Genomic DNA, 230,686 nt, shown 5'->3' with positions numbered 1-230,686 from the left:
GCGTCGCGGCGGCCATCGCGGGCAGCGCGGTGTGCCTGCTCGTCGGAACCCGCATGACGGTGACGGCGCGCGCCGGACTCGACGACGCGCTGGCGTCGGTGCCGGTGTACTCGATCGGCTCGGCCGCGCCGCATCTTCCCTGCACCCACGTCCACACCGACGACCTGCGGGCGTCGCTGGCCCGGCTGACCGCCGCCCTGTCCGGGCGGGCCGCCCGGGTGCGGGTGTTCCACGACATGACCCGCAGCGAGTTGCGCCCACCCGAGCACGACGGCCCGGGCATCCGGTACCGCGATGCGATGGCGGTGCTCGACAGGATGCTGCCCGACGGCGTGGACGTCGTCGTCGACGCCGGCAACATCGGAGCGGCGGCAATCCACCACCTGCCGGTGCGCCGCGACGGCAGGTTCCTCGTCGCGCTCGGGATGGGCGGCATGGGGTACAGCTTCGGCGCCGGGCTCGGCATGGCGTTCGGCCGTCGCAGGAGAACCGTGGTGATCGCCGGTGACGGTTCGTTCTTCATGCACGGCATGGAGATTCACACCGCCATGCAGTACCGGCTGCCCGTGACGTTCCTGCTGTTCGACAACCACGCGCACGCGATGTGCGTGACGCGCGAGCAGCTGTTCTACGGCGGCGGCTACAGCTACAACCGGTTCGGCCCCAGCCGGCTCGGCGCCGGGCTCGGCGCGATGTTCCCCGGCCTGCCGTCGGCCGAGGTCGACCACATCGGCGCACTGCCCGCCGCGGTGACCACCGCGCTCGACGCGGACGGCCCGTCGGTGATCGGCGTCGAGTGCTCGGCGGACGAGATCCCGCCGTTCGCAGCCTTTCTCGAGAAGATGAAGGAGAGCACCGCTCATGTCGCTGCCCGCACTCGATGACATCACCGCCCACCGGCTTCGATCGACCGGTGCCGTCGACCCGCTCGACGGCCTGATCCGCATCGAGACATCGCCGCGGGAGAAGGCAACGCCGATCATCATGGAGATGATGCGGTCGGTCTACCCGCACGACGAGGTCTTCGGCGAGTTCTGCACCGTCAACGCCTACATCGACTGTCCACCGGGCGAGCTGTTCGACTACCTGGCCGACACCCGCTGCCTCGAGGAGTGGACGTACAGCCTGCGCGGCTTCACCCAGACCGAGCAGCCGGGGCTGTGGCGCGCCTACGACCGATTGGGTTCGGAGACAGCGATTTTCACCCGCACGGTGGCCAACAGGCAGGCCATGACGGTGGACTACCACTGCGCCTGGGACCAGGGCAGGCACCTGTGGATGATCTACCTGATGCGGGTCGTCGACGCCGCCGTCGTGTTGGACAAGCCCGGGTCGGTGGTGCTGTGGACGAACTGTCACCACCCGTTCTACGACCGCAACCCGTATCCGGACACCGCGCCGCCGCAGCGACCCGTCTGGGTGGGCGACTTCTGGGACATGTTCGGCGCGGGCCACCTGCTCGAGATGCGCAATCTGAAGGCCATCGCCGAATACCGGCACCGCAACGGCCTTCCCGTGACACCGGATTGGATGAGGTGAGGACGCCGTGACGATGGTCAGCCTGGTGGACGTCTCCACCTACCTGCCCGGCGAACCGATCGGCGCCGACTACTACGCGCAGTTCGCCGACTCCGACGACCTGCGCGACAACGTGATGTTCCGCGCCCCGAGGTTGCGCCATCACGTCGCGCCGGAGGAGACGGCCGTCGACATGGTCGAACGTGCGGCCGCGGGCCTGGTCGCCCGACACGGTGACGACGTCCTCGCCGACATCGACGTGCTGATCACCCACACCCAGATGCCCGACATGCCGTTCTACGGCGGTGGCGGCGCGATGGCGCACCGCCTCGGCATGCGGCCGGACTGGGTGCTCGATCTGCACAACGGCGGCTGCGCGGCGTTCGTGCTCGGGCTGAAGGTGGCCCGCCAGCTGCTGTCTTCCGGTGCCGGGCGGACCGCGCTGGTGGCCGTCGCGCAGAACGCCGCGGGACAGGTGTTCGACCAGCCCGGGGTGCGCCGCAAGGCGCAGGCGTCGGTGCCCGGCGACGGCGCGGCGGTCGGCCTGGTGACGGTGTCGGATCGGTCGCCGATCCTGGACGTGGAGTGCCGCACCTACGGCGAGTTCGCCGGTGACATGACCATCGCGGTCGACCCGCCGCGCAAGTGGTGGCAGCCCGGACCGGGGGAGGGCTACATCGGCTTCACCGAAAGCAAGATCACCAAGGTGCTGGCGCGCGGCAACCGCCAGGTACCGGAGGTGTCGTACGCGGTGTGCGACCGCATCGGGCTCAAGCCCAAGGACCTCGACCTGTTCGTCACCAATCAGCCCAACCGGGTGTTCCTGCGCAACTGGCGCGAGGCGCTCGAGCTGCCTGCCGAGCGGCACGTCGACACCTTCGACGAGTGCGGCAACCTGTTCGCCGCGGGCATCCCGGTCAACCTGGACCGCGCGATCCGCGACGGCAGGCTGCGCGCCGGAGAGGTGGTGCTGATGGCGGCGTTCGCCCACGCCGGCGATTTCGCCGGTGCCGCCGCGGTGCGATGGGGCGGTCGGTCCTGATGGCGACCCCGGACCGCGACGGCTGCGAGGCTGTCGGCTCGCTGCCCAGCGCGAGCGACCCGTTCGCGTTGTCGCTCAACGAGAATCCGTTCCCGCCGCTGCCCTCGGTGCGCTCGGCCTTGGCAGCGTCGATCGACGCCGCGAACCGGTATCCGGAGTACTTGCCGCAGCGGCTGCGCTCGCTGATCGCGGCGCACATCGGGGTCCGCGACGAGCTGGTCGTCATCGGTGCGGGCGCGACCGGGGTGGTCATGCAGGTGCTGCACGCGGTGACGGATCCCGGCGACACGATTGTGATGTCGTCGCCCACCTTCGACGGGTATCCGATCTTCGCGCAGATCGCCCGCCTGGTCTCGGTCACGGTCCCGCTGGACCGGCACGGCCATCATGACCTCGACGCGATGGCCGACGCCGCGGCGGGCGCCCGGGTGGTGGTGGTCTGCCGGCCGCACAACCCCACCGGCACCGTCGAAGCCGCCGCGGACGTCGAGCGGTTCCTGCGGCGGGTGCCCACCGATACGGTGGTGGTGCTCGACGAGGCGTATGGCGAGTTCCTGGCTGCCGAGCACCGGCTCGATGCGAATGGGCTGGTGGCGCGTCACCCCAATGTCGTTGTTCTACGGACGTTTTCGAAGGCCTACGGACTGGCCGGGCTGCGCATCGGCTACGGCTTCTGCGCCCCCGGGTTGGCGCACAAACTGTGGACCATGCAGTTGCCGTTCGGTGTCGCGCTCACCGGGCTCGTCGGGGTCGCGGCGTCCTATGACGCCGAAAGAGAGCTGCGACAACGTATTCGGCTGATAACCAACGAACGGCGCTATCTGCGCATGCGGCTGCAGTCGATGGGGGTGTACAGCACCGACAGCCAGGCGAACTTCGTCTACCTGCCCCGTGACGACCGCCCGTGGCGAGAGGTGTTCGACGGCAGCGGGTTGCAGGTCCGCCACTACGCCGACGGCGGCGTGCGGATCACCGTCGGTGATCGGCGGTCGACGCGCGCGGTGCTGGCGGCGGTGGCGTCGAGCCGGGCGTGAGGTCGGGTCGGTGACGAGGGCGCACTGAACTCTCCTGCCCGCGGCCGCCGATGCGGTATGAAGAGGCGTGTCCTCAGAACCGCCGCAACCGCCGCGACCGCCGCGGCCCGTCGATCGCGATCCGATCGCGTTGGCCCGCGCCAACTGGGAGCGGTCCGGCTGGGGCGCGGTCGCCGACGGCATGGTGGCGGTGACGTCGGTGATGCGCGCACACCAGATCCTGCTGGCGCGCGTCGAGACGGCGCTGCGGCCCTACGATCTGAGCTTCTCGCGGTACGAGTTGCTGCGACTGCTGGCGTTCAGCCGCAACGGCGCGTTGCCGATCACCAAGGCGTCCGACCGGCTGCAGGTCCATGTCACCAGCGTCACGCACGCCATCCGGCGGCTGGAGGCCGACGGCCTGGTGGAGCGGATCCCGCATCCGACCGACGGCCGCACCACGCTGGTGCGGATCACCGACCTCGGCCGCTCGACGGTCGAGGACGCCACGGTCACGCTGAACACAGAGGTGTTCGCCGACATCGGCATGTCCGAGGACGAATCGCGCGCACTCGCGGCCTCCATCCAGACGCTGCGCAAGAACTCCGGCGATTACTAGTCCTGGGCGGGCCGCCGATCAACCTTCATCGCGCACGGCTCAGGTGTCCACCGACGGGGCGGACGGCAACGGGATCGTCGCGGTCACCGCGGTGCCCGCCCCCGGCCGCGACCGGATGTGCAGGCGGCCGCCGACGATCTCGGCCCGCTCCGCCATCGACAGCAGGCCGTAGCCACCCATCTCGTCACCGCCGAGGGGATGCTCGAAGGTGTCGAAACCGACTCCGTCATCGACGATTTCGAGGCGGGCGGTGTCGCCGGACTTGCCCGCGTCGACCGCGAACGTCAGCCGGGCGCTCGTGGCGTTGGCGTGTTTGACGACGTTCTGCAGGCACTCCTGTGCGATCCGGTACAGCGCGAGCTCGATGTGGTCGGGCAGGCGCGTTTCGGTGAGGTCGACGTCGATGCCGATCTGCGGTATCGAGCGCGCCAGGCTCGCCAGCCCGCCGGCCAGACCGAGGTCGTCGAGCACGGGCGGGCGCAGCCCGCTGATCGCGGCGCGTGCCTCCTCCAGCGTCAGCTCGACCAGCTCGCGGGCCTTGCCCAGCTGTTCGGCGACGGTGGCCGGGTCGTCGGAGCGGGTGGCGGCGTCGAGCCGGTAGGACAGCGTCACCAAGCGCTGCGAGATGCCGTCGTGGATGTCACCCGCCAGCCGGCGCCGCTCGAGTTCCTGGGCCTCGATCACCTGCTCGACGAAGTTCTCGTGAGCCCGCTCGCGGGCGACCAGCTGGCGGTGCAGCCGTGCCTGGTGCATCGCGCCGGCGATCAGCCTGCCGATCACCACGAGCAGCTCGACGTCGCGCTCGGTGAACTCGCGCCGCTCGACGGTGTGCACGTTGAGCACGCCGACCAGCCCGCCGGGGTCGGTCTCCATCGGCACCGACACCATCGAGGTGAAGTCCCGGCCCCGCAGCGACTGGAACGGCATGTAGCGCGGATCGGACTCCTTGTCCTCGGTGATCACCACGGGTTCGCGGTGGCTGGCCACCCAACCCGAAATGCCCTGTCCCAGCGGCAGTCTGATCTTGCCGATCTCGGCGTCGAACGGCGGGGTGGCACCGGCCAGGGTGAGTGAGCGGTCGGTGTCGTCGAGGACGTGCACGAAGCAGACGTCGCTGGCGGTGGCGGCGGTGATCATCCGCGCCGCGGCGGCGGCCAGCGGCTCGACGCCGGGCCCCTTCGACGCGGCCTGGATCAGCTCGCGCAGCAGCGCGAGCTCGCGGTCGGCGGCCAGCGCGTACTGGCTGAGCTCGCGCACCGCGTCGGGTGGACCGCCACCGGGGGTCACTGGTAGATCCCCTCTCTGAGCGCGGTCGCGACAGCGCCGGTGCGGTCGCTGACCCCCAGCTTGCGGTAGATCGAGCTGAGGTGCGTCTTGACGGTCTCGTCGCCGATCACCAGCTTGGTGGCGATGGCGCGGTTGGACAGCCCGTTGACGACGAACGACAGGATCTCGCTCTCGCGTTGGGTGAGGCCCTGCCGGGCGCCGGGCCAGAACTCGTCGCGCTGCAGCCGCGCCGCGGTGTCGACGGCGCGGGCCGCCATCCCGGGGTCGATAGCGGTCTCGCCGCGGTGGACGAACTCCAGCTGGCGCACCAGCTCGTCGCTGCTGATGCTCTTGAGCAGATAGCCCGACGCCCCGACCCGCAGCGCCTGGAACAGGTACTGCTCGTCGTCGTAGACCGACAGCATCACGACCTTGCGCTCCGGTTTGCGCTCGCGCAGTTCCAGGCACAGGTCGAGTCCGCTCGAGCCCTGCATGCGGACGTCGGACAACACGATGTCGGGGTCGAGCTCGTCGACGACGCTGAGCGCCCGCTCGGCGCCGACGGCCTGCCCGACCACCTGCACCCGGTCCGAGAATGCCGCGAGCATGGCTTTGAGGCCTTCGATGACCATTTCGTGGTCGTCGACCAGCACTAATCGCACCGGGGGGCTGCTCGGCATGGCACCAACCTTAGAGGTGCCGTTTACGGTGGTAGAACAAGTTGGCATCGCCGATCCCCCGATTGGGGGAGGTTGAGAACTTGTGACTTCGGCCACCCTTGTCTGCATGCCGACAACGCATGAGACGACGTGGCGCGCAGGCCGGTTCTGGTGGGACTGCGCATCGCCCACCGGGCCGGGCTGTTCCATGCGCGCCGTGGTCTTCGACCTCGACGCGCTGACCGACATCGAATGCGACGGCCACCGGGTGGCCTACAACGCGGCCTTCGCGGCCCACGGCTTGGACTGCGAGTGGTCGGTGGCGCGCTACCGGCAGCTGCTGGCGCTGACCGACGAGCGCCAGCGGGTCGCCGCGGAGCTGCGCAAGCGCTGCGTGGCCACCGAGTCCGACGTGCTGACCGCGCTGCTGGCCGACGACATCTACACGACCAAGACCATGATGTTCGACGAGCTGATCCTCGAGCGCGACCTCTCGCCGCGGCCGGGACTGGTCGACTTCGTGATGGATGCCGTCGGCGCCGGCGTCCAGGTGGCCGTCGTGGCCAACGGCCGGCGCGCCTGGGTCGAGCCGCTGGTGCGGCAGCTGGTCGGCGAGGGGCTCGTCGAGACCGTCGTCGCAGGCGAGGACGTCGCCAAGCCGATGCCCGACCCCGAAGCGCATCGTCACGCGCTGGACGAACTGGGCCTGTCGGCCGAGGACGCGATCGCGGTCACCGGTTCCGCCTGCGGGCTGCGGGCCGCGAATGCCGCGGGCCTGGCCACGGTGGTGGTCACCGGCGAGGGCACCCCCGACATCCCGACCGCCGTTGCGGTGCGACCGGACTACGCGGGTGAGGCTCCGTTGACCGTCACCGATTGCCAACGGCTGCACGCGAACTGGTGGAAGGTCCGGAAACCTTCAGCTGCCTGACGGTAGCGTCGGGGAATGACCGACATCCCCACCACCGACGAAGCACTCGCCCGCCTCGACATGCCGTTGGTCGAGGCGATGATGACCCAGCGGGCCGTGCGCCGCGTTCTGCCCGACCCGGTAGACGACGCTGTCGTGTTGAAGTGCATCGAGCTGGCCCTACGCGCGCCCACCGGGTCGAACGGGCAGAACTGGGAGTTCATCGTCGTCAGGGACCAGGCGGTGAAGGACCAGCTCGGCAGACGCTATCGCCAAGCCTGGTCGCTCTACGGCGGGATCGGCCGGCGCGTCGCCGCCGGTGACGAGTCAATGCTGAAGATCCTGCGTGCGGTGCAATGGCAGGTCGACCACTTCAGCGAAATCCCCGTCCTCGTCGTGCCGTGTCTGCGCGGCGGTATGCGGTTGCCGTACGTGCCGTCGCCATTCGTCGGTGAGTCGTCGTTCTTCGGGTCGATCTACCCCAGCGTGCAGAACCTGCTGCTCGCCGCGCGGGCGATGGGGCTGGGGGCGTCGCTGATCACCCTGCCGCTGTGGAGTGTCACGTCGGCAAGGCGAACCCTGGGCCTGCCGCTGACGGTGACGCCCGTTTGCGTCGTGCCCCTGGGTTGGCCGCGTGGCCGGTACGGCCCGACGACGCGCAAGCCGGTCGAGCAGGTCGCCCACCTCGACGGGTACGGCAACCGGGCCTGGCTCGACACGCAGGCGCGGTGAGGTCAGCTGTCGCGGAGCATCTCGATCACCGCGCTGAAGTCCTTGTCGGCGTGGTCGGCCGCGAACGCGGCGTAGATCTCGGCGGCATGGGCGCCCAGCGGGGCACTCGAACTCGTCGACTTCACCGCGTCCATCGCCAGCCCGAGGTCCTTGTTCATCAGCGCGGTCGCGAAACCCGGCTTGAAGTCGTTGTTGGCGGGCGACGTCGGCACCGGACCGGGCACCGGGCAGTTGGTGTGCACCGACCAGCAGTTGCCGGTCGCGCCGGTGATCACGTCGAACAGCGACTGCGCCGACAGCCCCAGCTTCTCGGCCAGCACGAAGGCCTCGCCGATGGCGATCTGCTGCACCGCGAGCACCATGTTGTTGCACAACTTGGCGGCCTGACCGGTGCCCGAGGCGCCGCAGTGAATGACCTTGCCCGCCAGCGGTTCCAGCACCGGCCGTGCCCGCTCGACCGCGGCGTCCTCGCCGCCCACCATGAACGCCAGCGTGCCCGCGGTCGCGCCCTTCACCCCGCCCGAGACCGGCGCGTCCAATTGCGCGAACCGGCGCTCGGCCGCCTGCCGGTTGATGGTGCGGGCGTCGTCGACCGAGATCGTGGACGTGTCGATGAACAAGGTCCCCTCGCGCGCGGCGGGCAGGATCTCGGCGTAACACGACTTGACGACGTCGCCGTTGGGCAGTGACGTGATGACCACGTCGACGTCCGCGGCGGCCGCGGCACCGCTGTCGAACACCTGCGCGCCCTTCTGTGCCGCAGCGTCTTTCAAGGCGGGAACCGGATCGAAGCCGTTGACGGTGTGGCCGGCGGCGAGCAGGTTGGCCGCCATCGGGCCGCCCATGTGGCCAAGGCCAAGAAACGCGATCGTCGTCATTGACTCTCCCTATGCGGACGCGCGCACCTTGGCGGCTTCCGACCGCCCGATGACCACGCGCATGATTTCGTTGGTTCCCTCGAGGATCCGGTGCACCCGTAGGTCCCGGACGATCTTCTCCAGGCCGTATTCGTTGAGATAACCGTAGCCACCGTGCAGCTGCAGCGCCTCATCGGCCACGGTGAAACACGAGTCGGTGACGTAGCGCTTGGCCATCGCGCACAGTTCGACCTTGTCGGGATGGTTCTCGTCGAGCGCACGGGCCGCCCGCCACAACAGGTTTCGCGACGTCTCCAGCGCAGTGGCCATGTCGGCGAGGGTGAAGCGGATGGTGGGTTCGTCGAGCAGCGAGCCGCCGAAGGCCTCCCGGTCGCGCACATAGGCGGCGGCCTTCTGGTAGGCGGCCTGCGCACCGCCGAGCGAGCACGCGGCGATGTTGATGCGGCCGCCGTTGAGCCCGTTCATCGCGATCCCGAACCCGGTGCCCTCACCCTCGGCGCCGCCGAGCATCGCGTCGGCCGGTACCCGCACGCCCTCGAAGACCACCTGCGCGGTGGGCTGGGCGTTCCAGCCCATCTTCGCCTCGTTGGGGCCGAAACTCAGTCCGGGCGCATTCTTTTCGACCAGGAACGTGGAGATGCCCTTTGATTTCGGCTGCGGGCCGTCACCACCCGTGCGCGCCATCACGACGTACATGTCCGACGACCCGGCACCCGAGATGAACTGCTTGACACCGTCGAGCACGAAGTCGGCGTCTTTTCCAGAGCCTGCGCGAACGGCCTTGGTGCGCAACGCACTGGCGTCCGAGCCGGCACCGGGCTCGGTCAGGCAGTAACTCGCGATCGTGTCCATCGACGCCAGCCTGGGCACCCACGCCTTGCGCTGCTCGTCGGTTCCGTAGGTGTCGACCATCCAGGCGCACATGTTGTGGATCGACAGGAACGCCGCAACCGTCGGATCCGCCGTCGACAGCTGCTCGAAGATGCGCACGGCGTCGAGCCGCCGCAACTCACTGCCACCGACGTCGTCGCGGCAGTAGATCGCGGCCATCCCGAGCTCGGCGGCCTCGCGCAGCACATCGGTGGGAAAGTGCTTGGTGGAATCCCACTCCAGAGCGTATGGCGCAAGGCGCTTCTCGGCGAACGCGGCCGCCGTCTCGGCGATCACGCGTTCGTCGTCGTCGAGTCCGAAGAGGTCCATCTACTTCATGGTCGGGATGACGAACTCGGCGCCATCCTTGATGCCCGACGGCCAGCGCTGGGTGACGGTCTTGGTCTTGGTGTAGAACAGGATCGAATGCGGCCCGTGCTGGTTGAGGTCGCCGAAGCCGGAGCGCTTCCAACCGCCGAACGTGTGGTAGGCCACCGGAACCGGGATCGGCACGTTGACGCCGACCATGCCGACCTGCACCCGCGAGACGAAGTCGCGGGCGGCGTCGCCGTCGCGGGTGAAGATCGCCACGCCGTTGCCGTACTCGTGCTCGGAGGGCAGCTTCAACGCTTCCTCGTAGTCATGGGCCCGCACGATGCACAGCACGGGGCCGAAGATCTCGTCGGTGTAGATCGACATGTCGGTGGTGACGTGGTCGAACAGGGTGGGGCCGATGAAGAAGCCGTTTTCCAGGTTCGCATCGCCGAATTGCATGTCGTCACTGGCCCGTTCGCGGCCGTCGACGACGATGTCGGCGCCCGCCTCGACGCCCGCGTCGATGTAGCCGCGCACCCGCTTGAGCGCCGCCTCGGTGACCAGCGGGCCGTAGATGGCCTTCGGGTCGAGGCTGTGCCCGACGCGCAGTTCGCTCACCCGCTCGGCGAGCCTGTTGCGGAGGCGGTTGGCCGTCTCCTCACCGACGGGCACGGCGACGCTGATCGCCATGCACCGTTCGCCCGCACTGCCGTAGCCCGCGCCGATCAACGCGTCGACGACCTGGTCCATGTCGGCGTCGGGCATCACGATCATGTGGTTCTTCGCGCCGCCGAAGCATTGCGCGCGCTTACCGTTGGCGGTCGCGGTGGAATAGATGTACTGCGCGATGTCGGAGCTGCCGACGAAACCGACCGCCTGGATCACCGGGTGGGTGAGGATGGCGTCGACCGCCTCCTTGTCACCCTGCACGACCTGGAACACCCCGGGCGGAAGACCGGCCTCGAGGAACAGCTCGGCGAGCCGGACCGGAACAGACGGGTCGCGCTCGGACGGCTTGAGGATGAACGCGTTGCCGCATGCCAGCGCCGGACCGGCCTTCCACAGCGGAATCATCGCCGGGAAGTTGAACGGGGTGATGCCCGCGACGACGCCGAGCGGCTGACGCAGCGAGTAGACGTCGATGCCGGTGCCCGCGCCCTCGGTGTACTCGCCCTTGAGCAGGTGCGGGATGCCGACGGAGAACTCGATGACCTCGATGCCGCGCTGGATGTCGCCCAGCGAGTCGGCGTGGGTCTTGCCGTGCTCGAGACTCAGGAGCTCGGCCAGTTCTTCCGCGTGCTGGTTCACCAGTTCGACGAACTTCATCAGCACGCGGGCGCGGCGCTGAGGGTTCCACGCCGCCCACTCGCGCTGCGCCTCGGCGGCGCCGGCAACCGCGGCGTCGACGTCGGTGGCCGAGGCCATCGCGACCTGCGCCTGCACCTCACCGGTGCTGGGGTTGAAGACGTCGGCCGTGCGCGTCGACTGGCCGGTGGTCCGCTGGCCGTTGATGAAATGCGGAATTTGCGTGGTCATGAGCGTGCCCCTTGCTGCTAGATACTTGGATATCCTAGTAACGCCGGAACGGCGCACGCAAGGGGCCCCGAGATCAGCCTTATGGCACACCACGCGGTTCTGCGTACCGGAACCTTATTTCGGCGAACGGCGGGTCAGAGGCCGAGCAGTCGGACCATCTCGGCGCGCATGTCGACCTTGCGCACCTTGCCGGTCACGGTCATCGGGAACTCATCGACGATGCGGACATGGCGGGGGACCTTGTAGTACGCGAGCTCGCCGGCGCAGAACTCCCGCACCATGTCGGCATCCAGAGGCCGTGCACCCGCCCGCATCTTGATCCACGCGCAGACCTCCTCGCCGTACTTCTCGTCGGGAACCCCGATGACCTGAACGTCCTCGATGTCGGGATGGGTGTGCAGGAATTCCTCGATCTCGCGTGGATACACGTTCTCGCCGCCGCGGATCACCATGTCCTTGATGCGCCCGACGATCTGGCAGTACCCGTCCTCCCGCATCACCGCCAGATCGCCGGTGTGCATCCAGCCGCCGTCGTCGACGGCCTCCCGGGTCTTGTCGTCGTCGCGCCAATAGCCGGTCATCACCGAGTAGCCGCGGGTGCAGAATTCGCCGGGCACACCGCGTTTGACCGTTTGTCCGGTGTCCGGATCGACGATCTGGACCTCGACGTGCGGGTGCGCGCGCCCGACGGTGGCGGTCCGTCGCTCCAGGTCGTCGTCGATGAGTGTCTGGCAGGAAACCGGAGACGTCTCGGTCATGCCGTAGGCGATCGCCACCTCCGACATGTTGAGGTCGTTGATGCAGCGCTTCATCAGCTCCATGGGGCAGGTGGCACCCGCCATGATCCCGGTCCGCAGCGACGAGACGTCGCGTCGAGCCAGATCCGGCTGGGCAAGCATCGCGATGAACATCGTCGGCACGCCGTAGACCGCGGTGCACCGTTCGGTCTCGATGGCGGCCAAGGTCGCCGCGGGATCGAACCCCGCTGCCGGAATCACCATGGTGGCGCCGTGGGTCGTGCAGCCGAGGTTGCCCATCACCATGCCGAAGCAGTGGTAGAAGGGCACGGGGATGCACAGGCGGTCGGCGGGGCCGAAGCCGATGAGCTCGGTGACGAAGAAACCATTGTTGAGGATGTTGCGGTGTGTCAGCACCGCGCCCTTCGGGGAACCCGTTGTGCCGGAGGTGTACTGGATGTTGATCGGGTCGGACGGCGCCAACCCGTCCATTCGGGACCGCAGCGCCTCGGCCGGCACCCGCTCGGCCCGCCGTCGCAGCTCGTCCCAGTCGGAGCCCAAGAACACCACCTCGGTCAGATCGGGCACCTCGCCGCGCACCTCGGCGACCATGCCGCGGTAGTCGCAGGACCTGAAATCCGTCGCCGACACCAGCATTCGGACGCCGGAGTGCCGCAGCAGGTAGGCCAACTCGTGGGTGCGGTACGCCGGGTTGATCGTCACCAGGATCGCGCCGATCTTGGCGGTGGCGTATTGCAGGATCGTCCACTCCGCGGAGTTGGGTGCCCAGATTCCGACTCTGTCCCCGGGTTCGATGCCGCTGCCCATCAAGGCGCGAGAGACGACGCCGACGTCGTCGTTGAGTCCGGAGTACGTCCAGCGACGACCAGAGGTGACGTCGACCAGGGCCTCGACGTCGGGGTGGGCCGACACTGTCCGCTCGAGGTTGGCCCCGATCGTCTCCTCCAACAGGGGGATGTCGATCGGGCCCGCCGCATAGGAATTCGCCGTGCCGTGTTGCTCGCGTACGGCTGGTGGGGTGGTCATCGATGGCTCCTCGGGATGCAGTGTTACAGGCCCACGCGGTCGGCGAGCAGCGCCCGGTGACGGGTACTGCTGCCGAAGAGCGCTTCGGTGGTCTTGGCCCGGCGGAAGTAGAGGTGGATGTCGTGCTCCCAGGTGTAGGCGATGCCGCCGTGCACCTGGACGGCCGAGCCGGCGCACAGGGCGAAGGTATCTGCGGCCTGCGCCTTGACCAGCGGCGCGGTGACCGCCAGTTCATCGGGGTCGTCGGCGCTCATCGCGGCGAACATGACCGCCACCCGGGTCGCGTCGATCTCGATCAGCATCTCGGCGCAGGAATGCTTGACCGCCTGGAAGGAGCCGATCGGCCGGTCGAATTGCACTCTGTCGCCGGCATATTCGACCGACATGGCCAGACATGTTTCGGCGCCGCCGAGCATCTCGGCGGCCAACAGCACGCGTGCCGTGTCGAGCACCCGCTCCATCCTGGCGGGAGTGGCTGCGGTCAGCGGCTCCGCCGGGGCCTGGTCCAGCGTCAGCCGGGCGACGGGGCGGGTGACGTCGAACGAGGGCAGGCGCTCGACGGTGACCCCGGGAGCGTCGGCCGCCACCAGGTACACCCCGAGCGCGTCGTCGGTGCGTGCCGGCACGACGAACAGGTCCGCGACGTCACCGTGCAGCACGGGCGAGCACTCGCCGGCCAGGCTGATCCGCTCACCGCTGCGGTGGGCCCGCACCGTGGCCGACGAGGGGTCGGCGGCATCGGGGCCGGCAGCCGCGAAGGCCCCGATCCGCTCTCCGCCGAGCAGGCCGGGAAGCAGCCTGCGGCGTTGGTTCTCGTCCCCCAACCGGAGCACGGCCTCGATGGCGAAGGTGGTGGCGGCCAGGGGGACCGGGGTGAGCCCCCGGCCGAGCTCCTCGAACGCGATCGCGGCATCGAGCACGGTGCCGCCTGCTCCGCCGTACTCGGGCGGGACGGTCAGGGCGGGCAGCTCCAACTCGCCGCACAGCCGCGCCCAGAGCGGTTCGTCGAATCCACCCGCGGCGGCCACGGCGCGCACGCGGGCTAGAGGCGCGGCGTCACGAAGGAAGCCGCGCAGCGACGTGCGGAAGTCCACCTGCTCGGTGCTGTACCGGAAATCCACGTCAGCGCGGCTCCTTCGGAAGTCCCAACAGCTGCTCTCCGATCACGTTGCGCTGGATCTGCGAGCTGCCGGCATAGATCGTGGCGGCCCGCGCGTAGAGCAGTTCGTCCATCCAACAGCCCACCGAGTTCGGCGTACCCGCCACCGGGACCAGCAGTGCCGCACCGTTTCCCGGGCCGTGAGGACTCAGCGCGTCCAGTCCGAGAATCTCCACGGCCAGTTCGGTGTAGCGGCGGAAGTATTCGCTCCAGATCACCTTGTTGATCGCGGCGTCCGCCCCGGGACGCTGTCCGTTCAGCAGCGCGGTCAGCCCGCGGTAGCCCTGATAGCGCAGGATCTGCACGCGCGAGTAGCACCACGCCAGCGCGTCGCGGATGAGGGGATCGGCGTGCCGCCCCCTCTGCCGGGCGAGCACCCGCAACCGGTCCAGGTCGCGGCCGAACTCCGCTGCGGCGGTAGTGATCTGCGACCCGCGTTCGAAGCCGAGCAGCGTCATCGCCGCGGACCACCCGCCGCCGACCCCGCCGAGCACGTCGGCGGCTCGCGCGCGGGCGTCGGTGAAGAAGACCTCGGAGAACGACGCGTGCCCGGCGGCGTTGACGATCGGACGGACCTCGACGCCGGGCTGGTCGATCGGCACCAGCAGCATCGACAGGCCCTTGTGCTTGGGCCGGGCCGGATCCGTGCGGGCCAACACGAAGATCCAGTTCGCCGTCGGGCCTGCCGACGTCCAGATCTTCTGCCCGTTGATCACCCACTCGTCGCCGTCGAGCACGGCCCTGGTTCGCACCGATGCCAGGTCCGAGCCGGCGTCGGGTTCGGAGAACCCCTGGCACCAGCGGTCCTCGCCGGACAGTATCCGGGGCAGGAAGCGCCGCTTCTGTTCCTCCGAGCCGAGCGCGATCATCGTGTTGCCGAGCAGATCGATTCCGAGAGAGTCGTTCTCGGCCCGTTCGGGGGCACCGACGCGGGCGAACTCCTCGGCGAGGACCACCTGCTCGATCGCCGACAGGCCACCGCCGCCGTACTCCTCGGGCCAGGAGACGGCGACCAGTCTGCGATCGGCGAGGACCTTGCGCCACCGCTGCCCCATCTCCGCACGCTCCTCGGGCGAAAGGGCGCCGGCGCCGGGCCAGTCACTCGGCAGGTGTTCGGACAGGAACGCCCGGACCTGGTCGCGGAACACCTGCGCTTCGGGTGGGTAGTCGACGTCCACGTGGCGCCTTACTCAGGGGCGCTGCTTGGTCGCGGGCAGGATCTCGGGAGTCACGCGCCAATCCTCGAGCCCGTACTCGACGGTTCCGATGCCCAACGGGTCGCCGGTCACCTGGGCCCAGTGGGCGTGATTGAGCTGGTGCAGTGAGAAGCACGCGTCGAGCGCGGTGGCGAAGCCCATGGCGTCGACGGTCTGATTCACCGACTCCTTGATCAGCAGCGCGGTCAGCGTGGGCAGCTTGGCGATCCGGCGCGCGAAATCGAGTGTGCACTGCGAGAGTTCGTCGCCGGGGAAGACCTTGCTGACCATGCCCAGGGCGTGGGCGTCGTCGGCGGGGAGCGCGTCGCCGGTGAGCAGCAGCTCCTTGGCCTTGCGTGGGCCGAACTCCCACGGATGACCGAAGTACTCCACCCCGCACATCCCGAGCCGGGTGCCGACGACGTCGGCGAAGATCGTGTCGTCGGCGGCGACGATGAGGTCACAACACCACGCCAGCATCAGCCCGGCCGACAGGACCATGCCGTGTACCTCGGCGACGGTGATCTTGCGCAGGCTCCGCCAGCGTTTGGTGTTCTGGAAGAAGTAGTGCCACTCCTGGCGATGCCGTGTCTCGACGCCGCCGATCGTTCCGCCGTTGCACTGATAGGTGGGGTGCTGTCCGGGACCGGGTGACCGTTCGCGCACGTCGTCGGCGGAACCGAGATCGTGGCCCGCGGAGAAGGACGGTCCCGCGCCGCGCAGGATGACGACCCGCACCGCATCGTCCTCTTCTGCGAGTTCGAACGCCGCCCCGAGCTCGACAAGCATCCCGCGGTTCTGCGCGTTGCGCTGTTTCGGGCGATCGAGCGTGATCACGGCGAGGCGGCCGTCATCGAGCAGTTCGTAGTCGATGTAGTCGAAATGCTGCACGAAGTGCTCCCTTCCAATCGGCACCCCCGCTGCGTGGGATGCCGCTGATTCAGCAGGCTACGCGGACGGAAGCCAAAATGTCCATAGGCGATACGCCTCACGAAGAAGTTGTGAGGACGTAAAGCAGCAAGATATTCCCTACTTGCGCTCAATGAAGTATCTTGCTAGTACTGTGTTGTACATCGCAGGGCAGGATTCCAAACCCAGCTCGGGCCGCTCGGCCCCTGCGGTGCGCGCGAGTGACCACGACTGAGAGGGTGGAACATGGAACTGGGACTTTTCCTGATGCCGGCGCACCCGCCGGAGCGCAGCCTGTACGACGCAACCCAATGGGACCTCGAGGTGATTGCGCTCGCCGACGAGCTGGGTTATGTCGAGGCCTGGGTGGGCGAGCACTTCACCGTGGCATGGGAACCGATCTGTGCGCCCGATCTGCTGCTGGCACAAGCGCTCCAGCGGACGAAGTCGATCAAGCTTGCCCCCGGCGCGCATCTGCTGCCCTACCACCATCCGGTGGAACTTGCGCACCGGGTGGCCTACTTCGACCACCTCGCGCAGGGGCGTTTCATGCTCGGTGTCGGCGCCAGCGGCATACCCGGCGACTGGGCGCTGTTCGATGTGGACGGGCAGAACGGTGAGCACCGTGAGATGACGCGCGAGGCTCTCGAGATCATGCTGCGGGTCTGGACCGAGGACGAGCCATGGGAACATCGGGGAAAGTACTGGAACGCCAACGGCATTGCGCCGATGTTCGAGGGCTTGATGGCCCGCCACATCAAGCCGTTCCAAACGCCCCACCCGCCCATCGGCGTCACCGGCTTCTCCGCCGGATCGGAGACCCTCAAGCTCGCAGGCGAGCGCGGCTACCTCCCGATGAGCCTGGACCTCAACACCGAATACGTCGCGTCACACTGGGATGCGGTGCTCGAAGGCGCCGCCCGCAGTGGGCGCACTCCCGACCGTCGCGACTGGCGGCTCGTGCGTGAGGTGGTCGTCGCCGAGACCGACGAACAGGCCTTCCGCTACGCCGTCGACGGCATGATCGGACGCTTCATGCGTGAGTACGTCCTGCCGACGTTCCGGATGTTCGGCATGACGAAGTACTACAAGCACAACCCATCGGTGCCCGATGAGGACGTCACACCCGAATACCTCGCCGAGAACACCTTCGTGGTCGGGTCGGTGGATACGGTGGTGGACAAGCTGGAGGCCACCTACGACCAGGTCGGCGGCTTCGGGCACCTGCTGATCCTCGGCTGTGACTACAGCGACAACCCCGGTCCGTGGAAGGAGTCCATGCGGCTGCTCGCCGAGGAGGTCATGCCCAGGCTCAACGCGCGGCTGGCGAAGAAACCGGCGATCGCGACCGTCTGATCGTCGGCGCCGAACCGAAGGGGCACCCATGGAGGGTCTTCAGATCACCGTCCGGTATTCGGACGGCACGCAGCAGACGATGCCGATCGGACCGGACCAATCGATCCTCGAGGCGGCGGAGGAACACGGCGTCGCGATCGTCAACGAGTGCCAGAGCGGAATCTGCGGTACATGCGTCGCCTCCTGCGCCTCCGGTGATTACGACATGGGGCGCACCGAGGGCCTGTCCGAGGTCGAGCGGGACGCCCGAAAAATACTGACATGCCAGACCTTCGCCACGTCGGACTGCCTGATCGACCTGCAGTATCCGGCTGACGACAACGCCGCGCGCTTGGTCACCGGCCACGGCGTGGTGGCCGGCGTGGATCTGGTGTCATCGACCACCGCGATCCTGCGGGTCGACGTTTCGGGCATGGGCGACGCCCTCGCCTTCCGGGCAGGGCAATTCGCGCAGTTGCAGGTGCCCGGCACCGACGTGTGGCGCAACTACTCCTACGCGCATCCCGACGATGGCCGGGATGAACTGGAGTTCATCGTCCGGCTGCTGCCGCACGGTGTGATGTCGGATTATCTGCGCGACCGCGCGACACCGGGCGACCGCATCGCGCTGCGGGGCAGCAAGGGCGGCTTCTACCTGCGTCCCCTGGTGCGACCGGTGGTCATGGTGGCCGGTGGTACCGGGTTGTCGGCGATCCTGGCGATGGCCCAGAGCCTGGACGCCGAGGTGGCACAGCCGGTCCACGTGCTCTACGGCGTGACCGACGTCGAGGACCTCTGCAAGCTCGACGAGCTCAAGGCGCTGGCAGGACGTCTCGCCAATTTGCAGGTGCACGTCACCGTCGCGCACGGCGGTGAGCACTGGGACGGGTCCGTCGGACTGGTGACCGACCTGCTGGACGACGACATGCTGGGCGGCGGCGACGCCGACGTCTATCTGTGCGGTCCGGCCGCCATGGTGGAGGCCACCCGGAAGTGGCTGGAGACGAGGGGGTTTCACCGCGCCGGGCTGTATTACGAGAAGTTCGTGCCGAGCGGGGCGGTGCGGCGCCGCCCCCCGCCACGCCTGGACCACGCGAAGCTCGATCTGGCGGACGTGCGCCGTCGCGGCCGCGGGACGGCGGTGATCGTCGGCGGCAGCATCGCGGGAATCGCCGCGGCCAAGGTGTGCAGCGAAATCTTCGAGCGGGTCATCGTCCTGGAGAAGGACGACCCGCACCGGCGCCGCGAAGGCCGGCCCGGCGCCGCACAGGGCTGGCACCTGCACCATCTGCTCACCGCGGGACGCATCGAGTTGGAGCGCATCTTCCCCGGCATCATCGACGACATGGTGCGTGAGGGTGCCTTCGACGTCGACATGGCCGCCGAGTACCGCATCCGGCTCGGCGGTGCCTGGAAGAAGCCGGGAACGGGCGACATCCAGATCGTCTGTGCCGGAAGGCCACTGCTCGAATGGTGTGTGAGACGCCGGCTGGACGACGAGCCGCGCATCAGCTTCCGCTACGAATCGGAGGTCGCCGACCTCGTCTACGACCGGCACGCCAATTCCGTTGTCGGGGTCGCAGTGGAACGCGACGGCGAACTGGAGGTCGTGCCCGCCGAGTTCGTCGTGGACGCCTCGGGCAAGAACACCAGGATTCCGGAGTTTCTGCAGCGCAATGGAATCGGGGCACCGGAGGTCGAACAGGACATCATCAACTGCTTCTACTCCACGATGCAGCACAAGGTGCCACCCGAACGGCAGTGGCGCGACAAGGTGATGATGATCTGCTACGCCTACCGGCCGTACGAGGACACTTACGCCGCGCAGTACTACACGGACAGCTCACGCACCATCCTGTCCACCTCGCTGGTGGCCTACAACTGCTATTCCCCTCCACGCACCGCGCAGGAGTTTCGGGCCTTCGCCGATCTGATGCCGTCACCGGTGGTCGGGGAGAATATCGACGGGCTGGAACCGGCCTCGCCGATCTACAACTTCCGCTACCCCAACATGCTTCGGCTGCGCTACGAGAAGAAGCGCAATCTCCCGCGCGCGCTGATTGCGGTCGGCGATGCCTACACCAGCGCCGATCCGGTCTCCGGACTGGGTATGACCTTGGCGCTCAAAGAAGTTCGAGAACTGCAGATCCTGCTGCAGAAGCTTGGTCCAGGACACGCCGAGCTCCCGCACCGCTACTATCGGAAGATCAGCCGGTTGGCCGACACGGCCTGGTTCGTGATCCGCGAGCAGAACCTGCGTTTCGATTGGCTCAAGGATGTCGACAAGAAGCGCCCGTTCTACTTTCGCGCGCTGACCTGGTACATGGACCGCGTCCTGGAGTTGGTTCATGACGACCCGCAGGCCTATGGCGAGTTCCTTGCGGTCGTCCATCTGGTCAAGCCGCCATCGGCGCTGATGCGACCGAACGTGGCCGCGCGGGTGATCGGCAAGTGGGCGCGGACCAGATTGTCCGGGCAGAAGACGCTCATCGCCCGCAATTACGAGAACCGTGAGGTGCCGTCTCCCGACCACTTCGTTCCACCCGAGGAAAGCACTGTCGGACTGGCCGGCACCCGGACGCACTGACAACCAGGAAAGAGGCTGGAGATGCCGCAGATTCATCGGATGCTCAACTGCCGGGGCACCCGGATCCACGCCGTGGAAGATGGCGAGGGACCCTTGGTGGTGTTGGTGCACGGCTTCCCGGAGTCGTGGTACTCGTGGCGCCATCAGATTCCAGCGCTGGCCGCCGCGGGGTACCGCGTCGTCGCCATCGACCAGCGCGGCTACGGGCGCTCGTCGAAGTACCGCGTGCAGTCGGCGTACCGCATCAAGGAACTGGCCGGTGACGTGCTCGCCGTCATCGAGGCATATGGCGAGAAGAGCGCGGTGGTCGTGGGCCATGACTGGGGCGCCCCCGTGGCCTGGACGTTCGCGTGGCTGCATCCGGAAAGGTGCGCGGGCGTGGTCGGCATCAGTGTCCCCTTCGCCGGCCGGGGCGTGATCGCACTGCCGGGCAGCCCGTTCGGTGAGCGCCGGCCCAATGACTACCACCTCGAGATCGCCGGTGAGGGCAAGGTGTGGTACCAGGACTACTTCGCCGCGCAGGACGGCATCATCGCCGAGATAGAGGAAGATCTGCGGGGCTGGCTGCTGGGCCTGACGTACACGGTCTCCGGCGAGGGCATGATCGCGGCTACGAAGGCGGCCGAGGCCGCCGGTGTCGATCTGGCCTCCATGGACCCGATCGACGTGATCCGCGCCGGTCCGCTGTGCATGGCGCAGGGCGCACGACTCAAGGACGCGTTCGTTTGTCCCGAGACGATGCCGGACTGGTTCACCGAGGACGACCTCGATTTCTACACAGGCGAATTCGAGCGCGGAGGCTTCGGTGGACCGCTGAGCTTCTATCACAACATCGACAACGACTGGCAGGATCTGGAGGGTCAGGCCGGCCGGCCGCTCACGCCGCCGGCACTGTTCATCGGCGGACAGTACGACGTCGGCACGACGTGGGGCGCCGAGGCCATCGAGCGCGCGGGCGAAGTGATGCCGAACTATCGCGGCACCCACATGGTGGCCGACGTCGGGCACTGGATTCAGCAGGAGGAGCCGAAGGAAACCAACCGGCTGGTGCTCGACTTCCTGCGGACGTTGGGTTAGCCGGCGGGTTACGACGATATGGAGCAGGTGACCGCACTGCACGCCGACGGCGCCGAGTTGCGCCGCGTGTACGGCTGTTTTCCCTCCGGGGTGACCGCGGTGTGTGCGGTCATCGACGGTGTGCCGGTGGGGATGGCCGCCAGTTCGTTCACCGGAGTCTCGGTCGATCCCCCGTTGGTGTCGGTCTGTGTCCAGAACAGTTCCACGACGTGGCCGAAGCTGCGGCGTCGTCACCGACTCGGCCTGAGCGTGCTGGCCGAGGACCACGACGAGGTCTGCCTGAGCCTGTCGCGCAAGGTCGGCGACCGCTTCGCCGGGGTGCACTGGCTCGAACAGCCCAGTGGAAGCATCTTCGTCCACGGCGCCAGCGCCTGGCTGGATTGCCGCCTGCACACCGAGGTTCCGGCAGGGGACCACACCATCGTTCTGCTGGAGATCTGTGCGGTGGGCGCCGACCCGGATATCCCGCCACTCGTCTTCCACGGCAGTCGATTCCGTCGGCTCGCCGCCAACCCGGCTGCGAAGGGGCAGACATGAAGACAACCGATGTACGGGTCCGGCGCGCGATCACCGCCGTGGCGGTGGGCCGGCCGGTGGTACTCATCGACGACACCGCGCGCGACGCCGACGGGCATCTGGTCTTCGCCGCGGACGGCGCCACCCCGGCGTTGCTGGCGTTCACCATTCGGCACACCTCCGGCTACGTCCGTGTCGCGTTGTCGGGCACAGACTGCGAACGACTCGATCTTCCGCCGATGTGCCACACCGAAAACGGCGCGTTCGGCACCGCCGCCAACCGGGTTTCCGTCGACTGCCTCGGGTCCGGCACCGGGATCTCGGCGACCGATCGCGCGGCAACGATCGCGGCGCTCGCGTCGGCCGATTCCACCGCTTCGGATTTCCTGCGTCCCGGCCACGTGGTCCCCGTGCAGGCTCGAGCCGACGGAGTGCTGGACAGGAGTGCACCGGTCGAAGCCGCGCTCGACCTGGCCCGGCTGGCGGGGCGTCGCCCGGCGGCTGCGCTGTGCGAGATCGTGTCCCGCGACCGGCCCACCGCGATGGCCCGCCGCGGCGAGTTGGTCGAGTTCGCCGTCACGCACGGGCTGCCCGTCGTTTCGATCGGCGAACTGGTCACGTACCGGCGCAGGACCGAGCCTCAGGTCGTTCGGCTGGCGGAGACGCTGCTGCCCACCAGGTTCGGCGACTCCCGCGTGATCGGCTTCCGTGACGTGCACCCGGCCGGCGCCGGCGGTGAGCACCTGGCCGTGATCGTCGGTGCGGTCGGTGCCGGTGTGCCCGTCCCCCTACACGTCCACGTCGAGTGCCTCACCGGGGATGTGTTCGGCTCGACGGCATGCCGCTGCCGACGGGAACTCGACACCGCGCTGACCGGAATGGCCACCCAGGGCGGCGGCGTCATCGTCTACCTGCGGCCAGCCGGATCGGCGCGAGCCTGTGGGCTGTCCGAAGGCGACGCCGCGGCAGTGAATCCCACGTCGGTGGCATGGATCCTGCATGATCTCGGTGTCTATACACTCCGGCTCTCCGAGGACTCGCCGGGAGTGGGCCTGGTGATGTTCGGGGCGATCCGCGAACGTGAAGGAGGTGCGGCGTGAGCCATCCCGACCTGGCCGGCAAGGCCGCGATCGTGACCGGGGCGGGAGCCGGTATCGGGCTGGCGGTCGCGGAGCGGCTCGCGACCGAGGGCTGCCGTGTGCTCTGCGCCGACATCGACGGCGACGCGGCCGACGTCGCGGCGGCGAAGGTCGGCAGCGGCGCCGTCGCTCATGCGGTCGATGTGAGCGACGAGGAACAGGTGATCGGAATGGTCGACGCCTGCGCCGCTGCGTTCGGTGGCGTCGACAAGCTCGTCGCCAACGCGGGCGTGGTGCACTTCGCACCGCTCACCGACACCACCGTCGAGGACTTCGACCGGGTCCTGCGGATCAACCTGCGTGGCGCATGGCTGTGCACCAAGCACGCGGCGCCCAAGATGATCGAGCGGGGCGGCGGCGCGATCGTCAACATGGCTTCACTGGCAGGGCAGGTCGCCGCAGGCGGCACGGTCGCATACGGGCTGTCGAAGGCCGGGATCATCCATCTCAGCCGCATCACCGCCGCCGAATTGCGCTCGGGCAACGTGCGTTCCAACGCGGTGCTGCCCGCCTTCGTCGACACCGCGATGCAGCAGACCGCGATGACGACGTTCGACGAGGCGCTCGGCGAGGGCGGTGCGCGCACGATGATCGATCGTCTGCAGGGGCGGATGGCCGGACCCGACGAGATCGCCGGCGTCGTCGCCTTCCTGCTGTCGGACGACGCCTCGATGGTCAACGGCACCGCTCAGCTTGCCGACGGCGGGACCATGTCCGCGCTATGGTGAGCCCCGGCTGGTCAGGATCGACAGCGCGATAGCGGTGATCTCGTCCGCGACTCCGTCGCGGCGGGTGAGATGCCATGTGCGCGCGGCATCGTCGATGAAGCTGATCGCCGCCGCAACGAGCAGTCGCGCTTCGGCGACCGTGGTCTCGGGCACCAGCTTTCGCACCAGGTCGATCCACACACCGTCGCGGTCCGCCTGGTTTCTGGCATAGCCGTCGCTCACCTCGCTCGACGCGTGGGACAGTTCGGTGATCGAAACCGACACGAGGTCAGGGTCGTCCAGGCTGATGCGGACCCGGCCCGTGACGAGCTCGCGCAGGCACTCAGAGTCCGACCCGTTCGCGCGCAACGCGCGGATGCACTCGAGGCTCCACCACTCGTCCAGGCGGCGGATGAGCGCGTCGAGAATGGCCTGCTTGGACGAGAACGTGCGGTACAGACCCGGGCCCGCGATCCCGGCGCCCTTTCCGATCTCGCTGGTGCTGACCGCGGGGTAGCCCTGCGCCCGGAACAGGCGCGCACCCGCGGCCAGCAGCGTTTCCTGGCGGGAAAACAGCGCGCGCTCTGCGCTTTTGGGCATCATCTCGAGTGGAGCCAGGTCACGGACCGGCGGTGTCCGTGCCGCCGCCATGCAGGCCCGATACAGGAGATGATTGAGCTGCTCGTTCGGCAGCGTCAGGTTGTGCCGCCCCAGGCTGGTGATGGTGCTCGACACCGCCCAGGCGCGCAGCTCGGAGTGCGGAGGGCTCAGTTCCGGCATGTCCAGCCGGACGCTGTCTTGGATGCCCGCGACGATCGCGTTGATGCGGCGCCGTACCTCCGCCCGCTCAACCGGGTCGAGGTAGCGGGCCTCGCGCTGCCACAGCACCGTCAACGAGCGGGATGCGACGGCGGCGGTGATCAGGTCCGGCAGATCGGCGCTCAACGGCCGAGCTGTCGGCGCGGTGTGACCGACGGTCAACTGCCGGGCGCTCTGGTACTGCTCCTGGCCGGCGCGAATGGCCGCAGCGAGCAGCGCCTGCTTGTTCTCGTAGTGGCGGTACAACGCCCGCGCGGTGACTCCGGCCGCGTCGGCGATGTCCTCCAGCTTGACCGAGTGGAATCCGCGGTCGATGAAGAGCGAAACGGCTTGCTCCAGGATCTGCTTCTTGCGGTCCTTCGGCCTGCGCTTGACGGTGGGTACGGCACGGTCGGCCGCGGGCGGTGCGGCGGCCGGGTTACCGGCCACACCGGTCGCCCTGCTCACAGCGTGAACCCGCTCTGGCGCTCGAAGTCCGCCAGATCGAAATAGTCGCTGAAGCGGGTGATCTTGCCATTGTTCACGACGAACACGCCGGTGACGGGGAGCACCACCTTGCGACCGTCGGTCATGGTGAAGTAGTCGACGCGCTCTGCGATCACCAGCCCCGGCTGGGCGGCCAGGGTGACGACATCGAGCTTCGCCTCGGAGAACGCATCGAGGAACGCCCGAAAAATCGCGCGGATGCCTGCGATTCCCTCGATCGGCTCGACCGGTACGTTGTGGTAGACGGCATCGTCGGCGAACGCACCGCAGATGGTTTCGAGATCGCCGCCTTCCCAGGAGCCGAGAAAGTCGCGGACGAGCTTCTCGCTGGCCTGCCTGGTGTCGGTCATGCGAGTGCCTCCTCGGGTATCACGACTCGGGGGCGCCCACCACCACCTCGTGCGTTACGCCAATCAGTACTATCAAGATACATCGTTTGACACAAGCGGTAATTTTCTTCGTATTTCAGCGTCCCGTGCTCGCAGATGAGCGTATCGGCGATGGACATCGGGGGCGCCCGACGGTGACCGTCAGCCGAGTTCGGGAATGCTCGCCAGCCGAACGTAGGCGGAAGCGGCCTCGGCGCGGTTCGTCGCGTGCAGTTTGCGCAGCACGCGTTTGACGTGGGACTTCACCGTGCCGGCAGATATCACCAGTTCGTCGGCGATCTGCTGGTTGGTGCGGCCGGCCGCCATCAGCCGGAGGACCTCGACCTCGCGCCGGGTCAGCATCGCCATGACTCGGGTCTGCACCTCGGCCAACGACTGTGCGGCGGGGCTGCGTTCGATCGGCTCGATCTTGCGCAGGTCCAGATCCGCATCCTGCAGTGCACGGGCCGCCTCGTCGGCGGACGCCAGCGCATTGCGGACCTCCGCGTGCTGGCGGCGCATCCTCTCCAGCAGGACCGTCCGCTCGTAGGCGTATCCGAAACCCTCGGCGAACGCCCACACGGTGTCGCGGTCGATCTCGTCGACCAACCGGCCCGAATAGAGCCGGTCGGCGTGCAGGAATCCGATCACCTTTCCCGTCGGCATCACCGGCGCCGCCACGTAGGAGTGCGTCAGCGAGAAGTCGACGATCGGGCGGTTGACCCGCGGGTCATTGCGCGCGTCGCGCACGATCGCCGGTGCGTGACGGCGGATCATCTGCGTCTCGAGCAGCATGTGGTCGAGCGGCGGCGCAACCGACTGCGCGAAGGCGACCATCTTCGCCGCACCCTCGCGGTCCGCACCGAAATACGCTGACTCCATGACCATTCGGCCTTCGTGCACCCGGAAAAGTACCGCCCGGTCGAAACCGCACGATTCCACCAGCTCGCGCGGTGCCCGATCGACGATCGTCGCGACGTCGTCGACGACCCGCAGCTTGCTCAGGCCCTCTTGCACCTGAAGGAGCGCGAAGGTGCGCCGCCTCGCACCGTCCTCGAGCAATTCGCGTTCCAGCGATGACAGGTCCAGCACCGCGTCGAGCGCGTTGAGTGCGTGCTCGTCACCGAGCGCTTCCAACGCCTTGCGCACGGTGGTGGCCTTCGCGTCGACGGCTTCGGCCACCACCGCCATGGGGTCGTCGGTGGGGTCCACCCCCTCATCGGAAAGCGCCTCCCGGTAGCGGCGCGCGGCCTCGGTCTCCCTGGCCGGACGAGATGCCCAGCCGGGGTGGCCTTCGTCGTCCAACGCGCCGAAGGACGGGGCATCGGGCACACCGCCGGCAACAGTCACATTCTCACTGTTCTCCCAGTGGTGGCGGATTGGGGCCGGAATCCCGAATTCCTCTCCTACGGGAGGGGGAGTCCTCCCCAATGGGGGATCGTTTTGCGGCGGTGGCTGGTAGAGGCTTCTGGCCATGTCATCCACCACCGTGCCGAAGACCACGTCAGCCCTCGATCGTCTGACCACGCCGCAGGGCATCGCGAACCCGTATCCGCTGTACGACCAACTTCGCGAATTCTCACCGGTCGCCGGGTACCGGGACTGGCCGCCGGGGACCGTTCCCGGTGCGGACGAACCGGTCACCGCGTGGGCGCTGTTCCGCTACGACCAGATCTTCCGGGCCGCCAGGGACAGCGCGACCTTCTCGTCGCGCGATCCCCTGCAAGAGGCTTCGTCGGCGCCAAGCCTGATGCTGGTCAACACCGACCCGCCCAAGCACGAAGTGGAACGAAAGCTGGTGAGCCAGGCGTTTTCTCCGCGTCGTGTCAAGCGACTCGAGGGCTGGTTGAACGGACTGATCCCGCGCCTGCTCGACGGCCTCGGCGACGGTGACGTGGAGGTGATGGGGTTCGCGGCCGAGATTCCGACGAGGGCCATGGTGCGCCTGCTGGGCCTGCCCGACGGCGACCACGTGCGCTTCAGGCGGTGGGCCAACGCGTTCATGCTGTCGTCGTCGCTGACCCCGCAAGAGCGCATCGCGAGCAACGAGGAGATGGTGGCGACGTTCGCCACCCGGCTGGCCGAGCACACCGCCCACCTGGCGGAGCGGTCCCCGGACGACGACGTCGACGATGCGGAGGATCTCATCTCGGCACTGTTGCGCGCCGAGGTCGACGGGCAGCGGCTCACCCCGGAGGAGATCGTGCGATTCTGTGTCACGCTGGTGGTCGCCGGTAGTGAGACAACGACGTTCTTGATCGGCAATCTGCTACATGCGTTGGCGCGCGAACCCGAGATCACTGCGCGGATTCGTGCCGACCGAACGCTGCTGAATGTCTTCATCGAAGAGACGATGCGACTCGACGGCCCGCCGCAGCGGCTGTTCAGGATCGCCACCCGAGATGTCGAGGTCGGCGGGAAGATTATCCGCGAAGGCGACTGGGTGGCGTTGTTCTTCGGCTCGGCCAACCGCGACCCGGCGGTGTTCGCAAGTCCCGACCGGTTGGACATCGACCGGCCCAACCTTCGTCAGCAACTCTCGCTGGGTCACGGCCTCCATTTCTGTCTGGGCGCCTCGCTGGCCCGGTTGGAGGTCACGGCCATGCTCAACGCCGTGCTCGATCGCTATCAGTCGATCGGCCTGACCGACGACCCGGGTACCAAGCAGACTGCCAGCCTGCTGACCCATGCCTATGTCCGTCTGCCCCTGCATCTTTCGTGAGCACCACGAACGAGTCGCGTAACATCGAGGCGACGAAGGCCATCTACGCCGCGGTGCCTGCGGGCGATCTCGACATCGCGCTCGAGTACCTCGATCCCGACGTACGCATCACGTACTACGGCACGGACGAGATTCCCTACGCGGGCGACTACCGGGGCATCGAGGAAGCGACGGCGTTCTTCACCACGGTCGGTCAGACGATCGAGATCGCCGAGATGGAGCCGTGGAAGTTCATCGCCGACGGCGATGACCTCGCCACCTGGGGCAGGCAGCGGTTCCGCCGACTCGCCACCGGCCACGAATGGGAGTCGGAGTTCGCCCACATCATCACGCTGCGAAACGGTCGCTGGCTGCACTTCCGGGACTTCATGAACTCCGCTCTGACCCTGCGGGCGTTCACCCGATGAGGGTTCCGTCGGGAGGGCCTCAGGCACCGCCGGAATGACCGGCCGACGAGCGCCCAACTGCGCTCATTGGCGTATCAAGAAAATACATCACCAATCAAGAATTGTTCATAGCATGGCTGTTCGCACATTCTTGACCTCTGATCAAGAGTATCCGCTATGGACATATTGGCCGTGAGCCGCGTACGCTCGCGGATGTCACTCGTCCACTTCGACCTGTCCGGAGGGCCCCCGTGAGCAACTCCACCCGACGGCAGAGCTTCGATGTCATGCGGTGCGCAGCGCCATGGTGATCGACGCTTCGGTGATGGCGAAGCCGGTCCGCGCGGTCGGTGGCTTCTTCGCCATGGCCATGGACACCTTCGTGATGATGTTCCGGCCGCCGTTCGCGTTGCGGGAGTATCTCTTTCAGTGCTGGTTCGTGGCGCGGGTGTCGACGCTTCCTGGACTGCTGATGACGATCCCGTGGGCGGTGATCTCAGGGTTTCTCTTCAACGTCCTGTTGTCCGACATCGGTGCCGCCGACTTCTCCGGCACCGGTGCCGCGATCTTCACTGTGACCCAAAGCGGTCCGATCGTGACGGTGCTGGTGGTCGCGGGTGCCGGTGCCACCGCCATGTGTGCCGATCTGGGCGCGCGAACCATTCGGGAAGAACTCGATGCGCTGCGGGTGATGGGTATCGACCCCATCGCGGCCCTCGTCGTGCCCCGCGTGCTGGCGGCCACGACGGTGTCGCTGGCGCTGAACTCGGTGCTCATCGTGACGGGTCTGGTCGGCGCGTTCGTCTGCTCGGTGTATCTCATGGACGTCTCCGCGGGCGCCTGGGTGGCGGGTCTGACCACGCTGACCCACCTGGCCGACGTCGTCATCTCGATGATCAAGGCAACGCTTTTCGGGCTGGCGGCGGGGCTGATCGCCTGTTATCAGGGCATGTCGGTGGGCGGGGGTCCGGCCGGCGTGGGCCGGGCGGTGAACGAAACGGTCGTGTTCGCATTCATCGTCCTGTTCCTGACCAACATCATCGTCACCGCCGTCGGCGTTCCGTTCATGGTGTCGTGAGGTGATCTCATGACGCTGAGTGTCCCGAGCACGCTCCATCCGCGGTTGCGGCGAATGACGAACACCGCGGTGGGCGGATGGCACCGACTCGGAGCGCAGACCCGGTTCTATGCCACCACGCTGGCCGGAATCCCGGACGCCGCAATCAATTACCGCGGCGAACTGCTGCGGGTGATCGCGCAGATGGGCATGGGTGCCGGGGCCCTCGCGGTGATCGGCGGAACGGTGGTGATCGTGGCGTTCTTGACCATCACGACCGGGGCGATCGTGGCGGTGCAGGGCTACAACCAGTTGGAGTCGGTCGGGGTGGAGGCCCTGACCGGGTTCGTGTCGGCCTTCTTCAACACCCGGGAGATCCAGCCGGGAACGGTGATGGTTGCGCTGGCGGCCACCATCGGCGCCGGCAGCACCGCTCAGCTTGGGGCGATGCGGATCAGTGAGGAGATCGACGCGCTCGAGGCCATCGGCATTCGCAGCGTCAGCTATCTGGCGTCGACCCGGGTGCTGGCCGGCGTCATCGTGGCGGTGCCCTTGTTCTGCGTCGGGCTGATGACGGCGTTCTGGGCCGCTCGCATCGGCACCACTGCCGTCTACGGGCAGGGATCCGGTGTCTACGACCACTACTTCTACACGTACCTGAGCCCCACCGACGTGTTGTGGTCGATGGGCGAAGTCGCCGCGGTGGCTCTGATGATCATGCTGATGTGCACCTACTACGGCTATACGGCGAGCGGCGGGCCGGCCGGCGTGGGAGAAGCGGTGGGCCGCGCCGTGCGCGCGTCGATGGTCGTCGCGTCGTTGTTGATCGTGGTGATGACGCTCGCCATCTACGGACAGTCCGGCGACTTCCAGTTGGCGGCTTAGTGAAATGAACCGCAGGGCTGGGACATACCGCATCTCCACCGGATGGTGGGCGTTCATCCTGCTTTCGGCGATCGCGGTGTTCTTGCTCGGATCCGCCGCGGCCTTCACGGGCACCTTCCGGTCGTACGTCCCGGTGACGCTGACCTCGGATCGAGCGGGCCTGGTGATGGAGACCGACGCAGACGTGATGCTGCGCGGGGTGAAGGTCGGCCGGGTCAGCCGGCTCAGCGGCGACGAGCACAGGACAAGCCTGCAGCTGGAGATCGACCCCGACCAGACCCCCTACATTCCGGCCAACGTCGAGGCCCACATCAGTGCCACCACCGCGTTCGGCTCGAAATTCGTTGAGCTGGTGTATCCGCCGGATCCCAGCGCCGCGCGACTTGCCGCCGGCGCGGTACTGCGTTCGGAGAGTGTCAGCACCGAGATCAACACCGTGTTCGAGAACGTCGTCGAGCTGCTCAAGATGGTCGACCCGCTGAAGCTGAACGCGGTGCTGACCGCGGTGGCCGACGGCGTGCGCGGGCAGGGTGACCGAATGGGTCAATCGATCACCGACCTCAACGAAGTGTTGTTGGCGCTCAACGCCCGCAGCGCAACCATGAAAGAGAACTGGAAGTCGTTGACCGGCTTCACCGACACCTACGATGCCGTCGCCGGCGACATCGTGAGAATCCTGGATGCCGTCAGCACGACAAGCACCACCGTCACCGAGCACGCGAGCGCACTGGACACGTTGCTGTTGAACGTCATCGGCTTCACAAAGGCGGGCACCGACCTGCTTGCCACGAGCAAGGACGATCTGGTCGAAACCGTCAACACCCTCGAGCCGACCACCAACCTGCTGCTCACACACAACCCGGTGTACACCTGCTTTCTGCAGGGAACGACGTGGTATCTCGAGAACGGCGGCTACGCGGCATGGGGCGGTGACGGCCGCACCCTGCAGCTCGATGTCGCACTGCTGTTGGGAAACGATCCCTACGCCTATCCGAATCACCTGCCTGTCGTCGCGGCCAAGGGGGGACCCGGTGGGCGGCCCGGCTGCGGATCGCTGCCGGATGCCACGAGGAACTTTCCGGTCCGTGCGCTCGTCACCGATACCGGTTGGGGCACCGGCGTCGACATCCGCCCCAACCCCGGCATCGGGCATCCCTGCTGGGCCAACTACCTGCCGGTGACCCGCGCGGTGCCGGAACCACCCAGCATTCGTCAGTGCATTCCGGGACCGGCGATCGGGCCGGTCCCGTACCCCGGGGCACCGCCGTACGGCGCGCCCTTGTACGGGCCGGGCGGGGCACCGCTGTGGCCGGGAGTGCCTGCGAATCCTACTGCGCAGCAGACGAATACCGGCACGACGCCGCCGTCGTGACCGTCAACGAACCTTGGAGGCAGGAGAGGAACCGTGGCTGACCTCAGAGGCGTCATCTGGCGTCTGGCCATCTGGCTGATCGTCTGCTCGTTCGTCGCGTTCCTGCTGCTGATCACGTTCGGGCAGTTCCGTTTCGATGCGGGCAACACCTATTACGCCGATTTCACCAACGCGTCGAATCTGCGAAAGGGCACGATCGTTCGGATCGCCGGGGTGGAGGTCGGCAAGGTCGGGGACATCTCCATCAACCCGGATGCGACTGTGCGGGTAAGTTTTTCGGCGGACCATTCGGTGGTGCTCACCGAGGGTTCTCGGGCAGTGATCCGGTACGACAACCTGTTCGGCGACCGCTACCTCGCGCTGGAGGAGGGGACCGGCGGGATCAAGACGCTGCCGCCCGGACAGACCATCCCGCTGACCCGCACGGAACCCGCGCTTGACCTGGACGCGGTGATCGGCGGCTTCAAGCCGCTGTTCCGGGCGCTCGACCCCGAACAGGTCAACACCCTGAGTGTGCAGCTGATCGAGGCCCTCGACGGACAGGGACCGGCCATCGGCTCATTCCTCAACCAGGCCGCGGTGGTGACCAACACGCTGGCCGACCGCGATCTGCTCATCGGGCAGGTCATCGACAATCTCAACGTCGTGCTGGGATCACTTGGCGGACAGAGTGACCGGTTGGACACGGCGGTCGCGTCGCTATCCGAGCTCGTCCACCGGCTGGCGGAACGCAGGACCGACGTCTCCAACGCGGTGGCCTACACCGACGCCGCGGCAGGCTCGCTCGCCGACCTGTTGGCGCAATCGCGGGCCCCGTTTCAGAAGGTGGTTCACGAGACCGACCGCGTGACCGAGATCGCCATGGCGGACCACGAGTACCTCGACAACCTGCTCAACACCTTGCCCGACAAGTACCGGGCGCTGGTCCGGCAGGGGATGTACGGCGACTACTTCAGCTTCTACCTGTGCGATGTCGTGCTCAAACTCAACGGGAAAGGGGGACAGCCGGTGTATGTCAAGGTGGCCGGTCAGAGCACGGGGCGGTGCGCGCCCAAGTGAAGTCGTTCTCGGAGCGCAGCCCGATACTCATCGGCGGCATCGGCGTCGTGACCGTGTCCGCGGTTGTGTTGGCGGCGTTGCAGTACCAGAAGCTGCCCATCCTCAACCCAGGTCAGGTGCACTCGGCCTATTTCGCCGACGCCGGTGGGCTGAACACCGGTGCCGCCGTCGAAGTGTCCGGGTATCCGGTGGGCAGCGTCATGAGTATCGCCTTGGAGGACAACGGGGTTCTCGTCACGTTCAAGATCGGCGACGACGTCCGCCTGGGGACCCGCACCGAGGCCGCGATCAGGACCAAGAGCCTGCTGGGCGCCAAGATCGTCGACGTGACGCCGCGGGGAGACGGCAGGCTCGCCGGCGCCATCACCCTCGATCGGACGGTTTCGCCGTACCAGTTACCCGACGCGCTGGGCGACTTGGCGACCACGATCGGCGGTCTGCACACCGACCAGCTGTCGACCTCGTTGGCCACCTTGGCGCAGACGTTCTCCGACACGCCGTCGGATCTCAAGGATGCGGTTGCGGGGGTGTCGCGGCTCGCTCAGACGCTCGACTCCCGCGACGCCCAGCTGCGCAGCCTGCTCGAGAACGCGGCCGCCGCGACGGGAGTATTGGCCAACCGCACCGACCAGATCGTGGGCCTGGTGCGCGACACCAATGTGCTGCTGGCGCAACTGCGGACACAGAGCGCGGCGGTGGACCGGATATGGGCGAACATCTCGGCCGTGTCACGGCAGCTGCAGGCGTTCATCGACGAGAACCGCCAGCAGCTGCGCCCCGCGCTGGACAAGCTCAACGGGGTGCTCGCGATCGTCGACAACCGCAAAGAGCGGCTGGCCCAGGCCATCAAACTGATCAACACCTATGTCATGTCGCTCGGCGAGTCGATTTCCTCCGGGCCGTTCTTCAAGGCGTATGTGGCCAACCTGTTCCCCGGTCAGTTCGTCCAACCGTTCGTCGACGCCGCGTTCTCCGACCTCGGGTTGGATCCGGCGACGCTGCTGCCCTCGCAGTTGACCGATCCTCAGACCGGGCAGCCGGCGACCCCGGCGCTGCCGATGCCGTACCCTCGGACCGGCCAGGGGGGCGAGCCGAGATTGACTCTGCCCGAGGCGATCACCGGCAAACCCGGTGACCCGCGCTATCCGTACCGCCAACCGCCGCCGCCCCCACCCCCCGGCGGCCCGCCGCCGGGGCCGCCGGCACCCGGAGAGGCGCCGCACGCCCCGCAGCCGCGAGCCCTGCCATGACGCGGCAGCTGAGGCACGCCCGCGCGGTCTTGGCGACGGCACTGGCCCTGATGCTCGGCGCCGGCCTGTTCCTAGCGGTGCGCTTGCCCGCGCAGAGCGCCCGCACGACAGTGGTTGCCTACTTCGAGAACAGCACCGGGTTGTTCGCCGGCGACCATGTGCGGATCCGAGGTGTGTCGGTCGGCAAGGTCGAGAAGATCGAACCGCAGCCCGAGCGGGCCAAGATCACATTCTGGATCGACGGCAAGTACAAGGTTCCTGCCGATGCCATGGCCGTGATCCTGTCGCCGCAACTGGTGACGGCACGGGCGATCCAGCTGACGCCGCCCTACAGCGGGGGCCCGACAATGGCGAGCGGCGCGGTCATCGGCCTCGACCGCACCGCGGTGCCGGTCGAATGGGACGACCTACGGGCTCAACTCGAGCGGTTGACCGAACTGCTCAAACCCGATCAGCCGGGGGGTGTCAGCACGCTCGGAGCGCTGATCAACACCGCCGCAGACAATCTGCGCGGGCAGGGACCCAGCATCCGCGACGCGATCACCACACTGTCGCGGACGGTGTCGACCCTCGCCGAGCAGAGCGACGACGTCTTCGCCACGATCAAAAACCTCTCGACGCTGGTGTCCGCGCTGCGCGACAGCGCCGATCTGCTCGAAGCGCTCAACCACAACCTCGCGGCCGTGACTTCGCTGCTGGCGGATGATCCCGACAAGGTCGGCCGGGCGGTCGAGGACCTCAACGCGGTGGTGTCCGACGTCGGTGACTTCGCCGCCGAGCACACGGAGGCGATCGGCACCGCATCGGACGCGGCGACGTCGATCACCAGCACGCTGGTCGACAGCATCGACGACATCAAGCAGACGCTGCACATCGCACCGACGGTCCTGCAGAACTTCAACAACATCTACGAGCCCGCCAACGGTTCACTGACCGGTGCGCTGGCCATCAACAACTTCGCCGACCCGATCTCCTTCCTCTGCGGGGCAATTCAGTCCGCCTCCCGCCTGGGGGGGGAGCAATCGGCGAAGTTGTGCGTGCAGTACCTGGCGCCCATCGTGAAGAACCGCCAGTACAACTTCCCGCCGTTGGGGGAGAACCTCTTCGTGGGCACGCAGGCGCGGCCGAACGAGGTCACCTACAGCGAGGACTGGATGCGGCCCGACCACGTCCCCGCGGCTCCCGATACGGCGTCGGCCGCGGAGTCGCCGGTGCCCGCCGCGACGGTCGCCACCGACCCCGCCGACGGTCTGCCCGGGATGATGGTGCCGCACGGCGGTGGCTCATGACATGGCGGCGCCGACTCCGCTCGGCGGCCTGCCTGCTCACGGTCCTGATCGTGGTTGCCACCCCCGGCTGCGGTTGGCGGGGGCCGAATTCGTTGCCCCTGCCGGGGGTGCAGGGCAAGGGTCCGAACTCGTTCGAGATCCAGGCGCAATTGCCGGACGTCAACAACGTCCAGCCGAATTCACGGGTCCGTGTCGCAGATGTCACCGTCGGGCATGTCGCGAAAATCGAACGCCAAGGCTGGCATGCGCTGCTGACCATGCGGCTCAACGGCGACGTCAACCTGCCCGCGAACGCCACCGCCAAGATCGGCACCACCAGCCTGCTCGGTTCATTGCACATCGAACTCGCGCCGCCGAAAGACGAACCCCCGCAGGGCAAGCTGGGAGAGGGCTCACTCATTCCGCTGTCGCGCGGCGGTGCGTACCCGAGCACCGAGCAGACGCTGGCGGCGTTATCGATGGTGCTCAACGGCGGCGGACTGGGCCAGGTGCAGGACATCACCGAGGCGTTGTCGACCGCGTTTCGGGGCCGTGAGCAAGACGCGCGCAGCCTGATCGAGCAGCTGCGCGAGTTCACCACCCACCTGAACGACCAGACCGGCGACATCATCGCCGCCACCGACAGCCTGAACCGCCTCGTCGGGCGATTCGCTGCGCAGCAGCCGGTGCTGGACAGGGCGCTGGCCACCGTTCCGGATGCGCTCGCGGTGCTCAACTCCGAACGGGACAACCTGGTGGAGGCGGCCGGCCATCTCGCCAACTTCAGCGCGCTCACCGTCGACACGGTCAACCAGACGAAGGGCAACCTGGTCAAGGAATTGAGGGATGTCGGACCCGTGCTCGAATCGCTGGCCAACGCCGGCCCCAGCCTCACGCGCTCCCTCAGCCTGTTGGCGACCTTCCCCTTTCCGAATGAGACCTTCGAGAACTTCCAGCGCGGCGACTACGCCAATCTGACCGCCATCGTCGACCTCACGCTCAGCCGGATCGACCAGAGCTTCTTCACCGGGACCCGTTGGGAGTGCAACCTGACCGAACTGGAGCTGCAGTGGGGCCGCACCATCGGCCAGTTCCCCAGCCCCTGCATGGCGGGCGGCCCCAACCGCCTCGGGAACCCGCTCGCCATCCCCTACCGATGGGATCAGGGGCCCTAGCATGCACCTGAACCGACGGATAAGACTCCAGCTGGCCATTCTCGCGGTGGTCGCAATCGCCGCGGTCGCCTTGATGACGCTGCACTTCATGAGGTTGCCCGCGACGATGTTCGGCGTCGGCCGGTACACGGTGACGCTGGAACTGCCGAGATCCGGAGGACTCTACGAAACCGGCAACGTCACGTATCGGGGCACCAAAGTCGGTGGGGTGCAATCGGTCCGCCTGACCGATACCGGCGTCGAAGCGGTGCTGTCGCTGACGTCGGGCATCGACATACCGTCGGACCTCGTCGCGGAAGTCCACAGCCAATCGGCGGTCGGCGAATCCTACGTCCTGCTGCTGCCCCGAGACGGCACCGCGCCGCCACTGAAGAACGGCGACGTGATCGCCCTGGCCGACACGTCCGTGCCGCCCGACATCAACGCTCTGCTCGCGACCGCGAACGCCGGGCTGCAGGCGATACCCCGCGACAACCTCAAGACGGTGATCGACGAGTCGTACACCGCGGTGGGCGGACTCGGCCCCGAACTCTCGCGCGTGGTCAAAGGGGCGTCCACCCTGGCCATCGACGCCCGCAAGAACCTGGACTCGTTGACAACGCTGATCGATCAAGCCCAGCCCGTGCTGGACTCGCAGACCGACAGCGCCGACGCGATCCGGGCGTGGGCGGCGCAGCTGGCCGCCGTGACCGCCGAGGTGCGCGACCACGACAAGGCGGTGGCCGGTGTGATCGACACCGGCGGCCCGGCGGCCGCACAGGGGCGCCAACTGGTCGAGCGGTTGGCGCCCACGCTGCCGATCCTGCTTGCCAACCTCGTCACCGTCGGGCAGGTCGCGCTCGCCTACCAGAACGACATCGAACAACTGCTGGTGGTTTTTCCCCAGGCCATCGCCGCCGAACAAGCCGGCATCCTCGGCAATCTGAACACCAGGCAGGACTACAAGGGCCAGTACCTGAGCTTCAACCTGAACCTCAACCTGCCCCCGCCGTGCACCACCGGCTTCCTGCCGGCCCAGCAGCAGCGAATCGCCTCGTTGGAGGACTACCCCGAGCGGCCGGCCGGTGACCTGTACTGCCGGGTGCCGCAGGATTCGCCGTTCAATGTGCGTGGGGCACGCAACATTCCGTGCGAGACCGTGCCCGGCAAGCGGGCGCCCACGGTGGCATTGTGCGAAAGCGACGAACACTACGTGCCGCTCAACGACGGGTTCAATTGGAAGGGCGACCCCAACGCCACGTTGTCGGGGCAGGCGGTTCCTCATCTCCCGCCGGGATCTGCGCCCCCGGACGCCGGGCCGCCCCCCGCGGGCGTGTCGGCAGCGGCACCGGAGCCCGGTGCGCCGCCGCTGGCGGTCGCGGCATACGACCCCGCCACCGGTTCCTACCTCGGCCCCGACGGCCGTCGGTACACCCGGTCGGATCTGGCGCAGGGGGCGCCGCAGGACAAGACCTGGCAGGCGATGCTGCTGCCTCCGGCCGGCTGACCGTCAGGGGTATCTCGATTGCCGCATCGGCCGGATTGGGGTAGCGCTCTACCCCAGTCTCACGGTGGCGCGCCCCTGACACTGAGCCACATCGTTCACCGAACAGGAATGGGGCAGCACATGCGATACCCGAAAATCACAGTGGCGGTGGCCGCCGCGGGGGCAGGGGTCATCTGTCTCGCTCCAGCCGCGGCCGCCGACGACACAGCGCCGGAACCCCGGTCAGGGGCTTCGACCATCACCGTCGGCCCGAAGGCGCCGGTGCCGGGGCGGATGAGCGTCGAGATCATTCCGTGCGTCCGCGTCGGCCTGCCGCGACAGCTCACCGTCGAGATCATTCCGTGCGTCCGCGTGGGCGCGGGCTCGGTCCGCGTGGTGCCGGGTGTCAGTGCGGACGCAACTCCGCCCGACCCGGTCCGCGCCGGCGACGGGTCGGTCGCTGTCGGCTGACCTGGCGTCGGCGTTCGCCGCCGCCGCCGCCGTCCTGGACGACGCGCCGGACGCCGATGCGGAGCGGGCGCGTCAGGCCGCGCACGCGATGACCGTCGCGCTGACTGCGGCCCCGGGCGCCGAGCCCGCCAGCGTGGTCGACGAGTCCGGCATCGACCGCGAGGCGCTGGCCGACGCGCTCAGCCATGCGGCCGATTACATCGTCGACCTCGGCCCGTTGGCGGCGCTGGCCGGTCACCTCCACCCGGCCGGCTGGTGGTGGACCGAGCCCGTGCGGATCTTCGACGACGGGCTCCTCGACGCGCTGCGCGCCGAGGCCGCTCCGGGGGTGACCACCGAGGAGGCGCCAGTGCTTGCTGCGCTGTGCGCCTCCGACGTGGTGGCCGACGCGGCGGGCCGGGCCGCCGGGCGGGCCCTGGTTCCGGCGCTGGCGGCGGCCTACCAGTTCGACGAGGAGCTTCCGATCCACCTTGACCGCGAGCCGTTCTCGTTCGTGCTGCACGTCGTGCTCGAGCACCGCTGTCCCGGCGATTCCCAGCCTGCCCGGCTCCGGGTGCTCGGGCCCGCCGGTGAGCAGTGGCTGTCGCCCGGCGTGGGGGAGGGCCTCGTGCTGGCCGGGCGGGGCACCCTGCACTGCTGGGAACCGCTCGCCGACGGTGAGCACCGCACCATGATCGCCATCGGCCTCACGCCCGGCTGAGCGCCGTCAGCGCGTGCTGCGCAGCCCGTCGACGAACGCCCGGGTCTCCGCCCACGTAGGCAGCAGACCCGCGGCCCGTGCCTCCTCGAGGGTCGGCGCCTGCCGGTCGCGGTCGGAGAGGACCAGCGCGCTGTCGCTGACCGGCCAGTCGATGCCGAGCCCGGGGTCCAGCGGGCTTACGGTGTGCTCGCGCTGCGGGTCGTATCCCGCCGAGCACAGGTACATCACCGTCGAATCGTCTTCCAGCGCAAGGAAAGCGTGCCCGAGGCCCTCGGAGAGGTAGACCGTGCGACGGGTCCGGTCGTCGAGTTGGACGGCGTCCCACGTTCCGAATGTCGGTGAGCCGAACCGGATGTCGACGGCCACGTCGTAGACGGCGCCGCGCACGCACGTCACGTACTTCGCCTGGCTCGGCGGCACCTGGGCGAAGTGCAGACCGCGCAGCACGCCCGCCGACGACACCGAGCAGTTGGCCTGGCGAAGGTCGAGTCGGTGGCCGGCGAATTCACGGAACGCCGCGTCGGTGAACCATTCGAAGAACATGCCGCGCGCGTCACCGTGCAGCCGGGGGGTGATCTCCCAGGCGCCGGGGACGGCCAGTTCTCGGGCGTTCACTGGCCGCGCTTCCCGTAGGTGGCCTCGACCGCGTCTTTCAATGGCCCCCACCATGATTCGTTGGCGCGATACCAGTCGATGGTGTCGCGCAGGCCGTCCTCGAAGTCGGTGTGCGCCGGTCGCCAGCCCAGTTCGCCGTAGAGCGTCGACGGGTCGATCGCGTACCGCAGGTCGTGGCCGACGCGGTCGGTGACGTGGTCGAAGTCGTCGGGGTCGCGGTCCATCAGCCGCAGGATCGTGCGCAGCACGGACAGGTTGTCGCGTTCGCCCTGGGCGCCGATCAGATACGTGCGGCCGATCTGGCCGTCGGCGAGGATCCGCCACACCGCGCTGTTGTGGTCGTCGACGTGGATCCAGTCGCGCACGTTCGCGCCGGTGCCGTAGAGCTTGGGCCGCCTGCCGGTCAGCACGTTGGTGATCTGGCGGGGGATGAACTTCTCGACGTGTTGGTAGGGCCCATAGTTGTTGGAGCAGTTCGAGATCGTCGCGCGCACGCCGTAGGAGCGCACCCAGGCGCGCACCAGCATGTCGGCCGCGGCCTTGGTCGACGAGTACGGGCTCGACGGGTTGTAGGGCGTCGACTCGGTGAAGCGCGCGGCGCTGTCCAACTCGAGGTCGCCGTACACCTCGTCGGTCGACACGTGGTGCAGGCGGACACCGTGCTCGCGCACCGCCTCGAGGATCGTGAAGGTGCCGATGACGTTGGCGCGCAGGAACGGTTCGGGCTCGGCGAGTGCGTTGTCGACGTGGGTCTCGGCGGCGAAGTGCACGACGGCGTCGGCCTCGGCGACGAGCTTGGACACCAGGTGCGCGTCGGTGATGTCGCCCTGCACCAGGTGGATGTCGTCCTCGACGGGAGTCAGCGACTGACGGCTGCCTGCGTAGGTCATCGCGTCGAGAACCGTCACCTGATCGTCGGGGCGGTCGCGCACGCCGGCGTGCACGAAGTTGGCGCCGATGAAGCCTGCGCCGCCAGTGACCAGCAATCGCATCCCTAGACCCTAACCGGGCGGCGTGGGCGTCAGCCCTTCAATCCCAGCGGTTCGGCCAACTCGGTGAGCGTCGGCAGCAGCGCATCCCAGCCGCCGAGCACCTGGATCGCGACGTGGTCGGCGCCGGCCTCCAGATGCTCCTTCAACCGGGCGGCGATGTCGTCGGGTGTGCCGTGCGCGACCACCGCGTCGATCAACCGGTCGCTGCCGGGCTTGGCGACGTCGTCGTCGGTGAAGCCGAGCCGCTTCCAGTTGTTGAGGTAGTTCGACAGGTTCAGGTAGAAGTCGACGGTGTCGCGGCCGATCTTCCGGGACGTCTCGGCGTCGCGGGCGAGCACCACCTTGTGCTCGGGTGCCAGGAACACCGTCGGCCCCAACAGGTTTCGTGCCTCGCCGGTGTGCTGCGGCGTGGTCAGGTACGGGTGCGCCCCGGCGCTGCGCTGTGCCGCCAGCTTGAGCACCTTCGGCCCGAGGGCGGCGATCACCCGGCGGCTGGTCGGCACCTTCGCCGCGTCGAGCGCGTCGAGATACTCGACCAGCACGTCGTAGGGCTTGCGGTACTCCTCGGTGTGCTCGGGATGCCCGATCCCGATGCCGAGCAGGAACCGCCCCGGATAGGCGTCCTCGACGCGGTGATACGCCTCGGCGACCTGTTCGGCGGGCGCCGTCCAGACGTTGACGATGCCGGTGGCCACCTGCAGCGACTCGGTGCGCTCGAGCAGCGGTTCGACGTAGTCCAGGTCGCCCGCGGGTGAACCGCCGATCCACACCGCGCCGTAGCCCAGCTTCTCGATCTCGACGGCCTGCTCGGGCTTCGGTGTCCCGAACGTCCAGACGCCGTAGCGGCCGAGATCGGGCTTGAGCTCAGTCATGCGTTCCCCCTAAGTCACTTCAGGCCGAGCGGACCGGCCAGCTCGGCCAGCGCGTCGACCAGCTTGTCCGGTCCGGTGAGCACCTGCACGGGAACGTGGTCGGCGCCCGCGTCGCGGTGTTCGGTCAGTCGTGCGGCTATCTCGTCGACGGTGCCATACGCGACGACGGCGTCGACGAGGCGGTCGCTTCCCGGCTTGGTGACATCCTCGTCGGTGAAGCCCATCCGCTTCCAACTGTTCAGGTAGTTCGTCAGGTTGAGGTAGACCTCGAGAGCCTTGCGGCCCACCGCGCGCGCCTTGTTCGCATCGGTGGTCATCACCACCTTGTGTTCCGGTGCGATGAACGCGTCGGGCCCGAGCAGCCCGCGCGCCTCGGCGGTGTGCTCGGGCGTCGTCAGATACGGATGCGGGCCCGCGGCCCGCGCGGCGGACAGCTTGAGCACCCGAGGACCGAGCGCCGCCACCACGCGGCGGTCCTTCGGGACGCCGTACTCGTCGAGCTTGTCGAGATAGTCGGTGAGCGCCCGGTACGGCGTGCGGTACTCGTGGCCGGCTTCGGGATGGCCGACGCCGATGCCGAGCAGGAACCGCCCGGGGTAGGCCGCCTCGATGCGGTGGTAGGACTCACTGACCGGACCCGCGTCGGCGGTCCAGATGTTGACGATCCCGGTGGCCACCTTCAGGCTGGTGGTCGGCTCGAGTAGCGGTTCCACCCACGACAACTCGGCCGCCGGCGAACCGCCCGCCCAGATCGCTCCGTAGCCGAGGTCGTCGATCGACCGCAGTTGGCCGGGGCGCAGTTTCTGCCACATCGAGTAGTGGCCGAAGGCGCCGTACGTGCCGAGGTCGGGTGATGAGGACTTGTCCGAAGAACCAACAGCCTGGGCGGTCATGGTCGCTGCAACCCGTCGGCGTCGTCCGGCTATTCCGCGGCGACCGGAAGTTCGGTCGGCGTCTGCGCCAGGGGAGCGGGCGCCACCAGCGGCAGCAGGATGATGAAGCGGGTGTCGCCGGGTGTGGACTCGACCCTGATGTCGCCGTGGTGCTTTTCCACCACGATGCGCCGCGCGAGGTCCAGGCCCAGCCCGGTGCCCTTGCCGAAGGGTTTGGTGGTGAAGAACGGCGTGAAGATGCGGTCGATGATCTGCTCGGGGATGCCCGGTCCGTCGTCGCAGATCTCCACCCGGATCATGTTTTCGCCCTTGCGCGAGGTGCGAATCGTCAGCGTGCCCGCGCCGCCCATCGCCTGGATCGCGTTGTCGATGACGTTGCTCCACACCTCGTTGAGATCGCCTGGATAGCAGGAGATCTCGGGGATTGTCTTGTCAAGCTCCTTGACGATCTTGACCGGTTTGTCACCGCCGACCTTGTCTCCGAAGATGGTCTTGATCGTGCTGTGGATCAGCTCGTGCACATTGGCGGTCTGGTATTCGCCGCGGTCCATCTGCGAGTACTGCTTGGCGCCGGCGAGCAGCGCGGAGATGCGCTTGCTGGCGTCGGCGATCTCGTTCATCCGCAGCTCGGTGTCGATGGTGTACTTCAGCCATCCGATCGCGCTCTGCAGCGTCGCCGAGCAGTCCACGTCGTCGATGGAGGCCTCGACCCGCTCGAGCCAGTCGACGTCGAGGCCCGCCTCGACGAACGTCGGCGCATAGTCCCACGCGCCGACGATGCCGTGGTCTTCCAGCCAGTCGCCGATGTGCTCCTCACGGTCGGAGGTCTCCAGCGCGGACAGTTCCTGCGCCTTGGACTTGGCCACCTGCTCGGCGACCTCGTCCTGGATGCTGACCAGGACCCGCAGCGCCTCGGGGGTGAACTTGCCGTCGGCGAGCATCGCCAGCTTGTGGCGCATCTTGTTGACGCCCTCGCGCAGGTCGGCGACCGCCCGCGCGGCGGCTGCTGCCGGGTTGTTCAGCTGATGGGTGAGCCCGGCGGTGATGGTGCCGAGCGCCAACAGCTTCTCGCGCTGGCCAAGGATCTGGCTCTGGCGCCGGCCACCGACCTTGTGCCCCTCGAGCAGATGCACCGCCATCGGGAACTGCGACTGCATGAACGCGGCGAACGCGTCGGCGTCGAGGACGAAGAACCGCGACGGCTTGGTCACCCGCACCGACGCCTCGTAGACGTGCTCCTCGCCCGGGACGTAGGCCGACCAGGCGCCGCAGTAGACGCCGCGCTGGGAGGTGCGATTGGTTTCGACGTCGACGCCGCCGGAGCGCTTGGACATCACGAGTTCACCGTCGAGCAGCACGTAGAAGCACGTCGCCGGATCGCCCTCGATGCAGATCGGGCCCGGTGCGAAGTCGGCGATGTGCCCGTTGTCGCACAGGATCTGCAGCTGCGCGTCGGTCAGCTTCTCGAACAGGAACAGCGTGCGCAGTTCGTCCGGCAGGCATCTGCTTCCCGCGTCGCCCATGTCCGTCCTCCTCAGGCTTCCGCCGGCGGTGCCGGCAATCAAGCTTCCGCCGGCGGTGCCGGCAATCAAGCTTCCGCCGGCGGTGCCGGCAATCAAGCTTCCGCCAGATACCGGTGCACCAACATCACCGCCATCGACCCTTCGCCGACGGCGGCCGCCACCCGTTTGGCGGATTCGGAACGCACGTCTCCTGCAACAAACACACCCGGCACACTTGTTTCCAGGTGGTGCGGCGGGCGGTCCAACGTCCAGCCGGCGACCTTCATGACGTCCGGACCGGACAGGATGAACCCGTGGTCGTCCTTGGCGACGAGGTCGAGCCAGTCGGTGCGCGGCTCGGCGCCGATGAAACAGCACATCCGGTCGCATTTGACGCGTTCGGTGTCGCCGGTCTGCCGGTCGATCAGCTTCAAACCGGTGAGATGACCGTCCTCGCCGTACGTGTCGACCACCTCGGTGCAGGTCCGGACGAAGATCGTCGGATTCCTCTCGATCCGCTCGACGAGGTAGTGCGACATCGACGCCGCCAGCGACGGACCGCGCACCAGCAGCGTCACCGACTTGGCCTTCTGCGACATGAAGATGGCGGCCTGGCCGGCCGAATTGGCGCCGCCGACGATGTAGACGTCCTCGCCTTCGCACTCCGAGGAGTCGGACACCGAGGCGCCGTAGAACACGCCGCGGCCGATGTAGTTGCAGGCGTTCTCGTCGGGGTCGTCCCAGCAGCCGGGCACGTTGCGCAGCTCCCGGTAGGCGACGCCGGTCGCGAGGATGACGGCCTGGGCGGCGATGGTCCCGCCGTCGGCGAACTCGATCGTGCGCGCCGAACCGCTGTCGTCGGCGTGCAGCTTGACCGCCTTGCGCGTCGTGATCACCTCGGCGCCGAAGCGCTCGGCCTGCCGGCGCGCCGACGTGGTCAGCTCGGCGCCGGAGATTCCGGTCGGGAAGCCGAGGTAGTTCTCGATCCGCGAGCTGCGGCCCGCCTGCCCGCCGGTGGTCGTCTGCTCGATCAGGACCGTGTTGAGACCCTCCGATGCGCCGTACACGGCGGCGGCGAGTCCCGCCGGTCCACCGCCGATCACCGCGAGGTGGTACAGCTCGAGCGCCGGATCGGTCGACAGCCCCAGCATCGCGGCCAGCTCGGCGTCGGTCGGGTCGACCATCGTCTCGCCCTGCTCGGAGATGACCACGGGAAGGCGGAACTCGTCGAGCCCGGCGGCGTCGAGAAGCTGTTTGCCCTTGGGTTCGTCGGCCATGAACGAGCGGAACGAGTGCTGGTTGCGGGCCAGGAACTGGCGCACCTGCCACGACCGCTCGTTCCAGCGGTGTCCGATCACCTTGGTGTGGGGGATGGCGCGGTCGCCGGTCTCCCGCCAGGCCTCGATGAGCGCGTCGATGACGGGGTAGAGCTTCTCTTCCGGCGGGTCCCACGGCTTGAGCAGGTAGTGGTCGAGGTCGACGACGTTGATCGCGTCGATGGCGGCATGGGTGTCGGCGTAGGCGGTGAGCAGCACCCGGCGGGCCATCGGGAAGATGTCCATCGCCTCTTCGAGGAACTCGATGCCGCTCATCCGTGGCATCCGGTAGTCGGCGACGAACACCGCGACGGTCTCGCCGCGCAGCTTCAGTTCGTTGAGCGTCTCGAGGGCGTCGGGTCCCGACTCGGCGCGCACGATGCGGAAGTTCTCGCCGTAGTGGCGGCGCAGGTCGCGGGCCACGGCGCGCGACACGGCAGGGTCATCGTCGACGGAGAGGATCACGGGCTTGCGGGGCTGGGGAGTGGGGCCGGTCATCGTGATCAAGTATGCGCCCGTTGTCCAGCGGATATGAGGCGAGCAGTCGCCGGGCGCGCAGCCACTTGTCCGCGGCGACGGCCACGCTGACCAGGGCCGCGATCCCGACGACGCGCAGCCAGGCGTCGGCGCTCAAGGGCGCCGTCTGGAACACAGCGTTCATGGCCGGCAGGTAGGTGATCGCGAGTTGCGCGACGGCTTGGGTCACGACACCGACGACCAGCCAGCGGTTGCTGAACACGCCGACGCGCCAGGCCGAGCGGGTCAGGGAGCGGCAGCTGAACAGATAGAACGCCTCCACCACGACGAACAGATTCAACGCCGCGGTGCGCGCTTCCGGCAGCGAGGCGCCGTGGGCGAGCTCCCATTCGAACATCCACCACGATCCGGCGACGAGAAGGCCCGACACCAGAAGGATCCGGAACATCAGCGCCCGGGTGAGCAGCGGTTCGCCCGGATCACGCGGCGGGCGCGACATGATGCCGGCCTCTTTCGGCTCGAACGCGAGCATCAGGCCGAGCGCGACGGCGGTCGTCATGTTGATCCACAGGATCTGGGTCGGCAGGATCGGCAGCGCCGTGCCCAACGCGATCGCCACCAGGATCACCAGTCCCTCACCGATATTCGTCGGCAGCGTCCACGCGATGAACTTCGTCAGGTTGTCGAAGACGCCGCGCCCCTCCTCGACGGCGGCCTCGATGGTCGCGAAGTCGTCGTCGGTGAGCACCATGTCGGCCGCGTCCTTGGCCACTTCGGTGCCGCTTCGGCCCATCGCGACGCCGATGCTGGCCTGCCGCAACGCCGGTGCGTCGTTGACCCCGTCGCCGGTCATCGCCACGACATGGCCCTTCGCCTGCAGGGCCTCGACCAGGCGCAGTTTCTGTTCCGGCGACACCCGGGCGAAGACGCTGGCCCGCTCGACGGCGTCGGGCAACTCCTCGGTCGGCAGGGCGGCCAGCATGGCGCCGGTCAGGACGGCCCCGTCGGGAATCTCGTCGCCGTCCAGCAGGCCGACGGATGCGGCGACCGCGCTGGCGGTGCCGGCATGGTCGCCGGTGATCATCTTCACCGCGATGCCCGCGGAGTGGCAGGCGGCGACGGCCGGGGTGGCGGCGGTCCGCGGCGGGTCCAGCATCGCGTGCAGGCCGGTCAGGGTGACCCCTCCGGGGATGGCCTCCTCGTCGAAGGTATCGGCGTCGCCGACGATGCCGACTCCCGTCGCCAGCACCCGCAGGCCCTTGGCGGCGAGCCGTTCGGCCGCGGCCGACACGGCGGACCGGTCGATCGTCCGCACCGAACCGTCGCGCGCCATCTCGGCGCGGCACAGTTCGAGCACGCGCTCGACGGCGCCCTTGACGAGGACGACATGGTGGCCGTGGTCGTCGCGGTGCAGGGTGGCCATGTACTTGCGCTCCGAACTGAACGGAACCGTCGCGATGCGGGGGAGGTTCTCGCTGATCCGCTGGGGCGCCAGGCCGGCTTTCGCGGCGACGACCACCATGGCCGCCTCGGTGGGGTCGCCGACGACAGCCCAGCGCTGTCCGTCGTGGTGCAGCGCGGCGTCGTTGCACGCCGTTCCGGCCAACAGAGACCAGCGCAGTGCGGCGTTCTCGTCGATCGAGGCAGGCACGCCGTCCGGATCGAGCAGCGCACCGTCGGGTGCGTAGCCCGAGCCCGTCACCTCGACCTGCTCGTCGGGCGTCCAGATCGCGCGCACCGTCATCTGGTTCTCGGTGAGCGTGCCGGTCTTGTCCGAGCAGATCACCGTCGTGCTGCCCAGGGTTTCCACGGCGGGCAGACGACGAATGACGGCGCGGCGCTTGGCCATTCGGGACACCCCGATGGCAAGGGTGATCGTCACGGCGGCGGGCAGACCCTCGGGAATCGCGCCGACCGCGAGTGCGACGGCCGCGGTGAAGGTCTCCACCGCATCCTGCCCCCGCAGTAAGCCGATCGCGAAGGTCAGGGCGGCCAGGCCGAGGATGCCGACCGTCAGCACCTTGCTGAACCACGCCAGCTTGGCGGTCAGCGGTGTCGCCAGTGTCTCCGCCGCACCGACGAGGCGGTGGATCTCGCCGATCTCGGTCTCGGCGCCGGTGGCGACCACGATCCCGGCGCCGGTGCCGGCGGTCACCAGGGTGCCCGAATACGCCATGTTGCGCCGGTCCGCGACGATGGTGGCCTCGGGAAGCACCAGCTCGTCCTTCGTAACCGACACCGACTCACCGGTCAGGGCCGACTCGTCGGCGCGCAGTTCCGTCTGACGCAGCAGCCGGATGTCGGCGGGCACTTTGTCCCCCGCTTCCAACAGCACCAGGTCGCCCGGCACGAGCTCGTCCGAGGCGACCATGTGCTCGCGACCGTCGCGGACCACCCTCGCCTCGGTGTGCACCATCGCGCGCAGGCTCTGCAGCGCCGCCTCGGCCTTGGATTCCTGGATGAACCCGACGACGGCGTTGATGGCGACCACCGCGAAGATGACCGCGGAGTCGACATACTCCTGCAGCGCCGCGGTGATCGCGCCCGCGACGAGGAGCACATAGATCAGGGGATGGTGGAACTGGCGCAGGATCCGGCGCACCAGCCCTGAGCCCCGCGGAGCCGGCAGCTCATTCGGGCCGAACCGGTCGAGTCGTTCCCGCGCGTCATCGGCGGTGAGTCCACGGTGCGGATCGGTTTCGAGGAGGAGCACCACCTCGTGGGCGGACAGCGTGTGGTGGGAGTTGGCGGCACCGGAGGTGAGCGCGACCATCAGCTCACCGCCGGGGATGCGTCTCGCGGGCGGCGTCCTCGTCGGCCGACCGGGGCCCGGACGCACCCGCCGGTTCGAGCACGAGCACCGGCACCGAGGAGTTCTCGACGAGATCGGCCGAAACGCTGCCCAGCAGGCGGGCCGACACACCCTGGCCGCGCCGGCCCACCGCGATCATGTCCATGTCCTGCTGACGGGCGAACTCCCGCAGTGCCGGACCGGGAGCGCCGGTGAGCACCTCGGTGTGCACCGTGCAACCGATCCCGGCGTCGGCGGCCAACGCGGCCAGTCGCTGCGTAGCAGCGTCGACCTCGGCGCGGGTGTCGTCGTCGGCCGCCTCGAAATGCACGACCTGAGCCAGCACCAGGCAGCCGAACCGGGACCCGAACAGCTGCAGGAGCATCGCCAGCGCGCGCTCCGAATGGGCCGATCCGTCCAGGCCGACCAACACCCGAGGCCCGGAGGCCGTGCCGGACCGGCGCGGCGGCGCTCCCTTCGCGCCGAAGGTCGCCAACCCGGGACGGCGTTGCACGCGCTCCAGCGCGACGGGCACGAACAGCGGTCCGAGCGGCAGGGCGATCAGGATCCACAGCGGATCGTGTCCCCGGCGGGCCATCCACAATCCGGACAGCAAGCCCACTGCGGCCCACGCGACGATCACGACGATGGTAGTCGTTGGAGTCATGATTCGAGCCTGTCGGTTCTCGGGACTTCGTGCCAGGCCCACTTGGCCGCAGACGTAGGGCCGTTGGACCCAACCGAGACCCGAGGTTGGCGGCGATGCCCAGCGGTTTCGGTGATTTTGGGGCGAGCGCCTCAGCGGGTAACATGGACCGACGGTGCGGTCTTCGCGCCGACTCTTGCGTGCCCTGTTCTGGAATTTCTGGCTGCTGGCTCACGTTTTGTAGTCGGAAGCGTTTGCTGCGCCAGGAGCAGTATCCGCCGCTCGCGGCGGGAAGGCGCCAACGATCAGGACACGGAGGATCTCCGAAACATAATGGCCAAGAAAGACGGTGCCATCGAGGTCGAGGGTCGCGTGGTCGAACCCCTGCCCAATGCGATGTTCCGCATTGAGCTGGAGAACGGTCACAAGGTCCTTGCCCACATCAGCGGCAAGATGCGGCAGCACTACATCCGCATCCTGCCCGAGGACCGCGTCGTCGTGGAGTTGTCTCCCTACGACCTGTCCCGGGGCCGCATCGTTTACCGGTACAAGTAACTAGACCCAGAAGGATCGAACGAGCCGTGAAGGTGAACCCGAGCGTCAAGCCCATTTGCGATAAGTGCAGGGTGATCCGCCGGCATGGGCGGGTCATGGTGATCTGCTCAGATCCACGCCACAAGCAGCGCCAAGGCTAGTACGCGCTAGCTGCCGACAACTCAATGACGAAACCCCAGCACCACTGAGTGGATACGCCGCTCGACACGTCCGGCACGGAGGCCGGACCCCGATACGACGAGGGAACGGGCTGGGACCAGACCTCCGCATAGAAGAAGGAACACTGCCTGATGGCACGTCTCGTGGGCGTCGACCTCCCGCGCGATAAGCGCATGGAGATCGCCCTTACCTACATCTACGGCGTCGGCCGTACCCGGTCGGCGGAGATCCTGGAAGCCACCGGTATCGACCGGAACCTGCGCACCAAGGACCTGACCGACGATCAGGTGACCCAGCTGCGCGACTACATCGAAGCCAACCTCAAGGTGGAGGGCGACCTGCGCCGCGAGGTGCAGGCCGACATCCGCCGCAAGATCGAAATCGGCTGCTACCAGGGTCTGCGGCACCGCCGCGGGCTGCCGGTGCGCGGCCAGCGGACCAAGACCAATGCGCGCACCCGCAAGGGCCCCAAGCGCACCATCGCCGGCAAGAAGAAGGCCAGGTAACCCGAGATGCCACCTGCAAAAAAGGCCGCAGCAGGCCCCAAGAAGGGCCAGAAGACCCGTCGCCGGGAAAAGAAGAACGTCCCGCACGGCGCCGCGCACATCAAGAGCACGTTCAACAACACGATCGTGTCGATCACCGACCCGCAGGGCAACGTCATCGCCTGGGCGTCGTCGGGCCATGTCGGCTTCAAGGGCTCGCGTAAGTCGACCCCGTTCGCCGCGCAGCTGGCCGCCGAGAACGCCGCCCGCAAGGCCCAGGAGCACGGCGTCAAGAAGGTCGACGTGTTCGTGAAGGGCCCGGGTTCGGGCCGCGAGACCGCGATCCGCTCCCTGCAGGCCGCCGGCCTCGAGGTCGGCGCCATTTCCGATGTCACGCCGCAGCCGCACAACGGCTGCCGTCCGCCGAAGCGGCGCCGGGTCTAGGAGGAACTACACGTCATGGCTCGTTACACCGGACCCGCGACCCGCAAGTCCCGCCGCCTCGGCGTCGACCTGGTCGGCGGCGATCAGTCGTTCGAGAAGCGCCCCTACCCGCCCGGCCAGCACGGCCGCGCGCGGATCAAGGAGAGCGAGTACCGCCAGCAGCTGCAGGAGAAGCAGAAGGCCCGCTTCTCCTACGGCGTGATGGAGAAGCAGTTCCGCCGCTACTACGAAGAGGCCAACCGGCTGCCCGGCAAGACCGGTGACAACCTGCTGCGCATCCTCGAGAGCAGGCTGGACAACGTCGTGTACCGCGCCGGCCTGGCCCGCACCCGCCGCATGGCGCGTCAGCTGGTCAGCCACGGCCACTTCCTGGTCAACGGTGTCAAGGTCGACATCCCGAGCTACCGGGTGTCGCAGTACGACATCATCGACGTCAAGGAGAAGTCGCTGAACACGCTGCCGTTCCAGGTGGCGCGCGAGACCGCGGGCGACCGGCCGATCCCGGCGTGGCTGCAGGTCGTCGGCGAGCGTCAGCGCATCCTGGTGCACCAGCTGCCGGAGCGCGCGCAGATCGACATCCCGCTCGCCGAGCAGCTGATCGTCGAGCTCTACTCGAAGTAAGCTTCCCGTCCGCCCGGATGGCGGTACGGGATTTGCGGCATCAAATAGCGGGTGCCGTAGAGGAGGAAAGAAACACATGCTGATTTCTCAGCGACCCACACTGTCCGAAGAGGTCAAGGCCGAGGACCGCTCCCAGTTCGTCATCGAGCCGCTGGAGCCGGGTTTCGGTTACACCCTTGGCAATTCGCTTCGGCGCACGCTGCTGTCGTCCATCCCTGGCGCAGCGGTCACCAGCATCCGCATCGACGGTGTGCTGCACGAGTTCACCACCGTGCCGGGCGTCAAGGAAGACGTCACCGACATCATCCTGAACCTCAAGGGCCTTGTCGTGTCGTCCGAGGAGGACGAGCCGGTCACCATGTACCTGCGCAAGCAGGGCCCGGGTGAAGTCACCGCGGGCGACATCGTTCCGCCCGCCGGTGTGACGGTGCACAACCCGGAGATGCACATCGCCACCCTCAACGACAAGGGCAAGCTCGAGGTCGAACTCGTCGTCGAGCGCGGCCGCGGCTATGTGCCCGCCGTGCAGAACAAGGCGTCGGGCGCCGAGATCGGCCGCATCCCGGTCGATTCCATCTACTCGCCGGTGCTCAAGGTCACCTACAAGGTGGAGGCGACCCGTGTCGAGCAGCGCACCGACTTCGACAAGCTGATCCTCGACGTCGAGACCAAGAACTCGATCACCCCGCGCGACGCCCTGGCCTCGGCCGGTAAGACGCTGGTCGAATTGTTCGGTCTGGCACGGGAACTCAACGTCGAAGCCGAGGGCATCGAGATCGGCCCGTCGCCGGCCGAGGCCGACCACATCGCCTCGTTCGCGCTGCCGATCGATGATCTCGACCTCACGGTGCGGTCCTACAACTGCCTCAAGCGTGAGGGTGTGCACACGGTGGGCGAGCTCGTCGCCCGCACGGAGTCCGATCTGCTGGACATCCGCAACTTCGGCCAGAAGTCCATCGACGAGGTGAAGATCAAGCTGCATCAGCTCGGTCTGTCGCTCAAGGACAGCCCGGCCACGTTCGATCCGTCCGAGGTCGCCGGCTATGACGTCGCCACCGGCACCTGGAACAGCGACGCCGGCTACGACCTGGACGACAACCAGGACTACGCCGAAACCGAACAGCTCTAACCGGGCGAACACCCACCCCAGCTTCGCCCGCCCGAGTCCGTCCCGGTCCTACCTGATACGGGGATCGGCCCCACATAGGAGATAGTCGCAATGCCCAAGCCCACCAAGGGCCCTCGCCTCGGCGGGTCGTCCTCGCACCAGAAGGCGATCCTGGCCAACCTCGCCACGTCGCTGTTCGAGCACGGCCGGATCAAGACGACCGAGCCCAAGGCGCGGGCGTTGCGGCCCTATGCGGAGAAGCTCATCACCCACGCCAAGAAGGGCACGCTGCACAACCGGCGTGAGGTGATGAAGAAGATCCGCGACAAGGACATCGTGCACGTGCTGTTCGCCGAGATCGGCCCGTTTTTCGCCGACCGCAACGGCGGCTACACCCGCATCATCAAGGTCGAGAATCGCAAGGGCGACAACGCGCCCATGGCGGTCATCGAGCTGGTGCGGGAGAAGACGGTGACGTCGGAAGCCAACCGTGCCCGCCGGAGTCGCTCCGGCGCCGACGTCGGGTCGGGTGCCGCCGGCGCCCAGAAGGTCGCGGCCGCCGCTGCGCCGCAGGCCGCCGTCGAGCCCGAGGAGACCGAAGGTCCCCTCGCCGAGGATACGGTCGAGTCGGTCGAAGAGGCCCAGGCGGAGGATGCCGCGATCGAGTCCGCGCAGGAAGCCGAGGCTGCCGAAGAGGTCGCCGAGGAAGCTGAAGCCGACAAGGATGACGACAAGTCCTAGTGGTGCTGTGAACGAGCCCGCCATCGACTCCGATGGCGGGCTTGTTTCTTTGTCCTCCTCGCGTGTGGGGACTCGTCTTCGGCTCGATATCGCCTACGACGGAACCGAGTTCGCCGGTTGGGCGGCGCAGGCGGGGCAGCGCACGGTCGCGGGTGTGCTCGACGACGCGTTGTCGACGGTCTTCCGCACCGCGCTGGTGCTGCGCGCCGCGGGCCGCACGGATGCCGGTGTGCACGCCACCGGTCAGGTCGCCCATGTCGACGTGCCCCACGACGCGCTGCGGCACGCGTATCCGCGCACGACCCGACCCGGAGACAGCGAGTTCCTCGCGCTGGTGCGACGCCTCGGGCGGTTCCTGCCACCCGATGTACGCGTCGTCGACATCGCGCGCGCGGCACCGGGTTTCGACGCGCGGTTCTCGGCACTGCGCCGCCACTACGTCTACCGGCTGTCGACCGCCCCGTACGGCGTCGAACCTCAGGATGCGCGCTTCGTGACGCCGTGGCCGCGGCAACTGGACGTCGACGCCATGGCCTCGGCGTCGCGGGAGTTGGTCGGCCTGCATGACTTCGCCGCCTTCTGCAGGCACCGCGAGGGCGCCACCACGATCCGCGATCTGCAGCGGCTGGACTGGTCCCGCGATGGCGAGCGGGTGACCGCGCACGTGACCGCCGACGCGTTCTGCTGGTCGATGGTCCGGTCTCTGGTCGGCGCGCTGCTCGCGGTCGGTGAGCATCGGCGGGAACCGGGCTGGTGTGCCGGATTGCTGACCGCCCGGCAACGGTCCAGTGAGTTCGCCGCGGCCCCGCCGCAGGGCCTGACGCTCGTCGGGGTGGACTATCCGCCCGACGACCAGCTCGAGGCGCGCACCAAGGTCACCAGGGACCTGCGGGTCGTCGACTAGACGACTAGATGCGGCCCGCGATGAAGTCGGCGGCCTGGTTGACCATGCCGGCGCTGACGTAGGCCCTCGCCGCGTGGTCGGGCCAGTTGCCTTCCCAGGTCTTGGGGTCGGCCGGGCTGCAGATCGGATCGGCGCCGTGGCACAGCTCGATGGTGCGCTCGCGGTAGAGCGGGTTGAAGTTCGTGATGGGCCCGGCCCACGCGACGCCGTTTCCGAACATCGCGACGGCGGCGACGTGCCGGTCCATACCGGGCGGCAGCGGCTTCTCGAACCCCAGCGCCGCGATCGGCGCGGCCAACACGATGGAAGTCACGGCGGCGCCCAGCGAGTACCCACCCAACACCAGCCGGGTGTCCGGGCAGCGCCCCGCCATGTCCTGAATGCGCGAGCTCATGTCATTGGCGCCCACATCGATCTCGTAATCCGCGGGGTAGTTCACGGTGTAGAGGCTGACATTCTTGTCGGTCTTGCCGCGGACGGCGCTGATGAGCGCGTTGCCGATCACCCCCGCGCCGGGCGACTCGGTGCGCCCGCGGGCGAAGATGAGCTCCGCCTGCGGGCAGGACTGGGCGGCGGCGATGGGCGCGGCCCCCTGGTATGCCGGCGTGGCCGGCGCGACGATTCCGGCCGCCGCGAGTAGGACTGCCCCTACGAGAAGCATCCCCCGACGGCCCGGTCGGCGAACAAGATCACTGTGCACCCCGTCGATCCTAACGGAACTAATCGACGCGTAGGCAGGTAAATTTGCTGCCGCCGGATTTCGGTCAGACCAGTCGCGCCACGAATGCGGCAGCCTGGCCCGCCAGACCAGCGGCGACATAGTCGCTGTGCGCGAAGGGATTGCGGCCGCTCGAACAGATCGGGTCGCCGTCCTTGCACAGGTCGATCGCGCGACCCCCGAAGAGCGCCGCGGACGTGATCGGGTTGCCGAACTTCGTCGCGGGGTTGCCGAACACCGCGACCGCGGCGATGTTCGGTGACACGGTCGCCGGCAGCACGGGGCCGATCGCGCCGAGGCGGTTCCCCAGCGGCGGGACGCCGCCGAGCATGTCCACCACCGCCGCCCCCTGCGAGAACCCGCCGAGCACGAACCGGGTCGACGGGCACGCCTGCGCGGTGCTCGTGACGAAGGCGGTGGCGTCGGTGGCGCCGTCGGAGGCCAACGCGAAGTCGTAGCTCGCCGGATAGTTCACCCCGTAGGTCGACAGCGTGCGTGCGCCGAGTTGCGGGCGCAGCGCGTCCACGAACGCCTGACCGACACGGCCGATGCCCGGGGGTTCGCCGGTGCCGCGGGCGAATACGACCATGACGTCGGAACAGGCCTGTGCCGAGGCCATCGGCAGACCACCCGTCACCGGCGGCGACAACGCCGGTGCGACGACGGCCGCCGACGCGGTCATGGTGGCGGCTGCCGCGGCGGCAAGCCCGCGACGGAGGCGATCGAGATTCACGGCCTCAGATGATAACCGGCGTGGTCACACCCGACCGGCGACGAAGTTGGCGGCCTGCTGGACAAGGCCCGCGGTGACATAGTCGTTGTGCGCGAACGGGTTGCGGCCGTCGGAGCAGATGGGGTCGCCGTCCTTGCACAGATCGATGGCCCTGCCGCCGAACACGGACCGGGTGATCGGGTTGCTGAACTTCGTTGCCGGGTTGCCGAACACCGCGACCGCGGCGACGTTGGGGACGTAGCCGGCAGGCAGCGGCGGCGCCGATCCGACGTCGCCGATCTTGTTCCCGAGCGGCGGCACGCCGGCGAGCATGTCCATGACGGCGGCGCCCTGCGAATACCCGCCGAGCACGATGCGGGTGTCGGGGCAGTCCTGCGCCACCATCATCACCCGGTCGGTGGCGTCGGCCGCGCCGTCGGCGGCCGCGAGGAAGTCGTACGAGGCGGGGTAGTCGACGGCGTACGCGGTGAGCGTGCGTCCGCCGACGAGCGGGCGCAGCGCGTTGACGAAGGCGGTGCCCGGCGTTCCGAGGCCCGGGGTGTCGTCGGTTCCGCGGGCGAAGATGACCTCGATGTCGGGGCAGTTCGACGCCGGGGCCACCGTCGGCGCCACGGAGCCCGTCGGTCCCGGCGTCACCGCGGGCCCTGGCGCGTACCCGGGGCCGTGTCCGGGTTCGGTGGGTCCCGGAGCGGGCCCGGGTTGGGCCGCGGCGAAGGGGACCGGCCCGCCGACGAGCGCGGCGACGGTGGCCACGGCGGCGGCCAGGACCGAGGGGCGCAGCAAAGTCACGCCGACATACTCACATACGGGGTCGCCGATGGCCTAGCGGTTTGCCCCGGCCGGCTGCGAATCCTCGAGCGGGCCGTCCGGCCAGGTGGCCTCGGCGAGCGCCTCGGAGCGGTCGCCCGCGCGGGCCAGAACAAGCCCGACCAGGACGATCGCGCCGCCGACCCCCTGGGTCAGGGTCATCGCCTCGCCGAGCAACATCCATGCCGCCAGCACCGCGAACATCACCTCCGACAAGCCGACCAACGAGGCGAACCGGGGTCGCAGCCGGGCGATCCCCATGATGCCCAGCGTGTAGGCGACCGCGGTGGCAACGACGCCGAGCGCGACGACCGGCACCAGCCACGACGTCGTCCACCCGGCGACGACGGCATCGTTCGTCGTGAAGGTCAGCGGCATGGCGCCGGTGAGGCCGAGCAGCGTGACCACGGCCGAGCCGACGATCAGTCCGCCTGCGGCCAGGGTGACCGGGTCGATGCCGTCGTCGTCGTCCGCGTTGTTCACGTTCGCCGACATCAGGAAGTAGCACGCCGCGCAGACGGCCGCGGCCAGGCCCCAGCCGACGCCCACGAGGTCGATGGCAGAACCGGCGAAGACATTGAGCACCAGCATGATTCCCAGCACCGCAAGGGCGACGCCGGCCAGCGTCAGCGCGGTGGGCCGCCGCCGGCTGGTGGCCCACACCCAGCCCACCACGATGATCGGCGCGGTGTACTCGAGCAGCAGGGCGACGCCGACCGACAGGTGCGAGACGGCGTTGTAGTAGAACAGCTGCGCGCCGGCGATCGGTATCGCGCCGTAGGCCAGCACGGTCCTCGGGTGTCGCCGCGCTGCGCGGAACCAGCCGGGCCGCACCATCGTGGCGAAGATCGCCATCACCAGGGCACCGCCGGCCAGTCGGGCCACGACCGCGGCCGTGGGACTCCATCCGGCCGCCATCAGGGACTTGGCGAAAGGTCCCGACGAACCGAAGGCGACGGCCGAGCCGACGGCGAGGAACAGCCCGAGCCGGAAGTGGTCGACGGCCGGACGCGTGGTCGGCTGGGTCGCGGCCATGACGGCACCTCCGGGGTGTAATGAGTAAAATAATCTTTGGTGCTGACACTATCGACGAAGGCGGTCATGAGTCAAATGCTTTTCAGTCATGACACCGAGCTCACCCTGCGGGCTGCGTGTGTGCTCGTCAACAGCGACCGCGTCGACGGCGAGCAGCTGGGCGACATGGCTGCGCTGAACACCTACCTCGACGGCTTCGGCTGGACGGGGCGGCGCGATCACGATGCCGCGGAGCTCGAATCGGTGCACCGGCTGCGCGCTCGGCTCGGCACGATCTGGGCGGTGGCCGCCGACGAAGAGCGGGCCGTCGGCCAGGTCAACGCCTTGCTCAGCGACACCAAGGCCGCGCCGTGGCTGACCCGGCACCCGGAGATGCCGGAGTGGCATCTGCATCTGGCGTCGGTCCACGATCCGCTGTGGCAGCGGATGGGTGCGGAGATGGCGATGGCCCTGGCCGACCTGATCCGCTCCGGCGAGCTTCGCCGGCTGAAGACCTGCGCGGCGTCGGACTGCGAGGCAGTGCTGGTGGACCTGTCGCGCAACCGGTCGGGGAAGTTCTGCGACACCGGCAACTGCGGCAACCGCCAGCATGTGGCGGCCTATCGCGAGCGCCGCGCGAAGGGAAGCTGAGCGCTTACTGTCGGCCGCCCCACTCCTGGGGCGGTGGGACGTCGAGGATGTTCTCGGGCCCCGGTTTGTCTTCGGCGCCCGGCGATCGGCCTCGTCCCGCCTCCCACCATGTCGACGTCGGCTCCGGTGCATTGCGGCGGGAATCCTGACCCGTCTGCATCCCGCCCGCCGTGCCCGGGCCGCGATCGGAGAGCAGTGACCGCGGAATTCCGGGCGGCATGGTGTCGTCGGGGACGCGACCGAGCTTGGCGCCGAACGCCGTACCCGAGGGCTGATCGGCGCTCCCGTAGCGCCGTTCGGGTTCGCGCAGGAGCATGTCTCGGGCCGTGCTGCCGGAACCGGTGTCCATGCGGGTCGCGAAGTCGTCCTCCGGAGCGTCGATGAGCACCGGGTCCGGTTTCGGCGAGCCGGACCCGGTGCCGGATGCCTGAGTCGGGGACGACGGGTAGCCGTCCTGCCCGGGGGCGGCGCCCTGCGCGGCGCCGGCCGCCTGCTCGAGGTGCTGGCGCCACGTCTGCAGATAGGTGAACAGCTGCTGGGCGTAGTCGGCGGGTGGGCTCGTCCCCGGCGGGGTCATGCCGGGCATGGGCGGCACCGGCGGCGCGGCAGTCATCCCCGGCGGGCTCTGCGCGAACGGCACCGCGGACGCCATGGCCGCCGACGCCTCCAGGAGCTGGCGCCACGCCTGCAGGTAGACGAGCAACTGGCGGTTGAAGTCGAACGACGATGTCATCGGTGGGCCTCCCGTGGCTGGTGGGACAAAAGGTGGGATGCTGCCGGTCGGAGGTCCGGCCGAGGGGTCCAATGGGTGGGGTCTGGACTGCTGGTGGTATTGCGCGTCGAGGTTGCGCAGCGGGCGGGTGTCGAGGGGTTCTCGATTCTCCATGTCCACGACGTAGCAGTAATCGCCTGCCGGAGAGGGCATCCGAACGGGAATGGTCAGGCCCTGGTCGAGGAAGCCGTACGGGGATCGCCAACCGATGGTCGTCTTGGCGCGACGGTCGGCGCCCCCGGACTCGACCCAGATGTAGTGATCGAGGATCGCGTTGACGGCGTGGCGGCCCGACTCGCACGCCGCCTCCATCGACGTCATCCGGGTGAACGTCTTGGTCCACGTGCCCGCGAACACCACTGAGTTGTGATGCACCTGATAGCCGCCGTGGCGCGCTTGAAAGACGTTGCGCTGCTGCAGATCTTCGAGCCAGAACTGGTCGGACGGTTTGGTGGTCCATGAGGTCCCGTTCGGGTTCCACGGGTCGGGTCCAGGCCGGTTGTCCCAGTCGCCCACGATGGGAACGAGATACGGGGTCTCGTTGCGGATCGGCCGGCCGGCACCCTGTCCCGGGCCGCCTTCGAGGATCAGCCCCCTGTCGATCGCGTACCAGGCCGGCCACGGCAGCAGTGCTTCGGCGGTGTTGGCGACGCTACTGGTGAGCGCGGTGACGATCTGGCGCCACACCTCGGTGGCGATCTCGTCGGCGGTGCAGTCGCGGGCGGCCTTGCCCTCGCCGGACTGATCCTTCAGGTGCCGCGACGGGGTGTTGAAGTCGCCGATGTCGACCGACAGCACCGAGACGTGACCGTCGCGATCGAGGATCGGCCGTCGCTCCCACAGACCGTGCTGGTTGATCGACGACAGCGCCCACTCCGTGCCGGAGTAGTACATGTGCCCTCGGAGCAGCTGGAACTCGGTGTCGAAGTAGTACTGGATCCCGCCGAGAGTCTGGAACCGGTCCCAGGCCACCCGTCCCATGTCCTCCATCGAGTAGGGGTCGCGCCGCACGAGGGGGCGGGTCGTGGCGGGCTGCAGCGGTCCGTCGAGCGGTGGGGCCGACGTGGTGAAGCCGTCCAACTGAGCGACGGTGCCGCCGGTGCCGGCCGCGCGCAGCGCCGCGGTGATCCGTTCGGCCGCCGGGGCGTCGACGGCGACGACGGTGTAGTCCGGTGTGACCCGGGTGCCGTCGGCCAATCTCACCTGCGCGCGCGGCCGCAGGTGGGGCGGCTGCTGCGGGTCGGCGACGGGCGGTTCCAGGCACGTGATGTCGCCGCGGACGAACCGGACGCCGAGTTCGACGAGATGGCGGTACCAGTGGTCGAACCAGGATTCGGTGGTGGGCCCGTTGAGAACTCCGTCGGCCTTGTTGTCGCGTCGGTCCATCTGCAGTTGCAACTGGAGGTAGGTGGAGAGGTTGGTGCGGGCATCGCCCCAGTGGGTGTCGAACGCGGCGAGCACCCGCGGCATCTCCCGCAGCAGCGCATCGAAGCGGGGCGAATACGAGAACTTTTGCGCGTCCGAGGGGCGGTTGCGCCCGGTGAAGAAGTCGTAGGCGGACAGGTTCTGCAGTTCCGATGCCCGGCGCAGGGGACTGGTGACCAGGTACTGCACCAGCCTGCTGACGAAGGTTCCGATGTCCGCGGCGGTAAACCCGAGCTGGGTCAGTTGTGCTGTGGTGGTGAGGAATTCGGCCAGCGTGCGGGGCGCCTCGCGGGGGAAGACGAGCGATGGCTTGCCCTCGACCGTGGTGCCCTGGGTGACCACGCGTCGGACGTTGTCCATGATCGTGCGCGCGGTCGGCAGCCAGCGGACGGCGCCGTCGCCCTCCGTCGAGGGCTGATACACCGGGATCCGCTGGAACAAGTCCCAGATGTGCAGGTAATAGGCGGGGAAGAAGCGGAAGCCGTGCTCACCGGCGACCGCCCGCCCGGGATGACGGGGCTGACCGCGCCGGCCTGGAAAGGGGCGAAGCTCCGCCAGGCTGCCTGTGTACGGGCCCGGGGTGGAGTACTGGGAGGCGGCAAGGCCGCCGAGTTTCACGGGCGGGTAGCTCTGCGCCGGTTCATCACCGAGTCCGCGACGCTCGTCGGCGCGGGGTTCGTACACCGTCACCTCGAAACCGCGCTCGGCGAGTTCGTGGGCGGCGGTCAGGCCGGCGATGCCGGCACCGAGCACCGCGACGGTGCGACGGCGTGTGCACGACGCGGGAGTGGTGATCGCCTCGGTCATGCCGGCCCCGACCGCAGTGCGGCGAGCAGGGCGGGTTGCGATGGCGCCCGGACCGCGGCGTGCACATACGCGAGAAGCGTGTCGTGCGCGCGTTGGACGTCGTCGAGTGTGCCCCGGACGGCGACGGTGCCCGCTTCCACGGCCTCGCCCAGTCCGACCCTGGCGTCCAGTACGTCGAGCACGGCGGGCCGCGAGGTCGCGATCCGGGCATCCGCGGTGTCCGGCGCACCGTCACAGACCTCGAGGCGGTCGCCACCGCGTAACGAGAAGACCTCGCCGTCGACGCGGATCTCGACCACGAGCGGTCCGAGCCGTTCGAGCACCAGGCGGTAGCCGCCGGGCACCTCGTGCGCGAGGTGCTCGACGGAGCGTCGCAACAGCGACGAAACCTGTTCAGCCATGCAGTATCTCGAATACGCCGGTGCCGGCGAAGTGGACGGTCTCGCCGCGGATCGTGCCGCTCATCCGGGCGGTGCCGTCGACCTCGCAGAGCACCGTCGACCGGTCGAGGTGGACCTCGCTGGGCTGAGCCAGCCGTGCGTACGACCGCGGCTGGAATCCGACGTGCACCCAGTCGCCCGCCCGCGACGCGTGGATCTCGACGTGCTCTGGTACATCGGCGACGTCACCGTCGAGCAGAAGGCGCATCGGGGGCGGCAGGGTGCAATCCGCCGGCCGCGCCAGCCGGCCGCGTGAGCGGGTCCGCACCGACGCGTGCCGGAATATCGCGGCGGGTTCGTCGCGATGCCATACGTACAGCGCCTGGGACAGGCAGCGCAACCGTCGGCGGTCCGTCATCCGCAGGAACACCAGTGACCATGGGTCGCCGGGGTCGTGGGACAGGGCCGTGCCCCAGGTCCAGCCGAAGTCGTCGCCCCACCAGAACCGCCCCCAGTTGTGGTCGTGGTAGGCGGGCTCGTCCCGGACGGGATACTCCTCGCCGTCGATGCGCAGCCAGCCGTCGGCGCGCAGCCGTGGGACGAAGAGCCAGCACATCCGGCCGGCGCCGACGGGCTGGTTGTTGACCACGAACGGCATTGAGACGGAGGCGAATCGGAGGGCACCGCGGATGCCCTGACCGGGTATGTCGAGCTCCACCCGATAGCCGTCCGGTTCGATCGTCATCCGGTTAGCGCCGATGGTCAGGACACCGAGGTCTGCCGACATGTCCAGATCGGAGTCGCGATACCGCTCGATCGCGCCCGACCACCGCTGCTCGTGCACGATCGCGATGAGGCGAGGCGTGATACGCGGCTGACCGGTGGGGGAGGGTTCGCTGGTGAGGCTGAAGTTGATCAGGATGCGCCGCCCGGCACCGTGGATCACGAAGTGGTGCCATTCCTTGAAGCCGTCCGGCCCGGTGGTGGCGAGCATCGGTGCGCGCAGGAAGTCGCTCGCGGCGAGTACCGCGGTCATCGCAGCCATCTGCCTTCGGGAGGATCCGGCGCCGGACCGGCGGCCGACGACCGAGCGGCCCCCGTCGCCGCCGATCGCTCGACGGCTTGCCCGAGGCCGGCGAGGCCGAGCAGGACATGCACGAAATCGTCGTTGTCGCAACGGGTATCGGTTCGTCGCTGCCCGCCGGCGAGCAGGCGCACCATCCGGGCCAACCCGGCCAGACCCAGCAGATACTCGATGAACGTGCTCTGCTCGGCGAGTGCGTCGTCCGGATCGGTCAGCGTCACGCGAAGCCCTCCGGCCGGAGGCGAGCCAGGACGGAATCGTCGAGGCCGTGCCCGACGACCGCGTCGGCCAGCAGTTCGGCCCACGCGGTGGGTGCGGCATCGGGTGGCGCGGGACCGTCGAGGACGTTGAGGCTCACCGTCTCCCATATGCGGCGGAGGTTCTCGACGGCTTCCGACTCGACCAACGCGTCGCGCAACCGCGCGCCCGCGGGCGTCTCGGCGTAGCGGCGGCCCTCGGCGACGAGCAGGTCGTGCACTCCACGCGCGGCGGCGGGACTGCCGAGCACCGCGCGGCGCGCACCGATCAGCAGGTCGTACATCGACCGCTGGGCGTCGGTGGCATCCTCCGCCGGAGCGGGCAGCAGCCCGGGAGCGTCGCGCTCCACGAGGTCCAGCGTGAGCTCGCGGATGCGCTCCAGTTCGGCGAGCATGGCGACCAGAACCTCGGGGTTCATCGCGTCCGCCCGTGTACGTACTCGACGAGACCTGCCAGCACATCGCGGTGCCGGCTCGCGGGCAGCCAGTCCAGAGAGCCGAGGACGGCGGCCGCGTCCCGGGCATGTCGGGCCGCGACCCGCCGGGCATGCTCGAAGGAGCCCACCCGCTGCATCAACCCGTAGAGCCAGCGGACGTCGTCGAGGTTCTTCGGCCGCTCGCCGCGTTGGCTGCGAACGTGACTCGCGATCTCGGCACGCCCGGCCCGAGACAGGTCACCGCCGGCGACGAGTCGATCGAGCAGGTCGTCGAGCCGTATCTCGCTGTCGGAGCTCGGGCGGCACCTGCCCAGGATCTCGCGGGCGCGGTTGCGGTCCTCGGGCATCGCATTGCGCAACGCGTGCAACACCATCAGGGTGCGCTTGCCCTCCCACAGGTCGCCGCCGATCTCCTTGCCGTACTCCTGCGGGTCGGCCCGCAGGTTGAGCAGGTCGTCGGTGATCTGGAACGCCGCGCCCAGGTGCCTGCCGAGCGACTCCAGCGGCGCCAACTGCTCGGGCGGGGCGCCTGCGGCCACGGCGCCGACCTGCAGCGGCGTGATGAACGAGTACCAGCTGGTCTTCAACTCCACCATCTCGAGGTAGTGAGCGTCGTCGAGCTGCCAGGTGTTGGCGCGGACCCAGTCGAGCTCGATCGCCTGGCCCTCGACGGTGCGGCGGGTCATGTGGGCGACGGCCCGCAGGATGCGCAGCGCCGGCCCGAGCCCGACGCGCTCGACGTTGTCGAGAAGTGGCTGCAACGACAGCGAGAGCATGGCATCGCCGACATTGACCGCGACGGGGACACCGTGGTCGATGTGCAACGTGGGTTTGCCTCGCCGCCACCGCGATTCGTCCTCGATGTCGTCGTGGATGAGGAAGGCGTTGTGGTAGAGCTCGAGGGTCGCCGCGGTCGGCAGGATCGCTTCGAGCTGGCCGCCGAGCCCGAGGCACATCGCGATGCTCAGCGCCGGCCGCAGCGCCTTCCCGCCGCGCAGGGGGTAGTCGAGGATCAGGTCGTAGAGCGAGCCCGCCCGGTGCGTGTCCGGCGCGTAGAGGCGCTTGATCTCACCGTCGCAGACTTCCTTGCACGCCCCGAGGTAGTCCTCGAGGACGTTCGGCCGTGCCAGGACTGTCGTTCCGTCAGGGGATGGACTTGACACCGACAACGCCGTACTTGTCTTTGATCCGCGGCGCGAAGCTGATTCGGACGGCGAGCTCGACATTGCCGGTGCTGGTCTCGCCGATGATCTGCAGGCTCGGCGGAACGCTGACGGCGATGTCCACCGGTTCCTCCCCGGGCGACGCCGTTGCCGCGCCTGCGTGCGCGATCCGCTGGCGCCGGGCAAGGAAAATGAAGAAGGCCTTGTCACTGTCGGCGAGTTTGTCGACCCGATGCAGCGAATTGGCGTTCGCGGCGGCGAGCAGCGGCTCGAGAATCGAGTTCCCGCTGTCGAGCAGGCTGAGCCGGGTGAGACCGGCGGTATTGGTCAGCAGACAGGACGGTGCCCGGTACCCGTACTTCTCGGCTTCCACCCGGGCGTTGATGAACGCGGTCTGGAGCTTGGCCGTGGAGGCGTTCTTGTTGTCCTCGGGCGGGGGCTGTGCCGCCGCCTTGAGATCGCCGAGAACTTTGTCGTCGACGGCGTTCGCCAGATACACGGTCCGGGAGATGACGGCAGCAAGCAGGGCGTCGGGGGTCGGGGACATCGCTTGCGCGAGCGTCACCTGAAACGGCACCGAGAGCGGGGTGATCGGGATCGGGGCTGCGCCGAGCGGATTCGGGCTCGGTTGCGTCGGCGGGACGGTCTGGGCCAGGGAGGTGACGTCGCTGCGCACCACCGTCTGCCCCGGGTCCCCGGTGTCCCAGTGGGGGATCGTCTGCCAGGCGACGCAGGCCTGCTCGAAGTTGTCCTTGACCTCTTGATTGGCAAGAGCCAACCGTTCGGCACTGAGATACATGCCTGAGACCCCCCTCGACTTGTACCCCGATGATGGCAGACAAGATCACCGTTTGGTGGCGGTTGGCACTACTACTTCTGCCGAAGCGCGACCTCTTGACCTGGAGACATCTCGCCCCGGACGACGGCGTCACAATGCGCAAGGTGCAGCGAGGCGACCGGGTCGTCGGCCAGCAGTTCGCGGCATCGTTCGAAGGCGGCGCGGGCGCCGTCGACGTCGCCCGCGTCGAACAACGCGAACGCCGTGTCGAAGGCCGGCTGCGCGGCTCGCTTGGCCACCCGCAGCGGCTCCGGATCCTCGTCGAAGACCTCGTAGATGGTGACCGGCTTGCGCCGGTTGACCACCATGACGCGCTCCATCCTGCGGACGTCGAACTCGTCCGGGCTCGACAGCCCCCGGTAGGTCTTGTCCGAGATGAGCAGGGCCGAGCCGTAGCGCTTGGTGATGCTCTCGATGCGCGCCGCCAGGTTGACCGCATCACCGATGATGGTGAGCACCATCCGGTTGACTCCGCCGACGAGCCCGACGCCCACCGGTCCGGTGTTGATGCCGATCCCGGCCTGCAACTCCTGGGAGCCGTGCGCGAGCCGGTCGAGGTTGTGGTCCCGCAACGAGCGCATCATGGCGAGCCCGGCCCGGACGGCGTCGGACTCCGATTCGAAGACCGCGACGATCTCGTCGCCCCGGACATCCTGGATCATGCCGTTGCAGGAGATGATCGGCACTTCGACCGCCCGCAGGAATCCCATCGCGAGATTGCTTGCCTCGGAGACGTTCATGTCCTCGAGCATGGTTGTGTAGCCGCGGATGTCGGAGATGAGCACCGTCATCACCCGTTCGACGCGGTAGCCGCTGCGGACTCGGCGGAGGTCGTCGATGTCGAGAATGCGCAGCAGTTCGTTCGGCACGAACCGCGACTGCACGTCCATCAACGAGCGCCGGTATTCGTCGGCGGCGCGCAGTTGCGCCTCGAGCTGGAAGTTCCACAGTGGCGCCGCCGCCTGGGCGCACAGGAAGGCCACCGCGTCCTCGTGCTCGGCGGTGAAGTGGGCGTTCGGCTGCTGATGTTCGGCATAGATCACGCCGATTATCCTGTCCTGCACCTTGATTGGGACGGCCAGGGTCGGCAGGCTCGCGATGTTGGTGACCATCAGGGGAGCTCCGGTGTCGACGACGCGTCGCACGATCTCACGGTCGTAGCGCACCTCCGTCCACGGGCCGTCCACGCTCTTCGTCTCACCGCGCTCGTGGACGGCCCGGATCGAGAGCTGCTGCCCGTCGCCGGTCAGCCCCAGGACCCGGTTCGCGCCGGTGGTGTCCGCGACCGCGCCGAGCACGATGCTCGCCAGACCGTCCGGTGTCCTGGCGGCCGACAGGGCGCGGATGATGTGGTGGGCTGCCACCGAGTCGAGGCCGGCCGAGCCCGCCTGCACGAGGGTGGGGCTGAGCAGCCACGGATGCTCGCGGGCCATCCTGGCCGTGCGCAGTGTCATGCCCTGGGCCGAGAAGCGTTGATAGGCCGACCGGAGCATCTCGCGGTGGAGCCGCGCACGACCCGTCTCGGCGTGGAGGGTCGCCGCCTCCTCGTACGCGAGGGCGCCGATCAACGGAAGGTGGTGCTGTTCTGCGAGTTCGATGGCCCGCTCCAGGTGCCCCTCGGCCTTCGCGTACCGCTTGCGGGCCCGTTCCGACGCTCCTTCGAGCAGTGCGCACGGAGCCTCGTAGTTGGCGGGCGCGCCTGCCGCCCACTTGCGGTGCAGCCGAATCGCGCGCCGGACCATCTGCTGTGTCGAGCGCTCGCCCGGGGCGACATGAAGCGCACTCAGCGCGCTGATCATGTGCACCAGCTGCTCCACCGCCGTGCCCGCCATCCCGCCGATATGGGCGAGTGCATCCTCGGTGGCGCCCAGCGCGCCCGCGTAGTCACCACCCCAGAAGTACAGGCCCTGTTTGACATTCGCGGCCACGCTCAGCGCCACTTCGTCGCCCTCGCGGCGCGCCGCGGGCAGTGCCTCCCGTTCGTCGTACCCGCTCTCGCCGGCCAGCAGGAACGGATCCTCACTGCGGCCCATCAAGTTCAGGCTCAACTGCTGAAGGGCCTGGCAGAGTGTGCTCGGCACCGGTTGAGACCGGATCTCGGGAACCAGATCCTGTGCGATCGCGTCGATCTCGGCAAGGGGACGGCCGACCCAGAACGACTGGGCGAGCAGAACCGCACAGAGGAAGCCGCCGTACTCCTGGTCGCCGTGGTCCAGCGCCTCGGCGATCGCATCGGGCAACTGGTTGAGGCCGTCGCGGATCGGGTGACGCCAGTGCCGGATGAAGTTGAGGTACATGAACAGCGTCTCGGGCCGGGCCTCCCGGAACTCCGGGCGCTCGGTCAGCTCCAGGGCGGCCTCGCCGAATCGCTGGCTGCCTGCGGTGTCCCCGGTCATCGCCAGCAACAGTCCGTAACCGGCCAGCACCGTCGGCGAGTTGGGGCTGTGGCCGTGGGCGAAGGTGAGGTCGAGCTGCTTGCGCACGATGACGGGAAACAGGTTGGGCCGCACCAGATACGACAAGCTGCGCATCTCAGCGAGGATCCGTTGCATCTCGGTGACGCGCCGGTCCTCGCATAACGGCAGCGCCAGCAGCCGGTCGCTGCTCCAGCGGCGCGTCGTCAACTTCATGCGCACCAGGGCGTTGGCCATCCGCGGCTTGCCGGCGTCGCGCGGCAGCGGCTCGCCCAGGTCGGCGAGCGCGTGCAGGCCGGTGTCCATCGCCTCCTGGAGGTGGTTCTCCGTGAATCGGCCCTTGAGCCGGAGGTAGGCCAACCGGGCGCGGTCGGCGGGATCGTCCAGATGCTCGCCGGCCTCGTCGAGCAGCGAGTGCAACGTCGCCACGTCGCCGACCGCCAGCGCGGCGTCCGCGGCGTCGAGTTGCAGCTCGCGGGTCAGCGCAGGGTGTGCCGCCCACCGCTGCGCACCGAGCAGGTGCAGACCGCGCTGGCAGCACTCCAGGGCCAGCGGGAAGGAGGCCTGGGCGCGGGCCTTGCCCGCCGCGCGGTGCAGCACGTCGACGAAGCGCATGCGCTCCTCGTCGAGCACCTCGAGACCGCCGAACCCGATATGCCGTGCGGCCTCGAACAGCCGGTCGTCGCCCCGCTCGACGATGTGCCGGCCGAGCCGGAGGTGAACGGCCCTCTGCTCGTCTGGCGGGAGTCGGTCCCTGGCGACCTCGGCGAGGCGGTCGTGGCTGAACCGGTACCGCGCGTCGCGGCTGATCGCATTGTGTATCCGCTGGCCACGGGAGTCGACGGCGTCGATCAACCGGAACTCCTGTCCGGCCCACAGGGCCTGGGCCACGACGTCGGGCGCCCGGCCGGCCGCGGCGGAGGCGTCGGCGAGATCGAACTCGCCGCCGATACAGGCCAGTGCGCTCAGCACCTCGAGGTCCGCCGGTCGCAACTTGTCGAGGTAGTCGCCGAGGAATTCGGCGGCGGTCGCGCTGACCTCGATCGAGGCCAGGACGCGCAGGTCCCAGGTCGGACGGCCGCCCGCGCCGACGGGAACGAGGGCGCCTTCCTGCTGCGCGCGGTGAAGTAGCTGACGGACCTGAAGGGGGTTGCCACCGGTCCGGTGGTGGAATTCGGCGGCGACGTCGCTGAGCTCCAGGCCGCGGCCACACACCTCCGCCAGCAGCTCCTCGAGATCGTCGCGAGGCAGCGGGCCGAGGTCGATGCGCCGCACACTGTCCGAGTCGAAACCTGCTGTCGTGGGCTCGAATTCACCGGCACGGTGCGCTCCGAGGATGAGCACGTTGCGGACCGACACCGTGAGTAGTTCCGAGAGCAACGACAGCGAATCCCGGTCTGCCCACTGCAGGTCGTCGATCGCCAGGACGACGGGCCGGTAGCTCGCGGTCGCGGAGAGCAGGCGGATGGCGGCCCGCTGCAGCCGGCGTCGGGCATCCGATGCCTCCAGATCGGCCGGCTGTGGTACGCCGTCGGACACCTGCGCCAGATCCGGCACCAGGTCGCCGAGCACGCCGGTGAGCGTCGACGTCCCGCCGCCGAGATCCGCTCGCCACCGGTCACGCTCGGCTACGGAGGTGGCCTCCATCGTGCGGACCAGCGCGCCGAGCGCATCGCCCAACGCGGAATACGGTGCCACGACACCGTCGCGGTATCGCCCGTAGGCGAATACGCACTCGCGGTCGGAGACCTCGGTGCCGAAGGCCTGCATGAGAGTGGTCTTGCCCACCCCCGGCACGCCGCTGACCAGCACACAGCTGCCGCCGACGCGTTCGGCCGTCTCGACGGCGCTGCGAAGCTCGTCGAACTCGTCCCGGCGGTCGGCCACGCGACCGTCGAGGTCGAGCACGGGCGAGGTCACGGTCCACTACGCACCATGGCGTGCGCCCCTCGGACGGCACGCAAATCGCAAAGCGAACTGCATACCCGGCCTCACCCTTCAACCGCGAACGTCAACATCGTAATGAGCCGACGGCCGCCGCGCGGAGGATGCGCAATTTCGCGCAGTCGAGGCGGTTTCGAGTCCAGCCGCGCGAAGAAGTGGTGTCGGCGTGTCCCAGCGGCCCTTAGGCTGGCCTGCGGGGGAGAGCAATGACGGGGCGATCGAACGTCGGACTTGAGGTCAGCGGACAGCGGTTTCTCATCCGGCGGATGGCGCATGCGTTGGTCCGTGGCGACGTGCGCATGCTCGACGATCCGCTGCGCTCGCAGTCACTTTCCCTGACTGCCGGCTGCGTACTCGCTGTGATCGCGATCGGCGCATGCGCCGTGCTCGCGGTTTTTCAACCGCGCGGCAGCCTCGGCGAGTCGCCGATCATGATGGTGCGTGACTCCGGAGCGATGTACGTGCGCATCGGCGACACCGTGCATCCGGTGCACAACCTGGCGTCGGCACGGCTGGTGACCGGGACCGCCGCCGCACCGGAACTGATCGGTCAATCGGCGGTGAACGACGCACCCCGAGGCGCGATGCTCGGCATCCCCGGTGCACCCGATGCCATCGGAAACCCGTTGACTGCGAAAGAATCCGGGTGGACGGTCTGCGAGGACGCCACGTCGACGACCACGCTGATGGCCGGCACCCCGGCCGGGCCGCCGGCGGCGTACCAGAGCGCGCTGGTCACCGCGCGCGACGGAAGCGACCCGTCGACATATCTGCTCTATGACGGCCGGCGCGCGAAGGTGGACCTGCGCATCCCCGCCGTGGTGAGGGCACTCAAGCTGGACGGTGTTGCGCCGCGGCCTGTTTCGCACGCGCTGCTCGACGCCCTCCCCGAGGCCCCCGAGATCGCCGCTCCCCGGATTCCCCATGCCGGTGCCGCGGGGCCGTCGGTGTTGCACGGGTTCCCGGTGGGCACGGTGATCCGGGTGCCCCGTGCACAGTCGTCCGAATTGTTCGTCGTTCTCGCCGACGGAGTGCAGCGGATCGGTGCGGTGACTGCCGACCTCATCCGGTTCACCCAGTCGCATGGCCGGCGCGAGATCGCCGCCGTGGCGCCGGGGGCCGTCGGCGCCGTGCCCGTCGTGGACCACCTTCCCGTTCGCGGCCATCCCGAGCGGGGCGGCGCCACCGACGCACCGGTGGTGTGTGCGCAGTGGGGATGGTCGGCGGACGCGGGACGGGTCTGGAGCGCGGTGGTCGCGGCGAACGCCCTCCCGCCGGGTGAGCCACGCACGCTGGCGCAGGCCGACGCGGCGGGCCCGCAGATCGACTCCGTCGTCTTCCCCGATGGCCGCAGCGCGTATGTCCGGGCTTGCGGGGTGAGCGGCGACGGTGCGCTGACCGGGCCGCTGTACCTCGTCAGTGACGCCGGTGTCGCGTTCGGCGTTCACGACGAGGACGCGGGCAAGCGACTGGGCCTTGGCGCCCCGGTGCCTGCTCCGTGGCCGGTGCTTGCGCGTCTGCCGCGGGGGCCGGAGTTGAGTGTCGCCGCAGCGTCGGTCGCGCGCGACACCGTCTCAACGCCGTAACCGCCTCGCGGACAGCGTCGTCAAGGTGACGACCGAGCCGGCGAGGCAGAGGAGCGCCCCCTGGACGGCCAGTCGGGCGGGCCGGGGGTCCTGCCTGCCCGGGGCGGGACGCGACACCGTCGACGGCCGGTCGCCGTCGGCGCTGTGCCGCGGCACAGCGCTGCCGGTCACCGCCGCGAGCACGTCGACCACACCGTGGCCGACGACCGGATCCCAACCGCCGGCCGGGTGACGGGCGGTGTCCTCGATGCGCTGCATCACCTGACGAGCCGTCAGCTGCGGTGACCGTGACCGCAACAGCGCGACGACACCGGAGACGACGGGAGCGGCGTAACTCGTTCCGGCGATCGGCTTTTCACCGGACGCCGTCGGCATCGTGTCGATCAACCCCTCACCGTCGGGGTCCAACGAGAGAACCTCTTCACCAGGTGCGGCCACATCGACCCACGGGCCGGCCAGGCTGAACGCCGACGGTGCCCCGTCGGACCCGACCGAACCCACGGTCAACACGTAGTCGTCGTACCAGGCCGGGCTCACCACCACGTTGACGACGGACCAGTCCGGGCGACCGGACCGGGCGGGGTCGGCGGCCGGATTCTGGTCCGGGCACTGGCCGGGAGTGCCCACGTTGCCGGCCGCGGCCACGACGACAACGTTCTTGACGTCGACCGCGTACGCGAGTGCGGCGCCGAGCGCCCGGTCGTCCATGGCCGAGTCTGCGGGCACACATGCGACGGTGGAGATGTTGACGACGGTGGCACCCATGTCGGCCGCGGACCGGACCGCGCGCGCGAGAGTGTCGACGTCACCGAAGCCGCCGACTCCCCCGGGATCGTCGGATGCCCGGAACTTGTTGCTGGACTGCCGGATCCCGATCAGCCTCGCCTCCGGTGCGACACCGCTGAACTCACGTTCTCGATCACCTTCCGGTGAGGCGCCGACGATCCCGGCCACGATGGTGCCGTGTCCGTCGCAGTCGTCGGTGCCGTCTGCGCCCGACACGTAATCACCGCCCGGGATGAGATGCGGCAGCAGACGGTGACGGGTGACGCCGGTGTCGATCACCGCGACGGTCTGACCGGCCCCGCGGGTCAGCGCCCAGACCGACGGCAGATCCATGTCGGCGAGTTGACCGCCGACACCACCGGGTGCCCCCGGGGCGATACACGGGTCGGCTTGTTCGGTGGGTCGCGGCGGCGCCGGGGGACTCGGCGCGGGCAATGCCGAATCATCCACCGCAGGTGGCGTTACCGCGGCGGCATCCGGCGCGATGAGCACGGGGGCGAAGGCCGCGCACGCAGCTGCGCAAGCACGCGCGGTCCGGCAGGCGTTGATCCTCACAGCAGCGCCGCATCCCGAACGAGGCCGTACACGCCGCCGACCCAGCAGGCGAGCGGGACGGTGACCGCCAGCGTCACATACTCGGTGACGTCGGCCATCCGGTGCGCCACCGGCCCGAAGGTCAGGCCGAGCAGAGGAGTCAGCGTACCCGCGGCGGCGGCCACGGCCGGGATGCTGAACCAGTGCGCGGCCTGCGGCGCCGACATTGCGCCGACGGCGAAAGCCGTTGCCACGCCGAGCGAACCAGAGACGATGAGCACGCCGCGTCGCACCGGATCGGGGTGGGTGCGCGCCCGCAGCGTCAGCGCGACACCGACCAGGGCGGTGAAGGCCACCGCGGGCAGCGGTGATGAACGGCCGGTTGCCTGCCCGTACGCGACGAGCACCGCGCCGACGGCCGCCGCGATCGCTGAACCGGACACCATTCCCGTCAGGGTGGTGTGGGCGAGCGCCGCGCGCCGTTCGTCGACATCCGGCGCCGAAGCATCGTCGGCGGTGGGGCCGACCCTGGCGATCGCGATCGCCATTCGTGGCGCGGCGCCGACGGCGGCGAGCGACAGCGTCGCCAGCGACGCACCGACCGCCGCAGGCCGCAGACTCCACATGACGCCGGCCATCGAGGCGGTCGCGACGAGCAGTGTGAGCGGGACCAGCGCGGTCAAAGTGGTTGCGCCGCAGCTGGTCAGCCGGAGCAGCAGTGCCGACACCGCGCACGCCGCCGCGGAGGCGAGCAGGAGGTGCGCGGCGACCGGACCCGCCGGGACGGCGATCGCGCCCGAGACGGCGGCGAACAACACCGCGATCAGGCCGCACGCTGACACGATCGGCAGCGCATGCGGTGTGCGCCGCGCCGCCACCGCTGCGACGAGGCCGGCGGCGCTCAGAGTGGCGCCGACGAGCCAGCGTGCATCGCCGGTCGCGCGGGCCGACCACAGGAGGGCCGCTGCGCCGACGCTCGCCGTGATCATGCCGGCGGCGACGAAGACGGCCGGTGCCGGATCGCGGTCGGCGGCAGCCTTCGCGACGACATGGCAGGGGTCTCGCTCGGTCCACCGGAAGGTCGGCGGGTCGTCGGTGGTGAGCCACAGCAGTTCACCGTCGTGAACCACGTTCTGTCGCAAGGTCAAAGATTCGTCGAGAGGGCGGTCGCCGATGCGATGCAGCCGCCACCGGCCTTCCACGGCATCGTGATCGTCGCGAACGATGTCGACGATGGACGGCAGGAGCTGGGCGAGATCGACAGTGCTCGGCAGCGCGAGATCGACGGTCCTCCCGTCGTGGTGAACCGCCACCCGACAGAGTGTGTCTGGCATCGCAACCCCCCGATGACGTGCGAGGTACTCACCGTAAACCGGTGTGCGGACGGTGTTGTGCGGCAATCGAGCGGCCTGTGGATGGAACCGAACGACGCCCCGCCGCGTCCGATCAGTGATGGAGTTCGATCGCGAGCAGAGGCTGCCGGTGCCGCCGGTCACCACCGGCGAGGTCGCGGTGAAGGCGCCGCCGGCGCTACCGAAGCCCGCTGCCGGGAACGCGGTGGCGCGGCTGCTGCCACTGGTCATGCTCGTCGCGTGCGTGGGGATGATGGCGGTGTACTTCACCACGGGTGTGGCGTCGAAGCGCAGCCCGATGTTCATGTTCTTTCCGGTCATGATGGCGATGTCGGCGCTCGGGTCGGTCGTCTACGGTGCGCGCGGCGGCGCCGCGCGATCGGCCGAGATCGATGCGAGTCGGCGGAACTACCTGCGGTACCTCGATTCGCTCGACGATGCGCTGGCCGCGGCGGTCGATGCGCAACGGCGGTCGCAGCGCTGGAGCCATCCCGGCCCCGAACTCCTGTGGGCGCTGGTGGGTGACCGGCGGATGTGGGAGCGCAGACCGGGTGATTCAGACTGTCTGCGAGTTCGGATCGGGGTCGGCTCGCTCGGCTTGTGCACACCGCTCGCCGCGCCCGACGCGAATCCGGACGAGGACGCCGACCCCGTCACCACCTCGGCCATGCGCACCCTGGTCGGTCGGCGGTCTGCCGTGGACGGACTGCCGGTCGCCCTGCCGCTACGGGAGATCCCCCTGCTGACGATCCACGGTGACCGGGAGACCGCCCGGGCGATGGTTCGGGCGATGGTGTGTCAGCTGGCCGTGTGGCACGGTCCCGACCAGGTGGCGATTGCCGCCGTTGTGGATTCCGCGTATCGGGAGCCGTGGGACTGGCTGAAATGGCTGCCCCAACATCAGGATTCGCACCAGGTGGACGCGGTCGGGCCCGTGCGGCTGGTCTTCGACACCGTCGAGGCGGCGGTGACGGCGCTCGGCACCGGTTCTCGGCACCCCGTGGTGATCCTCGACGGCGGTAGGCCGGGAGACGCCGGGGCGGGCGCGGCCTCCGAGCGCATCACCGTGATCGAGGTGGCGCCGACGTTGTGCGAGAACACGAATCCGGTCTCGGTGACTCTCGACGCGGACGGGATGACCGTGCGCGATTCGGCCGGCTACATGTCCGGCCGCCCCGATGCGCTGACGCAGGTGCAGGCGACGGTGTGTGCCCGCCGGCTGTCACGCTACGTGCTCGGTGCGGCGACGAGCGATCGGCGTCGTTCACCGACCGCGCGGGACTGGCTCGATCTGATGGACATGGCCGATCCGCACGCCCTCGCGACCGAAAGACTCTGGGGCGTGCGGTCGCCGCGGATCAAGCCGGTGCCGATCGGCGTCGCAGAGGACGGATCGCCGGTGACGATCGACATCAACGAGGCGGCCCACGGGGGTATCGGCCCGCATGGCCTGTGCGTCGGCGCGACGGGATCCGGAAAGTCGGAGTTTCTGCGGACGCTCGTGCTGGGCTTGATCACCTGCCATCCACCGGATGTCCTCAACCTCGTGCTGGTCGATTTCAAGGGAGGTGCGACCTTCCTGGGCCTGGAGCGCGCCCGCCATGTCGCCGCGGTGATCACCAACCTCGCGGACGAGGCGCACCTCGTCGCCAGGATGAGCGATGCGCTCGCCGGTGAACTCCATCGCCGTCAGGAAGTGCTCCGGGCGGCAGGCGGATTCGCCAACACCGACGACTACCACCGCGCGCGAGCGCGCGGCGAGGCGCTCGGCCCGCTGCCCGCCTTGGTCGTCATCGTCGACGAGTTCTCCGAGCTGCTCAGCCAGAACCCGGACTTCGCCGAGTTGTTCGTGGCGATCGGCCGGGTGGGCCGCTCGCTGGGCATCCACCTGTTGTTGGCGAGTCAGCGGCTGGACGAGGGGCGGCTGCGCGGCCTGGACACTCACCTGTCGTATCGCATCTGCCTGAAAACGTTCTCGCCCAGCGAATCCCGATCTGTGTTGGGTGTGCCCGACGCCCATCAGTTGCCCAACACTCCCGGCGCCGCATTGCTGAAGACCGCGGCCGGTGACCTGATCCGGTTCCAGACCGCCTTCGTGTCGGAGCCCTGCCGGCCTCCGCAGGACGACGCGGCAGAGCCGGCGGCGCCGCGCGTCTTCACCGCCGCGGCTGTGCGGGAACAAGATCACCGGCGTCAGGAACGCGACGTCGGCGCGCTCACCGTGCTCGAGGCGGTGGTGGACCGGGTGGCCGGCCGGGGCGACGCTGCACACCGGATATGGTTGCCGCCACTGGACGCGTCACCCACGCTCGACATGCTGGAAACCGGCGGCCCGGCGCTGAGCGTCCCGATCGGACTGGTGGACAGCCCATTCGAGCAGCGACGCGGTGTGCTGTCGGCGCAGTTGGGTGGGGCCGGAGGCAATGTTGCGATCGTGGGAGCGCCCCGATCGGGCAAGTCGACGACCCTGCGCACGCTGATGCTCGCGCTCGCCGAAACTCACGGTCCGGCCGAGGTGAGCTTCTACTGCCTCGACTTCGGCGGGGGCACTTTGGCCGGGATGCGTCCGATGCCACATGTCGGATCGGTGGCCGGCAGGCACGACGCGGATCTGTGCCGTCGCACCGTTGCCGTCATGGCATCGTTGATGCGGTCACGCGAGGAGCACTTCCGCCGGTCGGGGATCGACTCGATGACCGAATACCGCGCGCAGCGCGCCACGACCGACTGCGCGGCCGCCGACCCCTACGGTGACGTGTTCCTCGTCGTGGATGGCTGGGCCGCCGTGCGACAGGAATTCGAGCCGCTCGAGGGGCCGATCAGCGCGATCGCCGCGCAGGGCCTGTCCTTCGGGGTGCACGTGGTACTCACCGCTTCGCGCTGGGCGGAGCTGCGGCCTGCGGTCAAGGACCAGATCGCCACGCGCATCGAACTGCGCCTGGGCGATCCGGCCGAATCCGAGATGGACCGCCGTCGTGCCCGCACGCTCGGGAGCTCCCCGCCGGGCCGGGGCATCACGGCCGACGGGCGGGAGATGGTGATAGCCCTGCCGCGATGGGACGGCGAAAGCTCCGCGACGGGTCTGACGGAGGCGATCGGCGCGACCGTCGAGCGATTACTCGAGCGTTGGCCGGATGCCCGTGCCCCACAAGTCGAGTTGCTGCCCAGCGTCGTGCATCACCGCGACCTCCTCCGCGAAGAGGGGTCCGAGCGCTCACCGACCGACGTCGTTCTCGGCCTGGGGGAACACGACTTGCGCCCCGTCGTCGCGGATTTCGCCGAGCAGCCGCACTTGCTGGTGCTCGGCGAGTCCGGATGCGGTAAGTCGGCACTGCTGCGGCTGCTGTGCCGGGAGGTCATCCGCACCGCGAGCGCGGATCAGGTGCAGCTCGAGATCGTCGACTTCCGCCGCGCGCTACTCGGGGTCGTCGAGTCCGAGCACCTCTCGGGTTACGCCGCATCCCCGGCCGCCCTGACGTCCAGGCTGGAGAAGGTGCTCGACCGACTCCGGGCCCGCTTGCCCGGCGAGGACGTGACGCAACGGCAGCTGCGCGACAGATCGTGGTGGTCGGGGCCCGCGATCTTTCTCGTCATCGACGACTACGACCTGGTCGCCGCATCGACGGGTAACCCGCTGACACCGCTGGCCGACTTCCTGCCGCACGCAGCGGATCTCGGGCTGCACGTGGTCGTTGCCCGGCGATCCGGGGGCGCGGCGAGAGCGATGTTCGACCCGGTTCTGGCCCGCATGCGGGAGGTCGGCTGCATGGGTCTGATGATGAGCGCGAGCCCGGAGGAGGGTGTGCTCCTCGGTTCGGTCCGGCCGTCGCCGCAACCTCCCGGGCGCGGCACGCTCACCACCCGAAGCCGCGGCGAACAGCTTGTCCAGATCGGCTGGACGGAGCCTCCGTGAGCGCTGCCGTCGTCGAGGTCGGGCCCGCGGCGGTGCGAGGACCTCAGCGGGCTCCCGACGATTTGGTCGGCGCTGCAATCGAATACATCGACGACGGTCTCGGGCTGCTCGGCGAGCGGCCGGTCTCGGTCGAGGTCCTGTGGACCGGAGTGATGCGGGCAGCGGTGGGTCGCGATGCCGATGCGGTCGTTCTCGTCTGCCCGACGTGGTGGCCTGCCTCTCGTATCGAACGCGTGCGGACGGCCGCGCGGAGGCTGGTGCCCGACGTCGCGGATGTCGAGGTGCTGCGGCGGGGTCCGTTGCTCGGTCAGAATGCGTCTCGGCACGGCACGGTGGTCGTGGAGATCGCCGCCGAGCTGATCGTCGTGACGGGCGACGGGCCAGGCGCCGTCGTTCCGATACTCGGCGACACCGGCGCGGTAGCGGCCAAGGTGCAAGCCGCCGTTGGCGTTTCGACGGCGGTGCTGATCGATGCGCCGGCGGGCGTGGACGGGGCCGCCGCGCTGGGCAGGGCGATCGCCGACCGGCTGCGTCCAGACGGCGTCGCGGTCACGTGGGCCGACGAGGCTGCGGTCCGACGGGCCGCGTCCTCATCGGTTTCTGAGGCGATCGCCACCGACGAGCGCGGATGCTCCGTCGGGCACCTGCGGAGGGCGTCGGCGCTGGCGGGTGTGGTGGCCGCCGTGGCGGTGTGCGCCGGGTTCGCGCTGCGCGGCGGCGCCGAGCAGGAAGGGGCGAGTCGCCTGCTGGTCGAAGGCCGCATCGCGGTCGTGGTGCCCGCGGGGTGGCCGGTGCACCGGGTCACCACCGGTCCGGGATCGGCTCGGCTGCAGCTTGATTCACCATCGGACGGCGATGTCGCCCTGCACCTCACTCAGTCGGTCGGCGGCGCACAAGGCGATCTGGTGACGACTGGCGAGTCGCTGAGGGCGGCGCTGGCCGGCGAGTCGGACGACGTCTTCGTCGGCTTCGAGGCGTCCGGCGTCCGGGCCGGCCGACCTGCCGTGACGTACCGCGAGGTGCGCCGGAACCGGCATGTCGCGTGGACGGTGCTCGTCGACGGAAGTGTGCGCATCGCGATCGGCTGCCAGAGTCCCCCGGCACGCGAGGACCTGGTTCGGGACGTATGCGATCAGGCCGTCGGATCCGCTCACGCGACGCCGTAGGAGTTCGGTGGAACCGAACGGGTACCGGGTGCGTCGAAACAGTCATAACCGATCAGAAAGGACACCCATGACGACAGGCGGATCCCTGAATACCGACTTCGACCTGATGACGTCCGTCGCGAGCAGGACCGATGCCCTCAACGAGGAAATCCGCGCGATGCTGCAGTCGTTCATCGGCCGGATGAGCGCGGTACCGCCATCGGTATGGGGCGGTGCCGCAGCGACGCGCTTCCGCGACGTCGTCGACCGGTGGAACGGCGAATCGCTGAAACTCCATGCGGCACTCGGTCGGATCGCCGAGACGATCCGACTCAATCAGCAGACGCTTCACGAAGCCGCCGATAGCCATTCGCACCGGATCGGTGCGGTCGCCAACCATCTGTAGAGGAGTTCGCTATGGACCATGTGCTGTCGTACAACTTCGACGAGATCGAGTACACGGTGCGTCAGGAGATCCACGCGACGTCCGCCCGGTTCAACGGTGCGCTCGACGAACTGCGGGCCGAGATCGCGCCGCTGCAGCAGGTCTGGACGCGGGACGCGGCCGAGGCGTACCGCGTCGAGCAGCAGCGGTGGGAGCAGGCGGCGACCGCCCTCAACGAGATCCTGGTCAACCTGGGCAACGCGGTTCGCGACGGCGCGGACGACGTCGCCGCCACCGACCGCAGCGCGGCGAGTGCTTGGGGCGGATAGCCGCGCGGGGACCTGTGCGGCCCGTTCGGAGGGGAGCTGGACAATCCGCACCGGATGGTTCTGCGCCACCGTGGTCGTGGGAGAGGCGGCCGCGGTGGCGCAGGGCCTACTCACTCCGGAGGGAGGTGTCCAAATCTCGTAGCAGTTCACCGCCCCGCCCGCCGCCTGGCGGAGCCGGCGGGTAGCGCTTCAGGGACGTCCACCACGACGGCACCCGCGGCGTCGCGGAATCGAGCCAGGTGTTCGTCCGCCACGGACGGATCGCCACCGGCGGCGAGTTGGAACGCCCGCGCGGCGTGCGCTGCCGACCCAAGGATGTGCTTCACCTGGGTTGCTTTCGCCAAGGGGTGCAGATAGGCGGCGCTGGCCGCGCCGACAGCCGCACGAGCAGCGTCGCTCGCTGCGGGCCGTCCTCCGTCACGCGCCTCCTGCGCCGCCCGCATCGCCGCCCACGCCGCGTCCCGGAGCAGCTTGGTGCGTCCCGCTCCGTCTGCGAACTGCTGTGCGGCGTCGACCGCGGCGCACGGCCGCCGATCGCCGGGGAATTCGGCTACGAAGATCGGCAGCGCGGTCCGCGCGCAGGCCGCGGCATACCGGGCGACCTCACGGAGTTCGGCCACGTCGAGTTCGAATGCCGTCTCCGCCACGCCCGCCATTGTGGCTACGACTCGCAGCCGATGCCATCCCGGTCGTGGTCCATCCCCCGACCCGTGAGGATGTCCGGGTGAAGGCGTTTTGACCTGCGATGACGCCGACGGGTAAGCTGCCTCGTTGGCGTGCGGTATGCACGGGTCCTCGGGTCAACGTCGGTCGCCGGGAACCATCCGCCGCAAACGCCTGACCGGCACCCGGGTCACCGGGATCCAACCCGATACAGGAGAGGTAGCACTGTGCCTACATACACGCCGAAGGCGGGTGACACCACGCGTTCGTGGTACGTCATCGACGCCACCGACGTGGTGCTCGGCCGGCTCGCCGTGGCGGCAGCCAACCTGCTGCGCGGCAAGCACAAGCCGACATTCACCCCCAACGTCGACGGTGGCGACTTCGTCATCGTCATCAACGCAGACAAGGTCGCCATCGGCGGCGACAAGCTGCAGAAGAAGTTCGCCTACCGCCACTCGGGTTATCCCGGCGGTCTGCGTAAGCGGTCGCTCGGCGACGAGATGGAAAAGCACGCGGACCGGGTCGTCGAGCGGGCGATCCTGGGCATGATTCCGCACACCAAGCTCGGCCGTCAGATTCAGAAGAAGCTGCGCGTCTACGTGGGGCCGGAGCATCCGCACACCGCTCAGCAGCCGATTCCGTACGAGATCAAGCAGGTGGCCCAGTGACCGAGACCGTTGACACCACTGAAGCCGTGACCGACGCCGCCGCCGAAGCGGCTCCGCGTGAGCCGGTCTTCCTCGACCGTCCCATTCAGACCGTCGGCCGCCGCAAGGAGGCCGTCGTCCGGGTACGCCTGGTTCCCGGCACCGGCCAGTTCAACCTCGATGGCCGCAGTCTTGAGGCCTACTTCCCGAACAAGGTGCACCAGCAGTTGATCAAGGCTCCGCTGGTCACCGTCGACCGGCTGGAGAGCTTCGACATCTACGCCCACCTCGACGGTGGCGGCCCGTCCGGCCAGGCCGGCGCGCTGCGACTGGCCATTGCGCGGGCGCTGATCCTGGTGCAGCCGGAGGACCGTCCGGCGCTGAAGAAGGCTGGCTTCCTGACCCGCGACCCGCGGGCCATCGAGCGCAAGAAGTACGGCCTGAAGAAGGCGCGCAAGGCGCCTCAGTACAGCAAACGCTGATCGAACCGATCGAAGACGCCGGGCGTGCTTGCACGCCCGGCGTTTCGTTTGCTGGATACCGCCGCGATAATTTTTCTGGCGGCGCGAGTAACGTCGCGGGCGGTACGGACAGGATCGCTGTCATAGGCCCGACCTGCGACTACAAGCGAAAATATTTTCGAGTCAGTTAATTAGCAGATTTACCTTATGTGCCGGGGTCCCGATCCAATTCCCGATTTCCTGTTTGGCTTCCCGGTCGTTCGTGGAACCCCTGGCGCGGAAGCAGAGGCGTCTTTTGCGTCACGGCAGGCAGGCCCTGCCACCGGTGGCGTAAGCCCGTCGGGGGTCCGGATCCATTGCTTCCCGACCGAAAGGGAATTACGAATGCGAGACATGATGAAGCGGGCGACCGCTGGTGCCGTTATGGGTGGAGCGCTGCTGTTCACCGGCGGAATGGGTGTGGCAGCTGCACAGCCGCTCCAACTTCAAGACGGACTGGTGAACTTGGCGATCGGCGACGTATCAGTGCTCAACGACGTGAACGTCGGGGTCGCGGCGCAGATATCTGCCTTGCTCTGCGACACCGTCGATGTTGGCCAGCTCGGAGTCTTGGCCGAGCAGATCGACAGCGGTGCGGAGGAAAGCTACACGTGCACGAGCGAGGTCGGTGACATCACCATGTCGCAGAATGGCTCGGGGAACTCGGAGAACGCTCCGGGCGCGGCAAATCGTCCCGCGCGGTAAGTTCTGACCAGCAATCACCGCCCGCATCCCGTCCAGGGGTGCGGGCGGTGACCCGTTTCCGGTCTCGCCCAGGTACCGGTTCGGCGTAGAGACGGTCGATGACCACGTCGGTTGTGTTTGAACGGTCCATCTATGAGAAGTTTGTCCGCATGGGTCGGATGTTCGGCACCGACGGGGTGCGCGGTGTCGCCAACCGTGATCTGACCGCTGAGCTGGCGTTGGCTTTGGGCTCCGCGGCGGCTCGGCGGCTGGGCAGCGCTGGGGGGCATGCCCGACGGGTGGCCGTTGTCGGCCGCGATCCGCGCGCCAGCGGCGAGATGCTGGAGGCTGCGGTCATTGCAGGCCTGACCAGCGAGGGCGTGGACGCCCTGCGCGTCGGCGTCCTTCCGACCCCGGCGGTGGCCTACCTGACGAGCGCCTACGACGCCGACTTCGGCGTGATGATCAGCGCATCGCACAACCCGATGCCCGACAACGGCATCAAGATCTTCGGGCCGGGCGGTCACAAGCTCGACGACGCCACCGAGGACCGCATCGAGGAACTGGTCCATCAGGGACCGGGTGAGCGGCCCACCGGCGCCGCTCTGGGCCGCGTCGTCGACGCCGAGGACGCACTCGACCGTTACCTGCGTCATGCAGGCAAGGCCGTGACCACGCGGCTGGACCAGCTCACCGTCGTCGTCGATTGCGCCAACGGCGCCGCCTCCACGGCGGCGCCGAGCGCGTATCGCGCCGCGGGCGCCAACGTCATCGCGATCAACGCGCAACCCGACGGCCTCAACATCAACCACCAGTGCGGGTCGACCCACATGGAGGCGCTGCGCTCGGCGGTGGTGTCCTACGGCGCCGATCTCGGCCTCGCGCACGACGGCGACGCCGACCGCTGCCTTGCCGTGGACGCCGGCGGTCGCGTGGTCGACGGCGACGCCATCATGGTGATCCTCGCGTTGGCGATGCAGGCGACCGGCGAACTGTCGTCCGACACCCTGGTCACGACGGTGATGAGCAACCTGGGCCTGCACCTCGCGATGCGTGCGGCGGGCATCGAGGTCCGCACCACGAGCGTCGGCGACCGTTACGTGCTCGAGGAGCTGCGGGCCGGCGAGTACTCGCTGGGCGGCGAGCAGTCCGGCCACATCGTGATGCCGGCGATGGGAACGACCGGCGACGGCATCGTAACCGGCCTGCGCCTGATGTCGCGCATGGCGCAGACGCGGGCCACCCTCGCGGCGCTGGCCGCGCCGATGCGGACCCTGCCTCAGGTCCTCATCAACGTCGAGGTCGCGGACAAGGCGACGGTGGCCGACGCTCCCTCGGTCCGCACGGCGGTCGCCGAGGCGGAAGCGGAACTCGGCGACACCGGGCGAATCCTGTTGCGGCCATCCGGGACCGAACAGGTTGTGCGGGTGATGGTGGAGGCGGCCGACGAGGACACCGCACGGCAGTTGGCGGTCCGCGTGGCCGAGACGGTCAGCGCTCAGCGCTGAGGGCGGAACCGCCGGGCGCGCTGCTGCGTCCAAGCCATACATGGGAGAAACTGACGCTGCCCGCGTCGACGTGGCCGCTTTGGTGAATGTCGCCCGGCAGTACCAGGCCGTCGCCGACACCGTCGACGATGCGGTGCGGATGCATCTGAGCAGCTTGGTTTTCGACGGCGCCGCCGCGGGCCGGGCGTACACCGGTCGCGGCGATGTCCTGCGGACGAGCGTCAATGACGTGGTGCACGGACTGCGGCAGTGGTCACGGGCGTCGGCGGAGATCGCGGCGACGCTGCGAGCCTCTGCTGATCGATATGCCGATGCCGACGCCCGCACGGCCGACCGAGTGAGTTGACGTGGCCGAGGCCTTCGATGCTCCAGCGCGATTGGCTGAGGGGCTGCCCGGTGTCGCCGACATCGAGCGCTACGTCTCGGCGTGCCATGCGCTGGGCTACCGGCATCCCGATCTGACGGCCCATGCCGCACAGGTGCGCGACTGGTACGCCAGTGAAGACGGCATGAATCTTCGGGCCTTGCAGGCGGATTGCGCTGCGCTACAGTCGGTTACCGCTGCATTCGACGAGGCGCTCGTCCGGCAGGACGCGCAGCGGACGGTGCTCGCGGCGGCGTGGCAGGGCGCCGGCGCGCTTGCGTCGCAGGAGTTCCTTGCGCGGCATGCGGAGACCTCGGCACTTGCACTGGCGGCCGTTCGAACCGCCACGCATGCGCTGGCCGACTTGCGCGACCGCCTATGGCAGGCCGTCGACGGCAAGGTGGCGACCGTGCTGGCCATCGACGACAGCGCGCAGCCGCGCCGCGATCAGTGGCTGTCAGCGGCACAGACGGTGATCACCGGGGCGGGTGATCGCGCGGCGGCGAGCGAGCTTGTCGATCAGGAGGTGAAGCCGTTCGTGGACAGCGTGATCGGAGGGCAGTGGCTGTCGGCGATGCGCGCGGCCGTCGACGCCGTCGAAGCGGCCTACGACGCCGCGACAGCCGACCTCGCCTCGTCGGCGGGCACGTCGTTCGAGGTGCCGGGCGAGCTCGGCCCGGCGTGGCCGCCCGCCTCGAGCGACGGCACGGGTGCGGTCGCCCCGGCTGGGACCGTGATGGCGTCGGCGCCGGACGGCGGCGCACCGCCGGTCACCCCGGCTGGATGGATCCCACCTGCCTCGCCGGCCGGTTCTTCGTTCGCACCTCCCGGAGCGGCGCCGCCCGCCGTGGCGGCAGCGCCGCCAGCGCCCGTCGCGCCGCTGCCGGCCGATGCCGGCACGGCCCCGGCGACGGCGGCACCATCCTCGCCCTCTCTCGGTGGCGGCGGCCTGCCCGATATCGGTAGCGGGCTTTCGAGTTTCGGGCAGCAGCTGGGTGACCTCTTCGGCGGATTGCTCGGCCCCGGCGACGGCGGCTTCGACCCGGGTGAGGCCGGGGACGAATTGAACATCGACGAACCCGACGAACCCGACGAACTCGAGGACGCCGACGATCTCGACGAGACCAGTGAGGACCCCGACGATGTCGACGAGGATGGTGAACCGGAAACCGAAGTAGGCGAGGAAGAGTCGGAGGAGCCCGTCGATCCGGCTGCGACCGATGCCTGCCCGCCGCAAGAGGCGCCCGCGAGTTCGCTCGACACGCCGCCGGAGGAACCCGCCGCGACCCCGCCCCCCGAGCCGGCAGACCCCGCGGAGCCGTTAGCCGTTTCGTCCGAGCCGCCTGCTGAACTCGACAGTGGGACACCATGTGAGATCGCGGCCGATGAGTTGCCGCAGATCGGGGAGTAGCGAGTAGCCTCCGTTGCGTGAAATTGCGGCTGCCGGAGGTGTTGTTCCTCTTTCTGTTGGGCGCGGTCGCGTCGCTCATCGGCGATCACAGCCACGTCGTCACCGGCACCACCGAGTACTTCACCGACACGGTGCCGTTCGTGTGGAGCAGCCCGTTCTGGTTCCCGTTGCTGGTCGGCGTGGCCACCGTCTCGTTGGCAGAGATCCGCATGCACCTACCCGCGCCGCGTCGTGATGTCACGGCGCGACAGGCGCTGGCCGGCGTCGCAGCGGTCATCGGGATGTACGTCACCACCGCGTTGGTCCACAGCGCGCCGGTGGTGCCCAGCACCGCTCTCATCGCCGCGATGGCCGTCATCGTCTGGTCTGCGTTGGGCGATGGTCCCGGAGCGATCTGCGGAGCAGTCGCCGCGATCGTCGGGCCGATGGTCGAGATCGTCCTCGTGAAGGTTGGGGTATTCGCCTACAACGACGCCTGTGACGGCCTCGTCGGCGTCGGACCTTGGCTCGTCCCTTTGTATTTCGCGTTCGGCGTCGTCGTCGCGGAGATCAGCGAGGTCTTCGCGAGGAACCGGGACGCCCTCACGCCGCGTGTAGGTCCGTGAGCGCGATGCTGATTCGTGCTTCGACTTCGGCGACCTCGATCGTGAATGGGCCGGGAGTTGCCGGGGCGACCGAGCGGTGGCGTGCACCGGTCGGGGTGAGGAACTCGGCGTGGTGCACGCCGTCGACCTCACATGTGCTGACCTGCCAGCCGGGTGCTTCTTTCTCGTAGTTGCACCGCTCGCACAGGCCTTGCCCGTTGATGCCATCGGTGGGCCCGCCCCGGCTGCGGGGCATGGCGTGGTCGGTGTGGCGGATCGGGGCGTCGCAGTAGGGGGTACGACATCGCTGATCGCGCAGCGCGATGAACTTCGCCAACCCCTTGGGGAATCGCCGCGACCGTGACTCCATGGCCACCAGCGCGGTTTTGTCGGGGCGCCGGTACAAACGCCGCAGTGTCGCGCGTGTGCGCCGGTCCAGTCCGGCGGCTTCGACCAGCCGGCGGGCCACCTCGGCCGGGATGGGCCCGTAGCCGTCGATCACCGCGGCGCTGTCGTCGTCGCCGAGCAGGGTCTGATCCGACATGACCAGGTTGACCGCCACCGGTTCGGGCACCTCGGCAGGCCGCCCGGTGATCCGCTCGTAGGCGGTGTCGGCCATGACCTGACCGCGGGAGCGTTCGTCGAAGGTGGTGTCGGCTTGGCGTTTGAGTGCGGCGTACATGCCGACGCCCTGCTGCACCGGCAGCAGTACGGTCAGGTAGGTCATGGTGTCGGGCGCGGGGCGGATGGTCACCGTGCGGTCCTGGGCCGCTTTGGCCGCGTGCTCGACGAACGCTTGCGGGTCCAGTCGGTAGGCGATCGACCTGGCCGCCGCGGTGATCCGCCCATCGCCCTTGCCGTCCAATCCGGTGACGTCGGCGCACATCTCGGCGTCCAGCGCGCGGCGGTCGGTGATGCTCAGACATGCCGATTCGCGCACGATCAACGTGGCACGCCATTCGGAGAGCGCTCCACATTCCAGCGCGGCCAGGGTGTGGGGCATCTCGTACACCAGGGCCTTCGCGAAGCCCTGATGCCGGCCGCCCCGCGTCGGGGAGTCGCGCCGCGCGAGCGCGATCTCACTGGCCAGCCCGCGGCCCCGCTTCCCCGAGGGCACCCCGGCGGTGGCCTCGGCGGCGCGTCGCTTGGCTTCCAACATTGCCGTCGCGCGGGCCTGACCGGCAGCGGCGGCCGATTTCACCCGCTCCAGCCGGGCGATCTGTTCGACCAACGCCGCCTCGTCGGCGTCCTCGTCGACCATCGCCAGCCCCGCTGTATCGAACATGTGTTCGAGTATGCCACAGCCCGGTGACAGGTCCGGCCGGTGTCTCCGGTGTCTACGGCAACAGGGCGCTCAACTCCTCGACGAACCGCACCGATTCCCGCCGGTCGCCCGACAGCGGTTGCAGTAGCAGGGTCGTCGCACCGGCCTCCGCATAAGCGGCCACTCGCTCGGCGACGAACCCGCGCGGTCCGACCAGCGATACGTTGCGCACCAGGTCGTCCGGCACCGCCGCGATGGCTTCGGTCTTCTTTCCCGCCAGGTAGAGATCCTGGATGTGGTCGGCGACGTCGCCGTATCCGTACCTGGTGGCGAGCTGGTGATAGAAGTTGCGTCCGCGTGCGCCCATGCCGCCGATGTAGAGCGCCAATTGCGGCTTCGCCCATGCCAATCGGCTGTCGACGTCGTCACCGATCGCCAGGGGAGCGCTCACCATCACGTCCAGCGGCCCCAGCGACGGATCGCGCTTGGCGAACCCCGCCCGAAGCGCATCGCCCCAGACGTCCTCGGCCTTCTCCGGATGGAAGAACACCGGCTGCCAGCCCTCGGCGATCTCGGCGGTCAGTTCGACGTTCTTCGGTCCGAGTGCCGCGATGGTGATCGGAATGCGATCGCGGACAGGGTGATTGATCAACTTTAGCGGCTTACCCAGGCCTGTGCCCTGCTCCGCGGGCAGCGGGATCTTGTAGTACCTGCCGTCGTGTTCCACCCGCTCGCGACGCCACACCTGCCTGCAGATCTCGACGACCTCGCGCGTGCGGCCCAGCGGCGCGTCGAACGGCACGCCGTGAAAACCCTCCATCACCTGCGGGCCGGACGTGCCGATGCCCAATCGGAAGCGGCCGTCGGAGACGTAGTCCAGCCCCGCGGCCGTCATCGCCAGCAGCGTCGGGGTCCGGACGTAGATGGGGACGACGCCGGTGCCCAGCTCGATCCGCGAGGTGCGGGCCGCGAGGAAACCGAGCTGGCTGATCGCGTCGTACGAATAGGCCTCGGCGACCAGCGCGATGTCGATGCCGACCTGCTCGAGCTCGACGACGTCGTCGACGGCCTCCTTGAAGCCGCCCGCATAGCCGAGGAAGATTCCGGTGCGCATCACTGGAACGTACACCCAACCGGTTGGTTGGGCCGCACTAGGGCTTCAGCAGCGCGACGACCTTGTTCTCCAGGTCCACCGGATCGTCCGAGAAGGGGTCCAACACGGGAGCCTTCGGGAGCTCGACTTCGGGATCGGCGAAGTCGCGGTAGGCCTTGTCGCCGGTCAGCGTGTGCAGCAGATATCCGGTCACCAGCGCGCGCACGATCTTCTGGGTGCCACGGTCGGCGCCCGGCAGCCCGACCACCCGCGCCAGTCGCCGACCTTCGATCAACCCGCCCGCCTTGACGCTTTTCAACGCCCGCAACGTCGCCGGCCGCCACACCCGCGCCAGCTCGACGGCGTTCGACCGCAGCGACATGGGGTCGCCGGGATCGGCCAGGATCAACCCGGGCACCTGCAGCGTCGACGCCGGTTCCACGGCCGGCGGAGCGCTGATTGTGGGGAACATCGCAACGACGGCATTTGGGCCATGCGGCCCCGCCTGCATCCCGGCCGCGGCGAAGACCGCCGCCGAGCCGCCGAATCCGTGTCCGGCCACGCCCAGCTTGTTGGGATGCACGCTGATCGCGCCCGGGCCCAACCGCACACCGGTGATGATGTCCAGCGCCGTCCCCAGGTCGTAGGCCAGGTTGAGCACCGACGGCGCCAGGCCGGTCTCGGTGGCAGGGGCAGCGGCGACGATGCCCCACGAGGCCAGATGCTCCAGCGTGCCCTCGTAGCGGTCGGCAGCGGCCAGCCAATCGTGACCGAAAGCCACCCCGGGCAGGTTCAGGCCCGCTTCGGGGGTGTAGACGACACCGGAAAGTCCGGCGAAGGCCAGGTCACCGCGCAAAACGCGGTGCGGGCCGCGCCGGGTCAGGGCCTTGAAGAGCTTCTTCGTCCGGGCCACCTGACGACCGTAGCCCACAGGGTCCGAGGCGGCTCTTGGACTACCCTGAATGCTTATGTGTGGAATCGTCGGCTACGTCGGGCAGCGTCCTGCCTGCGAGATCGTGGTCGATGCGCTGCGCCGGATGGAGTACCGCGGGTACGACTCGGCGGGTGTCGCGCTGCTCGACGGCAGTGGCGGGCTGACCGTCCGGCGCCGGGCCGGCCGGCTGGCCAACCTGGAAGCCGCGCTGAGCGACAGCGACGCCGCCGACCTGGCCGGCAGCACCGGCCTGGGCCACACCCGCTGGGCCACCCACGGCAGGCCCACCGACCGCAATGCCCATCCCCACCGCGATGCCGCCGAGAAGATCGCCGTCGTGCACAACGGGATCATCGAGAACTACGCCGTCCTGCGCGCTGAGTTGGAGGCCGCGGGCGTGGAGTTCGCCAGCGACACCGACACCGAGGTGGCAGTGCACCTGGTCGCCCGGCAATACCGGGACGGCGACACCGCAGGCGACTTCGCACAGTCCGTGCTCGCCGTGCTCCGCCGCCTGGAGGGCCACTTCACCCTCGTCTTCGCCAACGCCGACGAGCCGGGCACCATCGTGGCCGCCCGCCGGTCCACCCCGCTGGTGATCGGCGTCGGCGAGGGAGAGATGTTCGTCGGCTCCGACGTCGCCGCGTTCATCGAGCACACCCGCGACGCGGTCGAACTGGGGCAGGACCAGGCGGTGGTCGTGACCGCCGACGGCTACCGCATCACCGACTTCGCCGGAAACGATGACGCCGCGAATGCTCGCCCCTTCCACATCGACTGGGACATCTCGGCCGCCGAGAAGGGTGGCTACGAGTACTTCATGCTCAAGGAGATCGCCGAGCAGCCCGCCGCCGTGTCCGACACGCTGCTCGGCCACTTCGCCGACAACCGCATCGTGCTCGACGAGCAGCGGCTCTCCGACCAGGAGCTGCGCGAGATCGACAAGGTCTTCATCGTGGCCTGCGGCACCGCCTACCACTCCGGGCTGCTGGCCAAGTACGCGATCGAGCACTGGACCCGGCTGCCCGTCGAGGTGGAGCTGGCCAGCGAATTCCGTTACCGCGACTCGGTTCTCGACCGGCACACGCTGGTGGTGGCCATCTCGCAGTCCGGCGAGACGGCCGACACGCTGGAGGCCGTTCGCCACGCCAAGGAGCAGAAGGCCAGGGTGCTGGCGATCTGCAACACCAACGGCAGCCAGATCCCGCGCGAGTGCGACGCGGTGCTCTACACCCGCGCCGGACCCGAGATCGGCGTCGCGTCGACCAAGACGTTCCTCGCCCAGATCACCGCGAATTACCTTGTCGGGCTTGCTCTTGCGCAGGCCCGCGGCACGAAGTACCCCGAAGAGGTGGAGCGTGAGTTCGCCGAACTCGAGGCCATGCCCGACCTCGTCGCGCGGGTCCTCGACACGGTGGGGCCGGTCAACGCTCTGGCGAAGCGGTTCGCGCAATCGCAGACGGTCTTGTTCCTCGGCCGTCACGTCGGCTACCCCGTCGCGCTCGAGGGCGCCCTCAAGCTCAAGGAATTGGCGTACATGCACGCCGAGGGGTTCGCCGCCGGTGAACTCAAGCACGGGCCGATCGCGCTGATCGAGGACGGCCTGCCGGTGATCGTCGTGATGCCGTCGCCCAAGAACGCGCCGATGCTGCACGGCAAACTGCTGAGCAACATCCGCGAGGTCCAGGCGCGCGGCGCGATCACGATCGTCATCGCCGAGGAGGGCGACGACACCGTGCGGCCCTACGCCGACCATCTGATCGAAATTCCCGCGGTGTCAACGCTGTACCAGCCGCTTCTGTCGACCATTCCGCTGCAGGTGTTCGCCGCCGGCGTGGCGCAGGCCCGTGGTTACGACGTCGACAAGCCGCGCAACCTGGCCAAGTCCGTCACCGTCGAGTGATCTTCTGGCTGTCGGCGCCGCCATACGGCGCCGACAGTCCCCCTCGAATCTGGCGGCGATTACGGGTACGACGCTAGCGGCTCAACGAAGTCGGTTGCGTCCGGGTAAACGCCTTGCGAGGAACTAGAGGCAACCACCCCGATTCACCGCCTCGGACAGCTTAGGCAGGATTCGCAGCGACGAATTGCGGGTAGAAGTCGCCATCCGTAGAGCCCAAAGTCCTTCGTGGGGGCGTGCCACTGCTCAAGATGGGTGATCGAGACACAGGAGGGCGAGATCAGTCCAGACGTCGGACCTTCCGCAGCGACCGCGCCCGCGCGCGCTTCGACCCCGATGTGGGCGGTGACGATCAGGCGCACTGGTTCGACGACCTGCTCACCGGCCTGGACCGGTCCTCATCGCATCTCATGGGCGTCTCGTTCGGCGGGTGCCTTCTGGAACCGCGTCGACGGCCGCGGCTGAGCACTCAGTGGTCGAAACCCGTCGGGCGATTCGAGAGTAGGCGATGCCGGTCGTCCAGCTCGGGCAACTCCACCAGGGCGGCATGTGTGAGTACGTCCTCGAGCGCCGCCGCCCAGCTTCGCCAGTACGGCCGCACGTCGTCCTCGGCGATGCGGCGAATCAGGCGGTCCCGGAACGTATCCCAACTGCACGCCCCGGACCGGCACAGGGCCACGGTCACACCGAATGCACGACGTTCCCACGGCTCGGCGAACACGATCTCCCCGTTGTCGCGCGGCGGCGAAACCGGTCCCTGAAGATCGGCATCGATGCGGGCCGCCTCACTGGCCAACGACGTCCGTGGGCGAGCGCGGTCGCCCCACTCCGATCATCGAATCTCGGGTTACGAGTCGCGCCAGCTCGGCCTCGCCGAAATCGTCTGTGCCGGTGGGCCGCTCGGGCAGCACGAGATAACGTGCCTCCGCCGAGCTGTCCCACACCCTGATCGTCACGTCAGCGGGAACGTCGAGTCCCATCTCGGCGAGCAGGGCCCGTGGCTGAGCGACCATCCGCGACCGGTACGCCGGCGACTTGTACCACGCCGGCGGCAGCCCGAGCACCGGCCAGGGATAACAGGAGCACAGCGTGCACACCACCACGTTGTGGGTCGTCGGCGTGTTCGGAACCGCGACGATCAGGTGGCCCTCAGGTCCGCCGAAGCCGAGCTCGGCCACCGCACGGGTCGCGTCGGTGAGCAGCCGGTGCCGATAGTCCTGATCGGCCCAGGCGCGAGCGATCACCTTCGCGCCGTTCATCGGCCCCACGTTCGTCTCGTAGTGTTCGATCACCTCGTCGATGACGTGCGAGTCGACGATTCCCTTTTCCACGAGCAGCGCTTCCAAAGCCTCGACGCGCGTAGCGGTTTCGTCGGTCACTTTGCCTCCAGGTAAGACTCGTAGAGGTCCACCCGTACCTCGGTGCCCGGTTCGGCGGCCGCGCCCCACAGGTCGGAGCCCTGGAAGACGACCGTATACAGCTGTTGCGGCGATGCGCGCCTACCCACCGCGCGGGCGTCGGGGAACACGGTTGCGCCGAGGGTCGCGACGATCACCCCGGGCTTGCCGGACACGTAGCCGGGCCGGCGGGTGAACGGCACCGCGCGGGTGGTGCGTACCCGTACCCGGTCTCCGATTGCGAAGCGCCGCCGCCGAAGCGCCGGACGCGACGTGCCCAGCACCCTAGGCAGTACATATCCGGCCATCCAGCGGGGCTGGGGGAACCGCAGAGTCGACCGCAACAGCCGCTTCGTCAGCGCCAGGCGCGTGCCCGACTGGTGCCGCGCTCCGGTGCGTGCGCTGCCGCCGGCGACTCGGGCATCGACCTCGCCGGGTGCCAGATAACCGGCATCGACGAGGAGGTTCTCGAAGGCCGCCAGCCAACGCCGGTAGTAGGCCGAGAGATAGACGTCGCGCGGGAGCTTCTCCATCGCGAAGCGCAGAATGTCGACGCTGCGGCCGAGCAAGGGCAGCAGGAAGAACGAGATGCCGAAGACGCGGCCCTCCCACGGCTCGTGGAAGACCGGCTCGTCCGGCTCGCGAACGACCGGACCGAAGAACTCGGTTCGGCCGCCCATGTCGCTGACCGGGGCCACGGCGTGACGATACCGCACCCCGACGGGCGTTTCGTCAGCTGACGTAACCCAGTGGGGCGACCTGTCGCGCGGCGAGATACTCCGGCCGGGGCCGAGCGGCCGCGAACGGCTCGGTGGGCGGGTTCTGCACCGAGTTGAACACGAGGAAGATGTTCGACCCGGGAACGGGGTGATGTTCGAACCCGAACCGTGCAGCAGGTTGGCGTCGAACCACAGCGCCGTGCCTGCCGGACCGGTGGACTGGTCGATTCCGCACCGGTCGGCCTCGGTGAGCACCGCCCGATCCGGAACACAAATGTCCTGGCGCAGTGCTGACGAAAGGCTTCATGATCACGGCCGTCCGCCATGCACCGTTATCGGATCGTTATCTGTCGCGGCACGACCGGTGGCGGTGCCAGTAGCCGATTGTGTTGCTCGGGGTGACGGGCGCCACCCTTCTGAGCGGTGCATTCCCGCGTCGCCAACCGAAAAGGGGGTTGGCATGGAATCCTGATCTCGATGCGGCACTACTACACCGCCGATGAGATCCGCGAGGCAGAAGCGCCGCTGTTGGCGAGCCTGCCGGACGGCGTCCTGATGCGCCGAGCCGCCAACGGGCTGGCCGTCGCGATCGCCAGGGAGATGATGATGCGCACCGGCGGTATCGCCGGACGTCATGTGTGCGCGGTGGTGGGTTCCGGTGACAACGGCGGTGACGCGCTCTGGGCGGCCACGCTGCTGTGCAGACGCGGCGCGTCGGCCGCCGCTGTCCTGCTCAATCCCGAGCAGACACACCGCAAGGCGCTGGCCGCCTTCCGCGCAGCAGGTGGCAGGGTCGTCGAAACAGTGCCGAGAACAACGGATCTGGTCGTCGACGGGGTCGTCGGCATCTCCGGCTCGGGTTCATTGCGGCCGAACGCCGCCGAGGTGTTCGCCGCCGTCGACGACGCCGGCGTGCCCGTGGTGGCCGTCGACATCCCCAGCGGCGTCGACGTGCAGACGGGCGCCACTGCGGGCCCGCACGTGCACGCCGCGCTGACCGTGACGTTCGGGGGCTTGAAACCCGTTCACGCGCTGGGCGATTGTGGACGAGTCGAGCTGATCGACATCGGGCTCGACCTGCCGCCGTCGGACGTCATCGGTCTCGACGCGGGCGACGTCGCCGCGCTCTGGCCGGTGCCGGGGCCGAAGGACGACAAGTACACCCAGGGCGTGACCGGCGTCCTCGCCGGATCCGCGACCTATCCGGGCGCGGCCGTGCTGTGTACCGGCGCGGCGGTCGCAGCCACGTCTGGCATGGTGCGTTACGCGGGAAGCGCTGGGCAGCAGGTGCTTTCACACTGGCCCGAGGTGATCGCCGCACCCGGTCCCAGCGCGTCCGGCCGGGTGCAGGCATGGGTGGTCGGCCCCGGCCTCGGCACCGACGAGACCGGTGCGGCGGCGTTGTGGTACGCGCTGGACAGCGATCTTCCGGTGATCGTCGACGCCGACGCGCTGACGATTCTGGCCGCGCACCCCGAGATCGTCATGAACCGTTCCGCGCCGACCGTGCTGACGCCCCATGCCGGCGAGTTCGCGCGCCTTGCCGGTTCGCCCCCCGGCGACGACCGTGTCGGCGCCACCCGTGCGCTGGCCGACCGGTTCGGCGTCACCGTGCTGCTGAAGGGCAACGTCACCGTCGTCGCCGAGCCCGCCGGCCGGGTGTACCTGAACCCCGCGGGCCAATCATGGGCGGCCACAGCCGGATCCGGCGACGTGCTGTCGGGCGTCATCGGCGCGCTGCTGGCCGCGGGGCTGCCCGCCGGCGAGGCAGCCGCCGCCGCGGCGTTCGTGCACGTCCGCGCCGCCAACCTGTCGGCCTGCGACCCCGGGCCGAGCCCCGCACCAACGTCGGCGTCGCGCATCCTCACGCACGTCCGCACCGCCATCGCAAGTCTGTGAACGAAAGGATCTTCCATGTCGCGCACGCGCCCTCACGCGCCGCAGGTCTCCCCGGCGTACACCGGACGGCTGGCGATGTCGCCCGTGCCGTCGCTGCGCCTCCCCGACGACGCGATGGACCCCGACGCCGCCTACCGCTTCATCCACGACGAGCTCATGCTCGACGGAAGCTCGCGGCTCAACCTCGCCACCTTCGTCACGACGTGGATGGACCCGCAGGCCGAGAAGCTGATGGCCGAGACGTTCGACAAGAACATGATCGACAAGGACGAGTACCCGGCGACCGCAGCGATCGAGCAACGCTGCGTGTGCATGGTGGCCGACCTCTTCCACGCCGAGGGGCTGCGCGACGACGACCCGAACAGTGCGGTCGGCGTATCGACGATCGGCTCCAGTGAGGCCGTCATGCTGGCCGGGCTGGCGATGAAATGGCGCTGGCGCGAGCGCGTCGGCGGCGGAAAGGGCGGAAAGGGCGGAAAGAAGGATGCCTGGAAGGGTCGCACCCCGAACCTGGTGATGGGCGCCAACGTGCAGGTGGTGTGGGAGAAGTTCTGCCGCTACTTCGACGTCGAGCCGCGCTACCTGCCGATGGCCGAGGACCGCTACGTCATCACCCCCGAGCAGGTCCTCGCCGCCGTCGACGAGGACACCATCGGCGTGGTCGCGATTCTGGGCACCACCTACACCGGCGAGCTCGAACCGATCGGCGAGATCTGTGCCGCGCTGGACAAGGCGGCCGCCGACGGGGGGCTGGACATCCCGGTGCACGTCGACGCGGCCAGTGGCGGCTTCGTGGTGCCGTTCCTGCATCCCGACCTCGAGTGGGACTTCCGGCTGCCGCGGGTGGTGTCGATCAACGTCAGCGGCCACAAATACGGCCTCACCTACCCGGGCATCGGGTTCGTGGTGTGGCGCAGCCCGGCCTACCTGCCCGAGGACCTGGTATTCAGGGTCAACTACCTCGGCGGCGACATGCCGACGTTCACGCTGAACTTCTCGCGGCCCGGCAACCAGGTGGTGGGGCAGTACTACAACTTCCTGCGCCTCGGCCGGGCCGGTTATTCCCTGGTCATGCAGAGCCTTTCGCAGACCGCGCGGTGGCTGGGCGATCAGTTGAGCGACAGCAGGCACTTCGAAGTGGTGGCCGACGGCTCGGCGATCCCGGTGGTCAGCTTCAAGCTGGTGGGTGATTTCGGCTACACCGAGTTCGACGTGTCGCAGGCGCTGCGGTCGTACGGCTGGCAGGTGCCCGCCTACACCATGCCCGAAGGTGCGACCGGCGTCACGATGCTGCGGATCGTGGTGCGGGAGGGCTTCTCCGCCGACCTGGCCAGGGCGCTGCACGACGACCTGGTGACCGTGTTGGCGCACCTCGACGAGCTCAAGCCGCAGGGCCACTTCGACCACGAGCAGCCGTTCGCGCACTAGCGGCGGACGCGCGTCTGGGACAATCGGTCGTGGTGAGGAGACCATGCACACGACCGAACTGACCACACCCGCCACGACCGCCTCCCCCCAGGCGGTCGTCGACCTCGACGCCATCGCGCACAACGTGCGGCTGCTGGCCGACCACGCGGGCAGCGCGCAGGTCATGGCCGTCGTCAAGGCCGACGGTTACGGCCACGGCGCCGCCGAGGTCGGTCGCGCCGCGCTGGCCGCCGGGGCGGCGGAACTCGGCGTCGCGACAGTCGACGAGGCGCTGGCCCTGCGCCGCGACGGCATCACCGCGCCGGTGCTGGCCTGGCTGCACCCGCCGGGGGTCGACTTCGCCCCCGCGGTGGCCGCCGACGTCCAGCTCGGGGTGTCCTCGGTGCGCCAGCTGGCCGAGGTGCTCGACGCGACCGAGCGGGCCGGCCGTCCCGCCACGCTCACCGTCAAGGCCGACACCGGGCTGAGCCGCAACGGCGTCAGCCCCGCCGACTACCCGGCGATGCTCGCGGTGATCGGGCGCGCCGCGGCCGACGGCGCGATCCGGCCGCGCGGCCTGATGTCGCACCTCGTGCACGGCGACGACCCCGACAACCCGCTCAACGGCGTTCAGGTGCAACGCCTCACCGACATGCGCGCATACGCCGCCGAACAGGGCGTGCACTTCGAGATCGCGCACCTGAGCAATTCGCCAGCCGTTCTGACCCGGCCCGACCTGGCCCTCGACCTCGTCCGCCCCGGTATCGCGGTGTACGGGCAGACCCCGATCCCGCAGCGCGGCGACATGGGGCTGCGCCCGGCGATGACGGTCAAAGCGCCTGTGGCACTGGTACGAAAGGTACGCGCGGGCGCTGGCGTCTCCTACGGCCACACGTGGATCGCCGACCGCGACACCACGCTGGCACTGCTGCCCGTCGGCTACGCCGACGGCATCTTCCGCGGGTTGAGCAACCGCTTCGAGGTGCTGATCAACGGTCGGCTGCACCGCAACGTTGGCCGAATCTGCATGGACCAGTTCGTGGTTGACGTGGGTCCGGACAGCGACGTCACCGAGGGCGACGACGCGATCCTGTTCGGGCCCGGCACGCACGGGGAACCCAGCGCTCAGGACTGGGCGGACCTGCTGGACACCATCAACTACGAGGTGGTCACCAGTCCGCGTGGTCGCATCGTGCGGACTTACGTCCTGTCGACAGGCGAATCACGTTGAGCAAAGACGGAATTCGGCCTGCCCATGGCCGTGCGGCGAACGCGCGCTGGCTGGCCGGTGCCGCGGGCCTGAGTGCCGTCGGCGCGGCCGCCGGGGTGTCCGTCGCCCGGTCGATGCGCCGTCGCGTGATGACCGACGACCCCTATGAGGGCGAGGACTTCGAGCTGCTCGACGCCGACCGCAGCTCAGTGGTCACCACACCGGACGGCGTGTCGTTGGCCGTTCGCGAGGTCGGGCCCCAGGATGCGCCGCTGACCGTCGTCTTCGCGCACGGTTTCTGTCTACGCATGGGCGCCTTCCACTTTCAGCGGGCCCGGCTGGCCGAACAGTGGGGATCCCAGGTGCGGATGGTGTTCTACGACCAGCGTGGGCACGGCCAGTCGGCCGAGGCGCCGCCGGAAACCTACACAGTCACACAGCTGGGTCAGGACCTGGAAGCCGTGCTGGCGGTGACGGCGCCGCGAGGGCCGGTGGTGCTGGTCGGCCACTCGATGGGTGGGATGACCGTGCTGTCGCATGCGCGGCAGTTCCCGCAGCGCTACCCGACACGCGTCGTCGGCGCCGCGATCATCGCCTCGGCGGCCGAGGGCGTTTCGCGCTCGCCGCTGGGCGAGATCCTGCAGAACCCGGCGCTGGAGGCCGTGCAGTTCGCGGTGCGGTACGCCCCGAAGACGGTGCACCGTACCCGCGGCGTCGCCAAGGCGGTGATCGCCCCGGTCCTGCGCGCGGCGTCGTACGGGGACGAGAAGATCAGCCCCAGTGTCGTGGCGTTCTCAGAGGAAATGATGCACGGCACGCCGATCGCCACCCTGGTCGAGTTCCTGCACGCCCTCGAGGTGCACGACGAGACCGACGGGTTGGCGACCCTGGCCAAGGTGCCCACGCTGATCGCGTGCGGTGATCGCGACCTGCTCACGTCGATGGAGTACTCCCAGGCTATGGCGGCCTCGCTGCCGAAGGCCGAATTGGTGATCGTCGGCGGCGCAGGCCATCTCGTCCAGCTCGAGGAGCCCGAGGCCATCAACGACGCGCTGGTGCGGTTGGTGGAGCGCGCGACACCGTCCAAGCTCGTCGCGCTCACCCGCCGCGTGCGCGAGAGGGTCCGCAACCATGGCTGAGCGGGTCTCGGGCACTGCGGAGCTGTCCACCGCCGAGGACACCGTCGCGCTGGGCGCCCGGCTCGGTGAGCAGTTGCGTGCCGGTGACGTCGTGGTGCTGTCCGGGCCGCTCGGCGCCGGAAAGACGGTGTTGGCCAAGGGAATCGCGCAGGCCATGGACGTCGAAGGGCCGGTGATCTCGCCGACGTTCGTGCTGGCGCGGGTGCACCGCCCCCGCCGCCGGGGCACGCCGGCCATGGTGCACGTCGACCTGTACCGGCTCCTCGACCACGGCTCGGTCGACCTGCTCGCCGAACTCGACTCGCTGGACCTCGACACCGATCTCGACGACGCCGTCGTGGTCGTCGAATGGGGGGAGGGGCTGGCCGAACGGCTCTCCGACAGTCACCTCGACATCCGGCTGGAACGCGCCCGCGACACCGAGGTCCGCACGGCGATCTGGCAGTGGAGCGCGCCGTGCTGATCCTGGCGATCGACACCGCCACCCCCGCCGTCACCGCGGGCGTGGTGCGCCTCGACGGCCTCCAGGTGCTCGCCGAGCGCGTCACCGTCGACCCCAGGGCGCACGCCGAACTGCTCACTCCCAATGTCGTCGGCGCGCTCGCCGACGCCGGGGTCACCGTCGCCGATCTCGACGCCGTGGTCGTGGGGTGCGGGCCCGGCCCGTTTACCGGGCTGCGGGTCGGGATGGCGTCGGCCGCCGCGTTCGGGCACGCGCTCGGCGTGCCTGTGCACGGCGTGTGCAGCCTTGACGCGATCGGTATCGGCAGCGCAGCCACCGGGTCCGAGATGCTCGTGGTGACCGACGCCCGCCGCCGTGAGGTGTACTGGGCGCGCTACCGCGACGGGATACGCATCGACGGGCCGGCGGTCAACGCGCCCGCCGATGTGCCGGGAGCGTCGGATGCCCTGGCGCGGCCTCCGGTCTACCCGACCGTCGCCGGCCTGGTGCGCGCGGTGCCCGACTGGACGGCCGAACCGGCGCCGTTGATCCCGCTGTACCTGCGGCGTCCCGACGCCAAGCCCGCCGCGGTGAAGCGGTGAGCATCCACTACGGGCCCTTGAGACCATCCGATGCCGCCCGCTGCGCGGAACTGGAGGCGCAGTTGTTCGACGGCGACGACCCGTGGCCCGAACGGGCGTTCTTGGCCGAGCTCAAGGCCAAGCACATCCGCTACGTCGCCGCGCGCGATGCGGACAAGCTCGTCGGTTACGGCGGCATCGCGCGGCTGGGCCGGAAGAACCCCTACGAGTACGAGATCCACACCATCGGCGTCGACCCGGCCTATCAGGGCCAGGGCATCGGCAGGTGGATGCTCACCGACCTGCTGGAGCACGCCTCGGACGGCACCGTGTTCCTCGAAGTGCGCACCGACAACGTGGCCGCGATCTCGCTGTACGAGAGCTTCGGCTTCGTCAACGTCGGCCTGCGCAGGCGCTACTACCGGGCCAGCGGCGCCGACGCCTATACGATGAGGCGCGATCCGACATGATCATCCTGGCCATCGAGAGTTCCTGCGACGAGACCGGCGTCGGCATCGCCGAATTGGGCGCCGACGGGTCGGTGCGGCTGTTGGCCGACGAGGTGGCGTCCAGCGTCGACGAGCACGCGCGGTTCGGCGGCGTCGTCCCGGAGATCGCCTCGCGCGCGCATCTGGAGGCGCTGGGGCCGACCATGCGCCGCGCACTGCAGGCCGCAGGGATCGACAAGCCCGACGTCGTCGCCGCGACCATCGGCCCCGGACTGGCGGGCGCGCTGCTGGTCGGTGTCGCCGCGGCCAAGGCGTATGCAGCGGCCTGGCAGGTGCCGTTCTACGGGGTCAACCACCTCGGTGGGCACCTGGCCGCCGACGTCTACGACCACGGTCCGCTGCCCGAGAGCATCGGCTTGCTGGTGTCGGGCGGGCACACCAACCTGTTGCACGTGCGGTCCCTTGGCGAGCCGATCATTGAACTCGGCAGCACCGTGGACGACGCGGCGGGGGAGGCCTACGACAAGGTGGCGCGCCTGCTGGGCCTGGGCTATCCCGGCGGCAAGGTGCTCGACGACCTGGCCCGCGAGGGCGACCGGGACGCGATCGCGTTCCCGCGGGGTATGACCGGGCCGCGCGACGACCCGTACGCGTTCAGCTTCTCGGGGCTCAAGACCAGTGTCGCCAGGTATGTCGAGAGCCATTCGGACGCAGCGCAGGCCGACGTGGCGGCGGGTTTCCAGGAGGCGGTCGCCGACGTGCTCACGCGCAAGGCCGTGCGCGCCGCCAAGGACCTGAACGTGTCGACGCTGCTGATCGCGGGCGGGGTGGCGGCCAATTCGCGGTTGCGTGAGCTGGCCGAGGAGCGGTGTGCGGCCGACGGGCTGGCGCTGCGGATTCCGCGGCCGCGGCTGTGCACCGACAACGGCGCGATGATCGCCTCGTTCGCCGCGCACCTGATCGCGGCGGGGGCCGCGCCGTCGCGGTTGGACGCCGCCAGCGATCCCGGGCTGCCGGTGATCCAGGCGCAAGTGGCATGACGCCGGATGTCGCTGCTCGGATCATCGACACCAACGGTGTCCGGTTGCGGACGCTGGAGGCAGGCCGCCCGGGTGATCCGGTGGTGGTACTGGCACACGGCTTTCCGGAGCTGGGCTACTCCTGGCGCCATCAGCTACCCGCGTTGGCCGCGGCGGGTTTTCACGTGCTCGCGCCGGATCAACGCGGATACGGCGGATCGTCGCGTCCTGGGGCGGTGGAGGATTACACCATCGTCGAGTTGACTGCCGACTTGATCGGTCTGCTCGACGACGTGGGTGCCGAGCGGGCGGCTTTCGTGGGCCACGACTGGGGCGCGATCATCTCCTGGCAGATGCCGTTGCTCCACCCGAGCCGCGTCTCGGCCGTCGCAGGGCTGGCCGGACCACCCACTCCTCGGCCGCGACGGCGACCGACGGAGGGCTGGCGTAACAGGTTCGGCGACCACTTCTTCTACATCCTGTATTTCCAGGAGCCCGGAGTCGCCGAGGCCGACCTCGAGCGCGATCCTGCCACGACGCTGCGGCGCACACTCGGCGGTATCGCGGTGGGCGACCGGTTCTTCCGGTCCGGGCCCGAAGGCTACGTGGAGCGGTTGGCCGAACCGGATGGGTTGCCGAACTGGCTGAGCCAAGACGACCTCGACGTCTACATCGAAGTCTTCAGCCAGACCGGCTTCGCCGGCGCATTGAACTGGTACAGGAACTTCGATCGCAACTGGGAACTCACCCGTGACACCCCAGCGGAAAGGATCACGGTCCCGGCGCTGTCGATCATCGGCTCCGACGATCCGATCCTGTCTTTCGCCCCGACCGACCGCCACGCCGAAGTGGTCGCCGGCCCGTACCGAGAGGTGGTCATCGACGGCGCAGGGCACTGGATCCAGCAGGAGCGGCCGCACGAGGTGAGCCGGGAAATACTGAGGCTGCTGTCCCAAGTCACCGATAGGCACCGGGGCGCCCTTGAGTGCTAGCACTCTCGTGTATAGAGTGCTAGATGGCAGCGCGGCCAACCCCTGCGCCGGCACCCGCGACGACGGCGCGTGGCACGGACGCTTTGCCGAACACCTGGTAACTAAGGAATCCGGGATCCCCCGGATCGATACCCGAACTAGTGGAGGGCTCCATCGTGGCGAGCGTGAACATCAAGCCACTCGAGGACAAGATCCTCGTACAGGCCAACGAGGCCGAGACCACGACCGCTTCCGGTCTGGTCATTCCGGATACCGCCAAGGAGAAGCCGCAGGAAGGCACCGTCGTTGCGGTCGGCCCCGGCCGCTGGGACGACGAGGGCGAAAAGCGTATTCCGCTGGACGTCTCCGAGGGCGACACCGTCATCTACAGCAAGTACGGCGGCACCGAGATCAAGTACAACGGTGAGGAGTACCTGATCCTCTCCGCCCGCGACGTGCTGGCAGTCGTCAACAAGTAAGCACCCGTGTACCGCCCCGGGAATCCCCGCACAGAACGGGTGATTTCCGGGGCGGCATGCGTCCTAACGGAAGACAACTATGAGCAAGCAGATTGAGTTCAACGAAACTGCGCGCCGCGCAATGGAAGCCGGCGTAGACAAGCTCGCCGACACGGTGCGGGTGACGCTGGGCCCGCGGGGTCGCAACGTGGTGCTGGCCAAGGCGTGGGGCGGGCCGACCGTCACCAACGACGGCGTCACCATCGCCCGCGAGATCGACCTCGAGGACCCGTTCGAGAATCTCGGGGCGCAGCTGGTGAAGTCGGTGGCCACCAAGACCAACGACGTCGCAGGCGACGGCACCACCACCGCGACGGTGGTGGCGCAGGCGATCATCAAGGCGGGGCTGCGCAACGTCGCCGCCGGGGCCAACCCGATCGCGCTCGGCTCGGGCATCGCCAAGGCTGCCGACGCGGTTTCGGAGGCGCTGCTGGCATCGGCGACGCCGGTGTCGGACAAGACCGGCATCGCACAGGTCGCCACGGTGTCCTCACGCGACGAGCAGGTCGGCGAGCTGGTGGGCGAGGCGATGACCACGGTCGGCGCCGACGGTGTCGTGTCCGTCGAGGAGTCCTCGACGCTGAACACCGAACTGGAGATCACCGAGGGTGTCGGCTTCGACAAGGGCTACCTGTCGGCGTACTTCATGACCGATTTCGACGCCCAGGAGGCGGTGCTCGAGGATGCGCTGGTGCTGCTGCACCGCGAGAAGATCAGCTCGCTGCCCGACCTGCTGCCGCTGCTGGAGAAGGTCGCCGAAGCCGGCAAGCCGCTGCTGATCGTCGCTGAAGACGTTGAGGGCGAAGCACTTTCGACGCTGGTCGTCAACGCCATTCGGAAGACGCTGAAGGCCGTCGCGGTCAAGGCGCCGTTCTTCGGCGACCGTCGCAAGGCGTTCCTCGACGACCTCGCCGTCGTGACCGGTGGTCAGGTCGTCAACCCCGACGTCGGGCTGCTGCTGCGTGAGGTCGGCGTCGACGTGCTCGGCACCGCCCGGCGCGTCGTGGTGGACAAGGACAGCACGGTCATCGTCGACGGCGGCGGCACCAAGGACGCCATCGAGGCGCGCAAGGCTCAGCTGCGCGCCGAGATCGAGGCCAGCGATTCGGACTGGGACCGCGAGAAGCTCGAGGAGCGGCTGGCCAAGCTGGCCGGCGGCGTCGCCGTCATCAAGGTCGGCGCGGCCACCGAGACCGATCTGAAGAAGCGCAAGGAGGCCGTCGAGGACGCCGTCTCGGCGGCCAAGGCCGCGGTCGAGGAGGGCATCATCGCCGGCGGCGGTTCGGCCCTGATCAAGGCCCGCAGCTCGCTGGACAAGCTGCTCGACACTCTGACCGGTGACGAGCGCATCGGCGTCGAGGTCTTCGCCTCGGCGCTGTCGGCGCCGCTGTACTGGATCGCCACCAACGCGGGCTTCGACGGGTCGGTCGTGGTGAACAAGGTCGCCGAACTGCCTGCGGGGCAGGGCTTCAACGCCGCCACGCTGGAATACGGCGATCTCGCGGCCGACGGTGTCGTCGACCCCGTCAAGGTCACCCGCTCGGCGGTGCTCAACGCCGCTTCGGTCGCGCGCATGGTGCTGACCACCGAGACGGCGATCGTCGAGAAGCCGGCCGAGGAGGAGGACGACGGCCACGGCCACGGCCACGGTCATCACCACCACCACTAGAAGTACCTAGTACGAGACACCCCCGGTCCGCGCGGCCGGGGGTGTTTCGTTGGTGCCGCAGCCGCGCGAGCGCTCATCGTTGTACGGTTTCGGGCCGAAAATATGTACAAGGTTGAGCGCTCGGCACACTGATCAGTCGTCACGCCTCGCGCGGCGCGTACATGATCACCGCGACCCCGACCAGGCAGATCACCGCACCGATGATGTCCCAGCGGTCCGGACGGAATTCGTCGAGCGCCACACCCCAGAGCAGCGACCCCGCCACGAAGACGCCGCCATACGCCGCCAGGATCCGGCCGAAGTGCGCATCGGGCTGAAGGGTGGCGACGAATCCGTAGATGCCCAGCGCGATCACTCCCAAGCCCGCCCAGAGCCAACCGCGATGCTCGCGAACCCCTTGCCAGACCAGCCATGCACCGCCGATTTCAGCGACCGCGGCCAGCGCGAAGAGCAGTATTGAACGCACCACCATGAGCTAGAACTCTATGAGACGTCGTGAGCGGTGAGGTCTCGAGAACAGTCACCGACGCCGCCGGACAGCGGCCACCCGCTCGGTCAGCGCGTCCAGCACATCGGTGTGTGACTCGGGAACGCTGACCGACATCACGACGTCAGAACCGGACGCCGCAAATTGAAAATCGAAGAAGGAACAACACTTCGCCTCCTGTTGGGCCAGGTCGCGTGCGGTCTTCTCGGCGTCCGCCGCGAGCACCACGACCAGATCCGTCGCGCTCCTGCGCGTGAGGCGCAATACCGAGTCGTTGAACAGCGCGTCGAACTCGGCCACCCGCAGCGGTCGCTCGGCCGTCGGCAACGAACAGGACTCGGGCACCCATCCCGCACTCTCGGGTAGGGGTTCGGTACGAGCCGCGCGAATCGCATTGAGGATCACCAGCACTTCGGCCAACTCGTGGATGAAAACCACGGTCGCCAACCCGAGAACGCCGAAGGTGGCCAACGGGATCAACGTGATGATGATGGCCAGCGACAACCCGATGTTCTGCACCATGATGCGGCGAGCACGGCGGGCGTGGGCGAGGACGTGCGGGAGGTGGCGCAGATCCTCGCCCATGAGCGCGACGTCCGCGGTCTCGATCGCGACGTCGGTCCCCATGGCGCCCATGGCGATTCCGATGTCGGCCGTGGCCAGCGCGGGTGCATCGTTGACGCCGTCGCCGACCATTGCGATGGGTCGCCCGTCGGAGAGCTCGGGAAGCAACCGGGCCTTGTCCTCGGGTAGCAGCTCGGCGTGAACGGCATCGATACCGGCTTCGGTGGCCAAGGCCTCGGCGGTCCGCCGGTTGTCTCCGGTCAGCATCGCCGTCTCGATTCCCATTCGGCGCAACCGGTTTACGGCCTCGGCGGCCTCGGGACGCAATTCGTCGCGAACGGCGATCGCGGCCAGCACCTCGGCGTCGCGCTCGAGCAGCACTACGGTGGCGCCGGCGGACTGCAACCGCAAGACGTCGTCGGCGAACGGGCCGGCATCGATCCAGCCCGGCTTGCCCAGGCGAACATCGGCGTCGTCGATGCGGCCGTGGATTCCGTGTCCGGCGACCGCGGTCACGTCGTCTGCGGGCACCCCGTCGTCGCCCGCGGCCGCGACGATCGCCTGGGCGAGTGGATGCTCGCTGCGCGACTCCAGGGCGGCGGCGAGTCGCAGCGCGTCGACTTCGGTTGTCGCCGAATCGGTCACCGTCTCGATGACCCGTGGGCTGTTGCGCGTCAGCGTGCCGGTCTTGTCGAGGGCGACGACGCGGACGCGCCCCAGCTCCTCGACGGCCGCGCCGCCTTTGACCAGCGCGCCCTGCCGGCTGGCGGCGCCGATTGCGGCCACGACGGTCAGCGGCACCGCGATGGCGAGAGCGCACGGGGACGCGGCGACCAGCACCACCAGCGCCCGCTCCACCCACAGCAACGGATCCCCGAGCAGGGAGCCGAGGGCGGCGACGGCCGCCGAGAGCACCATGATCGCGGGCACGAGCGGACGGGCGATTCGATCCGCGAGACGTTGCCCGGCGCCCTTGCGCTCCTGCGCCTCTTCGACGATGTGCACGATGCGCGCCAGCGAGCTGTCCGCTGTGACGGCGGTGACGGTGACCTCGATCGCACCGCCGCCGTTGATCGCGCCCGCGTGCACCTCGCTGCCGGGCCCCGCCTCGACCGGGACCGATTCGCCCGTGATGGCCGACAGGTCCAGGCTGGTGCTGCCCGAGGCGATGACCCCGTCGGTGGGGGCGCGCTCGCCCGGCCGCAACACCATCACGTCGCCGACGACGAGTTCATCTGGCCCCAGGGTCGTTTCGCGCCCGACACGGATCACCGAAACGGCCGGTGGCACGAGCGACAACAGCGCGCGCAGACCCCGTCGCGTGCGGGTCACCGCGTAGTGCTCGAGCCCCTCGGCGATCGAGAACAGGACGGCGAGCAGGGCGGCTTCGGCGATCTGGCCCAGCGCGACCGCGCCGATGGCCGCGATCGTCATCAAGGTGCCGACCCCGATGCGGCCATATCGCAGGTTGCGCACCGCGGCCGGGACGAACGTCGCAGCGCCGGCGACAACGGCGCCCAGTTCGATCCCCGTCGCCACGTCGGACAAGCCGAGCCGTCCCACGAACCAGCCCGCGACAAGCAACACCGCTGCCAACGCGGCCAGCTGCAACTCCCTTATCTGCCAGAGCTTTTCGGGACCCGATTCGGGCTCGACCTCGTGCTGCGTGCCGCAGCAGTCATCAGACACGGCCCACCCCCGGCGTCGTGGCCGAAACCATCACGGCCTCCGTCAGCACCCGGCCACGGTCGCTGAGTCGATAGATGACCAACCTGCCCTGTCGCCGCGACGTCACCATGCCCGCGACCTTGAGCTGTCGCAGATGGTGCGAGACAAGGTTCTGTGACTGGCCCACGACCCAGGCCATGTCGCAGACGCACATTTCGTCGCCGTCGAGCAGCGCGGCGGCGATCGTCAGCCGGGTCGGGTCGCCCAATGACCGGGCCGCCGCCGCCGCATCCTCAACCCGGGCTGCCGCCGGCAGCGCCGCACGGATCTCTTCGGCATACGGCAAATCGAGGCACAGCAGATCGCAGGCGTCGCCCGCTACTTCCGTCATACTCACATACTAACGAATATTGATATGACTACCCAGGGTGTGTGCCGTCGGCCGGCTTGCGGGCGACGAGGCGTTCGACCAGCCCCACCTTGAACCGCTCGATCCGCTCGACGTCCATGCCGGCGGCCCGCACCTGCAGGGACGGTCGGCGCAGAAAGTGCTCACCACCGAGCGGCACGGTGAAGGTCTCCAGGAGCCGTTGAACACCGCGCGCGATCCGGGAGGTGCTCGCGACGTGGTCGACGAGGATGAGCTTTCCGCCCGGCCGCAGCACCCGTGTCATCTCGTTGACGGCCTTGGTGTGGTCGGGAATCGCACAGAGACCGAAGGTGCAGACCACGGTGTCGAAGGAGGCGTCGGCGAACGGCAGCGCGTGCGCGTCGGCCTGCTGCAGGGTGGCGGCGCGTCCGAGTTCGGTGGCGCGCTCCCGGGCGACATCGAGCATGGCATCGCTCCAGTCGATGCCGGTCAGCGTGATGCCCTCCGGGTAGGCCTCGAAGTTGAGGCCGGTCCCCACCGCGACCTCCAACACCTCGCCGGTCGCCTGCCCGCACGCCCAGGCGCGGGAGTCGCCGAACACGTGCCGGTCGAAAAAGCCCATCTGTCGGTCATAAGAGCGGGAGTGCTTGTCCCAATAGCGTTGCCAACGGGCGGTCCGGTCGTCGGTCGAAGTCACGGTGGGTCAACTCCTGCGGTTGGTTACGAGCCGAGCGCGCACGGCGCTCCCGCACCCAGAGTGGCACGCCGCCCGGCGCGGCCGCCAGGCCAGTCGAGAGGTGTGCACTCGGTCTCCCTGGCCCCGCGCGATCGGGGCCCAAATTCTCTATCGCGGCGTGCGGACACAGAGCATGCTCGGGCGATGACCGATCGGTCATCGGGCCGATCGATTTGACGTGAGGAACAGGCATGCCACGGTTGATGACCCGTCGCGCGGCTCTCGCCACGTTCGGCGCGCTCGCCGTGGGCAGCGTTCTCGGTGTCGGCTATGTGCTCAGGGAGATCGCCGAATCGCATGCTCCGCGGTTTCGGCTCACGCAGGGACCGGGCGGCGGCGGGATGATGGGCATGGACCCGGCGGACATGCGGACCTACATGGAGATGTTCAGTCGACACACTGAGATCACGCGCCGTGTCGAGCCGATCGACGGCGGTGTTCGCACCGTCACCGAATCCGGCTCGGCCGACCTCACCGCGCAGCTTCAGGCACATGTGTCGCGAATGTATTCGCGTATCGCAGAAGGAAACGAGGTCATGTGTATGAGCTCGAGCCTGCCCGTCCTGTTCCGAAATGGAAACGGGTACCGGCGCCAACTCACCCTCACGCCCACCGGCCTGATCGTCGAGGAGACCGCCGACGACCCCGTCCTGATCGAAGCCATCCGCGCGCACGCCGATGAGGTCACCGGCTTCGTGCGGGACGGAATGCCCGCGATGATGCGGGACATGATGGGGCCCGGAATGATGGGGCCCGGCGGGATGATGGGGCCCGGCGGGATGATGGGGCCGGGCGGAATGATGGGCCCCCGCTGACGCGGATAGGCGGGCTAGATTTCGTCTATGAGGCAGCCCCCGCGGAGGTCAGCTCTCCGCTTCGCCGCGCTGGCGGCGGTCATCATCGCGCTCAGCCTGCTGACGGCCTGTACCGGCGCGCCCGAGCGCCCGGCGCAAGCGCCCGGCGGCACGGCGGAGGTCGCCGGAGCGCCCCCGCCGCAGGACGTGCCCGAGCCGGTCACCGCCAAGCGCGACGTGGTCAAGACCGCGTCGATGATCATCACCGTGGCCAACCCCGCCGACGCCGCCGATAAGGCCGCCGCCATCGTCGAAGACATGCAGGGCCGGGTCGACAACCGGTCCGAGGACGCGGGATCGGGCACGGGCAGGGCGCGCACCTCGGTGGTCCTGCGGGTTCCCGCCGAGAAACTCGACGAGGCGATGAGCGAACTCGAATCGCTGGGCACCGTCGAACGTGCCGAGATCACCACCGAGGACGTCACCGCGCAGCGCGTCGACCTTGACGCACGGATCAAGGCGCTACAGACCTCGGTGGACCGACTGCTGGCCATCATGCGCGACGCCGGGGACCCCGACGCGCTGATCAAGGCCGAGGACGCGTTGTCCGAACGCCAGGCCGAACTCGACAGCCTTCGCGCACAACGCGAGGCACTCGGCGACCGCATCGACTACAGCACCGTCGATGTCAGCTTTGTCGCCGAGGCGATCGGCGGACCCGCGCCGGAGGAGTACCGGGGCTTTCTGGGTCAGATGGAGCGGGGGTGGGACGCACTGGTTTCCGTGGTCGGCAACCTGGTGCTGCTTTTCGGACTACTGCTTCCCTGGTTGGGCGTGCTGGCCGTCGCCGGGGGCATCGGCTACGGCGTCCTTCGCCTGGTGAGCGCCCGCCGTCCCGGCGTCGGGCACCGCCGCGACTCCCGTGCCCGACGAGGCCGCCGAGGACGATTGAGAAGACCCCATCCCGCAGTCGCCGGGATGGGGCCTTCTTCGTTCGGCGCTCAGGACGCGCGGCGGATGCCTCGCTTCAGCAAAAGCTCGCGCTCGGACTCGGACAGGCCGCCCCAGATGCCGTAGGGCTCGCCGACGGCCAACGCGTGCGAGCGGCACTGGGCGATCACGGGGCACGCCCTGCACATCTCCTTGGCGCGCATCTCCCGCTGGGCGCGAGCGCGGCCGCGCTCGCCGTCGGGATGGAAGAACATCGACGAGTCGACGCCCCGGCAAAGCCCGGCCATCTGCCAGTCCCAGATATCGGCGTTGGGCCCGGGAAGTTGTTGCGGCTGTGGCATTGGAAAACCCCTCTCTACGCACCCTTTTCGCGAGCGAACGAATGCGTGAGTTTCAAAACCGATCCGAGCACAAGTCGCCGATGACGGCTCGTGCACACAACGTAGGGGCGCTTATGAAATTCCGTCAATAGCCCGAACATGTGCTCATCGACATAACCGCAGGCCAAGAATTTACATCACGTTCATCATTGCGACGCTTGGGCAGCGCGAGCGGTGCTAGGCAAACGTAAAGCAATCGAAACGGATGCGCATTTCTGCTGTTCGCCTGAAATCGTCGCGCTCCAGCTATTTCGATCGGCTTACATGGAATTAACATCGACCGCACCAACTGTTAACCGAAGCGACGCGGACCGACGTCGCCCGCCCCCACCCGCCCGGTTGGTAGCGTCGCCACTCGATGTCCGTTGAGAGGGTGCTGGCTAACGCCGCGTTCGGCGATGACCCGGGTCGGTGGCCGCTGCCCGCGGCCACGTCGCCACGCGAGCAGTGGCTGCGCGCGGTCGTCGCGGGCGGCCAGGGCCGCTACGCCGGCGCCCGTGCCGACCTCGCGCTGCTGAACCGAAGCCGTGACGCCGGGCCACTGGCCTCGCTGGCCCACAGCACCCGGGCGTCCTTTCTTCGTCAACTCGGCCGGCACACCGAGGCACGGTCGTGGGACGGCCGCGCGATCGCGCTCGCGGGTCAGGACCCCGAGGCGACCGCGGACGCGTTGATCGGGCTGGCCGCCGACGCGCTCGGGGTGGGCCGCTTTGCGGCGTCCGCGTCGGCGTTGCAGCGCTGCGCCGGAGTCGTGACCGGGATGCCACGGGCGCGGGTGCGCGAGGCGTGGGTGTCGGCCGAACTGGCGATGGCCGGCGGCCGGGGCGCGGCGGCCGTCCACCATGCCGAGCGGGCCGTGGCGCATTCTCACGAGTTCGGGTCGGCCCGGCACCGGATGAAGTCGTCGGTCGTGCTGGCCGCGGCGCGGTGCAGTGCCGGTGATCTGGACGGCGCCCGCGCGGTGGCCGACACCGCGTTGGCGGAGACGGAGCGGTACGGAATGATCCCGTTGCGCTGGGCGTTGGCCTGCCTGCTGGTTGACATCGGCAGCGCACGGTACTCGCCACAAGAAATGGTGAGGACGCGCGAGGACTGTGCCATTACAGTGCGGCAACGGGGCGGGGAGTGGTCGGTGCGGTGACCGGGTCGACGCGAGACCGAAAGTTATTGTTTAGCTGAGCAGCCCTTCGTGGTGGGGCCCCGTTCGTAACGTTGGAGAGATCGCCTGCGATGACAATTTCGGGAGAACGTCTCGATGCTGTCGTTGCTGAGGCCGTGGCAGGAAACCGGGACGCGCTCCGGGAGGTGCTGGAGACCATCCGTCCGATCGTTGTGCGGTACTGCCGGGCAAGGGTCGGGTCGACCGAACGTAGTGGCCTTTCAGCAGACGACGTTGCGCAGGAGGTTTGCTTGGCCGCCATCACGGCGCTGCCGCGGTATAAGGATCAGGGACGCCCGTTCCTGGCCTTCGTGTACGGCATTGCCGCCCACAAGGTTGCTGACGCGCATCGCGCAGCGGCCAGGAACCGCTCCGACCCGACCGACGTCGTGCCGGAACGATTCTCGCTGGACGCGGGCCCCGAGCAGATGGCTCTCGACGCCGAATCGTCGGCCCGGATGAAGAAGCTCCTCGCCGTGTTGCCCGAGAAGCAACGCGAAATCCTGATTCTTCGCGTGGTGGTCGGCATGAGCGCCGAAGAGACCGCCGAGGCTGTCGGCAGCACGCCCGGCGCCGTCCGGGTCGCCCAGCACCGCGCACTTGCGCGACTCAAGGCCGAGATCATTTCGACGGGGCCCGAGCATGCCTGACTTCGGACGCTGGACTTCCAACGGGGGCGATCCCTCGCTCAACGAGGTGAACCGCACCGACCGGTTCCTCGACTCGCTGGCCTTCGAACTGCCGGTGTACTCGACCGACCCCGGCGAGGCCGAGCTGGCCCACATGCTGGCCGGTTGGCGCGACGAGGTCCGCGACGCCCCGCTCACCGCGGCGCTGACCCCGCGCGATGCGGTGCTGGCGCTGGACCGGGCGACGATGTCGCGCCGGCGCACCCGCGCCTCACTGGCGGTCGTCGGGTCGGTGGCCGCGGCCGTGCTGTCCATCGGCGGCTTCGGCGCGGTGGTCGCGGGCGCAGGCCCGGGCGACGCGCTCTACGGCCTGCGCACCATGTTGTTCGGCGAGCAGCAGAGCCTCCGCGACGACGCGGTCGTGCTCGCCGCGCAGACCCAGATGGCCGAGGTGCAGCAACTGATCGACCAAGGTCAGTGGGAGGCCGCCCAGGACAAGCTCGAGACGCTGACCACCACCGTTGCGACGGTGGACGACGGTGAGCGCAAGGAAGAACTGGTCAGCCAGTGGCAGGAGCTGACGGTGAAGGTCGAGGCCAAGGACGCCCAGGCCACGATCCCGCCGGATGCGCCGCTGCCGCAACTGCCGGCGATCGTCGCGCCCGAATCGGACGCGTCGGCGACGTCGTCGGACATCACGTCCCCGGGTGCGGAGACCACGTCGTCGGCCGAGGTGCCGCCGACGTCGGTGCCGCCGACGCCGTCGTCGCCGCTGCCGAGCCCGTCGTCGCCGTTGCCGAGCCCGTCGACGCCGCTGCCGACGCCGCTGCCGACCACGCAGACCCCGGTGCCGACGCCGTCGCCGCTGCCGACGCCCACGGCGGTGCCGCCGCTGCCGACGAGCACCATCGTCGTGCCGACGAGGGTGCCGCTGCCGACGCCTCCCGAGCCGCCGTCAGAGGTGGCCGACGTGCCGCCGGCCGCCGAAGAGCCGCCGGTCCTGCAGGCGCCGCCGGTGGTTCAGGCGCCGCAGACGGTCATCACCACGACCGTGCTGGTGCCCGAGCCGGACAACGCGCCGCGCGGGCAGGAAAGCGAGTAGGGGTCAGCGATAGCCGTCGGTGTCCGACGTCGCCTCGTTGAGTGACGCGTCGGCGTAGCCGCGGCAGTAATCCCAGGTCACGTACGCGTCCGGCTCCGGATCGTAGGCCGGCTCATGCGGACGCACGGTGCCGTCGACGAGCAGCTGCAGCAGGTTGGCCCGCAGCATGTCCCAGTCGTGGTAGTGGTCCTGCTGGCATTCGTCACAGCACACCACCAAGCCGCGAATTCCCTTGTGCGCCAAGAGAGCTTCGTACACCGCCAGATCAGCCAGGTCGGCCTCCACCGCGGTCCGCTCCTGCGGGTCCAGCGGCTGGCCGGGCTCCAGGGCGTCGAGTGCCGCTGAAGGGTCGCACGGGTCGTCGGCGAACGGGTCGGGCGGCAAACCCGGTGGCAGGTGATCACGCACGACTCCACACTACGCAGCCACCGTCATATCGCGCCAGCCGTTGAGCGGCATGGCGCGCACGTGTCCGACGCCGCAGTGTGGCACCGAACGGCCGATGTCATTGCCGATAAGATGGGCTTCTGGCTCGACGCCTGTGCTCGGCTGTGTTTGTTACGGAAGGCCCCACCCATGTCGATCGCTGAAAGCAGCATCCCCATCGCGGTGCCGGTCCCGACCGGCGGCGATGACCCGACCAAGATCGCCATGCTCGGACTCACCTTCGACGACGTCCTGCTGTTGCCCGCCGCCTCCGACGTGGTGCCCGCCACCGCCGACACCTCCAGCCAGCTGACGCGCAGGATCCGGCTGAAGGTGCCGCTGGTCAGCTCGGCGATGGACACCGTGACCGAGGGGCGGATGGCGATCGCGATGGCCAGGGCGGGCGGCATGGGCGTGCTGCACCGCAACCTGCCGGTGGCCGAGCAGGCCGGTCAGGTCGAGACCGTCAAGCGCTCGGAGGCCGGTATGGTCACCGACCCCGTCACCTGCTCGCCGGACAACACGCTGGCCGAGGTCGACGCGATGTGCGCACGGTTCCGTATCTCGGGGCTGCCGGTGGTGGATGCTGTCGGCACCCTTGTCGGGATCATCACCAACCGCGACATGCGCTTCGAGGTCGACCAGTCCAAGCCGGTCTCCGAGGTGATGACCAAGGCGCCGCTGATCACCGCGCGCGAGGGCGTTTCGGCCGAAGCCGCGCTGGGTCTGTTGCGGCGCAACAAGATCGAGAAGCTGCCGATCGTCGACGGACACGGCAAGCTGACCGGGCTGATCACCGTCAAGGACTTCGTCAAGACCGAGCAGTTCCCGTTGGCCACCAAGGACAGCGACGGCCGCCTGCTGGTCGGCGCCGCCGTCGGCGTCGGCGAGGACGCGTGGACGCGGGCGATGACCCTGGTGGACGCCGGGGTCGACGTACTGGTCGTCGACACCGCCCACGCCCACAATCGCGGCGTTCTGGACATGGTGCGCAGGGTCAAGAGCGCGGTAGGTGACCGCGTCGAAGTGATCGGCGGCAACGTCGCGACGCGCGCTGCAGCGGCCGCGCTTGTCGAGTCGGGCGCGGACGCGGTGAAGGTGGGCGTGGGCCCCGGCTCGATCTGCACCACCCGGGTGGTCGCCGGTGTCGGCGCTCCCCAGATCACCGCGATCCTCGAGGCCGTCGCCGCGTGCTCCCCGTCGGGCGTGCCGGTCATCGCCGACGGCGGGCTGCAGTACTCCGGTGACATCGCCAAGGCGCTGGCCGCCGGCGCGTCGACGGCCATGCTCGGCTCGCTGCTGGCGGGTACCGCGGAATCGCCGGGCGACCTGATCTTCGTCAACGGCAAGCAGTACAAGAGCTACCGCGGCATGGGATCGCTGGGCGCCATGCAGGGCCGCGGCGCGACGGGCAACCTGCGGGGCTCCTACTCGAAGGACCGCTACTTCCAGGACGACGTGCTCAGCGAGGACAAGCTGGTGCCCGAGGGCATCGAGGGCCGGGTGCCGTTCCGCGGGCCGCTGGCCACGGTCATCCACCAGCTCACCGGCGGGCTGCGCGCGGCCATGGGGTACACCGGGGCGGCGACCATCGAGCAGTTGCAGCAGGCGCAGTTCGTCCAGATCACGGCCGCCGGGCTCAAGGAGAGCCATCCGCACGACATCACCATGACGGTCGAGGCGCCGAACTACTACACCCGCTAAGAGGGGGAGTCCCGCCATGCGCGACATGGTTGAAATCGGCATGGGCAGAACCGCCCGTCGCACCTACGAACTCGACGACATCAACATCGTCCCGTCGCGGCGCACCCGGTCGTCCAAGGACGTCTCGACCGCCTGGCAGCTCGACGCCTACCGGTTCGAGATCCCCGTGGTCGCGCATCCGACCGACGCGCTGGTGTCGCCGGAGTTCGCCATCGAGATGGGCCGGATCGGCGGGCTGGGCGTACTCAACGGCGAGGGCCTGATCGGCAGGCACGCCGACGTCGAGGCCAAGATCGCCCAGGTCATCGAGGCGGCCGACAAGGAGCCGGAATCGTCGGCGGCGATCCGGCTGCTCCAGCAGTTGCACGCGGCGCCGCTGGACCCGGACCTGCTCGGAGCGGCCGTCGCGCGCATCCGGGACGCCGGCGTGACGACGGCGGTGCGCGTCAGCCCGCAGAACGCGCGCTCGTTGACCCCGGCGCTGGTCGCCGCCGGAATCGATCTGCTGGTCGTGCAGGGCACGATCATCTCCGCCGAGCGCGTGGCCTCCGACGGGGAGCCGCTGAATCTCAAGACGTTCATCGCCGAACTCGACGTGCCGGTGGTGGCCGGCGGCGTGCTCGATCACCGCACCGCGTTGCATCTGATGCGCACAGGCGCGGCCGGTGTGATCGTCGGCTACGGTTCGACGTCCGGCGTCACGACCAGCGACGAGGTGCTCGGCATCAGCGTGCCGATGGCCACCGCGATCGCCGACGCGGCCGCCGCACGCCGGGAGTACCTCGACGAGACCGGCGGGCGGTACGTGCACGTGCTGGCCGACGGCGACATGCACACCTCCGGTGACCTGGCCAAGGCGATCGCCTGCGGCGCCGACGCCGTCGTGCTCGGGACCCCGCTGGCCAGTGCGGCCGAGGCGCTGGGTGGCGGCTGGTTCTGGCCCGCCGCCGCGGCGCACCCCTCGCTGCCGCGCGGCGCCTTCCTCCAGGTGGCGGTCGGCGAGCGACCGTCGCTGGCGCAGGTGCTGAACGGGCCGTCCGACGATCCGTTCGGCTCGCTGAACCTCGTCGGCGGTCTGGCCCGTTCGATGGCCAAGGCCGGGTACTGCGATCTCAAGGAGTTCCAGAAGGTCGGGCTGACCGTTGGCGCCTGACTCCGGCCGTTACAGCGACACGTCCTGTTCGTCGCGCCCGAACTCGATGGTCTGGCCGTCGTAGAGGCCGGTGCAGGACGTCACCACGCGGTAGGTGGTGAGCGGCGCCGGCGCGGGAACCGTGAAGCTGGCCGTGCCCTTGGGGTCGATGGTGAAGGTCTTGCTGGCTCCCGGCGTGCCGTTGTCGGCCGTTGCCACATAGGAGCAGTTTCCGGCGAGGTCCGCGGAGTTCGTGACGTTCACGGTCCATTGGATGGGTGCCCGCGAGAAGCTCACGCTGACAGCGTTTTTCGGTACGGGGCAGGTCTGGCCGGCGGGAACCTGCTCGGCGGGTGAGCCTTTGGGGCACTTGACCGGTGGGGGAGGCGGCGGTGGCGGCGGCGGTGCCGACGGAGCGGAGTTGCCGCCTGCCTGCGCCGGCGCGTCCAGACACTTGAACTTCGTGACCGAACTCCACGACGCTGCCACCTCGCCGCTGTAGTCGGACGGGATGTCGCGCAGGCGTTGGCCCCCGCCGCGCACCTGGCCGTCGTCACCCACCGTGCCGTTGAAATCCCAGATGTTGTTCGGCTTGTCGCCCCACACGATCGACAGGTTCACCGTCCTGCCCTGCACGCCGCCGCTGATGATCGTTCCGCTGACCTTGCCGCCGTCGACGAACGAGACCGTCGCCGAACCGGTCGCCGTCGATCCGGTCGAGTCGAAGTTCACCCACCAGCCGTTGCTGCCGGCGAGTTCGACCCGACCGTCGAAGCCGTACTGGCTGCAACCGGGTTCGGCCTGCCCGGGCGGTGCGGCGGTGAGACTCGCTGCGGCGACGGCGGCCGCGGCGACGAGGATCGGGACTTTGCTCAGAATCGGTGCGTGCGGCATCGCGACCCCTCCGATCGGTGCACCGGCGAAGCGGGTGGCGGCGGTTAAGCCCCCCGTAGAAGCGGATGCTACGACCTTTCGCGGACCGGTGCAGCGGCTTCGCCCGATTGCCTGCAGGGGTTTGCCAGAACGGTTGCGTTGGCAAAGTTCTGTTCGGGGTAACCCGTTGTGGTGCTTTTCATCTTCGGCTTCGGCACCAAACAACAACTCCTCGGCGCGGGGGAGGTCCGGACCTGCCCCCGCTGCCACAACACCACGCAGTGGTCGCGGATGAAGGAGTTCCGGCAGTTCATGCTGTTCTTCATTCCGGTCGCGCGGTGGAATCGCAGGCACTTCGAGGTGTGTGGGATCTGCGGCGCCGCGACCGTGGCCTGAGGCGTTCGCACTTTACAAATTTGGCTCTCCTGTCTAGACGTTACCCCTCGGTAACGTCATAATGTTGCGATGCAGCCTGACTATGACGTCCTGGTGATCGGTTCGGGGTTCGGCGGCAGCGTCACCGCGCTGAGGCTCACCGAGAAGGGCTACCGCGTCGGCGTCCTGGAAGCCGGCCGGCGCTACGCCGACGAGGACTTCGCCAAAACCTCGTGGAACCTGCGCAAGTTTCTGTGGGCACCCCGGCTCGGGATGTACGGCATCCAGCGGATCCACCTGCTGCGCAACGTGATGATCCTGGCCGGCGCCGGCGTCGGCGGCGGGTCGCTGAACTACGCCAACACCCTGTACGTGCCGCCGGACCCGTTCTTCAACGACCCGCAGTGGAAGGACATCACCGACTGGCGCGCCGAGTTGATGCCGCATTACGACCAGGCGCAGCGGATGCTCGGCGTGGTGACCAACCCGACGTTCACCGACGCCGACCGGGTGATGAAGGCCGTCGCCGACGACATGGGCGTCGGGGACACCTTCGTGCCCACGCCGGTCGGGGTCTTCTTCGGTCCCGACGGCACCAAGGCGCCGGGCAAGACGGTGCCCGACCCGTACTTCGGCGGTGCGGGGGCCGCGCGCACCGGCTGCATCGAGTGCGGCTCGTGCATGACCGGCTGCCGTTACGGCGCCAAGAACACCCTTCTCAAGAACTATCTCGGGCTGGCGGAAAGCGGTGGGGCCGAGGTGGTCCCGATGACGACCGTCACCGGTTTCGAGCAGCGGCCCGACGGGCTGTGGGACGTGCGGACCGCCCGAACCGGCGCGTGGCTGCGGCGCAAACGCAAGACCTACACCGCACGGCACGTGGTGCTGGCCGCGGGCACGTGGGGCACGCAGCGGCTGCTGTTCAACATGCGCGACAAGGGCAAGCTGCCCAGGCTGTCCGACAAGCTGGGCGTGCTCACCCGCACCAACTCCGAATCCATCGTCGGCGCCGGGCGTCTTTCCGTGGCACCGGATCTGGACCTGACCCACGGTGTGGCGATCACGTCGTCCATCCACCCCACGCCCGACACCCACGTCGAACCGGTGCGCTACGGCAAGGGTTCGAACGCGATGGGGCTGCTGCAGACCCTGATGACCGACGGCGCCGGCCCCGAGGGCACCGATGTGCCACGGTGGAAGCAGTTGTTGGTCAACGCCAAGGCCGACCCGCGCGGTACCGCGCGGCTGCTCAACCCGCGACGATGGAGTGAGCGCACCGTCATCGCCCTGGTCATGCAGCATCTGGACAACTCCATCACCACGTTCACCGAGCGGAACCGGTTCGGCATCCGGCGCTTCCTCTCCAAACAGGGCCACGGCGCGCCCAACCCGACGTGGATCCCGGTCGGCAACGAGGTGACCCGGCGGATCGCCGAGAAGATCGACGGCGTCGCGGGCGGTACCTGGGGTGAGCTGTTCAACATCCCGCTCACCGCGCACTTCCTCGGCGGCGCGGCGATCGGCGACAGCGCCGAACACGGTGTGATCGACCCGTACCACCGGGTGTACGGCTACCCGACGCTGTCGGTCCACGACGGGGCGGCGATCTCGGCGAATCTCGGTGTCAATCCGTCGCTTTCGATCACCGCCCAAGCCGAGCGCGCGGCGGCGCTGTGGCCCAACAAGGGGCAGGCGGATCCGCGGCCGGCGCAGGGTCAGGCGTACCGGCGACTCACGCCGGTGCCGCCGGAACATCCGGTGGTGCCCGCAGATGCGCCCGCCGCGCTGCGGTGGTTGCCGATCGAACCGGTCACATCGGCTGGTTAGAAATACGAGAAATCGGGTAACTAGCCCCCTCTTAGGGGGCAGTGTGGCTCCACGACGAGAGGAGTCGGCCATGCGTACCGCGTTTCACCAGGAGCTGGCGGGCCTGTGCGGCCAGCTCGGCGAGATGTGCGGGCTGGCGGTGAGCGCGATGGAGCGCGCGACTCAGGCGCTGCTCGAAGCCGATCTGTCGCTGGCCGAGCAGGTCATCGCCGACCATGAGCACATCGTCGCGTTGAACCGGAGCACCGAGGAGACAGCGCTGCGACTGCTCGCCCTGCAGCAGCCGGTCGCCGGTGACCTGCGAACCGTGGTGGGTTCCATCCACATCGCCGCCGACATCGACCGGATGGGCGCGCTGGCTGTCCATGTGGCAGGCATCTCGCGGCTGCGTCACCCGGACTGCGCCCTGCCCGAAGACGTCCGCGCCAGCTTCGCCGAGATGGGTTCGAAAGCGGTGCAACTCGCGCGCACCGCCCAGGAGGTGCTGTTGTCGCGTGATCCCGAGAAGGCCGCCCGGCTGCGCGACGAGGACGACGCCGTCGACAGGGAACACCGGCATCTGTTCACGCTGCTGATCGACCACAAGTGGCAGGACGGGGTGTGCTCGGCGGTCGACGTCGCGCTGCTCGGCCGGTACTACGAGCGCTACGCCGACCACGCTGTGGAGATCGGCAAGCGCGTGGTGTTCGAGGCCACCGGCGGTCTGCCGCAACACAAACAGATGGCCTGAGGTTTCCCGGCGCTTCTCAGCGTTTGCGGCGGCGCAGCGGTTCGCGACCGGGCGGCTGCTGCGGCGTCGGCAGCATCGGTTCGCGACGTTCGATGGCCACCGTCGTCGGGCGTTGGGTGTTCAACTCGAGCTCCTTGCCGGCATGGTGAATACTCAGCGCGCAGTCCGGCCCGTCGCGCAGGGTGTAGGTGACGTCGTCGTGGCCGACGTCGACCGTGATGCGAAAGTTGCGCCACCGCAACCGGAACCGTAACCGCGAGATGCCGTCGGGAAGCCGCGGGTCGAGCGAGAGCAGGCCTTCGTCGTCGCGCAGCCCGCCGAACCCGGCCACCAGCGCGGTCCACGCCCCCGCGAGTGAGGCCATGTGCAGGCCGTCGCGGGTGTTGTGGTGCAGATCGCGCAGATCGATCAGCGCCGCCTCGTGCGCGTAGTCGTAAGCGAGTTCGAGGTGTCCGACCTCCGCGCACATCACGGCCTGCGTGCACGCCGACAGCGACGAGTCGCGGGTGGTTCGTCGTTCGTAGTAATCGACGTTGCGCGCCTTCTGTTCTGCGGTGAACGCGTGCCCCTGCCAGTGCATCGCCAGCACCAGGTCGGCCTGCTTGAGCACCTGCGCCGGATACAGGCGGACGTACGGCTCGTTCAACAGCAGGGGATAAGTGGTGTTCACGGTGAAGTTCCATTCGCGCAGGGTGGTGAAGCCCTCGTGCTGCGGATGCACCCCGAGTTCCTCATCGAACGGGATGTGCGCGGCATCGGCTGCGTCGCGCCAGGCGGCCATCTCCTCGGTGGTGACGCCCATCGCGTGGGCCGCCTCGGAGTTGCGCAGACAGGCCGCCGCGGCGGTCCGCAGGTTGTGCGCGGCCATCAGGTTGGTGAAGACGTTGTCGCGCACCACGGCCGTGTACTCGTCGGGTCCCGTCACCCCGTCGACGTGCCAGACTCCGTGCCGATCGTGCTGGCCGAGCGAGGCCCACAACCGGGCGGTCTCGACGAGCACCCGCAGGCCGCACTCCTGCTCGAGAGAGTCGTCGCCGGTCACGACGCGGTACCGCTCGAATGCCATCGCGACGTCGGCGTTGACGTGGAACGCCGCGGTACCCGCCGGCCAGTACGCCGAGCACTCCTGCCCGCGGATCGTCCGCCACGGATACGCGGCGCCGGCGAGGTCCAGCAGCGCAGCGCGCTCCTTGGCCAGCGGCAGGATCGACGCGCGCCAGCGCAGTGCATCCGCGGCCGCCGAGGGCTGCGTGTAGGTGAGCAGCGGCAGCACATAGCCTTCGGTGTCCCAGAACGCATGGCCGTCGTAGCCGGTGCCGGTCAGGCCCTTGCCCGGGATCGCGCGGCGTTCGGCACGGGCGCTGGACTGCAGCACATGGAAGAGCCCGAACCGCACCGCCTGCTGGCAGTCCGGGTCCCCCTCGACCTCGACGTCGGCACCGTCCCAGTAGTCGTCGAGGTAGGCCCGCTGCGCGTCGAGCAGGCCCTGCCATCCGGTGTAGCGGGCGCTGCTCAGCGCCGCGGCGGCCTGGTCCCGCACCGCGGGCCGCGATCGCAGGCTCGACCAGCCGTAGGCCAGGTACTTGACGATCCGCAGTCGCTGCCCCGGCCGCAGACCGCAGATGACCGTGGTGTTGGCCCAGTCCGGACCGGCACCGGTGGTGACCTCGACGCGGCCAGGGACCTCGACATCGTGGTCCATCGCCGCGGCCATCATCAGCTTGCTCTGCCGGGTGCGGTGCAGCAGGATCGCGCCGCCGTCGGAGTGCTCGTGCTGCACCGGCTCCAGCGGCTTGTCGAGCACGGCCGCGACCCGCGGATCGCGCGACGACGACGGCTGCTCCTCGTTGGCGACCAGCTCGGACTGCACGGTGAGCCGGACGAACTCGTCGAGTGCCTCCACGACGTACTCGATCGCGGCGACGCTGCGCTGGGTGAGCGAAACCAGCCGCGTGGAAAGGACTTTCACCCGCTTGCCCGCAGGGGAGCACCAGTGCGCGGTGCGCTCGAGCGTGCCGGCCCGCAGATCGAGGACGCGCTCGTGCTCGAGCAGTTCGCCGTAGCGGACATCGAACGGTTCGTCGTCGACGAGCAGTCGAATCAGCTTGCCGTTGGTGACGTCGACCACCGTCTGACCGGCCTCGGGGTAGCCGTAGCCCGCCTCGGCGTACGGCAGCGGCCGGACCTCGTAGAACGAGTTGAGATAGGTGCCCGGCAGGCCGTGTGGCTCGCCTTCGTCGAGGTTCGCGCGCAACCCGATGTGGCCGTTCGACAGCGCGAAGAGCGACTCGGTTTGCGCGAGAATGGACAGATCCAGCGATGTTTCGCGGACCTGCCACGGCTCGATCGCAAAGACGTCGTTGTTGATCATGACGTCATCAACTCGGCCAGGTCCGTGACCACGATGTCAGCCCCGTTGCGGCGCAACGCTTCTGCCTGCCCGACTCGGTCGACACCCACCACCAGGCCGAAATGTCCGGCGCGCCCGGCCGCCACGCCGGAGAGCGCATCCTCGAACACCGCACCGGCGCTCGGCTCGATGTCGAGCAGCTGGGCGGCGCGCAGGAAGGAATCGGGCGCGGGTTTGCCCGCGAGGTGCTCGTCGCGCAGGACGACGCCGTCGACGCGGTGCTGCACGAACCGGTCCAGGCCGGTCAACTCGAGCACCTGGCGGGTGTTGGCGCTCGCCGACACCACCGCGATCCCCAATCCGGACCCGGCAACCGCCTCCAGGTAGCGGCGCGAGCCCTCGAAAACCTCGACGCCGTCGCGATCCAGCACCTGCTGGAACATGGCGTTCTTGCGGTTGCCGAGCCCGAACACCGTGTCCGAGTGCGGGTCATCGCCCGGATCGCCGTCGGGGAGGTCGATACCGCGGCTGGCCAGGAACGACCGCACCCCGTCCTCGCGCTTCTTGCCGTCGACGTAGGTGAGGTAGTCGGCGTCGACGTCGAACGCGACGAACGCGACGCCGCCGCGTTCGGCCCGTTGGCGCAGGAAGTCGTCGAACATCGCCTGCCACGCCTTCTTGTGCACGCTCGCCGTGTCGGTCAGCACGCCGTCGAGGTCGAACAGAGCGGCACGGACTTGGTCGGGCAGACCGAGGCTGCGGTTGTCTGGCACTAACCCTCCATTCCCGTTATCGCGCGCGGGCATACCCACCGGCGGCATCCCCCCATCAAACCCCGCGCGCACAGCAAACGGGTGCCATATATTGAGCGGGCTCGCCGTTCGGAAGGCCGGCACCGCACGGGTGCTACTCGAGAAAAGGGACACGATGACCTATCCGCCCCAGCAGCCGCCACCTCCGCCGCCTCCCGGGTACGGCGGGTACGGCGCTCCGCAGGGCGGCGTGCCCGCACAGCAGCCGGACAGCAACCTGGTGTGGGGAATCCTGGTGACCGTCCTGTGCTGCCTGCCGTTCGGCATCGTGTCGATCATCAACGCCGCCAAGGTGTCGGGGCTGTGGGCGCAGGGCCAGTACGCCCAGGCGCAGAAGGCCTCCGACGACGCCAAGAAGTGGGCGATCTACGGCGCGATCGCCGGTGTGGTCGTCGGCATCATCTACGCCGTCATCGCCCTCGCGGGCGGAATGTCCTACAGCATGTGACACACGTACACCCGTTCGTCGCACCGCTGGCGGTCGCCGCCGCCGCGGCGTGCGGGTGTGCCGCGATCTGGCTGGCCGATCCCACCGTCCCCGGCGGCGTGCTGCCGGTGTGCCCGACCAAGGCGCTGCTGGGCATCGACTGCCCGGGCTGCGGCAGCCTCCGGATGATCTATTCGCTGCTGCATCTCGACCTACCGGCGGCCGTGGGGTTCAACGCGCTCGGCGTGCTTGCGGTGGTGCTGCTGTTCTGGGCGTACGCGGTGTGGGTGTACGGCCGGGCGGTGGGCAGAGCGATGCGCGGCTGGCAGCATCTGCGGTGGTCCGCTCCGGTCGCGATGGTGCTCACGTTGGCGTGGTTTGTGGTGCGCAACTTGCCGTTTGAACCGTTCACCGCGCTGCACGTGTGACCTGCGAGCCGCCAACTAGACTGTCCGGGTGACGACAGCATCTCCCCGGCCCGTATTGGTGGTCGACTTCGGAGCGCAGTACGCCCAGCTGATCGCCCGACGGGTCCGCGAGGCGCGGGTGTACTCCGAGGTGATCCCGCACACCGCCAGCGTCGAGGAGATCAAGGCCCGCGATCCGCAGGCGATCGTGCTGTCCGGCGGGCCCGCCAGCGTCTACGAGGACGGCGCCCCGCAGCTCAACCCCGAAGTGTTCGACCTCGATGTGCCGGTGTTCGGGATCTGCTACGGCTTCCAGGCGATGGCGCAGGCGCTCGGTGGGACGGTGGCGCACACCGGCACCAGTGAGTACGGCCGCACCGAGCTGAAAGTGACTGGCGGGGAACTGCACTCGGATCTGCCCGCCACCCAGCCGGTGTGGATGAGCCATGGTGACGCGGTCACCGAGGCGCCCGAGGGTTTCGAGGTGGTGGCCGTCAGTTCCGGTGCGCCGGTCGCGGCGTTCGAGAATCGCGGCAGGCGATTGGCCGGCGTCCAGTATCACCCGGAGGTGATGCACACCCCGCACGGCCAACAGGTGCTGAGCCGCTTCCTGCACGAATTCGCCGGTATCGACTCGACATGGACACCTGCCAACATCGCCGACGCGCTCGTCGAGCAGGTGCGCGAACAGATCGGGGACGGCCGCGCGATCTGCGGCCTGTCCGGCGGAGTGGACTCCGCGGTCGCCGCCGCGCTGGTGCAGCGGGCCATCGGCGACCGGCTGACGTGCGTGTTCGTCGACCACGGCCTGCTGCGCGCGGGGGAGCGCGCACAGGTGCAGCGCGACTTCGTCGCGGCGACGAAGGCCAACCTCGTCACCGTCGACGTAGCCGACCGCTTCCTCGAGGCGCTCTCAGGTGTGACGAACCCCGAGGGCAAACGCAAGATCATCGGCAGGCAGTTCATCCGCGCGTTCGAAGAGGCCGTGCGCGGCCTCGTGGAAGACAGCGTCGGTCACGGCGGTCCCGAGGTCGACTTCCTGGTGCAGGGCACGCTGTATCCCGACGTGGTCGAGTCCGGGGGCGGCTCGGGCACGGCCAACATCAAGAGTCACCACAACGTCGGCGGCCTGCCCGACGACCTGAAGTTCAAGCTCGTCGAACCGCTGCGCCTGCTCTTCAAGGACGAGGTCCGCGCGGTGGGTCGTGAGCTCGGACTACCCGAGGAAATCGTTGCGCGCCAACCATTCCCGGGCCCGGGGCTGGGCATCCGGATCGTCGGTGAGGTGACCGCCGCCCGGCTCGACACGCTGCGGCGCGCGGATGCGATTGCGCGCGAGGAACTCACCGCCGCCGGCCTGGACAACCAGATCTGGCAGTGCCCGGTCGTGCTGTTGGCCGACATCCGGTCGGTCGGGGTGCAGGGCGACGGCCGAACCTACGGCCATCCGATCGTGTTGCGGCCGGTGTCCAGCGAAGACGCCATGACCGCGGACTGGACGCGGGTCCCCTACGAGGTGCTGGAACGCATCTCGACCCGGATCACCAACGAGGTGGCCGAGGTCAACCGGGTCGTGCTGGATGTCACCAGCAAGCCGCCGGGCACGATCGAGTGGGAGTGATCAGGCTCGTTCGTCCGGCGGGGCCTCTGAATCGATGAGGTCGCCGAGGATCTGACCGACCGCCGACTCGATCGTCGACTCGATCGAGAACGCCAGCGTCGCCGACACCGCGGACACCGCCGTGGTGCGGAACCGCACCAGCATCGAGATCAATTCGGCGATCTCGGTATCCGGAGGCAGTGCGGCGCCGGGGTTGATGCGGTGCAGCACCTCCTCGATTCCCGCCTGCACCAGGACCCCGCTGATCTGATCGACCAGCGGGGCGATCTGCACGTGCAGGTCGATCAGCTTGTCGGTGGCCACCCCGTACTGCCGGATGTCGTTGAACGCCTCGATCAGCTTGGGGCGCACGACGACCGCCTCCCCGTCTTCGAGCTTGATCAGGTCGAGGCCGACCAACCGGTCGAAGCCGGCCTCGTCGTCGACCAGCCGCCTGGCATCGGCGACGCTCATGCGCTCGGGTTTCTCCGTCGCCCACGTACCCGCGATCGCGGACTCCAGCCCCAGCATGTCGCCGACGCCCTTGCCCTGCTCCCAGGCGGACAGCATCTCGTGCACGTGCGCGATGTTGTAGCCGCGGTCGAGCAGCGAGGTGATCATTCGCAGCCGGGTCAGGTGGGTGTCGTTGAACAGCGCGATCCGGCCCACCCGCAGCGGAGGGTGCAACAGACCGCGGTCCCGGTACACCCGGATGTTGCGGGTGGTGGTGCCGGCGAGGCGGGCCAGCTCCTCGATGCGGTACTCGCCGGACTCCTCGACGCCGTGGGGTTGCACGGCGGCGTCGAACAACTGCGACACGGCGCTCTCGATGATGTCGCGGGAGCCCCGCCGCACGCGCTTGGGTGCGCGACGAAGTCCGTTGAGGATCGCCGAGATCGGTCCCGCCTGTGGTCGCGGCTGTCGAGCTGTCACATCAGGCCGATGTCGTCACCGCGTCGAGGGCATTCTGGGCGGCCCGCCTCATCACGACGTAGTCGTCCAGCCGGAAATCCCGCATCTGTCGAAGATACTGGGTCGCGAACCCCGGGTACATCGATGCGTTGAACCCGTCGGCAGTGAGGTACCAACTGCTGCACCCCGACATCCACGTGGTCTTGGTGAGACGCTGCTGGATGCGTGCGTTGTAGCGCTGCTGGACGTCCTTGCGGACGTCGAGGTAGCGCAGTCGCTCGCCGAGGATCGTCGTGACGGCCCGCACCGTGTAATCGAGTTGGCCCTCGACGTAGACCAGCAGCGAGTTGTGGCCCGGACCCGAGTTCGGCCCGGTCATGAAGAACAGGTTGGGGTAGCCGTGGGCGTTGACGCTCTTGTATGCCTGCGCGCCCGAAGCCCACTCGTCGCCGAGCGAGCGCCCGCCGATGCCGGTGACCGGGTACGGCGGACCGGTGAGGTGGACGTCGTAACCGGTGGCGAAGACGATGCAGTCCAGGTGGTGCTCGACGCCGTCGCTGGTGCGGATGCCGGCCGGGCTCACCGTGGCGATCGGCCAGTCGACGAGCTTGCAGTTGTCGCGCTGCAGCGCGGGGTAGTAGTCATTCGACATCAGCATCCGCTTGCAGCCCGGCGTGAAGCCGGGGGTGAGCTGGCGGCGCAGCCACGGGTCTTTGACCTGCTGGCGCAGATGCGCCTTGGCCAGGCGGGCCACCAGCCCGGTCAGCGGCGTGTCCCACACCAGCGCCGTGGCGGTGATCTCATGACCCCAGAACAACGCCTGCCGGGTAAGGTCCTGCACCGCAGGGACTTTCGCGAACACTGCCCGGGCGGCGGGCGGCGTGGCGATGTCCAGCCGCGGCAGCACCCAGCCCGGTGTCCGCTGGAACACCTTGACGAACCCGGCCCGCTTGACGAGTTCCGGCACGATCTGCACGGCGCTGGCGCCGGTGCCGATGACGGCCACCCGCTTGCCGGTGAAGTCGTAGTCGTGATCCCAGCGCGCGCTGTGGATCTTGTGACCCCGGTAGCTGTCCAAGCCGCGGATCTCGGGCCAGGTGTGATCCGGCAGCGGGCCGGAGGCCAGCACCACGGCGCGTGCCTTGAACCGCTTGCGCCCGGTGGTTTTCACCGTCCAGACGCCCTCGGCCTCGTCGAAGTGCAGACCGTTGACCTCGGTGCCGAACTCGATGAAGCGGCGCAGACCGAAGTCGTCGACCATCTCCTCGATGTGGTCGCGGATCTCGTCGCCGGGAGCATAGGAGCGCGACCAGTTCGGGTTCTTGACGAACGAGAACGAGTACAGCAGCGACGGGATGTCGCAGGCCGCACCGGGATAGGTGTTGTCGCGCCAGGTGCCACCGGCCCGGTCGCTGCGCTCCAGGACGACCAGATCGTCGACGCCGGCCTCGGTGAGTTTGATCGCGGCGCCGATGCCGGTGAAGCCGGCGCCGACGATCAGCGTGTCGTGGATGCGCATGTCAGGCCGCCGGCTCGTGGGTGACCTCTTTGACCCAACTGGGCACCGACGGCAGCAGCGGCCGCGGGTACTGGTCCGACAGCCACACCATCGAGTTGGCAAGCAGGTGGTACGGATGGCGCGGGTTGGTGACCACGCCCGCGTAGCGCCGGAGGAACTGGTAGGTCGGCACGCGCCAGGTGGATTCACCGCGATCGCCGAGTTCCCTGAAGCGCTTCACCGCCCGGTACAGCCGCTCGGGTTCCATGCCCATCTCGACTATTTCGTTGCGGATCCGGTTGATCAGCGGTGCACCGATCAGCAGCCCGACGATCAGCCCCGGCGACGCCACGTTGCCGACCAGTTCGATGGCCAGTCGGCGCGTCTTCGCGTGGCCGATCATGTCGAGAACCTCGAAATCGACGACGAGATGCCGTGATTCGTCATTGTTGATCTTCTCGAAGACCTGATGGCAGACCGGGTCGTGCACTTCGTCGAGCAGGAACTTCAGCAGTGCGCCGTCGAGCGCGACCTCGAGCATGGGAATCACGGTGCCGAGCAATGACAGCGGCATGTCGTCGGCCCAGCGGTCCAACCACTCGATGGCCAACCGGATGTTGACATTCGGTTCGGGGACTTCGCCGTCGGTGAGCATGCCCCACCGCTTCATCAGCGCGAGTTCGGCGTTCGCGTGCCGCTGCTCCTCGGCGTGGAAGTAGCGGTAGATCTCGGCGATCGTCGGCGTCGGCGCCTTCCTGGCCAGCGCGGCGAACCCGCGCGCGCCGATGTTCTCGATCCAGCACAGGTCGGCCATGAAGGCCTTGAGCCTGGGGCGCTGCTCGTCGGTGATCATCTCCGCCCCCGGGGCCTCCCAGTCGATGTCGGCCAGCGCCCACTGCCGGTCCTTGATCTTGTCGAGCATTGCGTCCATGTCGATCGCCATCGCTGCCTCCTAGCTCGTGACGCGGGTGGTGAGGCCGACGGCGCGGGTGTACACCGTCGGGGTGAAACGCTTGATGCCCCAGCCGATCCGGGCATCGGGCTGCGGCATGCAGTACAGGCCGCCACGGTCGAGGGTGTCCAGGCACATGCGGGCCACCCGGTCGGCGGAGAAGCCGGTCCAGCGCATCAGCCGGCTCGCCAGTTGGGTGGACTTGTCCGAGATCCGGCCGGCCTCGACGATATTGGTCTTGACGAACGTCGGGCACAGCACGGTGACGTTCACGCCGGTGCCGCTCAGTTCGGCGGCCAGGGTCTCCGACAGCGACAGCACGCCGGCCTTGCTGACGTTGTAGGCCGCCATTCCCGGTGCGGCGCCGAAAGCGGCGGCGGACGCGACGTTGATGATTCCGCCGTAGTGCGCATCGCGCAGGATCGGCGCGAACACATGGCAGCCGTGGATGGGCCCCCACAGGTTGACGTCGAGCACCCAGTGCCAGTCGTCGAGGCCGGTCTCGCCGATCGGCAGACCGCCGGCACCCACTCCGGCGTTGTTGACAACCAACGTGGGCGGACCGCCGAACCACGTCTGCGCCTCGTCGGCCAGGGCCGTGACGTCGCCCAATCGTGAGACGTCACACCGCAGCGACATCGCCTGTCCGCCATCGGCATTGATCGCGTCGGCGGTGGCGCGGGCCGATACCTCGTCGACGTCGCTGCAGACGACCCGGCCACCGCGGCGGGCGAGTTCGCCGGCGAACGCGGCGCCGATTCCGCTGCCCGCGCCGGTGATGACGGCGGTTGCGTTGTGGCTGCGCTTGCGTCCGAAGATCATGCCTCACCCCGCAACCTGGTCGATACCGATGCCGTGCAACGACTGCGAGATGAACGCGGCGATCCGGCGCATGGCGGAGGCCGCTTCGGGCTCTTCGTTGAGCACGGCCTCAGTGCAGCACCCAATGGTGACATTTGTCAATGTCATCAATTGACAATGGCGTGGATTGGGTGACTCCCGCGCGCTTGACGCTGTCGGTGGGCGGGTGTTTACTCGGGGTATCGAACATATATTCGAATAGCCCGTGAGTCAGACGATGCAGGAGGTGCTGCTGTGACAGCAGCGGTCAACCTGGACCAGCGCCAGCTTACCCGCGCTGAGCAGGTCGAACACCTGCGTCGACAAATGGCCGCGGTGTCCGGCAAGGTGGGCGGCGGCCGGCGCGGGGCGGTGCCGTCGAACGACGAGCTGCCGGCCTCGGAAAGTTTGCTGCCGGTGCCCGAATCACTCGCTGAACTGCTACCTGCGCCGTTGCCGCGCGGGACCGTGGCGGTGGTGTCGGGTGCCCGGTCACTGCCGCTGAGCATGGTGGCGGCGGTGACGGCGCAGGGCGGGCACGCCGCGATCGTCGGGCAACCCGACGTCGGCCTGCTGGCGGCCGTGGAGATGGGCGCCGATCTGAGCCGGATCGCGGTCGTCCCCGAACCCGGCGCCGACCCGGTCGAGGTGGCGGCGGTGCTGATGGACGGTATGGACCTGGTCGTGCTCGGTCTGGGGGGACGCTCGGTGCCCGCCACCCGGGCTCGGGCGGTGGTGGCCAGGGCCCGGCAGAAGGGGTGCACCCTGCTGGTCACCGAGGGTGACTGGGAGGGCGCTTCCGCCCGGCTGGAGGCTCGGGTGTGCGGTTATGAGATCACCGGGCACGGCCGTCCGGGGTTCGGGCGGATCAGCCGGGTGCGGCTGGCCATGCGGGCCAGGGGGCGGTCCTTCGGTTCCGGGCGTGCAGTGGGCGGATGAGTGTCGCAGTCACGCGTGCTGGCCATCTGGTGCATGGACTGGCCCGCGGTCGCCGCGGCGGCCGCGGCGTACCTGCCGTCGACGGCCCCGGTCGCGGTGACGCTGGCCAATCGGGTCATCGCCTGTTCGGCGGCGGCCAGGTCGGTCGGGGTGCGCAGGGGGCTGCGCCGCCGCGAGGCGCAGGCCCGGTGTCCGGAACTGCACGTCGTCGCCGCCGACCCGGCACGTGATGCCCGCCATTTCGAAGACGTGACGCTGGCGGTGGACGATCTGGTGCCGCGTGCCGAGGTGCTGCGGCCGGGTCTGCTGGTGCTGCCGGTCCGGGGAGCGGCCCGCTACTTCGGGTCCGAGCAGGCCGCCGCTGAACGTCTGGTCGACGCGGTGGCCGCGGCCGGTGCCGAATGTCAGGTCGGCATCGCCGACCAGCTGCCCACCGCGGTCCTCGCCGCGCGGGCGGGGCGGATCGTCGAACCCGGGCAGGACGCCCGGTTCCTGGCGGCGCTGTCGATACGGCAACTGTCCACCGAGCCCAGCCTGGCCGCCCCCGGCCGCGATGATCTGGCGGACTTATTGTGGCGCATGGGAATTCGCAATATCGGTCAGTTCGCGGCGTTGTCGCGCAGCGATGTCGCCTCGCGGTTCGGGGCCGATGCAGTGGTGGCGCACCAGTTCGCCCGCGGGGAGCCGGCCCGGGGCCCGTCGGGCCGTGAACCCGAGCCGGAACTCGACGCCGTCATGGACTGTGACCCGCCGATCGACCGGGTGGACGCCGCCGCGTTCGCCGGGCGGTCGCTGGCGTCCGACCTGCACCGCAGCCTGGCGGCGGCCGGAGTGGGCTGCACCCGCCTGGCCATCCGCGCCACCACCGCCAACGGCGAAGAGCTGGAACGGGTTTGGCGGTGTGCCGAACCGCTGACCGAGGACGCCACCGCCGACCGGGTGCGGTGGCAACTCGACGGCTGGCTCAACAGGCGCAATCCCACCGACCGGCCCACCGCAGCCGTCACGGTGATCCGGCTGCGCCCGGTGGAGGTGGTCTCGGCCGAGGCGCTGCAGCTGCCACTGTGGGGCGGCGTTGGCGAAGAGGACCGGATGCGAGCCCGCCGTGCGCTGGTGCGCGTGCAGGGTCTGCTCGGACCGGAGGCGGTACAGGTGCCGGTGCTCAGCGGGGGCCGTGGACCCGCCGAACGCATCACGTTGACGCCGCTGGGCGACGAACCGGTGCCGCGGGCCGACCCGCGTCAGCCGTGGCCCGGCCGGCTGCCCGAACCGTCGCCGACGGTGCTGCTCGACGATCCGGTCGAGTTGTTCGACGCCGACGGCCGTCCGGTGCGGGTGACCGCCCGCGGGTTGTTCTCCGCCCACCCGTCGCGGCTGACCGGGTCCGGCAAGGTCGCCGGCGAGGGCAGGTTGGCAGGCAAATTGGCATGGTGGGCGGGGCCGTGGCCGGTCGACGAACGGTGGTGGGATCCCGACCACGCCAAGGTGGGGCGCACCGCAAGGGCACAGGTGCTGCTCGACGGCGAGGTGGGCCAGGCCCTGCTGCTGTGTTACCGGCAGAGGAGGTGGTACGTCGAGGGGATTTACGAGTAACCCTGAATAGTCGCCGAGCCACGGGGTATGCGCACACCGATGACCGCCATACCCCCGGATCCCGACCCGGCCGACACGCCCGGCCTCGAGCCCGGAGGCGGTGTGCCGCCCGGGTCGACGCCCCCCGACTCGTCGCAGACGGCCGGCGTGGGGGCCGTCGAACCCCGGCCCAGGAGCCGGATCACCCCCACGGCTGTGGTCAGCCTCGTCGCCATCGCGATCTTCGTGCTGCTCTTCCTGGCGGCCGCCGTGTGGGTGTTCGTCGGCTGACGGTGCAGGTTCGTCCGTCGGGCCGGGTCAGCCCAGCCGTCGCGCGAACGTGCCGACCCGACCGATGAAGCGCTCGAAGAACGCTTCGGGGTCGACCTGAACACCGATGAGCGCGTTCGGTTCTCGACCCCACCGGTGACTCCAGTCCGCGATGGTCATGCCGCGGGTCAGGGTGCCGGTCAGTTCGACGTCGACGGTGGTGGCGCGGCACCCGACGAGGTCGGGGTCCAGTGCCACCGCGGCGGCCAGCGGGTCGTGCAGGTGCGCGAGATAACCCTCGCCCTGGTCGAAGTGGAACTCGAAGTAGAACCGCATCGCGTCCTCGAGCGCGGCGATCAGCGGATTGGACGCCGACGACCGGGTGCCGCGGTCGTCGGCGACGCTCATCGACGTCGACGACGAACCGGCCTGGATCGCCAGCCGACGCAGCAGGGCCGGGGTCATCGCGATGTTCTCGGTCAGGTTGAGGCCCAGCACCATCGGCAGATGCCCGGGCCGCCCGTCGGGCCACGCCGACGACCATCCGGTGAACACCTCGGCGGCGGCTTCGGGGTCGACGCTGACGTTCCACTCGGCCACGGGGGTCGTGTTGCCGCGGTAATCGAAGGCGCCACCCATGATCACCAGTCGGCGCAGCAACGTCGGAAGGGCGGGCTCGCGGCGCATCGCGAGCGCCAGGTTGGTCAGGGGGCCTACGGCCACCGCGACCAGGTCGCCGGGATGCTCCCGTGCCGCGCGCACCCACGCTTCGGCGGCGTCGTAGAGGGTGAGCTGCCGGTCGGTCCGCGGCAGCCGCGCGTAGCCAAGGCCTTCGGGACCGTGGGTGTCCTCCGCGGTGCGCAACGGCGCGTTGACCGGTTGCTCGGAGCCCTTCGACACCGGCACGTCGGGCATCCGGCACAGGTCCAACAGAGCCAAGTTGTTGCGGCAGACCTGTTGGACGGGAACGTTTCCCGCCGTGGAGGCGATCCCGACGAGTTCGGCGTCCGCGCTGGCGAACAGGTACGCCAGCGCCATCGCGTCGTCGACACCGGTGTCGACGTCGATGAACACGGGCAGCGTCACGCGGACCACCCTAGGGAACCCCGGCCACCCCGCGCGCGGCACCTACCAGTGCACGCCCGGTACCAACCGCACCGCGGCCTTGACCCGTCGCGGCACCCGCAGCGTCGCTCCCATCCGGCGCGCGGGGCGCCTCGGGCGCCGCGGGGTGCGGGCCGCGGCGGGCTCGGTGGTCATGCCCCGCGCCGCGGCGGAGTCCGGATACCCGAGGTAGACCTGGTGCAGCACGCGCCGCGACAGCTTGGGAGTGAAGAAGATGCCGACGTCGGCCAGGGTCCCGACCGGGGTGTCGATGCGGGCGGGCTTCTCGACCAGGCCACGCACCACCATCGCGGCCGCGTGCTCGGCGCTGATCGGCGGCATGGGGTTGAGCCGACGCGACGGGGCGATCATCGGTGTCCTGACAAGCGGCATATGGATGTTGGTGAACGTGATGTGGTCCGAAAGGGTTTCGGTGCCGACCACGTCGGCGAACGCGTCCAGCGCGGCCTTGGTCGGCACGTAAGCGCTGTACTTGGGGCTGCTCGCCTGCACACCGGCGCTCGACACGTTCACGACATGACCGAATCGTCGCTCGCGCCAGTGGGGGAGTAGCGCGAGCACCATACGCACCGCGCCGAAGTAGTTGACCGCCATCACCCGTTCGTAGTCGTGCAGCCGGTCCGTCGAGGCGGCCACCGAGCGCCGGATCGACCGTCCGGCGTTGTTGACCAGGTAGTCGACGTGGCCGAACCGGCCCAGAATGTCCTTGACGGTGTGCTCGACCGACGTCGAGTCGGTGACGTCGCACGTGAACGCATGCGCCTGCCCGCCGGCCGCCCGGATCTCGGCGACCAGCTCGTCGAGCGCATCGGCGTTGCGCGCCAACGCGAACACGCATCCACCGCGCTCGGCGACCGCGATCGCCGACGCCCGCCCGATGCCGCTGGAGGCGCCGGTGATGATGACGTGCCTGCCCACCAGCGCGCCGGCCGGGTCGTCGCGCCGGGCGCGGTCCGGGTCGAGGTGCGCGGCCCAGTACCGCCACAGCACCGGGGCGTAGGAGGCGAACTCCGGCACGGATATGCCGGTGTGGCGCAGCGCTTCTGCGGTCCGTTCGGAGGTGAACGTCGGTGCGAGGTCCACCACGTCGAGGATCTCGGCGGGAATCCCCAACTGGGTGGCCGCCATGTTGCGCACCACCTTTGCGCGTCCACTGACCTTCAACAGCGGTGCCGCGGTGGCGCGCGGCAGCGAGCCCAGCAGCGGCGGCAGTCCGGCCGCCTTGGCCACGCCGCGGTAGATGCCGCGCAGCCCAATGGTTTTCGGCGCAGTGAGGTGGAACGTATCGCCATCGCGGTCCGGCAGGTGCATGAGCGCGACGAGCGCCTCCACGACGTAGTCGACCGGAACGATGTTGGTCCGGCCGCTGTCGGGCAACGCCATCGGTGTGATCGACGGCAGCTTGGCCAGCTTGGCCAGGATGGGGAAGAAGTAATAGGGGCCGTCGACCTTGTCCATTTCGCCGGTCCGCGAGTCGCCGACGACGACGGCGGGCCGGTACACGCGGAACCGCAGGCCCTTCGCGGCGCGCACCAGTGCCTCGGCCTCGAACTTGGTCTGGTGGTACGGCGTCGGCAACTCCTGGCCGACGTCGAAGTCGTCCTCGGTGAACTCGCCGCGGTGGCTGCCCGCCACGGCGATCGACGACACGTGGTGCAACGTCGCGTCGAGGCGGCGCGCCAGGCCGATCACCGCTCGGGTGCCGTCGACGTTGGCGGCGCGCTGGTCGGCGTCGGATGCGGTGATGTCGTAGACGGCGCCGCAGTGGACGAGGTGGTCGACGTCGCCCAGACCGCCGAGCACGTCGTCCGTCAACCCGAGGTCTGGCGCGGTCAGGTCACCGACCAGCGGCTTCGCCCGCTCACCCCAGTCCGCCGCCAGCCGTTCGAACCGGGACAGGGAGGCGCGGCGGACCAGAACCAGCACCTCGGCGTCGGTGGCGCGCGCCAGGAGTTGCGACACCACCCGCCGGCCGATGAACCCGGTACCGCCGGTAACGACATAGCGCATGCGAGCCATCGTGGCCCCCGGCGCGGTAAAGGTCAATGGCGTCTCGCGGAGCGGTTGTCGTCCGGCGGATATCGTTCGGGTATGGCCCTCGACCCCAACGCCATCGGCGCCAAGACCGACCCGCAGCTGTTCGACTGGACCGACCGCGACACCCTGCTCTATGCGCTGGGCGTCGGCGCCGGCATCGACGATCTTCAGTTCACCACCGAGAACAGCCACGACATCGAGCAGCAGGTGCTGCCCACCTACGCGGTGATCGCGTGCCTGCCGTTCGCGGCCGCGGCCAAGATCGGCACCTTCAACTTCGCGATGCTCCTGCACGGATCGCAGGGCATCCGCCTCTACGAGCCGCTGCCGCCCGCGGGCAAGCTCAGCGTCGTCGCCGAGGTCGCCGACATCCAGGACAAGGGCGAGGGCAAGAACGCGATCGTCATGCTGAAGGCGACCGGAAGCAATCCGGAGACGTCGAAGGTGGTCGTCGAAACCTTCACCACGGCCGTCATCCGCGGCGAGGGCGGCTTCGGCGGGCAGCCAGGGCAGCGGCCCGTCGCACCCGAAATCCCCGACCGCGAACCCGATGCGCGGATCGCGTTGCCGACGCGCGAGGACCAGGCCTTGATCTACCGGCTCTCGGGTGACCGCAACCCGCTGCACAGCGACCCCTGGTTCGCTCGGGAACTGGCCGGTTTCCCGAAGCCGATCCTGCACGGGCTGTGCACCTACGGGGTCGCCGGACGCGCTCTGGTCGCCGAACTCGGCGGCGGCGACGCCACCAAGGTCACCGCGATCGACGCCCGGTTCACCTCGCCGGTGTTCCCGGGCGAGACGCTGACGACGTGGATCTGGCGCACGGAGTCCGGGCGCGCCGTGTTCCGCACCGAGGCTTGCGATCCGGACGGCGCCAACTCGCGTCTGGTGCTCGAAGACGGTGCCGCCGAGTACCGCGACTGATTGGCGGTGCGTCGGTGTCCGACCGGGCGTGGGAAAGTTAGCGGCCTACTTCTTCTTGAAGGCGTCCTTGGCCTTCTCACCGGCTCCTTTGAGGTCCGACTTCGTCTGGTCGCCCCTGCCCTTGTTCTCGATGGTTCTGTCACCGGTGAATCTGCCGAAGGCTGTCTTCACCTTGCCGAGGAGGCCTTGCGCCTGGTTCCTGGCCTTGTCTGCACCGCTCATAACACTTCTCCTTTGCACCCGAACCGCCGGCAGCTGAGCCGTCGGTCGGGACACGTGCCGGGTACCTCGTGAGCGATCGGACGAAACGTCTCTACGGCGCGCCGTACGCCTGCGAGCCGGCGCCTCCATTGCCGTCCTGCCACCCACGCCGCCCCGTCGGCGTAGCGTGACAAACAGCATGCTGAGGAGGTAGGGCATGAGTCGGAACATGTCGACCGTGATCGGTGCGCCGTTCTTTGTCGTCGGGGCGATAGGTATGGCGGTTTGGCTCTGGGTCAAGCGGAAACAATTGGTGGTTGCGGCGGCTAAAGCGGTGCCGGGACAGGCATCTGCGGCGGCCCGAGATGAGGTCTCTGGTGTAGCGAATGCGGTACCGGAGCAGTCATCGACCGTAGTCGACGCCATACCGAAGCAGTCGCCGTCGGAGCACTAGGTGTTCTTCACGGGCAGGTTGTGAACGCGTAGGCGTTCGATGGGTGTCTTTCCGTCGATGCCGGTGTGGGGTCGGTGGTGATTGTAGTGATGCAGCCAGCCCTTGTAGGTCGCTGAGCGGGCTTCATCGGAGAAGTAGGTGTCGGCGTAGGCCCATTCCTGGTTGAGGGTGCGGTTGAATCGCTCCACTTTCCCGTTGGTCTGGGGACGATAAGGTCTGGTCTTCTTGTGAGCGATTTCGGATCCGAGGGCAGATGCGAAAAGCCCTGACCGATAACACGATCCGTTATCGGTCAGCACGCGCTTGACGGTGATGCCGTGGTCGGCGAAGAAGGTCTGGGCCCGGCTCCAGAACGCCGCAGCGGTCTGTTTACGTTCATCGTCGAGGATCTCCGAATACGCCAACCGGGAGTGGTCGTCAACCGCGTGGTGCAAGAAGGCATAACCACGGCCGTGTTTTTTTGTTGTTGCGGTTTCCGAGCGTGCGGCCCAGTTTGCGGTGCCCACCACCGTCGGGGATGCGGCCCAGCTTCTTGATGTCCACATGAACCAGGTCTCCGGGGGCAGGATGCTCGTAACGGCGGGGTTTGGGCCGGCGCACCGGCAGCCCGCTGGCCTGGTCAAGGTGGCGCAGCAGCGGCATCCGGTAGCGGCGCAGCACCGCCTCGACGGTGGAACGAGGCAGGCGCAGATGCGCGGCGATGCGGTGCGGGCCCCAGCGGCGGGTGAAGCGCACTTTGACAATCCGGCGCTCCCGGCGTTGAGCAAGGCGTCGCGGACTGCGGTGCGGGCGACTGGAGCGATCTGCCATCGCAGCTTCGCCGCCGTCGCGGTAGCGATCCGCCCACTTCTTGGCCGTCGCGGTCGAACACTGGAACCGCTCAGCGGCCCGCGCATAGGTCCAGCCGCCGTCGACAATGGCCGACGCGAGCCGCAACCGGCCCTTGGGAGTCAAACAGGCATTAGCGTGGGACATGAGGACCTTTCGGTGTCGATGTGCGTGTGGTAACCACACCGATACCGGAGGTCCTCACCTACTTTGCGTCAGCCACGCCGTTCACAACCTGTCCAGGAGTTACAACTAGGCGGTTCGATCGGGCCTCCCGGTCCACGACTGAATTGAGGCGATCCGCCGGTGTCCGCGGCCGCCAGTTGACAGGATGACCGCTATGCGGCTTGTCGTGGGTTACCTGGCCACCCCCGGGGGTGCCGATGCGCTGGCGCTCGGCGTCCGCTTGGCCCGAACGCTCGGCGCCGAACTCGATTTGTGCATCATCCTTCCGCCCGACCGGGTGATTCCATCGCTGAAGCCCGTCGGCGACTACGAGCAGCATCTGGTCGAGCAGGCCGAGGAGTGGTTGGCGACCGCGTGTGCGTCCGTGCCCGACGACGTCGTCGTCCGCAGCCACGTCCGGTTCGACGACTCGTCGGCCGACGGACTCATCAAGGAGACGGCGCGGGTCGAGGGCGACTTGATCGTCGTCGGCGGATCGGGCGGCGGGCTGGCGGGCAGCCATTCGCTGGGCTCGGTGGTCAACGAGTTGTTGCACTCGGCACCCGTTCCGGTCGTCGTGGCGCCGAGGGGCATTCGCGACTCCGCGATCGATCGGGTCCGCGAGGTGACGTGCGCGATCGGCGAGCGCGAAGGCGCGGATCTGCTGCTGGACACGGCGGTTCGGTTCAGCGCGGCGACGGGCACTCCGCTGCGGCTGGTATCGCTCGTCGCGCTGGACCCGGTGTTCGGAACGCTTCGCGGCGACGACGAAGCGGTACGCGAACGTGCCCTCGATCATGCCCGGCATACCGTGGAGACTGCGAAAAGCGCTCTTGCCGAAGGCTTTCCGGTCGGGTCGATGATCGCTGCAGGCAGTAGCGTCGAGGAGGCGGTCGCCAAACTGGACTGGCACGACGGTGATCTCATCATGGTGGGATCGAGCCGGTTGAGCGCGCCGCGGCGGTTGTTCCTGGGATCGACGGCCGCGAAGATGCTGCGAGTGTTGGACATCCCGATGGTCGTGGTGCCGCGCGATCAGCTCGGCACCCAAGATCTGCCCTGAGCTGTCGCAGTCAGCCGTCGTTAGAAGGGTGGGGGTCGGTGGCGTTCGTCGGCGTGGGGTTGGTTGTGTCGGCGTTCGTCGTTGATGGCTCTTTGCCGGTTTTGGGTGCGGGTTTGTTTGCGGCGCGGCATTTTCAAGCATCGGACGGTGTCGTCGGGCAGTTCGACGGTGTCATCGATGACGACCGGTGCGGTGGGCCGGCACAGGGTCGGGAACAGGAGTCGGCTGCCCGGATGGGTGGTGTATCGCTGCCCGTTTGGTGAGATCCAGTCGACGGTGCCGTCGCGATGTTGTCGGTCCCGCCAGCCCCAGAACGTTTTGAACAAGTGATGGCATCGAATGGCCGAAGAACATTCAAAGGCGCTGGACACGGCCTGGCCATAAGGCACTGCTCAGGTTTTAGAGCCAGGCGCGACCTCCTTAGCTTGCGGTCAGTGTGGCTTTCACCGAGTCCACTTAGAACGACGAACGTGTTCCGTGACGTCACTTGCGACGTAGCATTGCGCGGTGAGTTTTGTCGTCCCGCCAGAGGCCTATGCCCGTTACATGGGCCGTTATGCCGAGCCTCTTGCGGCGGTCTTTGCGTCATTTGCCGGGGTCGGCGTGGGCGACAAGGTGCTTGACGTCGGCTGTGGACCAGGTGCCCTAACGGCGCACTTGCGTTCGGCCGGAGCCGAGGTCGCGGCGGTCGATCCTTCACCGCCGTTCATCGATGCGATCCGTATGCGCTTGCCAGACGTCGACGTGCGTCGAGGTACTGCGGAGGAACTGCCGTACGACACTGCCGACTTCGACGCTGCTCTCGCGCAGTTGGTGGTCCACTTCATGACGGATCCAGTCGCCGGACTCAGACAGATGGCGAGAGTGACCCGGCGTGGCGGTGTTGTCGCGGCATGCGTATGGGACGGGCCGACCGGCGCACTGGCACCGTTTTGGGATGCGGTCCACATGATCGACCCTGACGTTGAGGATGAATCGCTACTCTCCGGGGCGCGCAGGGGGCACCTGACCGAACTATTCGACGCTGCTGGCCTGCGCGATGTGCAAGAAGGTTCCATCGCGATCGATGTTGTGCACCCCACTTTTGAGGAGTGGTGGGAGCCGTACACATATGGTGTAGGTCCTGCCGGTGACTACGTCCAGCGACTCGATGACGATGCTCGCGCACGTCTCGAATCAGTGGCTCGCGAAAGTCTGGGTAGTGGGCCGTTCACCGTCACCGCTACCGCGTGGGCCGCCCGCGGGACGGTGTAAGTACACCGTGGTCGAATCGCGATCCAACTAAAATCAACCGTCAACAAATCGGGGGCAGCCAGGCACGTCGGGGGTGTCTTGAGGTAGGGATTTTGGCGGCACAGGCATTTGAGGTTGGAGGCCTGGATCGCTCCGCGCGGGTAGGGGATGGTGTGGTCGAGGTCGCAGTGGGTGGCCGGTCTGCTGCAGCCGGGAAACCGGCCGGTCAGATCGCGGCAGCGGATGACCACGCCAACGCCGCTGAGGGGGTCCTTCGTTTCTGCGGGGGTGTATCGCCGGTGGATGACCGGGCGGCGTTTGGCCTCGGCAGTTTGGCGGCCACGATCGGGGCGGGCAGGACCGCCCCGCTCATCACATAGCCCGGTGGGCTCGCGGCCGGCCCGGCGGCCGGGTCGTCGTGGGTGAGGGCCTCGCGCAGCGGTGTGGCCAGCAGCTGGTCGTGGGTCAATGCGCGCAGCGGGTCCTCGGTGAGCCGTCCAATTGGGCCGCGGTGTCATCGGCCAGGGTGTCGGCGCTGGCCACCACGTGCACGATCACCCCGGTGGGGGTGGTGCCGGCGGCGGGGCAGTCCTGGGCTGCGCAGGTGCACGCCAGGGTCTGCGCGCCGGAGAACACGTCGGTCATCGCATCGGAGCGGCGCTGTTCGACGGTGCGCGGATCGTCGGCGCACACGGTGGCGGCCATCCCATCCAGGTGGCGTAGTGGCGAGAGCTGAGGCAGCCCGAGATATCGAACGCGTGTTCGATACACTGGAGAACGTGGGCTGGCATACCGGACCGCCGAGCTGGTCAGAGATGGAGCGGGTGCTCAACGGCAAGCCGCGCCGTGCGGGCTGGCCCATTGATGAGCAGATCGGTGACGGCGGTGACAGCCCGGCCTGGTCGCGCAAGCGCGGGGCCTACGAGGCGGCGGACGTGCAGCGGCCGACCGCCGGAGTCCCGTATGCCGAACTGCACGCGCACTCGGCGTACAGCTTCCTCGACGGCGCCAGCACACCGGAGGAACTCGTCGAGGAGGCGGTCCGGCTCGACCTCAAAGCCATCGCGCTGACCGATCATGACGGTCTCTACGGCGTGGTGCGCTTCGCCGAAGCCGCCAGGGAACTCGAGATGTCGACGGTCTTCGGCGCCGAACTGTCCCTCGGCGGAGGCGACCGGACCGAGGATCCCGACCCGCCGGGTCCCCATCTGCTGGTGCTGGCCCGCGGCCCCGAGGGCTATCGGCGGCTGTCGCGCGAGCTCGCCAAGGCGCATCTGGCAGGCGGCGAGAAAGGCAAGCTGCGCTACGACTACGACGCGCTGACCGAGGCCGCGGGCGGGCACTGGCACATCCTCACCGGCTGCCGCAAAGGTCATGTCCGGCAAGCGCTTTCCACGGGCGGACCCGAGGCGGCCGGCGGAGCGCTTGCCGATCTGGTCGACCGGTTCGGCCGCGACCGGGTCAGCGTCGAGCTCACCCACCACGGGCATCCCTGCGACGACGAACGCAACGCGGTACTGGCCGAACTGGCGTCGCGGTTCGGCCTGAACGTCGTCGCCACCACCGCCGCGCACTTCGCCGAGCCGTCCCGGGGCAGGCTGGCGATGGCGATGGGGGCGATCCGCGCCCGGCACTCGATGGACGAGGCCGCCGGTTACCTTGCCCCGCTGGGTGGTTCGCACCTGCGATCGGGTGCGGAGATGGCGCGGTTGTTCGCCCACTGCCCGGAGGCGGTGACCGCCGCGGCCGAACTCGGCGAGCAGTGCGCGTTCGGTCTCGCGCTGATCGCACCCCAGCTGCCCCCGTTCGACGTCCCCGACGGGCACACCGAGGACAGCTGGCTGCGGCACCTGGTCATGGAGGGCGCCCGCAAGCGGTACGGCCCGCCTACGCGGGCGCCGCGCGCATACGCCCAGATCGAACACGAGCTCAAAGTCATCGAGCAGCTGACTTTTCCGGGCTACTTCCTCGTCGTGCACGACATCACCCGGTTCTGCAAGGAGAACAACATCCTTTCCCAGGGCAGGGGATCGGCGGCCAACTCGGCGGTCTGCTACGCCCTGGGCGTCACCAACGTCGACCCGATCGCCAACGAGCTGCTGTTCGAGCGGTTCCTGTCACCGGCTCGGGACGGCCCACCGGACATCGACATCGACATCGAATCCGACCTGCGCGAGAACGCGATCCAATACGTCTACGACCGCTACGGTCGCGACTACGCCGCCCAGGTCGCCAACGTCATCACCTACCGCGGCCGCAGCGCGGTGCGCGACATGGCCCGCGCGCTGGGGTTCTCCCAGGGGCAACAGGACGCGTGGAGCAAGCAACTCGGCCAGTGGGGGAGTTTGACCGAGACGCCACACGTCGAGGACATCCCCGAGCCGGTGATCGAGCTGGCCAAGGAGATCTCCAACCTGCCGCGACACATGGGCATCCACTCCGGCGGCATGGTGATCTGCGACCGGCCCATCGCCGACGTGTGTCCGGTGGAGTGGGCGCGGATGGAGAACCGAAGCGTGCTGCAGTGGGACAAGGACGACTGCGCGGCAATCGGTTTGGTCAAGTTCGACATGCTCGGCCTGGGTATGCTCTCGGCGCTGCACTACTGCATCGACCTGGTCGCCGAACACAAGGGCATCGACGTCGACCTGGCGCGACTGGACCTGTCCGAGCCCGCGGTGTACGAGATGCTGCAGAAGGCCGACTCCGTAGGGGTGTTCCAGGTGGAGTCGCGGGCGCAGATGGCCACCCTGCCGCGGCTGAAGCCCCGGGTGTTCTACGACCTGGTGGTCGAGGTTGCGCTCATCCGGCCCGGCCCGATCCAGGGCGGGTCGGTGCACCCGTACATCAAGCGCCGCAACGGCGAAGAGCCCGTCATCTATGACCACCCGTCGATGGAGCCGGCGTTGCACAAGACGCTGGGAGTGCCGCTGTTCCAGGAACAGCTGATGCAGCTCGCCGTGGACTGCGCCGGTTTCTCGGCCGCCGAGGCCGACCAGTTGCGCCGGGCGATGGGGTCCAAGCGCTCGACCGAGCGGATGCGCCGGCTGCGTGGCAGGTTCTACGACGGCATGCGCCAGCGGCACGGCATCACCGGCGAGACCGCTGACCGGATCTACGAAAAGCTGGAGGCATTCGCCAATTTCGGTTTCCCCGAGAGCCATTCGCTGAGCTTCGCGTCGCTGGTGTTCTACTCGTCGTGGTTCAAGCTGCATCACCCCGCTGCGTTCTGCGCTGCACTGCTGCGGGCACAACCGATGGGCTTCTACTCGCCGCAGACACTGGTGGCCGACGCCCGCAGGCACGGCGTACTGGTGCACGGCCCCGACGCCAACGCCAGCCTGGCGCATCCCACCCTGGAGAACGAGGGCACCGAGGTCCGGATGGGCCTGGGCGCGGTACGGCATATCGGCGACGAGCTGGCCGAGCAGATCGTCGATGAGCGAAAGGCCAACGGGGCGTTCACCTCTCTGCTGGATCTGACGCAGCGGGTCCAGCTATCGGTGCCGCAGACCGAGGCGCTGGCCACCGCCGGGGCACTGGGGTGCTTCGGCATCAGCCGGCGCGAAGGACTGTGGGCGGCGGGCGCGGCCGCCAGGGAGCGCCCCGACCGCCTACCCGGGGTGGGGGTGTCGTCGCACGTTCCGGCGCTGCCGGGGATGAGCGAACTCGAGTTGGCCGCCGCGGATGTGTGGGCGACCGGGGTGTCACCCGACAGCTATCCCACCCAGTTCCTGCGCGAGAACCTCGACGCCATGGGGGTGATTCCGGCGGGCAGGCTGTTGGATGTCCCCGACGGAACCCGGGTGCTGGTGGCCGGCGCGGTCACACACCGGCAGCGGCCCGCGACGGCCCAGGGCGTCACCTTCCTTAACCTCGAGGACGAGACCGGGATGGTCAACATCCTGTGCACCCCGGGGGTCTGGTCTCGGCACCGCAGGCTGGCGCAGACGGCGGTGGCCCTGGTGATCCGCGGTCAGGTGCAGAACGCGACCGGGGCGGTCACCGTGGTCGCCGAGCGGATGGGCAAGCTCACGATGGCGGTGGCGTCGAAGTCCCGCGACTTCCGTTAGTAATACCCGATCAGCCCTCGGTCGGCGTGGTCCACACCTTGTCGATGCTGATCTTCAGCCGGGTGTTGTAGGCGGCCAGGAACTCCTCGCTGAACCCGAGGGCGGCGGCAAGCTCCGCATATTTGGTGCGATACCGCTCGTCCTGCAACGGATCTGAATTCTCGGCGTCGATCGTCGCGGTGCCGCCGACCACGATGACCCCGCCGCCGTTGCCGTCGGAGTCGAGGTTGAGGCTGACCCGCGGGTGGTTCGCGATGTGCCTGACCTTTGCGGCGCCGGGTTCGGTGTAGACGATCACATCCTGACCGTCGACATAGAACCACACCAGCCGCGGCACCGGCTGGCCGGACTTGGCGACCGTCGTCAGCCACCCGTGGTGATCGGAGGCGAGCCTGCTCGAGACTTCTTGCGTCAGTTCGACTGCCATAGGGCGAATGTAGTCTCGACAAGTGACCTTGAACTTGTCCGTCGACGAAGTCCTGACCACCACCCGTTCGGTGCGCAAGCGGCTCGATCTGGAGAAGCCGGTGCCGCGCGAGGTGCTGCTGGAGTGCCTGGACCTCGCGATCCAGGCGCCGACGGGATCGAATGCGCAGGGGTGGCAGTGGGTCTTCGTCGACGATCCGGACAAGAAGAAGGCGTTGGCCGACATCTACCGGCACAACGCGACGCCGTACCTCGATGCGCCGAAGCCCACCTACGGTGACGCGCGGGACGAGCAGCGCCCACGCGTCACCGACTCCGCCAAGTACCTCAACGATCACCTGCACGAGGTGCCCGTGATGCTGGTTCCCTGCCTCGAGGGCAGTCCCGAGGTCGCAGTAGCCGGAAGCGCCGGCTTCTGGGGTTCACTGCTGCCTGCGGTGTGGAGTTTCATGCTGGCGTTGCGTTCGCGCGGCCTAGGCTCGGCGTGGACGACGCTGCATCTGGTCGGCAAGGGCGAGCGGCTGGCCGCGGACGTCCTGGGCATCCCGTTCGACGAATACCGCCAGGGCGGGCTGTTCCCGATCGCCTACACCAAGGGGACCGACTTCCGTCCCGCCAAGCGGCTGCCCGTCGACCAGATCACGCACTTCAACAGTTGGTGATGCTCTTCGCGCGAGCGCTCATCGGAAGGTGATGCTCTTCGCGCGAGCGCTCATCGGAAGGTGATGCTCTTCGCGCGAGCGCTCATCGGAAGGTGATGCTCTTCGCGCGAGCGCTCATCGGAAGGTGATGCTCACACCGCCCCGGTGAAGCCGTGCTGCCGCCAAGCCTCGTACACCACGACCGCGGCGGCGTTCGACAGGTTCAGCGATCGGCGCCCCGCCAGCATCGGGATGCGCAGTTGCGCGGTGATGTGGGGGTCGGCCAGCGTCGCGGCGTCCAGGCCGGTGGGTTCGGGGCCGAACAGCAACACGTCGCCCGGCTGGTACTCGACAGCGGCGAACGACGTCGCCGCGTGCGCGGTGAAGGCGTAGACGCGGGTCGGGGCCAGAGCGGCCCAGGCCGCGGACAGGTCGGGGTGCACCGTGACGGACGCCAGGTCGTGGTAGTCCAGCCCGGCCCGCCGGAGCTTGGGTTCGGACATGTCGAAGCCCAGCGGTTCGACCAGATGCAGTTCGCATCCGGTGGCCGCGACCATGCGGATCGCGTTTCCGGTGTTGGGCGCGATCCGCGGTGAGAAGAACATCAACTTGAACACAACAGACCTCAGACGGGAGAGCGCTCGTGCCTCGTTGCGATACTGGCCGCATGGTCGAGCAGAGCATCTGGATGCAGAAAGTCACAGCCGATCCTGGACATTCGCAATGGTATGTCGAGCGCTTCCGCACGATGGCACGCGCCGGTGACGACCTGGCGGGCGAGGCCCGCCTCGTCGACGCGATGGCGCCCCGCGGCGCCCGCATCCTCGATGCGGGCTGCGGTCCCGGTCGGTCGGGCGGGTTCCTGGCCGCGGCGGGTCACCACGTCGTCGGTGTCGATGTCGACCCGGAGCTCATCGAGGCGGCCGAGCAGGACCATCCCGGACCGCGCTGGCTCGTCGGCGACCTCGCCGAACTCGACCTGCCCGCGCGCGGTATCCCCGAGCCGTTCGACGTGATCCTGTCGGCGGGCAATGTCATGACGTTCCTGGCCCCGAGCACCCGTGTGCAGGTCCTGCGCCGGCTACGCGCCCACATCGCCGACGACGGACGCACGGTGATCGGCTTCGGCGCCGGTCGCGGGTACGAGTTCGAGGAGTTCCTCGACGATGCCGCCGAGGCCGGATTCGCGCCAGATCTGCTGCTGTCCAGTTGGGATCTGCGGCCGTTCGTGGACGGCTCCGACTTCCTCGTGGCGCTTCTCCGGCCCGCGTAGGCCTCGGCGCCAGGGGGCGTCGGCATTTGCTCCGACACCACTTCCGCGGTGGCGCGGGCGATTACGAACTCTGTCTGTTCAGTAAGAATTGTGGAATCGGCTGAACATGGCTGGCATACTCGACCAATTGCCAGGCGCACAACGCGCCCGCCCCGCAGCGGCGAAATCAGCAGGAAGCCTTATGAACTACGCGCCAGTACTGAATTGCGGACAACCGGCCTACCGTCCGGGTGTGTGTCGATGAGCGCGTTCTCCCAGCTCAAGCAGGCCGACGGCACGCTCGTCGATTTCGAGCAGAAAGCGACGCCGCCGGTGAAGCGGCCGTCGCGATGGGCACTGTCCAATTGGCCGGTTCGCTGGAAAGTCTTCGCGATCGTATTGGTGCCGCTGATTCTGGCCGGAACATTCGGCGGGCTGCGCATCTACGGCAGCGTGACGGACGAATCGGATTTGCGCCGCGCCGCGGACCGCGCCGAAATGGTGCCCGCAATCGAGAGCTACATGGCTTCGCTCGAAGGCGCGATGCTGGCGAGCTCGACCGGGGCCGACGCGCAGACGGCATTGACGAACTTCGACAACAGCAGGCAGGCACTGCAGCGCCGGTTGACCGACACCGACGTCGCGCCCGACGTCAACCAGGTCGTCACGACGATGGTCAACGACGGCCAGGCGCTGATGGACAAGCTCACCGCCAACAGCATCGGCCTGCGCGACGCCATCGCTGCCTACGCGCTGCTCCTGCTGCCCGCCGAGGACGCCGTCACCGGATCGGTTCGCGTCGAGGACGAACGGATCCGCGCCGAGGCGCTCGGCCTGTCCCGGGCGATCGGCGTCCGCGGCCAGATGACGATGCAGAAGCTCGCCATCGTGCGCGGCGGCGAACTGCCTGAGCCGGAGCTGCGCACGTCGATGATCGCGCTGGCCGGCACCGAACCGTCGACGCTGTTCGGGCTGAGCCAGGCCCTGGGCGTCGGCTCACCCGACGCGCAGAAGCTGCAGGCCGAATTCGTCAAGCGGATGGCGCTGATGACCGACCCGGCGGTTCCGCTGGTCAACAACCCGGAGCTGTTGGCGTCGGTCGACGCGACCGACGCGCTGGCACGACAGATCATCGACCGCACCACCTCGTCGGTCACCGCGGCGGTGGACGACCGCGCCGCCGCGGCGCGCACCGAGCTGATCCGCGACGCGGCCATCGTCGGCGGGGCGATCCTGCTCGCCCTGCTGATCGTCATCGCAGTGGCGCGCTCACTGGTGCGCCCGCTGCGCCGGTTGCGCGACAGCGCGCTGCGGGTGGCCCACGACGACCTGACGCGCGAGATCGAGCAGGTCCGCGCCGGCAACGAGGCGGCGCCGATCGATCCGATTCCGGTGCACACCTCCGAGGAGGTGGGCCAGGTCGCGCACGCCGTCGACGAGTTGCACGAGCAGGCCGTCATGCTCGCCGCCGAGCAGTCCCGGCTGCAACTGCAGATCGGCGACATGTTCGAGACGCTCTCGCGCCGCAGCCGGTCGCTTGTCGACCAGCAGCTGTCGCTTATCGATCGGCTCGAACGCGACGAAGAGGACCCCGAGCGGCTGGACAGCCTGTTCCGGCTGGACCATCTGGCCGCCCGCATGCGGCGCAACGGCGCCAACCTACTGGTGCTCGCGGGCGCGCGGGTTCCGCGCGAACAAGCCGAGCCGGTGCCGGTTTCGGCGGTCATCAACGCCGCCGCCTCCGAGGTCGAGGACTACACCCGCGTGGTCACCGCGACCGTGCCCGACAGCGAGGTGTCGGGCGCCGTCGCCGGTGACCTGGTGCACCTGCTGGCCGAGTTGCTCGACAACGCGCTGCGCTACTCGCCGCCGATCTCGCAGGTGCGGGTGTCGGCGGTACACACCGGCAACGGCGGGCTGGTCATCGAGGTCAGCGACATCGGTCTCGGCATGACGGACTCGGACCTGCGGGTAGCCAACACCCGCCTGCAGTCCGGCGGCGAGGTCAACCCGTACACCGCGCGGCACATGGGCCTGTTCGTGGTCGGCCGGCTCGCGGCGCAGCACGGTCTGGTGGTGCGGCTGCGCAGCACCGTTGCGGGCGAACCGAATTCGGGCACCACCGCCGGGGTGTACGTGCCCACCGAACTGCTCGGCCGGGGCGGCGAGACCGATCAGTTCAGCACCCCCGAGTACGCCGCGCCCGCCGACGCGCGCGCCGGGATCGCGACCGCCCTGGCCCTCGACGAGGAGCACGTCACCGATGACGACGTCTACTACGACGACCCGGAGTACCTCAGCCGCCACTTCGACGTGCCGGTGTCGCTGCTGCCCCAGCGCGATCCCGGCGCCAGCGGGATCTCGGACGTCCCGGCGTCGCTGAACCCTCCCGCGGCCGAGCCCGCGGTGTACGAGGAGGACTGGCCGGCCAGCTCGATGCCGGCGCAGACCGTGGAGCACCCGGCGCCCGAGCCCGCACCCGAACCGGCATCCGAGCCGTCGGCCGCCACTCGGCCGACCGACACCTCCGGATTCTTCGCGGCGCGGGCGCAGGCCGCGGCCAACGGAACGCCACCAGCCGCGAACGGAACGCCGCCGAGCGCCCCGCAGCCCCAGTCGCAGCCCGAGGCGCCGCGCTCACATGTCAGCGATACGGCCGGCTCCGACGACGCGATCTACCAGAAAATGCTCTCGGAGTGGCTGGTGGACCCCACGGAACTGGCCAACAGCGAGGACCTGAACTGGGAGTCGGTGTGGGACCGTGGCTGGTCGGCCGCTGCGGCCGCCGACGAAGCGCCGGTCACCCAGCACACCGACGAGGGGCTACCGGTGCGCCAGCCCGGCGCCCGCCTGGTGCCGGGCACCGCCGATGACCCGGTAGCATCGGCGACTGAGTTCGACGCCGGGCCGGGGGAGCCCCCGCAGCGTGACCCGGAAGCCGTGCGCGCGAGTATGAGCAGCCACTTCGGCGGAGTTCATGCCGGCCGCTCGCATGCCCGAGAGACCAGAGGACTGGACAACGAATGACCTACCCGCCGCGTCCCGATGTCGCCGCCGGGGCGGCTCCGCGTCCCGATGTCGCCGCCGGGGCGGCTCCGCGTCCGACGCAGCGCGATTCGCTCGACTGGCTGGTTTCCAAGTTCGCCCGCGAAGTGTCGGGGGTGTCACACGCCGTGTTGGTGTCCGCCGACGGACTCCTGATGGCGGCCAGCGAGCACATCCCGACCGAACGGGCCGACCAACTGGCGGCGGTCGCGTCGGGACTGGCGAGCCTGTCGACGGGTGCGGCGCAACTGTTCGACGGTGGCCACGTACTGCAGTCGGTCGTCGAGATGGAGAACGGCTACCTACTGCTGATGCGGGTGGGCGACGGCTCGAATCTCGCGACGCTGGCGACGCGCAATTGCGACATCGGCCAGATCGGTTACGAGATGGCGATCTTGGTGGAACGGGTGGGCGCCGTCGTCCAGTCGTCCCGACGGCGCGCCCCACAGCACTCGTGAGCGGCCGATGGAGCACTGGGAGCGGGATGTCACCGACGAGCCGAGCCTGGTCCGGCCGTACATCCTGACGGCGGGCCGCACCGATTCCCGGATCTATCTGCCACTCGAGGCGCCGATCGAGACGTTGGACACCGACAAGCCGCCGCGGTGGCTCAGAAGCGATGTGCGAGGCCAAATCCTGACGATGTGCACCGATCACCCGTCGGTCGCCGAGGTCGCCGCCAGGTTATCGTTGCCTCTCGGCGTGGCGCGCGTGCTGATCGGGGACCTGGTGACGCAGGGTTACCTCGCGGTGCGCACGACGCTCGGCGATTCGGCCACCTCCGATGAACGACGTGAACTGATAGGAAGGACACTGCGTGGCCTCAGGGCACTTTGAGGAGCACCGAGTCGCGGGCACGTCGGGCCGGGCGGCCTCAACAAAGATCGTCATCTCCGGTGGCTTCGGTGCCGGCAAGACGACGTTCGTCGGCGCCGTCTCCGAGATCATGCCGCTGCGGACGGAGGCGCTGGTGACCAACGCCTCGGCGGGTGTCGACGTGCTGGAGGCCACCCCGCAGAAGAACACCACGACGGTCGCGATGGACTTCGGCCGCATCACCCTCGACGAGGATCTGGTGCTTTACCTGTTCGGCACACCGGGCCAGCGCCGGTTCTGGTTCATGTGGGACGACCTCGTCCGCGGCGCCATCGGCGCGATCATCCTCGTCGACGTGCGGCGCCTGCAGGACAGCTTCGCCGCGGTGGACTTCTTCGAGGCGCGTAAGCTTCCGTTCCTGATCGCCATCAATCAATTCGACGGGGCGCCAAGCCATCCCGTCGGCGCGGTCCGCAAGGCACTGGCCCTGCCCGAAAGAATCCCGGTGATCACCGTCGACGCCCGCGACCGCGAGTCCACGAAGGCCGCGCTGATCGCGATCACCGAGTACGCGCTCAACGTGCTCACCTCGCTGCCCGGCTGAGCCGGTGGCCTCACCGGAGTTGGTCTGGACCGAAAGGGAATTCGTCGGTCACGACTTCCGCGACGACGATCTCAGCAGGTTGCGCACCGAACGGGTGGTGTTCGACGAGTGTGACTTCCGCGGCGTCGACCTCACCGAATCCGAACATCTGGGCTCGGCCTTCCGCAATTGCTCCTTCGAACGGGCCACCCTGCACCACAGCGTCTTTCGTCAGTGCAGCCTGCTCGGATCGGTGTTCACCCACAGCCGGCTGCGGCCGCTGACGCTGACCGAGGTCGACATGACGCTCGCGGTGCTCGGCGGCTGCGACCTTCGGGGTGTCGACCTCACCGGCTGCCGGTTGCGCGAAACCGGGCTCGTCGATGCCGATCTGCGCAAGGCGCTGCTGCGCGGAGCGGATCTGACCGGAGCGCGGGTGCAGAACACGCGGTTCGAAGACGCCGACCTACGCGGCGCGCGTACCGACCCGACGTTCTGGACCACGGCCACGGTGCGCGGCGCGAAGATCGACCTCGAGCAGGCGCTGGCCTACGCCGCCGCGCACGGGCTGGACATCCACGGCGCATAGCCGGGCCCCCGAATTCCCTGATCAAAAAACCGCACGTCACCGGGTGTCAAGCACACAGCGGTAAAAGTCGCATTTGAAATGCCGAATTACTACGTTCGGTCGTATGCAGCTCACCCGGTTCACCGATCTCGGTCTGCGCACCATGATGCTGCTGGCCGCGGGGGAAGCCGCGGACCGCCGGGTGACCACCCGATCCATCGCCGTGGGCGCCAACGCCTCGGAGAACCACATCGCCAAGGCCGTCGCCCGGCTCGGGGACCTCGGAATGGTGTCGGCGCGGCGCGGTCGAGTCGGGGGACTCACCCTGACCGATGCCGGTCGTCACGTCTCCATCGGCTGGCTGGTCCGTCGTCTGGAAGGCGACAGGGAGGTCATCGAGTGCGGTGGCGCCAACCCGTGCCCACTCACCCCGGCATGCCGTCTGCGGCGGGCTCTCGCGGAGGCCAAGGAAGCCTTCTATCACGAGCTCGACCGCTACACCCTCAGTGACTTGACAAGGGACGCAGGGGTTCTCGTGATCTCTGAGCCCCCGCCTCCCGTGGGCCTGCCGGCCGACGGGCAACCCACCGAAAGGATCGCACGATGACCGCCATTGCAGCTGCCCCCATCGAGCTGGAGCCGCAGCACGCCGAGATCGTGTCGGCCACGCTTCCGCTGATCGGTGCGCACATCGACGAGATCACCGCGGAGTTCTACCGCCGGATGTTCGCCGGCCACCCCGCCCTGCTGCGCAACCTGTTCAACCGCGGCAATCAGGCCCAGGGGGCGCAGCAGCGGGCCCTGGCGGCCTCGATTGCGACCTTCGCCGCACACCTCGTCGATCCGGAGCTGCCGCACCCGGCCGAACTCCTGTCCCGGATCGGTCACAAGCACGCCTCGCTGGGCGTCACCGCCGACCAGTACCCGATCGTGCACGAGCATCTATTCGCCGCGATCGTCGCCGTGCTGGGCGCCGAGACGGTGACCGACGAGGTGGCCACGGCCTGGGACCGGGTGTATCGGATCATGGCGCAGACGTTGATCGACCTGGAGCACGACCTCTACGCGGCCGCCGGCGTGCCCGACGGCGACGTCTACCGCCGGGCGCGCGTCGTCTCCCGGGTCGACGATCCTTGCGGTGCGGTGCTGTTGACCGTCCGCTCCGTCGACGAGCCGTTCACGAATTTCACGCCGGGACAGTATGTCTCGGTCGGTGTGACGATGCCCGACGGTGCACGTCAGCTGCGCCAGTACAGCCTCGTCAACGCACCGCGAAAAGAGGAGCTGACGTTCGCGGTCAAGCCCGTCACTGCAGGCAACGGTCAGCCCGCCGGCGAAGTGTCCACGTGGATCGCCGCCAATGTGTGCGTGGGCGACCTGTTGGACGTCACCGTGCCCTTCGGTGACCTGCCCGCACCCGAGGGCGGCCGGCCATTGCTGCTCATCTCCGCCGGGATCGGCGTCACCCCGATGATCGGCATCCTGGAGTTCCTCGCGGCCGACGCACCCGACACCCCGGTGCAGGTGCTGCACGCCGACCGCAGCGATCAGACTCACCCGCTGCGCGAACGCCAGCACGAGCTGCTCGCCGAGCTGACCGATGCCACCCTCGACATCTGGTACGAGGACGGGGTGACCGGACGGCAGCCCGGCGTGCATCCGGGGCTGCTGACGTTGGACGGCATCGCCGTGCCGGACGCTGCCGAGGTCTACCTGTGCGGGAACAACGGGTTCGTGCAAGCGGTGCGCACACAGCTGATGGCGATGGGAATATCGGCCGCGCGGGTGCACAGCGAGCTCTTCTCACCCAACGACTGGCTGTTGTCCTGACCCGAGGATCGGGAGCAGGATGTGGCCATGGCCGCAACCTGGGACACGATCGACCGCTACGTCGTCATCTCGACGGACACTCACGCAGGAGCCGACCTGCGCGACTACCGGCCATACCTGCCGAGTCAACTGCACGATGACTTCGACGCGTGGGCCGACTCCTACGTGAGCCCGTTCGATGACCTGATCATCGCCACCGCACAGCGCAATTGGGACCACGACCTACGGATGTCGGAGATGGACGCTGACGGGGTGGCGGCGGAGGTGCTACTGCCCAACACCGTGCCACCGTTCTTCCCGACCACCCCGAACATCACCATCACGCTGCCTCGCACCCGCGACGAGTTCGAAAAGCGTTGGGCCGGGGTCCAAGCCCACAACCGCTGGCAGATCGACTTCTGCTCGCTGGCTCCGGCGCGGCGCCGCGGGCTGATCCAGATCTTCCCCAACGACGTCGACCTCGCGCTCGACGAGATCCGCTGGGGTGCCGGGCAGGACTGTTTCGGCGGCGTGCTGCTGCCCGCGGTCTCGCCCGGCGACCCGAACGTCGCGCCGCTCTTCCACACCCGGTACGAGCCGATCTGGGCGCTCTGCGCCGAACTCGACCTGACGGTGGTCCAGCACGCCGGGGCGGGAAGTCCGGTGATGCCGATGGACCAGCCGGCCTCGAACGCGGTCCTGGTCACCGAGATGGCGATGTGGGCGCAGCGCACCGTCTCCCACCTCATCCTGGCCGGGGTCTTCGAGCGCCACCCAACGCTGCGGTTCGTGCCGACCGAGCAGGGCACGATGTGGCTGCAGAACCAGATGGTGCTGCTCGACGTCATGGTGCCCAGCATGAAATCCGAGGCGGGCAACCGCACGTACGGGATGTTCGGCGGTTCGTCGATCGACGAGTTGACCATGGCGCCGAGCGAGTACGCAAAGCGCAACTGCTACATGGCATCCGAGCTCACGCCGTATGAGTCGGCGATGATCGACTACCTGGGCGCCGATCACGTCATGTGGGGCAGCGACTACCCGCACGAGGAGGGCTTCGCACCCCACTCCAAGCTGGCCATCCGGTGGGCGCTGCACGCCCAGCCCGAGGAGGTCTGCCGCAAGATCCTGGCCGGCAACGCGGGCCGGCTGTACCGCTTCGATCTGGACGCCCTGACGCCGGTCGCCGCCGAGATCGGTCCGCCGGTCGCCGACGTGCATACGCCACTGGGAGACACCGGTTACGTCTCCCCGCCGGCGTTCGGCTATCGGCCGTTCGAGGGCGGCCTGGCGCTCAAGCGGCTGGCGCCTGCCCGCCCGGTGACGACGGTGTCACGAGAGAACCTCAGCCGCCCTTGAGCCGGATCTTCCAGCGCACGAACGTCGTGTAGCCGATGCAGATCACCAGGAGCATCAGCACATCGAACAGCCACGCCCCCGAAGTGTGTTGCCAATGTCGGTCGTTGGGCGTGAGCGGACCCGGCACCAGCCGGATGAGGTCGATGGTCGACGCCGAGGCCGCAAAACCCCAGCGCGCCGGGGTGAACCACGACATCTGGTCCAACACCACGCGGTCGGTCACCGGGATCATGCCGCCGGAGAACACCAACTGCGACATGATCGCCACCACCAGCAGGGGCATGATCTGCTCGTTGGACTTCGCCAGCGCCGACAGTGCCAGGCCGACCATCGCCGCGGCCACCGTGGTCACCGCGATGTCGACGAACAACTCCAGGCTCCGGCTGCCGATCACCGAGCCGCTGTCCACGGCGCCCTCGCCCCAGCCCTTGCCCGCCACCGCGATCGCCGTCACGATCGCCGACTGCACGACCGCGAACACGGTGAAGACGAACACCTTCGCCAGAAGGTATGCCGTCGTTGACAATCCGACGGCCTGCTCGCGCCGGAAGATCGCCCGTTCGCCGATCAGCGCGCGGATCGTCAGCGCGGTGCCCATGAAGATGGCGCCCACGTTGAGCATGACCAGAATCTGCCCCGGTTCGTTGGGCGCCGCACCGCCCTGCATCGCCGGAACGGGCACGCCGAAGCCGACGTCGCCGGGCACCGACAGGGACAGCACCCCCATGATGAACGGCAGGAACATCAGGAACGCGAAGTAGCCGCGGTCGGAGATCACGAGGCGCACCTGGCGCCGGGCGATCGTCGAGAACTGCCGTCGCACGCTCGTGCTCGTCGGGCTGCCGAGGTCGGACGGCTCCTCGGTGGGCGGCGGCGGTGGTGGCGGCCCGTGCCGTTCGAGGAACCGCCTGTTGGCGGTGTCCGGATCGCCGGCGACGCTGCTGAAGATGTCGGCCCAGTTGGTGGTGCCCATCGAGACGCCGATCTGCTCGGGCGGCCCGTAGAACGCGGTCTTGCCGCCGGGGGCCAGCAGCAGGACCTGATCGCACACGTCGAGGTAGGTCAGCGAGTGGGTGACCACCAGCACGACGCGGCCGGCGTCGGCCAGTTGCCGCAACATCGTCATGACCTGGCGGTCCAGCGCCGGGTCCAGGCCCGAGGTCGGTTCGTCGAGGATCAGCAGCGACGGGCCGGTCAGCAGTTCGAGGGCCACCGATGCGCGCTTGCGCTGGCCGCCGGAGAGCTTGTCGACGCGGGTCTCCAGGTGGTTGGTCATCTCGAGTTCCTCGAGGACCTGCATGACGACCTGCTCGCGGTCGGCCTTGGTGGTGTCGGGCGGCAACCGCAGTTCGGCGGCGTACATCAACGCCTGCCGGACGGTCAGCTGGCCGTGCACGACGTCGTCCTGCGGCACCATCCCGATCCGGGAGCGCAACGAGGCGTACTCGGCGTGGACGTTGTGCCCCTCGAAGGTCACGGTGCCGGTGGTGGGATGGGTGTAGCCGGCGACCAGTCGCGCGAACGTCGACTTGCCCGCGCCGGACGGACCGATGACGGCGGTCAGGGTGCCGGGCCGCGCCGCGATCGAGATGTTCTCCAGCAGCGTCTTGTTGTTCTCGATGGTCCAGGTGACGCCGTGCACCTCGAGGCCGCCGGTGCGGGTGGCGGCCTCGGTCTCGGTGCGGCGCATCAGCGTGCCGCCGGAGAACACCAGGTCGATGTTGCCGATCGTGACGGTGTCACCGTCGTGCAGCAGGGCCGACTCGACGCGCGCGCCGTTGACGAAGGTGCCGTTGATGCTGCGGTTGTCCTGGATCTCGATGCCGGACCCGGTCGGCACCAGCGTGGCGTGGTGGCGCGAGGCCAGCACGTCCGGGACGACGATGTCGTTGTCGGTGGCGCGGCCGATCTTGACGGCGCCCGGAACGTTGTCGGCGGCGGGCCGGCTCGGGCGCAGGATCTTGAGCATGCTCGTCGCGAGGTTGCCCTCGCTGGAGCGGGGAGCCGCCATCGGCCCAATCGCGGTCACCGACTCCAGTTCCGGCGCCGAGATCGGCTGCGAGTACTGCGGGCGCACGGGCTGCGAGGTGCTCGGTGGACCCGGCTGGTAGGCCACCGGTCCCCCGGTGTGCGCGGGATGCGGGCTGCCGGCCGGGTAGCGCGGCTGCGACGGCGGCGGTCCCGACGGGTACATCGGCTGCGCGGGCGACTTGCCCGATGGCGGGCCGTAGGGCCGGGCGGTGTGCGGGCCGGACGTGTACGGCGCGGGCCCCGGCCGGGCCGGGGCGGCGGGACGCTGGTTGGCGATCGGCACCGCCATCGTGGGCGTCCGGCCTGCCGTGCCCTGATGGCGGCCGACCTCGAAGATCAGCCGCGGCCCGTCGGGGTTGCCGATGTTGACGCTCTGACCGTCGGTGATGTCGACGGCGGGCACCCGGCGGTTGTTGACGAACATCCCGTTCAGGCTGCCGTTGTCGATCGCGACCCACCGGCCCTGGTCGAAGCGCAGCACCAGGTGGGCGCGCGAGATCAGCGGATGGGCGATGCGGATGTCAGCGCGGAGATCACGGCCGACGACGACATCGTTACCCGGCGCGAAGGTCCTGGTCGATCCGTCGTACCGAACGGTCAGCGCGGGAGGGACCGGGCGGCTCGTCGGTGCCGGGCGGCCTGCGACATTGGACATCGCGGACAACTCTATCGGTATCGACCCCGGGCGCGGGGTAGGTGCGAGCGGCCGTCAACGGCAGGGAATCCTCCACCGCGCGGTGTCGGTGATCTGGTGCAGTGTCGCCATCTGATCGCCCCGGGTCGCGATCACGTGGGCGAACGAGGCGTCGACGGTGGTGTCGCCGTCGCGGGCGGGCCCCCGGTACCGGCCGATGACGACGACCCGGTTGTCGTCGACGGCAAGGTATTCGGCCGGCTCGACGTGCATGTCGTAGAGCGCGCCGATGCGCGCCCACACGCCGAGGATCATGTCGGCAGGTCCGCGGTGGGTGCCGCCGACATCGTGTGGCATCCCGGCGCTGACCGTGCCGACGAAGTCGTCGGCCAGCAACGCGAAGAGCGTGTCGGCGTCGGCGTGGGCCAGCGCGTCGTAGAACCGCTGGGCGACATCGGTGGGAGTGGGCATGGTGTGCTCCTTATTAGAGATGTATCTCTATTATAGACTGACCGGGTGCCGCGGCCCGCACGGTTCTCCGTCGACGATCTGCTCGATGCGGCCGCCGCGCTGCTGGCCGAGGGCGGGCCGGCCGCGGTGACGATGGTGGCGGTGGCGCGCGCGGTGGGAGCGCCCAGCGGCTCGATGTACCACCGCTTTCCGAGCACCGCCGCGTTGTGCGCAGAGCTGTGGATGCGCACCGAGGAGCGGTTCCTCGCCGGGCTCGGCGAGGCGCTGTCCGAGCCGGGGGACACCCGGACGCGCTGCGTCGCAGGCGCCCGGTTCACCGTGCGGTGGTGTCGTCGGCATCCCGACGAAGCCCGGGTGCTGCTGGCCGGTGCCGAGACCCTGGGCGAACCCGGGTGGCCGGACGAGGTGCGCGCGCGCCGTCGGCAGGCCCGCCGCACACTGCGCCGGCTGCTCACCGGGCTCGACGCCGACGCCGACCGGATCACCGCCGCGCTGGTCGACATCCCGTACGCGGTGGTGCGGCGGCATCTGCTGGCGGGGCGGCCGATTCCAGCGAACGCGGAGGCGATCGTCGCCGACTGCGCGAAGGCATTGCTGACAAACTGAGCGCACGGACGGCGAGTCGCGCGGTCTGGTCGGTCAATTCGTGGTCACCATGGTGCATGGTGTCCAGAACGGCGTCGGTGTTCGTCGGATGTGCCGCAGTGTCGACATTGCTGGCGCCGGCGGCGGGCGCCCAGCCCGGATCGATAGACGACCGCGGGTTCGTCGACACCGCGGCGCGCTGCGACACGCCGACGGCGAGTGTGGCGTTCGGCCGCACCGAATTCGCGCTCATCGCGATCTGCCGCGACTCGGGCCGCTACGAGTACCGCGGGGTGCGGCTGAGCGACAACGCGCTGCTCTCGGCGACCGCTGTCGAGACGGCGAACGGTGTCTTCACCGTCGACAACGATGCAGTGACCTACACCTTCTCGGCCAAGGAACTCGCGGTATCGGAGAACGGTGAGCTGGTTCGCGCCGACCCGATGGTGGCCTACGTCGAGCCGAGGCGGGCGGCCGAGGACTGACCCGGCGAGCCGGTCACCACACAGTGGGTGTGGCTGTAGATGGTGGCCATGCACTGGTTGCAGTGGTTGCACACCGAGCGGATGGAGTGCGCGTCGCCGTCGTCCCGGATCCGGTTGATCAGGTCCGGCTCGGCGAGCAGCGCACGGCCCATCGCGACGAAGTCGAAGCCCTCGGCCATCGCGAGGTCCATGGTCTCGCGATTGGTGATGCCGCCGAGCAGGATCAGCGGCATGCTCAGTTCCTCGCGGAACTTCTTGGCGTCGCGCAGCAGGTAGGCCTCGCGGTAGGGGTACTCGCGCAGGAACTTCTTGCCGGTCATCCGGATGCCCCAGCTCAGTGGCGGTTTGAACGCACCCGCGAACTGCTTGATCGGCGCGTCACCGCGGAACAGGTACATCGGGTTGACCAGTGAACTGCCCGCCGTCAGCTCGATGGCGTCGAGACCGCCGTCCTCCTCCAGCCATTTGGCGGTCTGCAGCGACTCGTCGAGCGAGATGCCGCCGCGCACCCCGTCGGTCATGTTGAGCTTGGCGGTCACCGCGATCGGGGTGCCCTCCTCCTCCACAGCGCGACGCACCGCCATCACCATGCCGCGGGCCACCTTGGCGCGGTTCTGCAGGGAGCCGCCGAACTCGTCGTCGCGGCGGTTGATCAGCGAGGACAAGAACGAGCTCGCGAAGTAGTTGTGCCCGAGGTGAATCTCCACGGCGTCGAAGCCGGCCTCGATCGCGCACCGTGCGGCGTTCGCGTGCGCGGCGATGATGTCGTCGATGTCGTCGCGGGTGGCCTTCTTCGCAAAGCGCATCGACAGCGGGTTGAAGAACCGGACTGGCGCGTACGCCTTGGCCTTGGTCGAGCGGGCGTTGGCCACCGGCCCGGCATGGCCGATCTGCGCGCTGATCGCCGCACCCTCGGCGTGGATGGCGTCGGTGAGCGTGCGCAACCCGGGCATCGCCTCGGGCCGCCACCAGAGAGCGTTGCCCTCGGTGCGTCCGCCTTTCGACACTGCCAGGTAGGCGACGGTCGTCATGCCCACCCCACCCGCGGCGGGCAGCCGGTGGTAGGTGATCAGGTCGTCGGTGACCAGTGCGTCCGGCGTCGAAGCCTCGAACGTCGCGGCCTTGATGATCCGGTTGCGCAGCGTCACCGGGCCGAGCTTGGCCGGGGTGAACACATCATGTGGAGTGTTCATGAGGTGAGCATGCCAGACTGGCTTCGCAGGCGAGCGAAGCGACGGGAGAATGCTCCGTGGGTGCGATCACTCTGGACGGCAAGGCCACGCGCGACGAGATCTTCGTCGACCTCACCGAACGCGTCGCGGCGCTGACCGCGGCGGGGCGCACGCCCGGCCTGGGCACCGTGCTCGTCGGCGACGATCCCGGGTCGCACGCCTACGTGCGCGGCAAGCACTCGGACTGCGCGAAGGTCGGCATCACCTCGATTCGCCGCGACCTGCCCGCCGACATCACCCAGGCCAAGCTCGACGAGACCATCGACGAGCTCAACGCCAACCCCGAGTGCACGGGCTACATCGTCCAGCTGCCGCTGCCCAAGCACCTCAACGAGAACGCCGCGCTCGAACGCATCGATCCGGGCAAGGACGCCGACGGTCTGCATCCGACGAACCTCGGCCGGCTCGTGCTCAACGAGCCCGCGCCGCTGCCGTGCACCCCGCGCGGCATCGTGCACCTGCTGCGCCGCTACGAGGTGGAGATCGCGGGTGCCCAGGTGGTCATCATCGGCCGCGGGGTGACCGTCGGCAGGCCGCTGGGCCTGCTGCTGACCCGGCGGTCGGAGAACGCCACGGTGACGTTGTGCCACACCGCAACCCGCCATCTGCCCGAGTTGGCCCGCGAGGCCGACATCATCATCGCCGCGGCCGGCATGCCGCACATGGTGACCGCGGAGATGGTGAAGCCGGGCGCCGCGGTGGTCGACGTCGGCGTCAGCCGCGACGACAACGGCAAGCTGGTCGGCGACGTGCACCCCGACGTGTGGGAGGTGGCCGGGCACGTGTCGCCCAACCCCGGTGGCGTCGGCCCGCTGACGCGCGCGTTCCTGCTCACCAACGTCGTCGAGCGCGCGGAGGCGCTCGCCCCGAGGTGACTGCGATGAGCGCTCGCGCGAAGAGCCGATGACCCCGAAGGAGTTCGCGCGCAAGGTCTTCGCGGGGCAGTGGCCGTTCTGGCTGGTCGGCCTGATCTTCGCCGCCGCGTTCGTCCTGGTCGTGGCGGGCTACTGGCGACGCGGCGCGTTGGTGATGGCGATCGGGGTGGGTGTCGCGGCCGCGCTGCGGCTGGTGCTCAGCGACGACCGCGCGGGCCTGCTCGCGGTGCGCAGCCGCGGCGTCGACTTCGTGACCACCGCGACCGTGAGCGCGGTGATGCTCTACATCGCCTGGACGATCGACCCGCTGGGTACCAGCTAGCGTGGACCGGCCTCGAAACTGAACCTATGCAGGTGGAGCCAGGGGTTTCTCCTGCACAACTTCAGTTTCGGCGCGCGGAATTGGCCTACGCCAGGATCTGCGCCGGCGGAGGTGCGGGCGTCGAGTCGACGAAGGCGTCGACCAGCCAGTAGTTGTGGGGGCACTGAGAACTCAGCGCGGCGATCACGATGCCGCTCGCCTCGTATGCCGAAAACCCTTCGCGGCCCACATTTTTCAGGGCGCTGACGAAGCCGTCCACCGTGGGGTTGGCGTCGACGAACTGACAGATCGCCGGACCGTACTGACCGGCGTAGGCCCAGCCACGGTCGGTGAGGTCGGGTTCTGCGGCGGCCTGCGGCGTCGACAACAAGGCCGCTGCGCCCATCGCGCCTACCGCCACCAACACCGTGCGGAACACATCAATCCCCTCTCAGGTTCGGCTGTCCCCTCGACGCTATGCGGGCCGGCATCGGCAGGCTTAGGGGCGAAGGTCCCGCCCATCGGAAGCAAAAAGTCAGCGGGAGGGCTACGACAGCGTCGCGCGGATGCACACCGTGACGTACGGCAGCGCGAGGCCGGTGGAGTTGGCCAGCGCCGGATGCGTGGCCAGCAGGTCGCGCACGCGATCCAGCGTCCTGGTGCGCACCTTCTCCGGTGAGGTGATGCAGTAGCTGCGCGACGCGACGAGATCGATGAGGGCTTGCGGGGTCAGGTAATTCGTCCACTCGACCTGATGGCGCTCGACGCCGGCGAACGGCTCGGGCAGCGTCACCCGGTGGTTGAACGGGTCGTCCTCGACACCGATGACGCGGCCCAGCTCCTTGACCCAGCCCATCCGCTCGTCGCGGGTGTTCCACACCAGGCCCAGCCTGCCACCGGGCCGCAAGACGCGCGCGACCTCCTTGACGGCGCGCTCGGGGTCGAACCAGTGCCAGGCCTGCGCCACCAGCACGGTGTCGACGCTGTCGTCGGGCAGCGGAATGTCCTCGGCGGTGCCCAGCAGCGCCGGCGTGTCCGGCAGCGAATTGGTCAGCAGCTCGAGCATCTCCGGGATCGGGTCGACGGCGATCACCTCGAGGCCGCGTTCCACCAGCCGGGTGGTCAGCTTGCCGGTGCCCGCACCGAGGTCGAGCACCTTCTCCGCGTCGGCCGGCAGGAGCCAGTCGATCGCGTCGGGCGGGTACGACGGCCTGCCGCGTTCGTACGCCGCGGCTTCCGCGCCGAAAGACAGCGAGGGGGTCGTCATCGCTTCGACGCCAGCTCCAGGGTGTGGCGGATCAGCTTGTACACCGCATCGGTCTCCACCAGGAACCCGTCGTGCCCGTAGATGGAGTCGACGACGTTGAGCCCGCTGCAGTTCGGGAGCAACTCGGCCAGCTCCTCCTGCAACCGCAGCGGGTAGAGCCGGTCCGAGGTGATGCCGCCGACGACCACCGGCACCGGGCAGCCGCGCAGGACGGCCTCGACGCCGCCGCGACCACGGCCCACGTCGTGGCTGGACAACGACTCGGTGAGCGCGACGTAGGTGCCCGCGTCGAAACGCGACACCAGCTTGCGGCCCTGGTGTTCCAGGTAGCTCTGCACGGCGTAGCGACCACCGTTTCCGGGGTCCTCACCGCGCTGGGCGTCGTTGGCGAACCGAGAGTCGAGTTCGGTTTCGCCGCGGTACGTCAGGTGGGCGAACCGCCGGGCGATCTCCATGCCGGTGTCGGGAGTCAGGCCGGTGCCGTAGTAATCGCCGTTGCACCAGTTCGGGTCGGACTTGATCGCGGCGATCTGCGAACTCTGGGTGCCGATCTGGTCGGCGGTGGCGCGGGCACCGACCGCGAGCACCAGAGCCGTGCGCACCGTGTGCGGGTGACCGACGGCCCACTCCAGCGCCCTGGCGCCGCCCATCGAACCGCCGACCACCGAAGCGACCTCGGTGATGCCGAGCGCGGCGAGTGCGGCGATGTCGGCCGCGACCTGGTCGCGGATTGAGATCAGCGGGAACCGCGACCCCCATGCCTTGCCGTCCGGGTGCAACGAGCTGGGGCCGGTCGAGCCGCGGCAGCCGCCGAGCACGTTGGTCGCCACCGCACACCAGCGGTTGGTGTCGATCGGGGCGCCCGGTCCCGCGACGCCGTCCCACCAGCCGCCGGTCGGATGGTCGGGACCCGGTGGGCCTGTGATGTGGGAGTCCCCGGTCAGCGCATGTGCCACCATCACCACGTTGTCGCGTGCCGGCGAGAGTTCGCCCCAGCGCTGCACGGCGATCGACACGTCGTCGATGACTGTGCCGTTCTCCAGCGTCAGCGGTCCGATGTCGACGATGCCGACCTCGCCTTCGGCGGGCAGAGTCAAAGTTTGCACCTCTGAGATCGTCATCAGAACGCTGCCGTGGTGTTCGGATCCGCGGTGTGCGCCGCGCTGAACGGCTTGGCCGCGGCGAAGCCCTGCTCCAGGTCGGCGATGATGTCGTCGATGCCCTCGATGCCGACCGCGAGCCGCACCAGACCGGGGGTGACACCGGTGGCCAGCTGCTCCTCGGGCGACAGCTGCGCGTGCGTCGTCGACGCCGGGTGGATCACCAGCGAGCGCACGTCACCGATGTTGGCGACGTGGCTGTGCAGCGTCAGCGCGTTGACGAACGCCTTGCCCGCGTCGACGCCGCCGGCCAGCTCGAAGGCCAGCACCGCGCCGGTGCCCTTGGGAGCCAGCTTCTTGCCGAGCTCGTGCCACGGTGAGCTGGGCAGGCCGGCGTAGTTCACCGACTCCACGTCGGGATGTCCGGCGAGGTACTCGGCGACGCGCTGCGCATTGGCCACGTGTCGTTCAACGCGCAGGCTCAGCGTCTCCAATCCCTGCGCGATGAGGAAGGCGTTGAACGGCGACGCCGCCGAGCCCAGGTCGCGCAGCAGCTGCACCCGCGCCTTGAGCGCGAACGCGGGCGGGCCCAGTTCGGCGAACACCACGCCGTGATAGCTGGGGTCGGGGGTGGTGAAGCCGGGGAACTTGCCGTTGGTCCAGTCGAACGTGCCGCCGTCGACGATGACGCCCGCGATCGCCGCCCCGTGACCGCCGAGGTACTTGGTGGCCGAGTGCACGACGATGTCGGCGCCGTGCGTCAGCGGCTGGATGAGGTACGGGGTGGCGATCGTGTTGTCGACGATCAACGGCACACCGGCCTCGTGAGCGACCGTGGCGACGCTTGGGATGTCGAGGATGTCGATTTGCGGGTTGGAGATGGTCTCGCCGAAGAACGCCTTGGTGTTCGGCTTGACGGCCGCTCGCCACGAGTCCAGGTCGTCGGGGTCGTCGACGAAGCTGACCTCGATGCCGATCTTGGGCAGCGTGTAGTGGAACAGGTTGTAGGTGCCGCCGTACAGCCGGGGGCTGGACACGACGTGATCCCCGGCGTTGGCGAGGTTGAGGATCGCGAACGTCTCGGCGGCCTGCCCCGAGGCGAGGAACAGCGCGGCGACCCCACCCTCGAGCGCGGCGATCCGCTTCTCGACGACGTCCTGCGTCGGGTTCATGATCCGGGTGTAGATGTTGCCGGGCTCGGCGAGGCCGAACAGCGCCGCGGCGTGGTCGGTGCTGTTGAACGTGTAGGACGTGGTCTGGTAGATGGGCAGCGCCCGCGCGTTGGTGGCGGCGTCGGGCGTCTGGCCGGCGTGGACCTGCTTGGTCTCGAACGCCCAATCAGCGGTCGGGTCTTCTGGCGTGCTCATACGAGACGGACCTCCCTCTGTCTTCTCTGGGGGCCCGTCACAACGGACCCGCGCTTGCCGGCAGCCGCCTTCTAGCGACTACTCAACCTGGTCATCACCCGGGGCACCCCACCGCGGTTGGAGGGTTGCCGGCCAGCAAGCCGGGGCTTGTCGCTGGCGCTCATGACCGACCAGAAGCGTATCGCACGTTGCTGGCGGCGTGCCAGCACGGCCTCGACGCGCGCGGGCGTGGGCGGACGCGGCGGCGACGTCGTCGGCGCCCGGGCGTGGGGCAAACGCCTCAACTTCGCGAGGCGTACACCAGGGTCGTGCCTCGAGGACGAATCACAGCCCTGGTGTAACTCTCGCGAACGAAGACCCGGCTCAAAGTTACTGGTCAGTAGGCCGATCATGGTGGGGCATCGGGACCCCCGGCGCGCGCGTAGCGTCGTATCCGTAGCGATACTGATAGCCGCCGCCACAGGCGGAGCTTGCGAAATTGACCGAGGCCTGACGAAGAACCGAGCCGGGAGAACGCCACATGAGTGCCGAGCAGCCGACCATCATCTACACGCTCACTGACGAGGCGCCGCTGCTTGCGACCTACGCCTTCCTGCCGATCATCCGCACCTTCACCGAGCCGGCCGGCATCAACGTCGAGACCAGTGACATCTCGGTGGCGGCCCGCATCCTCGCCGAGTTTTCCGACCGGTTGACCGAGGAGCAGCGGGTGCCCGACAACCTGGGCACACTCGGTGAGCTCACGCAGGACCCGCAGACCAACATCGTCAAGCTGCCGAACATCAGCGCCTCGGTGCCGCAGCTGCTGGCGGCCATCAAGGAACTCAAGGCCAAGGGTTACGACCTGCCGGACTACCCCGGCGACCCGAAGTCCGACGAGGAGAAGGCGATCAAGGAGCGCTACGCCAAGATTCTCGGCAGCGCGGTGAACCCCGTTCTGCGCGAAGGCAATTCCGACCGTCGTGCGCCGAAGGCGGTCAAGGAGTACGCGCGCAAGCACCCGCACAGCATGGGCGAATGGTCGCAGGCGTCGCGGACGCACGTCGCCACCATGAAGGGCGGCGACTTCTACCACGGCGAGAAGTCCATGACCATCGACAAGGCGCGCAAGGTCAAGATGGTGCTCGAGACCTCCGGTGGCCAGACCATCGTTTTGAAGCCGGAGGTCGCCCTCGACGAGGGCGACATCATCGACAGCATGTTCATGAGCAAGAAGGCGCTGTGCGCCTTCTTCGAGGAACAGATCGAGGACGCCTACAAGACCGGCGTGATGTTCTCGCTGCACGTCAAGGCGACGATGATGAAGGTCAGCCACCCGATCGTGTTCGGCCACGCGGTCAAGGTGTTCTACAAGGAGGCGTTCGCCAAGCACCAGGAGCTGTTCGACGAGCTGGGCGTCAACGTCAACAACGGCATGTCCGACCTGTACGACAAGATCGAGAAGCTGCCCGCCTCGCAGCGCGAGGAGATCATCAACGACATCCACGCCTGCCACGAGCACCGTCCCGAACTCGCGATGGTCGACTCGGCCCGCGGAATCACCAACTTCCACTCGCCCAGCGACGTGATCGTCGACGCGTCGATGCCCGCGATGATCCGCGCCGGCGGCAAGATGTACGGCGCCGACGGCAAGCTCAAAGACACCAAGGCGGTCAATCCCGAGTCGACGTTCTCCCGCATCTACCAGGAGATGGTCTGCTTCTGCAAGACGCACGGGCAGTTCGATCCGAGGACCATGGGCACCGTGCCCAACGTGGGGCTGATGGCCCAGCGGGCCGAGGAGTACGGCAGCCACGACAAGACCTTCGAGATCCCCGAGGACGGGGTCGCCAACATCGTCGACATCGACACCGGCGAGGTGCTGCTCACCCAGAACGTCGAGGCCGGCGACATCTGGCGCATGCCGATCGTCAAGGACCCCGCGATCCGCGACTGGGTCAAGCTGGCCGTCACGCGGGCGCGCGCGTCGGGCATGACGGCGCTGTTCTGGCTCGACACCGAGCGACCGCACGAGGTCGAACTACGCAAGAAGGTCAAGGAATACCTCAAGGACCACGACACCGAGGGCCTGCACATCCAGATCATGCCGCAGGTGTGGGCGATGCGGTACACGCTCGAACGGCTGATCCGCGGGCAGGACACCATCGCCGTCACCGGCAACATTCTGCGCGACTACCTGACCGACCTGTTCCCGATCCTGGAGTTGGGCACCAGCGCCAAGATGCTGTCGATCGTGCCGTTGATGGCGGGCGGCGGCATGTACGAAACCGGTGCGGGCGGTTCGGCGCCCAAGCATGTCCACCAGTTGGTCGAGGAGAACCACCTGCGGTGGGATTCGCTGGGCGAGTATCTCGCGCTCGGTGCGTGTTTCGAGGACATCGGCCGCAAGACCGACAACAAGCGCGCCGTCCTGCTGGGCAAGACGCTCGACTCCGCGATCGGAAAGTTGTTGGAGAACAACAAGAGCCCGTCGCGCAAGGCCGGCGAGCTCGACAACCGGGGCAGCCAGTTCTACCTCGCGATGTACTGGGCGGCCGAACTCGCCGAGCAGACCGACGACAAGGAACTGGCCGACCACTTCGCCAAGCTGGCCAAGACACTGGCCGAGAACGAGGACGCCATCGTCGGCGAACTCAACGAGGTGCAGGGCGATTCGGTCGACATCGGCGGCTACTACTACCCGGACCGGGAGAAGACCACCGCCGTGATGCGGCCCAGCAAGACGCTGAACTCGCTGCTGGAAGGCGCGTCGAGCAGCTAGCCGCCGAGCGCGGTCGCCGGTGGAGGCGTCGCGTACCGGTCGACGAAACCGACGATCACGTCGGCGATCTGGCGTGGCGCCTCGAACATCGGGATGTGCCCGACGTCGTCGAGGTGAGTGATCTCGGTGGTCGGTGGCAGGTGGTCGGTGAAGTGGCGGGTGAACCGCGGGTGGGGCAACACGCGGTCCTTCTCGCAGATCACCAGATGCGTCGGCGCACTGCCCTCGGCGAGCTCGAGCAGACCGGGCAGCAGCAGCGCCTTGAGCAGCAACTGGTAGTACGCCGGGCAGTGCGTGACGTCGTCGATGATCACCAGCAGGTCCTCGTCGCTCAACCGGTCAGGGCCGGCGCTGACCGGCACGTAGGCCAGATGGCGGACGAACGGCAGCCGCAGCGCGCGCGGACCCAGCGCCTTGGCGACCAGCCAGACCGGGAAGCCGGCCACGAACTTGCCGACGATCTCGAACTTGACCGGGCTGTAGTGGTGCCAGCCGCCGGCCGGGGCGATGCCGGTCAACGTCCGGGCCCGTCCGCGGCGCTCGAGCTCGAAGGCCACCCAGCCGCCCAATGAGTTGCCGACGATGTGGGCGGTGTCCCAGCCCGCCGCGTCCATGCGGCGTTCCATGTCGTCGGCCAACTCGGCCGTGTCCAGGAAGAAGCGGCCCTTCACGCCGCCGTTGTGGCCGGGCATGGTCGGCGCCAGGACCTCGTATCGACCCGTCTCGGCAACCATCGGTGCGACGTCTTTCCAGACGTTCTGCGACATCATGAACGGGTGCAGCAACAGCATCGGCTCGCCGGAACCCACGTGGATCGGTGCGCGATCGGTCATGTGGCCCGACACTAAAGGTGATACCGCCGGTACCGCAAGTGGGTCCGCGCCCATGGCCGCTAGCGTGCCTGCCGTGATCGTGAGCACCATCAACGTCAACGGGATCCGTGCGGCCGTCAAGCAGCGCTCGGCCGACAATCTGGGACTGCTGCCGTGGCTGTCGGCGACGACCGCCGATGTGGTGTGCCTGCAGGAGACGCGGGCCGACGACGAGCAGCTGGCCAAAGCGCTCGCCCCAGCGCTGGCCGAGGGTTGGGAGCTCGCGTCGGCCGAACCGCACCTCAAGGGGCGTAGCGGCGTCGCCGTGCTGTCCCGTCACCCCATCGAGGCGGCAAGGCAGCTCGACAGCGCCGAATTCGGTTCGCACGGCCGGTATCTGGAGGTCGAGACCGCCGGGGTGACGGTCGGGAACGTATACGTCCAGACCGGCGAGGCGGGGACCGACCGCCAGCTCGAAAAAGAGCGGTTCATGGCCGAACTCGCCGGGCGGATGGCGACGCTGGCCGATCGGGATGCCGTCGTGTGCGGTGACTGGAACATCGCCCACACCGAGCACGACATCAAGAACTGGAAGGGCAACGTCAAGAAGTCCGGCTTCCTGCCGAGCGAACGGCAATGGCTCACCGACCTGTTGGCGTCGGGCTGGGTGGACGTCGTCCGCGCGCTGCACCCCGGTCAACCGGGCCCGTACGCGTGGTGGTCGTGGCGGGGCCGCGCGTTCGACAACGACGCCGGCTGGCGCATCGACTACCAGTTGGCGAGCACCGGCCTGGCGCGGCGGGCCATGGCCGCACGGGTGGAACGCGCCGCGGCGTACGCGCTGCGCTGGTCCGACCACGCGCCGGTGACGGTCGAATATCGCTGACCGCGGCTTGTGAAAAGATCGGAGGCATCATGAGCACCGACCGCGGCGGCGCCGGCCAGATCGTCTTCTCCGGCGTCCAACCCACCTCTGACTCCCTGCACCTCGGCAACGCGTTGGGTGCGGTCCAGCAGTGGGTGGACCTGCAGGAGGACTACGAGGCGTTCTTCTGCGTCGTCGACCTGCACGCGATCACGATCCCGCAGGACCCCGAACAGTTGCGGCGGCGCACGCTCGTGACGGCCGCGCAGTATCTGGCGCTGGGCGTCGACCCGGCACGGGCGACGATCTTCGTACAGAGCCATGTGCCCGCCCACACCGAATTGGCCTGGGCGCTGGGCTGTTTCACCGGCTTCGGGCAGGCCTCGCGGATGACGCAGTTCAAGGACAAGTCGCAGAAGGAGGGCGCGGAAGCCACCACGGTCGGATTGTTCACCTACCCGGTCCTGATGGCCGCCGATGTGCTGCTCTACGACACCGATCTGGTGCCGGTCGGGGAGGATCAGCGCCAGCACCTGGAGTTGGCGCGCGACGTCGCGCAGCGATTCAACTCCCGGTTCCCCGAGACCTTCGTGGTGCCGGACGTGCTGATTCAGAAGGCCACCGCAAGGATCTACGACCTGCAGGACCCCACGTCGAAGATGAGCAAGTCGGCCGCCACGGAGGCCGGACTGATCAGCCTGCTCGACGAGCCGAAGGTGTCGGCCAAGAAGATCCGTTCGGCCGTCACCGACAGCGAGCGCGAGGTCCGTTACGACCCTGCCGCCAAGCCCGGCGTGTCCAATCTGCTGACCATCCAGTCCGCCGTCACGGGAACCGACATCGACAAGCTGGTCGAGGGCTACGCCGGTCGCGGGTACGGCGACCTGAAGTCGGACACCGCCGAGGCCGTGGTCGAGTTCGTCAGCCCGATCAAGGCCAGGGTCGACGAACTGCTCGCCGATCCGGGCGAATTGGAGTCGGTGCTGGCGGTCGGTGCCGAGCGCGCCCGCGACGCGTCTGCCAAGACGCTCAAGCGGGTATACGACCGGCTGGGATTTCTTCCGTCGCGCGGCTGACACGCTGGGGAGGCTGGAATGGTGACACCGGCCGAGCCGGACTCCGACAAGCAGGGATTCCTCGACCGCTATCGCGCGCGATACGCCTGGTTCGACCATGTCATGCGGGCCCAGCTGCGCTACAAGGACAGCAAGGGCGACTTCTACGCGGCCGGCATCACGTACTTCACGATCTTCGCGCTGTTCCCCTTGCTGATGGTCGGCTTCGCGATCGGCGGGTTCATCCTGGCCGGCCAGCCCGATCTGCTAGCCGACATCCAGGACCGGGTCAAGGCCGCGGTCTCCGGTGACGTCGGCACGCAGCTGGTGGAGCTGATGGACTCGGCCATCGCGTCGCGCACCTCGGTCGGCATCATCGGCCTAGCCACGGCCATGTGGGCGGGGCTGGGCTGGATGGCGAACCTGCGCGAGGCGCTGAGCCAGATGTGGGGCCTGGCGCGTCAGGACGGCAAGGGGTTCGTCCGCACCAAGCTGTCGGACCTCCTGGCCATCGTCGGCCTGTTCGTGTCGATCGCCGTCACCGTCGCGCTGACCGCCCTGAGCAGCTCAGGGCTGGCCAAGAAGGTGATCGAATGGGTTGGCCTGGAAGGTGTTCCGGGTATGAGCATCGTGCTGCGGGTGGTCTCGCTGGCAATCTCACTGCTGATCACCTGGCTGCTGTTCACCTGGATCATCGCGCGGTTGCCCCGTGAAAAGGTCACCTTCCACTCGGCGATGCGAGCCGGTGCACTCGCGGCAGTGGCGTTCGAGGTGTTCAAGCAGGTGGCGTCCATCTACCTGCGCGCTGTGGTCACCGGACCCGCCGGGGCCACGTTCGGTCCGGTGCTCGGCCTGATGGTGTTCGCCTACATCACCGCGCGCCTCATCCTGTTCGCCACCGCGTGGGCCGCGACGTCGACCGAGATCTTGGAAGCCGCCCCCGTGCCTCCGCCCGGGTCGGCGCAGATCACGCCGCGCGTTCAGGTCCGCGAGGGTGTCGGGATGCCCGCGGCGCTGGCCGCGGCTGCGGCAGGAGCGCTTGGCGCGCTTGGTCTTTCGCGGCTACGACGGCGTTGAGGTAGCACCCGCCGTGCCATTGTCGACGCCGTGGTCCCGCGCGATGGGCATCGATGTCCCGATCGTCAACGCGCCGATGGGTGGCGCTGCGGGCGGCGCGTTGGCCGCAGCGGTGTCACGGGCGGGCGGGCTCGGCATGATCGGGATGGGCAGCTCGGCGACCACCGCCCAGTTGACCGCCGAACTGCAATACGTCGCGGCGCTCAGGCGGCCGTTCGGCATCGGGCTGGTGCACTGGGTGATGTCGGCGAACCCCGAGCTGCTGGAGGTGGCGATCGCGGCCAAACCCGCGATGCTGGCCGTCAGCTTCGGCGCGGACTGGTCCTGGGTCCGCCGGGCGCACGACGCCGGTGTGCCGGTGGCCGCGCAGGTGGCCGACGTCACCGCGGCCCGGCGGGCCGTCGACGCTGGGGTCGACGTCCTGGTGGCGCGCGGCGCCGAGGGCGGCGGGCACGGCGAGCCGCACGTGGGCACCCTGCCACTGCTCGCGGAGGTGCTCGACGAGGTGTCGGTACCAGTGCTCGCCGCGGGCGGTATCGCATCGGCACGCGGGCTGGCCGCCGTGTTGGCCGCGGGAGCGTCCGGCGCGTGGCTGGGCACCGTGTTCGCCGGCTGCGCCGAAGCGATGACGTCGACGGCGGTGCGCAACGCGCTGGCCGCGGCGTCCGCGGACGCGACCGTGACCACCCGGGTCTTCGATGTGGCGCAGGGGTATCCCTGGCCCGCAACGCTTCCCGAGCGCGTGCTGAGCAATGAGTTCGTTGACCGGTTCGACGGTCACGAGGCCGATCTGGACGACGAAGCGCGGGCCGAACTGGACTCGGCCGTCGCCGCCGAGGACTACCGGGTGGCGCCGGTCAACGCCGGCCAGGGCGTCGGCATGGTCCGCGAGTCGCTGCCGGCCGCCGATGTGCTCGGCCGGCTCTGCACCGGGGCCGAGCGGTTGCTGCGGCGGTGGGGCTAAGGCACCGCTCGCCGGTTGAGCGAGCGCGCGCCCATGATGAGGCTGAACACGATCACCGTGCCGACCACCCCCACGCCGACCCGCACCGGCATCGCGTCGACGTCGCCCAGCAGGGGCGCGCCGGCCACTGCGGCGTCGGCGGCGTCATCGACCGGCCTGCCGGTAAGCGAGGGGTCGGGTTCGATCAGCGTGCCGACCTTGGTGCCCGGTGCCGTCGCGAAGCCGTAGTCGAGCAGGCGCGCGGCCTGCTCCCACGGGGCGATTCGCTGGCGGGTGCCCTTGAGCAGCACCGCGACCAGACGGCGGCCGTCGCGGTCGGCCGCGCCGACGAACGTCTGGCCGGCGTCGTCGGTGTAGCCGGTCTTGCCGCCCATCGCGCCGGGGTAGTTGAGCAGCAGCTTGTTGTCGTTCTCGATCGGATAGCCGACGTCACCGCGGCCGGGGAAGTCGAACGACCGGGTGGCGACGATGTCGGTGAAGATCGGGTTCTGCCACGCGTAGCGGTAGAACAACGCCATGTCGTATGCCGACGTGCTCATGCCGGGCCCGTCGAGACCCGAGGGCGTCGCCACCCGGGTGTCGCGGCCGCCGAGCTTGGCGGCGAGGTCGTTGATCTTGGCGAGCGCCGCGTCCCACCCGCCCATCTGCATGGCGAGCGCATGCGCGGCGTCGTTGCCCGAGTACATCAGCAGCCCGTGCAGCAGGTCGTTGATGGAGTAGTGGCCGTTCTCGCCGACGCCGACCTTGGTGCCCTCCTGGGCCTCGTCCTCGGCGGTGCCCGCGATGACCTTGTGGATCGGCAGTTCCTTGATGGCCTGCATCGCGGTGAGCACCTTGACGATGCTCGCGGGGCGGTGCCTGCCGTGCGGGTCCTTGGCGGCGATGACGTCACCGGTGTCGAGGTCGGCGACCACCCACGCCTCGGCCGAGACGTCGGTCGGCAGCGGCGGTGTGCCCGGCGCCGTGATGACACCGCAACCGGCCAGCGCCTCACCGCCGAGCGGTGTCGTCGGCACCGGCAGCGGCGCGGGCGGCGCCTGGCCGGGCCTGGGCACCTCGGAGGCGTCGACCGCAGGCGGCGTCACCTCGCGGTAGGGGCACGTGTTGCCCTCCGGCGCAGCGGGCGGCTGGGCGCTTGCCACGGCCGGGCCGGCGATCACAAACAGAGCCGCTGCCAGGGCGGCAGCGCGCTGGGACGACATTAGGAACTTCGCCATCGTGAGCGCAGATTAGGCCGTGCGGCGGCGGATTCCGCGGAGGCGCGCTGTGGCTGGTGTGGTTGTTGTTTCAAATGTGACGGCATCCGAGAGTCTTGAAAGCTCGCGAAGATGCCGGCGATATGCCAGACATCACTGACCAGCGGTGAAACGATAAGTGACGTGCGCGTCAGCTGCGATGGTGGCAGTGGACTGACCGCGACAGGGCTGATCTGTGCGTCCTGTGGCGCGCATTCCAGTGCGACGAGCAACTTCTGCAGCGAGTGCGGTGCGCGACTCGCGCAGGCAACCCGCGCGGCTGAGTACAAGCAGGTGACGGTGCTGTTCGCCGATGTGGTGCGGTCGATGGACATCGCGGCCGTCCTGGATATGGAGCGGCTGCGCGAGGTCATCACCGAGCTGGTGGAGCGCTCCGCGGCGGTGGTGCGCCGCTACGGCGGAACCGTGGAGTACACCGGCGACGGGGTGATGGCGCTCTTTGGTGCTCCAGTTGCCTTGGAAGATCATGCTTTTCGAGCATGTCTTGCCGCGCTGGCAATCCAGGAGGAGGCCGCCCGGTTGGCGGCCGAGGTGACCCGCCGCGATGGCGTGGCGTTGCGGCTGCGGGTGGGCCTGAACTCGGGGCGGGTGATCGCCGGTGAGGTCGGTTCGGGGTCGCTGAGATACGCCGCGACCGGCGAGCCGGTCGGATTCGCTCACAGGATGGAGTCGGTGGCGCCGCCCGGTGAGGTGATGTTGTCGGAGGCGACCGCGCGGCTGGTCGAGCACAAAGTGGTGCTGGCCGAACCGGAATGGGTGCACATCAAGGGGTCCGATGACCCGGTGCGCGCGCGCCGGCTGATGGGGATCGGCCCGCAGGGCGGGCCGATCAGGCGCACGGAGGCGAGCCTGGTCGGTCGGCGCTGGGAGATGGCCGCCCTCGACGCGATGGCGGAGCGGGCGAGTGGTGGGCGCGGTGGTGTGCTGAACGTGGTGGGGCCGCCGGGCATCGGCAAGAGCCGGGTGGCCCGGGAGGCCGCGGGCTCGGCTGTCGGTCGCGGGGTGGAGGTGTTCTGGACCTTCTGCGAGTCGTACGCTCGTGACGTCCCCTTCCATGCCGTGAACCGGTTGCTGCGAACGGCGATCGGCGTCGCTGAAGTCGACGGCGAAACCGGCCGCGCGTTGGTGCGGCAAAGGATTCCGGATGCCGACCCGCAGGATCTGCTGCTGCTCGACGATCTGCTCGGCATAAGTGACCCCGAGGCGCCGCTGGCCCAGATGGACGCGGGTGCGCGGCGGCACCGATTGACGGCGCTCATCAATACGATCGCGCTGGCGCGCACGCAACCGGCGTTGTTCATCATCGAAGATGCGCACTGGATCGACGCGGTCAGCGAGGCGATGCTGACCGACTTCCTGGCGGTGATCCCGCGAACGGCCTCGATGGTCCTGATCACCGCGCGCCCCGAGTATGAGGGTGCGCTGCTGCGGGTGCATGGCGCCCAAACGATAGCGCTTGCCCCGCTGCGTGATTCGGACATCTCGGCGCTGCTCGGCGAGCTGGTGGGGTCGGATGCATCGGTTATCGAACTGGCGTCTGTCATCGCCGAGCGGGCCGCGGGCAACCCGTTCTTCGCCGAGGAGATGGTGCGCGACTTGGTGCAGCGCGAGCTCTTGGACGGCGAGCGCGGTGAATATGTCTGCCGGGTCGACATCGGTGAGGTGAGCGTGCCGGCCACAGTGGCGGCGGCCATCGAGGCGCGCATCGACCGGCTGAGGGCCCCGGCGAGGCGGACGCTGAACGCGGCGTCGGTGATTGGCGTACGCTTCGAGGCGGAACTGGTGTCCGCGTTGAACATCGATGCGGTATTCGACGAGCTCCTCGGCGCGGAGCTGATCGATCAGGTGCGGTTCTCCCCGAGCGCCGAGTACGCGTTCCGGCACCCGCTGATTCGCGCGGTGGCCTACGAATCACAGCTGAAAGCCGATCGCGCCGAGTGGCACCGGCGCCTGGCCGCCGCGATCCAAGACCGCGCGCCGGGGTCGGTGGAGGAGAATGCCGCGCTGATCGCCGAACATCTCGAGTCCGCCGACGAGCTGCACGCGGCGTACGGCTGGCACATGCGCGCCGCCGCGTGGTCAACCAACCGTGATCTCGTCGCGGCCCGGCTGAGCTGGGAGCGAGCACGCCAGATCGCCGACGCGCTGCCTGCGGACGACCCCGACCAGCTGTCGATGCGCATCGCTCCGCGGACCATGCTGTGTGCCACCGACTTACAAGCCCGAGAGGTCCAGGAGAGCCAGGGCCGCTTCGCGGAGCTGCGTGAGTTGTGCAGCGCGGCCGGGGACAAGGTCTCGCTGGCCATCGGTATGAGCGGGCCGGCCACCGAGCTGATCTACGCCGGGCGCGTGCGTGAGGGCTCGCTGCTGGTATCCGAACAGACGGCGCTGCTCGAGTCGATCGACGATCCCACCCCGACCATGGGGTTGGCGGCCATAGCGTTCGTCAACTGGCTCTGTGCCGGTGAGTTCGGCGAGATCTTGCGCTGGTCGCAGCACGTCGTCGACCTGGCCGCCGGTGACCCCACCAAGGGCGCCAGCTACGGTTGGGGATCACCGCTGGCGATCGCGTTGGCGTACCGCGGCACTGCCCGGTGGTGGCTGGGCCGTCCCGGATGGTGCCGAGACCTCCACGACGCCGTCGCGATGGCCCGACACAGCAACCCGGAAACCCTCTCCGGTGCCATCGCCTGGACTTACGGTCATGCGCTGCAGTATGGGGCGCTTCGGGCCGATGACTCCGCGGTGCGCGCGAGCGAGGATGCACTGCAGACCGCCCGAAGCGCCAGCAACGACCGCGCAGTGGGCTTGGCCGCATATACGTTGGCTGTCGGGCTGCTGAATCGGGACGCCGCGGCCGACCGTCACCGCGGGCTCGAACTGATGATGCAGACCCGTGACATCTGGCTGCGAAAGCGTGCGCTCTTCCTCATCCCGGTCACCGACGTGTGGACCGCCCGGGAAACGGCCAGGCGCGGCGACCACGATGCCGCCATACCGGAGATGCGCCAAGCCGTCGACGAGCTGCGCCAGGCAGAAAACCTCTTCTATGGCGTTTGGGGGACCGGCGTTCTGGTGCAGACGCTGCTAGAGCGTGGCACCCACGGCGATGTGGCCGAAGCTCAACAGGCGGTCGACCGACTGGCGGTCCTATGGGTAGACGACGGTTCGGCGATGCTCGAAATCACGCTGTTACGGCTGCGCGCGCTGCTGGCCCGTGCCCGCAGCGACGAGGTTGCCTACCGGGACTTGCTCGGGCGATATCGCGCGACCGCGGAATCGCTTGGCTTCGAAGGACACATCGGGTGGGCTGAGACGATGGTCGAGGAAAGTGGCTAGTAAGCAACGTACGCGCGTCGCGTGATCACTCGTTCGCTGCTCCGTGGTGATCGTCCTCGGAGGCGCCACCGACGGAGGTGTTACCCGCGGACGGCGAATCGACTGGCGAGCGATCGGCGGTGTCGGTAGCGCCCGCCTCGTCGTCGGCATCGTCACTCGCGCTGGTGGTCCCACGCTGCTCACTCGGTTTCGAGTCTTCGGTGCCGGTGGTCTGATTGTCCGAGGTCGACTGGTCGGTCGTCCCGGTCTGTCCGCTCGACGTCGACTCGGTGACGCTCACCGTCTGCTCACTACTCGTCATCGGCTCGTTGGTCGCGGTCTGCCGCGTCGATGTTGACTGGCTTTGCACGATCGGCGCCGACTGGGTGATGGTCGCCGGCGGAGGATCGTGCGGCGGAGGGGCCAAACCGAATAACTTGGCGGCGTTGTTGACGCCTTCGCCGACCGCATTGACCAGATCTGTGGCCACCTTCCCGGGGTCGAGCGTCGGGATCAGGCGCGCCGGGGTGGGCTGCCACGCCGGGATGCTGCGGTCATAGCCCAGTTCCACGATCACCCGGAAGAACGGTTCGACGACATCGATCAGCGACTCGGGCACTCCCAGGGTGCGCAGCGGACCGAACAGCGGCAGATCCGGGTTCTCGAAGAAGTAGTAGTCGGTGTCGCCGTGCTTGCCCTGGTAAGCGGGAGACTTCGTCGGTTCGGCGGGCAGGCTGACGTCTAAGAGGTACATGTGCACGTACACAACGCCCAGAAGCGCGTTCGTCAGCGAGATGACATTGAGCGGATACAACGGTAAATCGGAGAAGCCGTCGTACTGGCGGTTGATCTCCACTGTGTCGAACTGTGTGTTGGTCGGCGCGGGGCCGTTGAACGTCAAATCGAGGATCGGAATGTAAAGTCCCGCGAAGCGGCTGGCAAGGCCGCCGTTGGGCAGATTGGGATCACCGCTCAGCACGAAATCGACATCGGGAGCCTTGGTTCCCGCCGGATACTGCTCGGCCAGCTTGCGCTTCGTCACATTCGCCACGCCCGCGCCCTGTGAAACGCCGAATATGACCAGATGGTCGCTGGGGTTCTCGACCATCGCCGCCTGCAGATCGGCCGCCCCGTCCTCAAGCGACTGATCGCCGGAGCGGTCGAAGAGGCCTGAGAGTTTCCACCACGGCTCGTCCGGCCACGCTGGGCCATCTAGCCCGAAGAGGCTCTGCGGCCCCAACGCGAGCCCGAGGAGGCGGAACACCCCCGTGACGGGCCAGAATTCCTGGGGTGTGGTCACCGGGACGTACTCGATGTTCTGGCCTGGATGAGTCGGCGCGACGAACTGGTTCTTGACAGATTCGATCAAGGAGTCGTCGGGCGTCGGGCAGGTGGTTCCGCAGACGATCAGGGCGGTCGCGTCGGCAGACAGCTTCACCGCCGGCGACTCCGTCGAGACCGAGGCCGGCACAACCATGGCCGTCACCACCAGGGCGGCACCGATCGACACGGTCATCCGGGTACCGATGGGGCGGAACACCCCGATTCCCAGCGCGAGCGCCGATGAACCGATTCGACCGATGTACTTTGCGCTGCTCATCGTCGTTCTCCATCCGTGTCTGGATGTGAATCGTCGCTCGCGTTCGGTGCCATGAGAGCAGTAGGGCACCACTGCAATCTCGACGATCGCCGCGGTGGACCACCTGGTCGCGGTTCTCGACAGAGGCTAGATCGTGAGCCTCGCGAGGTCGGCGTGCGCGACGGCGGGCGATCCGATGCACCCCATCCACAGCCTGCCGTTCGCCTCGACCAGGCCCGTCACCATCCCGAACGACGGATGCTCCGTGCGCAGGCCCGCGACGACCTCGCCGGTGTCGGGATCGAACGCGACCGCCCACACCTCCGGCTTGATCTGCGGCTGCAGACGGTCGGGCAGCTTCCACACCAGCTTGCGCAGCAGGGGCGGACTGGTCGCGAGCCGCTCGGCGGCGGCGTTGACCGGCGAGACCATCGCACACCAGATCCGGCCGTCGGCGCCGGTGGACAGGTTGTCGGGGTGGCCGGGCAGATTGACGTGAAGCGGCGTCACGGTCCCGGCTCGCTCACCGGTCAGCCAGTACTTCGACAGCCGTCGCGCAAGCGTCTCGGCGAACACCAGCGCCGACCCGTCCGCCGTCGGTGTCACGCCGTTGGCGAAGTACAGTCCCGCGGCCACCGTGAGCACGGTGCCGCCGGCGTCGCGGCGGAACAGGCTGCCGCGGGGCCGCGCCTCGAGCACCGCCCCCTTGAAATGGGCGTAGCTGAAGGCGCTCGTCGACTCGGTGAAATAGATTGTGCCGTCCGGTGATTGGGTGACGTTCGAGCAGAACATCAGCCGCCGGTCGTCGACCTCGGCGACCAGCGTCTGCAACGCTCCGGTGTTCGGGTCCAGGGCCAGCAGACCGCCCGGGCTGGTGCACACCAGGATCCGCCCGTCGTGCGCGACGTGCAGGCCGAGGGGCCGGCCCTGCGCCGTAGCGACGACGGATGCGTTCCCGTCGGCGGTGATCCGCAGGATCCGGCCGTCGTCGACACCGGTCCAGATCGCGCCGTCGCCGTCGACCACCACGTCCTCCGGCGCGTTGCCGGGCAGGCCGACGACGGTCAGATCGGCCGGCGGCAGATCCGGCAGCGGGTCGACGGGCGGCGGCTGCCAGCGGACGGGATCGATCGGTGGCTTCGGTGACTTCGTCGGCACCCGACCGACGCTACGCCGCCGCCTAGAGCATGCGGCTGGCTTCGCCCAGCACGCGGTGAAGGATGTCGTAGATCGCGTCGAACTCCTTCTTGCCGCTGATCAGTGGCGGCGCCAGCTGGACGACCGGGTCGCCGCGGTCATCGGCGCGGCAGTACAGCCCGGCCTCGAACAGGGCCGAGGTCAGAAAGCCGCGCAACAGTCGCTCGGACTCCTCGTCGTCGAAGGTCTCCTTGGTGGTCTTGTCCTTGACCAATTCGATGCCGTAGAAGAAACCCTCGCCGCGGACGTCACCGACGATCGGCAACTCCAGCAGCTGTTCGAGGGTCGCGCGGAAGACCGGTGCGTTCTCCTTGACGTGGTCGTTGATGCCTTCGCGCTCGAAGATGTCGAGGTTGGCCAGCGCGACCGCCGACGACACCGGATGCCCGCCGAACGTGTAGCCGTGCGCGAACGTCGTCTTGCCGTCGTTGAATGGTTCGAAGAGCCGGTCGGAGGCGATCATCGCGCCGATCGGCGAATAGCCCGACGTCAAACCCTTGGCGCAGGTGATGATGTCGGGCACGTAGCCGAAGTCGTCACAGGCGAACATCGAGCCGATCCGCCCGTAGGCGCAGATCACCTCGTCGGACACCAGCAGCACGTCGTACTCGTCGCAGATCTCGCGGACCCGCTCGAAATACCCTGGCGGCGGCGGGAAGCAGCCGCCCGCGTTCTGCACCGGCTCCAGAAAGACAGCGCACACCGTATCGGGTCCCTCGAACTCGATCGCCTCGGCGATCCGGTCGGCGCAGTACTGCCCGAACGCCTTGGCGTCGTGGGCATACGGCTCGGGTGCGCGGTAGAAGTTGGTGTTCGGCACGCGGAAGCCGCCGGGTGTCAGCGGCTCGAACTGCTCCTTGAACACCGGCAGGCCGGTGATGGCGAGCGCGCCCTGCGGGGTGCCGTGGTAGGCGATCGAACGCGAAACCACTTTGTGCTTGCCGGGTTTGCCGGTCAGCTTGAAGTAGTTCTTGGCCAGTTTCCACGCCGACTCGACGGCCTCGCCGCCGCCGGTGGTGAAGAACACCCGGTTCAGGTCGCCCGGCGCGTAGCCGGCGATGCGGTCGGCCAGTTCGATCGCGGTGGGGGTGGCATAGGACCACAGCGGGAAGAACGCCAACTGTTCGGCCTGCTTGGCGGCGGCCTCGGCCAGTTCCTTGCGGCCGTGCCCGACCTGCACGACGAACAGCCCCGAAAGGCCGTCAATGTAGCTCTTGCCCTTGTCATCCCAGATCATCACGCCTTCGCCGCGGGTGATGATGGGAGGCGTGATGCCCCGTCCGTGCCGGGCGAAGTGGCCCCACAGGTGCCGGCTGGCTTTGGCCTCCAGCTCGTTGGAGACTTCTCGAGTGATATCGGTAGTAGTCATCTTGTACCCCAATTATATTGCTGCTTAACAAGTTTCAGGTAAACAAGGGTCTCGGTGGATATCACTCCCGGCAGTGCGCGGATCTGGGTGTTGAGGAGATCGAGAAGGTCGTCGTCGTCCGCGCAGACGACCTCGACGATGGCGTCGAACGAGCCCGCGGTCAGCACCACGTAGTCGACCGACTCGATGGCGGCGAGTTTCTCGGCCACCCGGGTGGTGTCACCGGTGCAGCGGATGCCGATCATCGCCTGCCGGGCGAAGCCCAGCTGCATCGGATCGGTGACCGCGACGATCTGCATGACGCCGGCGTCGACCATGCGCTGCACGCGCTGGCGCACGGCGGCCTCCGACAGGCCGACCGCCTTGCCGATGCCGGCATAGGAGCGGCGCCCGTCCTGCTGCAACTTCTCGATGATCTGCTTGGACAGATCGTCGAGCTGGAACGCCGCGCCTGGGCGAGATTGGTTGACGCGGAACGAGACGGGACCGATGCCGTGCGCGAAACCCGGGTTAGGCATGCATGTGATTGTGCACGGAATCCGTCGTAGCAAGCAACTATGACCATGAAATCGATCGTTTGAGGGGCCTACGGCGGCAGTAATGCGTAGCTTACGGCGGTGCGGTCGGTTAGCGTGAGGCCATGACGGCGGTATCCACCAGCGTGGCAGGCAGTTGGATCGACGGTGCCCCGGTGGTCACCGGCGGCGCTGCGCACCGGGTGATCAACCCCGCGACCGGCGACTCCGTCGCCGACTACGCGCTGGCGACACCCGCCGACGTGGACGCCGCGGTCGCGGCGGCGCGCGCCGCCCTGGGCGAGTGGTCGAGCGCGAAACCCGCCGAGCGGGCCGCGGTGCTGTTCAAGCTGGCTCAGCTGGCGGACGGCAGCGCCGGGGTGCTGGTCGCCGAGGAGGTCAGCCAGACCGGTAAGCCGGTGCGGCTGGCCGCGGAGTTCGACGTGCCCGGCAGCGTCGACAACATCGACTTCTTCGCGGGTGCGGCCCGCCATCTCGAGGGCAAGGCCAGCGCCGAGTACTCCGGCGACCACACCTCGAGCATCCGGCGCGAGGCGGTCGGCGTGGTCGCGACCATCACACCGTGGAACTACCCGCTGCAGATGGCGGTGTGGAAGGTGCTGCCCGCGCTGGCCGCCGGCTGCTCGGTGGTGATCAAGCCCTGTGAGCTCACCCCGCTGACCACGCTGACGCTGGCGCGGCTGGCCAGGGAGGCGGGACTACCCGACGGTGTGCTCAACGTCGTCACCGGCGCCGGCTCGGATGTCGGGTCCGCCCTGGCGGGGCATCGCGACGTCGACGTGGTGACGTTCACCGGCTCGACGCCGGTCGGTCGCAAGGTGATGGCCGCCGCCGCGGTGCACGGTCACCGCGTGCAGCTGGAGCTCGGCGGCAAGGCGCCGTTCGTCGTGTTCGACGACGCCGACCTCGACGCGGCGATCCAGGGCGCGGTCGCGGGCGCGCTGATCAACACCGGCCAGGACTGCACCGCGGCGACGCGGGCCATCGTCGCGCGCGATGTCTACGACGACTTCGTGGCGGGCATCGGCGAACTGTTCGGCAAGGTCGTCGTCGGCGATCCGCAGGATCCGAACACCGACCTCGGGCCGCTGATCTCGACGGCGCACCGCGCGAAGGTGGCGGGGATGGTCGAGCGCGCGCCCGGTGAGGGCGGGCGCATCGTCACCGGCGGCTCGGCGCCGGATCTGCCGGGCTCGTTCTACCTCCCGACGGTGATCGCCGACGTCGACGAGCGCTCGGAGGTGTACCGCGACGAGGTCTTCGGGCCGGTGCTGACGGTGCGCTCGTTCACCGACGACGACGACGCGCTGCGCCAGGCCAACGACACCGATTACGGGCTAGCGGCCTCGGCGTGGACCCGCGACGTGTACCGGGCGCAGCGGGCTTCGCGCGAGATCAAGGCCGGCTGTGTGTGGATCAACGACCACATCCCGATCATCAGCGAGATGCCGCACGGCGGTGTCGGCGCATCCGGCTTCGGCAAGGACATGAGCGACTACTCGCTCGAGGAGTACCTGACCGTCAAGCACGTGATGAGCGACATCACCGGTGTCGCCGAAAAGGATTGGCACCGAACGATTTTCGCGAAAAGGTAACGGTCGGCGACCGTACCGCAGGCCCGAAGACTGCACGAAAATCGCGGAATGGCATCACCAGTGGGCAACCTCTCTCACGCAGGTCGGTATGGTCGCTTGCCGCGAGCGGCGCGAATCGAAAACGTCGACGTTGACTGCGGTTCTCGGTAGCGGGATGCTTAGGGATTGATCTGATCCTCCGTCCGGGAGGTCATCCAGATGTCCGAGACCAACGCAGCCGGCACGCACGACGTCCCCGTGCAGCTCGATCGTGGATTCATGGAGAGTTGTTGGCGGTCGATTCCTGACTTGCATTTCGACATCATCGGGCCCAGGTGCTTCGCCGACGGCGCGTCGGTGCTGATGGTTCCCTGGAAGATGACTGGGACGCACCTGGCCGCATTCGATCCGCGGGGCTTCGCTCCCACCGGACGCCGCATCGATGTCGATGGAGTCGACGTGTACACCTTCCGCCGACACAAGATCGCCCATTACGCGGCGTATTACGACAACTCCGCGGTGGCTCGACAGCTCGGACTCCTGCCTGCGTCTGGCAGCCGCACGGAGACGATGTACGTCGCGGTGCAGCGCTTGCAGGCGCGGCTGGGCCGCGAAGCTGAGCGCCTGGGTGGGCAAAGGTTCCACCCTCTTTCGGCCTTCCCTCGGGCACGGAGGCATTGACACCAAAGGGGTCTACGCGCTCGTCTGGGCGCGGACGGTCACGCAAGAGGAGCAACAATGGTTTCCAGCAATAGCGGTCAGGAAGGCTCGCCGCAGCAGGCGCGGAAAGACACCTATGACGTCGTCGTCGTCGGCGCCGGCCTCGGTGGGCTGACCGCGGGCGCATTGCTCGCGCATGCGGGCAAGAGCACGCTCGTGGTCGAGGCCGACGAACTTCCCGGTGGCTACGCCCATGCCCTGCGATCCGGGGGCTACACCTTCGACCGCGCCGACCACCTTCTCACCAGCTGTATGCCGGACGGCCCGTTCGGCCAGGGCGTGGTCGACGCGGTCCTGCGCGAACTCGGCGTCCGTGACCGCTGCGAGTTCGTCCGCGTCGACGACCCGTTCTACGTGACCCGCTATCCGGGCTTCGAATGTGCGGTTCCGTGCGGGCGCGAGGCGTTCGTAGAGGCTCACCTGCAGCACTTCCCCTCGCAGGCCCGCGGGCTTCGCCGTCTGGCGACGCTCAGCAGCGAGATCTACCGCGAGTTCCTGAACTTCCCGATGCGTCCGCGGCTGCCGGATATCGCGCTGATCCCGCTGCGCTACCGCGCAATCGCCCGCTACACGAACGCGACGTTGAAACAAGTGCTCGACCGGGAGTTGACCGACCCGCGTCTCAAGTCCGTGTATGCCTCGTTGGTGTGGACGTGGCTTGCCGTGCCACCCTCGCGGGCGTCCTTCATGTTGTGGGCGGCAATGATGGGCACCTACATCGACGACGGCGCCTATTACTGCCGGGGCGGCTTCCAGCGGCTGGCCGACGCGTTCGTCGCGGGGCTTGAAAAGGCCGGCGGTGAGTTGCTCTTGGGCACGCGCGTCGCGCGCATCCGCACCGCCGATCGCCGCGTGACCGGCGTCGAATTGGAGGGTGGGCAGCGGGTCACCGCCTCGACCGTCATCTCCGCGGTTGACGCTCGCGCCACGTTCGAAGATCTTCTGAACCCGGACAACCTGCCCGCCCGGTTCATCCGCCGACTCCGCAAGCGCGAGGTGTCGGCTTCTGTTTACTCGATCTATGTCGGTACCGACCTCGATGCGCGAGCGTTGGGCGCCCACCACGAGACAGTCCTCGCGCGCGAGTGGGACATCGAACGCATCTACGCCGACGGGCGCGCGGGGCGAGTCTCGGGAGGGTTTGTGGTCATCCCGTCGATGACCGATCCATCGCTGGCGCCGGCGGGCGAACACGTCGTGATGATTCAAGGCGCCGCCCCGCGTGAGTCCGGCGAGACATCGGCCGACCACCGCCGCGTCGCCGCGGACCTGCTGAGCCTGGGTGAGGAGGTCCTGCCCGGGCTGGGCGAGCATCTCACCTTCCTCGAGCCGGCTACGGGAGAGTCGGGGGCATCGCACCCGCGCGTGCATCGCATGGGCCCGATCTATGGCTGGACAAATACGACCGCGAATGCCGGTGTCAGACGGCTTGCTCCGACTACACCGGTGTCCGGACTGCTCCTGGCCGGCCACTGGACCCAGCCGGGAGCCGGCATGTTCACCGTTGTCGAGTCCGGCATCCAGGCCGCGCGCCTTGCCCTCGGTGTCAACGCGGCCGCACCTCCGCTACCGCTGGGGCTCACCAGCACGCGAGCGGTCCGACCCGCGGCATGAGCAAGGGCTCGCGCCCCTGTCGCGCCCGCGCTTTCGCGCGCGGCCCCCTGCACCTGCGTTGCGACGCCGCGTTGGGCGTTCCGTCGCGGAGGAATCGGTCCGGCGACCAATCCTGGCGTTACCGTCACCCTTAGGCTGGTGCTATGACCGCCAGCACGCGGATCGACGAGTTCGAACGCCTGCGGCCGCATCTGCTCTCCGTCGCCTACCGGCTCACCGGCACTGTCGCCGATGCCGAGGACATGGTGCAGGACGCGTGGCTGCGCTGGAACACCGCCGATGCGGAGTCCATCGCCGACCTGCAGGCGTGGCTCACCACGGTGGTGAGCCGGTTGAGCCTGGACCGGTTGCGCTCAGCGGCGCACCGACGCGAAACCTATGTGGGCCAATGGCTTCCGGAGCCGGTGGTGACCGGATTGGATCGCGACGACCCGCTCGCGGCGGTGGTGGCCGGTGAGGACGCCCGGTTCGCTGCGATGGTGGTGCTCGAGCGGCTCAGGCCGGACCAGCGGGTGGCGTTCGTGCTGCACGACGGGTTCGCCGTGCCGTTCGGCGAGATCGCCGACGTCCTCGGGGTCAGCGAAGCGGCAGCCCGGCAACTGGCGTCACGAGCACGACGCGCCGTCGCCGACGCACCGCCGCCCGTCGCCGACCACGAGCACAACCAGGTGGCCGGTGCGCTGATGGCCGCGCTGGCCGCCGGCGACATGGAAGCCGTTGTGCGCCTTCTGCATCCGGATGTCACGTTCACCGGGGACTCGAACCGCAAAGCGCCGACCGCGCCGCGCGTCATCCACGGCCCCGAGAAGGTGGCGCGCTTCCTGTTCGGCCTGGCCCGTCGCTACGGGCCGGGCTGGCTGGAGGCGAACCAGCCGGCTCTGGTCAACGGCCAGCTCGGCACCTACACGGTCGGCACGACACCCGTCGAAGGGCGGCCGGCGGTGACGCCGCGGGTGACCGCGATGACCGTGTGCGAGGGGCGGGTGTGCGCGATCTGGGACATCGCCAACCCGGACAAGTTCACCGGCTCGCCGCTTCGCCCGTCGAGCCCTCCGTCGCCCACGGCACCCGGCACGCGTCACCGGAGCTGAAGCCCTGCTCGGTGATGCCGAGCGCCGAGTACATCCGGGCCCGCATGTTCTCCACGCCGATCTGGTACGTCAGCTCGATCACCCCGTCGTCGCCGAACCGGCGCTTGAGGTCGGCGACCTGCTCGTCGGTGATCGTGTGCGGGTCGGTGGTCATCGCGTTCGCGTAGACGATCGCCGCGCGCTCGTCGTCGGAGAACAGCGGTGACGTCGCGTACTCGTCGATGTGCTTGAGCCGGTCGACGTCGAGGCCGTCGAGGCGCTGCAGCATCGAGCCGAAGTCGACGCACCACGAGCAGCCGACCGTGCGGGCGGTCCAGAAGACCGCGATCTCGAGCACGTTCTTCGGCAGCTTCTTCGACGCCGAGCCCAGCATGCCCTCGTGCACCACGTTGGCCAGCATCAGCCGGGGGTGGTGCGCCGCGACGGCGAACGGTTCGGGCACCTCGCCGAACCGGCGCCGGGCGACCCGGTAGAGGAGCTTGGTCAGCAGCGAGGCGCGCTGCGGGGGAAGGGGTTCGATGCGCGGTTTCTGTGTTTTCTCGGTCATGCCCTATGGACGAGACAGCGCCGCGAAGTGTGACACCTCGGCCCGCTCGCCGCGCGGTAACGCCCGACGCGTCGCCGCGATATTCGAATAGGGGGTCACCGTCTGAGATCGTTCAAGGCCGTCCACGGCGGGGTGTGGCCAGCCAGCAGGAGTTGGTCTTCTCAGCGTTCCGATTTGAGTCGGGGCATTCGGAGTCAGTTTTGTCAATGACAACGAGGAGTTGGGAATGGACCTCAAGAAAGCCGTGGCACAGGGCGCGATCGCAGTCATTCTCGGGGGCGCCGCACTGGGGCCCGGTGCCGCGCTCTCCGACGCCGAACCGGATTGGGGCGGCGGCGAGCACGACGAGTGGGAGGACGCCGACTGGCGCGACAACGACTGGAACAGGCCCGGCTGGAAGGACTGGGACGACCGCCAGGAATGGAAGCGGTGGAACGACCACGACTGGGACAAATGGTGGCGCGTCAACAAATGGCGTAACGACGACCGCCCGCCGTGGGGCTGGGGTCCGCCGCCGGCCGTGCACTGGCGCGGACACCCGCCACAATGGATCGACTACTGGGGCTTCCGGGTGTATCCGGTGTGGTTCCCCCACATCAAGGTGTTCGGCTTCTGGCTGTTCGGGATCTTCATCCCGGTGATCATCATCTAGCGCGATGCCGCGAGACTGAACTTGTGCAGGCGTCCTTGCCCAATCTCGCTGCACCAAGTTCAGTCTCGGCGTGGTGCGGACTAGCGCGCGAACATCAGCGCGCGCTTGACCTCCTGGATGGCCTGCGTGACCTGAATGCCGCGCGGGCACGATTCCGTGCAGTTGAACGTCGTGCGGCACCGCCACACCCCGTCGACCTCGTTGAGGATGTCGAGCCGCTCGGCGGCGGCCTCGTCGCGGCTGTCGAAGATGAACCGGTGCGCGTTGACGATCGCGGCGGGACCGAAATAGCTGCCCTCGCTCCAGTAGATCGGGCAGCTGGTGGTGCAGCACGCGCACAGGATGCACTTGGTGGTGTCGTCGTAGCGGGCGCGGTCGGTCTGGCTCTGGATACGCTCGCGCGTCGGCGGGTTGCCGCTGGTGACCAGGTACGGCTTGATCGCGCGGTAGGCGTCGAAGAACGGCTCCATGTTCACCACCAGGTCCTTCTCCACGGGCAGGCCGCGGATCGGCTCGATGGTGATGGTGAGCTGCTTGCGGGGGTTCTTCGGCAGCAGGTCGCGCATCAGCACCTTGCACGCCAGCCGGTTGACGCCGTTGATGCGCATCGCATCCGAACCGCAGACGCCGTGCGCGCACGACCGGCGGAACGTCAGCGTGCCGTCGAGGTACCACTTGACGTAGTGCAGCAGGTTGAGTAGCCGGTCGCTGGGCAGGCACGGCACCCGGAAGCTCTGCCAGCCGGCGGCGTCGGGGTCCTCGGGGTTGAAGCGGGCGATCTTCAGCGTCACCATCACCGCGCCCTCGGGCACGGGCGGCAGCTCGGGATCCTTGGTCTGCACCTCTGGTGCGATGGTCATCTCAGTACTTCCGTTCCATCGGCTCATACCGGGTCTGCTCGACGGGCTTGTAGTCCAGCCGGATGTCGGAGAGCAGATCGGTGCCCTCCTTATAGGCCATCGTGTGGCGCATGTAGTTGGTGTCGTCGCGGTTCGGGTAGTCCTCGCGGGCGTGCCCGCCGCGCGACTCCTTTCGGTTGAGCGCGCCCACCACGGTCACCTCGGCCAGCTCCAGCAGGAAGCCCAGCTCGATCGCCTCCAGGAGGTCGCTGTTGTAGCGCTTGCCCTTGTCCTGCACCGAGATTCGGGCGTAACGCTCCTTGAGCGCGTGGATGTCGGTGAGCGCCTGCTTGAGCGTCTCCTCAGTGCGGAACACCGCCGCGTTGTTGTCCATCGACTGCTGCAGCGCACCGCGGATGTCGGCGACCCGTTCGTTGCCCTGCTCGGAGAGGATGTCGGAAACCCAGTCGACCACCATGCCCGCCGGGTCCTCCGGCAACTCGACATGGTCGTGGCCCAGCGCGTAGTTGGCCGCCGCGATGCCCGCGCGACGGCCGAACACGTTGATGTCCAGCAGCGAGTTGGTGCCCAGCCGGTTGGCGCCGTGCACCGACACGCACGCGCACTCGCCGGCGGCATAGAGGCCCGGGATGATCGTCGTGTTGTCGCGCAGCACCTGACCGTTGACCGTGGTCGGGATGCCGCCCATCACGTAGTGGCATGTCGGGTAGACCGGCACGAGTTCCGTGACCGGGTCGACGCCGAGGTAGGTGCGGGCGAACTCGGTGATGTCGGGCAGCTTGGCCTCGAGTACATCCTCGCCGAGGTGGCGCACGTCGATGTAGACGTAGTCCTTGTTCGGGCCGGCACCGCGGCCCTCGAGCACCTCCAGCACCATCGAGCGGGCGACGATGTCGCGCGGCGCCAGGTCGACGATCGTCGGCGCATAGCGCTCCATGAACCGTTCCCCGTCGCCGTTGAGCAGCCGTCCGCCCTCACCGCGCACCGCCTCGGAGATGAGGATGCCCAGACCGGCGAGGCCCGTCGGGTGGAACTGGTGAAACTCCATGTCCTCCAGGGGAAGTCCCTTTCGGAACACGATGCCCAGCCCGTCGCCGGTCAGGGTGTGGGCGTTGGAGGTGGTCTTGTACATCCGGCCCGACCCGCCGGTCGCGAAGACGATCGCCTTGGCGTGGAAGATGTGGATGTCGCCGGTGGCCAGTTCGTAGGCGATGACGCCGGTGGCCACGGGACCGGACTGCGTCTCGGTGATCGCGATGTCGAGGGCGTAGAACTCGTTGAAGAACTCGACGTCGTGCTTGACGCAGTTCTGGTACAGCGTCTGCAGGATCATGTGGCCGGTGCGGTCGGCGGCGTAGCAGGCCCGGCGCACCGGGGCCTTGCCGTGGTCGCGGGTGTGCCCGCCGAACCGGCGCTGGTCGATGCGGCCCTCGGGGGTGCGGTTGAACGGCATCCCCATCTTCTCGAGGTCGAGCACCGCGTCGATGGCTTCCCTGCACATGATCTCGACCGCGTCCTGGTCGGCGAGGTAGTCGCCGCCCTTGACGGTGTCGAACGTGTGCCACTCCCAGTTGTCCTCCTCGACGTTGGCCAGTGCGGCGCACATCCCGCCCTGCGCCGCGCCAGTGTGGCTGCGCGTCGGGTACACCTTGGTCAGCACGGCGGTGCGGGCGCGCGGGCCCGCCTCGACCGCGGCGCGCATGCCCGCGCCGCCTGCGCCGACGATGACCACGTCGTAGCGATGCTCTTGAATCATCGTGCGTCCCCTATGAGATGTTCGCGTCGAAGGTGACCAGCACGTAGCTGCCGAGCACCAGGGTGAAGCCCGTGGCCAGCAGCAGCAGCGAGTTCAGCCAGAACTTGGTGCTGTTCTTACGCGCGTAGTCACCGATGATGGTGCGCAGGCCGTTGGCCCCGTGCAGCTGGGCCAGCCACAGCAGCGACATGTCCCAGATCTGCCAGAACGGCGAGGCCCAGCGTTCGGCGACGTAGTTGAAGTCGATGCGGTAGACGCCGTCCTGCCACATCAGCATCACGAACAGGTGGCCGAGCGCCAGGAACACGAGCGCCACCCCGGAGAACCGCATGAACAGCCAGGCGTACTTCTCGAAGTACGGGATGCCGCGCGGACGCCGCGGTGCCCGCGGGTGGTCCAGGCCGGCCGGGCGGTCGTACTCCTTCTCCATCACCGGGGCGATGCGGCCCTCGCGGTGGTGGGGGGTCCAGGTCCCTCCCGCCGCGCTCACAGGAACCGCTCCGCCATGTGCATGCCGATGATGCCGACCGACGGGATGATGATCGCCAGGAAGACGCCGGCCACCGCCCACAGCATCTGCCGCTGGTAGCGCGCACCCTTGTGCCAGAAGTCGATGAGGATGACCCGGATGCCGTTGAGGGCGTGGTAGAGCACCGCGACGACCAGGCCGATCTCCATCAGGCCGATCAGCGGGGTCTTGTAGGTCTCGATGACCTCGTTGTAGGCCTGCGGGCTGACGCGTACCAGCGCGGTGTCGAGCACGTGGACGAACAGGAAGAAGAAGATCGTCGCGCCGGTGATGCGGTGCAGCACCCAGGACCACATCGCGGGGTCGCCGCGGTAGAGGGAACGTCTGCGCGGCGGTTGCGATCGAGGAGCCGGTACCGCCGAGGCTCCGGGCGGTCCCTCGGATATCTGAGTACTCATCTGGCCTCCAACGCCTTCGGTGGACGTTTGGGCTGGGCGCCGCACCGGCGCGAAATCCGGTTCCGGCTTGCACGCTCGACCCAAACCTCGGGGGGACTCTAATCCCATTTGTACTGCTGAACGAACTACGGTTTAACCGTCGACCTAGCGACATGAGCCCCAGCTAGGTCACCTACTTGTGAGCTGAGCCATAGGGCGGGAGCTGCGAACTCCACTACCAACGGCGGAGACGAGGATCGGGCGATGCCGGACATTAACTGGAAACTGTTGCGCACCAGGGCAATCGAAGCCTCCACCCAGGCCTACGCACCGTATTCGGGGTTTGCGGTGGGCGCGGCGGCGCTGGTCGACGACGACCGGATTGTGGCCGGCTGCAATGTGGAAAATGTCTCATATGGCCTAGGTCTCTGTGCCGAGTGCGCAGTGGTCTGCGACCTACGTTCCGGAGGTGGCGGGCGGCTGGTCGCGCTGTCCTGCGTGGACGCGGCTGGCCGGGTCTTGATGCCGTGCGGACGGTGCCGCCAGGTTCTGCTGGAGCACGGCGGACCGGCGATGTTGATCGACCACCCGTCCGGTCCTCGGCCCTTGGGCGACCTGCTGCCCGACGCATTCGGGCCCGAGGACCTCGCCCGCTGATCACCGGTTTGTGCCCGCGGGGGCGGGGTACGCCGAGTCCATGACTAGTCGCGCGAAGGTATTGGGGCATCCGGTTCATCCGATGCTGATCCCGTTCCCGGTCGGTCTGCTGACGACTGCCGTCGTGTTCGACGTGCTCTACCTGATCACCGACCGGGCAGGGTTCACGGTGGCGGCGGCGTATGCGATCGCCGGCGGCATCATCGGTGGTGCGCTCGCGGCGCCGTTCGGGTGGATCGACTATTTCAAGATCCCGAACGGCAGCCGTGCCAAGCGCATCGGGCTGGTGCACGGGCTGGCCAACATCGTCGTGGTGGTGCTGTTCGCGATCAGTTGGCTGTTGCGGTTGAACGCGGGCGGTTGGGATCCCACGGTGTTGGCGCTGGTGTGCAGCTTCGTTGCCGTGGCGGTGGCCGGCGTTGCCGCGTGGCTCGGTGGTGAGCTGGTCGACCGCCTCGGCATCGGGGTCGACGAGGGCGCCCACCCGGATGCGCCGAGCTCGCTGACCCACAAGCACGCGGCCGCTTAGCCGTCACCCGTGCGGGCCGCCGGTAAGGTCGGTCCGTGGCTGAAGAGCCTGCGACGCACGCGCATCCGTTCGACGCGCCGACCGTCATCCGGACCAAGCGCGACGGCGGCGTGCTCTCGGATGCGGCGATCGACTGGGTGATCGACGCCTACACCCACGGCGGCGTCGCCGAGGAGCAGATGTCGGCGCTGCTGATGGCGATCTTCCTGCGCGGTATGACCGGCGCGGAGATCGCCCGCTGGACGTCCGCGATGGTGGCGTCGGGCGAACGCATGGACTTCACCGGCCTGCGCCGCGACGGCAAGCCGCTGGCGTTGGTGGACAAGCATTCCACGGGCGGGGTGGGCGACAAGATCACCATCCCGCTGCTGCCGGTCGTGATGGCCTGCGGCGGTGCGGTGCCCCAGGCCGCGGGCCGTGGACTCGGCCATACCGGTGGCACCCTCGACAAGCTGGAAGCGATCCCCGGTTTCACCGCCGAGATCTCGAAAGCCCAGATCCGGCAACAGCTTTGCGATCTCGGTGCGGCGGTGTTCGCCGCCGGTGAGCTCGCGCCGGCCGACCGCAAGATCTACGCGCTGCGCGACATCACCGCCACCACCGAGTCGCTGCCGCTGATCGCGAGCTCGGTGATGAGCAAGAAGATCGCCGAGGGCACCCGCGCGCTGGTGCTGGACACGAAGGTGGGCACGGGCGCCTTCCTCAAGACCGAGGCCGAATGTCGGGAGCTGGCCCGCACGATGGTCGACCTGGGTACCGCGGCCGGCCTGTCGACGCGAGCGCTGCTGACCGACATGTCGACGCCGTTGGGCCGCGCGGTGGGCAACGCCGTCGAGGTGGCCGAGTCACTGGAGGTGCTGGCCGGCGGGGGACCGGCCGACGTCGTCGACCTGACATTGGCGCTGGCGACCGAGATGCTCGACGCCGCCGGCCTCGACGGCGTCGATCCGGCAGCGACGCTGCGGGACGGGTCGGCGATGGACCGGTTCCGCGCGCTCGTCGCCGCGCAGGGCGGCGACCTGGCTCAACCGTTGCCGGTCGGTCCCCACGCCGAGACCATCACCGCGCCGCGCGATGGCACGATGGGGGACATCGACGCGATGGCGGTGGGTCTTGCGGTGTGGCGACTCGGTGCGGGCCGCTCCCGTCCTGGTGAGCGCGTGCAGCCCGGCGCGGGGTTGCTCATCCACCGTCGGCCGGGCGAGCCCGTCACCGCAGGTGAAGCGGTGTTCACGCTCTACACCGAGACGCCGGAGCGGTTCGCGGCGGCGATGGCCGAGCTGGACGGCGGCTGGTCCGTCGGGGACTGCGCGCCGCCGCAGCGGCCGTTGATCATCGATCGGATAGCGACATGACGACCCCGCTGACGCTGGACTCCATCCGGCAGGCGCCCAAGGCGCTGCTGCACGATCACCTCGACGGCGGGTTGCGGCCGGCCACCGTCCTCGAGTTGGCCGAGGCGACGGCCTACCACGACCTGCCTGCCACCGACGTCGACGAGCTGGCGACGTTCTTCCGCACCGCCGCGCACAGTGGGTCGCTGGTGCGCTACCTCGAGCCGTTCGCCCACACCGTCGGGGTGATGCAGACGCCGGAGGCGCTGCACCGGGTGGCCTGCGAGTGCGTCGAGGACCTGGCCGCCGACAACGTCGTCTACGCCGAGGTGCGGTTCGCACCGGAACTGCACATCGACGCCGGGCTGTCGCTGGACGCGGTCGTCGAGGCCGTGCTGGCGGGCTTCGCCGACGGCGAGAAGGCCGTCAGCGCCGAGGGACGGACGATCACGGTGCGCTGCCTCGTCACCGCGATGCGGCACGCGGCGCGGTCGCGGGAGATCGCCGAGCTGGCGATCCGCTTCCGCGACAAGGGTGTCGTCGGCTTCGACATCGCGGGTGCCGAGGCGGGATATCCGCCGACGCGGCACCTCGACGCGTTCGAGTACATGCGAGGCAACAACGCCCGCTTCACGATTCATGCCGGCGAGGCGTTCGGCCTGCCGTCCATTCACGAGGCGATCGCGTTCTGCGGCGCCGATCGGCTCGGTCACGGCGTGCGGATCGTCGACGACATCAGCGTCGCGCCGGATGGCACGGCTCAACTGGGACGGCTGGCCAACCTGTTGCGCGACAAGCGGATTCCGTTCGAGATGTGCCCGTCGTCGAATGTGCAGACCGGCGCGGTCCGCAGCATCGCCGAGCATCCGTTCGATCTGCTGGCGCGGCTGCGGTTCCGCGTCACGGTCAACACCGACAACCGCTTGATCAGCGACACCACGATGAGCCAGGAGATGCTGCGGCTCGTCGAGGCGTTCGGCTACGGCTGGAGCGATTTGCAGCGATTTACGATCAACGCGATGAAGTCGGCGTTCATCTCGTTCGACGAGCGACTGGCGATCATCGACGACATCATCAAGCCGCGCTACGCCGTACTGATCGGCTAGCTCACGCCGCTCATCGCGTGCATCTTGCGGTCGCTCGCGGAGAGTGGGGAGTGCTATTCGGGACGCAGCCGGGACTCGACGAACGCCTCGAGCGCCTCCCACTGCTCGACGGCCTTGGCGTAGGGCGGGCTGGGCGCGCGGACCTTGTCGGGCTCCAGCACATGCGCGACGACGTGGCCAAGCGGCTGGTCCACGTCGAGCGTCTCCTCGACCGTGTTGTCCTCGGCGTACCGGCCGACGTCCCTGAGCAATTCGACGGCGAGCTCGAGCTGGTCGCGGTCGATCGCGTCCAGCCCGTCGGCGAGGTCGTCGACGATCCCGGTCAGCACGTAGACGTTGTCGTCGGTGATGTCGATCTGCAGCGAACCGTCCGTGGCGGCCGTGCGGATGTCGTCGTAGGTCGCCAGGTCGGACAGGTCGTGGTCGTGCTCGTCGGCCAGGTACCGCGCCAGCGCGCGCTCCGAGCCGAAGACGCTGATGCGGCCGTTGCGGCCGAGGAACACCGGTTCGTCCTCGAGATAACAGCGCAGCGTGAAGTAGGTGCCGCCGCTGGTCATCATCCGCACCGGGTCGATGCCGACCTTGAGCCAGAAGTCCTCGTCGCTGCCCAGCACCAGGTTCGAGGCCTGGGTCTCGAGCACCTCCTCCTCGTCGCCGTCGTCGGTGTCCTCGACAACCTCTTCCGCTTCCGGCTCGGGTTCCGGCGCCGGCTCGGCGAGCTCCACCTCGGCCTTCTTCGCGGCCTGCGCGTCGACGTCGGGCGTCGTCACCACCTCGTCGATGGCGTCGACGACGTTGTCCCACGCCCGGCCGATCACCGCCTCGATCTCGCCCCAGCGCTTGCGGCCGCTGCGTCCGGAGAACGCGTCGATGCCGCCGCCGAGCGTGCCCAGCACGGGGTTGCCGTTGAAGAACCTGCTGACCGGGCCCAGCTCGCAGACCGATCCGAGCGACGCGACGATCGCCAGCGTGCGGTGCAGTTGGGCGACCGTCTCCTCGCTGGGCTTCTCGGCGACGATGTCGGGCACGCCGACGATGTCGTACTGCCGCTCTTCGGCGGGGTCCAGCCGGTGCGCGTTGGCCTCCGTCAGCTTCTCCCACGCGGGGTGGTCGGTGAGGTCGTTGTCGTTGTCGGTCCGGACGAACGACACCAGGTCGGCGACCGATTCGAAGGCGTACAGGTCCTCGTCCTTGCCGAGGAACGCCTCCCACTCGTCACCGGCGTCGCGCCAGCGGGGAGCCCACAGCGTGTACAGGTCACCCTTTGTCAGCCCGAGCCGGACCGGCACGATCTCAGCAGCCATGCGGCACAGGATAGCCACCAGCCCGCAGGCACTGACGCCGAGCAGGGCCAAACGGCACGGGTCAGCGGTGGAGTTCGGCAGAATCTCCAGACATGGCGACGAGGAACGGCCGCGGCATCGCGCTGGCCGGCGTAATCGGCGCCGCCGTGGTGGCGGCGGTGGTACTGGTGCCCGGGATGCGCGTCGGCGCCACTCAGCCGTGGCTCGGGGCGCTGGTGATCGTCGTGCCCACCGCGGCTCTGCTCGCGGCGACCGGCTACCGGCACTACGGGTTGGCCCGCGCGCTGGCGATTGCCGTGTCGGTGTCGGTCCTCGCCGGCGCGGTGAGTTGGGTGGTCGCGGTGTTCACGTTGGTCAAGGCCCTCAGCGGTGAAGGCGTCGGGCTCGCGTGGGCGGTGCTGCTGTTCCTCACGCCGGTGGTGTCGGTGCTGGCGCCGGGCACGCTGGCCTTGCGTCTTCTTCGGCCGGCGGCGGAGTGACCAAAGTCCCCTTCGCGCGGGATTCGGTCCCCTCTGTGCAGAATCGGCTGGTCTGACAGCCGAAGAGACGTAGCGTCGAGGGCAACCGCGCAACCGGTTTCGGTGGCCTTCGCGCGGGCTGGTCAAAAGTCAAGGGCGCGAACATGAGTTCTATTCGTACGGATGACAACCTTCGGGTGACGGACACTCCTGACGGCGAGCGGCCGACAGTCGACGTCGATGCCGTCGTCGACGCCGCGGCCCGTGCGGCGCGGGAGTTCCGAACCTTCGATCAGGAGCGGGTCGACACCATCGTCGAGGCGATGGTGCGGGCCGGACTGCGGGCGGCCGCCGAGTTGGCCGCGGTGGCCATCGAGGAGACCGGCTTCGGCGTGTTCGAGGACAAGGTCGTCAAGAACTACGTCGCCACGGAGTTCCTGCACGACTACCTGCGCGACAAGAAGTCGGTCGGCATCATCGACGAGGACGTCGAGAACAACATCCGCTATGTCGCCGAGCCGATCGGGGTGGTGCTGGCGATCACCCCGGTGACCAACCCGACGTCGACGGTGTTGTTCAAGGCGATCGTGGCCGCGAAGACGCGCAACGCGATCCTGTTCCGTCCGTCGCCGTACGCCGTGCGGTGCTGCGAGCGCAGCGTGGAGATCCTGCGGGAAGCCGCCGAAGCGGCCGGAATGCCGCCGGGCGCGCTGCAGGTCATCCCGGACGCGGCGCACGAGGTGACCCACTACCTGTTCAAGCACCCCAAGGTCGACTTCGTCTGGGTGACCGGCGGACCGAAGATCGTCGCGCTCGCCAACGCTTCCGGGAAGCCGGGTATCAGCGTCGGACCCGGCAACGCGCCGATCTACATCCACAAGACGGCCGACATCAAGGGCGCCGTCGTCGACATGCTGATCTCGAAGACGTTCGACTCGTCGGTGATCTGTCCGGCCGAGCAGACATGCATCATCGACGACGAGATCTACGACGAGGTCGTCGCGGAGTTCGAGCGGATGGGCGCGCGCCTGCTCACCCCCGACGAGGCCGACAAGATCGCGGAATTCGCGTTCGGCTGCGGTGACAAGGTCTCGCTGGATGCCGTGGGGCAGAAGGCGTCCGAACTCGCCGCCCGGGCCGGCTTCACGGTGTCACCGACGGTGAAGGTGTTGCTCGCGCCGCTGCCGTCCGATCTCGACGAACTCGCCGCGCATCCGCTGGTGGCCGAGAAGCTGATGCCGGTGCTGGGACTGGTGCGGGCGCGCAGCGTCCAGCACGGTATCGACGCGGCCGTGCTGGTCACCGAGCACGGGGGACTGGGGCACACCTCGGCGATCTACGCCAACGACGACGACGTCGTCGACGCCTACAGCCTGGCGGTGCGCACGGGGCGCATCCTCGTCAACGCTCCAACCGCGGTCGGCGCGCTCGGCGGCATCTACAACAACCTGACGCCGACGTTCTCGCTGGGCTGCGGCACCTGGGGCGGCTCGAGCACCACCGAGAACGTCAACTACCGGCAGCTGCTCAACATCAAAACCGTTGCGCACCGGCGCACTCCGCCGCAGTGGTTCCGGGTGCCGTCGAACACGTACTTCAACGAGGGGGCGCTGGACAACCTGCGCGATCTCGACTGTGAAACGGCCGTCGTGATCACCGACGCGCTGAGCGAGGAGCGTGGCGTGGTGGATCAGGTGCGCAGCAAGCTGCGCACCCATCACGTGCAGGTGTTCAGCGAGGTGACGCCGGAGCCCGACGAGGCGACGATCCGGCGCGGGGTGGCGCTGATCCAGCGCGCCGAGCCCGACGTGCTGATCGCCGTCGGCGGCGGGTCGGTGCTGGACGCCGCGAAGGCGATGCGGTTGTTCTACGAGCATCCGGAGAAGACGCTGGACGAGCTGACGATGCCGTTCCTGGATCCCCGCAAGCGGGTGGCCGAATTCCCGACCGATCGGCACCGCCTCGAATTGGTCGCGATCCCAACGACTTCGGGCACCGGCTCGGAAGTGTCACCGGCGGCCGTGCTGACCGTGGGCGGTCGCAAGGAGACGCTGGTCGACTACAGCCTGGTGCCCGACCTGGCGATCGTCGACCCGGTCCTGACGGCGTCGATGCCGCCGACGCTGACAGCCGATACCGGTGTCGACGCGTTGACGCACGCCCTGGAGGCGGTGATCTCGATCTTTGCGTCGTCCTACACGGATGCGTTGTGTGCGCAGGCGGTGCGGCTGATCTTCGACGCGCTGCCCCGGGCGTACGCCGATCCGGAGGACATGTCGGCGCGCACCGACATGTCGAACGCGGCGACGCTGGCGGGGTTGGCGTTCTCGAACGCGTTCGTCGGCACCAATCATGCGCTGGCGCACGCCGTCGGGGCGAGGTTCGGTATCGCGCACGGCCGGGCCAACGGGATCTTCCTGCCCCACGTGCTGCGCTACAACTCCAGCCTGCCGAGCAAGTTCATGCCGGCGCCGGGGTATTCGGCATATGTGGTGCCCGAGAAGTACGCCCAACTCGGCGCGCTTGTCTTCGGTGGGCACGACCCGCAAGACTGCCGGGAGCGACTGTTCAGCGGCGTCGAGGACCTGCTCGACCGACTCGACATGCCACGATCGCTGAAGGACTACGGCGTCCCCGAGAACGAATTCCTCTCGGCCCTCGACGGACTCGCGATGACGGCCTTCGAGGATCTGAGCAACAGGACCAACCCCCGGATGCCGCTGGTCAGCGAGATCACCGCGCTGCTGCGGGCGGGCTACTACGGCGATACGCCCGAGGCGAGCTAGGGCTGGCGCGACTTGACGGCCGCCCTGGCCGCCAGCATGCCGGTCGTCATGGCCCCGGTGAAGCCGCCGAAGCCGCCGAAGCTGGACGCCAACAGGAGCCCGGGGACAGTGGTCGTGACGCCTGTCTCGGAGCCGAGCGAGGGCCGCCCCCGTGGTGGCTCCGGAGAGAAACCGTAGACCGCCCCTCCGGGGGTGTTGAGGTAGCGGTGCATGGTCACGGCGGTCGCCATGTCGGCCTGCACGACGGCGTCGGCGAACCCGGGATAGTAGCGGTCGACTTCGGTGACGATCGCATCGCACCAGGCGCTGCGGTGGGCGTGGTATGCCTCGTCGTCAAGCCCGTCCCAATTCGCCATGCGGTCCACGCCGCCAACCGAAACCAGGTGCAATCCCTCGGGATTCAAGCCGCTGTCGATTGCGCTGTAGTCCACGACGGCCACCGCGGGCATCTGTTCTCCTGGCGGTCCCGCCAAGAGTTCGGCGCATCGGGAGTAGTCCGAAATGGAGTTGATCCAGTCCGGCAACAGCATGGTCGAGTAACACGTCATCCCCAGTTCGCGGGGTGGTCGGTTCAGGCCGAGCGCGATGGAGAACAACGAGATCGACGGACCGCGGTGTTGGTAATGCGCGGTGAACTCCTGACGCGCGTCGGGCGGTAACGCATCGGCGAGGACCGTCGGAGCGGCGTTGCCGAACAGGACCGGTGCGCGGTCGATGGTGCGGTCGCTGCCATCGGCTGCGGTGTGTGCGACACCGACCGCGCGGCCTTCATCGTCGAGAAGGATCTCGGTCACCGTGCGGCCCGTGCGCGCCGCACCCCGTTCGGCCTCGACGACATCAACGAGAAGCTCGCTGAGCCTGCCCGAGCCGCCCCGGATGTACGTGCCGCCGCTGCCGAGGTAGCCGCCCTGCGCAATCGCATAGACCAGCCACCACAGCCGGTCGGGGTCATCGGCGTAGTAGCCGAGGTTGGCGGCGAGGGCGAGCTTGGGAAGCTCGTCGTCGCCGAACAGGCGGTCGAACACGTCCGCGAGGCTCGACCGGCCATCGCGCAGCAGGGGCCACAGCTTGAGAGGCAGTTCGGGCGCGTGCAGGAACCACCACAGGGTGTCGTGCTGCTCGCCGACGACGGACATCGCCTGTTGAATAGCCCGCAGCCGTCGGAAGAACTCGCGCAAAGCGCGGCGATGGTCCGGTAAGCGGGCGACGAGCGCCGCCTCGGCGGCGTCGAAACCGTGCGGTAGGAGGAACGGCGGGTCGAACAGCCGACCGCGCACTTCGTAGAAGGCGCCGACCGGCACGAACTCCAGGTCATCGGAAATGCCGAGGGCTCGCAGGATGCGGGCTTTCGGGTCGGCCGGATCGCTCAGGTCGGCGGTCTCGTGCAGCGAGGCTTCGATGGTGAGCTCTCCGCGCCGGTAGGTCGTTGCGGCTCCGCCGAACTGGTCGCTGCGCTCGAGAACCAGCACGCGGTGGCCCGCACGCGCGTACAGCGCGGCCGCAGTCAGGCCACCCAGACCGGACCCGATGCTGATGGCGTCATAGGTACCCGTCATGGCGTGGGCGTGGTGAGTCGTCACCCATGCGAATCGTCGGGCTTGCGCAGTGACCGGTCCGCGCTGCGCACAACGCTGCGCAGGAACTCGTACTGAGTCGTGACCAGTCGGTCGGCCATGTCCAGCGCTGCATCGATCACGGTTTCGCGCCCTGCCGGGCGGTCCTCTTTCGCCGGCATCGCCTCATCGACGGTGTCGACGAACTTGCGCACCGCCTCGATCGCGGCCCGCTGTCCGGCCTCGACCGACTTGAGCACCTCGTCGGACAAGTCCGCCGCCCGCTCCACCACTGTTTGGGCGGTGGCCGCCGCGTTCTTTTCGGATTTCTCGGTCATGATCGCGCTCCCGATGTTGGATGTCGATGATCCCTCGAGAATCCGCTGTCGGTTGATCCGGGACTAGGGCCATTCGGCTCAGATTTCTCCGCGTGCGATGGCTGCACGCCACGAAATCGACCTGCTGGCGGCCCGACTCGCTTCACAATGAAAACCATGGGTCGCAGTGTGGCCGCGGGCCGTGCCTACCCGTTGGGTGCTCAGTGGGGCGATGGCGGCACCAACTTCTCGGTGTGGTCGCGCACTGCATCGCGGCTGGATCTGTTGTTGTTCGACGACGTCGACGACGCGCGGCCGGCGCGCGTGATTGAGCTGGACCGCCAACGGAATCGGACGGCCTACTACTGGCATGTGTTCGTGCCCGACATCGGGCCGGGGCAGGTCTACGCCTGGCGCGTCCACGACACGTCGGCCATCCTTCTGGATCCGTACGGCCTCGCGGTAGCGGTGCCCGCGGCCTACGACCGGATGGCCGGCACGCTCGCGGATCGGGATGCGCGTACCGCGATGAAGAGTGTCGTGGCCGATCTTTCGGGCTACGACTGGGAAGGGGATGTCCCTCTCGGGCGGCCGTTCGCGCGCACCGTCATCTACGAGCTGCATGTCCGCGGCTTCACCGCCCACCCCAACAGCGAACTGGCTCCTGCGCTCGCCGGCACGTACGCGGGGCTGGTGGCCAAGATCCCGTATCTGCGCTCGCTGGGGATCACCGCGGTCGAGCTGATGCCGGTGCTGGCCTTCGATCCGCAGGACGCGCCGCCCGGACTGGTCAACTACTGGGGCTACAGCCCGGTGTCGTTCTTCGCCCCGCACGCCGCCTACGCGTCGTCCGGCGACCCTCTCGGCGCGTTGGATGAATTCCGGGACATGGTCAAGGAACTGCACCGGGCCGGAATCGAGGTGATCCTCGATGTCGTGTTCAACCACACGGCCGAGGGTGGGGCTGACGGTCCGACGTTCTGCTGGCGTGGGCTGGACAACGAGACCTATTACATCCTCGATCCGACTCACCCAGCGAGCTATCTGGACGTCACCGGATGCGGTAACACCGTGAACGCCAACAACTCTGTGGTGCGGCGCATGATCATCGACGCGCTGCATCACTGGGTGGATCAGATGCACGTGGACGGTTTCCGGTTCGACCTCGCCTCGGCCATGACGCGCGACGATCGCGGCGCTCCCATGGCCGATCCGCCGATCATTTGGGAGATCGAGAGCGATCCGGTGCTGGCAGGAACCAAGGTGATCGCGGAGGCCTGGGACGTCGCCGGGCTGTACCAGCTCGGATCGTTCGTCGGCGACCGCTGGCGGGAATGGAACGGCAAGTTCCGTGACGAGGTCCGCAGGTTCGTGCGCGGTGACCCCGGCACGGTGGCGCTGCTGCCCAACCGGCTGCTGGGCAGTCCGGACCTGTTCGGGCATCGTCCCGCCGAGGTCGAGCACAGCATCAACTTCGTCGCATGTCACGACGGCTTCACGCTCAACGACCTCGTCAGCTATGCGCGAAAACACAATGAGGGCAACCTCGCTCACAACAGCGATGGCGCCGACGACAACTACTCCACCAACTGCGGGGTCGAAGGACCGTCCGACGATCCTTCGATTGAGCACCTGCGGACTCGGCTGGTGAAGAACCTGCTGGGAATCACCTTGATCGCGATGGGTGTGCCGATGATCGTCATGGGCGACGAGGTCCGGCGAACGCAGATGGGCAACAACAACCCCTACTGCCAGGACAACGAAATCAGTTGGTTCGACTGGTCTTTGACGGACCGCCACGCCGATATCCGACGATTCGTCGAGAAGCTGATCGACGTGCGGCTCGAGCTCGACATGACCCGGGTGATGCACGGGCTGCCGCTGCGGGAGTTCCTGACCCGTTCGTTGGTGCAGTTCCACGGTCCTCAGCTCTATCGGCCCGACTGGTCGGACGATTCCCGCACACTGGCGGTAACCGTGCGCAGCGTGATCGGCACACGGATGGTGCACGCGATGCTCAACAGCTCCGAAGAGTCGATGGATTTCGAGCTGCCTCCGGTCGCCGAGCCGGAGTTGCCGTGGCGGCGGGTCGCCGACACGGCGCTGGACTCGCCCGACGATGTCGCGGATCTCGTGAGCGCACAGCCGGTCTCGGGCACGACGTATCAGGTCCGCGCACATTCGGTGGTGTTGTTGTCCGCCGACCTTCACGACAACTCAGACAGCTGAGACTGCGGCTCAACAGTATTCGCGATCGTGCAACCCTGGCACCGCGACTCGCGCGCGAGTCTGCCTAGAAGCGGCACGCGAGGTGCCATCGATTCCTAGAGTCCGCTCGGGGCGACCGAGATGACCGACACCGTGGAGCCGTTGCTGTTCGCGACGTAGACGTGATCGCCGTCGGCGCTGACGGTTACCCCAACTGGGAGATTACCCACCGGGATGGTGGTGATCACGGCGTAGTTGAAGGTGTCGATCACCGACACCGTGCCGCTGCCGTTGTTGACCACGTAGAGCAGGCTGCCGTCACCACCGATCGCGGCCAGTTGTGGGTTCACACCACCAGTTGGAATGTTGGTGATGATGCTGTTGTCGGTGGTGTCGATCACCGAAACAGTGCCGTCGCCGCTGTTGACGATGTAGGCGAACGCGCCATCGGGGCTCAACGTCACCCCGACGGGAGCGTCGAAGCCCGAGATGGGAGTGACGGCGCGCGAGCCGATATCGATCACCGACACGACGCCAATTTGGCTCGCGACGTAAGCCCGCGTGCCGTCTGGACTGATTGCGATCCCTTTCGGATTCGGGGCGACGAGGACAGTACCCTCCACCGCGTTGTTCGCCGTGTTGATGATCGACACGGTGTTGCTACCGCTGTTGGTCACGTAGGCGTGGCTGCTGTCGGGGCTGAACGCGACGGCATATGGGCTGGCGCCGCCGGTATAGAAGGAAGTGGTGCCGTTGGTCTTGGTGTCGATCACCGTCACCGTGTTGCTGCCGCTGTTGGTGACATAGGCGCGGGTGCCGTTGGGGCTGACGGCCACGCCAAATGGGTTGATGCCGACGGGAATGTACGTCACGACCTGGTTACTGGTGGTGTCGATCACCGCCAACGTGTTGTTGCTCCCGATAACGACGTAACCCGTGGTGCTGCCTGGTCGCAGCGCGACCGTTACCGGCAGCGGGGACACCGAAATCGTGTCGGTGACGGTTGCGGTCGCTGGCAACAGCTGGACGTTGATCGGCACGGCGGTGGTGGCGTTATGACTGTCGGTCACGTTGATAGTGAAGGTCATGGTGTCGGTTTCGGGAGTCACGCCGGCGCGAAGCCGAAGCGCGTCCGAAGGAATGAACGTGAAGTGGCCAGCCTGGTCAAATACCAGTTGGCCTTCGGCTGGTACGACCGCGCTGTAACCAAGCGTGTCGCCATCGGGATCGGTAGCGTGCACTGATCCCATGACGGCACCGGTCGTTGAGTTCACTCCGTCGATCGAGTAGGCCGGGGAACCGGCCACTGGCGCGCTGTTGCCCACCAGGTGAATCACCGACACGCTGTTGCTGGCTGAGTTGGTGACGTAGATGCGGCTGCCGTCGGGACTGACCGCCATGTCCGCCGGTGAGTTTCCGACCGGGATCGGGCCGCCGATCGCGGAATTGGTGGCGGTGTCGATCACTGTCACCGAGTTGCTGCCGCCCCTCCTGGAGACGTACAAGAGGCTGCCGTCGGGGCTCAGGGTCAACCCTTGTGGCGAGCCGACCGTGATCGTCGCGGTGACGACGCGGGTGGCGGTATCGATCACCGACACCGAGTTGCCGTTGCTGTTCAACACGTAGGCGCGCGTGCCGTCGGGGCTGAACGCGACGTCATATGGTGAGTAGCCGACCGGGATCGGGGTCCCGATCACGGTGTTGGTGGCGGTGTCGATCACCGACACTGAATTTGCATTGTTATTGGCGACGTAAACTCGCGTGCCGTCCGGGCTGACCGCTAAGCCGCCCACATAGGCGTTGAGGCTGATGTTGGTGACGAGGGTGTTATTGGTGGTATTGACTACCGACACCAAATTGGTGCCCCAGTTCGCAACGTACGCCCGCGTACCGGCCGGGTTGACTGCGATGGCGGCGGGGTTATACATACCACCCACGACGCCGACACGGTTGTAGCTGCTGGTGTCGTACACCGACAGGGTGCCGTTCGTCGTGTTCGGCACATAGAGCCGGGTGCCGTCAGGGCTGAGGGCGAGCCCGTTCGGGTTCCCGCCGACGGTGATCGTATGGATGACGCCGTTGGTGGCGGTGTTGACAACCGACACGGTGCCGCCACCTGGGTTGGCGACGTAGGCGCGGGCACCGTCGGGGCTCACTGTCACGACGGTCGGGCTGCTGCCGACCGAGGCGGCCGCTTTGACAGTCGCTTCCGCCGGCGAAATCGGGAGACCCGTGACGGTGACGGGTGTGGCGCCTCCGTAGCCGTCGGTGGCGGTGACAGTGAAGCCGTCCGCGTCCGTGCCAGGGGTTTCTTGCGCGTGAAGGCGCGCAGCATCATTGGGGTCATAGGTGAACGACCCGTTCGGGCCGAAGGTCACCTTGCCGTCGGTCGGGGCCGTGGTCACGGCGTAACTCAGCGTGTCGTCGTCTGCATCGCTGACATTCATCGACCCATTGACGATCCCCGTCGCCGTGTTCACGTTGTCCACGGTGGAGGCGGGATCAGCCGCCACTGGCGCGGTGTTGCCGGCCAGCGAGATGACCGATACCGGGCGCGTGCCGGAGTGGGTGACATATAGACGGCCGCCGTCGGGGCTGACCGTCACCGCGTTGGGGCTGCTGCCGACCGCGATCGTGTTGGTGACCGCATTGGATGTGGCGTCGATCACCGCGACGGTACCGCTCGAGGGCTTGGTGACGTAGGCGAGACTGCCGTCTGGGCTGACAGTCACCGCGTTGGGGCTGCTGCCGACGTCGATGGTGGCGATGACAGAGTTGTTGGCGGTGTTGATCACCGAGACCGAGTTGTAGTTGGCGGTGACGTAGGCACGGGTGCCGTCTGGGCTGACGGCCACCCCGTACGGCGCGACCACATTGATGGTGTCGGTGACGGCGTAGGTTGCGGTGTTGATCACCGAAACCTTGTTGTTGCTCACGTTGCCGACGTAGGCGCGGGTGCCGTCGGGACTCAACGCAATTGAACGCGGTTGACCGGCGACGTAGATGCTTTGAACACCGCCCATGCCGGGATTGGTGTCGATCACGGTGTTGGTTGCGGTGTCGATCACCGACACGAGGCCGCTTCCGGGGTTGGTGACGTAGACCCGGGTGCCGTCCGGGCTGATCGCCACCGCCCATGGAGAGCCACCGCCGGCGGGGCCGAGGTTGATGGTGCTGGTCCCATTGGTGGCGGTGTCGATCACCGTCACCGTGCTGGAGCCGCTATTCGCGACGTAGGCGCGGGTGCCGTTAGGAGTGACCGCCACCCCGAGTGGGCCGGTGCCGACCGGGATGGTGGCTATTACGGTGTTGCGTGCCGTGTCGACCACGGACACCGTGTTGCTGTCGAAGTTGGTCACGTAAGCGCGGGCGCCGTCGGGGCTGACCGCCGTCGTGAACGGGTTGTTGCCGACCGGGATGTCGGCGATGTCGGCGAATTGCGCTGGTGTGATGGGAATTCCGGTGACAGTGACGGGGGTGCTCGCGCCATAGCCGTCGGAGACGGTGACGGTGAACCCGTCGGTGTCGGTCGGGCCGGCATGCAGGCGGGCCGCGTCGGTCGGGTCATAGCTGAACGACCCGTCCGGGTTGACGGTGACCGTGCCTTGGGTCGGCGCCGCCGTCACGGCGTAGCTCAGCAAGTCGCCGTCGGGGTCGGTGACGTGCAACACGCCGCCGACGATGCCGGTGTGCGGTTGGGCCGTCTCAACGGTGTACGCGGGATCGGCGACCACCGGGGCATCGTTGTGCCCGATGGAGATCACCGACACGGTGCCGGAGGTGTTGTTGGTGACATAGGCGTGAATACCGTCGGGACTGGTCGCCACACCTGGCAGTCGGGCACCGGCGGGGAAGGCCACCGTGTCCACGACAGTGTTCGTCGCGGTGTCGATCAACGAGACCGAGTTGCTGCCGTCGAGCGGTGAGACGTAAACGATCGTGCCGTCCGGACTGACCGCCACCTGGGATGGCCTGCCGGCTACGGGGACCGTGGCGATGACCGAATTGGTGCCGGTGTCGATCACCGACACCGAGTAACTACTGGTGTTTGCGACATAGGCCCGGGTGCCGTCGGGGCTGACCGCCACCCCGTGCGGCCAAGCCATCCCAGGAATGGTGGCGATCACCGTGTTAGTGGCGGTATCGATTACCGCGACGTTGTTCTTCTCGGCTCTCGTCACGTAAGCCCGGGTGCCATCAGGGCTGACCGCGACCCCGATCGGATCACCGCCGCCATAGGGGTCGACGGCAATGGTTGTGACCACGGTGTTATCGGCGGTGTTGATGACTGTCACAGAGCCACTCTGGCTGTTGACGACGAAGGCGCGAGTGCCGTCGGGGCTGATGGCCACCCCTTGTGGATTGCCACCGACCGCGATCGTGGCAGCCACCGAATTGAGGGCGGTGTCGATCACTGACACCGTGTGGCTGCCGTAATTCGTGACGTAGGCGTAACTGCCGTCCGGTGTGACTGCAACGCCACGGGGGCCAACGCCGACGGGGATGGTGGCGGTGACGGTATCGGTGGCGGTGTCGACCACCGACACCGAGCCGCTGACCTGATTGACGACGTAAGCGCGGGTGCCGGCCGGGTTGACTGCCACCCCGTACGATCCGGAACCTGTAGCGACGCTTTCAGTGAGGACGGCGTCGGCGGGCGAAACCGGGACGGCGACCACGCTGACCTCGGTGGAGCCGCCGTGGCCATCGGTCACGGTTACCGTGAAGGTGTCAGCCTCTTGCGCGGGCGTGGTGTATGCGATTAGGCGGGCGTTGGTGTAGGGCGTGTAGGTGTAGGCGCCAGTCAACGGGTCGATGGTGACCCGCCCGAAGGTTGGTGCCGTGCTGAGGTGATAGGTCAGGGCGTCGGCTTCGATATCGGTGACGTTGAGCGATCCCGCCACGACACCTGCCCCGTTGGGGTTGCCGACCGTCGGCCCGCTGCTGACTGGATCGGCGTTGACGGGACTGATCGTGACAACCACAGGGACGGCGACAGTCCCACCGCGGCCGTCGTCGACGGTTACGGTGAAGCTGTCTTGCCGGTCCGCTTCCGAGGCGCCGTCGGCCGAGGCGGCATGGCGGGCTTCCGCGGTCGGGGTGTAGGTGAACGACCCTGTGGGCGTCACCGTCACACTGCCGCCCTTGCCGGTGGTCGCCGGGGCGGAGTAGGTCAGCGTGTCGTTGTTCGGGTCGGTGACGTGAACCGCGCCGTCGACGATGCCGGTGTCGGCATGCACCGTGTCAATGGTGTACGCGGGGTCGCTGGCCACCGGCGGGCCGTTCTGCTCGATCGTGACGACCGAGACGTTGGTGCCGACCGAGTCGCTAAGGTACGCGCTGCCGTTGGGGCTGAACGCAACACCGGCCGGAGCGCCGCCGACATGGATGGGATTGACGCCGGCAGTCGTGGCGTCGGCGTCGACCACCACGTTGGTGGTGGGATCGATCACCGTCACGGTGCCGTCGCCGTAGTTGGCCACGTAGGCGAGGCTGCCGTCGGGGCTGAACGCTATTGCGTACGGCTGGCGACCGACCGGGATCGGGTCGCCGACCACGGCATTGGTGGTGGTGTCGATCACCGTCACCGTGTTGCTGTTGAAATTGGTGATGTAGAGGCGATCGCCGTGGACCGTCGCGCCCATCGGACGGCTGCCGACCGTGATGGTGTTGGTGACGGTGTTGGTGGCGGTGTCGATCACCGAGACGGTGCCGCTACCGGAATTCGTGACGTACACGTGGTCGCCGCTTGCCGCGACGCCGTATGGGTAGGAGCCGGTTGAGATCCTGGTGACCACAGTGTTGGTGGCCAGGTCGACGACGGTCACGGTGGAGCCGGGTTCCCAGGAGGGGTTGCCGTAGTTGGCGACGTAGAGATGGTCGCCGCTGACCGCCGAGCTCATGGGGCGGTACCAGTTGCCCCCCATCGGGATGGTCGTGACGACATCGTTGGTGGTGGTGTCGATCACCGTCACCGTGCTGCTGCTCCAATTCGAGACGTAGAGGCGGTCGCCGCTGACCGCCAGGCCTGACGGATTGCTGACAGAGATCGTGTCGATGACGGTATTGGTGGTGCTGTCGATCACCGACACCGAGTTGCCGGCACCAACGTAAATGACGTCGCCGCTGTTCATCACAGATCCCGAACCGCTTCCGACCGGAATGGTGTCGGTGACCGTGGCTTGCCCGGCGCCGACCGGGACCGCGACGTCGACCTGACTGGCGCCGCCGTGCCCGTCGTCGACGGTCACAGTGAACGTGTCGGTATCGGCTTCGGGGGTGAGGTTGGCCTGGAGGCGAGCTAAGTCGGTCGGGTCATAGCTGAACGAGCCGTCGGGGTTGACCGTGACCGTGCCCTTGGCCGGGCCGGTGTTGAGGGTGTAGGTGATGGTGTCGTTGTCGGTATCGGCACCATTCAGCGACCCGGTGACCAGCCCGGTGAGGACATCGGGGTCGGTGTTGGTTGGCGCGATGGTCGGTGCGGTGTTGGCGGGTGTGATGGTGACGGTGATGGGGACGGTGGCGGTGCCGCCGTGGGCGTCGTCGACGGTGATGGTGAAGGTGTCGAGTTTGTCCGTCGCAGAGGCGTTCTCGTCGGCCGCGAGGTGGCGCGCATCGGCGCTGGGGGTGTAGGTGAACGATCCGTCGGTGTTGACGGTGATGCTGCCCTTGGCGGTGGTGGTGGTGCCGGTGTAGGACAAGGTGTCGTTGTCGGGGTCGGTGGCGGTGACTGTGCCGGTGACCACGCCGGTGGCCGGGTCGGGGGCGTTGACAGTGTGGTCGGCGGCCGGCAGCGCGTTGTCGGGGTCGATGGTCACGCTGATCGGCACGGCGGTGGCGCCGCCGTGGCCGTCATCGACGGTGACGGTGAACTCGTCCAGCTTTTCGGCGTCGGTGGCGGTGTCGGCGGCCGCGTCGTGGCGGGCGTCGTCGGTGGGGGTGTAGGTGAACGATCCGTCGGCGTTGACGATCAGGTTGCCCTTGGCGGTGGCGCCGGTGCCGGTGTAGGACAAGGTGTCGTTGTCGGGGTCGGTGCCGGTGACCGATCCGGTGACCACCCCGGTGTCGGGGTCGGGCGCGGTGACGGTGTGGCTGGCGGCCGGGGCGGTGTTGGCCGGGCTGATGTCCACGCCGACGATCACGCTCACGGTGCCGCCGTGGCCGTCGTCGACGGTGACGGTGAACTCGTCGAGTTTGTCTGCCGCAGAAGCGGTGTCGGCGGCCGCGAGGTGGCGGGCAGCATCGGTGGGGGTGTAGGTGAACGACCCGTCGGCGTTGACGACGACGCTGCCCTTGGCGGTGGTGGTGGTGCCGGTGAAGGTCAGCGGGTCGTTGTCGGGGTCGGTGGCGGTGACCGATCCGGTGACCACACCGGTGGTGGGGTCGGGGGTGCCGGGGTTGGCCGTCACACCGGCGGGCGCGACGTTGGCCGGGCTGATGTCCACGCTGACCGGCACACCGATGCTGCCGCCGTGGCCGTCGCCGACGGCGACGGTGAGACTGTCGGTCATGTCTTCTGGGCCGGCGGTGTCGGCGGCGGCGGTGTGGCGGGCCTCGGGGGTGGGGGTGTAGGTGAAGGTGCCGTCGGGGCTGACGGTCACGCTGCCCTTGGCGGTGGTGGCCCCGGTGTAGGTCAGCGAGTCTCCGTCGGGGTCGGTGACGCCGCTGATCGTCCCGGTGACCTTGCCGGTGACCGGGTCGGGGGTACCGGAGGCGGAGGTGCCGCCGACGGGAGCGAGGTTGAGCGGGCTGATGGACACCAGCACCGGCAGCACAGCGGTGCCACCGAGCACGTCGGTGACGCTGATAGTGAAGGTGTCCTGCTTGTCGGTCGGTGTCGCGGCGTCAGCGGCGGCGTCGTGGCGGGCGTCGTCGGTCGGTGTGTAGGTGTAGGTCCAGGTCCCGTCGAGATTGTCGACGCCCTCGACGCTGCCCTTCGACGGCGCGGTGTTGGTGACGGTCAGGGGGTCGCCTTCGGGGTCGCTGGCGGTCAGCGTCACGGTGACGTCGCCGGTCGCCGGGTCCGGGGTGCTGACCGTGGTGCTGGCGTCGGGTGCGGCCGGCACGAGGGAGAGCACCGACACGGTGTTGGTGGTCACATTGGTGACGTAGGCATAGGTGCCGTCGGGGCTGACCGCCAGCCCTGCCGGGCTGTTGAAGCCCGGCACGGTATCGATGACCGTGTTGGTGGCGGTGTCGATCACCGACACGGTGTTGCTCGACAAATTGGCGACGTAGACAAGGCTGCCGTCAGGGCTGACCGCCACCCCGTACGGATAATCGCCGATAGGGATGGTGGCGGTGACGGTGTTGGTCGCGGTGTCGATAACTGACACGATGTTGCTGGTGTAATCGGTGACGTAGGCGTAGGCGCCGTCGGGGCTGACCGCCACCCCGTACGGGGTGGTGAAGCCGGGGATAGTGGCGGTGACGGTGTTGGTGGTGGTGTCGATCACCGACACGGTGCCGGCGTTGGTGTTGGCGACGTAGGCGTTGGTGCCGTCGGGGGTGACCGCCACCTGCTGCGGGTTGCTGCCGACCGGGATGATGGCGGTGACGGTATTAGTCGCGGTATCAATCACTGCCACGGTGTTGTTGCGGCTGGTCACGTAGGTCTGGCTGCCGTCGGGGCTGACCGCCACCCCAATCGGTCCGTCGAAGCCCGGGATAGTGGCGGTGACGGTGTTGGTGGCGGTGTCGATCACCGACACCGAGTTGCCCCAGTAGTTGGTGACGTAGGCGTGGGTGCCGTCGGGGCTGACCGTCACAAGGTGCGGTCTTTGGCCGACGGGGATGGTGGCGGTGACGGTGTTGGTGGCGGTGTCGATCACCGACACCGAGTTGCCCCAGTAGTTGGTGACGTAGGCGTGGGTGCCGTCGGGGCTGACCGCCACCTGCTGCGGGTTTGTGAAACCTGGGATGGTGGCAGTGACGACGGCGTCCGCGGGTGCAACGGGGACCGCGGCCACGATGATGTCGGTGGTGCCGCCGTGGCCGTCGGAGACGGTGACGGTGAAGCTGTCGGTGTCCACGCCTGCGGTGTTGGCCGCGTTGAGGCGCGCGCTGTTCTGCGGGGCGTAGGTGAAGGTGCCGTCGGGGTTGACCACGACCGCGCCGTGCGCGGCGTCGCCGGTGAGGGTGTGGATGAGGGTGTCGCCGTCGGTGTCGGTGACGTTCAGCGATCCGCTGACCAGCCCGTCGGTGCCGGGCTGGCCGAACGTCGGCACGCCGGCCGGGGCGGCGTTGGCCGGGCCGACCGCCACGCTGACCGGTACGGTGACGACCCCGCCGTGGGCGTCGTTGACGGTGACGGTGAAGGTGTCTTGTTTGTCGGCGTCGGTGGCGCCGTCTGCGGCCGCGACGTGGCGGGCCTCCGGCGTGGGCGAGTATTCGAAGGTGCCGTCGGGGTTGACGGTGACGCTGCCCTTGCCCGGGGTGGCCGTGACGGTGTACGTCACGGTGTCGCCGTCGGAATCCGCGACATTCATCGACCCGCTGACCAGTCCGCTCGTCAGATCAGGTTGTGCCACAGAGGGATTCACGGTCGGTGCGGCATTGGCCGACCCCACGGTCACCGTGACCGACACCGGCGTCGTCGCGCCGTGGCCGTCGTTGACGATGACGTCGAAGGTGTCCTGCTTGTCGGCGTCGGTGGCGCCGTCGGCGGCCGCAGCGTGGCGAGCCACAGGCGTCGGCGTGTAGTCGAAGGTGCCGTCCGGGTTGACGACGACGCTGCCCTTGGGCGTGGTGGCAGTGCCGGTGTAGCTCAGCATGTCGTCGTCTGCGTCGCTGCCGGTGACGGTGCCGGTGACCGCGCCGGTCGCGGGGTCGGGGTCGCCGGACGTGTAGGCGCCGCTGGGTGCCGTGTTGCTAGGACTGACCGAAACGAAAATGATGACGGGCGTGGAGAAGCCGTATCCGTCGTTGACCGTGACGATGAAGGTGTCGAGCTTGTCGGCGGGTGATGCGGTGTCGGCCGCGGCAGCGTGGCGGGCCTCGTCGGTGGGGGTGTAGGTGAAGGTGCCGTCGGGGTCGACGGTGACGCTGCCCTTGACCGAGGCGCCGGTCAGGGTGGTCGTCACGGTGTCGCCGTCCGGGTCGGTGCCGGTGACCGAGCCGGCGACCACTCCGGTGGCGGAATCGGGATCGGGAACGTTGACGTGCAGTGTGGGTTCGGCGTTGGCCGAGCCGATGGACACCGTCACCGGGACGGCGGTCACGCCGCCGTGGGCGTCGTTGACGCTGATGTCGAAGCTGTCCAGCTTGTCGGCTTCGGTGGCATTGTCGGCGGCCGCGGTGTGGCGCGCTTCGTCGGTGGGGGTGTAGGTGAAGGTGCCGTCGGCGTTGACGACCACCTCGCCTTTGGAGGTGGTGGTGCTACCGCTGTAAGTGAGCGGATCGCCCTCGGGGTCGGTGCCGATGGTGGTGCCGGTGACCACACCGGTGGCGGGGTCGGGAGCGCCGGGGGTCGCGGTGCCCGACGGCGCGGTGTTGTCGGGGTCGACCGCGACGAAAACCGTTTCGACGGTGGTGAATCCATGCCCGTCGGTGACGGTGATGGTGAAGGTGTCCTGCTTGTCGGCGGGGGTGGCGTCATCGGCGGCCGCGGTGTGGCGGGCGTCTGGATCGGGCGTATAGGTGAAGATGCCGTCGGTGTTGACCACTACGCTGCCTTTCGGCGTGGTGGCGGTGCCGGTGTAGGTCAGCGGGTCGCCGTCGGGGTCGGTGCCGGTGACCGATCCGGTGACCACACCCGTATCGGGGTTCGGGTCTGAGATGGTGGTCTGCAGGGTGGGTCCGGCGTTGGCGGGGCTGATCGTCACCGTCACGGGCACGGTCGTTGTGCCGCCGTGGGCGTCGGCGATGGTGACGGTGAAGGTGTCTTGTTTGTCGGCGTCGGTGGCGTCGTCGGCTGCCGCAGCATGGCGCGCAACGGAATTGGGCGTGTAGGTGAAGGAGCCGTCGGTGTTGACGTCGACGGTGCCTTTGGCGGTGGTGGTGCTGCCGGTGTAGGTCAAGGTGTCGCCGTCGGTGTCGGCGCCGGTGACCGTGCCGGTAACGACACCGGTGGCGGGGTCAGGGCTGCCGGGGTTCGCGGTGCCGGACGGGGCGATGTTGGCAGGGCTGATCGCCACGGTCACCGGAACCGTGGTCAGGCCGCCGTGGCCGTCGGCGATGGTGATGTCGAAGGTGTCCTGCTTGTCGGCGTCGGTGGCGCCGTCGGCCGCCGCGGCATGGCGCGCAACCGGATTGGGGGTGTAGCCGAAGGTGCCGTCGGTGTTGACGACGACGCTGCCCTTGGCGGTGGTGGCGGTGCCGCTGAACGTCAACGCGTCGCCGTCGGTGTCGGTGCCGGTGACCGCGCCGATAACCACCCCGAAGGCCGGGTCGGGCGGGTTGACGGTGGTGGTGCCGGTCGGCGCGCTGTTGGACGGGCTGATCGTGACGGTGACCGGGACCGCGGTCGTCCCGCCGTGGCCGTCAGTGACTGTGACGGAGAACGCGTCTGCCTTCTGATCGGGCGTGGCGGTGTCGGCGGCCGCGGTGTGCCGTGCCTCAGGGGTCGGGGTGTAGGTGAAGCTGCCGTCGGAGTTGACGACGACAGCGCCCTTGGGGGTGCTGGCCGAGCCGCTGAAGGTCAGTGCGTCGTTGTCGAGGTCTGATGCGGTGATCGTTCCGGTGACCGCGCCCGTGTCCGGGTTGGGGGCGTCGACGTCCGCCGTGCCGGTGGGTGCGCTGTTGGCCGGACTGACCGTGACGGTGACCGCGACGGAGGTCAGGCCGCCGTGGGCGTCGTTGATCGTGACGTTGAAGGTGTCTGCGTTTTGATCGGGCGTGGCGTCCTCGGCGGCCGCGGCGTGGCGGGCGTCGGGGGTCGGGGTGTAGATGAAGGTGCCGGCGGGGTCGACCGTGACGGCGCCTTTGGGGGTGGTGGCGGTGCCGCCGTAGGTCAGCGGGTCCCCGTCGGTGTCGGCGCCGGTGATCGTGCCGGTGACCACGCCCGTGACGGGGTTCGGTGCGCCGGGTGTTGCGGCGCCGGTCGGTGCGGTGTTGACCGGGCTGATCGGCACCGTGACCGCGAGGACGGCGGTGCCGCCGTGTCCGTCGTCGGCGGTGATGTCGAAGGTGTCGCTCTTCTCGTCGGGAGTGGCGGTGTCGGACGCGGCCGCGTGGCAGGCCTCAGGCGTCGGTGTGTAGGCGAATGTGCCGTCGGGGTCGACGATCACGGTGCCCTCGGGGGTGGTGGCGGTGCCGGTGAAGGTCAGCGGGTCACCGTCGGCGTCCGTGCCGGTGATGGTGCCGGTGACGATTCCGGTCACCGGGTCGGGGATGTTGACCGTCTGCGTCAGACCGGACGGGGCGATATTGTCGGGACTGATTGTGACAGTGGCGGTTTCGGTGTCGATGCCGTGGTGCAGGTCGGATGCACGCAGCTGGAAGGTGTCGGTGTCGATGCCGGGGGTGGCAGCCGCGGTATGTCGCGCTTCGGCGCTGGGGGTATAGGTGTAGCCGCCTGCGGTCGCGGTCAGCGTTCCGAATGCAGGATTCTGTACCACGATGTACGTGACGGGGTCGGTGTCGGGGTCGGTGACAGTGACCGAAACATTAACCGCGCCTTCTGCATTGGGGTCTGAAACAACCAGAGTCATGTTCGGTGGGACATTGGTCGGGTCGATGGAGACGGCGACGGGGACGGAGGTCACGCCGCCGTGCCCGTCGTCGACGCTGACGTTGAAGTTGTCGGCGAGTTGGTCAGGGGTGGCGTTCTCGGCCGATGCCTCGTGACGGGCGGCGGGGGTGGGTGTGTAGGTGAAGGTGCCGTCGAGCGGATTGAGGATGACGTTGCCGTCCGCGGGTCCGCCGGCCACGAGGTATGTGAGGGTGTCGAGGTCGGGGTCAGTGACGTGCATCTCGCCGGCGACGGCGCCGGTGGACGGTTCGGCAGCCCCGAGGGTGTAGGCGGGGGTGCCGGGGATGGGGGCGGAGTTGACCGGGGCGACAGTGACATTCACGGTGGTGGTGACGTCGTGGCCGTCGTCGCCGAGCCAGCCGAAGGTGATGGCGTTGAGGAATCCGGAGAATCCGTGCATATGCCAGTAGGCGCTGGTGTCGACGGCGGTGACGGTGAAGGTGTCGGTCCCACCCGTGTTGTACATGCTTTCGGGTGCGGTGTAGGTGAAGGTGCCGTCGGAGTTGACGACTACGGTGCCGCCGTTGACCGGGGTGCTGGCGGTCAGGGCGAGGGTGTCGCCGTCGGCGTCGGCGGCGGTGAGCCGGCCGGTGATGGTGTCGTCGACCTGGGTGGTTGTGGTGGGGTCGTAGGTCAGGGTGGGGGTGGAGTTGAAGAAGGTGCGTCGCACCCAGGCGAACACGCCCCACAGCACGGGGGTTTGGGCGGTGGCCGGGGTGGCCGAGGTGGGGGTGAAAGGGGCCAGCAGGGTGGTGATCACCCGATTGATGAACCCGACCGGCGCCGGAGCCTCCGGAGTCGGGGCGACGCTCAGCGCGGCCGGTTCGGCACTCGCAGCCGTGGTGAGTGCTTCGCCGCTGGTGGTCACCAGGGCGGTGGGGGATTCGCCGGCTGCCGGGCCGGATGCGGACACGGGCGCCGGTCCGGTGGTGGAGACAGCTACGCTCGGGGCGGCTGCGGGTGCGGTGGTAAGCCGTGAGCTCGCTTGCGACTCCGGGGTTTCCGGCGTGATCGCCTGCGGCGTTTCGGGCGTGTCGGCCGACGACGTGATCTCAGGTGCCGGGGCCTCCGGCGCGGCCGTAGCTGCGGCGGGCGTGGCCTCTTGCACCGGCGCCTCCTGCACCGAATCGACCGGAGCGGTCGTCGCGGGTGTCTCGGCGATGGTTTCCGGGGTCGGCTCCTGTGCTGCCTCAGCGGACGTCAACGCGCCGCCCGAGCTGCTCACTGTCACCTCGGGGCCGGTGCCGCCGGGCGCCGACACCGTCGACGAGGTCTGCGACGGCGACTCCGTTGAGGTTTCGGCCTCGGCGGCGGCGGCGGACTCTGACGTCTGCGCGCCTCCGGAACTGCTCACGGTGCTGGCGGGCGCCGACGGCGTTTCGGAGGGCTCCGACGTCTCAGTGGTCGAGCCCGCCTCCGCCGGCGCCGAGGTCGACGTCGTGCCCGCGTTTGTCTCGGTGGGTTCGGCCCAAGCGACAGCGGGCTTCTGGGCGGCGGCCAGGGCGGCGCCGACCCCGAGTGCCGCCGCCAAGACGCCGACTCGGCCGATGTTGTGGGCGTATTGAAGCGCGGGATGGGCTCCGGATGCCTCCGACCCTGGGAGGGCGTGCCTCTCGAGCGAGCCGCTCGGCGTCCAACCCTTGGAACCTCGTGCGGCGCGTCGCACCAGCGGGTGTGTGGGTTTGAGGCCCGGCACCGCGAACACCAGCGAGCCCGGCTCGGCATGAACCAGTTCCCACTTCACCGTCTGCGACGCTGCAGCCTTGGACTTCTCAGCGGACTCTCGGCGTGAGACGTCGGGGGAGGTGGTCATGTCTTACTCCTGGAGTGGGAATGGCAATCCCAGCCCGACAGCTGCGGCAAACGGCCGCAAGTTGACTGTCGTGCTGGTCGAGTTCTTCGCTGCAGTCAACGCCCATACCCGTATGGGTAATAGGGTCCTTGGTCCCCGGAACGAAACTTTGGTCGGCGATCCAGCTGACCGGACCGCGGTACACGGGCACGGACGGTCTGCGATTCGGCGAGATATCACCGATTCCAAATAAGTTGGTGCGCTCATCATTTAGCGGTGGTTACCACCGGGCGCGTCGGACGGCCTGGCTCGATGGTCCCGAACGGTTCTCTGCCCGTTGTTGATAACGCAAAGACTCGATAGCGGGGGTTGATATCGGCTTGGGTGTACGACGCGGGGCCGAGCCTCGATGCCCGGCCCCGCGTCCCGCGGTAAGACGGTGCTGCCCGACGTCATGCCACCCACCGAGATGGCTACCTCGGCCTTGTCGAGGACGTAGAGCTCGTTCGTCATGATGCATTTCTCGCGCATGAGGTGCCCACGTGCCGCGACCCCCGTTTGCTGTCAAGGCCGACACCGTGTTTCATGGGAGTCAACGCCCATACCCCCGGGGGTTGTTAGGGTCGAAAGACCTCACCGAAACGGACGCTTGGTCGTACCGGTCGGCGCCGGAGAATCGGCACGATGTTGAGGTGAGCGACGCTTTTGAGGGCCGCGCCTTGGTGTGCGCCGAAGACCCGGCATAGTCACAGCAGTTCAGAGCCGTGTTCGCAAAGCTGCTCCGGTTAGGCGAAGGCCGGATGGTCAAGCGCCTGAACGCCGTCGTCGAGGCGATCGGCGGGCTCGCCGAGGATGTCGAGAAACTCACGGACGCCGAGCTGAAGGCCAAGACCGCAGAATTCGAGCGCCGACACGCGGCCGGGGAAAGTCTCGAGGCCCTCCTGCCCGAGGCGTTCGCCGTGGCCCGTGAGGCCGCGTGGCGGGTGCTGGAGCTACGCCCCTACGACGTGCAGGTGATGGGAGGTGCGGCCCTGCATTACGGGCACATCGCCGAGATGATGACCGGAGAGGGCAAGACGCTCGCCTGTGTCATGCCGGCCTACCTCAACGCATTCAGCGGTGGGGGTGTGCACGTCGTGACCGTCAACGACTACCTCGCCAAGCGGGATGCCGAACAGATGGGCCGGGTGCACCGTTTCCTCGGGCTGAAAGTCGGCGTCGTCGTCGCAGAAATGAAGCCCGACCAGAGGAGGGCGGCCTACGCCGCCGACATCACCTACGGCACCAACAACGAGTTCGGTTTCGACTACCTGCGCGACAACATGGCGCACTCGCCGGCCGACCTGGTTCAGCGCGGCCACCGATACGCGATCGTCGACGAGGTCGACTCGATTCTCATCGACGAGGCGAGAACGCCCCTGATCATCTCCGGGCCGGCCGAGGGGTCAACGATGTGGTACGCCGAATTCGCGCGGCTCGCAACGCTGATGGTACGGGACAAGCACTACGAGGTCGATGAGCGCAAGCGGGTGGTCGGGGTCCACGAAAAGGGGGTCGCGTTCGTCGAGGACCAACTGGGCATCGACAACCTCTACGAGGTCGCGAACTCCGCACTGGTCGGCTATCTCAACAACGCGGTGCGGGCCAAGGAGCTGTTCCACTGCTGCAAGGACTACATCGTCAGCGAGGAGGGCGAGGTGGTCATCGTCGACGAGTTCACCGGCCGGGTCCTGGTCGGGCGCCGCTACAACGAGGGTCTGCACCAGGCCATCGAGGCCAAGGAAGGCGTGGAGGTCAAACCCGAGAACCAGACGCTGGCCACCATCACGCTGCAGAACTACTTCCGGCTCTACGACAAACTCGCCGGCATGACCGGGACAGCGCTCACCGAGGCCGCGGAGTTCCTCGAGATCTACCGCCTCGGCGTGATCACGATTCCACCGAACAGGCCGATGGTCCGCCAGGACGAGCCGGACGTGATCTTCAAGACCGAACTCGCCAAGTTCAACGCGGTCGTCGACGACGTGGTCGAGCGGTACGCCAAGGGGCAGCCGGTGCTCATCGGCACGACCAGCGTCCACAAATCGGAATACCTGTCGCGGCAGTTCACCGAGCGGAACATTCCGCACACCGTGCTCAACGCCAAGCATCTCGAGGAGGAAGCGGCCATCGTCGCCGAGGGTGGTCGACGGGGCGCCGTGACGGTAGCCACCGACATGGCCGGTCGCGGCACCGACATCGTGCTGGGGGGCAACGTCGATTTCCTCACCGATCAGCGGCTCCGTGCGCAGGGTCTCGATCCGACCGATACACCGCAGGAATACGAACAGCGCTGGCGCGAGGAGCGGCCGCTCGTCAAGGCCTTGTCCGCCGCCGAGGCCGAAGAGGTCACCGGCCTGGGAGGCCTCTACGTCCTGGGCACCGAACGTCACGAATCGCGCCGTATCGACAACCAGCTGCGGGGCCGCTCGGGTCGTCAGGGTGACCCCGGTGAGACGAAGTTCTACCTGTCACTCGGCGACGAGTTGATGTTGAGGTTCAACGGCGAAGGAGTGCAGAGGCTTCTGGATCGGCTGAAAGTCCCCGACGACTTGCCGATCCAGTCCAAGATCGTCGCTCGGGAGATCCAGACAGCGCAGACACAGGTCGAGCAGCAGAACTTCGAGCAGCGTCGCGACGTTCTCAAGTACGACGAGGTGATGAACCGGCAGCGGCAGGTGATCTATGCGGCACGCCAGCGGATCTTCGAGGGCGGAGATCTCAGATCGCATGTGCTGCAGATGATTCGGGAGGTCGTCTCCGGCTATGTAGACGCCGCCACCGCCAGGAGTTCGCCCAAGGACTGGGATCTTGACGCGCTGTGGACCGCGCTGAAGACGTTGTACCCGGCCAGCGTCGACCCCCGCATGCTGACCCACTCACACGCCAGGGGTGGCGATGTCAAGGTGACCCGGAAGCGGTTGCTCACAGCGCTGGTCCGCGATGCCGAGAACGCCTTCGCGCAGCGGGAAGCCGAAGTCGACGGCGCGGCCGGTCGGGGCACGATGCGCCAGCTGGAACGCGATCTGATCCTCACCGTTGTCGACCGCAAATGGCGTGAGCACCTGTACGAAATGGATTACCTCAAGGACGGAATCGGTTTACGCGCAATGGCGCAGCGCGACCCCGTCGTCGAATACCAACGCGAAGGGTATGACCTGTTCGTCGCGATGCTCGAGGCTGTGAAAGAGGAAAGCGTGGAACGGATCTTCAACACCGTCGTCAAGGCCCGGCCCGCCCGCAGCGCCGAAGCCACCGTAGGGGCGTGACCGGCGCTGACTAGCTCGAAACCGAGGCGATGCCCTGGGCGACGAGCACCACGCCGAGCAGACCGAGGACGACGGCCATGATGATGCGGTTATGGTCGACGATCCGCTGTCTGGTCCTGGCGAGTGCCGCGCCGGCGCGTTCCCCACCGCACATCAGGAACAAAGCCACCGCAACGAAGGGCGCGGTGGCCAGCACCGTGAATGCGGCCAGCGACGTCAGCACAGCAATGGTCGAGACGTGGATCGAGGCGAGGTAAGACCCGACCGAGAGCAACACCAGAGCGTTGATCGGGTTAAGCCACACGACGGTCAGCGAGAGCATGAAAACGGCGAACGAACCCATTCCGGCGATCTCGGCGAACACCGCCGGGGGCGTCGGGTCGTCTCGTTTGAGGAAGCTGCGGACGGCGAACGGGACCAGCAGCACACCCAACCCGATGAGTACCCACGCCATGGCGGTACTCGTCTCCGCGGCGAGTGTGTCGCTCTCGACCGTGGCGCTGAGGATCGAGGCACCGAGGAGAGGCAGCAGGAACACTCCCGCTGTGACCGAGGCGAGGAATACAAGCGCATTCCGGCGGGCCCGCGCGGAGAACAGGATCAGGATCAGCTCGATGATCCCGGTCGGGCTCAGTGCGACGGCGATGGCGGCGGGCAGCATCGTCGCCCACAGCTCACCCATTCGGATGTTCGCCGGGCGTGACCCGCGCCCTCTGTGTGGTGCGATTCAGCACGGCTGAGCCTAACCACACGGCCGGTTTGCCTCGTAACGTCAGGAAACCGAGGGCTCGCTCCGGCGGCGAAACAGCAGCACCGCGACCGCCGCAAGGAAGATCGCCAGGCACGCGATCACCGTCGTGACGACGCGCGGGTACCCGCCGTCGAAACCGTCGGCGGACAGGTGCTTGACGAGGATGCCGGTGTAGGCCCACAGCAGCACGACACCGTAGGCGACGTCGCGGTTGCGCAGCATCGTCATCGTCCCGATCGCCGCCGCGGCGAACAGCACGACGACGGTCCAGGTCGACTCGGCAAGACCGAAGCCGTCCCAGCCGACACTGACCAGAAACACCGTGACGTTCGCGACCGTGGCCACGGTGATCCAGCCGAAGTAAACGCTGAAGGGCACACCGACGAACAGCTTCTCCCGCCTCGTCAGGCCCGCGGCCACCACCATGCGGGTGATGAGCGCCAGGCAAACCAGGATCACCACGATCAGCACCACCGACAGCGCGATCGCGTCGTAGTGCCACGCGAACACCCACGCCACGTTGGCAAGCGAGGAGATCGAGAAGTACACGCCCACCTTGTCCAGCAGCGCCGCGCGGTCGCTGGTCGACGGGCCACCCCGGAACAGGCCGAACTGATAGAGCACGTGCAACCCGAGCAGCAGGTAGATCACGCTCCAGATGGAGAAGGCGTATCCAGCAGGCGCGAACAGGTTGGGATAGGCATCCGACACGTCGCCGGTTCGAATCCCGTTGATCGGCAGAGTGTTTGCGGCGATGTTGACCGCCACCATCGACAGGTATGTCACGGCTACCAGCGCGGTGATCGGGCGCACCGCCGTCGTTGCTGTCATCTGAAGTTCCTTCGTCGCGGACGCGGTTATGAACTGCCGCCCTCCCGGATCGGGCACACCAACGGTACGTTCGGCTGCCCGCGAACCGAGCCGTAACCGATGCCGAGCTCGGTTTCGATTCGGCCTGAACACCCGAGCGCGATATGGCAGACAGGTCTGACCAGCGGTGACACGATTACTGCGTGGACGAGAAGCGATGACGCAAGCAACCGATCTCGTTGATGCGGTGGATGCTCTGGGCGAAGTGCTGGGGCGGACGACCTTCCCGCTGCCGGCGCCGTCGGCGTGGCAGGCCGAGCGGGACCGCCGCGAGTTGACCGGCCAGCTGGCCGACTATCTGATCCCCCGGTTGCGCAGTATCGATGCCCCGCTGTTGGCGGTGGTCGGCGGGTCGACGGGCGCCGGGAAGTCGACACTGATCAACTCCCTGATCGGCAGCGAGGTGAGCCCGGCCGGCGTCCTGCGGCCGACCACCAGGGGCCCGGTGATCGTGTGTCATCCCTCGGACCTGATGTGGTTCACCGACGAGCGGATACTGCCGCAATTGCCGCGCTCATCGGGGCCGGACGGCCTGCGATTGGCGACGAATCCCGGGATCGGGCCCGGGCTCGCGCTGCTCGACGCCCCGGATATCGACAGCGTGGTGAGCACCAATCGTGAGCTCGCGGCCACCCTGCTGGCCGCCGCCGACCTGTGGATCTTCCTGACGACCGCGGCCCGGTACGCCGACGCGGTGCCCTGGCAGATGCTCCACACCGCTCGGGACCGCGGCACCGCGATCGCCATCGTGCTCGACCGCTGCCCGCCCGAGGCGGTCAAGGATGTGGGCGCGCACCTGTCGGACATGCTCGCGGCGAACGGGCTTGGCGACGCGCCGCTGTTCGTCGTGGTCGAGCAGCCTCTGCGTGGCGGATTGTTGCGGGACAAGGCGATTGCGCCCATCCGGTCGTGGCTGGCGAGCCTGACCGCCGACGCGGAGCAGCGGGCCGCGGTGGTGCGCTACACCCTTGACGGGGCACTCCGCAGCCTCCCGCCCCGCACGTACGCGCTGGCGCAGGCGGCCGATGAGCAGTCCGCCGTCCGTGAGCAGCTCCAGTCCTGCGTGTACTCGGCCTACGACGGCGCTCTTGCGCGGGTGGACGAGGCGGTTCGCGACGGTGCGTTGTTGCGAGGAGAGGTGCTCGCCCGCTGGCAGGACGTGGTCGGTACCGGCGAGTTCCTGCGCAGGCTGGAGTCACGAGTCGGCCGGATCCGGGACCGCGTGGTGGCCGCGGTGAGCGGGCGGCCGACACCGGTGGAGGAGCTCGGGTCGGCGTTGGAAACCGGCATCGCGACGGTCGTGCAGGCCGCGGTGGAGGAGGCTGCGGAGACGGCGTACGGCTGCTGGGCGCGGCATCAGGCCGGTGCACCCTTGTTGACCGAGGAGCTGGCCCGGCCCGCCGCCGGGCTGACCGAGGCCGTCGAACGGCTGGTCCGCGACTGGGAGAAATTCGTGCTCGAGCTGGTGCGCACCGAGGGCGCGTCGAAACGGTCGGGGGCACGACTGGCGTCGTACGGCGTCAACGGTGCCGGCCTGGTCGTGATGCTGGCGGTGTTCAGCCAGACGGCTGGTTTGACCGGCGCCGAGATCGCTGTGGCCGGGGGCACGACGGTGGCCAGCCAGAAGGTGTTGGAGGCGATCTTCGGCGAGCAGGCGGTCCGCGGCCTGGCCCGGCAGGCGCGCGAGGACCTGCTGGCGCGGGTCGGCGAATTGTTGGCTCAGGACAGTGGCCGGTACACCGACGTGCTGGGTTCGGCATCGTCGATGGTTTCCGGCGACGAACTGCGAGCGGTCGCCAATCACGTTGCGGCGGCGCTGCGGTGACCCTCGCGGACCGACTGGCGGCGCTGTCGTCGGTGACCGAGCTGGGGGCCGGTCGGCTGCCCGCCGATGTGCTGACCGACCTCCGCGCGCTGGACGAGCGGGCCGGGAGCCGGCTGCGGCTGTCGGGGGAGTACACCGTGGTGGCGCTGGCCGGAGCGACCGGGAGCGGAAAGTCCTCGTTGTTCAATGCCGTTGTCGGGGAGCAGCTGGCCACGGTCGGCGTCCGGCGCCCGACGACGTCGGCGAGCCAGGCCATCGTCTTCGGTCCGTCCGGTGCCACCGAGCTGCTGGACTGGCTGGAGATCGGGACCCGGCAGTACAACGATGCGTCGTCCGCTCCCGAGCTGTCCGGGCTTGTACTGCTCGACCTGCCCGACCACGACTCGACCGAACTGTCCCATCGGGCCGAGGTGGACCGGCTGGTTCGTCTCGTCGACGCCTTCGTCTGGGTGCTCGACCCGCAAAAGTACGCCGACGCGGTGCTGCACGACTCGTATCTGCGGCCGCTGGCGGCGCATCGCGAAGTGATGGTGGTGACCCTCAACCAGTCGGACCGGCTGTCCGCCCCGGACCTGGATTCGTGTGTACGAGATCTCCACCGGCTGCTGGCCGAGGACGGCCTGGCGGGCGTGCCGGTGTTGACGACGTCGGCGGTGACACCTGGCGGGGTGGCGCCGCTGCTCGACTTCCTGGCGTCCACCGTGGCCGACCACCGGGCGCGGACCGCGCGGGTGAGCGCCGATCTGGATTCGACCGCCGCCCGCCTCGCCCCACTGGTCCCGCAGCGGCGTTCCGATCCCGCGCTGCGCGACGGCGAGCGACGGCTGCAGACTGCGTTGGCTGCCGCTGCCGGAGTTCCCACCGTGGTGGCAGCCGTCGGCCGTGCCTACGACCGGCGCGGACTGGCGGCGGTTGGCTGGCCACCGCTGCGCTGGCTGGCTAAGGTGCGACCGGATCCGTTGCGGCGGTTGGGGATAGGTCAGTCGGGTGCGCAAGACGAAGTGCTCCGTCGCACGTCGTTACCGTCGGCGTCGGCGGCCTCACGTGCGGCAGTGGACAGTGCCGTCCGCGCGCTGGCCGACACCGCATCAGCCGGGCTGCCTGCGCCGTGGCCCCGAAAGTTGTTGGAGGCGGCGAAGTCTCGTTCGGAGGCGGTGCCCGATGCGCTGGACCGCGCCGTCGGCGGGACCAACCTCGGGATGGACCGGCCCCCGCGGTGGTGGGCGCTGGTCGGCGCGGTCCAGTGGGCGTTGCTCGCCGCGGCGGTTGTGGGCGGGGCGTCGCTGGGGGTGATCGCCGTGTTGGCCTACTTGCAGATCGACGTCGATGCCCCATCGCTCGGGCCGTTCGCCTGGCCGACCGTGCTTCTCGTCGGTGGACTTGCCCTCGGACTGGTGCTGCGGGTGCTGATCCGGCCCTTCGTGGCGTTGGGCGCGGCCCGGCGCCGGCGGCGGGCGGCTTCCGAACTGCGCAGGCGGGTGGACACCGTCGGAGAGGAGTTCGTCCTGGCGCCGCTGCGGGCGGAACTGTCGGTCTACGAGCAACTTTCGGCGGCGGTCCAGCGGCTCGGCCGCTGATCGGAATGCTCGGGTGCACAGGTAGCCGATGCGTGGGCCCTCACCCCGGCGACGGGGTGTGCCCGGGTTGGATCAGGTGAGGCTGATGACCGACACCGTATTGCTGGATTGGTTCGCCACGAAGACCAGTGTGCCGTCCACGCTGACCGCGACCGCGGCCGGTATTGACCCGACGGGGATTACTTGGATGACCGTGTTGGTGACGGTGTCGATCACCGACACTGTGTCGTCTTGCTGATTGGTGATGTAGACGAGGCTGCCGTCGGGGCTGATCGCCACCGCGACCGGAAGGGATCCGACGGGGATGATATAGGTGACGGTGTTGGTGGCGGTGTCGATGACGGACACCGTGTCGGCGAAGAAGTTGGTCACATAGAGGAGGCTGCCGTCGGGGCTGACCGCCACCGCGGTCGGGCTTGATCCGACGGGGATGATGTCGGTGACGGTGTTGGTGGCGGTGTCGATCACCGATACCGTGTCACCGGCGAAATTGGTGACGTAGAGCAGTTCGCCGTCGGGACTGACCGCCACCCCGCTCGGGTTTGATCCGACGGGAATGACGTCGGTGACGGTGTTGGTGGCGGTGTCGATCACCAGCACCGTTTCGCTGAAACTGTCTTCGGACAGGCTGAAGCCGTTTGCGACGTACACGTGTGTGCCGTCGGGGCTGACTACCACCGCGGTCGGAAAGGTTCCGACGGGGATGGTGTGGAGGACGGTGTTGGTGGCGGTGTCGATCACCGATACCGAGCCGCCGAGTCTGTTGGCGATGTAGAGCAGTTGCCCGTCGGGGCTGACCGCCGCCGCGATGGGGAACTCTCCGACGGCGATGTATGTGACGGTGTGGTTGGCGGTGTCGATCACGGACACTGTGTTGCTGCCGCTGTCGGCGACGTAGACGTGTGTGCCGTCGGGGCTCACCGCCGCCGCGACGGGACCGGAGCCGACGTGCACCGGGGTTGCGGCGAGGGCATTGGTGGCTGTGTCGATCACCAACACCGAGCCGTTGGTGCCGACGACGTAAAGCAGGGTGCCGTTGGGGCTGACCGCCACCGCGACCGGAGTGACCGGACCGTCCCAGGGGCGGATCGTGGCAGTGACGGTATTGGTGGTCGTGTCGATCACCGACACCGATCTGCTGGCGTAGTTTGCCACGTACACGTGTGTGCCGTCGGGGCTGACCGCCAGCGCGGTCGGAAGGTTTTCGACGGTAATGGTTTTCGTGACGGTGTTGGTGGCGGTGTCGATCACCGACACTGTGGAGCCGACTCTGTTGGCGACGTAGACCTGCGTGCCGTCGGGGCTGACCGCCACCGCGCCGGGAGCGTCTCCGACGGCGATGGTGGCGGTGACGGTGTGGATGACGGTGTCGATCACCGACACCGTGTTGCTGCTGCTGTTGGCGACGTAGACCCGCCTGCCGTCGGGGCTGACCGCCACCGCGAGCGGACCGGACCCGACCGCGATGGTGTGAGTCACGGTGTTGGTGGCGGTATCGATCACCGACACCGAGGCGCTGCCCTGGTTAGCGACATAGACCTGTCTGCCGTCGGGGCTGACCGCCACCGACGTCGGTATCGACCCGACGGGGATCGTGCGGGTGACGGTCTGGGTGGCGGTGTCGATCACCGACACCGAGGCGCTGCCCTGGTTGGCGACGTACAGAAGGGTGCCGTCGGGGCTGATCGCCAATGCGACCGGAGAGGACCCCACGCCGATCGTGCCCGTGACGGTGTTGGTGGTCCTGTCGAACACCGACACCGTACCCATGGAGTCGGCGAAGTAGAGCTGGGTGCCGTCGGGGCTGATCGTCACCGCGGCCGGATAGAGCCCGACGTCGAGGCTGCCCGTGAAGGTGAAGGCGGCGGGGCTGACCGGGACGGCGACGGTGTCGGTAGCGGTGGTCACGCCGTCGGAGGCGGTGACGGTGAAGGTGTCGACGGTGGTCGCGGACGCGGCAAGCCGGGCGGCGTTGGTGGGGGTGTAGGTGAACGCACCCGTAGTGGCGTTGAAGGTCAGGTGCCCTTGCGCGGGCGGGCTGGTGACGGCGTAGACCACCGGTACAGGGACCGGGGTAGTAAGCGCCACGACGCCGGTGACGATGCCGTTGGCGTCAGGTGCGGCGACGGTAGAAGTGAACCCGTCCGGGCTGACGTGGACGGTGACGGTGGCGGTAGACCCGCCGACGAGGGTGTAGGTGAAGGTGTCGGTGCCGTTGAAGTTGAGGTCAGGGGTGTAGACGATCGTGGCGCCGTCGGCGGTGATGGACGCGGCGCCGTGCGCGGGGTCGCTCACCCTCTGCACCGGTTTGGGGCCGGCGTTGATGGTGCTGTCGTTGGCCAGCACATCGATGGTGGTGGCGATGCTGTCCTCGGCGACGGTGACGGTGTCGTTGACCGCGGTCGGGAGTTCCGAGACGACGGTGAGGGTGACGGTGGCGGTGTTGGAGACGGGGATGAAGGTGTTGGCCGCGCCCAGGGTGTAGGTGAAGGTGTCGGTGCCGCGGAAGTCGTTGTAGGGCCGGTAGGTCACGGTGCCGTCGGTGCCGACCTCGACGATGCCGTGGCTGGGGGCGGTGACGATGGTGATGGCGCCCAGGTCGAAGTTGGTGCCCGGGTAGCGGGTGTCGTTGGCGCCCAGCGCCGGCGTCAGCTCGGTGGGCCCGTTCATCAGCACCGTGTAGGTGTCGTCGGCGGCCAGGATCGGGCTGATCACATGCAGGGTGACCGTGGCGGTGTTGGAGACGGGGATGAAGGTGTTGGCCGCGCCCAGGGTGTAGGTGAAGGTGTCGGTGCCGCGGAAGTCGTTGTAGGGCCGGTAGGTCACGGTGCCGTCGGTGCCGACCTCGACGATGC

The 230,686-nt window shown here is 68.5% G+C and carries 198 protein-coding genes, 6 pseudogenes and 1 riboswitch (1 of these 205 cut by a window edge); of the genes and pseudogenes, 116 read left to right on the top strand and 88 right to left on the bottom strand.

Annotation, left to right across the window (positions count from 1 at the left end; all coding sequences use genetic code 11):
• The 5 genes from ABGB19_RS21515 to ABGB19_RS21495 form a co-directional block, all read left to right on the top strand.
• Positions 1-884, top strand: partial view of a thiamine pyrophosphate-binding protein gene (locus ABGB19_RS21515; RefSeq protein WP_347688011.1) — the 3' portion only. It extends 796 nt beyond the left edge of the window; only the last 884 of its 1,680 coding nucleotides appear in the window; the start codon falls outside the window, past its left edge; its stop codon occupies positions 882-884.
• Positions 862-1,539, top strand: a complete 678-nt coding sequence (locus tag ABGB19_RS21510; protein ID WP_347688010.1) for an SRPBCC family protein — start codon at positions 862-864, stop codon at positions 1,537-1,539. Before ABGB19_RS21515 ends, ABGB19_RS21510 begins: the two co-directional genes overlap by 23 nt.
• A gap of 13 nt (positions 1,540-1,552) precedes the next feature.
• The gene (locus ABGB19_RS21505) at positions 1,553-2,560 is read left to right on the top strand and encodes a 3-oxoacyl-[acyl-carrier-protein] synthase III C-terminal domain-containing protein (RefSeq protein WP_347688053.1); all 1,008 of its coding nucleotides are present in this window, start codon (positions 1,553-1,555) and stop codon (positions 2,558-2,560) included.
• Positions 2,560-3,594: an aminotransferase class I/II-fold pyridoxal phosphate-dependent enzyme gene (locus tag ABGB19_RS21500; protein ID WP_347688009.1), complete on the top strand. Its 1,035-nt coding sequence runs from the start codon at positions 2,560-2,562 to the stop codon at positions 3,592-3,594. Before ABGB19_RS21505 ends, ABGB19_RS21500 begins: the two co-directional genes overlap by 1 nt.
• 67 nt (positions 3,595-3,661) lie before the next feature.
• Positions 3,662-4,192, top strand: coding sequence for a MarR family transcriptional regulator (locus ABGB19_RS21495; RefSeq protein ID WP_347688008.1), 531 nt, complete (start codon positions 3,662-3,664; stop codon positions 4,190-4,192).
• Positions 4,193-4,231: 39 nt separating this feature from the next.
• Here ABGB19_RS21495 and ABGB19_RS21490 read toward each other — a convergent pair whose 3' ends face one another.
• A complete protein-coding gene (locus ABGB19_RS21490; RefSeq protein WP_347688007.1) occupies positions 4,232-5,479 on the bottom strand; it encodes a GAF domain-containing sensor histidine kinase in 1,248 nt (415 codons plus the stop codon).
• Positions 5,476-6,138, bottom strand: coding sequence for a response regulator transcription factor (locus ABGB19_RS21485; RefSeq protein ID WP_059101388.1), 663 nt, complete (start codon positions 6,136-6,138; stop codon positions 5,476-5,478). Before ABGB19_RS21485 ends, ABGB19_RS21490 begins: the two co-directional genes overlap by 4 nt.
• 106 nt (positions 6,139-6,244) lie before the next feature.
• Between ABGB19_RS21485 and ABGB19_RS21480 the strand changes: the two genes are divergently transcribed.
• Together ABGB19_RS21480 and ABGB19_RS21475 are read left to right on the top strand one after the other, a co-directional pair.
• On the top strand, positions 6,245-7,048 hold the full coding sequence (locus tag ABGB19_RS21480) for an HAD-IA family hydrolase (RefSeq protein WP_347688006.1): 804 nt from the start codon (positions 6,245-6,247) through the stop codon (positions 7,046-7,048).
• 15 nt (positions 7,049-7,063) lie between these two features.
• Positions 7,064-7,759 (top strand): nitroreductase family protein, encoded by a 696-nt coding sequence (locus ABGB19_RS21475; protein ID WP_347688005.1) that lies wholly within the window; start codon positions 7,064-7,066, stop codon positions 7,757-7,759.
• Positions 7,760-7,761: 2 nt separating this feature from the next.
• Here ABGB19_RS21475 and mmsB read toward each other — a convergent pair whose 3' ends face one another.
• From mmsB to ABGB19_RS21440, 7 genes are all read right to left on the bottom strand, one after another.
• Positions 7,762-8,637, bottom strand: coding sequence for a 3-hydroxyisobutyrate dehydrogenase (mmsB, locus tag ABGB19_RS21470; protein WP_347688004.1), 876 nt, complete (start codon positions 8,635-8,637; stop codon positions 7,762-7,764).
• Positions 8,638-8,646: 9 nt separating this feature from the next.
• Complete coding sequence (locus ABGB19_RS21465; protein WP_347688003.1) at positions 8,647-9,837, bottom strand: acyl-CoA dehydrogenase family protein; 1,191 nt, start codon at positions 9,835-9,837, stop codon at positions 8,647-8,649.
• On the bottom strand, positions 9,838-11,358 hold the full coding sequence (locus tag ABGB19_RS21460; RefSeq protein ID WP_347688002.1) for a CoA-acylating methylmalonate-semialdehyde dehydrogenase: 1,521 nt from the start codon (positions 11,356-11,358) through the stop codon (positions 9,838-9,840).
• A gap of 134 nt (positions 11,359-11,492) precedes the next feature.
• Positions 11,493-13,142, bottom strand: coding sequence for an AMP-binding protein (locus tag ABGB19_RS21455; protein WP_347688001.1), 1,650 nt, complete (start codon positions 13,140-13,142; stop codon positions 11,493-11,495).
• Positions 13,143-13,165: 23 nt separating this feature from the next.
• Positions 13,166-14,263 carry an acyl-CoA dehydrogenase family protein gene (locus ABGB19_RS21450; protein WP_347688000.1) on the bottom strand — a complete coding sequence of 366 codons (1,098 nt, stop codon included), beginning with the start codon at positions 14,261-14,263 and terminating at the stop codon, positions 13,166-13,168.
• Position 14,264: 1 nt separating this feature from the next.
• Positions 14,265-15,479: an acyl-CoA dehydrogenase gene (locus ABGB19_RS21445; protein WP_347687999.1), complete on the bottom strand. Its 1,215-nt coding sequence runs from the start codon at positions 15,477-15,479 to the stop codon at positions 14,265-14,267.
• A gap of 12 nt (positions 15,480-15,491) precedes the next feature.
• Positions 15,492-16,412: an enoyl-CoA hydratase gene (locus tag ABGB19_RS21440; protein WP_347687998.1), complete on the bottom strand. Its 921-nt coding sequence runs from the start codon at positions 16,410-16,412 to the stop codon at positions 15,492-15,494.
• A 240-nt stretch (positions 16,413-16,652) separates the two neighbouring features.
• Here ABGB19_RS21440 and ABGB19_RS21435 point away from each other — a divergent pair, with 240 nt between their 5' ends.
• Genes ABGB19_RS21435 through ABGB19_RS21410 form a run of 6 tightly spaced genes read left to right on the top strand, consistent with a single transcriptional unit; the run spans position 16,653 to position 23,788 of the window.
• Positions 16,653-17,762 carry an LLM class flavin-dependent oxidoreductase gene (locus tag ABGB19_RS21435; protein WP_347687997.1) on the top strand — a complete coding sequence of 370 codons (1,110 nt, stop codon included), beginning with the start codon at positions 16,653-16,655 and terminating at the stop codon, positions 17,760-17,762.
• A 28-nt stretch (positions 17,763-17,790) separates the two neighbouring features.
• Positions 17,791-20,328, top strand: coding sequence for an FAD-binding oxidoreductase (locus ABGB19_RS21430; protein ID WP_347687996.1), 2,538 nt, complete (start codon positions 17,791-17,793; stop codon positions 20,326-20,328).
• A 21-nt stretch (positions 20,329-20,349) separates the two neighbouring features.
• Complete coding sequence (locus ABGB19_RS21425; RefSeq protein WP_347687995.1) at positions 20,350-21,405, top strand: alpha/beta hydrolase; 1,056 nt, start codon at positions 20,350-20,352, stop codon at positions 21,403-21,405.
• 18 nt (positions 21,406-21,423) lie between these two features.
• Positions 21,424-21,942 (top strand): flavin reductase family protein, encoded by a 519-nt coding sequence (locus ABGB19_RS21420; RefSeq protein ID WP_347687994.1) that lies wholly within the window; start codon positions 21,424-21,426, stop codon positions 21,940-21,942.
• Entirely contained in the window at positions 21,939-23,021 is a 1,083-nt protein-coding gene (locus ABGB19_RS21415) for a 3,4-dihydroxy-2-butanone-4-phosphate synthase (protein WP_347687993.1), read from the top strand. Before ABGB19_RS21420 ends, ABGB19_RS21415 begins: the two co-directional genes overlap by 4 nt.
• Positions 23,018-23,788, top strand: coding sequence for an SDR family oxidoreductase (locus ABGB19_RS21410; RefSeq protein ID WP_347687992.1), 771 nt, complete (start codon positions 23,018-23,020; stop codon positions 23,786-23,788). Before ABGB19_RS21415 ends, ABGB19_RS21410 begins: the two co-directional genes overlap by 4 nt.
• On the opposite strand, the gene ABGB19_RS21405 is transcribed toward ABGB19_RS21410, so the two are convergent.
• The 3 genes from ABGB19_RS21405 to ABGB19_RS21395 form a co-directional block, all read right to left on the bottom strand.
• Positions 23,780-25,015, bottom strand: coding sequence for a helix-turn-helix domain-containing protein (locus tag ABGB19_RS21405; protein ID WP_347688052.1), 1,236 nt, complete (start codon positions 25,013-25,015; stop codon positions 23,780-23,782). The two genes, ABGB19_RS21410 and ABGB19_RS21405, sit on opposite strands and share 9 nt — an antisense overlap.
• Before the next feature lie 14 nt (positions 25,016-25,029).
• Positions 25,030-25,422, bottom strand: coding sequence for a nuclear transport factor 2 family protein (locus ABGB19_RS21400; RefSeq protein ID WP_347687991.1), 393 nt, complete (start codon positions 25,420-25,422; stop codon positions 25,030-25,032).
• A gap of 180 nt (positions 25,423-25,602) precedes the next feature.
• On the bottom strand, positions 25,603-26,790 hold the full coding sequence (locus ABGB19_RS21395) for a LuxR C-terminal-related transcriptional regulator (protein ID WP_347687990.1): 1,188 nt from the start codon (positions 26,788-26,790) through the stop codon (positions 25,603-25,605).
• A 124-nt stretch (positions 26,791-26,914) separates the two neighbouring features.
• On the opposite strand from ABGB19_RS21395, the gene ABGB19_RS21390 reads away from it, so the two are divergent.
• From ABGB19_RS21390 to ABGB19_RS21335, 12 genes are all read left to right on the top strand, one after another.
• Positions 26,915-28,162 (top strand): cytochrome P450, encoded by a 1,248-nt coding sequence (locus ABGB19_RS21390; protein WP_347687989.1) that lies wholly within the window; start codon positions 26,915-26,917, stop codon positions 28,160-28,162.
• A complete protein-coding gene (locus tag ABGB19_RS21385; protein WP_347687988.1) occupies positions 28,159-28,569 on the top strand; it encodes a nuclear transport factor 2 family protein in 411 nt (136 codons plus the stop codon). The genes ABGB19_RS21390 and ABGB19_RS21385 overlap by 4 nt, the downstream gene beginning before the upstream one ends.
• 283 nt (positions 28,570-28,852) lie before the next feature.
• Positions 28,853-29,626 carry an ABC transporter permease gene (locus ABGB19_RS21380; protein WP_347688051.1) on the top strand — a complete coding sequence of 258 codons (774 nt, stop codon included), beginning with the start codon at positions 28,853-28,855 and terminating at the stop codon, positions 29,624-29,626.
• A 54-nt stretch (positions 29,627-29,680) separates the two neighbouring features.
• On the top strand, positions 29,681-30,490 hold the full coding sequence (locus tag ABGB19_RS21375; RefSeq protein ID WP_347688050.1) for an ABC transporter permease: 810 nt from the start codon (positions 29,681-29,683) through the stop codon (positions 30,488-30,490).
• Between the two features lie 4 nt (positions 30,491-30,494).
• Positions 30,495-31,862 carry an MCE family protein gene (locus ABGB19_RS21370; protein WP_347687987.1) on the top strand — a complete coding sequence of 456 codons (1,368 nt, stop codon included), beginning with the start codon at positions 30,495-30,497 and terminating at the stop codon, positions 31,860-31,862.
• A gap of 33 nt (positions 31,863-31,895) precedes the next feature.
• Positions 31,896-32,921: a virulence factor Mce family protein gene (locus tag ABGB19_RS21365; RefSeq protein ID WP_347687986.1), complete on the top strand. Its 1,026-nt coding sequence runs from the start codon at positions 31,896-31,898 to the stop codon at positions 32,919-32,921.
• On the top strand, positions 32,918-34,171 hold the full coding sequence (locus ABGB19_RS21360; RefSeq protein WP_347688049.1) for an MCE family protein: 1,254 nt from the start codon (positions 32,918-32,920) through the stop codon (positions 34,169-34,171). Before ABGB19_RS21365 ends, ABGB19_RS21360 begins: the two co-directional genes overlap by 4 nt.
• Positions 34,168-35,460: a virulence factor Mce family protein gene (locus ABGB19_RS21355; protein WP_347687985.1), complete on the top strand. Its 1,293-nt coding sequence runs from the start codon at positions 34,168-34,170 to the stop codon at positions 35,458-35,460. The genes ABGB19_RS21360 and ABGB19_RS21355 overlap by 4 nt, the downstream gene beginning before the upstream one ends.
• Positions 35,457-36,614 (top strand): virulence factor Mce family protein, encoded by a 1,158-nt coding sequence (locus ABGB19_RS21350; protein WP_347687984.1) that lies wholly within the window; start codon positions 35,457-35,459, stop codon positions 36,612-36,614. Before ABGB19_RS21355 ends, ABGB19_RS21350 begins: the two co-directional genes overlap by 4 nt.
• A gap of 1 nt (position 36,615) precedes the next feature.
• Positions 36,616-38,100 carry an MlaD family protein gene (locus ABGB19_RS21345; protein ID WP_347687983.1) on the top strand — a complete coding sequence of 495 codons (1,485 nt, stop codon included), beginning with the start codon at positions 36,616-36,618 and terminating at the stop codon, positions 38,098-38,100.
• 120 nt (positions 38,101-38,220) lie between these two features.
• Entirely contained in the window at positions 38,221-38,550 is a 330-nt protein-coding gene (locus tag ABGB19_RS21340) for a hypothetical protein (RefSeq protein WP_347687982.1), read from the top strand.
• Entirely contained in the window at positions 38,489-39,250 is a 762-nt protein-coding gene (locus ABGB19_RS21335; RefSeq protein WP_347687981.1) for a hypothetical protein, read from the top strand. The genes ABGB19_RS21340 and ABGB19_RS21335 overlap by 62 nt, the downstream gene beginning before the upstream one ends.
• A 6-nt stretch (positions 39,251-39,256) precedes the next feature.
• Here ABGB19_RS21335 and rfbC read toward each other — a convergent pair whose 3' ends face one another.
• The 8 genes and pseudogenes from rfbC to ABGB19_RS21295 form a co-directional block, all read right to left on the bottom strand.
• On the bottom strand, positions 39,257-39,865 hold the full coding sequence (gene rfbC, locus ABGB19_RS21330; protein WP_347687980.1) for a dTDP-4-dehydrorhamnose 3,5-epimerase: 609 nt from the start codon (positions 39,863-39,865) through the stop codon (positions 39,257-39,259).
• Positions 39,862-40,857 carry a dTDP-glucose 4,6-dehydratase gene (gene rfbB / locus ABGB19_RS21325; protein ID WP_347687979.1) on the bottom strand — a complete coding sequence of 332 codons (996 nt, stop codon included), beginning with the start codon at positions 40,855-40,857 and terminating at the stop codon, positions 39,862-39,864. Before rfbB ends, rfbC begins: the two co-directional genes overlap by 4 nt.
• A gap of 29 nt (positions 40,858-40,886) precedes the next feature.
• Positions 40,887-41,729 (bottom strand): LLM class F420-dependent oxidoreductase, encoded by an 843-nt coding sequence (locus tag ABGB19_RS21320; protein WP_347687978.1) that lies wholly within the window; start codon positions 41,727-41,729, stop codon positions 40,887-40,889.
• A 14-nt stretch (positions 41,730-41,743) separates the two neighbouring features.
• Complete coding sequence (locus tag ABGB19_RS21315) at positions 41,744-42,622, bottom strand: LLM class F420-dependent oxidoreductase (RefSeq protein WP_347687977.1); 879 nt, start codon at positions 42,620-42,622, stop codon at positions 41,744-41,746.
• Positions 42,623-42,651: 29 nt separating this feature from the next.
• Positions 42,652-44,145, bottom strand: a complete 1,494-nt coding sequence (locus ABGB19_RS21310) for an ATP-binding protein (RefSeq protein ID WP_347687976.1) — start codon at positions 44,143-44,145, stop codon at positions 42,652-42,654.
• 92 nt (positions 44,146-44,237) lie between these two features.
• Positions 44,238-45,938 (bottom strand): FAD-dependent oxidoreductase, encoded by a 1,701-nt coding sequence (locus tag ABGB19_RS21305; RefSeq protein WP_347687975.1) that lies wholly within the window; start codon positions 45,936-45,938, stop codon positions 44,238-44,240.
• 58 nt (positions 45,939-45,996) lie between these two features.
• Positions 45,997-48,690: pseudogene (locus ABGB19_RS21300) on the bottom strand (cation-transporting P-type ATPase); the annotation flags it as partial.
• 4 nt (positions 48,691-48,694) lie between these two features.
• Positions 48,695-49,375, bottom strand: a complete 681-nt coding sequence (locus ABGB19_RS21295; RefSeq protein WP_347687974.1) for a universal stress protein — start codon at positions 49,373-49,375, stop codon at positions 48,695-48,697.
• Between the two features lie 312 nt (positions 49,376-49,687).
• On the opposite strand from ABGB19_RS21295, the gene infA reads away from it, so the two are divergent.
• From infA to truA, 8 genes are all read left to right on the top strand, one after another.
• Complete coding sequence (gene infA / locus ABGB19_RS21290; protein WP_003418601.1) at positions 49,688-49,909, top strand: translation initiation factor IF-1; 222 nt, start codon at positions 49,688-49,690, stop codon at positions 49,907-49,909.
• Between the two features lie 26 nt (positions 49,910-49,935).
• Entirely contained in the window at positions 49,936-50,049 is a 114-nt protein-coding gene (rpmJ, locus tag ABGB19_RS21285) for a 50S ribosomal protein L36 (protein WP_003879483.1), read from the top strand.
• Between the two features lie 150 nt (positions 50,050-50,199).
• Positions 50,200-50,574 (top strand): 30S ribosomal protein S13, encoded by a 375-nt coding sequence (gene rpsM, locus ABGB19_RS21280; protein ID WP_347687973.1) that lies wholly within the window; start codon positions 50,200-50,202, stop codon positions 50,572-50,574.
• 6 nt (positions 50,575-50,580) lie between these two features.
• Positions 50,581-50,997: a 30S ribosomal protein S11 gene (gene rpsK, locus ABGB19_RS21275; RefSeq protein ID WP_264011143.1), complete on the top strand. Its 417-nt coding sequence runs from the start codon at positions 50,581-50,583 to the stop codon at positions 50,995-50,997.
• A gap of 15 nt (positions 50,998-51,012) precedes the next feature.
• Positions 51,013-51,618 (top strand): 30S ribosomal protein S4, encoded by a 606-nt coding sequence (rpsD, locus tag ABGB19_RS21270; RefSeq protein WP_347687972.1) that lies wholly within the window; start codon positions 51,013-51,015, stop codon positions 51,616-51,618.
• Positions 51,619-51,694: 76 nt separating this feature from the next.
• A complete protein-coding gene (locus ABGB19_RS21265; protein ID WP_347687971.1) occupies positions 51,695-52,747 on the top strand; it encodes a DNA-directed RNA polymerase subunit alpha in 1,053 nt (350 codons plus the stop codon).
• Positions 52,748-52,837: 90 nt separating this feature from the next.
• Positions 52,838-53,467, top strand: coding sequence for a 50S ribosomal protein L17 (gene rplQ / locus ABGB19_RS21260; protein ID WP_347687970.1), 630 nt, complete (start codon positions 52,838-52,840; stop codon positions 53,465-53,467).
• A gap of 7 nt (positions 53,468-53,474) precedes the next feature.
• A complete protein-coding gene (gene truA / locus ABGB19_RS21255; protein ID WP_347687969.1) occupies positions 53,475-54,371 on the top strand; it encodes a tRNA pseudouridine(38-40) synthase TruA in 897 nt (298 codons plus the stop codon).
• Positions 54,372-54,375: 4 nt separating this feature from the next.
• Here the strand turns inward: truA and ABGB19_RS21250 are convergent, their stop codons facing one another.
• The 4 genes from ABGB19_RS21250 to ABGB19_RS21235 form a co-directional block, all read right to left on the bottom strand.
• Positions 54,376-55,032 carry a cutinase family protein gene (locus tag ABGB19_RS21250; RefSeq protein WP_347687968.1) on the bottom strand — a complete coding sequence of 219 codons (657 nt, stop codon included), beginning with the start codon at positions 55,030-55,032 and terminating at the stop codon, positions 54,376-54,378.
• 103 nt (positions 55,033-55,135) lie between these two features.
• Positions 55,136-55,771, bottom strand: coding sequence for a cutinase family protein (locus tag ABGB19_RS21245; protein ID WP_347688048.1), 636 nt, complete (start codon positions 55,769-55,771; stop codon positions 55,136-55,138).
• Positions 55,772-55,846: 75 nt separating this feature from the next.
• Positions 55,847-56,611 carry a cutinase family protein gene (locus ABGB19_RS21240; protein WP_347687967.1) on the bottom strand — a complete coding sequence of 255 codons (765 nt, stop codon included), beginning with the start codon at positions 56,609-56,611 and terminating at the stop codon, positions 55,847-55,849.
• A 33-nt stretch (positions 56,612-56,644) separates the two neighbouring features.
• Positions 56,645-57,664 carry an EamA family transporter gene (locus ABGB19_RS21235; protein ID WP_347687966.1) on the bottom strand — a complete coding sequence of 340 codons (1,020 nt, stop codon included), beginning with the start codon at positions 57,662-57,664 and terminating at the stop codon, positions 56,645-56,647.
• A 75-nt stretch (positions 57,665-57,739) separates the two neighbouring features.
• Between ABGB19_RS21235 and ABGB19_RS21230 the strand changes: the two genes are divergently transcribed.
• Positions 57,740-58,294: a CGNR zinc finger domain-containing protein gene (locus ABGB19_RS21230; protein WP_347688047.1), complete on the top strand. Its 555-nt coding sequence runs from the start codon at positions 57,740-57,742 to the stop codon at positions 58,292-58,294.
• A gap of 4 nt (positions 58,295-58,298) precedes the next feature.
• Here the strand turns inward: ABGB19_RS21230 and ABGB19_RS21225 are convergent, their stop codons facing one another.
• From ABGB19_RS21225 to ABGB19_RS21190, 8 genes are all read right to left on the bottom strand, one after another.
• Positions 58,299-61,298, bottom strand: coding sequence for an FAD-dependent oxidoreductase (locus tag ABGB19_RS21225; protein WP_347687965.1), 3,000 nt, complete (start codon positions 61,296-61,298; stop codon positions 58,299-58,301).
• Positions 61,295-61,699, bottom strand: a complete 405-nt coding sequence (locus tag ABGB19_RS21220; RefSeq protein ID WP_347687964.1) for an SCP-2 sterol transfer family protein — start codon at positions 61,697-61,699, stop codon at positions 61,295-61,297. The genes ABGB19_RS21225 and ABGB19_RS21220 overlap by 4 nt, the downstream gene beginning before the upstream one ends.
• The gene (locus ABGB19_RS21215; RefSeq protein ID WP_347687963.1) at positions 61,692-62,714 is read right to left on the bottom strand and encodes a hypothetical protein; all 1,023 of its coding nucleotides are present in this window, start codon (positions 62,712-62,714) and stop codon (positions 61,692-61,694) included. The genes ABGB19_RS21220 and ABGB19_RS21215 overlap by 8 nt, the downstream gene beginning before the upstream one ends.
• Complete coding sequence (locus ABGB19_RS21210) at positions 62,711-62,983, bottom strand: hypothetical protein (protein WP_347687962.1); 273 nt, start codon at positions 62,981-62,983, stop codon at positions 62,711-62,713. The genes ABGB19_RS21215 and ABGB19_RS21210 overlap by 4 nt, the downstream gene beginning before the upstream one ends.
• Positions 62,980-63,438 carry a hypothetical protein gene (locus ABGB19_RS21205; RefSeq protein ID WP_347687961.1) on the bottom strand — a complete coding sequence of 153 codons (459 nt, stop codon included), beginning with the start codon at positions 63,436-63,438 and terminating at the stop codon, positions 62,980-62,982. The genes ABGB19_RS21210 and ABGB19_RS21205 overlap by 4 nt, the downstream gene beginning before the upstream one ends.
• The gene (locus tag ABGB19_RS21200; protein WP_347687960.1) at positions 63,435-64,619 is read right to left on the bottom strand and encodes a polyprenyl synthetase family protein; all 1,185 of its coding nucleotides are present in this window, start codon (positions 64,617-64,619) and stop codon (positions 63,435-63,437) included. The genes ABGB19_RS21205 and ABGB19_RS21200 overlap by 4 nt, the downstream gene beginning before the upstream one ends.
• The gene (locus ABGB19_RS21195) at positions 64,600-65,418 is read right to left on the bottom strand and encodes a hypothetical protein (RefSeq protein ID WP_347687959.1); all 819 of its coding nucleotides are present in this window, start codon (positions 65,416-65,418) and stop codon (positions 64,600-64,602) included. Before ABGB19_RS21195 ends, ABGB19_RS21200 begins: the two co-directional genes overlap by 20 nt.
• A gap of 71 nt (positions 65,419-65,489) precedes the next feature.
• Complete coding sequence (locus ABGB19_RS21190; RefSeq protein WP_347688046.1) at positions 65,490-69,779, bottom strand: AAA family ATPase; 4,290 nt, start codon at positions 69,777-69,779, stop codon at positions 65,490-65,492.
• 242 nt (positions 69,780-70,021) lie between these two features.
• On the opposite strand from ABGB19_RS21190, the gene eccB reads away from it, so the two are divergent.
• Positions 70,022-71,401 (top strand): type VII secretion protein EccB, encoded by a 1,380-nt coding sequence (gene eccB / locus ABGB19_RS21185; RefSeq protein ID WP_347687958.1) that lies wholly within the window; start codon positions 70,022-70,024, stop codon positions 71,399-71,401.
• Here eccB and mycP read toward each other — a convergent pair.
• Positions 71,390-72,679: a type VII secretion-associated serine protease mycosin gene (mycP, locus tag ABGB19_RS21180; protein WP_347687957.1), complete on the bottom strand. Its 1,290-nt coding sequence runs from the start codon at positions 72,677-72,679 to the stop codon at positions 71,390-71,392. The two genes, eccB and mycP, sit on opposite strands and share 12 nt — an antisense overlap.
• A 59-nt stretch (positions 72,680-72,738) precedes the next feature.
• Positions 72,739-74,034, bottom strand: a complete 1,296-nt coding sequence (eccD, locus tag ABGB19_RS21175; RefSeq protein WP_347687956.1) for a type VII secretion integral membrane protein EccD — start codon at positions 74,032-74,034, stop codon at positions 72,739-72,741.
• Between the two features lie 139 nt (positions 74,035-74,173).
• On the opposite strand from eccD, the gene eccCa reads away from it, so the two are divergent.
• The 4 genes from eccCa to ABGB19_RS21155 all read left to right on the top strand — a co-directional run bounded on the left by eccCa (position 74,174) and on the right by ABGB19_RS21155 (position 79,845).
• Positions 74,174-77,986: a type VII secretion protein EccCa gene (gene eccCa, locus ABGB19_RS21170; protein WP_347687955.1), complete on the top strand. Its 3,813-nt coding sequence runs from the start codon at positions 74,174-74,176 to the stop codon at positions 77,984-77,986.
• The gene (locus ABGB19_RS21165) at positions 77,983-79,152 is read left to right on the top strand and encodes a type VII secretion-associated protein (RefSeq protein ID WP_347687954.1); all 1,170 of its coding nucleotides are present in this window, start codon (positions 77,983-77,985) and stop codon (positions 79,150-79,152) included. Before eccCa ends, ABGB19_RS21165 begins: the two co-directional genes overlap by 4 nt.
• A 67-nt stretch (positions 79,153-79,219) precedes the next feature.
• Positions 79,220-79,537 (top strand): WXG100 family type VII secretion target, encoded by a 318-nt coding sequence (locus ABGB19_RS21160; protein ID WP_347687953.1) that lies wholly within the window; start codon positions 79,220-79,222, stop codon positions 79,535-79,537.
• Between the two features lie 11 nt (positions 79,538-79,548).
• Positions 79,549-79,845, top strand: a complete 297-nt coding sequence (locus tag ABGB19_RS21155) for a WXG100 family type VII secretion target (protein WP_347687952.1) — start codon at positions 79,549-79,551, stop codon at positions 79,843-79,845.
• A 146-nt stretch (positions 79,846-79,991) separates the two neighbouring features.
• On the opposite strand, the gene ABGB19_RS21150 is transcribed toward ABGB19_RS21155, so the two are convergent.
• A complete protein-coding gene (locus ABGB19_RS21150) occupies positions 79,992-80,492 on the bottom strand; it encodes a putative immunity protein (RefSeq protein ID WP_347687951.1) in 501 nt (166 codons plus the stop codon).
• 243 nt (positions 80,493-80,735) lie between these two features.
• On the opposite strand from ABGB19_RS21150, the gene rplM reads away from it, so the two are divergent.
• The 7 genes from rplM to ABGB19_RS21115 all read left to right on the top strand — a co-directional run bounded on the left by rplM (position 80,736) and on the right by ABGB19_RS21115 (position 86,230).
• Complete coding sequence (gene rplM / locus ABGB19_RS21145; protein WP_347687950.1) at positions 80,736-81,179, top strand: 50S ribosomal protein L13; 444 nt, start codon at positions 80,736-80,738, stop codon at positions 81,177-81,179.
• A 26-nt stretch (positions 81,180-81,205) separates the two neighbouring features.
• Positions 81,206-81,640 (top strand): 30S ribosomal protein S9, encoded by a 435-nt coding sequence (rpsI, locus tag ABGB19_RS21140; protein WP_347688045.1) that lies wholly within the window; start codon positions 81,206-81,208, stop codon positions 81,638-81,640.
• Between the two features lie 372 nt (positions 81,641-82,012).
• On the top strand, positions 82,013-82,363 hold the full coding sequence (locus ABGB19_RS21135; protein WP_347687949.1) for a hypothetical protein: 351 nt from the start codon (positions 82,013-82,015) through the stop codon (positions 82,361-82,363).
• A 149-nt stretch (positions 82,364-82,512) separates the two neighbouring features.
• Positions 82,513-83,850, top strand: coding sequence for a phosphoglucosamine mutase (gene glmM / locus ABGB19_RS21130; protein WP_347687948.1), 1,338 nt, complete (start codon positions 82,513-82,515; stop codon positions 83,848-83,850).
• Positions 83,851-83,890: 40 nt separating this feature from the next.
• Entirely contained in the window at positions 83,891-84,196 is a 306-nt protein-coding gene (locus ABGB19_RS21125; protein WP_347687947.1) for a type VII secretion target, read from the top strand.
• A gap of 1 nt (position 84,197) precedes the next feature.
• A complete protein-coding gene (locus ABGB19_RS21120; RefSeq protein ID WP_347687946.1) occupies positions 84,198-85,625 on the top strand; it encodes a hypothetical protein in 1,428 nt (475 codons plus the stop codon).
• A 17-nt stretch (positions 85,626-85,642) separates the two neighbouring features.
• Positions 85,643-86,230: a hypothetical protein gene (locus ABGB19_RS21115; RefSeq protein WP_347687945.1), complete on the top strand. Its 588-nt coding sequence runs from the start codon at positions 85,643-85,645 to the stop codon at positions 86,228-86,230.
• On the opposite strand, the gene ABGB19_RS21110 is transcribed toward ABGB19_RS21115, so the two are convergent.
• The 3 genes from ABGB19_RS21110 to ABGB19_RS21100 are packed head-to-tail and all read right to left on the bottom strand — an operon-like array spanning position 86,208 to position 89,479.
• Positions 86,208-87,494 carry a DUF222 domain-containing protein gene (locus tag ABGB19_RS21110; RefSeq protein ID WP_347687944.1) on the bottom strand — a complete coding sequence of 429 codons (1,287 nt, stop codon included), beginning with the start codon at positions 87,492-87,494 and terminating at the stop codon, positions 86,208-86,210. The genes ABGB19_RS21115 and ABGB19_RS21110 overlap by 23 nt on opposite strands.
• Positions 87,495-87,546: 52 nt before the next feature.
• Complete coding sequence (locus tag ABGB19_RS21105) at positions 87,547-88,587, bottom strand: LLM class F420-dependent oxidoreductase (RefSeq protein WP_347687943.1); 1,041 nt, start codon at positions 88,585-88,587, stop codon at positions 87,547-87,549.
• 37 nt (positions 88,588-88,624) lie between these two features.
• Positions 88,625-89,479: a hypothetical protein gene (locus tag ABGB19_RS21100; RefSeq protein ID WP_347687942.1), complete on the bottom strand. Its 855-nt coding sequence runs from the start codon at positions 89,477-89,479 to the stop codon at positions 88,625-88,627.
• A 55-nt stretch (positions 89,480-89,534) separates the two neighbouring features.
• Here ABGB19_RS21100 and glmS point away from each other — a divergent pair, with 55 nt between their 5' ends.
• Positions 89,535-91,403 carry a glutamine--fructose-6-phosphate transaminase (isomerizing) gene (gene glmS, locus ABGB19_RS21095; protein WP_347687941.1) on the top strand — a complete coding sequence of 623 codons (1,869 nt, stop codon included), beginning with the start codon at positions 89,535-89,537 and terminating at the stop codon, positions 91,401-91,403.
• A gap of 466 nt (positions 91,404-91,869) precedes the next feature.
• On the opposite strand, the gene ABGB19_RS21090 is transcribed toward glmS, so the two are convergent.
• The 4 genes and pseudogenes from ABGB19_RS21090 to ABGB19_RS21075 all read right to left on the bottom strand — a co-directional run.
• A complete protein-coding gene (locus tag ABGB19_RS21090; protein ID WP_347687940.1) occupies positions 91,870-92,196 on the bottom strand; it encodes a nitrile hydratase accessory protein in 327 nt (108 codons plus the stop codon).
• Positions 92,186-92,779, bottom strand: a complete 594-nt coding sequence (gene nthA, locus ABGB19_RS21085) for a nitrile hydratase subunit alpha (RefSeq protein ID WP_347687939.1) — start codon at positions 92,777-92,779, stop codon at positions 92,186-92,188. The genes ABGB19_RS21090 and nthA overlap by 11 nt, the downstream gene beginning before the upstream one ends.
• Positions 92,776-93,495, bottom strand: coding sequence for a nitrile hydratase subunit beta (gene nthB, locus ABGB19_RS21080; RefSeq protein ID WP_347687938.1), 720 nt, complete (start codon positions 93,493-93,495; stop codon positions 92,776-92,778). Before nthB ends, nthA begins: the two co-directional genes overlap by 4 nt.
• Positions 93,496-93,529: 34 nt before the next feature.
• Positions 93,530-93,720: pseudogene (locus ABGB19_RS21075) on the bottom strand (ectoine hydroxylase); the annotation flags it as partial.
• A gap of 273 nt (positions 93,721-93,993) precedes the next feature.
• On the opposite strand from ABGB19_RS21075, the gene ABGB19_RS21070 reads away from it, so the two are divergent.
• The 11 genes from ABGB19_RS21070 (at position 93,994) to groL (ending at position 104,820) form a co-directional block, all read left to right on the top strand.
• The gene (locus tag ABGB19_RS21070; RefSeq protein WP_347688044.1) at positions 93,994-95,415 is read left to right on the top strand and encodes an NAD(P)H-hydrate dehydratase; all 1,422 of its coding nucleotides are present in this window, start codon (positions 93,994-93,996) and stop codon (positions 95,413-95,415) included.
• A 15-nt stretch (positions 95,416-95,430) separates the two neighbouring features.
• Positions 95,431-96,843: a glutamate decarboxylase gene (locus tag ABGB19_RS21065; protein ID WP_347687937.1), complete on the top strand. Its 1,413-nt coding sequence runs from the start codon at positions 95,431-95,433 to the stop codon at positions 96,841-96,843.
• Positions 96,844-96,886: 43 nt separating this feature from the next.
• Positions 96,887-98,053: an alanine racemase gene (gene alr / locus ABGB19_RS21060; protein ID WP_347687936.1), complete on the top strand. Its 1,167-nt coding sequence runs from the start codon at positions 96,887-96,889 to the stop codon at positions 98,051-98,053.
• Positions 98,054-98,064: 11 nt separating this feature from the next.
• Entirely contained in the window at positions 98,065-99,171 is a 1,107-nt protein-coding gene (locus ABGB19_RS21055; RefSeq protein ID WP_347688043.1) for an alpha/beta hydrolase, read from the top strand.
• Positions 99,164-99,634, top strand: coding sequence for a tRNA (adenosine(37)-N6)-threonylcarbamoyltransferase complex ATPase subunit type 1 TsaE (tsaE, locus tag ABGB19_RS21050; RefSeq protein ID WP_347687935.1), 471 nt, complete (start codon positions 99,164-99,166; stop codon positions 99,632-99,634). The genes ABGB19_RS21055 and tsaE overlap by 8 nt, the downstream gene beginning before the upstream one ends.
• Positions 99,610-100,215 (top strand): tRNA (adenosine(37)-N6)-threonylcarbamoyltransferase complex dimerization subunit type 1 TsaB, encoded by a 606-nt coding sequence (gene tsaB, locus ABGB19_RS21045; protein ID WP_347688042.1) that lies wholly within the window; start codon positions 99,610-99,612, stop codon positions 100,213-100,215. Before tsaE ends, tsaB begins: the two co-directional genes overlap by 25 nt.
• Positions 100,212-100,664 carry a ribosomal protein S18-alanine N-acetyltransferase gene (rimI, locus tag ABGB19_RS21040; RefSeq protein ID WP_347687934.1) on the top strand — a complete coding sequence of 151 codons (453 nt, stop codon included), beginning with the start codon at positions 100,212-100,214 and terminating at the stop codon, positions 100,662-100,664. Before tsaB ends, rimI begins: the two co-directional genes overlap by 4 nt.
• Complete coding sequence (tsaD, locus tag ABGB19_RS21035) at positions 100,661-101,683, top strand: tRNA (adenosine(37)-N6)-threonylcarbamoyltransferase complex transferase subunit TsaD (protein ID WP_347687933.1); 1,023 nt, start codon at positions 100,661-100,663, stop codon at positions 101,681-101,683. Before rimI ends, tsaD begins: the two co-directional genes overlap by 4 nt.
• The gene (locus tag ABGB19_RS21030) at positions 101,680-102,654 is read left to right on the top strand and encodes an alpha/beta hydrolase (protein ID WP_347687932.1); all 975 of its coding nucleotides are present in this window, start codon (positions 101,680-101,682) and stop codon (positions 102,652-102,654) included. Before tsaD ends, ABGB19_RS21030 begins: the two co-directional genes overlap by 4 nt.
• 155 nt (positions 102,655-102,809) lie before the next feature.
• Positions 102,810-103,112, top strand: coding sequence for a co-chaperone GroES (groES, locus tag ABGB19_RS21025; protein WP_041310041.1), 303 nt, complete (start codon positions 102,810-102,812; stop codon positions 103,110-103,112).
• 79 nt (positions 103,113-103,191) lie between these two features.
• Positions 103,192-104,820: a chaperonin GroEL gene (gene groL / locus ABGB19_RS21020; RefSeq protein WP_347687931.1), complete on the top strand. Its 1,629-nt coding sequence runs from the start codon at positions 103,192-103,194 to the stop codon at positions 104,818-104,820.
• Between the two features lie 139 nt (positions 104,821-104,959).
• Here the strand turns inward: groL and ABGB19_RS21015 are convergent, their stop codons facing one another.
• Genes ABGB19_RS21015 through ABGB19_RS21000 form a run of 4 tightly spaced genes read right to left on the bottom strand, consistent with a single transcriptional unit; the run spans position 104,960 to position 108,606 of the window.
• The gene (locus tag ABGB19_RS21015; RefSeq protein WP_347687930.1) at positions 104,960-105,292 is read right to left on the bottom strand and encodes a YnfA family protein; all 333 of its coding nucleotides are present in this window, start codon (positions 105,290-105,292) and stop codon (positions 104,960-104,962) included.
• A 48-nt stretch (positions 105,293-105,340) separates the two neighbouring features.
• Positions 105,341-107,560 (bottom strand): cation-translocating P-type ATPase, encoded by a 2,220-nt coding sequence (locus ABGB19_RS21010; RefSeq protein ID WP_347687929.1) that lies wholly within the window; start codon positions 107,558-107,560, stop codon positions 105,341-105,343.
• Positions 107,553-107,930: a metalloregulator ArsR/SmtB family transcription factor gene (locus ABGB19_RS21005; protein ID WP_347687928.1), complete on the bottom strand. Its 378-nt coding sequence runs from the start codon at positions 107,928-107,930 to the stop codon at positions 107,553-107,555. Before ABGB19_RS21005 ends, ABGB19_RS21010 begins: the two co-directional genes overlap by 8 nt.
• Before the next feature lie 28 nt (positions 107,931-107,958).
• Entirely contained in the window at positions 107,959-108,606 is a 648-nt protein-coding gene (locus tag ABGB19_RS21000; RefSeq protein ID WP_347687927.1) for a methyltransferase domain-containing protein, read from the bottom strand.
• 230 nt (positions 108,607-108,836) lie between these two features.
• On the opposite strand from ABGB19_RS21000, the gene ABGB19_RS20995 reads away from it, so the two are divergent.
• Together ABGB19_RS20995 and ABGB19_RS20990 are read left to right on the top strand one after the other, a co-directional pair.
• Positions 108,837-109,460, top strand: coding sequence for a hypothetical protein (locus ABGB19_RS20995; protein ID WP_347687926.1), 624 nt, complete (start codon positions 108,837-108,839; stop codon positions 109,458-109,460).
• Between the two features lie 27 nt (positions 109,461-109,487).
• Positions 109,488-110,516 carry a DUF4349 domain-containing protein gene (locus tag ABGB19_RS20990; RefSeq protein ID WP_347687925.1) on the top strand — a complete coding sequence of 343 codons (1,029 nt, stop codon included), beginning with the start codon at positions 109,488-109,490 and terminating at the stop codon, positions 110,514-110,516.
• Here ABGB19_RS20990 and ABGB19_RS20985 read toward each other — a convergent pair.
• Entirely contained in the window at positions 110,441-110,731 is a 291-nt protein-coding gene (locus ABGB19_RS20985) for a WhiB family transcriptional regulator (RefSeq protein WP_347687924.1), read from the bottom strand. The two genes, ABGB19_RS20990 and ABGB19_RS20985, sit on opposite strands and share 76 nt — an antisense overlap.
• Before the next feature lie 397 nt (positions 110,732-111,128).
• Between ABGB19_RS20985 and ABGB19_RS20980 the strand changes: the two genes are divergently transcribed.
• The 3 genes from ABGB19_RS20980 to ABGB19_RS20970 all read left to right on the top strand — a co-directional run bounded on the left by ABGB19_RS20980 (position 111,129) and on the right by ABGB19_RS20970 (position 113,660).
• Entirely contained in the window at positions 111,129-111,911 is a 783-nt protein-coding gene (locus ABGB19_RS20980) for a hypothetical protein (protein WP_347687923.1), read from the top strand.
• A gap of 89 nt (positions 111,912-112,000) precedes the next feature.
• Positions 112,001-112,579: a sigma-70 family RNA polymerase sigma factor gene (locus ABGB19_RS20975; RefSeq protein ID WP_347687922.1), complete on the top strand. Its 579-nt coding sequence runs from the start codon at positions 112,001-112,003 to the stop codon at positions 112,577-112,579.
• Entirely contained in the window at positions 112,572-113,660 is a 1,089-nt protein-coding gene (locus tag ABGB19_RS20970; RefSeq protein ID WP_347687921.1) for an anti-sigma-D factor RsdA, read from the top strand. The genes ABGB19_RS20975 and ABGB19_RS20970 overlap by 8 nt, the downstream gene beginning before the upstream one ends.
• Positions 113,661-113,663: 3 nt before the next feature.
• Here the strand turns inward: ABGB19_RS20970 and ABGB19_RS20965 are convergent, their stop codons facing one another.
• Positions 113,664-114,068, bottom strand: coding sequence for a DUF5319 domain-containing protein (locus tag ABGB19_RS20965; RefSeq protein WP_059101442.1), 405 nt, complete (start codon positions 114,066-114,068; stop codon positions 113,664-113,666).
• Positions 114,069-114,236: 168 nt separating this feature from the next.
• On the opposite strand from ABGB19_RS20965, the gene guaB reads away from it, so the two are divergent.
• Positions 114,237-115,790 carry an IMP dehydrogenase gene (gene guaB / locus ABGB19_RS20960; RefSeq protein ID WP_347687920.1) on the top strand — a complete coding sequence of 518 codons (1,554 nt, stop codon included), beginning with the start codon at positions 114,237-114,239 and terminating at the stop codon, positions 115,788-115,790.
• Between the two features lie 25 nt (positions 115,791-115,815).
• Complete coding sequence (locus ABGB19_RS20955) at positions 115,816-116,943, top strand: GuaB3 family IMP dehydrogenase-related protein (protein WP_347688041.1); 1,128 nt, start codon at positions 115,816-115,818, stop codon at positions 116,941-116,943.
• Positions 116,944-116,952: 9 nt separating this feature from the next.
• Here ABGB19_RS20955 and ABGB19_RS20950 read toward each other — a convergent pair whose 3' ends face one another.
• Positions 116,953-117,816 (bottom strand): hypothetical protein, encoded by an 864-nt coding sequence (locus tag ABGB19_RS20950; RefSeq protein ID WP_347687919.1) that lies wholly within the window; start codon positions 117,814-117,816, stop codon positions 116,953-116,955.
• A 171-nt stretch (positions 117,817-117,987) separates the two neighbouring features.
• Here ABGB19_RS20950 and ABGB19_RS20945 point away from each other — a divergent pair, with 171 nt between their 5' ends.
• The 3 genes from ABGB19_RS20945 (at position 117,988) to phoU (ending at position 120,727) form a co-directional block, all read left to right on the top strand.
• A complete protein-coding gene (locus tag ABGB19_RS20945; protein ID WP_347687918.1) occupies positions 117,988-118,191 on the top strand; it encodes a zinc-ribbon domain-containing protein in 204 nt (67 codons plus the stop codon).
• Positions 118,192-118,260: 69 nt separating this feature from the next.
• Positions 118,261-119,997 (top strand): GMC family oxidoreductase, encoded by a 1,737-nt coding sequence (locus tag ABGB19_RS20940; RefSeq protein WP_347687917.1) that lies wholly within the window; start codon positions 118,261-118,263, stop codon positions 119,995-119,997.
• A 70-nt stretch (positions 119,998-120,067) separates the two neighbouring features.
• Positions 120,068-120,727, top strand: coding sequence for a phosphate signaling complex protein PhoU (gene phoU / locus ABGB19_RS20935; protein WP_347687916.1), 660 nt, complete (start codon positions 120,068-120,070; stop codon positions 120,725-120,727).
• Between the two features lie 16 nt (positions 120,728-120,743).
• Here the strand turns inward: phoU and ABGB19_RS20930 are convergent, their stop codons facing one another.
• Positions 120,744-123,098: a glycoside hydrolase family 65 protein gene (locus tag ABGB19_RS20930; RefSeq protein WP_347687915.1), complete on the bottom strand. Its 2,355-nt coding sequence runs from the start codon at positions 123,096-123,098 to the stop codon at positions 120,744-120,746.
• Complete coding sequence (locus tag ABGB19_RS20925; protein ID WP_347687914.1) at positions 123,095-123,850, bottom strand: beta-phosphoglucomutase family hydrolase; 756 nt, start codon at positions 123,848-123,850, stop codon at positions 123,095-123,097. Before ABGB19_RS20925 ends, ABGB19_RS20930 begins: the two co-directional genes overlap by 4 nt.
• A 154-nt stretch (positions 123,851-124,004) precedes the next feature.
• Here ABGB19_RS20925 and ABGB19_RS20920 point away from each other — a divergent pair, with 154 nt between their 5' ends.
• From ABGB19_RS20920 to guaA, 3 genes are read left to right on the top strand one after another with little or no spacing between them, the layout of a single operon-like run.
• Positions 124,005-124,337: a CD225/dispanin family protein gene (locus tag ABGB19_RS20920; RefSeq protein ID WP_347687913.1), complete on the top strand. Its 333-nt coding sequence runs from the start codon at positions 124,005-124,007 to the stop codon at positions 124,335-124,337.
• Positions 124,334-124,744 (top strand): DUF2752 domain-containing protein, encoded by a 411-nt coding sequence (locus ABGB19_RS20915; protein WP_347687912.1) that lies wholly within the window; start codon positions 124,334-124,336, stop codon positions 124,742-124,744. The genes ABGB19_RS20920 and ABGB19_RS20915 overlap by 4 nt, the downstream gene beginning before the upstream one ends.
• Before the next feature lie 28 nt (positions 124,745-124,772).
• On the top strand, positions 124,773-126,344 hold the full coding sequence (guaA, locus tag ABGB19_RS20910) for a glutamine-hydrolyzing GMP synthase (RefSeq protein WP_347687911.1): 1,572 nt from the start codon (positions 124,773-124,775) through the stop codon (positions 126,342-126,344).
• Here the strand turns inward: guaA and ABGB19_RS20905 are convergent, their stop codons facing one another.
• Genes ABGB19_RS20905 through ABGB19_RS20890 form a run of 4 tightly spaced genes read right to left on the bottom strand, consistent with a single transcriptional unit; the run spans position 126,345 to position 130,507 of the window.
• Positions 126,345-127,256, bottom strand: a complete 912-nt coding sequence (locus ABGB19_RS20905) for a MerR family transcriptional regulator (RefSeq protein ID WP_347687910.1) — start codon at positions 127,254-127,256, stop codon at positions 126,345-126,347. It abuts the gene before it with no gap.
• 1 nt (position 127,257) lies between these two features.
• Positions 127,258-128,754 carry an NAD(P)/FAD-dependent oxidoreductase gene (locus ABGB19_RS20900; protein ID WP_347687909.1) on the bottom strand — a complete coding sequence of 499 codons (1,497 nt, stop codon included), beginning with the start codon at positions 128,752-128,754 and terminating at the stop codon, positions 127,258-127,260.
• A gap of 1 nt (position 128,755) precedes the next feature.
• Entirely contained in the window at positions 128,756-129,676 is a 921-nt protein-coding gene (locus ABGB19_RS20895; RefSeq protein WP_347687908.1) for a ferritin-like domain-containing protein, read from the bottom strand.
• A 9-nt stretch (positions 129,677-129,685) separates the two neighbouring features.
• On the bottom strand, positions 129,686-130,507 hold the full coding sequence (locus ABGB19_RS20890) for an SDR family NAD(P)-dependent oxidoreductase (protein WP_347687907.1): 822 nt from the start codon (positions 130,505-130,507) through the stop codon (positions 129,686-129,688).
• A 273-nt stretch (positions 130,508-130,780) separates the two neighbouring features.
• Here ABGB19_RS20890 and ABGB19_RS20885 point away from each other — a divergent pair, with 273 nt between their 5' ends.
• Genes ABGB19_RS20885 through ABGB19_RS20875 form a run of 3 tightly spaced genes read left to right on the top strand, consistent with a single transcriptional unit; the run spans position 130,781 to position 133,327 of the window.
• Positions 130,781-131,464: a hypothetical protein gene (locus ABGB19_RS20885; protein ID WP_347687906.1), complete on the top strand. Its 684-nt coding sequence runs from the start codon at positions 130,781-130,783 to the stop codon at positions 131,462-131,464.
• Between the two features lie 33 nt (positions 131,465-131,497).
• Positions 131,498-133,057 carry a DNA polymerase Y family protein gene (locus ABGB19_RS20880; protein WP_347688040.1) on the top strand — a complete coding sequence of 520 codons (1,560 nt, stop codon included), beginning with the start codon at positions 131,498-131,500 and terminating at the stop codon, positions 133,055-133,057.
• A gap of 39 nt (positions 133,058-133,096) precedes the next feature.
• Positions 133,097-133,327, top strand: a complete 231-nt coding sequence (locus ABGB19_RS20875) for a DUF6480 family protein (protein WP_347687905.1) — start codon at positions 133,097-133,099, stop codon at positions 133,325-133,327.
• Between the two features lie 27 nt (positions 133,328-133,354).
• On the opposite strand, the gene ABGB19_RS20870 is transcribed toward ABGB19_RS20875, so the two are convergent.
• Together ABGB19_RS20870 and ABGB19_RS20865 are read right to left on the bottom strand one after the other, a co-directional pair.
• A complete protein-coding gene (locus ABGB19_RS20870; RefSeq protein WP_347687904.1) occupies positions 133,355-134,392 on the bottom strand; it encodes a nucleoside hydrolase in 1,038 nt (345 codons plus the stop codon).
• 42 nt (positions 134,393-134,434) lie between these two features.
• Positions 134,435-136,441 carry an SDR family oxidoreductase gene (locus ABGB19_RS20865; protein WP_347687903.1) on the bottom strand — a complete coding sequence of 669 codons (2,007 nt, stop codon included), beginning with the start codon at positions 136,439-136,441 and terminating at the stop codon, positions 134,435-134,437.
• An 81-nt stretch (positions 136,442-136,522) separates the two neighbouring features.
• On the opposite strand from ABGB19_RS20865, the gene ABGB19_RS20860 reads away from it, so the two are divergent.
• Positions 136,523-137,392: a MaoC/PaaZ C-terminal domain-containing protein gene (locus ABGB19_RS20860; RefSeq protein WP_347687902.1), complete on the top strand. Its 870-nt coding sequence runs from the start codon at positions 136,523-136,525 to the stop codon at positions 137,390-137,392.
• 45 nt (positions 137,393-137,437) lie between these two features.
• Here ABGB19_RS20860 and ABGB19_RS20855 read toward each other — a convergent pair whose 3' ends face one another.
• Positions 137,438-137,614, bottom strand: a complete 177-nt coding sequence (locus ABGB19_RS20855; RefSeq protein ID WP_347687901.1) for a CsbD family protein — start codon at positions 137,612-137,614, stop codon at positions 137,438-137,440.
• Between the two features lie 196 nt (positions 137,615-137,810).
• On the opposite strand from ABGB19_RS20855, the gene ABGB19_RS20850 reads away from it, so the two are divergent.
• Positions 137,811-138,047 (top strand): hypothetical protein, encoded by a 237-nt coding sequence (locus ABGB19_RS20850; protein WP_347687900.1) that lies wholly within the window; start codon positions 137,811-137,813, stop codon positions 138,045-138,047.
• Here ABGB19_RS20850 and ABGB19_RS20845 read toward each other — a convergent pair.
• A pseudogene (locus tag ABGB19_RS20845) lies at positions 138,044-139,022 on the bottom strand (IS481 family transposase). The gene ABGB19_RS20850 and the pseudogene ABGB19_RS20845 sit on opposite strands and share 4 nt — an antisense overlap.
• Before the next feature lie 193 nt (positions 139,023-139,215).
• On the opposite strand from ABGB19_RS20845, the gene ABGB19_RS20840 reads away from it, so the two are divergent.
• From ABGB19_RS20840 to ABGB19_RS20830, 3 genes are all read left to right on the top strand, one after another.
• Positions 139,216-140,103 carry a universal stress protein gene (locus tag ABGB19_RS20840; protein ID WP_347687899.1) on the top strand — a complete coding sequence of 296 codons (888 nt, stop codon included), beginning with the start codon at positions 139,216-139,218 and terminating at the stop codon, positions 140,101-140,103.
• Between the two features lie 38 nt (positions 140,104-140,141).
• Positions 140,142-140,366: a hypothetical protein gene (locus ABGB19_RS20835; protein WP_347687898.1), complete on the top strand. Its 225-nt coding sequence runs from the start codon at positions 140,142-140,144 to the stop codon at positions 140,364-140,366.
• A gap of 244 nt (positions 140,367-140,610) precedes the next feature.
• Positions 140,611-141,357: a class I SAM-dependent methyltransferase gene (locus ABGB19_RS20830; RefSeq protein ID WP_347687897.1), complete on the top strand. Its 747-nt coding sequence runs from the start codon at positions 140,611-140,613 to the stop codon at positions 141,355-141,357.
• A gap of 77 nt (positions 141,358-141,434) precedes the next feature.
• Here the strand turns inward: ABGB19_RS20830 and ABGB19_RS20825 are convergent.
• Positions 141,435-141,581: pseudogene (locus ABGB19_RS20825) on the bottom strand (HNH endonuclease); the annotation flags it as partial.
• Positions 141,582-141,801: 220 nt separating this feature from the next.
• On the bottom strand, positions 141,802-142,041 hold the full coding sequence (locus tag ABGB19_RS20820) for a DUF222 domain-containing protein (RefSeq protein ID WP_347687896.1): 240 nt from the start codon (positions 142,039-142,041) through the stop codon (positions 141,802-141,804).
• A 74-nt stretch (positions 142,042-142,115) separates the two neighbouring features.
• Here ABGB19_RS20820 and ABGB19_RS20815 point away from each other — a divergent pair, with 74 nt between their 5' ends.
• Positions 142,116-145,409, top strand: a complete 3,294-nt coding sequence (locus ABGB19_RS20815) for an error-prone DNA polymerase (protein WP_347688039.1) — start codon at positions 142,116-142,118, stop codon at positions 145,407-145,409.
• A 10-nt stretch (positions 145,410-145,419) separates the two neighbouring features.
• On the opposite strand, the gene ABGB19_RS20810 is transcribed toward ABGB19_RS20815, so the two are convergent.
• Entirely contained in the window at positions 145,420-145,836 is a 417-nt protein-coding gene (locus ABGB19_RS20810; protein ID WP_347687895.1) for a TIGR03667 family PPOX class F420-dependent oxidoreductase, read from the bottom strand.
• 22 nt (positions 145,837-145,858) lie between these two features.
• On the opposite strand from ABGB19_RS20810, the gene ABGB19_RS20805 reads away from it, so the two are divergent.
• The gene (locus ABGB19_RS20805) at positions 145,859-146,497 is read left to right on the top strand and encodes a nitroreductase family protein (protein WP_347687894.1); all 639 of its coding nucleotides are present in this window, start codon (positions 145,859-145,861) and stop codon (positions 146,495-146,497) included.
• A gap of 131 nt (positions 146,498-146,628) precedes the next feature.
• Here ABGB19_RS20805 and ABGB19_RS20800 read toward each other — a convergent pair whose 3' ends face one another.
• Positions 146,629-147,093 (bottom strand): tRNA (cytidine(34)-2'-O)-methyltransferase, encoded by a 465-nt coding sequence (locus tag ABGB19_RS20800; RefSeq protein ID WP_347687893.1) that lies wholly within the window; start codon positions 147,091-147,093, stop codon positions 146,629-146,631.
• A 50-nt stretch (positions 147,094-147,143) separates the two neighbouring features.
• Between ABGB19_RS20800 and ABGB19_RS20795 the strand changes: the two genes are divergently transcribed.
• The 9 genes from ABGB19_RS20795 (at position 147,144) to ABGB19_RS20755 (ending at position 155,908) form a co-directional block, all read left to right on the top strand.
• Positions 147,144-147,749 carry a methyltransferase domain-containing protein gene (locus ABGB19_RS20795; protein WP_347687892.1) on the top strand — a complete coding sequence of 202 codons (606 nt, stop codon included), beginning with the start codon at positions 147,144-147,146 and terminating at the stop codon, positions 147,747-147,749.
• Between the two features lie 240 nt (positions 147,750-147,989).
• Positions 147,990-150,755, top strand: coding sequence for an ATP-binding protein (locus tag ABGB19_RS20790; RefSeq protein WP_347688038.1), 2,766 nt, complete (start codon positions 147,990-147,992; stop codon positions 150,753-150,755).
• The gene (locus ABGB19_RS20785) at positions 150,752-151,231 is read left to right on the top strand and encodes a roadblock/LC7 domain-containing protein (protein WP_347687891.1); all 480 of its coding nucleotides are present in this window, start codon (positions 150,752-150,754) and stop codon (positions 151,229-151,231) included. Before ABGB19_RS20790 ends, ABGB19_RS20785 begins: the two co-directional genes overlap by 4 nt.
• Before the next feature lie 7 nt (positions 151,232-151,238).
• Positions 151,239-151,610 carry a DUF742 domain-containing protein gene (locus tag ABGB19_RS20780; RefSeq protein ID WP_347687890.1) on the top strand — a complete coding sequence of 124 codons (372 nt, stop codon included), beginning with the start codon at positions 151,239-151,241 and terminating at the stop codon, positions 151,608-151,610.
• Positions 151,591-152,193: an ATP/GTP-binding protein gene (locus ABGB19_RS20775; RefSeq protein WP_347687889.1), complete on the top strand. Its 603-nt coding sequence runs from the start codon at positions 151,591-151,593 to the stop codon at positions 152,191-152,193. Before ABGB19_RS20780 ends, ABGB19_RS20775 begins: the two co-directional genes overlap by 20 nt.
• A 4-nt stretch (positions 152,194-152,197) precedes the next feature.
• The gene (locus tag ABGB19_RS20770) at positions 152,198-152,761 is read left to right on the top strand and encodes a pentapeptide repeat-containing protein (protein ID WP_347687888.1); all 564 of its coding nucleotides are present in this window, start codon (positions 152,198-152,200) and stop codon (positions 152,759-152,761) included.
• A 103-nt stretch (positions 152,762-152,864) separates the two neighbouring features.
• Positions 152,865-153,347, top strand: a complete 483-nt coding sequence (locus ABGB19_RS20765) for an Rrf2 family transcriptional regulator (RefSeq protein ID WP_347687887.1) — start codon at positions 152,865-152,867, stop codon at positions 153,345-153,347.
• A complete protein-coding gene (locus tag ABGB19_RS20760) occupies positions 153,344-154,570 on the top strand; it encodes a globin domain-containing protein (RefSeq protein WP_347687886.1) in 1,227 nt (408 codons plus the stop codon). Before ABGB19_RS20765 ends, ABGB19_RS20760 begins: the two co-directional genes overlap by 4 nt.
• 27 nt (positions 154,571-154,597) lie before the next feature.
• On the top strand, positions 154,598-155,908 hold the full coding sequence (locus tag ABGB19_RS20755; protein ID WP_347687885.1) for an amidohydrolase family protein: 1,311 nt from the start codon (positions 154,598-154,600) through the stop codon (positions 155,906-155,908).
• On the opposite strand, the gene ABGB19_RS20750 is transcribed toward ABGB19_RS20755, so the two are convergent.
• Positions 155,895-158,594 carry an FHA domain-containing protein gene (locus tag ABGB19_RS20750; protein WP_347687884.1) on the bottom strand — a complete coding sequence of 900 codons (2,700 nt, stop codon included), beginning with the start codon at positions 158,592-158,594 and terminating at the stop codon, positions 155,895-155,897. The two genes, ABGB19_RS20755 and ABGB19_RS20750, sit on opposite strands and share 14 nt — an antisense overlap.
• 54 nt (positions 158,595-158,648) lie before the next feature.
• Positions 158,649-159,044 (bottom strand): nuclear transport factor 2 family protein, encoded by a 396-nt coding sequence (locus ABGB19_RS20745; protein WP_347687883.1) that lies wholly within the window; start codon positions 159,042-159,044, stop codon positions 158,649-158,651.
• Positions 159,045-159,089: 45 nt separating this feature from the next.
• Here ABGB19_RS20745 and ABGB19_RS20740 point away from each other — a divergent pair, with 45 nt between their 5' ends.
• Entirely contained in the window at positions 159,090-159,650 is a 561-nt protein-coding gene (locus ABGB19_RS20740; RefSeq protein WP_347687882.1) for a TetR/AcrR family transcriptional regulator, read from the top strand.
• Positions 159,651-159,709: 59 nt separating this feature from the next.
• On the top strand, positions 159,710-160,114 hold the full coding sequence (locus tag ABGB19_RS20735) for a hypothetical protein (RefSeq protein WP_347687881.1): 405 nt from the start codon (positions 159,710-159,712) through the stop codon (positions 160,112-160,114).
• Here ABGB19_RS20735 and ABGB19_RS20730 read toward each other — a convergent pair.
• Positions 160,081-161,307: an NADH:flavin oxidoreductase gene (locus tag ABGB19_RS20730; protein WP_347687880.1), complete on the bottom strand. Its 1,227-nt coding sequence runs from the start codon at positions 161,305-161,307 to the stop codon at positions 160,081-160,083. The genes ABGB19_RS20735 and ABGB19_RS20730 overlap by 34 nt on opposite strands.
• Before the next feature lie 56 nt (positions 161,308-161,363).
• Here ABGB19_RS20730 and ABGB19_RS20725 point away from each other — a divergent pair, with 56 nt between their 5' ends.
• Entirely contained in the window at positions 161,364-162,221 is an 858-nt protein-coding gene (locus ABGB19_RS20725) for a bifunctional methylenetetrahydrofolate dehydrogenase/methenyltetrahydrofolate cyclohydrolase (RefSeq protein WP_347687879.1), read from the top strand.
• A gap of 28 nt (positions 162,222-162,249) precedes the next feature.
• Positions 162,250-162,543: a DUF3017 domain-containing protein gene (locus tag ABGB19_RS20720; RefSeq protein ID WP_347687878.1), complete on the top strand. Its 294-nt coding sequence runs from the start codon at positions 162,250-162,252 to the stop codon at positions 162,541-162,543.
• A gap of 85 nt (positions 162,544-162,628) precedes the next feature.
• On the opposite strand, the gene ABGB19_RS20715 is transcribed toward ABGB19_RS20720, so the two are convergent.
• The 4 genes from ABGB19_RS20715 to ABGB19_RS20700 form a co-directional block, all read right to left on the bottom strand.
• Positions 162,629-162,961 carry a hypothetical protein gene (locus ABGB19_RS20715; protein WP_347687877.1) on the bottom strand — a complete coding sequence of 111 codons (333 nt, stop codon included), beginning with the start codon at positions 162,959-162,961 and terminating at the stop codon, positions 162,629-162,631.
• A gap of 108 nt (positions 162,962-163,069) precedes the next feature.
• The gene (locus ABGB19_RS20710; protein WP_347687876.1) at positions 163,070-163,789 is read right to left on the bottom strand and encodes a methyltransferase domain-containing protein; all 720 of its coding nucleotides are present in this window, start codon (positions 163,787-163,789) and stop codon (positions 163,070-163,072) included.
• Positions 163,786-164,910 carry a homoserine O-acetyltransferase gene (locus tag ABGB19_RS20705; protein WP_347687875.1) on the bottom strand — a complete coding sequence of 375 codons (1,125 nt, stop codon included), beginning with the start codon at positions 164,908-164,910 and terminating at the stop codon, positions 163,786-163,788. The genes ABGB19_RS20710 and ABGB19_RS20705 overlap by 4 nt, the downstream gene beginning before the upstream one ends.
• The gene (locus ABGB19_RS20700; RefSeq protein ID WP_347687874.1) at positions 164,910-166,256 is read right to left on the bottom strand and encodes a bifunctional o-acetylhomoserine/o-acetylserine sulfhydrylase; all 1,347 of its coding nucleotides are present in this window, start codon (positions 166,254-166,256) and stop codon (positions 164,910-164,912) included. Before ABGB19_RS20700 ends, ABGB19_RS20705 begins: the two co-directional genes overlap by 1 nt.
• A gap of 45 nt (positions 166,257-166,301) precedes the next feature.
• Positions 166,302-166,424, bottom strand: a riboswitch (SAM riboswitch).
• A 352-nt stretch (positions 166,425-166,776) separates the two neighbouring features.
• Here ABGB19_RS20700 and ABGB19_RS20695 point away from each other — a divergent pair.
• Positions 166,777-169,017, top strand: a complete 2,241-nt coding sequence (locus ABGB19_RS20695) for an NADP-dependent isocitrate dehydrogenase (RefSeq protein ID WP_347687873.1) — start codon at positions 166,777-166,779, stop codon at positions 169,015-169,017.
• Here the strand turns inward: ABGB19_RS20695 and ABGB19_RS20690 are convergent.
• Positions 169,014-169,850, bottom strand: coding sequence for an alpha/beta hydrolase (locus ABGB19_RS20690; protein ID WP_347687872.1), 837 nt, complete (start codon positions 169,848-169,850; stop codon positions 169,014-169,016). The two genes, ABGB19_RS20695 and ABGB19_RS20690, sit on opposite strands and share 4 nt — an antisense overlap.
• A 73-nt stretch (positions 169,851-169,923) precedes the next feature.
• Between ABGB19_RS20690 and ABGB19_RS20685 the strand changes: the two genes are divergently transcribed.
• The 4 genes from ABGB19_RS20685 to ABGB19_RS20670 are packed head-to-tail and all read left to right on the top strand — an operon-like array spanning position 169,924 to position 173,790.
• Entirely contained in the window at positions 169,924-170,715 is a 792-nt protein-coding gene (locus tag ABGB19_RS20685; RefSeq protein ID WP_347687871.1) for an exodeoxyribonuclease III, read from the top strand.
• A 29-nt stretch (positions 170,716-170,744) separates the two neighbouring features.
• Positions 170,745-171,770, top strand: coding sequence for a tryptophan--tRNA ligase (gene trpS, locus ABGB19_RS20680; RefSeq protein ID WP_347687870.1), 1,026 nt, complete (start codon positions 170,745-170,747; stop codon positions 171,768-171,770).
• 18 nt (positions 171,771-171,788) lie between these two features.
• The gene (gene yhjD / locus ABGB19_RS20675) at positions 171,789-172,826 is read left to right on the top strand and encodes an inner membrane protein YhjD (protein ID WP_347687869.1); all 1,038 of its coding nucleotides are present in this window, start codon (positions 171,789-171,791) and stop codon (positions 172,824-172,826) included.
• A gap of 43 nt (positions 172,827-172,869) precedes the next feature.
• Positions 172,870-173,790: a nitronate monooxygenase gene (locus tag ABGB19_RS20670; RefSeq protein ID WP_347688037.1), complete on the top strand. Its 921-nt coding sequence runs from the start codon at positions 172,870-172,872 to the stop codon at positions 173,788-173,790.
• Here the strand turns inward: ABGB19_RS20670 and ABGB19_RS20665 are convergent.
• The gene (locus tag ABGB19_RS20665) at positions 173,787-175,007 is read right to left on the bottom strand and encodes a serine hydrolase (RefSeq protein ID WP_347687868.1); all 1,221 of its coding nucleotides are present in this window, start codon (positions 175,005-175,007) and stop codon (positions 173,787-173,789) included. The genes ABGB19_RS20670 and ABGB19_RS20665 overlap by 4 nt on opposite strands.
• Positions 175,008-175,169: 162 nt before the next feature.
• Between ABGB19_RS20665 and ABGB19_RS20660 the strand changes: the two genes are divergently transcribed.
• Positions 175,170-178,385, top strand: coding sequence for an adenylate/guanylate cyclase domain-containing protein (locus ABGB19_RS20660; protein WP_347687867.1), 3,216 nt, complete (start codon positions 175,170-175,172; stop codon positions 178,383-178,385).
• Positions 178,386-178,410: 25 nt separating this feature from the next.
• On the opposite strand, the gene ABGB19_RS20655 is transcribed toward ABGB19_RS20660, so the two are convergent.
• The 4 genes from ABGB19_RS20655 to ABGB19_RS20640 form a co-directional block, all read right to left on the bottom strand.
• Positions 178,411-179,964 carry a PE-PPE domain-containing protein gene (locus ABGB19_RS20655; protein WP_347687866.1) on the bottom strand — a complete coding sequence of 518 codons (1,554 nt, stop codon included), beginning with the start codon at positions 179,962-179,964 and terminating at the stop codon, positions 178,411-178,413.
• Between the two features lie 126 nt (positions 179,965-180,090).
• Complete coding sequence (locus tag ABGB19_RS20650; protein ID WP_347687865.1) at positions 180,091-181,101, bottom strand: SMP-30/gluconolactonase/LRE family protein; 1,011 nt, start codon at positions 181,099-181,101, stop codon at positions 180,091-180,093.
• Positions 181,102-181,123: 22 nt separating this feature from the next.
• Entirely contained in the window at positions 181,124-182,509 is a 1,386-nt protein-coding gene (locus tag ABGB19_RS20645; RefSeq protein WP_347687864.1) for an aspartate aminotransferase family protein, read from the bottom strand.
• Positions 182,506-183,027, bottom strand: a complete 522-nt coding sequence (locus ABGB19_RS20640; protein ID WP_347687863.1) for an Lrp/AsnC family transcriptional regulator — start codon at positions 183,025-183,027, stop codon at positions 182,506-182,508. Before ABGB19_RS20640 ends, ABGB19_RS20645 begins: the two co-directional genes overlap by 4 nt.
• Positions 183,028-183,149: 122 nt before the next feature.
• On the opposite strand from ABGB19_RS20640, the gene ABGB19_RS20635 reads away from it, so the two are divergent.
• The 4 genes from ABGB19_RS20635 (at position 183,150) to ABGB19_RS20620 (ending at position 188,044) form a co-directional block, all read left to right on the top strand.
• Positions 183,150-184,640, top strand: coding sequence for a gamma-aminobutyraldehyde dehydrogenase (locus ABGB19_RS20635; RefSeq protein ID WP_347687862.1), 1,491 nt, complete (start codon positions 183,150-183,152; stop codon positions 184,638-184,640).
• 198 nt (positions 184,641-184,838) lie between these two features.
• Positions 184,839-185,300 (top strand): ester cyclase, encoded by a 462-nt coding sequence (locus ABGB19_RS20630; protein WP_347687861.1) that lies wholly within the window; start codon positions 184,839-184,841, stop codon positions 185,298-185,300.
• Between the two features lie 57 nt (positions 185,301-185,357).
• A complete protein-coding gene (locus ABGB19_RS20625; protein ID WP_347687860.1) occupies positions 185,358-186,953 on the top strand; it encodes an NAD(P)/FAD-dependent oxidoreductase in 1,596 nt (531 codons plus the stop codon).
• Between the two features lie 143 nt (positions 186,954-187,096).
• A complete protein-coding gene (locus ABGB19_RS20620) occupies positions 187,097-188,044 on the top strand; it encodes a sigma-70 family RNA polymerase sigma factor (protein WP_347687859.1) in 948 nt (315 codons plus the stop codon).
• Here the strand turns inward: ABGB19_RS20620 and ABGB19_RS20615 are convergent.
• Positions 187,974-188,591 (bottom strand): annotated as a pseudogene (locus tag ABGB19_RS20615) (carboxymuconolactone decarboxylase family protein); the annotation flags it as partial. The gene ABGB19_RS20620 and the pseudogene ABGB19_RS20615 sit on opposite strands and share 71 nt — an antisense overlap.
• Positions 188,592-188,817: 226 nt before the next feature.
• Here ABGB19_RS20615 and ABGB19_RS20610 point away from each other — a divergent pair.
• On the top strand, positions 188,818-189,243 hold the full coding sequence (locus tag ABGB19_RS20610) for a hypothetical protein (protein ID WP_347687858.1): 426 nt from the start codon (positions 188,818-188,820) through the stop codon (positions 189,241-189,243).
• Positions 189,244-189,323: 80 nt separating this feature from the next.
• Here ABGB19_RS20610 and ABGB19_RS20605 read toward each other — a convergent pair whose 3' ends face one another.
• Genes ABGB19_RS20605 through sdhC form a run of 4 tightly spaced genes read right to left on the bottom strand, consistent with a single transcriptional unit; the run spans position 189,324 to position 192,786 of the window.
• Positions 189,324-190,103 (bottom strand): succinate dehydrogenase iron-sulfur subunit, encoded by a 780-nt coding sequence (locus ABGB19_RS20605; RefSeq protein WP_347687857.1) that lies wholly within the window; start codon positions 190,101-190,103, stop codon positions 189,324-189,326.
• Between the two features lies 1 nt (position 190,104).
• Entirely contained in the window at positions 190,105-191,859 is a 1,755-nt protein-coding gene (sdhA, locus tag ABGB19_RS20600) for a succinate dehydrogenase flavoprotein subunit (RefSeq protein WP_347687856.1), read from the bottom strand.
• 10 nt (positions 191,860-191,869) lie between these two features.
• Positions 191,870-192,289, bottom strand: a complete 420-nt coding sequence (locus ABGB19_RS20595) for a succinate dehydrogenase hydrophobic membrane anchor subunit (RefSeq protein ID WP_347688036.1) — start codon at positions 192,287-192,289, stop codon at positions 191,870-191,872.
• Between the two features lie 56 nt (positions 192,290-192,345).
• Positions 192,346-192,786 carry a succinate dehydrogenase, cytochrome b556 subunit gene (sdhC, locus tag ABGB19_RS20590; protein ID WP_347687855.1) on the bottom strand — a complete coding sequence of 147 codons (441 nt, stop codon included), beginning with the start codon at positions 192,784-192,786 and terminating at the stop codon, positions 192,346-192,348.
• 243 nt (positions 192,787-193,029) lie between these two features.
• Between sdhC and ABGB19_RS20585 the strand changes: the two genes are divergently transcribed.
• The 4 genes from ABGB19_RS20585 to ABGB19_RS20570 are packed head-to-tail and all read left to right on the top strand — an operon-like array spanning position 193,030 to position 196,391.
• Positions 193,030-193,422 carry a cytidine deaminase gene (locus ABGB19_RS20585; protein WP_347687854.1) on the top strand — a complete coding sequence of 131 codons (393 nt, stop codon included), beginning with the start codon at positions 193,030-193,032 and terminating at the stop codon, positions 193,420-193,422.
• A 40-nt stretch (positions 193,423-193,462) separates the two neighbouring features.
• On the top strand, positions 193,463-193,951 hold the full coding sequence (locus ABGB19_RS20580) for a DUF2231 domain-containing protein (RefSeq protein ID WP_347687853.1): 489 nt from the start codon (positions 193,463-193,465) through the stop codon (positions 193,949-193,951).
• Positions 193,952-193,986: 35 nt separating this feature from the next.
• Complete coding sequence (locus ABGB19_RS20575) at positions 193,987-195,306, top strand: thymidine phosphorylase (protein ID WP_347687852.1); 1,320 nt, start codon at positions 193,987-193,989, stop codon at positions 195,304-195,306.
• Positions 195,303-196,391, top strand: coding sequence for an adenosine deaminase (locus tag ABGB19_RS20570; RefSeq protein ID WP_347687851.1), 1,089 nt, complete (start codon positions 195,303-195,305; stop codon positions 196,389-196,391). The genes ABGB19_RS20575 and ABGB19_RS20570 overlap by 4 nt, the downstream gene beginning before the upstream one ends.
• A gap of 53 nt (positions 196,392-196,444) precedes the next feature.
• Here ABGB19_RS20570 and ABGB19_RS20565 read toward each other — a convergent pair whose 3' ends face one another.
• A complete protein-coding gene (locus tag ABGB19_RS20565; protein WP_347687850.1) occupies positions 196,445-197,695 on the bottom strand; it encodes a primosomal protein in 1,251 nt (416 codons plus the stop codon).
• A 92-nt stretch (positions 197,696-197,787) separates the two neighbouring features.
• Here ABGB19_RS20565 and ABGB19_RS20560 point away from each other — a divergent pair, with 92 nt between their 5' ends.
• A complete protein-coding gene (locus tag ABGB19_RS20560; protein WP_347687849.1) occupies positions 197,788-198,174 on the top strand; it encodes a hypothetical protein in 387 nt (128 codons plus the stop codon).
• Between the two features lie 176 nt (positions 198,175-198,350).
• Complete coding sequence (gene adhE, locus ABGB19_RS20555) at positions 198,351-200,939, top strand: bifunctional acetaldehyde-CoA/alcohol dehydrogenase (protein ID WP_347687848.1); 2,589 nt, start codon at positions 198,351-198,353, stop codon at positions 200,937-200,939.
• Here the strand turns inward: adhE and ABGB19_RS20550 are convergent.
• Positions 200,936-202,519, bottom strand: coding sequence for an NAD(P)/FAD-dependent oxidoreductase (locus tag ABGB19_RS20550; protein ID WP_347687847.1), 1,584 nt, complete (start codon positions 202,517-202,519; stop codon positions 200,936-200,938). The two genes, adhE and ABGB19_RS20550, sit on opposite strands and share 4 nt — an antisense overlap.
• Positions 202,516-202,830 (bottom strand): hypothetical protein, encoded by a 315-nt coding sequence (locus ABGB19_RS20545; protein WP_347687846.1) that lies wholly within the window; start codon positions 202,828-202,830, stop codon positions 202,516-202,518. Before ABGB19_RS20545 ends, ABGB19_RS20550 begins: the two co-directional genes overlap by 4 nt.
• A gap of 156 nt (positions 202,831-202,986) precedes the next feature.
• On the opposite strand from ABGB19_RS20545, the gene glgX reads away from it, so the two are divergent.
• Positions 202,987-205,038: a glycogen debranching protein GlgX gene (gene glgX / locus ABGB19_RS20540; protein ID WP_347687845.1), complete on the top strand. Its 2,052-nt coding sequence runs from the start codon at positions 202,987-202,989 to the stop codon at positions 205,036-205,038.
• A 95-nt stretch (positions 205,039-205,133) separates the two neighbouring features.
• Here the strand turns inward: glgX and ABGB19_RS20535 are convergent, their stop codons facing one another.
• Positions 205,134-218,576 carry an Ig-like domain-containing protein gene (locus ABGB19_RS20535; RefSeq protein WP_347687844.1) on the bottom strand — a complete coding sequence of 4,481 codons (13,443 nt, stop codon included), beginning with the start codon at positions 218,574-218,576 and terminating at the stop codon, positions 205,134-205,136.
• On the opposite strand from ABGB19_RS20535, the gene ABGB19_RS20530 reads away from it, so the two are divergent.
• Positions 218,551-219,273, top strand: coding sequence for a hypothetical protein (locus tag ABGB19_RS20530; RefSeq protein WP_347687843.1), 723 nt, complete (start codon positions 218,551-218,553; stop codon positions 219,271-219,273). The two genes, ABGB19_RS20535 and ABGB19_RS20530, sit on opposite strands and share 26 nt — an antisense overlap.
• 991 nt (positions 219,274-220,264) lie before the next feature.
• A pseudogene (gene secA, locus ABGB19_RS20525) lies at positions 220,265-222,754 on the top strand (preprotein translocase subunit SecA); the annotation flags it as partial.
• Positions 222,755-222,818: 64 nt separating this feature from the next.
• Here secA and ABGB19_RS20520 read toward each other — a convergent pair.
• Positions 222,819-223,490: a GAP family protein gene (locus ABGB19_RS20520; protein WP_347687842.1), complete on the bottom strand. Its 672-nt coding sequence runs from the start codon at positions 223,488-223,490 to the stop codon at positions 222,819-222,821.
• Between the two features lie 90 nt (positions 223,491-223,580).
• Positions 223,581-224,390 carry a tryptophan-rich sensory protein gene (locus tag ABGB19_RS20515; RefSeq protein ID WP_347687841.1) on the bottom strand — a complete coding sequence of 270 codons (810 nt, stop codon included), beginning with the start codon at positions 224,388-224,390 and terminating at the stop codon, positions 223,581-223,583.
• A 196-nt stretch (positions 224,391-224,586) separates the two neighbouring features.
• On the opposite strand from ABGB19_RS20515, the gene ABGB19_RS20510 reads away from it, so the two are divergent.
• Together ABGB19_RS20510 and ABGB19_RS20505 are read left to right on the top strand one after the other, a co-directional pair.
• Positions 224,587-226,254, top strand: a complete 1,668-nt coding sequence (locus tag ABGB19_RS20510; protein ID WP_347687840.1) for a dynamin family protein — start codon at positions 224,587-224,589, stop codon at positions 226,252-226,254.
• Positions 226,251-227,831 carry a GTPase gene (locus ABGB19_RS20505; RefSeq protein WP_347687839.1) on the top strand — a complete coding sequence of 527 codons (1,581 nt, stop codon included), beginning with the start codon at positions 226,251-226,253 and terminating at the stop codon, positions 227,829-227,831. Before ABGB19_RS20510 ends, ABGB19_RS20505 begins: the two co-directional genes overlap by 4 nt.
• 72 nt (positions 227,832-227,903) lie before the next feature.
• On the opposite strand, the gene ABGB19_RS20500 is transcribed toward ABGB19_RS20505, so the two are convergent.
• Positions 227,904-230,686: beta-propeller fold lactonase family protein (locus tag ABGB19_RS20500; protein WP_347687838.1), on the bottom strand; the 2,783-nt coding region annotated here is incomplete at its 5' end.

The organism is Mycobacterium sp. B14F4 (assembly GCF_039871645.1).
GTDB lineage: Bacteria > Actinomycetota > Actinomycetes > Mycobacteriales > Mycobacteriaceae > Mycobacterium.
This window is presented reverse-complemented; position numbering and strand designations above follow the sequence as displayed.

What these genes read in the sequence shown, in the direction of transcription:
- ABGB19_RS21510 (WP_347688010.1), top strand. Translation starts at nt 862, where the DNA reads ATGTCGCTGCCCGCACTCGATGACATCACCGCCCACCGGCTTCGATCG.
- ABGB19_RS21505 (WP_347688053.1), top strand. Translation starts at nt 1,553, where the DNA reads ATGGTCAGCCTGGTGGACGTCTCCACCTACCTGCCCGGCGAACCGATC.
- ABGB19_RS21500 (WP_347688009.1), top strand. Translation starts at nt 2,560, where the DNA reads ATGGCGACCCCGGACCGCGACGGCTGCGAGGCTGTCGGCTCGCTGCCC.
- ABGB19_RS21485 (WP_059101388.1), bottom strand. Translation starts at nt 6,138, where the DNA reads ATGCCGAGCAGCCCCCCGGTGCGATTAGTGCTGGTCGACGACCACGAA.
- ABGB19_RS21480 (WP_347688006.1), top strand. Translation starts at nt 6,245, where the DNA reads ATGCCGACAACGCATGAGACGACGTGGCGCGCAGGCCGGTTCTGGTGG.
- ABGB19_RS21475 (WP_347688005.1), top strand. Translation starts at nt 7,064, where the DNA reads ATGACCGACATCCCCACCACCGACGAAGCACTCGCCCGCCTCGACATG.
- mmsB (WP_347688004.1), bottom strand. Translation starts at nt 8,637, where the DNA reads ATGACGACGATCGCGTTTCTTGGCCTTGGCCACATGGGCGGCCCGATG.
- ABGB19_RS21465 (WP_347688003.1), bottom strand. Translation starts at nt 9,837, where the DNA reads ATGGACCTCTTCGGACTCGACGACGACGAACGCGTGATCGCCGAGACG.
- ABGB19_RS21460 (WP_347688002.1), bottom strand. Translation starts at nt 11,358, where the DNA reads ATGACCACGCAAATTCCGCATTTCATCAACGGCCAGCGGACCACCGGC.
- ABGB19_RS21455 (WP_347688001.1), bottom strand. Translation starts at nt 13,142, where the DNA reads ATGACCACCCCACCAGCCGTACGCGAGCAACACGGCACGGCGAATTCC.
- ABGB19_RS21435 (WP_347687997.1), top strand. Translation starts at nt 16,653, where the DNA reads ATGGAACTGGGACTTTTCCTGATGCCGGCGCACCCGCCGGAGCGCAGC.
- ABGB19_RS21430 (WP_347687996.1), top strand. Translation starts at nt 17,791, where the DNA reads ATGGAGGGTCTTCAGATCACCGTCCGGTATTCGGACGGCACGCAGCAG.
- ABGB19_RS21425 (WP_347687995.1), top strand. Translation starts at nt 20,350, where the DNA reads ATGCCGCAGATTCATCGGATGCTCAACTGCCGGGGCACCCGGATCCAC.
- ABGB19_RS21420 (WP_347687994.1), top strand. Translation starts at nt 21,424, where the DNA reads ATGGAGCAGGTGACCGCACTGCACGCCGACGGCGCCGAGTTGCGCCGC.
- ABGB19_RS21415 (WP_347687993.1), top strand. Translation starts at nt 21,939, where the DNA reads ATGAAGACAACCGATGTACGGGTCCGGCGCGCGATCACCGCCGTGGCG.
- ABGB19_RS21400 (WP_347687991.1), bottom strand. Translation starts at nt 25,422, where the DNA reads ATGACCGACACCAGGCAGGCCAGCGAGAAGCTCGTCCGCGACTTTCTC.
- ABGB19_RS21390 (WP_347687989.1), top strand. Translation starts at nt 26,915, where the DNA reads ATGTCATCCACCACCGTGCCGAAGACCACGTCAGCCCTCGATCGTCTG.
- ABGB19_RS21380 (WP_347688051.1), top strand. Translation starts at nt 28,853, where the DNA reads ATGGTGATCGACGCTTCGGTGATGGCGAAGCCGGTCCGCGCGGTCGGT.
- ABGB19_RS21375 (WP_347688050.1), top strand. Translation starts at nt 29,681, where the DNA reads ATGACGAACACCGCGGTGGGCGGATGGCACCGACTCGGAGCGCAGACC.
- ABGB19_RS21370 (WP_347687987.1), top strand. Translation starts at nt 30,495, where the DNA reads ATGAACCGCAGGGCTGGGACATACCGCATCTCCACCGGATGGTGGGCG.
- ABGB19_RS21355 (WP_347687985.1), top strand. Translation starts at nt 34,168, where the DNA reads ATGACGCGGCAGCTGAGGCACGCCCGCGCGGTCTTGGCGACGGCACTG.
- ABGB19_RS21350 (WP_347687984.1), top strand. Translation starts at nt 35,457, where the DNA reads ATGACATGGCGGCGCCGACTCCGCTCGGCGGCCTGCCTGCTCACGGTC.
- ABGB19_RS21345 (WP_347687983.1), top strand. Translation starts at nt 36,616, where the DNA reads ATGCACCTGAACCGACGGATAAGACTCCAGCTGGCCATTCTCGCGGTG.
- ABGB19_RS21340 (WP_347687982.1), top strand. Translation starts at nt 38,221, where the DNA reads ATGCGATACCCGAAAATCACAGTGGCGGTGGCCGCCGCGGGGGCAGGG.
- rfbB (WP_347687979.1), bottom strand. Translation starts at nt 40,857, where the DNA reads ATGCGATTGCTGGTCACTGGCGGCGCAGGCTTCATCGGCGCCAACTTC.
- ABGB19_RS21320 (WP_347687978.1), bottom strand. Translation starts at nt 41,729, where the DNA reads ATGACTGAGCTCAAGCCCGATCTCGGCCGCTACGGCGTCTGGACGTTC.
- ABGB19_RS21315 (WP_347687977.1), bottom strand. Translation starts at nt 42,622, where the DNA reads ATGACCGCCCAGGCTGTTGGTTCTTCGGACAAGTCCTCATCACCCGAC.
- ABGB19_RS21310 (WP_347687976.1), bottom strand. Translation starts at nt 44,145, where the DNA reads ATGGGCGACGCGGGAAGCAGATGCCTGCCGGACGAACTGCGCACGCTG.
- ABGB19_RS21305 (WP_347687975.1), bottom strand. Translation starts at nt 45,938, where the DNA reads ATGACCGGCCCCACTCCCCAGCCCCGCAAGCCCGTGATCCTCTCCGTC.
- ABGB19_RS21295 (WP_347687974.1), bottom strand. Translation starts at nt 49,375, where the DNA reads ATGACTCCAACGACTACCATCGTCGTGATCGTCGCGTGGGCCGCAGTG.
- infA (WP_003418601.1), top strand. Translation starts at nt 49,688, where the DNA reads ATGGCCAAGAAAGACGGTGCCATCGAGGTCGAGGGTCGCGTGGTCGAA.
- rpsM (WP_347687973.1), top strand. Translation starts at nt 50,200, where the DNA reads ATGGCACGTCTCGTGGGCGTCGACCTCCCGCGCGATAAGCGCATGGAG.
- rpsK (WP_264011143.1), top strand. Translation starts at nt 50,581, where the DNA reads ATGCCACCTGCAAAAAAGGCCGCAGCAGGCCCCAAGAAGGGCCAGAAG.
- rpsD (WP_347687972.1), top strand. Translation starts at nt 51,013, where the DNA reads ATGGCTCGTTACACCGGACCCGCGACCCGCAAGTCCCGCCGCCTCGGC.
- ABGB19_RS21265 (WP_347687971.1), top strand. Translation starts at nt 51,695, where the DNA reads ATGCTGATTTCTCAGCGACCCACACTGTCCGAAGAGGTCAAGGCCGAG.
- rplQ (WP_347687970.1), top strand. Translation starts at nt 52,838, where the DNA reads ATGCCCAAGCCCACCAAGGGCCCTCGCCTCGGCGGGTCGTCCTCGCAC.
- ABGB19_RS21250 (WP_347687968.1), bottom strand. Translation starts at nt 55,032, where the DNA reads ATGCTTCTCGTAGGGGCAGTCCTACTCGCGGCGGCCGGAATCGTCGCG.
- ABGB19_RS21245 (WP_347688048.1), bottom strand. Translation starts at nt 55,771, where the DNA reads ATGACCGCGTCGGCGGCCGTCGTCGCACCGGCGTTGTCGCCGCCGGTG.
- ABGB19_RS21235 (WP_347687966.1), bottom strand. Translation starts at nt 57,664, where the DNA reads ATGGCCGCGACCCAGCCGACCACGCGTCCGGCCGTCGACCACTTCCGG.
- ABGB19_RS21230 (WP_347688047.1), top strand. Translation starts at nt 57,740, where the DNA reads ATGCTTTTCAGTCATGACACCGAGCTCACCCTGCGGGCTGCGTGTGTG.
- ABGB19_RS21225 (WP_347687965.1), bottom strand. Translation starts at nt 61,298, where the DNA reads ATGACCGAGGCGATCACCACTCCCGCGTCGTGCACACGCCGTCGCACC.
- ABGB19_RS21220 (WP_347687964.1), bottom strand. Translation starts at nt 61,699, where the DNA reads ATGGCTGAACAGGTTTCGTCGCTGTTGCGACGCTCCGTCGAGCACCTC.
- ABGB19_RS21215 (WP_347687963.1), bottom strand. Translation starts at nt 62,714, where the DNA reads ATGACCGCGGTACTCGCCGCGAGCGACTTCCTGCGCGCACCGATGCTC.
- ABGB19_RS21205 (WP_347687961.1), bottom strand. Translation starts at nt 63,438, where the DNA reads ATGAACCCCGAGGTTCTGGTCGCCATGCTCGCCGAACTGGAGCGCATC.
- ABGB19_RS21195 (WP_347687959.1), bottom strand. Translation starts at nt 65,418, where the DNA reads ATGTATCTCAGTGCCGAACGGTTGGCTCTTGCCAATCAAGAGGTCAAG.
- eccB (WP_347687958.1), top strand. Translation starts at nt 70,022, where the DNA reads ATGACGGGGCGATCGAACGTCGGACTTGAGGTCAGCGGACAGCGGTTT.
- eccCa (WP_347687955.1), top strand. Translation starts at nt 74,174, where the DNA reads ATGGAGTTCGATCGCGAGCAGAGGCTGCCGGTGCCGCCGGTCACCACC.
- ABGB19_RS21160 (WP_347687953.1), top strand. Translation starts at nt 79,220, where the DNA reads ATGACGACAGGCGGATCCCTGAATACCGACTTCGACCTGATGACGTCC.
- ABGB19_RS21155 (WP_347687952.1), top strand. Translation starts at nt 79,549, where the DNA reads ATGGACCATGTGCTGTCGTACAACTTCGACGAGATCGAGTACACGGTG.
- ABGB19_RS21135 (WP_347687949.1), top strand. Translation starts at nt 82,013, where the DNA reads ATGATGAAGCGGGCGACCGCTGGTGCCGTTATGGGTGGAGCGCTGCTG.
- glmM (WP_347687948.1), top strand. Translation starts at nt 82,513, where the DNA reads ATGGGTCGGATGTTCGGCACCGACGGGGTGCGCGGTGTCGCCAACCGT.
- ABGB19_RS21125 (WP_347687947.1), top strand. Translation starts at nt 83,891, where the DNA reads ATGGGAGAAACTGACGCTGCCCGCGTCGACGTGGCCGCTTTGGTGAAT.
- ABGB19_RS21110 (WP_347687944.1), bottom strand. Translation starts at nt 87,494, where the DNA reads ATGTTCGATACAGCGGGGCTGGCGATGGTCGACGAGGACGCCGACGAG.
- ABGB19_RS21105 (WP_347687943.1), bottom strand. Translation starts at nt 88,587, where the DNA reads ATGCGCACCGGAATCTTCCTCGGCTATGCGGGCGGCTTCAAGGAGGCC.
- glmS (WP_347687941.1), top strand. Translation starts at nt 89,535, where the DNA reads ATGTGTGGAATCGTCGGCTACGTCGGGCAGCGTCCTGCCTGCGAGATC.
- ABGB19_RS21070 (WP_347688044.1), top strand. Translation starts at nt 93,994, where the DNA reads ATGCGGCACTACTACACCGCCGATGAGATCCGCGAGGCAGAAGCGCCG.
- ABGB19_RS21065 (WP_347687937.1), top strand. Translation starts at nt 95,431, where the DNA reads ATGTCGCGCACGCGCCCTCACGCGCCGCAGGTCTCCCCGGCGTACACC.
- alr (WP_347687936.1), top strand. Translation starts at nt 96,887, where the DNA reads ATGCACACGACCGAACTGACCACACCCGCCACGACCGCCTCCCCCCAG.
- tsaE (WP_347687935.1), top strand. Translation starts at nt 99,164, where the DNA reads ATGGCTGAGCGGGTCTCGGGCACTGCGGAGCTGTCCACCGCCGAGGAC.
- tsaD (WP_347687933.1), top strand. Translation starts at nt 100,661, where the DNA reads ATGATCATCCTGGCCATCGAGAGTTCCTGCGACGAGACCGGCGTCGGC.
- ABGB19_RS21030 (WP_347687932.1), top strand. Translation starts at nt 101,680, where the DNA reads ATGACGCCGGATGTCGCTGCTCGGATCATCGACACCAACGGTGTCCGG.
- groL (WP_347687931.1), top strand. Translation starts at nt 103,192, where the DNA reads ATGAGCAAGCAGATTGAGTTCAACGAAACTGCGCGCCGCGCAATGGAA.
- ABGB19_RS21015 (WP_347687930.1), bottom strand. Translation starts at nt 105,292, where the DNA reads ATGGTGGTGCGTTCAATACTGCTCTTCGCGCTGGCCGCGGTCGCTGAA.
- ABGB19_RS21005 (WP_347687928.1), bottom strand. Translation starts at nt 107,930, where the DNA reads ATGACGGAAGTAGCGGGCGACGCCTGCGATCTGCTGTGCCTCGATTTG.
- ABGB19_RS20995 (WP_347687926.1), top strand. Translation starts at nt 108,837, where the DNA reads ATGCCACGGTTGATGACCCGTCGCGCGGCTCTCGCCACGTTCGGCGCG.
- ABGB19_RS20990 (WP_347687925.1), top strand. Translation starts at nt 109,488, where the DNA reads ATGAGGCAGCCCCCGCGGAGGTCAGCTCTCCGCTTCGCCGCGCTGGCG.
- ABGB19_RS20985 (WP_347687924.1), bottom strand. Translation starts at nt 110,731, where the DNA reads ATGCCACAGCCGCAACAACTTCCCGGGCCCAACGCCGATATCTGGGAC.
- ABGB19_RS20980 (WP_347687923.1), top strand. Translation starts at nt 111,129, where the DNA reads ATGTCCGTTGAGAGGGTGCTGGCTAACGCCGCGTTCGGCGATGACCCG.
- ABGB19_RS20975 (WP_347687922.1), top strand. Translation starts at nt 112,001, where the DNA reads ATGACAATTTCGGGAGAACGTCTCGATGCTGTCGTTGCTGAGGCCGTG.
- ABGB19_RS20970 (WP_347687921.1), top strand. Translation starts at nt 112,572, where the DNA reads ATGCCTGACTTCGGACGCTGGACTTCCAACGGGGGCGATCCCTCGCTC.
- guaB (WP_347687920.1), top strand. Translation starts at nt 114,237, where the DNA reads ATGTCGATCGCTGAAAGCAGCATCCCCATCGCGGTGCCGGTCCCGACC.
- ABGB19_RS20955 (WP_347688041.1), top strand. Translation starts at nt 115,816, where the DNA reads ATGGTTGAAATCGGCATGGGCAGAACCGCCCGTCGCACCTACGAACTC.
- ABGB19_RS20950 (WP_347687919.1), bottom strand. Translation starts at nt 117,816, where the DNA reads ATGCCGCACGCACCGATTCTGAGCAAAGTCCCGATCCTCGTCGCCGCG.
- ABGB19_RS20940 (WP_347687917.1), top strand. Translation starts at nt 118,261, where the DNA reads ATGCAGCCTGACTATGACGTCCTGGTGATCGGTTCGGGGTTCGGCGGC.
- phoU (WP_347687916.1), top strand. Translation starts at nt 120,068, where the DNA reads ATGCGTACCGCGTTTCACCAGGAGCTGGCGGGCCTGTGCGGCCAGCTC.
- ABGB19_RS20930 (WP_347687915.1), bottom strand. Translation starts at nt 123,098, where the DNA reads ATGATCAACAACGACGTCTTTGCGATCGAGCCGTGGCAGGTCCGCGAA.
- ABGB19_RS20920 (WP_347687913.1), top strand. Translation starts at nt 124,005, where the DNA reads ATGACCTATCCGCCCCAGCAGCCGCCACCTCCGCCGCCTCCCGGGTAC.
- ABGB19_RS20900 (WP_347687909.1), bottom strand. Translation starts at nt 128,754, where the DNA reads ATGCGCATCCACGACACGCTGATCGTCGGCGCCGGCTTCACCGGCATC.
- ABGB19_RS20895 (WP_347687908.1), bottom strand. Translation starts at nt 129,676, where the DNA reads ATGGCGATCGACATGGACGCAATGCTCGACAAGATCAAGGACCGGCAG.
- ABGB19_RS20890 (WP_347687907.1), bottom strand. Translation starts at nt 130,507, where the DNA reads ATGATCTTCGGACGCAAGCGCAGCCACAACGCAACCGCCGTCATCACC.
- ABGB19_RS20880 (WP_347688040.1), top strand. Translation starts at nt 131,498, where the DNA reads ATGGACTGGCCCGCGGTCGCCGCGGCGGCCGCGGCGTACCTGCCGTCG.
- ABGB19_RS20875 (WP_347687905.1), top strand. Translation starts at nt 133,097, where the DNA reads ATGACCGCCATACCCCCGGATCCCGACCCGGCCGACACGCCCGGCCTC.
- ABGB19_RS20865 (WP_347687903.1), bottom strand. Translation starts at nt 136,441, where the DNA reads ATGCGCTATGTCGTTACCGGCGGTACCGGGTTCATCGGCCGGCGGGTG.
- ABGB19_RS20860 (WP_347687902.1), top strand. Translation starts at nt 136,523, where the DNA reads ATGGCCCTCGACCCCAACGCCATCGGCGCCAAGACCGACCCGCAGCTG.
- ABGB19_RS20855 (WP_347687901.1), bottom strand. Translation starts at nt 137,614, where the DNA reads ATGAGCGGTGCAGACAAGGCCAGGAACCAGGCGCAAGGCCTCCTCGGC.
- ABGB19_RS20850 (WP_347687900.1), top strand. Translation starts at nt 137,811, where the DNA reads ATGAGTCGGAACATGTCGACCGTGATCGGTGCGCCGTTCTTTGTCGTC.
- ABGB19_RS20840 (WP_347687899.1), top strand. Translation starts at nt 139,216, where the DNA reads ATGCGGCTTGTCGTGGGTTACCTGGCCACCCCCGGGGGTGCCGATGCG.
- ABGB19_RS20820 (WP_347687896.1), bottom strand. Translation starts at nt 142,041, where the DNA reads ATGGCCGCCACCGTGTGCGCCGACGATCCGCGCACCGTCGAACAGCGC.
- ABGB19_RS20810 (WP_347687895.1), bottom strand. Translation starts at nt 145,836, where the DNA reads ATGGCAGTCGAACTGACGCAAGAAGTCTCGAGCAGGCTCGCCTCCGAT.
- ABGB19_RS20795 (WP_347687892.1), top strand. Translation starts at nt 147,144, where the DNA reads ATGGTCGAGCAGAGCATCTGGATGCAGAAAGTCACAGCCGATCCTGGA.
- ABGB19_RS20790 (WP_347688038.1), top strand. Translation starts at nt 147,990, where the DNA reads ATGAGCGCGTTCTCCCAGCTCAAGCAGGCCGACGGCACGCTCGTCGAT.
- ABGB19_RS20785 (WP_347687891.1), top strand. Translation starts at nt 150,752, where the DNA reads ATGACCTACCCGCCGCGTCCCGATGTCGCCGCCGGGGCGGCTCCGCGT.
- ABGB19_RS20780 (WP_347687890.1), top strand. Translation starts at nt 151,239, where the DNA reads ATGGAGCACTGGGAGCGGGATGTCACCGACGAGCCGAGCCTGGTCCGG.
- ABGB19_RS20765 (WP_347687887.1), top strand. Translation starts at nt 152,865, where the DNA reads ATGCAGCTCACCCGGTTCACCGATCTCGGTCTGCGCACCATGATGCTG.
- ABGB19_RS20760 (WP_347687886.1), top strand. Translation starts at nt 153,344, where the DNA reads ATGACCGCCATTGCAGCTGCCCCCATCGAGCTGGAGCCGCAGCACGCC.
- ABGB19_RS20755 (WP_347687885.1), top strand. Translation starts at nt 154,598, where the DNA reads ATGGCCGCAACCTGGGACACGATCGACCGCTACGTCGTCATCTCGACG.
- ABGB19_RS20750 (WP_347687884.1), bottom strand. Translation starts at nt 158,594, where the DNA reads ATGTCCAATGTCGCAGGCCGCCCGGCACCGACGAGCCGCCCGGTCCCT.
- ABGB19_RS20745 (WP_347687883.1), bottom strand. Translation starts at nt 159,044, where the DNA reads ATGCCCACTCCCACCGATGTCGCCCAGCGGTTCTACGACGCGCTGGCC.
- ABGB19_RS20730 (WP_347687880.1), bottom strand. Translation starts at nt 161,307, where the DNA reads ATGAACACTCCACATGATGTGTTCACCCCGGCCAAGCTCGGCCCGGTG.
- ABGB19_RS20720 (WP_347687878.1), top strand. Translation starts at nt 162,250, where the DNA reads ATGACCCCGAAGGAGTTCGCGCGCAAGGTCTTCGCGGGGCAGTGGCCG.
- ABGB19_RS20710 (WP_347687876.1), bottom strand. Translation starts at nt 163,789, where the DNA reads ATGACGACCCCCTCGCTGTCTTTCGGCGCGGAAGCCGCGGCGTACGAA.
- ABGB19_RS20705 (WP_347687875.1), bottom strand. Translation starts at nt 164,910, where the DNA reads ATGACGATCTCAGAGGTGCAAACTTTGACTCTGCCCGCCGAAGGCGAG.
- ABGB19_RS20700 (WP_347687874.1), bottom strand. Translation starts at nt 166,256, where the DNA reads ATGAGCACGCCAGAAGACCCGACCGCTGATTGGGCGTTCGAGACCAAG.
- ABGB19_RS20695 (WP_347687873.1), top strand. Translation starts at nt 166,777, where the DNA reads ATGAGTGCCGAGCAGCCGACCATCATCTACACGCTCACTGACGAGGCG.
- ABGB19_RS20690 (WP_347687872.1), bottom strand. Translation starts at nt 169,850, where the DNA reads ATGACCGATCGCGCACCGATCCACGTGGGTTCCGGCGAGCCGATGCTG.
- trpS (WP_347687870.1), top strand. Translation starts at nt 170,745, where the DNA reads ATGAGCACCGACCGCGGCGGCGCCGGCCAGATCGTCTTCTCCGGCGTC.
- yhjD (WP_347687869.1), top strand. Translation starts at nt 171,789, where the DNA reads ATGGTGACACCGGCCGAGCCGGACTCCGACAAGCAGGGATTCCTCGAC.
- ABGB19_RS20670 (WP_347688037.1), top strand. Translation starts at nt 172,870, where the DNA reads ATGGGCATCGATGTCCCGATCGTCAACGCGCCGATGGGTGGCGCTGCG.
- ABGB19_RS20665 (WP_347687868.1), bottom strand. Translation starts at nt 175,007, where the DNA reads ATGGCGAAGTTCCTAATGTCGTCCCAGCGCGCTGCCGCCCTGGCAGCG.
- ABGB19_RS20655 (WP_347687866.1), bottom strand. Translation starts at nt 179,964, where the DNA reads ATGAGCAGCGCAAAGTACATCGGTCGAATCGGTTCATCGGCGCTCGCG.
- ABGB19_RS20645 (WP_347687864.1), bottom strand. Translation starts at nt 182,509, where the DNA reads ATGACTACTACCGATATCACTCGAGAAGTCTCCAACGAGCTGGAGGCC.
- ABGB19_RS20640 (WP_347687863.1), bottom strand. Translation starts at nt 183,027, where the DNA reads ATGCCTAACCCGGGTTTCGCGCACGGCATCGGTCCCGTCTCGTTCCGC.
- ABGB19_RS20635 (WP_347687862.1), top strand. Translation starts at nt 183,150, where the DNA reads ATGACGGCGGTATCCACCAGCGTGGCAGGCAGTTGGATCGACGGTGCC.
- ABGB19_RS20630 (WP_347687861.1), top strand. Translation starts at nt 184,839, where the DNA reads ATGTCCGAGACCAACGCAGCCGGCACGCACGACGTCCCCGTGCAGCTC.
- ABGB19_RS20625 (WP_347687860.1), top strand. Translation starts at nt 185,358, where the DNA reads ATGGTTTCCAGCAATAGCGGTCAGGAAGGCTCGCCGCAGCAGGCGCGG.
- ABGB19_RS20620 (WP_347687859.1), top strand. Translation starts at nt 187,097, where the DNA reads ATGACCGCCAGCACGCGGATCGACGAGTTCGAACGCCTGCGGCCGCAT.
- ABGB19_RS20610 (WP_347687858.1), top strand. Translation starts at nt 188,818, where the DNA reads ATGGACCTCAAGAAAGCCGTGGCACAGGGCGCGATCGCAGTCATTCTC.
- ABGB19_RS20605 (WP_347687857.1), bottom strand. Translation starts at nt 190,103, where the DNA reads ATGACCATCGCACCAGAGGTGCAGACCAAGGATCCCGAGCTGCCGCCC.
- sdhA (WP_347687856.1), bottom strand. Translation starts at nt 191,859, where the DNA reads ATGATTCAAGAGCATCGCTACGACGTGGTCATCGTCGGCGCAGGCGGC.
- ABGB19_RS20595 (WP_347688036.1), bottom strand. Translation starts at nt 192,289, where the DNA reads ATGGAGAAGGAGTACGACCGCCCGGCCGGCCTGGACCACCCGCGGGCA.
- sdhC (WP_347687855.1), bottom strand. Translation starts at nt 192,786, where the DNA reads ATGAGTACTCAGATATCCGAGGGACCGCCCGGAGCCTCGGCGGTACCG.
- ABGB19_RS20585 (WP_347687854.1), top strand. Translation starts at nt 193,030, where the DNA reads ATGCCGGACATTAACTGGAAACTGTTGCGCACCAGGGCAATCGAAGCC.
- ABGB19_RS20580 (WP_347687853.1), top strand. Translation starts at nt 193,463, where the DNA reads ATGACTAGTCGCGCGAAGGTATTGGGGCATCCGGTTCATCCGATGCTG.
- ABGB19_RS20570 (WP_347687851.1), top strand. Translation starts at nt 195,303, where the DNA reads ATGACGACCCCGCTGACGCTGGACTCCATCCGGCAGGCGCCCAAGGCG.
- ABGB19_RS20565 (WP_347687850.1), bottom strand. Translation starts at nt 197,695, where the DNA reads ATGGCTGCTGAGATCGTGCCGGTCCGGCTCGGGCTGACAAAGGGTGAC.
- ABGB19_RS20560 (WP_347687849.1), top strand. Translation starts at nt 197,788, where the DNA reads ATGGCGACGAGGAACGGCCGCGGCATCGCGCTGGCCGGCGTAATCGGC.
- ABGB19_RS20545 (WP_347687846.1), bottom strand. Translation starts at nt 202,830, where the DNA reads ATGACCGAGAAATCCGAAAAGAACGCGGCGGCCACCGCCCAAACAGTG.
- glgX (WP_347687845.1), top strand. Translation starts at nt 202,987, where the DNA reads ATGGGTCGCAGTGTGGCCGCGGGCCGTGCCTACCCGTTGGGTGCTCAG.
- ABGB19_RS20520 (WP_347687842.1), bottom strand. Translation starts at nt 223,490, where the DNA reads ATGGGTGAGCTGTGGGCGACGATGCTGCCCGCCGCCATCGCCGTCGCA.
- ABGB19_RS20515 (WP_347687841.1), bottom strand. Translation starts at nt 224,390, where the DNA reads ATGACAGCAACGACGGCGGTGCGCCCGATCACCGCGCTGGTAGCCGTG.
- ABGB19_RS20510 (WP_347687840.1), top strand. Translation starts at nt 224,587, where the DNA reads ATGACGCAAGCAACCGATCTCGTTGATGCGGTGGATGCTCTGGGCGAA.